Origin of the sequence: Arthrobacter sp. RAF14 (assembly GCF_052114185.1) — a bacterium.
GTDB lineage: Bacteria > Actinomycetota > Actinomycetes > Actinomycetales > Micrococcaceae > Arthrobacter_E.
Window position 1 is genome coordinate 1 of record NZ_JBFREG010000001.1, and the last position, 222,420, is coordinate 222,420.

General features: G+C 66.9%; 217 protein-coding genes, 1 tRNA gene and 3 pseudogenes (1 of these 221 only partly in view). 127 read left to right on the top strand and 94 right to left on the bottom strand.

What is annotated here, in order from left to right:
- Both AB4Y75_RS00005 and AB4Y75_RS00010 read right to left on the bottom strand, forming a co-directional pair.
- Positions 1 to 1,266, bottom strand: a pseudogene (locus AB4Y75_RS00005) (hypothetical protein); the annotation flags it as partial.
- Between the two features lie 89 nt (positions 1,267 to 1,355).
- Positions 1,356 to 2,609, bottom strand: a complete 1,254-nt coding sequence (locus AB4Y75_RS00010; protein WP_441433872.1) for a hypothetical protein — start codon at positions 2,607 to 2,609, stop codon at positions 1,356 to 1,358.
- Positions 2,610 to 2,982: 373 nt separating this feature from the next.
- On the opposite strand from AB4Y75_RS00010, the gene AB4Y75_RS00015 reads away from it, so the two are divergent.
- Complete coding sequence (locus tag AB4Y75_RS00015; RefSeq protein WP_441433873.1) at positions 2,983 to 3,390, top strand: hypothetical protein; 408 nt, start codon at positions 2,983 to 2,985, stop codon at positions 3,388 to 3,390.
- A 45-nt stretch (positions 3,391 to 3,435) separates the two neighbouring features.
- Here AB4Y75_RS00015 and AB4Y75_RS00020 read toward each other — a convergent pair whose 3' ends face one another.
- Complete coding sequence (locus AB4Y75_RS00020) at positions 3,436 to 3,867, bottom strand: MepB family protein (protein WP_441433874.1); 432 nt, start codon at positions 3,865 to 3,867, stop codon at positions 3,436 to 3,438.
- Positions 3,868 to 4,103: 236 nt separating this feature from the next.
- On the opposite strand from AB4Y75_RS00020, the gene AB4Y75_RS00025 reads away from it, so the two are divergent.
- From AB4Y75_RS00025 to AB4Y75_RS00035, 3 genes are read left to right on the top strand one after another with little or no spacing between them, the layout of a single operon-like run.
- A complete protein-coding gene (locus tag AB4Y75_RS00025; protein ID WP_441433875.1) occupies positions 4,104 to 5,489 on the top strand; it encodes an APC family permease in 1,386 nt (461 codons plus the stop codon).
- A 32-nt stretch (positions 5,490 to 5,521) separates the two neighbouring features.
- On the top strand, positions 5,522 to 5,914 hold the full coding sequence (locus AB4Y75_RS00030; protein ID WP_441433876.1) for an OsmC family protein: 393 nt from the start codon (positions 5,522 to 5,524) through the stop codon (positions 5,912 to 5,914).
- Between the two features lie 4 nt (positions 5,915 to 5,918).
- A complete protein-coding gene (locus AB4Y75_RS00035) occupies positions 5,919 to 6,524 on the top strand; it encodes a J-domain-containing protein (RefSeq protein ID WP_441433877.1) in 606 nt (201 codons plus the stop codon).
- Between the two features lie 64 nt (positions 6,525 to 6,588).
- On the opposite strand, the gene AB4Y75_RS00040 is transcribed toward AB4Y75_RS00035, so the two are convergent.
- Together AB4Y75_RS00040 and AB4Y75_RS00045 are read right to left on the bottom strand one after the other, a co-directional pair.
- Positions 6,589 to 7,071 (bottom strand): GNAT family N-acetyltransferase, encoded by a 483-nt coding sequence (locus tag AB4Y75_RS00040; protein ID WP_441433878.1) that lies wholly within the window; start codon positions 7,069 to 7,071, stop codon positions 6,589 to 6,591.
- 77 nt (positions 7,072 to 7,148) lie between these two features.
- Positions 7,149 to 7,748 (bottom strand): adenylate kinase, encoded by a 600-nt coding sequence (locus AB4Y75_RS00045; protein ID WP_441433879.1) that lies wholly within the window; start codon positions 7,746 to 7,748, stop codon positions 7,149 to 7,151.
- A 64-nt stretch (positions 7,749 to 7,812) separates the two neighbouring features.
- On the opposite strand from AB4Y75_RS00045, the gene AB4Y75_RS00050 reads away from it, so the two are divergent.
- Positions 7,813 to 8,001, top strand: coding sequence for a KOW motif-containing protein (locus AB4Y75_RS00050; protein WP_441433880.1), 189 nt, complete (start codon positions 7,813 to 7,815; stop codon positions 7,999 to 8,001).
- Between the two features lie 35 nt (positions 8,002 to 8,036).
- Here the strand turns inward: AB4Y75_RS00050 and AB4Y75_RS00055 are convergent, their stop codons facing one another.
- The 3 genes from AB4Y75_RS00055 to AB4Y75_RS00065 all read right to left on the bottom strand — a co-directional run bounded on the left by AB4Y75_RS00055 (position 8,037) and on the right by AB4Y75_RS00065 (position 10,550).
- Positions 8,037 to 8,549 carry a hypothetical protein gene (locus AB4Y75_RS00055; RefSeq protein WP_441433881.1) on the bottom strand — a complete coding sequence of 171 codons (513 nt, stop codon included), beginning with the start codon at positions 8,547 to 8,549 and terminating at the stop codon, positions 8,037 to 8,039.
- An 83-nt stretch (positions 8,550 to 8,632) separates the two neighbouring features.
- Positions 8,633 to 9,538: a hypothetical protein gene (locus tag AB4Y75_RS00060; protein ID WP_441433882.1), complete on the bottom strand. Its 906-nt coding sequence runs from the start codon at positions 9,536 to 9,538 to the stop codon at positions 8,633 to 8,635.
- A gap of 13 nt (positions 9,539 to 9,551) precedes the next feature.
- Positions 9,552 to 10,550 (bottom strand): SPFH domain-containing protein, encoded by a 999-nt coding sequence (locus tag AB4Y75_RS00065; RefSeq protein WP_441433883.1) that lies wholly within the window; start codon positions 10,548 to 10,550, stop codon positions 9,552 to 9,554.
- 101 nt (positions 10,551 to 10,651) lie between these two features.
- Between AB4Y75_RS00065 and AB4Y75_RS00070 the strand changes: the two genes are divergently transcribed.
- Both AB4Y75_RS00070 and AB4Y75_RS00075 read left to right on the top strand, forming a co-directional pair.
- Positions 10,652 to 11,386, top strand: a complete 735-nt coding sequence (locus tag AB4Y75_RS00070) for an NUDIX hydrolase (RefSeq protein ID WP_441433884.1) — start codon at positions 10,652 to 10,654, stop codon at positions 11,384 to 11,386.
- A 90-nt stretch (positions 11,387 to 11,476) separates the two neighbouring features.
- Positions 11,477 to 12,061 carry a histidine phosphatase family protein gene (locus AB4Y75_RS00075; RefSeq protein ID WP_441433885.1) on the top strand — a complete coding sequence of 195 codons (585 nt, stop codon included), beginning with the start codon at positions 11,477 to 11,479 and terminating at the stop codon, positions 12,059 to 12,061.
- Between the two features lie 10 nt (positions 12,062 to 12,071).
- Here AB4Y75_RS00075 and AB4Y75_RS00080 read toward each other — a convergent pair whose 3' ends face one another.
- From AB4Y75_RS00080 to AB4Y75_RS00090, 3 genes are all read right to left on the bottom strand, one after another.
- Positions 12,072 to 13,130 (bottom strand): App1 family protein, encoded by a 1,059-nt coding sequence (locus tag AB4Y75_RS00080; protein WP_441433886.1) that lies wholly within the window; start codon positions 13,128 to 13,130, stop codon positions 12,072 to 12,074.
- A 140-nt stretch (positions 13,131 to 13,270) separates the two neighbouring features.
- Positions 13,271 to 13,915: an NADPH-dependent F420 reductase gene (locus tag AB4Y75_RS00085; RefSeq protein WP_441433887.1), complete on the bottom strand. Its 645-nt coding sequence runs from the start codon at positions 13,913 to 13,915 to the stop codon at positions 13,271 to 13,273.
- Between the two features lie 79 nt (positions 13,916 to 13,994).
- Positions 13,995 to 14,594 carry a TetR/AcrR family transcriptional regulator gene (locus AB4Y75_RS00090; protein ID WP_441433888.1) on the bottom strand — a complete coding sequence of 200 codons (600 nt, stop codon included), beginning with the start codon at positions 14,592 to 14,594 and terminating at the stop codon, positions 13,995 to 13,997.
- A 136-nt stretch (positions 14,595 to 14,730) separates the two neighbouring features.
- Here AB4Y75_RS00090 and AB4Y75_RS00095 point away from each other — a divergent pair, with 136 nt between their 5' ends.
- From AB4Y75_RS00095 to AB4Y75_RS00110, 4 genes are read left to right on the top strand one after another with little or no spacing between them, the layout of a single operon-like run.
- Positions 14,731 to 16,068 (top strand): ABC transporter substrate-binding protein, encoded by a 1,338-nt coding sequence (locus tag AB4Y75_RS00095; protein ID WP_441433889.1) that lies wholly within the window; start codon positions 14,731 to 14,733, stop codon positions 16,066 to 16,068.
- Positions 16,065 to 16,997, top strand: coding sequence for a carbohydrate ABC transporter permease (locus tag AB4Y75_RS00100; RefSeq protein WP_441433890.1), 933 nt, complete (start codon positions 16,065 to 16,067; stop codon positions 16,995 to 16,997). The genes AB4Y75_RS00095 and AB4Y75_RS00100 overlap by 4 nt, the downstream gene beginning before the upstream one ends.
- Entirely contained in the window at positions 16,994 to 17,908 is a 915-nt protein-coding gene (locus AB4Y75_RS00105; protein ID WP_441433891.1) for a carbohydrate ABC transporter permease, read from the top strand. Before AB4Y75_RS00100 ends, AB4Y75_RS00105 begins: the two co-directional genes overlap by 4 nt.
- Complete coding sequence (locus AB4Y75_RS00110) at positions 17,905 to 21,033, top strand: glycoside hydrolase family 2 TIM barrel-domain containing protein (protein ID WP_441433892.1); 3,129 nt, start codon at positions 17,905 to 17,907, stop codon at positions 21,031 to 21,033. The genes AB4Y75_RS00105 and AB4Y75_RS00110 overlap by 4 nt, the downstream gene beginning before the upstream one ends.
- 70 nt (positions 21,034 to 21,103) lie before the next feature.
- Here the strand turns inward: AB4Y75_RS00110 and AB4Y75_RS00115 are convergent, their stop codons facing one another.
- The 6 genes from AB4Y75_RS00115 to AB4Y75_RS00140 all read right to left on the bottom strand — a co-directional run bounded on the left by AB4Y75_RS00115 (position 21,104) and on the right by AB4Y75_RS00140 (position 28,103).
- Positions 21,104 to 22,087: a nucleotidyl transferase AbiEii/AbiGii toxin family protein gene (locus AB4Y75_RS00115; protein WP_441433893.1), complete on the bottom strand. Its 984-nt coding sequence runs from the start codon at positions 22,085 to 22,087 to the stop codon at positions 21,104 to 21,106.
- Complete coding sequence (locus AB4Y75_RS00120; protein WP_441433894.1) at positions 22,084 to 22,749, bottom strand: type IV toxin-antitoxin system AbiEi family antitoxin domain-containing protein; 666 nt, start codon at positions 22,747 to 22,749, stop codon at positions 22,084 to 22,086. The genes AB4Y75_RS00115 and AB4Y75_RS00120 overlap by 4 nt, the downstream gene beginning before the upstream one ends.
- A 152-nt stretch (positions 22,750 to 22,901) precedes the next feature.
- Positions 22,902 to 23,732, bottom strand: a complete 831-nt coding sequence (locus tag AB4Y75_RS00125; RefSeq protein WP_441433895.1) for a bifunctional allantoicase/(S)-ureidoglycine aminohydrolase — start codon at positions 23,730 to 23,732, stop codon at positions 22,902 to 22,904.
- An 18-nt stretch (positions 23,733 to 23,750) separates the two neighbouring features.
- A complete protein-coding gene (locus AB4Y75_RS00130) occupies positions 23,751 to 25,016 on the bottom strand; it encodes a DUF6986 family protein (RefSeq protein ID WP_441433896.1) in 1,266 nt (421 codons plus the stop codon).
- Complete coding sequence (gene aceB, locus AB4Y75_RS00135; protein ID WP_441433897.1) at positions 25,016 to 26,614, bottom strand: malate synthase A; 1,599 nt, start codon at positions 26,612 to 26,614, stop codon at positions 25,016 to 25,018. The genes AB4Y75_RS00130 and aceB overlap by 1 nt, the downstream gene beginning before the upstream one ends.
- 73 nt (positions 26,615 to 26,687) lie before the next feature.
- On the bottom strand, positions 26,688 to 28,103 hold the full coding sequence (locus AB4Y75_RS00140) for an NAD-dependent malic enzyme (protein ID WP_441433898.1): 1,416 nt from the start codon (positions 28,101 to 28,103) through the stop codon (positions 26,688 to 26,690).
- A gap of 229 nt (positions 28,104 to 28,332) precedes the next feature.
- Between AB4Y75_RS00140 and AB4Y75_RS00145 the strand changes: the two genes are divergently transcribed.
- Together AB4Y75_RS00145 and AB4Y75_RS00150 are read left to right on the top strand one after the other, a co-directional pair.
- Positions 28,333 to 29,088, top strand: coding sequence for an IclR family transcriptional regulator (locus AB4Y75_RS00145; RefSeq protein WP_441433899.1), 756 nt, complete (start codon positions 28,333 to 28,335; stop codon positions 29,086 to 29,088).
- Positions 29,089 to 29,220: 132 nt separating this feature from the next.
- Positions 29,221 to 30,156 (top strand): hypothetical protein, encoded by a 936-nt coding sequence (locus AB4Y75_RS00150; RefSeq protein WP_441433900.1) that lies wholly within the window; start codon positions 29,221 to 29,223, stop codon positions 30,154 to 30,156.
- A gap of 84 nt (positions 30,157 to 30,240) precedes the next feature.
- Here the strand turns inward: AB4Y75_RS00150 and AB4Y75_RS00155 are convergent, their stop codons facing one another.
- Positions 30,241 to 31,710, bottom strand: a complete 1,470-nt coding sequence (locus AB4Y75_RS00155; RefSeq protein WP_441433901.1) for a nucleobase:cation symporter-2 family protein — start codon at positions 31,708 to 31,710, stop codon at positions 30,241 to 30,243.
- A 274-nt stretch (positions 31,711 to 31,984) separates the two neighbouring features.
- Entirely contained in the window at positions 31,985 to 32,896 is a 912-nt protein-coding gene (pucL, locus tag AB4Y75_RS00160) for a factor-independent urate hydroxylase (protein WP_441433902.1), read from the bottom strand.
- 410 nt (positions 32,897 to 33,306) lie between these two features.
- Here pucL and AB4Y75_RS00165 point away from each other — a divergent pair, with 410 nt between their 5' ends.
- Positions 33,307 to 33,516 carry a hypothetical protein gene (locus AB4Y75_RS00165; RefSeq protein ID WP_441433903.1) on the top strand — a complete coding sequence of 70 codons (210 nt, stop codon included), beginning with the start codon at positions 33,307 to 33,309 and terminating at the stop codon, positions 33,514 to 33,516.
- 128 nt (positions 33,517 to 33,644) lie between these two features.
- Here AB4Y75_RS00165 and AB4Y75_RS00170 read toward each other — a convergent pair whose 3' ends face one another.
- Positions 33,645 to 34,994, bottom strand: a complete 1,350-nt coding sequence (locus AB4Y75_RS00170) for an 8-oxoguanine deaminase (protein ID WP_441433904.1) — start codon at positions 34,992 to 34,994, stop codon at positions 33,645 to 33,647.
- Positions 34,995 to 35,382: 388 nt separating this feature from the next.
- Between AB4Y75_RS00170 and AB4Y75_RS00175 the strand changes: the two genes are divergently transcribed.
- From AB4Y75_RS00175 to AB4Y75_RS00195, 5 genes and pseudogenes are all read left to right on the top strand, one after another.
- A complete protein-coding gene (locus AB4Y75_RS00175; protein WP_441433905.1) occupies positions 35,383 to 35,868 on the top strand; it encodes a nucleoside deaminase in 486 nt (161 codons plus the stop codon).
- A 13-nt stretch (positions 35,869 to 35,881) separates the two neighbouring features.
- Entirely contained in the window at positions 35,882 to 37,429 is a 1,548-nt protein-coding gene (locus AB4Y75_RS00180; protein WP_441433906.1) for an NCS2 family permease, read from the top strand.
- Positions 37,430 to 37,528: 99 nt separating this feature from the next.
- Positions 37,529 to 38,683, top strand: coding sequence for an XdhC family protein (locus tag AB4Y75_RS00185; RefSeq protein WP_441433907.1), 1,155 nt, complete (start codon positions 37,529 to 37,531; stop codon positions 38,681 to 38,683).
- Positions 38,684 to 38,801: 118 nt separating this feature from the next.
- Positions 38,802 to 39,713, top strand: a pseudogene (locus tag AB4Y75_RS00190) (FAD binding domain-containing protein); the annotation flags it as partial.
- 30 nt (positions 39,714 to 39,743) lie between these two features.
- On the top strand, positions 39,744 to 42,584 hold the full coding sequence (locus AB4Y75_RS00195) for a molybdopterin-dependent oxidoreductase (protein ID WP_441435228.1): 2,841 nt from the start codon (positions 39,744 to 39,746) through the stop codon (positions 42,582 to 42,584).
- 89 nt (positions 42,585 to 42,673) lie between these two features.
- Here AB4Y75_RS00195 and nboR read toward each other — a convergent pair whose 3' ends face one another.
- Together nboR and aceE are read right to left on the bottom strand one after the other, a co-directional pair.
- A complete protein-coding gene (gene nboR / locus AB4Y75_RS00200; RefSeq protein ID WP_441433908.1) occupies positions 42,674 to 43,279 on the bottom strand; it encodes a nicotine blue oxidoreductase in 606 nt (201 codons plus the stop codon).
- Positions 43,280 to 43,381: 102 nt separating this feature from the next.
- Positions 43,382 to 46,129 (bottom strand): pyruvate dehydrogenase (acetyl-transferring), homodimeric type, encoded by a 2,748-nt coding sequence (gene aceE, locus AB4Y75_RS00205; protein ID WP_441433909.1) that lies wholly within the window; start codon positions 46,127 to 46,129, stop codon positions 43,382 to 43,384.
- Positions 46,130 to 46,619: 490 nt separating this feature from the next.
- Here aceE and AB4Y75_RS00210 point away from each other — a divergent pair, with 490 nt between their 5' ends.
- The 5 genes from AB4Y75_RS00210 (at position 46,620) to AB4Y75_RS00230 (ending at position 51,445) form a co-directional block, all read left to right on the top strand.
- Positions 46,620 to 48,083 carry an NCS1 family nucleobase:cation symporter-1 gene (locus AB4Y75_RS00210; RefSeq protein WP_441435229.1) on the top strand — a complete coding sequence of 488 codons (1,464 nt, stop codon included), beginning with the start codon at positions 46,620 to 46,622 and terminating at the stop codon, positions 48,081 to 48,083.
- Between the two features lie 81 nt (positions 48,084 to 48,164).
- Positions 48,165 to 48,899, top strand: a complete 735-nt coding sequence (locus tag AB4Y75_RS00215; RefSeq protein WP_441433910.1) for an aspartate/glutamate racemase family protein — start codon at positions 48,165 to 48,167, stop codon at positions 48,897 to 48,899.
- 72 nt (positions 48,900 to 48,971) lie between these two features.
- A complete protein-coding gene (locus tag AB4Y75_RS00220; protein ID WP_441433911.1) occupies positions 48,972 to 49,751 on the top strand; it encodes an SDR family oxidoreductase in 780 nt (259 codons plus the stop codon).
- Between the two features lie 163 nt (positions 49,752 to 49,914).
- Positions 49,915 to 50,076 carry a hypothetical protein gene (locus AB4Y75_RS00225; protein WP_441433912.1) on the top strand — a complete coding sequence of 54 codons (162 nt, stop codon included), beginning with the start codon at positions 49,915 to 49,917 and terminating at the stop codon, positions 50,074 to 50,076.
- Complete coding sequence (locus tag AB4Y75_RS00230; RefSeq protein WP_441433913.1) at positions 50,069 to 51,445, top strand: MFS transporter; 1,377 nt, start codon at positions 50,069 to 50,071, stop codon at positions 51,443 to 51,445. Before AB4Y75_RS00225 ends, AB4Y75_RS00230 begins: the two co-directional genes overlap by 8 nt.
- Positions 51,446 to 51,558: 113 nt before the next feature.
- On the opposite strand, the gene AB4Y75_RS00235 is transcribed toward AB4Y75_RS00230, so the two are convergent.
- Positions 51,559 to 51,963 (bottom strand): thiol-disulfide oxidoreductase DCC family protein, encoded by a 405-nt coding sequence (locus tag AB4Y75_RS00235; protein ID WP_441433914.1) that lies wholly within the window; start codon positions 51,961 to 51,963, stop codon positions 51,559 to 51,561.
- A 282-nt stretch (positions 51,964 to 52,245) separates the two neighbouring features.
- On the opposite strand from AB4Y75_RS00235, the gene AB4Y75_RS00240 reads away from it, so the two are divergent.
- Both AB4Y75_RS00240 and AB4Y75_RS00245 read left to right on the top strand, forming a co-directional pair.
- Complete coding sequence (locus tag AB4Y75_RS00240) at positions 52,246 to 53,631, top strand: sugar porter family MFS transporter (protein WP_441433915.1); 1,386 nt, start codon at positions 52,246 to 52,248, stop codon at positions 53,629 to 53,631.
- Positions 53,632 to 53,765: 134 nt separating this feature from the next.
- Positions 53,766 to 54,467, top strand: coding sequence for a Pr6Pr family membrane protein (locus AB4Y75_RS00245; protein WP_441433916.1), 702 nt, complete (start codon positions 53,766 to 53,768; stop codon positions 54,465 to 54,467).
- A gap of 3 nt (positions 54,468 to 54,470) precedes the next feature.
- On the opposite strand, the gene AB4Y75_RS00250 is transcribed toward AB4Y75_RS00245, so the two are convergent.
- Both AB4Y75_RS00250 and AB4Y75_RS00255 read right to left on the bottom strand, forming a co-directional pair.
- On the bottom strand, positions 54,471 to 54,860 hold the full coding sequence (locus tag AB4Y75_RS00250; protein WP_441433917.1) for a sterol carrier family protein: 390 nt from the start codon (positions 54,858 to 54,860) through the stop codon (positions 54,471 to 54,473).
- Positions 54,861 to 54,868: 8 nt separating this feature from the next.
- Positions 54,869 to 55,885, bottom strand: coding sequence for an asparaginase (locus AB4Y75_RS00255; RefSeq protein ID WP_441433918.1), 1,017 nt, complete (start codon positions 55,883 to 55,885; stop codon positions 54,869 to 54,871).
- Between the two features lie 173 nt (positions 55,886 to 56,058).
- Between AB4Y75_RS00255 and purD the strand changes: the two genes are divergently transcribed.
- Complete coding sequence (purD, locus tag AB4Y75_RS00260; RefSeq protein ID WP_441433919.1) at positions 56,059 to 57,381, top strand: phosphoribosylamine--glycine ligase; 1,323 nt, start codon at positions 56,059 to 56,061, stop codon at positions 57,379 to 57,381.
- Complete coding sequence (locus AB4Y75_RS00265; RefSeq protein WP_441433920.1) at positions 57,378 to 58,295, top strand: phosphoribosylaminoimidazolesuccinocarboxamide synthase; 918 nt, start codon at positions 57,378 to 57,380, stop codon at positions 58,293 to 58,295. The genes purD and AB4Y75_RS00265 overlap by 4 nt, the downstream gene beginning before the upstream one ends.
- 51 nt (positions 58,296 to 58,346) lie before the next feature.
- On the opposite strand, the gene AB4Y75_RS00270 is transcribed toward AB4Y75_RS00265, so the two are convergent.
- Positions 58,347 to 59,423, bottom strand: a complete 1,077-nt coding sequence (locus AB4Y75_RS00270; RefSeq protein ID WP_441433921.1) for a helix-turn-helix domain-containing protein — start codon at positions 59,421 to 59,423, stop codon at positions 58,347 to 58,349.
- A gap of 199 nt (positions 59,424 to 59,622) precedes the next feature.
- On the opposite strand from AB4Y75_RS00270, the gene AB4Y75_RS00275 reads away from it, so the two are divergent.
- Positions 59,623 to 59,886, top strand: coding sequence for a hypothetical protein (locus AB4Y75_RS00275; RefSeq protein ID WP_441433922.1), 264 nt, complete (start codon positions 59,623 to 59,625; stop codon positions 59,884 to 59,886).
- 332 nt (positions 59,887 to 60,218) lie between these two features.
- Here AB4Y75_RS00275 and AB4Y75_RS00280 read toward each other — a convergent pair whose 3' ends face one another.
- Positions 60,219 to 61,640 carry a glutamate decarboxylase gene (locus tag AB4Y75_RS00280; RefSeq protein WP_441433923.1) on the bottom strand — a complete coding sequence of 474 codons (1,422 nt, stop codon included), beginning with the start codon at positions 61,638 to 61,640 and terminating at the stop codon, positions 60,219 to 60,221.
- 292 nt (positions 61,641 to 61,932) lie between these two features.
- Between AB4Y75_RS00280 and AB4Y75_RS00285 the strand changes: the two genes are divergently transcribed.
- From AB4Y75_RS00285 to AB4Y75_RS00300, 4 genes are all read left to right on the top strand, one after another.
- The gene (locus tag AB4Y75_RS00285) at positions 61,933 to 64,059 is read left to right on the top strand and encodes a hypothetical protein (RefSeq protein WP_441433924.1); all 2,127 of its coding nucleotides are present in this window, start codon (positions 61,933 to 61,935) and stop codon (positions 64,057 to 64,059) included.
- Positions 64,052 to 64,528, top strand: coding sequence for a hypothetical protein (locus tag AB4Y75_RS00290; protein WP_441433925.1), 477 nt, complete (start codon positions 64,052 to 64,054; stop codon positions 64,526 to 64,528). The genes AB4Y75_RS00285 and AB4Y75_RS00290 overlap by 8 nt, the downstream gene beginning before the upstream one ends.
- Positions 64,498 to 64,998, top strand: a complete 501-nt coding sequence (locus AB4Y75_RS00295) for a hypothetical protein (RefSeq protein ID WP_441433926.1) — start codon at positions 64,498 to 64,500, stop codon at positions 64,996 to 64,998. Before AB4Y75_RS00290 ends, AB4Y75_RS00295 begins: the two co-directional genes overlap by 31 nt.
- Before the next feature lie 98 nt (positions 64,999 to 65,096).
- Entirely contained in the window at positions 65,097 to 67,334 is a 2,238-nt protein-coding gene (locus tag AB4Y75_RS00300; protein WP_441433927.1) for a LuxR C-terminal-related transcriptional regulator, read from the top strand.
- A gap of 84 nt (positions 67,335 to 67,418) precedes the next feature.
- Here the strand turns inward: AB4Y75_RS00300 and AB4Y75_RS00305 are convergent, their stop codons facing one another.
- Positions 67,419 to 67,649, bottom strand: coding sequence for a hypothetical protein (locus tag AB4Y75_RS00305; RefSeq protein ID WP_441433928.1), 231 nt, complete (start codon positions 67,647 to 67,649; stop codon positions 67,419 to 67,421).
- Between the two features lie 673 nt (positions 67,650 to 68,322).
- On the opposite strand from AB4Y75_RS00305, the gene AB4Y75_RS00310 reads away from it, so the two are divergent.
- From AB4Y75_RS00310 to AB4Y75_RS00325, 4 genes are all read left to right on the top strand, one after another.
- Positions 68,323 to 69,894 carry a response regulator transcription factor gene (locus tag AB4Y75_RS00310; RefSeq protein WP_441433929.1) on the top strand — a complete coding sequence of 524 codons (1,572 nt, stop codon included), beginning with the start codon at positions 68,323 to 68,325 and terminating at the stop codon, positions 69,892 to 69,894.
- A 126-nt stretch (positions 69,895 to 70,020) separates the two neighbouring features.
- Positions 70,021 to 70,656, top strand: a complete 636-nt coding sequence (locus tag AB4Y75_RS00315) for a hypothetical protein (RefSeq protein ID WP_441433930.1) — start codon at positions 70,021 to 70,023, stop codon at positions 70,654 to 70,656.
- A 387-nt stretch (positions 70,657 to 71,043) separates the two neighbouring features.
- Positions 71,044 to 71,400 (top strand): hypothetical protein, encoded by a 357-nt coding sequence (locus AB4Y75_RS00320; RefSeq protein ID WP_441433931.1) that lies wholly within the window; start codon positions 71,044 to 71,046, stop codon positions 71,398 to 71,400.
- Between the two features lie 201 nt (positions 71,401 to 71,601).
- On the top strand, positions 71,602 to 71,988 hold the full coding sequence (locus AB4Y75_RS00325) for a helix-turn-helix domain-containing protein (protein WP_441433932.1): 387 nt from the start codon (positions 71,602 to 71,604) through the stop codon (positions 71,986 to 71,988).
- Positions 71,989 to 71,997: 9 nt separating this feature from the next.
- On the opposite strand, the gene AB4Y75_RS00330 is transcribed toward AB4Y75_RS00325, so the two are convergent.
- The 3 genes from AB4Y75_RS00330 to AB4Y75_RS00340 all read right to left on the bottom strand — a co-directional run bounded on the left by AB4Y75_RS00330 (position 71,998) and on the right by AB4Y75_RS00340 (position 73,997).
- The gene (locus AB4Y75_RS00330; RefSeq protein WP_441433933.1) at positions 71,998 to 72,285 is read right to left on the bottom strand and encodes a hypothetical protein; all 288 of its coding nucleotides are present in this window, start codon (positions 72,283 to 72,285) and stop codon (positions 71,998 to 72,000) included.
- A 202-nt stretch (positions 72,286 to 72,487) separates the two neighbouring features.
- A complete protein-coding gene (locus AB4Y75_RS00335) occupies positions 72,488 to 73,384 on the bottom strand; it encodes a hypothetical protein (protein ID WP_441433934.1) in 897 nt (298 codons plus the stop codon).
- Positions 73,377 to 73,997 (bottom strand): hypothetical protein, encoded by a 621-nt coding sequence (locus AB4Y75_RS00340; protein ID WP_441433935.1) that lies wholly within the window; start codon positions 73,995 to 73,997, stop codon positions 73,377 to 73,379. The genes AB4Y75_RS00335 and AB4Y75_RS00340 overlap by 8 nt, the downstream gene beginning before the upstream one ends.
- Positions 73,998 to 74,258: 261 nt before the next feature.
- Here AB4Y75_RS00340 and AB4Y75_RS00345 point away from each other — a divergent pair, with 261 nt between their 5' ends.
- Together AB4Y75_RS00345 and AB4Y75_RS00350 are read left to right on the top strand one after the other, a co-directional pair.
- Positions 74,259 to 74,681: a hypothetical protein gene (locus tag AB4Y75_RS00345; protein ID WP_441433936.1), complete on the top strand. Its 423-nt coding sequence runs from the start codon at positions 74,259 to 74,261 to the stop codon at positions 74,679 to 74,681.
- A gap of 229 nt (positions 74,682 to 74,910) precedes the next feature.
- Positions 74,911 to 75,963 (top strand): hypothetical protein, encoded by a 1,053-nt coding sequence (locus AB4Y75_RS00350; RefSeq protein ID WP_441433937.1) that lies wholly within the window; start codon positions 74,911 to 74,913, stop codon positions 75,961 to 75,963.
- A gap of 160 nt (positions 75,964 to 76,123) precedes the next feature.
- On the opposite strand, the gene AB4Y75_RS00355 is transcribed toward AB4Y75_RS00350, so the two are convergent.
- Positions 76,124 to 76,597: a hypothetical protein gene (locus AB4Y75_RS00355; RefSeq protein WP_441433938.1), complete on the bottom strand. Its 474-nt coding sequence runs from the start codon at positions 76,595 to 76,597 to the stop codon at positions 76,124 to 76,126.
- A 334-nt stretch (positions 76,598 to 76,931) separates the two neighbouring features.
- Between AB4Y75_RS00355 and AB4Y75_RS00360 the strand changes: the two genes are divergently transcribed.
- Entirely contained in the window at positions 76,932 to 77,261 is a 330-nt protein-coding gene (locus AB4Y75_RS00360; RefSeq protein ID WP_441433939.1) for a histone-like nucleoid-structuring protein Lsr2, read from the top strand.
- Between the two features lie 169 nt (positions 77,262 to 77,430).
- Here the strand turns inward: AB4Y75_RS00360 and AB4Y75_RS00365 are convergent, their stop codons facing one another.
- Positions 77,431 to 78,084, bottom strand: a complete 654-nt coding sequence (locus AB4Y75_RS00365; RefSeq protein ID WP_441433940.1) for a hypothetical protein — start codon at positions 78,082 to 78,084, stop codon at positions 77,431 to 77,433.
- A 179-nt stretch (positions 78,085 to 78,263) separates the two neighbouring features.
- Between AB4Y75_RS00365 and AB4Y75_RS00370 the strand changes: the two genes are divergently transcribed.
- The gene (locus AB4Y75_RS00370; RefSeq protein ID WP_441433941.1) at positions 78,264 to 78,941 is read left to right on the top strand and encodes a hypothetical protein; all 678 of its coding nucleotides are present in this window, start codon (positions 78,264 to 78,266) and stop codon (positions 78,939 to 78,941) included.
- Positions 78,942 to 79,107: 166 nt separating this feature from the next.
- On the opposite strand, the gene AB4Y75_RS00375 is transcribed toward AB4Y75_RS00370, so the two are convergent.
- Positions 79,108 to 79,347, bottom strand: a complete 240-nt coding sequence (locus tag AB4Y75_RS00375; protein ID WP_441433942.1) for a DUF2188 domain-containing protein — start codon at positions 79,345 to 79,347, stop codon at positions 79,108 to 79,110.
- A gap of 88 nt (positions 79,348 to 79,435) precedes the next feature.
- A complete protein-coding gene (locus AB4Y75_RS00380; protein ID WP_441433943.1) occupies positions 79,436 to 79,738 on the bottom strand; it encodes a hypothetical protein in 303 nt (100 codons plus the stop codon).
- A 591-nt stretch (positions 79,739 to 80,329) separates the two neighbouring features.
- Between AB4Y75_RS00380 and AB4Y75_RS00385 the strand changes: the two genes are divergently transcribed.
- Positions 80,330 to 80,659: a hypothetical protein gene (locus tag AB4Y75_RS00385; protein WP_441433944.1), complete on the top strand. Its 330-nt coding sequence runs from the start codon at positions 80,330 to 80,332 to the stop codon at positions 80,657 to 80,659.
- Between the two features lie 14 nt (positions 80,660 to 80,673).
- The gene (locus AB4Y75_RS00390; protein WP_441433945.1) at positions 80,674 to 81,210 is read left to right on the top strand and encodes a hypothetical protein; all 537 of its coding nucleotides are present in this window, start codon (positions 80,674 to 80,676) and stop codon (positions 81,208 to 81,210) included.
- A 358-nt stretch (positions 81,211 to 81,568) separates the two neighbouring features.
- Here the strand turns inward: AB4Y75_RS00390 and AB4Y75_RS00395 are convergent, their stop codons facing one another.
- From AB4Y75_RS00395 to AB4Y75_RS00405, 3 genes are all read right to left on the bottom strand, one after another.
- A complete protein-coding gene (locus AB4Y75_RS00395; protein WP_441433946.1) occupies positions 81,569 to 82,072 on the bottom strand; it encodes a class F sortase in 504 nt (167 codons plus the stop codon).
- 36 nt (positions 82,073 to 82,108) lie between these two features.
- Positions 82,109 to 82,825 (bottom strand): TIGR02391 family protein, encoded by a 717-nt coding sequence (locus AB4Y75_RS00400; protein WP_441433947.1) that lies wholly within the window; start codon positions 82,823 to 82,825, stop codon positions 82,109 to 82,111.
- A gap of 146 nt (positions 82,826 to 82,971) precedes the next feature.
- On the bottom strand, positions 82,972 to 83,211 hold the full coding sequence (locus tag AB4Y75_RS00405) for a helix-turn-helix domain-containing protein (RefSeq protein WP_441433948.1): 240 nt from the start codon (positions 83,209 to 83,211) through the stop codon (positions 82,972 to 82,974).
- A 256-nt stretch (positions 83,212 to 83,467) separates the two neighbouring features.
- On the opposite strand from AB4Y75_RS00405, the gene AB4Y75_RS00410 reads away from it, so the two are divergent.
- The 5 genes from AB4Y75_RS00410 (at position 83,468) to AB4Y75_RS00430 (ending at position 89,341) form a co-directional block, all read left to right on the top strand.
- A complete protein-coding gene (locus AB4Y75_RS00410) occupies positions 83,468 to 84,589 on the top strand; it encodes a hypothetical protein (protein ID WP_441433949.1) in 1,122 nt (373 codons plus the stop codon).
- 280 nt (positions 84,590 to 84,869) lie between these two features.
- Positions 84,870 to 86,399, top strand: a complete 1,530-nt coding sequence (locus AB4Y75_RS00415) for a HEPN domain-containing protein (protein ID WP_441433950.1) — start codon at positions 84,870 to 84,872, stop codon at positions 86,397 to 86,399.
- A gap of 354 nt (positions 86,400 to 86,753) precedes the next feature.
- Positions 86,754 to 87,089, top strand: a complete 336-nt coding sequence (locus tag AB4Y75_RS00420; RefSeq protein ID WP_441433951.1) for a histone-like nucleoid-structuring protein Lsr2 — start codon at positions 86,754 to 86,756, stop codon at positions 87,087 to 87,089.
- 93 nt (positions 87,090 to 87,182) lie between these two features.
- Positions 87,183 to 88,169: a GIY-YIG nuclease family protein gene (locus AB4Y75_RS00425; protein WP_441433952.1), complete on the top strand. Its 987-nt coding sequence runs from the start codon at positions 87,183 to 87,185 to the stop codon at positions 88,167 to 88,169.
- Positions 88,170 to 88,822: 653 nt separating this feature from the next.
- Positions 88,823 to 89,341: a hypothetical protein gene (locus AB4Y75_RS00430; RefSeq protein ID WP_441433953.1), complete on the top strand. Its 519-nt coding sequence runs from the start codon at positions 88,823 to 88,825 to the stop codon at positions 89,339 to 89,341.
- A 153-nt stretch (positions 89,342 to 89,494) separates the two neighbouring features.
- On the opposite strand, the gene dgt is transcribed toward AB4Y75_RS00430, so the two are convergent.
- The 3 genes from dgt to AB4Y75_RS00445 all read right to left on the bottom strand — a co-directional run bounded on the left by dgt (position 89,495) and on the right by AB4Y75_RS00445 (position 92,690).
- A complete protein-coding gene (gene dgt / locus AB4Y75_RS00435; RefSeq protein ID WP_441433954.1) occupies positions 89,495 to 91,066 on the bottom strand; it encodes a dGTP triphosphohydrolase in 1,572 nt (523 codons plus the stop codon).
- Between the two features lie 78 nt (positions 91,067 to 91,144).
- Entirely contained in the window at positions 91,145 to 91,525 is a 381-nt protein-coding gene (locus AB4Y75_RS00440) for a hypothetical protein (RefSeq protein WP_441433955.1), read from the bottom strand.
- A gap of 187 nt (positions 91,526 to 91,712) precedes the next feature.
- Entirely contained in the window at positions 91,713 to 92,690 is a 978-nt protein-coding gene (locus AB4Y75_RS00445) for a hypothetical protein (RefSeq protein ID WP_441433956.1), read from the bottom strand.
- 143 nt (positions 92,691 to 92,833) lie between these two features.
- Here AB4Y75_RS00445 and AB4Y75_RS00450 point away from each other — a divergent pair, with 143 nt between their 5' ends.
- From AB4Y75_RS00450 to AB4Y75_RS00515, 14 genes and pseudogenes are all read left to right on the top strand, one after another.
- Positions 92,834 to 93,139 carry a hypothetical protein gene (locus AB4Y75_RS00450; RefSeq protein ID WP_441433957.1) on the top strand — a complete coding sequence of 102 codons (306 nt, stop codon included), beginning with the start codon at positions 92,834 to 92,836 and terminating at the stop codon, positions 93,137 to 93,139.
- Between the two features lie 14 nt (positions 93,140 to 93,153).
- A complete protein-coding gene (locus AB4Y75_RS00455) occupies positions 93,154 to 93,405 on the top strand; it encodes a hypothetical protein (protein WP_441433958.1) in 252 nt (83 codons plus the stop codon).
- Positions 93,398 to 93,598: a hypothetical protein gene (locus AB4Y75_RS00460; RefSeq protein ID WP_441433959.1), complete on the top strand. Its 201-nt coding sequence runs from the start codon at positions 93,398 to 93,400 to the stop codon at positions 93,596 to 93,598. Before AB4Y75_RS00455 ends, AB4Y75_RS00460 begins: the two co-directional genes overlap by 8 nt.
- Before the next feature lie 84 nt (positions 93,599 to 93,682).
- A complete protein-coding gene (locus AB4Y75_RS00465; RefSeq protein ID WP_441433960.1) occupies positions 93,683 to 94,216 on the top strand; it encodes a hypothetical protein in 534 nt (177 codons plus the stop codon).
- Positions 94,213 to 94,410 carry a hypothetical protein gene (locus AB4Y75_RS00470; protein ID WP_441433961.1) on the top strand — a complete coding sequence of 66 codons (198 nt, stop codon included), beginning with the start codon at positions 94,213 to 94,215 and terminating at the stop codon, positions 94,408 to 94,410. The genes AB4Y75_RS00465 and AB4Y75_RS00470 overlap by 4 nt, the downstream gene beginning before the upstream one ends.
- Before the next feature lie 190 nt (positions 94,411 to 94,600).
- Positions 94,601 to 94,831 (top strand): hypothetical protein, encoded by a 231-nt coding sequence (locus tag AB4Y75_RS00475; protein WP_441433962.1) that lies wholly within the window; start codon positions 94,601 to 94,603, stop codon positions 94,829 to 94,831.
- Positions 94,824 to 97,001, top strand: coding sequence for a type IV secretory system conjugative DNA transfer family protein (locus tag AB4Y75_RS00480; protein ID WP_441433963.1), 2,178 nt, complete (start codon positions 94,824 to 94,826; stop codon positions 96,999 to 97,001). The genes AB4Y75_RS00475 and AB4Y75_RS00480 overlap by 8 nt, the downstream gene beginning before the upstream one ends.
- Positions 96,998 to 97,966, top strand: a complete 969-nt coding sequence (locus tag AB4Y75_RS00485) for a replication-relaxation family protein (RefSeq protein ID WP_441433964.1) — start codon at positions 96,998 to 97,000, stop codon at positions 97,964 to 97,966. The genes AB4Y75_RS00480 and AB4Y75_RS00485 overlap by 4 nt, the downstream gene beginning before the upstream one ends.
- Positions 97,959 to 98,963 carry a DNA-methyltransferase gene (locus AB4Y75_RS00490; protein WP_441433965.1) on the top strand — a complete coding sequence of 335 codons (1,005 nt, stop codon included), beginning with the start codon at positions 97,959 to 97,961 and terminating at the stop codon, positions 98,961 to 98,963. The genes AB4Y75_RS00485 and AB4Y75_RS00490 overlap by 8 nt, the downstream gene beginning before the upstream one ends.
- Before the next feature lie 94 nt (positions 98,964 to 99,057).
- The gene (locus AB4Y75_RS00495) at positions 99,058 to 99,354 is read left to right on the top strand and encodes a hypothetical protein (RefSeq protein WP_441433966.1); all 297 of its coding nucleotides are present in this window, start codon (positions 99,058 to 99,060) and stop codon (positions 99,352 to 99,354) included.
- An 89-nt stretch (positions 99,355 to 99,443) separates the two neighbouring features.
- Positions 99,444 to 100,064, top strand: a complete 621-nt coding sequence (locus AB4Y75_RS00500) for an antirestriction protein ArdA (protein WP_441433967.1) — start codon at positions 99,444 to 99,446, stop codon at positions 100,062 to 100,064.
- 98 nt (positions 100,065 to 100,162) lie between these two features.
- Positions 100,163 to 100,546 carry a helix-turn-helix domain-containing protein gene (locus tag AB4Y75_RS00505; RefSeq protein WP_441433968.1) on the top strand — a complete coding sequence of 128 codons (384 nt, stop codon included), beginning with the start codon at positions 100,163 to 100,165 and terminating at the stop codon, positions 100,544 to 100,546.
- Between the two features lie 29 nt (positions 100,547 to 100,575).
- A complete protein-coding gene (locus AB4Y75_RS00510) occupies positions 100,576 to 101,217 on the top strand; it encodes an ImmA/IrrE family metallo-endopeptidase (RefSeq protein ID WP_441433969.1) in 642 nt (213 codons plus the stop codon).
- A 2-nt stretch (positions 101,218 to 101,219) separates the two neighbouring features.
- A pseudogene (locus AB4Y75_RS00515) lies at positions 101,220 to 102,245 on the top strand (recombinase family protein); the annotation flags it as partial.
- A gap of 324 nt (positions 102,246 to 102,569) precedes the next feature.
- Here the strand turns inward: AB4Y75_RS00515 and AB4Y75_RS00520 are convergent.
- The 9 genes from AB4Y75_RS00520 to AB4Y75_RS00560 form a co-directional block, all read right to left on the bottom strand.
- Positions 102,570 to 102,956, bottom strand: a complete 387-nt coding sequence (locus AB4Y75_RS00520) for a hypothetical protein (RefSeq protein ID WP_441433970.1) — start codon at positions 102,954 to 102,956, stop codon at positions 102,570 to 102,572.
- Between the two features lie 19 nt (positions 102,957 to 102,975).
- Positions 102,976 to 103,052, bottom strand: a tRNA-Pro gene (locus AB4Y75_RS00525).
- Positions 103,053 to 103,199: 147 nt separating this feature from the next.
- Positions 103,200 to 105,131, bottom strand: coding sequence for an ABC transporter ATP-binding protein (locus AB4Y75_RS00530; protein WP_441433971.1), 1,932 nt, complete (start codon positions 105,129 to 105,131; stop codon positions 103,200 to 103,202).
- Positions 105,128 to 106,987, bottom strand: a complete 1,860-nt coding sequence (locus tag AB4Y75_RS00535) for an ABC transporter ATP-binding protein (RefSeq protein ID WP_441433972.1) — start codon at positions 106,985 to 106,987, stop codon at positions 105,128 to 105,130. The genes AB4Y75_RS00530 and AB4Y75_RS00535 overlap by 4 nt, the downstream gene beginning before the upstream one ends.
- Positions 106,988 to 107,170: 183 nt before the next feature.
- Complete coding sequence (locus tag AB4Y75_RS00540; RefSeq protein ID WP_441433973.1) at positions 107,171 to 107,590, bottom strand: hypothetical protein; 420 nt, start codon at positions 107,588 to 107,590, stop codon at positions 107,171 to 107,173.
- Positions 107,587 to 107,994, bottom strand: coding sequence for a hypothetical protein (locus tag AB4Y75_RS00545; protein ID WP_441433974.1), 408 nt, complete (start codon positions 107,992 to 107,994; stop codon positions 107,587 to 107,589). The genes AB4Y75_RS00540 and AB4Y75_RS00545 overlap by 4 nt, the downstream gene beginning before the upstream one ends.
- A 101-nt stretch (positions 107,995 to 108,095) precedes the next feature.
- Entirely contained in the window at positions 108,096 to 108,455 is a 360-nt protein-coding gene (locus AB4Y75_RS00550; protein WP_441433975.1) for a hypothetical protein, read from the bottom strand.
- A 118-nt stretch (positions 108,456 to 108,573) separates the two neighbouring features.
- Positions 108,574 to 109,533 (bottom strand): metallophosphoesterase, encoded by a 960-nt coding sequence (locus AB4Y75_RS00555; protein WP_441435230.1) that lies wholly within the window; start codon positions 109,531 to 109,533, stop codon positions 108,574 to 108,576.
- Between the two features lie 26 nt (positions 109,534 to 109,559).
- Positions 109,560 to 111,869: a transglycosylase domain-containing protein gene (locus AB4Y75_RS00560; protein ID WP_441433976.1), complete on the bottom strand. Its 2,310-nt coding sequence runs from the start codon at positions 111,867 to 111,869 to the stop codon at positions 109,560 to 109,562.
- A 37-nt stretch (positions 111,870 to 111,906) separates the two neighbouring features.
- Here AB4Y75_RS00560 and AB4Y75_RS00565 point away from each other — a divergent pair, with 37 nt between their 5' ends.
- Genes AB4Y75_RS00565 through AB4Y75_RS00575 form a run of 3 tightly spaced genes read left to right on the top strand, consistent with a single transcriptional unit; the run spans position 111,907 to position 113,512 of the window.
- Entirely contained in the window at positions 111,907 to 112,062 is a 156-nt protein-coding gene (locus tag AB4Y75_RS00565) for a DUF4177 domain-containing protein (protein WP_169795532.1), read from the top strand.
- A gap of 2 nt (positions 112,063 to 112,064) precedes the next feature.
- Entirely contained in the window at positions 112,065 to 112,565 is a 501-nt protein-coding gene (locus tag AB4Y75_RS00570) for a RidA family protein (RefSeq protein ID WP_441433977.1), read from the top strand.
- A gap of 23 nt (positions 112,566 to 112,588) precedes the next feature.
- Positions 112,589 to 113,512 carry an NUDIX hydrolase gene (locus AB4Y75_RS00575; RefSeq protein ID WP_441433978.1) on the top strand — a complete coding sequence of 308 codons (924 nt, stop codon included), beginning with the start codon at positions 112,589 to 112,591 and terminating at the stop codon, positions 113,510 to 113,512.
- 74 nt (positions 113,513 to 113,586) lie between these two features.
- Here the strand turns inward: AB4Y75_RS00575 and AB4Y75_RS00580 are convergent, their stop codons facing one another.
- Positions 113,587 to 114,264, bottom strand: coding sequence for a Crp/Fnr family transcriptional regulator (locus tag AB4Y75_RS00580; protein WP_066215953.1), 678 nt, complete (start codon positions 114,262 to 114,264; stop codon positions 113,587 to 113,589).
- 178 nt (positions 114,265 to 114,442) lie between these two features.
- Here AB4Y75_RS00580 and AB4Y75_RS00585 point away from each other — a divergent pair, with 178 nt between their 5' ends.
- On the top strand, positions 114,443 to 115,627 hold the full coding sequence (locus AB4Y75_RS00585) for a MarP family serine protease (RefSeq protein ID WP_441433979.1): 1,185 nt from the start codon (positions 114,443 to 114,445) through the stop codon (positions 115,625 to 115,627).
- A gap of 49 nt (positions 115,628 to 115,676) precedes the next feature.
- Here AB4Y75_RS00585 and AB4Y75_RS00590 read toward each other — a convergent pair whose 3' ends face one another.
- From AB4Y75_RS00590 to AB4Y75_RS00600, 3 genes are all read right to left on the bottom strand, one after another.
- The gene (locus AB4Y75_RS00590; protein WP_441433980.1) at positions 115,677 to 116,228 is read right to left on the bottom strand and encodes an NUDIX hydrolase; all 552 of its coding nucleotides are present in this window, start codon (positions 116,226 to 116,228) and stop codon (positions 115,677 to 115,679) included.
- A gap of 82 nt (positions 116,229 to 116,310) precedes the next feature.
- Positions 116,311 to 116,775, bottom strand: a complete 465-nt coding sequence (gene aroQ, locus AB4Y75_RS00595; RefSeq protein WP_441433981.1) for a type II 3-dehydroquinate dehydratase — start codon at positions 116,773 to 116,775, stop codon at positions 116,311 to 116,313.
- Entirely contained in the window at positions 116,772 to 117,305 is a 534-nt protein-coding gene (locus tag AB4Y75_RS00600) for a MarR family winged helix-turn-helix transcriptional regulator (protein WP_441433982.1), read from the bottom strand. Before AB4Y75_RS00600 ends, aroQ begins: the two co-directional genes overlap by 4 nt.
- 59 nt (positions 117,306 to 117,364) lie before the next feature.
- Between AB4Y75_RS00600 and AB4Y75_RS00605 the strand changes: the two genes are divergently transcribed.
- Positions 117,365 to 118,885, top strand: coding sequence for an MFS transporter (locus AB4Y75_RS00605; protein WP_441433983.1), 1,521 nt, complete (start codon positions 117,365 to 117,367; stop codon positions 118,883 to 118,885).
- 11 nt (positions 118,886 to 118,896) lie between these two features.
- Here the strand turns inward: AB4Y75_RS00605 and AB4Y75_RS00610 are convergent, their stop codons facing one another.
- The 4 genes from AB4Y75_RS00610 to AB4Y75_RS00625 form a co-directional block, all read right to left on the bottom strand.
- Complete coding sequence (locus tag AB4Y75_RS00610) at positions 118,897 to 119,682, bottom strand: DeoR/GlpR family DNA-binding transcription regulator (protein WP_441435231.1); 786 nt, start codon at positions 119,680 to 119,682, stop codon at positions 118,897 to 118,899.
- 82 nt (positions 119,683 to 119,764) lie between these two features.
- Complete coding sequence (locus tag AB4Y75_RS00615) at positions 119,765 to 120,703, bottom strand: carbohydrate ABC transporter permease (RefSeq protein WP_441433984.1); 939 nt, start codon at positions 120,701 to 120,703, stop codon at positions 119,765 to 119,767.
- The gene (locus tag AB4Y75_RS00620; RefSeq protein ID WP_441433985.1) at positions 120,700 to 121,653 is read right to left on the bottom strand and encodes a carbohydrate ABC transporter permease; all 954 of its coding nucleotides are present in this window, start codon (positions 121,651 to 121,653) and stop codon (positions 120,700 to 120,702) included. The genes AB4Y75_RS00615 and AB4Y75_RS00620 overlap by 4 nt, the downstream gene beginning before the upstream one ends.
- Positions 121,654 to 121,719: 66 nt before the next feature.
- The gene (locus tag AB4Y75_RS00625) at positions 121,720 to 123,030 is read right to left on the bottom strand and encodes an ABC transporter substrate-binding protein (RefSeq protein ID WP_441433986.1); all 1,311 of its coding nucleotides are present in this window, start codon (positions 123,028 to 123,030) and stop codon (positions 121,720 to 121,722) included.
- A gap of 272 nt (positions 123,031 to 123,302) precedes the next feature.
- Here AB4Y75_RS00625 and AB4Y75_RS00630 point away from each other — a divergent pair, with 272 nt between their 5' ends.
- From AB4Y75_RS00630 to AB4Y75_RS00645, 4 genes are all read left to right on the top strand, one after another.
- Positions 123,303 to 124,547: a Gfo/Idh/MocA family protein gene (locus AB4Y75_RS00630; RefSeq protein ID WP_441433987.1), complete on the top strand. Its 1,245-nt coding sequence runs from the start codon at positions 123,303 to 123,305 to the stop codon at positions 124,545 to 124,547.
- Position 124,548: 1 nt separating this feature from the next.
- Positions 124,549 to 125,610, top strand: coding sequence for a LacI family DNA-binding transcriptional regulator (locus tag AB4Y75_RS00635; protein ID WP_441433988.1), 1,062 nt, complete (start codon positions 124,549 to 124,551; stop codon positions 125,608 to 125,610).
- Between the two features lie 64 nt (positions 125,611 to 125,674).
- The gene (gene solA / locus AB4Y75_RS00640; protein ID WP_441433989.1) at positions 125,675 to 126,856 is read left to right on the top strand and encodes an N-methyl-L-tryptophan oxidase; all 1,182 of its coding nucleotides are present in this window, start codon (positions 125,675 to 125,677) and stop codon (positions 126,854 to 126,856) included.
- 19 nt (positions 126,857 to 126,875) lie between these two features.
- A complete protein-coding gene (locus AB4Y75_RS00645; protein ID WP_441433990.1) occupies positions 126,876 to 127,934 on the top strand; it encodes a hypothetical protein in 1,059 nt (352 codons plus the stop codon).
- Positions 127,935 to 128,015: 81 nt separating this feature from the next.
- On the opposite strand, the gene AB4Y75_RS00650 is transcribed toward AB4Y75_RS00645, so the two are convergent.
- The 3 genes from AB4Y75_RS00650 to acs all read right to left on the bottom strand — a co-directional run bounded on the left by AB4Y75_RS00650 (position 128,016) and on the right by acs (position 132,267).
- Complete coding sequence (locus AB4Y75_RS00650; RefSeq protein ID WP_441433991.1) at positions 128,016 to 129,371, bottom strand: FtsX-like permease family protein; 1,356 nt, start codon at positions 129,369 to 129,371, stop codon at positions 128,016 to 128,018.
- Complete coding sequence (locus AB4Y75_RS00655; protein ID WP_441433992.1) at positions 129,368 to 130,111, bottom strand: ABC transporter ATP-binding protein; 744 nt, start codon at positions 130,109 to 130,111, stop codon at positions 129,368 to 129,370. Before AB4Y75_RS00655 ends, AB4Y75_RS00650 begins: the two co-directional genes overlap by 4 nt.
- A 185-nt stretch (positions 130,112 to 130,296) precedes the next feature.
- Positions 130,297 to 132,267 (bottom strand): acetate--CoA ligase, encoded by a 1,971-nt coding sequence (gene acs / locus AB4Y75_RS00660; protein ID WP_441433993.1) that lies wholly within the window; start codon positions 132,265 to 132,267, stop codon positions 130,297 to 130,299.
- A gap of 312 nt (positions 132,268 to 132,579) precedes the next feature.
- On the opposite strand from acs, the gene AB4Y75_RS00665 reads away from it, so the two are divergent.
- The 3 genes from AB4Y75_RS00665 to AB4Y75_RS00675 are packed head-to-tail and all read left to right on the top strand — an operon-like array spanning position 132,580 to position 136,177.
- On the top strand, positions 132,580 to 134,643 hold the full coding sequence (locus tag AB4Y75_RS00665; RefSeq protein WP_441433994.1) for a hypothetical protein: 2,064 nt from the start codon (positions 132,580 to 132,582) through the stop codon (positions 134,641 to 134,643).
- Between the two features lie 5 nt (positions 134,644 to 134,648).
- On the top strand, positions 134,649 to 135,470 hold the full coding sequence (gene nth, locus AB4Y75_RS00670) for an endonuclease III (RefSeq protein WP_441433995.1): 822 nt from the start codon (positions 134,649 to 134,651) through the stop codon (positions 135,468 to 135,470).
- Between the two features lie 26 nt (positions 135,471 to 135,496).
- Positions 135,497 to 136,177 (top strand): NUDIX hydrolase, encoded by a 681-nt coding sequence (locus AB4Y75_RS00675; protein WP_441433996.1) that lies wholly within the window; start codon positions 135,497 to 135,499, stop codon positions 136,175 to 136,177.
- A 39-nt stretch (positions 136,178 to 136,216) separates the two neighbouring features.
- Here the strand turns inward: AB4Y75_RS00675 and AB4Y75_RS00680 are convergent, their stop codons facing one another.
- Entirely contained in the window at positions 136,217 to 137,938 is a 1,722-nt protein-coding gene (locus tag AB4Y75_RS00680; protein WP_441433997.1) for a bifunctional 3'-5' exonuclease/DNA polymerase, read from the bottom strand.
- Between the two features lie 132 nt (positions 137,939 to 138,070).
- Here AB4Y75_RS00680 and ssd point away from each other — a divergent pair, with 132 nt between their 5' ends.
- The 7 genes from ssd (at position 138,071) to AB4Y75_RS00715 (ending at position 143,201) form a co-directional block, all read left to right on the top strand.
- Complete coding sequence (ssd, locus tag AB4Y75_RS00685) at positions 138,071 to 139,162, top strand: septum site-determining protein Ssd (RefSeq protein ID WP_441433998.1); 1,092 nt, start codon at positions 138,071 to 138,073, stop codon at positions 139,160 to 139,162.
- A gap of 185 nt (positions 139,163 to 139,347) precedes the next feature.
- The gene (locus AB4Y75_RS00690; RefSeq protein ID WP_441433999.1) at positions 139,348 to 140,511 is read left to right on the top strand and encodes a TadA family conjugal transfer-associated ATPase; all 1,164 of its coding nucleotides are present in this window, start codon (positions 139,348 to 139,350) and stop codon (positions 140,509 to 140,511) included.
- 155 nt (positions 140,512 to 140,666) lie between these two features.
- On the top strand, positions 140,667 to 141,317 hold the full coding sequence (locus tag AB4Y75_RS00695) for a hypothetical protein (RefSeq protein WP_441434000.1): 651 nt from the start codon (positions 140,667 to 140,669) through the stop codon (positions 141,315 to 141,317).
- Positions 141,314 to 141,991, top strand: coding sequence for a type II secretion system F family protein (locus AB4Y75_RS00700; RefSeq protein ID WP_441434001.1), 678 nt, complete (start codon positions 141,314 to 141,316; stop codon positions 141,989 to 141,991). Before AB4Y75_RS00695 ends, AB4Y75_RS00700 begins: the two co-directional genes overlap by 4 nt.
- A 36-nt stretch (positions 141,992 to 142,027) precedes the next feature.
- A complete protein-coding gene (locus AB4Y75_RS00705) occupies positions 142,028 to 142,432 on the top strand; it encodes a DUF4244 domain-containing protein (protein WP_441434002.1) in 405 nt (134 codons plus the stop codon).
- 44 nt (positions 142,433 to 142,476) lie between these two features.
- Positions 142,477 to 142,812: a TadE family type IV pilus minor pilin gene (locus AB4Y75_RS00710; protein WP_441434003.1), complete on the top strand. Its 336-nt coding sequence runs from the start codon at positions 142,477 to 142,479 to the stop codon at positions 142,810 to 142,812.
- Positions 142,809 to 143,201 (top strand): Rv3654c family TadE-like protein, encoded by a 393-nt coding sequence (locus AB4Y75_RS00715; protein ID WP_441434004.1) that lies wholly within the window; start codon positions 142,809 to 142,811, stop codon positions 143,199 to 143,201. The genes AB4Y75_RS00710 and AB4Y75_RS00715 overlap by 4 nt, the downstream gene beginning before the upstream one ends.
- A 66-nt stretch (positions 143,202 to 143,267) precedes the next feature.
- Here the strand turns inward: AB4Y75_RS00715 and AB4Y75_RS00720 are convergent, their stop codons facing one another.
- Complete coding sequence (locus AB4Y75_RS00720) at positions 143,268 to 145,652, bottom strand: DEAD/DEAH box helicase (RefSeq protein WP_441434005.1); 2,385 nt, start codon at positions 145,650 to 145,652, stop codon at positions 143,268 to 143,270.
- Positions 145,653 to 145,801: 149 nt separating this feature from the next.
- Entirely contained in the window at positions 145,802 to 146,500 is a 699-nt protein-coding gene (locus AB4Y75_RS00725; protein WP_441434006.1) for a GNAT family N-acetyltransferase, read from the bottom strand.
- A gap of 163 nt (positions 146,501 to 146,663) precedes the next feature.
- Here AB4Y75_RS00725 and trhO point away from each other — a divergent pair, with 163 nt between their 5' ends.
- A complete protein-coding gene (trhO, locus tag AB4Y75_RS00730) occupies positions 146,664 to 147,560 on the top strand; it encodes an oxygen-dependent tRNA uridine(34) hydroxylase TrhO (RefSeq protein ID WP_441434007.1) in 897 nt (298 codons plus the stop codon).
- A gap of 97 nt (positions 147,561 to 147,657) precedes the next feature.
- Here the strand turns inward: trhO and AB4Y75_RS00735 are convergent, their stop codons facing one another.
- The 3 genes from AB4Y75_RS00735 to AB4Y75_RS00745 form a co-directional block, all read right to left on the bottom strand.
- On the bottom strand, positions 147,658 to 148,098 hold the full coding sequence (locus AB4Y75_RS00735) for a hypothetical protein (protein ID WP_441434008.1): 441 nt from the start codon (positions 148,096 to 148,098) through the stop codon (positions 147,658 to 147,660).
- 90 nt (positions 148,099 to 148,188) lie between these two features.
- On the bottom strand, positions 148,189 to 149,547 hold the full coding sequence (locus AB4Y75_RS00740; protein ID WP_441434009.1) for a purine-cytosine permease family protein: 1,359 nt from the start codon (positions 149,545 to 149,547) through the stop codon (positions 148,189 to 148,191).
- 3 nt (positions 149,548 to 149,550) lie between these two features.
- Positions 149,551 to 149,949 carry a YybH family protein gene (locus tag AB4Y75_RS00745; RefSeq protein WP_441434010.1) on the bottom strand — a complete coding sequence of 133 codons (399 nt, stop codon included), beginning with the start codon at positions 149,947 to 149,949 and terminating at the stop codon, positions 149,551 to 149,553.
- A gap of 130 nt (positions 149,950 to 150,079) precedes the next feature.
- Here AB4Y75_RS00745 and AB4Y75_RS00750 point away from each other — a divergent pair, with 130 nt between their 5' ends.
- From AB4Y75_RS00750 to proC, 10 genes are all read left to right on the top strand, one after another.
- The gene (locus AB4Y75_RS00750) at positions 150,080 to 151,711 is read left to right on the top strand and encodes a DUF7059 domain-containing protein (protein WP_441434011.1); all 1,632 of its coding nucleotides are present in this window, start codon (positions 150,080 to 150,082) and stop codon (positions 151,709 to 151,711) included.
- Between the two features lie 73 nt (positions 151,712 to 151,784).
- A complete protein-coding gene (locus tag AB4Y75_RS00755) occupies positions 151,785 to 152,390 on the top strand; it encodes a winged helix-turn-helix domain-containing protein (protein ID WP_441434012.1) in 606 nt (201 codons plus the stop codon).
- Between the two features lie 132 nt (positions 152,391 to 152,522).
- Positions 152,523 to 155,261 carry a type I DNA topoisomerase gene (topA, locus tag AB4Y75_RS00760; protein ID WP_441434013.1) on the top strand — a complete coding sequence of 913 codons (2,739 nt, stop codon included), beginning with the start codon at positions 152,523 to 152,525 and terminating at the stop codon, positions 155,259 to 155,261.
- A 19-nt stretch (positions 155,262 to 155,280) separates the two neighbouring features.
- Positions 155,281 to 156,258 (top strand): Ppx/GppA phosphatase family protein, encoded by a 978-nt coding sequence (locus AB4Y75_RS00765; RefSeq protein ID WP_441434014.1) that lies wholly within the window; start codon positions 155,281 to 155,283, stop codon positions 156,256 to 156,258.
- Entirely contained in the window at positions 156,245 to 157,057 is an 813-nt protein-coding gene (locus AB4Y75_RS00770) for a sugar phosphate isomerase/epimerase family protein (protein ID WP_441434015.1), read from the top strand. The genes AB4Y75_RS00765 and AB4Y75_RS00770 overlap by 14 nt, the downstream gene beginning before the upstream one ends.
- Before the next feature lie 279 nt (positions 157,058 to 157,336).
- Positions 157,337 to 157,684, top strand: coding sequence for a heavy-metal-associated domain-containing protein (locus AB4Y75_RS00775; protein WP_441434016.1), 348 nt, complete (start codon positions 157,337 to 157,339; stop codon positions 157,682 to 157,684).
- A 65-nt stretch (positions 157,685 to 157,749) separates the two neighbouring features.
- Positions 157,750 to 159,933 carry a heavy metal translocating P-type ATPase gene (locus tag AB4Y75_RS00780; RefSeq protein ID WP_441434017.1) on the top strand — a complete coding sequence of 728 codons (2,184 nt, stop codon included), beginning with the start codon at positions 157,750 to 157,752 and terminating at the stop codon, positions 159,931 to 159,933.
- Positions 159,930 to 160,310 (top strand): DUF6153 family protein, encoded by a 381-nt coding sequence (locus AB4Y75_RS00785; RefSeq protein WP_441434018.1) that lies wholly within the window; start codon positions 159,930 to 159,932, stop codon positions 160,308 to 160,310. The genes AB4Y75_RS00780 and AB4Y75_RS00785 overlap by 4 nt, the downstream gene beginning before the upstream one ends.
- A gap of 52 nt (positions 160,311 to 160,362) precedes the next feature.
- The gene (locus AB4Y75_RS00790; RefSeq protein ID WP_441434019.1) at positions 160,363 to 160,980 is read left to right on the top strand and encodes a DUF305 domain-containing protein; all 618 of its coding nucleotides are present in this window, start codon (positions 160,363 to 160,365) and stop codon (positions 160,978 to 160,980) included.
- Positions 160,981 to 161,736: 756 nt separating this feature from the next.
- Positions 161,737 to 162,564, top strand: a complete 828-nt coding sequence (gene proC / locus AB4Y75_RS00795; protein WP_441434020.1) for a pyrroline-5-carboxylate reductase — start codon at positions 161,737 to 161,739, stop codon at positions 162,562 to 162,564.
- An 84-nt stretch (positions 162,565 to 162,648) separates the two neighbouring features.
- Here proC and AB4Y75_RS00800 read toward each other — a convergent pair whose 3' ends face one another.
- Entirely contained in the window at positions 162,649 to 163,335 is a 687-nt protein-coding gene (locus tag AB4Y75_RS00800) for a potassium channel family protein (RefSeq protein ID WP_441434021.1), read from the bottom strand.
- Positions 163,328 to 164,752 carry a TrkH family potassium uptake protein gene (locus tag AB4Y75_RS00805; RefSeq protein ID WP_441435232.1) on the bottom strand — a complete coding sequence of 475 codons (1,425 nt, stop codon included), beginning with the start codon at positions 164,750 to 164,752 and terminating at the stop codon, positions 163,328 to 163,330. The genes AB4Y75_RS00800 and AB4Y75_RS00805 overlap by 8 nt, the downstream gene beginning before the upstream one ends.
- 334 nt (positions 164,753 to 165,086) lie before the next feature.
- Between AB4Y75_RS00805 and AB4Y75_RS00810 the strand changes: the two genes are divergently transcribed.
- Together AB4Y75_RS00810 and AB4Y75_RS00815 are read left to right on the top strand one after the other, a co-directional pair.
- Complete coding sequence (locus AB4Y75_RS00810; protein WP_441434022.1) at positions 165,087 to 166,268, top strand: acetoin utilization protein AcuC; 1,182 nt, start codon at positions 165,087 to 165,089, stop codon at positions 166,266 to 166,268.
- Positions 166,269 to 166,374: 106 nt separating this feature from the next.
- Entirely contained in the window at positions 166,375 to 166,881 is a 507-nt protein-coding gene (locus tag AB4Y75_RS00815; RefSeq protein WP_441434023.1) for an ArsR/SmtB family transcription factor, read from the top strand.
- Positions 166,882 to 166,972: 91 nt separating this feature from the next.
- Here the strand turns inward: AB4Y75_RS00815 and AB4Y75_RS00820 are convergent, their stop codons facing one another.
- Genes AB4Y75_RS00820 through AB4Y75_RS00835 form a run of 4 tightly spaced genes read right to left on the bottom strand, consistent with a single transcriptional unit; the run spans position 166,973 to position 170,703 of the window.
- On the bottom strand, positions 166,973 to 167,929 hold the full coding sequence (locus AB4Y75_RS00820; RefSeq protein WP_441434024.1) for a sulfate/molybdate ABC transporter ATP-binding protein: 957 nt from the start codon (positions 167,927 to 167,929) through the stop codon (positions 166,973 to 166,975).
- Entirely contained in the window at positions 167,926 to 168,903 is a 978-nt protein-coding gene (locus AB4Y75_RS00825) for a sulfate ABC transporter permease (protein ID WP_441434025.1), read from the bottom strand. The genes AB4Y75_RS00820 and AB4Y75_RS00825 overlap by 4 nt, the downstream gene beginning before the upstream one ends.
- On the bottom strand, positions 168,896 to 169,690 hold the full coding sequence (gene cysT, locus AB4Y75_RS00830; RefSeq protein ID WP_441434026.1) for a sulfate ABC transporter permease subunit CysT: 795 nt from the start codon (positions 169,688 to 169,690) through the stop codon (positions 168,896 to 168,898). Before cysT ends, AB4Y75_RS00825 begins: the two co-directional genes overlap by 8 nt.
- Complete coding sequence (locus AB4Y75_RS00835; RefSeq protein ID WP_441434027.1) at positions 169,687 to 170,703, bottom strand: sulfate ABC transporter substrate-binding protein; 1,017 nt, start codon at positions 170,701 to 170,703, stop codon at positions 169,687 to 169,689. Before AB4Y75_RS00835 ends, cysT begins: the two co-directional genes overlap by 4 nt.
- A gap of 417 nt (positions 170,704 to 171,120) precedes the next feature.
- On the opposite strand from AB4Y75_RS00835, the gene AB4Y75_RS00840 reads away from it, so the two are divergent.
- The 3 genes from AB4Y75_RS00840 (at position 171,121) to AB4Y75_RS00850 (ending at position 172,893) form a co-directional block, all read left to right on the top strand.
- Positions 171,121 to 172,281 (top strand): 3-deoxy-7-phosphoheptulonate synthase, encoded by a 1,161-nt coding sequence (locus AB4Y75_RS00840; protein ID WP_441434028.1) that lies wholly within the window; start codon positions 171,121 to 171,123, stop codon positions 172,279 to 172,281.
- A 147-nt stretch (positions 172,282 to 172,428) separates the two neighbouring features.
- A complete protein-coding gene (locus tag AB4Y75_RS00845) occupies positions 172,429 to 172,632 on the top strand; it encodes a helix-turn-helix domain-containing protein (RefSeq protein WP_441434029.1) in 204 nt (67 codons plus the stop codon).
- Positions 172,633 to 172,794: 162 nt separating this feature from the next.
- Entirely contained in the window at positions 172,795 to 172,893 is a 99-nt protein-coding gene (locus AB4Y75_RS00850) for a 30S ribosomal protein bS22 (protein WP_003792170.1), read from the top strand.
- A 414-nt stretch (positions 172,894 to 173,307) separates the two neighbouring features.
- Here the strand turns inward: AB4Y75_RS00850 and AB4Y75_RS00855 are convergent, their stop codons facing one another.
- On the bottom strand, positions 173,308 to 174,123 hold the full coding sequence (locus AB4Y75_RS00855) for an HAD family hydrolase (protein ID WP_441434030.1): 816 nt from the start codon (positions 174,121 to 174,123) through the stop codon (positions 173,308 to 173,310).
- 64 nt (positions 174,124 to 174,187) lie between these two features.
- Here AB4Y75_RS00855 and AB4Y75_RS00860 point away from each other — a divergent pair, with 64 nt between their 5' ends.
- The 3 genes from AB4Y75_RS00860 to AB4Y75_RS00870 all read left to right on the top strand — a co-directional run bounded on the left by AB4Y75_RS00860 (position 174,188) and on the right by AB4Y75_RS00870 (position 176,076).
- Positions 174,188 to 174,442: a glutaredoxin family protein gene (locus AB4Y75_RS00860; RefSeq protein WP_441434031.1), complete on the top strand. Its 255-nt coding sequence runs from the start codon at positions 174,188 to 174,190 to the stop codon at positions 174,440 to 174,442.
- A gap of 23 nt (positions 174,443 to 174,465) precedes the next feature.
- Positions 174,466 to 175,200: a redox-sensing transcriptional repressor Rex gene (locus tag AB4Y75_RS00865; RefSeq protein ID WP_441434032.1), complete on the top strand. Its 735-nt coding sequence runs from the start codon at positions 174,466 to 174,468 to the stop codon at positions 175,198 to 175,200.
- A gap of 210 nt (positions 175,201 to 175,410) precedes the next feature.
- Positions 175,411 to 176,076, top strand: coding sequence for an HAD family hydrolase (locus AB4Y75_RS00870; protein ID WP_441434033.1), 666 nt, complete (start codon positions 175,411 to 175,413; stop codon positions 176,074 to 176,076).
- Between the two features lie 5 nt (positions 176,077 to 176,081).
- Here the strand turns inward: AB4Y75_RS00870 and AB4Y75_RS00875 are convergent, their stop codons facing one another.
- The 5 genes from AB4Y75_RS00875 to AB4Y75_RS00895 form a co-directional block, all read right to left on the bottom strand.
- A complete protein-coding gene (locus AB4Y75_RS00875) occupies positions 176,082 to 176,798 on the bottom strand; it encodes a GntR family transcriptional regulator (RefSeq protein ID WP_441434034.1) in 717 nt (238 codons plus the stop codon).
- Between the two features lie 165 nt (positions 176,799 to 176,963).
- Positions 176,964 to 177,842, bottom strand: a complete 879-nt coding sequence (locus AB4Y75_RS00880) for a hypothetical protein (RefSeq protein ID WP_441434035.1) — start codon at positions 177,840 to 177,842, stop codon at positions 176,964 to 176,966.
- A 101-nt stretch (positions 177,843 to 177,943) separates the two neighbouring features.
- Positions 177,944 to 178,603, bottom strand: coding sequence for a hypothetical protein (locus AB4Y75_RS00885; protein WP_441434036.1), 660 nt, complete (start codon positions 178,601 to 178,603; stop codon positions 177,944 to 177,946).
- 115 nt (positions 178,604 to 178,718) lie between these two features.
- On the bottom strand, positions 178,719 to 179,228 hold the full coding sequence (locus AB4Y75_RS00890; protein WP_441434037.1) for a hypothetical protein: 510 nt from the start codon (positions 179,226 to 179,228) through the stop codon (positions 178,719 to 178,721).
- Between the two features lie 215 nt (positions 179,229 to 179,443).
- Positions 179,444 to 179,989, bottom strand: coding sequence for a YceI family protein (locus AB4Y75_RS00895; RefSeq protein ID WP_441434038.1), 546 nt, complete (start codon positions 179,987 to 179,989; stop codon positions 179,444 to 179,446).
- Positions 179,990 to 180,235: 246 nt separating this feature from the next.
- On the opposite strand from AB4Y75_RS00895, the gene AB4Y75_RS00900 reads away from it, so the two are divergent.
- The 5 genes from AB4Y75_RS00900 to ccsB all read left to right on the top strand — a co-directional run bounded on the left by AB4Y75_RS00900 (position 180,236) and on the right by ccsB (position 185,127).
- Positions 180,236 to 180,901 carry a histidine phosphatase family protein gene (locus AB4Y75_RS00900; protein WP_441434039.1) on the top strand — a complete coding sequence of 222 codons (666 nt, stop codon included), beginning with the start codon at positions 180,236 to 180,238 and terminating at the stop codon, positions 180,899 to 180,901.
- A gap of 3 nt (positions 180,902 to 180,904) precedes the next feature.
- The gene (locus tag AB4Y75_RS00905; RefSeq protein WP_066215854.1) at positions 180,905 to 181,519 is read left to right on the top strand and encodes a TlpA family protein disulfide reductase; all 615 of its coding nucleotides are present in this window, start codon (positions 180,905 to 180,907) and stop codon (positions 181,517 to 181,519) included.
- A 3-nt stretch (positions 181,520 to 181,522) separates the two neighbouring features.
- Positions 181,523 to 182,281, top strand: coding sequence for a cytochrome c biogenesis CcdA family protein (locus AB4Y75_RS00910; protein ID WP_441434040.1), 759 nt, complete (start codon positions 181,523 to 181,525; stop codon positions 182,279 to 182,281).
- A 72-nt stretch (positions 182,282 to 182,353) separates the two neighbouring features.
- Positions 182,354 to 184,117: a cytochrome c biogenesis protein ResB gene (resB, locus tag AB4Y75_RS00915; RefSeq protein ID WP_441434041.1), complete on the top strand. Its 1,764-nt coding sequence runs from the start codon at positions 182,354 to 182,356 to the stop codon at positions 184,115 to 184,117.
- Positions 184,114 to 185,127 carry a c-type cytochrome biogenesis protein CcsB gene (ccsB, locus tag AB4Y75_RS00920; protein WP_441434042.1) on the top strand — a complete coding sequence of 338 codons (1,014 nt, stop codon included), beginning with the start codon at positions 184,114 to 184,116 and terminating at the stop codon, positions 185,125 to 185,127. Before resB ends, ccsB begins: the two co-directional genes overlap by 4 nt.
- Positions 185,128 to 185,253: 126 nt before the next feature.
- Here the strand turns inward: ccsB and AB4Y75_RS00925 are convergent, their stop codons facing one another.
- The gene (locus AB4Y75_RS00925) at positions 185,254 to 185,670 is read right to left on the bottom strand and encodes a PLDc N-terminal domain-containing protein (protein ID WP_441434043.1); all 417 of its coding nucleotides are present in this window, start codon (positions 185,668 to 185,670) and stop codon (positions 185,254 to 185,256) included.
- 249 nt (positions 185,671 to 185,919) lie between these two features.
- On the opposite strand from AB4Y75_RS00925, the gene AB4Y75_RS00930 reads away from it, so the two are divergent.
- Positions 185,920 to 186,243, top strand: a complete 324-nt coding sequence (locus AB4Y75_RS00930; RefSeq protein ID WP_441434044.1) for a DUF4229 domain-containing protein — start codon at positions 185,920 to 185,922, stop codon at positions 186,241 to 186,243.
- Positions 186,244 to 186,497: 254 nt separating this feature from the next.
- Here the strand turns inward: AB4Y75_RS00930 and AB4Y75_RS00935 are convergent, their stop codons facing one another.
- The 3 genes from AB4Y75_RS00935 to AB4Y75_RS00945 all read right to left on the bottom strand — a co-directional run bounded on the left by AB4Y75_RS00935 (position 186,498) and on the right by AB4Y75_RS00945 (position 189,530).
- Positions 186,498 to 187,379 (bottom strand): 1,4-dihydroxy-2-naphthoate polyprenyltransferase, encoded by an 882-nt coding sequence (locus AB4Y75_RS00935; RefSeq protein WP_066215847.1) that lies wholly within the window; start codon positions 187,377 to 187,379, stop codon positions 186,498 to 186,500.
- 75 nt (positions 187,380 to 187,454) lie between these two features.
- Positions 187,455 to 188,570: an AMP-binding protein gene (locus tag AB4Y75_RS00940; RefSeq protein ID WP_441434045.1), complete on the bottom strand. Its 1,116-nt coding sequence runs from the start codon at positions 188,568 to 188,570 to the stop codon at positions 187,455 to 187,457.
- Between the two features lie 6 nt (positions 188,571 to 188,576).
- The gene (locus AB4Y75_RS00945) at positions 188,577 to 189,530 is read right to left on the bottom strand and encodes a 1,4-dihydroxy-2-naphthoyl-CoA synthase (protein ID WP_441434046.1); all 954 of its coding nucleotides are present in this window, start codon (positions 189,528 to 189,530) and stop codon (positions 188,577 to 188,579) included.
- Positions 189,531 to 189,670: 140 nt separating this feature from the next.
- Between AB4Y75_RS00945 and AB4Y75_RS00950 the strand changes: the two genes are divergently transcribed.
- From AB4Y75_RS00950 to AB4Y75_RS00965, 4 genes are all read left to right on the top strand, one after another.
- The gene (locus tag AB4Y75_RS00950; protein ID WP_441434047.1) at positions 189,671 to 191,161 is read left to right on the top strand and encodes a choice-of-anchor A family protein; all 1,491 of its coding nucleotides are present in this window, start codon (positions 189,671 to 189,673) and stop codon (positions 191,159 to 191,161) included.
- Between the two features lie 268 nt (positions 191,162 to 191,429).
- Positions 191,430 to 192,902: an amino acid permease gene (locus AB4Y75_RS00955; RefSeq protein WP_441434048.1), complete on the top strand. Its 1,473-nt coding sequence runs from the start codon at positions 191,430 to 191,432 to the stop codon at positions 192,900 to 192,902.
- A gap of 156 nt (positions 192,903 to 193,058) precedes the next feature.
- Complete coding sequence (locus AB4Y75_RS00960) at positions 193,059 to 193,661, top strand: GNAT family N-acetyltransferase (RefSeq protein WP_441434049.1); 603 nt, start codon at positions 193,059 to 193,061, stop codon at positions 193,659 to 193,661.
- Between the two features lie 54 nt (positions 193,662 to 193,715).
- Positions 193,716 to 194,240 (top strand): GNAT family N-acetyltransferase, encoded by a 525-nt coding sequence (locus AB4Y75_RS00965; protein WP_441434050.1) that lies wholly within the window; start codon positions 193,716 to 193,718, stop codon positions 194,238 to 194,240.
- Positions 194,241 to 194,330: 90 nt separating this feature from the next.
- Here AB4Y75_RS00965 and AB4Y75_RS00970 read toward each other — a convergent pair whose 3' ends face one another.
- Positions 194,331 to 196,526 (bottom strand): S9 family peptidase, encoded by a 2,196-nt coding sequence (locus AB4Y75_RS00970; RefSeq protein ID WP_441434051.1) that lies wholly within the window; start codon positions 196,524 to 196,526, stop codon positions 194,331 to 194,333.
- Positions 196,527 to 196,591: 65 nt separating this feature from the next.
- Positions 196,592 to 197,839, bottom strand: coding sequence for an MFS transporter (locus tag AB4Y75_RS00975; protein ID WP_441434052.1), 1,248 nt, complete (start codon positions 197,837 to 197,839; stop codon positions 196,592 to 196,594).
- Between the two features lie 231 nt (positions 197,840 to 198,070).
- Here AB4Y75_RS00975 and AB4Y75_RS00980 point away from each other — a divergent pair, with 231 nt between their 5' ends.
- The 3 genes from AB4Y75_RS00980 (at position 198,071) to AB4Y75_RS00990 (ending at position 199,887) form a co-directional block, all read left to right on the top strand.
- Positions 198,071 to 198,883: an MBL fold metallo-hydrolase gene (locus AB4Y75_RS00980; RefSeq protein WP_441435233.1), complete on the top strand. Its 813-nt coding sequence runs from the start codon at positions 198,071 to 198,073 to the stop codon at positions 198,881 to 198,883.
- A gap of 153 nt (positions 198,884 to 199,036) precedes the next feature.
- Entirely contained in the window at positions 199,037 to 199,318 is a 282-nt protein-coding gene (locus AB4Y75_RS00985; protein ID WP_441434053.1) for a hypothetical protein, read from the top strand.
- 71 nt (positions 199,319 to 199,389) lie between these two features.
- Positions 199,390 to 199,887, top strand: coding sequence for a tetratricopeptide repeat protein (locus AB4Y75_RS00990; RefSeq protein ID WP_441434054.1), 498 nt, complete (start codon positions 199,390 to 199,392; stop codon positions 199,885 to 199,887).
- A gap of 129 nt (positions 199,888 to 200,016) precedes the next feature.
- Here AB4Y75_RS00990 and AB4Y75_RS00995 read toward each other — a convergent pair whose 3' ends face one another.
- A complete protein-coding gene (locus AB4Y75_RS00995; protein WP_441434055.1) occupies positions 200,017 to 201,747 on the bottom strand; it encodes an amidase in 1,731 nt (576 codons plus the stop codon).
- A gap of 78 nt (positions 201,748 to 201,825) precedes the next feature.
- Here AB4Y75_RS00995 and AB4Y75_RS01000 point away from each other — a divergent pair, with 78 nt between their 5' ends.
- Positions 201,826 to 202,452 (top strand): TetR/AcrR family transcriptional regulator, encoded by a 627-nt coding sequence (locus tag AB4Y75_RS01000; RefSeq protein WP_441434056.1) that lies wholly within the window; start codon positions 201,826 to 201,828, stop codon positions 202,450 to 202,452.
- Positions 202,453 to 202,480: 28 nt separating this feature from the next.
- Here the strand turns inward: AB4Y75_RS01000 and AB4Y75_RS01005 are convergent, their stop codons facing one another.
- A complete protein-coding gene (locus AB4Y75_RS01005) occupies positions 202,481 to 203,392 on the bottom strand; it encodes a phosphatase PAP2 family protein (protein WP_441434057.1) in 912 nt (303 codons plus the stop codon).
- Positions 203,393 to 203,606: 214 nt separating this feature from the next.
- Here AB4Y75_RS01005 and AB4Y75_RS01010 point away from each other — a divergent pair, with 214 nt between their 5' ends.
- From AB4Y75_RS01010 to AB4Y75_RS01025, 4 genes are all read left to right on the top strand, one after another.
- The gene (locus tag AB4Y75_RS01010; protein ID WP_441434058.1) at positions 203,607 to 205,022 is read left to right on the top strand and encodes an extracellular solute-binding protein; all 1,416 of its coding nucleotides are present in this window, start codon (positions 203,607 to 203,609) and stop codon (positions 205,020 to 205,022) included.
- A complete protein-coding gene (locus AB4Y75_RS01015; protein ID WP_441434059.1) occupies positions 205,022 to 205,894 on the top strand; it encodes a carbohydrate ABC transporter permease in 873 nt (290 codons plus the stop codon). Before AB4Y75_RS01010 ends, AB4Y75_RS01015 begins: the two co-directional genes overlap by 1 nt.
- 8 nt (positions 205,895 to 205,902) lie before the next feature.
- Positions 205,903 to 206,790: a carbohydrate ABC transporter permease gene (locus AB4Y75_RS01020; protein WP_441434060.1), complete on the top strand. Its 888-nt coding sequence runs from the start codon at positions 205,903 to 205,905 to the stop codon at positions 206,788 to 206,790.
- 99 nt (positions 206,791 to 206,889) lie between these two features.
- Entirely contained in the window at positions 206,890 to 208,263 is a 1,374-nt protein-coding gene (locus tag AB4Y75_RS01025) for a glycoside hydrolase family 32 protein (RefSeq protein WP_441434061.1), read from the top strand.
- Between the two features lie 96 nt (positions 208,264 to 208,359).
- Here AB4Y75_RS01025 and AB4Y75_RS01030 read toward each other — a convergent pair whose 3' ends face one another.
- Positions 208,360 to 209,430, bottom strand: a complete 1,071-nt coding sequence (locus AB4Y75_RS01030; RefSeq protein WP_441434062.1) for a LacI family DNA-binding transcriptional regulator — start codon at positions 209,428 to 209,430, stop codon at positions 208,360 to 208,362.
- A 128-nt stretch (positions 209,431 to 209,558) separates the two neighbouring features.
- On the opposite strand from AB4Y75_RS01030, the gene AB4Y75_RS01035 reads away from it, so the two are divergent.
- The gene (locus AB4Y75_RS01035) at positions 209,559 to 210,575 is read left to right on the top strand and encodes an o-succinylbenzoate synthase (RefSeq protein ID WP_441434063.1); all 1,017 of its coding nucleotides are present in this window, start codon (positions 209,559 to 209,561) and stop codon (positions 210,573 to 210,575) included.
- 212 nt (positions 210,576 to 210,787) lie between these two features.
- Positions 210,788 to 212,821, top strand: coding sequence for a PhoX family protein (locus AB4Y75_RS01040; RefSeq protein WP_441435234.1), 2,034 nt, complete (start codon positions 210,788 to 210,790; stop codon positions 212,819 to 212,821).
- Between the two features lie 99 nt (positions 212,822 to 212,920).
- On the opposite strand, the gene AB4Y75_RS01045 is transcribed toward AB4Y75_RS01040, so the two are convergent.
- A complete protein-coding gene (locus AB4Y75_RS01045; protein ID WP_441434064.1) occupies positions 212,921 to 214,159 on the bottom strand; it encodes a benzoate/H(+) symporter BenE family transporter in 1,239 nt (412 codons plus the stop codon).
- 22 nt (positions 214,160 to 214,181) lie between these two features.
- Here AB4Y75_RS01045 and AB4Y75_RS01050 point away from each other — a divergent pair, with 22 nt between their 5' ends.
- The 6 genes from AB4Y75_RS01050 (at position 214,182) to AB4Y75_RS01075 (ending at position 219,632) form a co-directional block, all read left to right on the top strand.
- Positions 214,182 to 214,700: a helix-turn-helix domain-containing protein gene (locus AB4Y75_RS01050; RefSeq protein WP_441434065.1), complete on the top strand. Its 519-nt coding sequence runs from the start codon at positions 214,182 to 214,184 to the stop codon at positions 214,698 to 214,700.
- Between the two features lie 515 nt (positions 214,701 to 215,215).
- Positions 215,216 to 216,694: a C39 family peptidase gene (locus AB4Y75_RS01055; protein ID WP_441434066.1), complete on the top strand. Its 1,479-nt coding sequence runs from the start codon at positions 215,216 to 215,218 to the stop codon at positions 216,692 to 216,694.
- Positions 216,695 to 216,807: 113 nt separating this feature from the next.
- Entirely contained in the window at positions 216,808 to 217,815 is a 1,008-nt protein-coding gene (locus AB4Y75_RS01060; RefSeq protein WP_441434067.1) for a dehydrogenase, read from the top strand.
- A 2-nt stretch (positions 217,816 to 217,817) separates the two neighbouring features.
- Complete coding sequence (locus AB4Y75_RS01065; protein ID WP_441434068.1) at positions 217,818 to 218,210, top strand: 6-pyruvoyl trahydropterin synthase family protein; 393 nt, start codon at positions 217,818 to 217,820, stop codon at positions 218,208 to 218,210.
- A complete protein-coding gene (locus tag AB4Y75_RS01070; RefSeq protein ID WP_441434069.1) occupies positions 218,207 to 219,205 on the top strand; it encodes a glycosyltransferase family 4 protein in 999 nt (332 codons plus the stop codon). The genes AB4Y75_RS01065 and AB4Y75_RS01070 overlap by 4 nt, the downstream gene beginning before the upstream one ends.
- A gap of 76 nt (positions 219,206 to 219,281) precedes the next feature.
- Positions 219,282 to 219,632: a hypothetical protein gene (locus tag AB4Y75_RS01075; protein ID WP_441434070.1), complete on the top strand. Its 351-nt coding sequence runs from the start codon at positions 219,282 to 219,284 to the stop codon at positions 219,630 to 219,632.
- Here the strand turns inward: AB4Y75_RS01075 and AB4Y75_RS01080 are convergent.
- Positions 219,615 to 219,902, bottom strand: a complete 288-nt coding sequence (locus tag AB4Y75_RS01080; RefSeq protein ID WP_441434071.1) for a type II toxin-antitoxin system RelE/ParE family toxin — start codon at positions 219,900 to 219,902, stop codon at positions 219,615 to 219,617. The genes AB4Y75_RS01075 and AB4Y75_RS01080 overlap by 18 nt on opposite strands.
- A complete protein-coding gene (locus tag AB4Y75_RS01085) occupies positions 219,899 to 220,132 on the bottom strand; it encodes a type II toxin-antitoxin system ParD family antitoxin (protein WP_441434072.1) in 234 nt (77 codons plus the stop codon). The genes AB4Y75_RS01080 and AB4Y75_RS01085 overlap by 4 nt, the downstream gene beginning before the upstream one ends.
- 99 nt (positions 220,133 to 220,231) lie before the next feature.
- On the opposite strand from AB4Y75_RS01085, the gene AB4Y75_RS01090 reads away from it, so the two are divergent.
- On the top strand, positions 220,232 to 221,005 hold the full coding sequence (locus AB4Y75_RS01090) for an SDR family NAD(P)-dependent oxidoreductase (RefSeq protein ID WP_441434073.1): 774 nt from the start codon (positions 220,232 to 220,234) through the stop codon (positions 221,003 to 221,005).
- 6 nt (positions 221,006 to 221,011) lie between these two features.
- On the opposite strand, the gene AB4Y75_RS01095 is transcribed toward AB4Y75_RS01090, so the two are convergent.
- From AB4Y75_RS01095 to AB4Y75_RS01105, 3 genes are all read right to left on the bottom strand, one after another.
- A complete protein-coding gene (locus tag AB4Y75_RS01095) occupies positions 221,012 to 221,569 on the bottom strand; it encodes a GNAT family N-acetyltransferase (protein WP_441434074.1) in 558 nt (185 codons plus the stop codon).
- A 59-nt stretch (positions 221,570 to 221,628) separates the two neighbouring features.
- Positions 221,629 to 222,279 (bottom strand): HAD-IA family hydrolase, encoded by a 651-nt coding sequence (locus AB4Y75_RS01100; RefSeq protein WP_441434075.1) that lies wholly within the window; start codon positions 222,277 to 222,279, stop codon positions 221,629 to 221,631.
- A 64-nt stretch (positions 222,280 to 222,343) separates the two neighbouring features.
- Positions 222,344 to 222,420 carry the 3' end of a response regulator gene (locus tag AB4Y75_RS01105; protein ID WP_441434076.1) on the bottom strand. It continues 598 nt past the right edge of the window, so only the last 77 of its 675 coding nucleotides appear in the window; its start codon lies off the right edge, out of view; it ends in the stop codon at positions 222,344 to 222,346.

A 222,420-nucleotide genomic window follows, 5' to 3' on the forward strand; every position in this document is an offset into this window, starting at 1 on the left:
GGTGAGGCCGGGGAGTTCGATGTTCAGGTGGGGTTTGCCGTCCTTGAGGGGTGCGGCTGCGTCGACGAAGACGTTGGTGGTGTCGGTGCCGATGCGGTCGGTGGTGGAGGCTCCGTTGGGTCCTACGGTGAGGTCCCAGAGGTCTTTGATACCGGCGACGTTGAGGTTCTTGCCGACGCTGACTCCGCCGTTGGGGGTGGTTCCGGCGCGGACGGATCCGATGCCGGGGACGGGAATCTCGACGCCCTTGGGAGTGCCGTTGTTCCCGCCCGGGATCACACCACCATTACCCGGAGTACCAGGGGTGCCACCCGGAAGACCGGGAACGTTGGGAACGCCCGGAAGACCCGGCAGACCTGGAAGCGGACCGGTGCCACCCGGGATCGGCAGGCCCGGAAGACCCGGGAGTGAGCCGGAGCCGTCGAGGGGCGGAACCGGAAGACCCGGGAGTGAGCCGGAGCCGTCGAGGGGCGGAACCGGAAGACCCGGAACGTCCACCGGCGGCTTGCCGTTGCCGTGCCCCGGAACCTTGCCGATGAGGCCGCCGAGCACGTTCTCCACAGGAGTCGCGACCGGGTCGATGACCCCGCCGAGAAGCTTCCCGGTGGTGGAGTGCGTGCCGTCAGGGCAGCTGCAAGGAGCCGTGCTTCCGGTCCCGTGACCCGTGCCGCTCGGCGTATGAGCGGACGGCACCTGCGTGGTCGGCGTGTGAGGGCTCGGAGCGTGGACCCTCGTCGAGGCCTGGGCTCCTGCGGAGCTGTTCCCCGCCGTGGCGTTGACCTGGCCGGTGGCCGCGGTCGGCTCGGCGACGTGGCGTCCCTTGCCCGGGGTCGGGGTGATGACCTGAGCGATGGGGCGGCTGGCCGGAGCCACTCGCTTGACCACGTTCTGCGGGGTGATGGCCGCCGGTGCCTCGATGTGAGGGGCCGGGACGTTGACCGCCGGAGCGGCCGGGATCGCCTTGGCGGCGACCTTCCGGACCACATCGGTCGCCGGCGCCGGCGCCGGGGCCTTGGCCGCCGTCGTCGTCGTGCCGGTCAGGGCGCCGACGGTCTGGTTCACTGTCGCCGTGGCGGTGCCGGTCACCTGACGGGTGAGGCCGGAGACCGCTCCGAAGAGGGACGGCTTGGCGGTGGCAACCTGAGGGTCGGACGCCGGAGGGGTGGTGTCGGTGGAGGGGGCTGCTGTTGCTGCGGTTTGTCCTATGCCGTACAAGCCGCAGGCGAAGAAGGTGCCGAGAAGTACCCGGCGTGCATGCCTGTTCACTGTATTTCTCCTGAATGATGATGATGCGGGAAGCGCCGCGAAGCGCTCGGATGAGGTGTCTGCCGGTCTGGCGCAGACGCTTCCCGTGATCAGTCAGGAGTGGAGCCGGGGCTGAAAGCCGCGGAGGCGGGCGGGGTGCCTGCGGTGCGGGCACCGGCGTCGCCGGCCTGGTGAGGAAGAAGAATGAAACCGTTCGGGGGCAGTGCCGCGACGGCGCCGCCTCCCGTCTGGGAAGAAGCAGAGGAGCCCAGGCCGCTCGTGACGTTGAGCGGTTCCGGAGCGGGCGAGGGGCGCTTGGGCTCCTCCGCCCGGGCGGTGGCCGCCTGGCCGGCCGTCGAGCTCTTGGTGAAGTTGACCAGCATTCCATCCGCCGGGGTCCAGCCGAAGGACTCGGTGGACGCCGCCGCCGTCGGCTCCACGACGCCGTTCGCCGCAGCTGCCGGAACAGCCGCCGGGGCGGTGCGCGGAGCAAGCTGCGGAGCCGGAGCGTGGGGGGTCGCCGGGGTCGTCGTGGGGGTGGAAGGAACCGTGCCCGGAACGAGGACGCCGGGAAGCGAGGGGAGCAGACCGCCGGGGCCCGTCACCACACCACCGACGACTCCGCCGACCTGGCCGGTGGTGTCCTTCACGGCCCGGTCGACGCCGGTGGTCACCGAGTCGATCGGCGCGGTGATCTGCGTGATGGGCAGTCCCTTGACGGTCCCGCCGACCGCGTCACCCGCTGAGGCGACCGTCTTGTCGACCGTGTCCGTCACGGTGTGCACGGCGGGGGCGAGCACCGGGACGGTGCTCTCGACGGTCTTGTTCACCACGCCGGTCACCGAACGGAGTCCGGTGCTCACGGTCGTGGTGGTGGAGCTGATGGTGTCTGCGGCGACCTTCTGGACCTGGGGCACGACGGCGGTCACGGACCGGACGGTCGACGTCACGGTTCCGGTGGTCGTGGTGATGCTTCCGGTGGCCGTGTGAAGAGTTCGGTCGACCGTGCCTTCCAGTCCGGAGACCGTCGAGCCGAGCACGGCGGGCAAAGAGGCCGGTGCGGGCGCCGGCGCATGGCGCGGAGCCTGCGGGGCCGGCGCCTGGGCTGCGGGGACGGTGGTCGCGCGGTGTGCCGGTGCGGCATGAGCGGGAACCCGGGTCGCTGCGTCGAGCTGGTGGGTGACGCCACCCACCGTGGAGCTGACGGTGCTGGTCACGGATCCGAGGAGGCCTTGCGACGATCCGTTGTCGGCGGAGGCGGGGGCTGCGGACAGGAGGAGCCATCCCGCGCCGGTGCCCGCGGCGAGTGCCGCATAGCGCAACAGGCGGAGAGCCCGCGACTGCGAGCCGTTCCTGGATGGCATGTTCCCTCCCCTCGGTCACACCAGGTGTGGAACTCAGGGATGGTCCCCAAACCACATCTACTGATACCAATTACACAAATGCATGACAACCATGTCAAGAAGATTGCAGTTAACGGGACTTAAACTTTGCAACATTCCGTATCGTGAGAGTTTTCCAAGGTGAGAGCTTGGTTTCTCTTCAGCCGCCTGTCGCGGGGTGCGTGGGATTTGTGAAGCACTAGGTTCATAGCTTGGATCAACACTCCGTAAGTGATTCGATCGAATTGTTGATTTTGTTCCGGAGCGGTTAAATCCCGCTGGGCCGGGGGAGGTTTTTCTCCATCTTCTGTGGGCTGAACCGCGCGGGAACGGGGCTTCTTGCTAGCGTTGTGCTGTGATTCCCGCCCTCGTCAAACGCCAGATTCTCCCGTTTATAGCTCTACTGTGCTATTTGCTGGCGACGCCGTGGCTCGCGCTCGAGAAGGGGACCGACTTCCCTCCCTTCCTCCTGGCGATCATCGCAGGGGCGCTCCTGGGGCTCTGGATCACCCCGAGGATCCAGAGGGTGGAACGAGTGTGGGTGCGGGTGGTGGTCCGCGCCGGGATCCTGGTGCTCGGGTACCTGATGCTTTCCAGCATGAAGCCGGTGTACGAGGCCGTTCCGGGTGGGCTGATCGGAAGCACCGTCTTCTTCCTGAACATGACGGCCATTCCGTTCCTGACCCTATGCACGACGGCTCTGCTCACGGATGTCCTGTTCCTCCCCGGTATGACGCGCCGGAAAACCGACAAGCAGGGCTGAGAAGCCTATTCGTGCGGCGAGCGGAGCGCGGGGCTCCTGAACGGCTCAGTACTCCCGGAACGCCGGGACCTGAGCACGCTGGGTCCTCGTGGCCTGAGGATTGAGCTCGTCACACCAGACCGGATACACCCGGAAGCCGCGTTTGCCCGGCCGGGCGCCCGCGGTGATGCCGAGCTCCTCGAGATGCGCGGCGGTGAACCGGAAGACGCCGCGGCGTCCCGAGTCCTCCACGAACACGAGCAGCCCTGCTCCGATGTCCCTGCGGCCGAACGGTGCCGTCCGGCCTTCGCCGTCGCGACGCCAGAATGCCAGGAAGGCGCCCGGCTTGGTCGGCGTGATCCTCGCGGTCCGGACGTGCCACGAATCGCCGTGGATGCAGGCGAGTCCTGATTCGTAGTCGCTGTTCTGCGTTTCGGGAATGACCGTGAACGGTTCCCCCCGGACGGCCGCGTACTCCTCCAACGCACTGAATCGCATTCAGCCAAGGTACCCGATGCCGGCGTCGCTCCTGATCAGGATGGCGCGGCACCCGCCGTGGGCAGTGGTCGCGGCGTCTTCGGTGACACTCCTCCTCGCTCGGGGAATACCTCGTCCACATAAGACCCTTACCCCTATGCGCGCTCCGGGAGGACGCGCAGAATGAAAGCACGGTCCGTCCTGGGGAGGAGGGCGTTCCACCACGGGCCTTCGGGCAGGTTTCCAGGAGCGAGCAGATGTCAGAGACGCAAGAATCCACCACGGCAGCCTCGGAAGGAGGCCTGCGCCGTTCGCTCGGCCTCAAGCAATTGATCGGCAACGGCCTGGTGTTCATCGGGCCGGCAGCGCCAGTGGGCATCTTCGGCCCGATCTACGCCAAGAGCGGAGGCGCCGTGGTCACCGTCTATGTGGTCGCCACGCTGATCATGGCACTGACGGCGGTCTCCTATTCCCAGATGTCACGGGTGGTCCCGGCCGCCGGTTCGGTCTACTCCTATGCGACGGCCGGCATCGGCCGGGGCGCAGGATTCGTGGCCGGGTGGATGGTTCTGCTGGACTACCTCCTCATTCCCAGCGTGGCCTTCCTCTTCACCGGCCTGGCCATGCACTCCTTCCTCCCGGCGATCCCCGCCTGGGTCTTCACGGCGCTGGCCGTCATTCTCACCACCGGACTCAACCTGGCCGGAGGCAAGAGCCTGGCCCGAGCGGCGATGGCCGTGGTGATCGCGGAGGTGGCGGTGCTGGCGATCGTCCTGGTGGCCGCATTGGCCGCCATCGCTGGATCCGGTGTCCATCAGGCCCCGCTGTCACCGATCGCCGGTGTGGACGGTTTCTCCCTCGTCGCGGTCCTGGGCGCGGTGTCCATCGCGGCCATGGCGTTCCTCGGGTTCGACGCGATCGCCACTTTCGCCGAGGAGGCCAGGGGCAGCAGCCGGCTGATCGGCAAAGCGATGCTCGCGTGCCTGGTGATCGCGGGCGTCCTGTTCCTCTTCCAGAGCTACATCGTGGAACTCATCACCGTCCCCACTCCCGCGCAGCTGGCCGCCGACCCCGAAGCCCAGGGAACCGCGTTCTATGACACCATCCGATCGCAGGTGGCTCCGTGGCTCGCGACACTCCTGGGAATCGCGAAGGCACTGGGCGCCAGTTTCGCCGGCATGATGGGTCTGGCCGCGGGCAGCCGGGTGGTCATGACCATGTCCCGTGAACGCCGCTTCCCGGCGGTTTTCGGCAAGGTCGCCCGGAACGGATCGGCGCCCGCGCTCGCCACGATCCTGGTCACGGCGGTGACCCTGATTCTCGCGGTCTGGGCCGCCGCCGAACCGGACGGGCTGGACCTGCTCTCCTCCACCGTCTCCATCGGCGCCATGAGCGCGTTCATCCTGCTGCACGTGTCCGTGATCGGATACTTCCTGGTCCGGCGCAAGAGCGGAAACCGTCTGGTGCACCTGGTGGTCCCCGTGGTCGGGATCGCGTTCTTCCTTCTGGTGATCGCCTTCGCCAACATCAGCGCCCTGACGGTCGGCGCCGTCTGGCTGGTCATCGGCGTCGCGGTGGCTCTCATCCAGCATCAGCGACGGCGCGGCGGAACCCAGCCCGCCGAAGCCGCCATGCACGAGTAGACAGATCCCGATCCACGCCTCAGGAGGCACCCATGGCAGACCACTACAGCATCACCGCCCAGCAGACCGCTGCCCAGAACTTCACCGTCCGATCGGGGGAGGATTCCGTCGAGGTGGGGATCGGGACCTTCATGCCCACCGACCTCCTTCTCGGCGCGCTCGGATCCTGCATCCTCTCGGTGGTCTCCGACTACGCCCAGCGCAACGGCATCGAACTCTCCGCCCCGCTGACCATCCAGGTGGACGGGGACATGGCGAACAAACCCCGGCGGATCGGGTCGATCGCGGTGAGGCTCGGGCTGCCGGATGGCCTGACGGACACCCAGCGGCAGGCTCTGCTGCGGGCCAGTCGTCATTGCACCATTCACGCCACTCTCGCCAATGAACCCGAGGTGACGGTGGAACTGCTCCAGGAAGTACCGTAGAAGCATGGCCACCGGTGGTTCGCGCAGGAATTCGCTCGAGGCCCGTTTGGAACGGGCCGCGGTGCTGCGTGCCGGGGCGGACGGCGCACCGCTGACCGAGGAGGAACGCGCCCACGAGGCCGAACAGGAAGCGCTCCGGGAGAAACGCTCGCGGGTGAACACCGCGGCACGCGCCGACTATCTGGTCCGTGAAGCGATGGCTCAGGGCAAGTTCGAGAACCTGCAGTACGCCGGCAAACCCATTCCCGGTCTGGACGGCGGCTACGACCCCGATTGGTGGCTCAAGGGCCTCATCCAACGGGAGAACCTGAGTGGTCTGGCCCCGGAAGCCATTCTTCTGCGCACCGTCGACCGCGAGCTCGACTCCACCCTGGACGGGCTGCCCGGTGAACGACAGGTCCGGGAGGCCCTGGAGGAGTTCAACCGTCGGGTCATCAATGCCCGGCGGCAGCTTCAGGGCGGACCCCCGGTGGTCACCCCCACCCGGGACGTCGAGGAGGAAGTGGGGCGCTGGCGCTCACGGCGAGCCGCCGTCGAGCCTTCCGAAGAGCCGCCGACGCCGGAATCCAGCCAGCGCTGGTGGCGCCGGCTCTGGCGCGGCGAGGCCTAGCCCGCGAGGCACCCCTGGCGGAGCGACCGGTTCCGGGGTGCCTTCTCCCCGGGACGTGCCCTTGTCAGGCGGGGACCGCGAGCACCGACTGCCCTGCCAGCTCCCGGCTCATGAAGACGCTGTTCGGGTCCTCGACGTAGCCGCCGAACGGACGGCACTCCCGGAACCCCGCCTGCCGGTAGAGTGCCCGTGCGGGTTCGAAGAAGGCCATGCTCCCGGTCTCCAGCGAGACCCGGGTGACGCCGCGGCGCCAGGCGTCCTCCAGCAGGAAGTCCAGCATCCGCCGCGCGACGCCTCGGCCCCGGTACTCCGGGTGGGTGCGCATGGATTTCAATTCCTCGTGCGCGATGTCGATCGTTTTGAGGGCGCCGGTGCTGATCAGTTCGCGGCCGAGATGAGCCGTGAACAGGCGGACGGAAGGATGCAGAAGCGCCTCGACATCCAGGGCGTGGCAGCTTTCCGCCGGGGCGGTCTGTGACAGCTCGGCCTGATGGGTGGTCAGGAAGTCTTCCAGCGCGGGGGTGGTGAGCCGGACACGTTCGATCATGATTTCCACCCCTTCACCATCCCAGACGGGAATTACAGGGGTGTTTCCTCAGGGTGTCAGGGCTGTTTTGTCCGGCGCTATCCGGCATCGCGGGTTTCCGTGGTGGCGGCGTGCCGGGCGGCCACGGCATCGAGCCAGCGGTCCAGCTCGGAGGCCTTGCGGAACACCAGGACGGGCGGCGCCGCGGGTTCCTCGGCCCACGCCCGGATCCTGGAACGTTTGCCGGAGAACGACCGGAAGTGCCAGAGCAGAATGGAATCGGAGGAGAACGTCTGCTTCAGACTCTCGACGTTCCCGTTGCACGCCGGTTGCCGGTCCATGACCCGCAGGAAGGTCCGGCGCAGCAAGCGGCCCAGGGAGACCAGACGCGAATAGTCGAGTCCCACCACCAATTCCGTCCGGGCCAGCACGACGTCCCGGAACTGACGGTACGCGCTGTCCAGGATCCACTCGTCCCGGCCGGCGATGTCCTCCGCGAGGACCAGCATGTCCTCGGAACTTCGGCTCGTCCACGCTGCCTGTGATGCGGGAAGCCAGCCGATCTCATCGTCGACGGAATGCCAGGGGATCCCGGTGATTTCGCTCAGACGGGCCGCCGCCGTCGACTTCCCTGTTCCGGTCGCTCCGTAGAACAGGATCCTTCGGGGCAGGGGGAAATCCACGGATGCTCGGCTCATGGCCCCAGCCTAACCAGAGGTTCGAAGTGGCGGGAGGGGGACCGGGCCTCCGTATCATGGGCGCATGAACGAGGAAACCGTGCCCGTGGCGAATGGCCGGCACTGCGAAGTCATCGCCGGAACTCATTCCGGCAAGACCGGCGTCGTGCAGGACATCAACACCAGCAAGACCGGCGCCGTCACCATCACTGTGCTCCAGGCCGACGGCGTGCGTTTCAAAACCCTCGCGAAGAACGTGCGCGTCACGGCCTGACCACCTGCCCGTGCCGCTGGACTGCGGAGGAGAAGTCAGCGCGCGACGACGGTCAGCGGCTTCTGCGGCAACGCGCAACTGGCGAGCGGCTCTCCGGCTCCGACACTCAGCGCTGCGCCTCCGATGTGGACCGAATCGAAGCACGTGTCGATGCCGTAGGGCGTGGCGCTGACCGAGTAGTTCCCCGGCGGCAGATCGCCCGGCACGTTCAGATCCGTGCGGAAGCCGCCGTCGTCGGTCATCGGGACGAGCAGGCTGACGAGTGTGACGGATTTCGGATCCCTGAGCTGGACCTCCGCCTGAGCCTTCGAGCCGTAGTGGGGGTGACAGTCCGCGTCCGGGGCCTCCACGGTGAGGGTGTCCCCGGGGTGCGCCGTCGTGGCACTCAGATGAAACGGCGGCGGCGAGCAGCGCGTGGACGGCGGGATGCGCTGCCCGTCGAGGGCCATCATGCCGAAGAATCCCGCCAGCAGCAGAACCCCCAGTCCCAGAAGGCCGACGTTGAACAGGCGCCAGATGCGCGTGGCAGGATCGCTGCGGGTGCTCATGGCTTCATTCTGGGCGGCGGCAGCCCGGGTGCCGGTGACGATTGCATCACGATCGTCCGGTGATGCGGGAATTCCCGGAACGTTCACCCGGCCACGAGGTGGAGCGGAGCCGCGGCCTGTCCCACCAGGACCTCCTGGCCCCAGGTCAGGGTCAGTCGGTCATCCTCCATGCCGTCGCCGAACACCACCAGCTGCTCGGAGGACACCGTGGCGGTCAACGACTCGCCGGGCTGGAGCACACCTTCCGTCAAGGTCGCACCGGTCGCCGGGGACGGCCAGGCCTCGCGGACGAACCACGCCAGTTGGGGATCCGTAGGCGCGGGAAGGCGGCGTCCGCCACGTTCCCCGGCGATCGACGCGCACCAGCCGGTGGCGCCCGTGCCCGTGGAGACGATGAGGCCGGACGAGGACTGCCGCTCACGTTGTCCGTCCGGGGTGTGCAGCTCATAGCGTGCGGATTGATGGGAGGCGTGGCCGAGGAAAACCTCGTTGAGGGCGGAGAGCTCCTGGCCGTCGTCCGTCCTCGCCGTCACCATGGACAGCCGTTCCAGGGCCGGCCCCCAGTCGCCCGGCGTCCCGTCGGCCATCCGGGCGAGCAGCCCGGCGGCCTGCCGCGGGCTGTGGCGGACCAGCACCCCCGGATTCCGGCCCGGCTCCGCATTGACGCCGATCACGGGCTGCCCGGCCAGGTACTTAGCCGTGTTCGCCACCAGGCCGTCCTGCCCGACGACCACCACGACGTCGTCCGGCGCCATCAGGAACCGGCTGAGGTCCGCGCGCTCGACTTCGCCCGTCCGCCATCCCGCGGGCGCGGCCTGGCGCAGTGCGGCGCGGGCCTCGGTGAGGGTGTCATGCGCGGCCTGAACCTCCGCCAGGCCGCGGTTGCGGACCTTGAGGAAGAACTCCACCTGTCCGCGGGTCCCATGCCGGTCCAGGAGCTCGTCGAGCTCGGTCCGCCGGTGGACCAGGACCATTCGTGGATTGGCCATGAGCGTGTCCTCTCTACTTCTTCGCCGCGGTCAGGGCGGCCAGTGCGGTTCCGAGCATGTCCGGAGTGATGGTCAGGTTCTGGATGCCGGGCAGGTTCGCCGCGGCCTCCTTCAGCGCCAGGGCCAGCAGGATTCCCTGGTCGAGATCCCGGTAGGTGTCCATGGTGGCCTTCTCGCGAGCGGCCTCGGCTTCACCCACCATCCTGATCCTGCCAGCTTCCGCCTCCGCCGCCACCGCGCCGCGCTCGGCGGCTGCCTGCGCCTCGATGGCCGCGGCGGCCGCGCGTTCCTCCGCCTCGCGGCGGGCGTTGGCGCCCTCCTGGGCCACCAAGTTCTCCCGCCGGGCGGCGAGTTCGATCTGGTTGGCCAGCTCGTTCTCGGCGATGGCCCGTTCGCGTTCGACGGCGAGGGCCCGGCGTTCGAAGGTCGCCCGGTCCGCCTCCGCCTGGAGCTGCTCCCGGACCGGGGTCTGCAGCGCGCGCTCCACCTCGGTTTCGGGACGGATGGCGAGGACGTGGACCCCGAGTACCGCGATCCCGGTGTCCTGGAGGCGGGCGTCCCGGGTCAGTGTTCCCAGCAGCACCTCCCGCAGAGGCGCCGCACCGTTGGCCAGGGCTTCTGCGAGGGTGAACCGGGCCACGTGGTCGTTGGCGGCCGACTGGCAGAGCTGCCCGATGATGGTCTCCACCTGCTGGGCGCCCGTGGCCGGTGCTTCGTCCTTCTTCTTGAGCCCGAAGTCGAGGCGTGCGCTCGCGAGCACCGGATCCGTGAAGCGGTAGGTGATATTGGCCTGGACGCTGACGTCCTGGTGGTCCTGGGTGAGGGCGTGGAAGAGGGTGGGGAGCTCGCGGTCCTCCACGGGGATCTCGCTGAGGACCGAGGTCCCGGGGCGGTACCAGAAGGCCTGGCCCACACCCTGGTGGCGGACCTGGCCGGCCTGGAGGTGGACCACGTAGCCGGTGGGTCCGCCCAGGAAGTGGTTGATCCAGGGGTAGCTCTTGATGGTGGTCATGATGTCGCTCCTTCGGTAGTTATCGTCAACATGACGATAACTGAACTCTAGAGGCGCTTCCTCATTAATGTCAAGGTGACGATAAATGCTAGGCTGAGAGCATGACGACCCGGGACTCCGATGCGCTCGCTGCTTTCCACGCCTTTCCGGTGACGGTGGACATCGTCGCGCTGACCGTGCGCGACGGCGTGCTGCACGTGCTGCTGGTGCGTCGCCTGCTGGAGCCGTTCCGGGACCGGCTGGCGCTGCCGGGCGGGTTCGTCCTGCCGGGTGAGGGGCTCGCGGAGGCAGCCCGCCGCGAGCTCGCCGAGGAGACCGGCGTCGAACGCCTGCCCGGCCACCTGGAGCAACTGGCGAGTTACGGCCCCGCCGGACGCGACCCCCGTGGCGACGTCCTGACGGTCGCCCATCTGGTGCTCGCGCCGGACTTCCCCGTGGTGGCGGGCGGCGGGGACGCGAGCGAGGCTCTCTGGGTCCCGGTGGACCGGGTGCTGGACGACGCCGGGGAGCTGGCTTTCGACCACGCGCGGATCCTGGCCGATGGTGTGGAGCGGGCGCGCGCCAAGCTGGAGTACTCGCCGCTGGGTGCGGCGTTCTGCGGCGACGAATTCACGATCGCCCAGCTGCGGGGCGTCTATGAGGCGGTGTGGGGCGTCCGCCTTGACCCGAGGAACTTCCATCGCAAAGCCACGGGCGCCGCGGGATTCCTCGAAGAGACCGGGACGCTGTCCACCGGGGACGCCGGCCGCCCCGCCGCGCTCTACCGGCTGGCCCCGGAGGCCCGCTCGGGAAGCAAAGCGGTGCTGAGTCCGCCGCTCATGAGGCCGGCGGGCTGAGCAGGCCCGACGCGGGCCTGAACCGGGTCGGGCTCCGTGGCGAGGTTTGAGACACTGGAACCAGTCCCACCCAGCTCCGGAAGGCATCCCATGGCAAGCACCCTGCATCTCGTCCGACACGGCCAGACGGACTGGAACGTGCAGCGCCGCTTCCAGGGGCAGACCGACATCCCGCTGAACCGGACCGGCGTCGAGCAGGCTGCAGGCGTCGCCGAGGCGCTGCGCGACGTGCCGCTGGCCGCCGTCGTGACCTCGACCCTTGGCCGAGCGCTGGCGACCGGCCAGGCCATCGCCGACGCGCAGGACCTGCCCACGCCCGCCACGGACGCCCGCCTCATGGAGCGCCACTTCGGTGAGGCTGAAGGAATGCACGCCGACGATGTCACCCGGCTCTTCCCCGTCCGCGAAGAGATCCCGGGCCGGGAGAGCGACGACGAGCTGCGCGCCCGCGCCTTCGGCGCGCTGGAGGAACTGGCCGCGGCGCACGAGGGTGAGGAGATCGCCGTCGTGAGTCACGGCGGCTGGATGGCCATGGTCCTGCGCACCCTGGTGGGGGAGGCGTACGACTACTCCACGCTCACCAACTGCTCCGTGCACACCCTGATCTGGGACGCCGCCACGGGTGAGGTGCGGGTGGACGGCGTGGAGACCGCGGCTCACCTGGTCCGCGAATAGGGAACCGGGGCTAGAGGAGCCCGATCTTCCGGAGCTGTTCCGCCAGGCCGGCGCCGTCCGGGGCATAGACCCACGGGATCGCCGAACCCGAGTGATCCACATCCGGGGTGTGACCGCCGGCCAGGACCGCCTCGCCCACGGAGAGCTGGCGGATGGCCACCGCGGCCACGTTCTCCGGATGCCGCTGCGCGAACTCCGAATAGATCGCCTCGTCATGCTGGCCGTTGTCGCCCACCAGGAGCCACTTCACGCGCGGGAACTCCTGCGCCAGACGTTCCAGATTGTCCTGCTTGTGCTCGCGGCCGCTGCGGAACCACCGGTCCTCCGTCAGGCCCCAGTCGGTCAGGAGCATGGGGCCCACCGGGAAAAGGTTGCGGTGCAGGAAGCGGTTCAGGGTGGGAGCGGCGTTCCACGGACCGGTGGACAGGTAGAACACGGGGGCGTCCGGGTGGGCCCGGAGGATCCGTTCGTACAGGACCGCCATGCCGGTGGTGGCCATGCGGGCGCGTTCGTTCAGGACGAAGGCGTTCCAGAAGGCGAGCAGCGGGCGGGGGAGAGCCGTCACCATCACGGTGTCGTCGATATCGGAGAGGATGCCGAACTCCACATCCGGCGGCAGCACGAGCAGCGGGGCCTCGGCGGCGGGTGTCCCGGAGGCCCGGATGGTGGCCGTGTGCCAGCCCGGTTCCAGGTGCACGTCCACGGTGGTGTCCACCAGGCCGCCGCGGTCGGCTTCGACGCGCACCCGCGCGTCGCCGATCTCGATGTCCACCTCACGGTCCGGGATGGGCACCGAGGTGAACGCGCGCCAGCCGCGGATATTCTGATTGCCGTCCCGGGCCGCACGGTCGGCGCGGCTGCCGGGCAGCAGGCGGGAGGCGAGCATGACGCGGGCCAGGATCCGGACCTGCGTGGCGGACCCGTAGCCCGTGTAGGGGACCGTGGCCGGCTGGAAGTGGGTCTTCCGCGCCATCTTCAGACGCGCCGAATTGATGAAGGAGGAGATCCTGTGGGCCGCTCCGAAGAGCGGGTTGCCTGCCCAGGAGTGGCGGGCTGGCTCATGCTGCATGGGCTTAACTGTGACACAGACTGAAGGCCGTGCCGCCGCGGCACGGCCTTCAGGACTGTTTGGGCTGGTCCGGGGCGCGTCATGAGACGGCCATCCCCGGCGTCGACCGGGGCGGCGGACTTCTCCCCGGGCGAGCGGTTTCAGATGGTGCGCGGGGCCTTCGCCAGATTGGCCTCGAGCTCCGCCGCGTTCTGCCGGACGACGTACGCCGGGCGGTCGCGCTCCACGCGCCAGCTCTCGGCGAGCGGTCCGACGTTCACGGTGTCGAAGCCGAACTCGTCATAGAGGCGCGTGACGAGCTCGGCGGCCTCCGGGAAATCACTCGACGTGGCCAAGGCACGGCGGTTCTCCGTGCCGGACGGGGTGCCGTCCGTGGTGATGTCCGCGGCGGCGATGTGGTTGAAGCCCTTCGCCACCTTGGACTCCGGCAGGTGCTCCTGCAGGAGTCCGGAAGTGGTGGCTTCGCCGCGGTCCAGCGCCTCGATGTGGCCGTCCCGCTCCCAGTAGTAGTTGTTCGTGTCGACCACGACCTTGCCCGCCAGGGGCGCCACGGGGACGTCTGCATACGCCTTCAGGGGGACGGTGACGACGGCGAAGTCGCCGGCGGCCGCAGCCTCCTCAGCCGTCGCGGCCCGTGCCCGGGGGCCGAGCTCCGTCACCAGCTCGGTGAGGGTCTCCGGCCCGCGCGAGTTGCTGATGACGACGTCGTAGCCCAGCTCCACGGCCTTGCGGGCCACCTGGCTGCCGATGTTTCCTGCTCCGATGATTCCAATGGTTTCGCTCATGCCCGTCACAACCGCCCCCGGGGGCACTCCATTCCGGCGTTGAGAAATATGACGTGGAATGAATTTCGGGGGTGAGTGGTCACTCCGGCAGGAGGATCAGATCCAGATACGCCTCCAGGCTCGCGGCCACATCCACGGTGTCCGGCGCGTAGAGCCGCTGGAGCTGCATGCCGTCCCAGAGGCCGATCAGGGAGGCGGCCGCCTGCGCGGGCTCGACGCCGGGCCGCAGCTTGCCGGCCGCGCCCAGCGCTTGCAGTTCCCCGGTGTACTCGTCGCGGAGCCGCTCGAAGCGCTCGGCGAAATAGTCGCGCCCGGGGTGGCCCTCCGTGGTCGATTCGCCGCTGAGCACCGCGTAGAGCTGAGTGAGGCCGGCGATGTCCACATTCGCCCGCGCCTGCAGGAGCACCATCTCCCGGAAGGGCATGGGACCCAGCCTCGAGACGCCGCCGCTGTCCCGCTGTTCCAGCACGGCCAGGAGCAGATCGCTCTTGCGTTTGAAGTGGTGCAGGAGGCTCGTCTGGCTCATGCCCACCTCGTCGGCGACGTCCTGCAGGCTCCCGGCGTGATAGCCGCGGGTGGCGAAGACGTTCAGCGCAGCGTCGACGATTTTCTGCCGGGTCGCGGCCGTCTTGGCGTAGGGGCCGCGTTTGCCCGTGCGGGGGGCTCTCTGAGCGCTCATGGAGTGGAGCATAGCGCCGGTGGCCTTAACAATTTGAATTTAGAGTGACTACTCGAAATTTGTGTTAGCCTCGTCACACTGGCCGCGCCGGCCTCCGTCGTCCGGCGCCCGCTACAGGTACAGAGAGGTATGTGTCATGCCCCATGTTTCCCGGAGACGGCTGCTCAGCACTGGACTGGGTGCCATGTCCCTGGCCGCGCTCAGCGCTTGTGCCACACCCGGCACGCACTCCGTCAACGCCGACCCGGTCATTCCCGCCGCGAGCGGCCAGAAGATCCGCCTCACCTACTGGGCCTGGCTCAAGGACTTCCAGAAAGTGGCCGACCTCTGGAACGCGAAGAACCCTCAGGTCCAGGTGGACATCGTCTGGATCCCCGGAGGGAATTCCGGCGGCTACCAGAAGATGTACTCCGCGCTGGCCGCCGGCGCCGGTCCCGACCTCGCCCAGATCGAACTGCGCTCCATCCCGGAGTTCATGCTCGTCAACGGCCTCGTGGACCTGAACCGCTACGGCGCCCAGGAATTCGCCCCGCTCTACGACCCCACGCTCTGGGGCCAGGTCAGCTTCACCGGAGGCGTCTACGGCATCCCCCAGGACTCCGGCCCCATGGCCACCTTCTACCAGCCGGCGCTCTTCGAGAAGGTGGGGGCCGCCCCGCCGAAGACCTGGGACGAGTGGGCCGCCGTGGGCAAGGAACTCCGGAAGGCGGGAAGTTACATCGACTGCTTCGCCATCAGCGACGCCAGCCCCTTCGCCGCCTTCGCGGGACAGGCGGGCGCCACCTGGTTCCGGCCCGAGGAGGACGGCTGGGCCATCAACATGACGGACGATGCCACGCTGAAGGTGGCCCGCTTCTTCGACAAGGCGATCGACGACGGCCTGGTCCAGACAGGCTTCACGCACTACAGCCCGGCCTGGTTCGCCGCGGCGGCCAAGGGCGGGATCGCCTCCGTCACCTCGGGCAGCTGGGGCGACGCCCTCGTCGAAGGCATCAGCGGCGGCAAGGGCAAGTGGAAAGCCGCGCCCATGCCCGTGTGGGGCGGCACCGGCTTCGGCTCCAGCTACCTCGGCGGCTCCACCACGGCCGTGCTGGCCGGCAGCAAGCACCCCCGCGAGGCACTTGAGTTCGCCGTCTGGCTGACCACCTCCCGGGAAGGCATCGACGCGATGATCAAGCACAGCGGCATCGGCTGGTCGCCCGCCAAGGACTTCGTGGGCACGGCCCGCCAGCAGCCCTCCGAGTTCTTCAGCGGCCAGAACTACTTCAAGGACGTGCTGATCCCGGCCAGCCGGGAACAGAACCCGAAGTGGTCCTGGTGGCCCATCACCCAGCAGACCTTCAACATTCTCAGCGACGGCTTCCGGAAGAAGGCGGGCGGCACCTCCCTGGTGGACGCCGTGGCCGCCGCGGAGCAGGACGTCATCACCGTCTTCAGGAACAAGGGCCTGACCATCAGGAAGGAACAGGGATGAGCAGCACACCAGCTTCAGTGACCCGGAGCGCGGTCCGGGGCGGACGCTCCCGCGCCGCCGCCCGTGCACCCTGGATCCTCCTGGCGCCGTTCCTGGCGCTTTTCACCCTCACCTTCGTGCTGCCGATCCTGGTCGCCGTGATCTCCAGTTTCACCAAGGTCACCCGCAGCGGGCTGTTCGGGGAGAAGGGCGTGAGCAGCGGGTTCGCCGGCTTCGACAACTACGCCCAGGCCCTCGGGGACAGCAATTTCATCGCGTCGATCGGGCGTGTGCTGCTCTTCGGCGTCGTGCAGGTGCCCGTCATGATCGTGCTCTGCACCATCCTCGCCCTCCTCCTGGAATCCGCCTCGGCCCGCTGGCCCGGGTTCTTCCGTGCCGCCTACTTCATGCCGTACGGCGTGCCCGGAGTGATCGCCACCATCCTCTGGTCCTTCCTCTACGTGCCCGGACTGAGCCCGTTCATCGACATCGCCGGGAGCATGGGCATCACCCTGGACTTCCTGGGGCCGGATCATGTCCTGTGGTCGATCGCGAACATCGTGACCTGGAGCTACACCGGCTACAACATGCTCATCATCGTCGCTCAGCTCAAGGCCATCCCCGGTGAGCTGTATGAGGCGGCGCGGGTGGACGGGGCCTCGCCGTGGCGGATCGCCCGCAGCATCCAGCTGCCGCTCATCACCCCCGCGCTGGTGCTGACCACCGTGTTCTCGATCATCGGCACCCTGCAGCTCTTCGCCGAGGCCCAGGTGCTCAAGACCTCGGCCCCGGCCATCGACAGCCAGTACACGCCGAACCTCTCCGCATACTCCACGGCCTTCGCCTACAACGATTACAACGTCGCCGCGGCCCAGGCCGTCCTGATCGCGCTCGCGGCGTTCATCCTCTCCTTCGTCTTCCTCCGCCTCACGAACAGGAAGTCCTCATGACCACCACCACGGAAGCACCCGCCAGCCCCCGGACCGCCGAAGCGCCCCGGGCGGGCGCCGGCCGCGCAGCCGGCCGCAAGCGTTCCAGCACCATCCTCGTCACGGCGATCCTCGTCGTCGTCGCGCTGTACTTCCTGGTGCCCGTGTACTGGGTGCTGGTGGCCTCCACCAAGACCACCCAGGATCTGTTCTCCACCAACGGCTTCCTGTTCTCCGGGCACTTCGCCCTCTGGGACAACCTCGCGAGGGTGCTCAGCTACGACGACGGCGTCTTCCTCCGCTGGTTCCTGAACTCGGTGCTCTACGCCGGAGTGGGCGCGCTGCTGGCCACTTACCTTGCCGCCGCGGGCGGCTACGCCCTCGCCAAGTACGAGTTCCGTGGCCGCAACGCTGTGTTCGGCACGATCCTCGGCGGAGTCCTGGTCCCGGGCACCGCCACGGCCCTGCCCATGTTCCTGCTATTCAGCCAGCTGGGCCTCGCCAACACCTACTGGTCGGTGCTCATCCCGTCCCTGGTGTCCCCCTTCGGCCTGTTCCTCTGCCGCATCTACGCCCAGGCGACGGTGGACACCGCCCTGATCGAGGCGGCGCGCATCGACGGCGCCGGGGAGCTGAAGATCTTCCACACCATCGGCCTGCGGGTTCTCACGCCGGCCCTGGTCACGGTGTTCCTCTTCCAGCTCGTCGGGATCTGGAATAACTACTTCCTGCCGCTGGTCATGCTCTCGGACAGCAAGCTGTACCCGATCACGCTCGGCCTGAACAACTGGCTGTCCCAGGTGGACCGCCTGCCCGAGTTCTACGAACTCACCACGGGCGGCGTGCTGCTCTCCATCATCCCGCTGGCCATCGCCATGATCGTCCTGCAGCGCTTCTGGCGCGGGGGCCTGACCGAAGGAGCCGTCAAATGACCGCCGCCTACCTCACCAGCACCGCGCCCGGGGAGGGACGCCGCAGCCCGGCCCGCGCACGGCTCGCCTCGGACGCGCCGGAGCTGAGCCTCGACGGCGACTGGGCTTTCCGGCTCCTTCCGGCCGCGCCCGGCACCCCGGCGGGGGCACTGGTTCTGCCCGAGGGCGAGGGCGCCGAGGACTTCGCGGCCCCCGGCTTCAGCCCCGACGGCTGGGACGCCCTGCCGGTCCCGTCCCACTGGGTCCTGCAGGGCGACGGGAAGTACGGCCGGCCGATCTACACCAACGTCCAGTTCCCGTTCCCCTGCGAGCCGCCGTTCGTCCCGGACACCAACCCGACCGGTGACCACCGCCGCGTCTTCACGCTGCCCGAGAGCTTCGACGGCGCCGAACGGATCCTGCTCCGCTTCGACGGGGTGGAGTCGCGGTACAAGGTGTGGCTCAACGGGACGGAGATCGGCGTGGGGTCGGGCAGCCGGCTGGCTCAGGAGTTCGACGTCACCGAGGCCGTGCGACCGGGGGAGAACGTGCTCGCGGTCCGGGTGCACCAGTGGTCCGCCGCCAGCTATCTCGAGGACCAGGACCAGTGGTGGCTGCCGGGCATCTTCCGCTCGGTCACGCTCCTGGCCCGTCCCGTGGGCGGGCTCGACGACCTCTGGCTGCGCACGGCGTACGACGGCGACGCGTCCGGGACCGGGCAGGGCACGGTCGTGCCCGAGGTGAGTGCGGGCGAGGCGGCGTTCCCGGTCCGGTTCCGGATCGCGGAACTGGACGTCGACGTCGTCTGGGAGCGCCCCGGCGACGTGGCCCCGGTGGTGGTGGCCGGCGTCGAGCCGTGGAGTGCCGAGACGCCGCGGCTCTATGAGGCGACCGTCGAGGCGCAGAGTGAGACCGTCACGCAGCGGATCGGCTTCCGCACGGTCCGGATCGAGGGCGACCGGTTCCTGGTCAACGGCCGGCGCGTGGTGTTCCACGGCGTCAACCGGCACGAGACGCATCCCGAGCGGGGGCGCGCCTTCAACGAGGAATTCGCCCGCGAGGACCTGTTGCTCATGAAGCGCTTCAACGTCAACGCGATCCGCACGAGTCATTACCCGCCGCATCCGCGCCTGCTGGATCTGGCCGATGAGCTGGGATTCTGGGTGATCCTGGAGTGCGATCTGGAGACGCACGGCTTCGAGCGGCACGGCTGGGAGGGCAACCCCGGCGACGACCCCGTCTGGCGCGACGCCTTGCTGGACCGCATCGAACGGACCGTGGAGCGCGACAAGAACCACCCCAGCGTCGTCCTGTGGTCGCTGGGCAACGAATCCGGCACCGGCGCGAACCTCGCCGCCATGGCCGCCTGGGTGCACGCCCGCGACCCCGAACGGCCCGTGCACTATGAGGGTGATTACTCCGGCGCCTACACCGATGTGTACTCCCGCATGTACTCCTCCATCCCGGAGACCGAGTCGATCGGGACGGACGGCGCCACCGATCTGCTGCTGGGGTGCAGCGCCGCGGAGTCGCTGCGGCAGCGCCGTAAGCCGTTCATCCTCTGTGAGTACATCCACGCCATGGGCAACGGCCCGGGCGCGATCGACCAGTACGAGGACCTCGTGGACCGGCACCCCCGGCTGCACGGCGGCTTCGTCTGGGAATGGCGCGACCACGGACTGCTCAGCCGCACCGCGGACGGCACCCCGTTCTTCGCGTACGGCGGTGACTTCGGGGAGGAGATCCACGACGGCAACTTCGTCATGGACGGCATGGTCCTCGCCGACGGCACCCCCAGCCCGGGACTCCACGAGTACCGCCAGGTGGTCTCGCCGTTGCGGCTGACGCTGAGCGGGACGGCCGCTGCGCCCGTCGTCCGGGTGGAGAACCGTCGCCATAGCGCGCCGGCGGCGGACGTGCGGATCAACCTGCGGCTGGAGCACGACGGGCGCCCGGTGGACACGGGTGCGCTTGCGATCGTGGGCGACGACGGCGGGGCGCTGGCTGCCGGGGCGTCGGCCGCCTACGCTCTTCCCGCGGTGCCGGTGTCCCCGGAGGGTGAGACGTGGCTGACAGCCGAGGTCGTGCTCGCCGCGGACACCGCGTGGGCGGAGGAGGGGCACGTTCTCGCTTCCGCTCAGCTCGACCTGACCCCAGCGCGGGAGCGCCGGGCGGGCCCCCGTCCGGCGGCGGCCTCTTCCCGCGCCCTCTCCGGTGCTCCGCGCCGGCTGGAGCTGGGCCCCGCGGTGTTCGACGGCGGCCTGCTCACCTCGCTGGCCGGACAGTCCGTGGAGGCGCCGCGGCTGGAGCTCTGGCGGGCGCCCACGGACAACGATCGCGGGCAGGGCTTCGGCTCCTACGACGCCGCCGACCCGCGCTCGCAGGGCGTCCGGGGGCTCGGCACGGGTCAGCCCGCGCCGACCTGGGAGGAGGTCTGGCGGTCCGCCGGACTGGACCGGCTCCACCGCCGGATCGAGTCCGTGCAGGCGACGGACCGTTCGCTCACGGTCCGCGCCCGGTACGCGGCCGCGGACACCGCCCGGTCCTTCCACCTCGACGAGCACTGGGAGCTGTCCGGGGAGGACCTCTGGCTGCGGCTCGACCTCACCCCGAGCGGGAACCACGTCCGTGACCGGGCGTGGGATCTGCTCCTGCCCCGGATCGGGGTGCGGTTCGGCCTGCCGTCGGAGGTGTCCGGCGCGGAGTGGTTCGGCACGGGCCCTCGTGAGTCGTACCCGGACAGCCGCCATGCCGCTCTGGTCGGACGCCACGCGGACAGCGTGGAAGGCCTGGGGACCGTCTACTCCCGTCCCCAGGAGAACGGCCACCGGAGCGACATGCGGGAGCTGGATCTGCTGCTGGGCGGCGCGGGTGGCGCGGGTGGCCCGGGGACACCCTGGCTCCGCGTCGAGGCGGAGCGGGATTCCGCCGGACGCCTGCCCGGGTTCACCCTCTCCCGGCACACGGCGCAGGAACTGTCCGGCGCGGCCCATCCGCACGAGCTCCCGGATTCGGACCGCACCTGGCTCTACCTCGACGCCGCCCAGAACGGGCTGGGCTCGCGCGCCTGCGGACCCGATGTCTGGCCCGAGTACGCCCTGCGCCCGGAGGCCCGCACGCTGCTGCTGAGGTTCACGGCGCTCTGAGGATCTGACCTGCCTTAGCCCCCAACGCCGACGGCCGCCGTCGTGCCCTCCCGAGAGTGCACGACGGCGGTCAGTCCGGAGGAAGCTCGTTCCCCCGCACGAGGCTCCGCGACGCAGCCTCCTCCGGGCCACCAGCCCACCCGTGCCCCGGGGCCCACGCCATAGCCTCCGACACGGGGCCCAGGGACAGCGTGGGATCTACCATCCGACCCACCAACGCTTCCGCGCTCGCGGGGTCGGGGTCGACACCGACGGTGCGGGCCAAGCGTGTGAATTCATGCCGGCCCACGGGTGATTTCCACGTCGCAGGGATCTGGAACGTTGTGGTCTCAGCCGGGAGCTGGCTGGCGGCGCGTCGGGCGTCAAGGGCTTTCTGGAGTTCGCGGGCGTTGAACCGCTGGGTCTTGGCGATGACGACCAGATCTACGAGGTCCTTCACCCGCGTGGAGGGGCGGCCGCCAAAGGTGGTCATGACGCCCGAGACTTTGTCGGCGACGTGATCGGCCAGGGGGTAGAGCCGGTAGGGGGAGGTCTTGAGTTCCTTGGCCAGCTCCATGCGCGTGGCCGGCTCCCTGACTTCAGGGGTTCCGACGGGCGCGGGAGTGAGAGCGACATCGACGGAGACCTCGCCCAGGTTCTTGCCGGTCTGGGCATCGCGGGCGACGAACACGGCTTTGCGCAGCCGGACGCCGGGCTGATTGCTGCCACGGCCGGTGTCGACCGTGCGGACCAGTTCGAAGCTCAGATGGTCGCCGAATTCGATGCGGACACGCTGTTCCAGGTCACGGATCGCTTCGTCCAGATCCTGGTCGGTTCCCAGATCAAGGTCTTTCGTGGCCCGGGTGTCGGGGACTCGCGCGAGCATGGCGCTTCCGCCCTTGAGCATCCAGCCCTCGCCGCCGTCGGCAAAGACGCGGGAAAGGAATCGGTCGAAGCGAGCGAGGGTCAGCTGCTCGTGCACGCTCTTGGTGGTCGCCCCGCTCTTGAGGTCCTGCTGAGCCTTGGCCTTCAGTGCCGTGACCAGCGCCGTCCAGGACGCGTAGCCCTCACTCATGCGGCCGCGCCCAGCGGATGCAGTCCAGCGTGTTCGTACAGCCACTCCGCGACAGCTGCACCATCGCCGGCCTCGAAACCTCGGCCGGCCGCCAGTGGTGCCAGAGCATCAGAGAGCCGGCGGGGGTGTACGAGGCGTCCGGCTTGAATCGCGTCCCTGACGACATCGATGACCAGGCTCGACTCGACCCAGGTGGCCATGAGGTCTGCGATCATCCGCTCAACCGTCAGCACGGGCACCGACCCGGCCCAGGTCACGTCCACAGGCTGGAGCTGTCCGTGCCGGATACGCACGTCCGGCTGCCGTGTCGTCTTGCGGGATGCGGAGATCAGTTCGTGGTCCCCGGGGTAGAAATCGCCCAGGCCATGCAGGATCGCCGCGTCGACCCCGGCGACGACCAGGCCCTGCGCGCCGTGCTCCGACGCCGGGGCGTCGAAACCCTTCAGCGACAGCCACGTCGCCGCGATGTCCTCATGCTCGAGCTCGGGCGCCCCGACCATCCGGTACACGCCCCGGCGTCCTGCAGGAATCAGCACCCCCGCATCCGCCATCCGGGACACCTGAAACGGAGACACCCCGGCGGCGCTGGCCTGGGCGGCCGTGACCAGCCCTCCGCGGTCCTCCGCCAGGCGCCCGAGAAGCGCGACAGCCTCATATGTCATGCATCAATTATAGCGCTGAGCGCTATAAACGAACAGAAGCAAATCTGTCGCCTTCACCCCCAACGCCGACGGCCGCCGTCGTGCCCCTCCGTGGAGAGTGCACGACGGCGGCCGTCGCGGTCAGCGCCTCAGCGCCGGAAGACCGGTGCCGGTCAGCCCGGCAGCGGTGCGCCGGTGAGCTTGATCTGGCGGTTCTGGTCTTTGTAGAGCAGGTAGCGGAACTGGCCCGGGCCGCCCGCGTAGCAGGCCTGCGGGCAGAAGGCGCGCAGCCACATGTAGTCGCCGGCCTCCACCTCGACCCAGTCGTTGTTGAGCAGGTACATGGCCTTGCCCTCCAGGACGTACAGACCGTGCTCCATGACGTGCGTCTCGGGGAACGGGATGACGCCGCCGGGCTGGAAGGTGACGATGTTGACCTGCATGTCGTGCGCCAGGTCGTCCGAGGGCACGAAGCGCTGGGTCTTCCAGGCGCCATCGGTGTCCGGCATCGCGACGCCTTCCACATCCTTCTCGTTGGTGACGAAGGAGGTGGCCTCGTAGCCTTCCAGGCGGTCGTAGGCCTTGCGGATCCAGTGGAACGTGGCGATGTCCTCGGAGGTGTTCTCCACGCCCCATTCGTCACCGGCGGCCAGGTAGGCGTAGCCGCCCTCCTCGAGGACGTGCTTCTCGCCCTTGAGGTTGAGGTTCAGCGTGCCCTTGACCACGAAGATCACGCCTTCGACGCCGGATTCGAACTCCGCCTTCGGAGCGCCGCCGCCCGGGCTCACCTCGACGATGAGCTGGGAGAAGGTGGTGGCGAAACCGGAGATCGGGCGGGCGATGATCCACGAACGGGTCTTCGTGAAGCCCGGGATCAGGCTCGTCACGATGTCCGTCAGAACGCCCTTGGGGATGACGGTGTACGCCTCCGTGACGATCGCGCGCTCGGTGGTGAGATGGGTCTGCGGCGGCAGGCCACCCGTGGGGTAATAGAGATTTCCCATGAAGGACTCCTTCGTGAATCAGTGAGAAGTGGTGGCGAGCCGCGGGTGCGCGAGCACCGTCAGCTCCGGGAGTGCGACGCCGGTCAGGGCGAGGACCTCGTCCTCACCGACCGCGCCGCACTGAACGCCGCGCAGGACGAAGTTGGCCAGCGCCCGGGCGGTGGCGGGTTCGTCCATGACGCCCGCGTCCGTCTGGGAGAAGTAGTTCTTCAGGCGCGTGGTGGCCGCGGCCAGGCCCTCGCGGTAGAAGGCGTAGCTCGCCGCGAAACGGCTCGGCAGCTGATGCGCGTGCAGATCCCAGCCCTGGTAGTAGCCGCGCTCCAGGGAGCGGCGGACCAGGCGGCCGTGCAGCTTCCAGGCGTTCTCCACGTTCTCACCCACGGGGATGATGTTCGTGGAGCCGTCGGACAGACGGATGCCGGTCCCGGCCACGGCCAGCTGCATGATCTCCTTGGCCACGTCGGCCACCGGGTGCTCCATGGACTGGTACTCCGCGGCGATCTGGAGGCTGGCCGAGTAGTCGTAGGTGCCGTAGTGCAGGCTGCTGATGCGGCCCGGCACCACGTGCGGCAGCTGCGCCACCGGGTGGGTGCCTTCGTGGCCCAGGATGAGCTGCGGCGTCTCCACCTGCACCTCGAAGCGCAGACGGCCGGCGGGCAGACCGTGGATCTCCTCCAGGCGGGAGACCACGTGGTCCATGGCCGTGACCTGGTCCACGGTGGTCACCTTCGGCAGGGTCAGGACCAGGCCGTCGGGAAGACCGCCCTGCTCCACCAGTGTGGAGACGAACAGGTCCAGGGTGCGCAGGCCGCGGGCCCGGGTGGGGGCCTCGAAGCACTTGAAGCGGATGCCGATGAACGGGGGAGCCGTGCCGGCCTCCACCGCCTGGTGGACGGCCTTGGCCGCGGTCACCACGTCGGCGTCCTCGGCCTCGTCGCCACGGTTGCCGTAGCCGTCCTCGAAGTCCAGGCGGAGGTCCTCGATGGGCTCGTTCGCCAGCTTGGCCGCGACGCGCGGCGCGACGGCGGCGTTCAGCTCCTCGGACTGCCCCAGCAGGGCGCCCAGGGCTTCGAGGCCGCCGTGCTGCGCGACGACGTCGTTCGCGGCCTGGCCCCACTCCGCCGCGAAGTCCGGCGTGAAGCGGTCCGCGGACACGTACACCGTGTGGATGGGCTGGCGGCTGCCGTCATCGCCCGGATAGTTGCGGTCCAGGAGCGTGTCCGTGGCCGCGAGCCGGGTCTCGACGCCGGCCAGATCGGCTGCGGAGAGCGAGGTGCCCGCCATCAGTCGACCAGCTCGTACGCAGGGGTGGTGAGGAAGTCCACGAAGCCCTCGCCCAGGCACAGCTCGGCGATCAGCTCGCTGGCCGGGGAGTAGTACTTCTCGAAGGCCTCTTCGCCCACTTCGCCGCGCAGCTTGTCGGTCTCCTCGGTGAGGATCTGCCGGACCAGCTCGCGGGTGACCGTGTTGCCGGTGTCGGCGAGCACGGAGCCGGCGTTGATCTGCTGCCACACCTGGGAGCGGGAGATCTCGGCGGTGGCCGCGTCCTCCATGAGGTTGTGGATGGCCACGGCGCCGTTGCCGGAGATCCACACCGCGGTGTAGGCGACGGCGACGTAGAGGTTCAGACGCAGGCCGGCCTCGGTGACCTCACCCTTGGCTGAGGCGACGTCGAGGAGCTGTGCTGCGGTGACCTCCACCTCGGGGCGCTGCTTGTCCAGCTGGTTCGGCTTGTCGCCGAGGAAGGAGTCGAACACCTCGACGCAGATCGGGACCAGGTCCGGGTGGGCCACCCAGGAGCCGTCGAAGCCGTCGGTGGCCTCGCGGGTCTTGTCGTTGCGGACCTTGGCGAAGGCGGCCTCGGTGACCTCCGGCTCGCGGCGGTTCGGGATGACGGCGGCCATGCCGCCCATGGCGAAGGCGCCGCGCTTGTGACAGGTCTTCACGAGCAGCTCGGTGTAGGCGCGCAGGAACGGCGCGGTCATCTGGACCGAGGCGCGGTCCGGGAAGAGGAAGTCCGCACCGGCGTCGCGGAAGTACTTCACGATGCTGAACATGTAGTCCCAGCGGCCGGCGTTCAGGCCGGAGGCGTGGTCGCGCAGTTCGTAGAGGATCTCCTCCATCTCGAACGCCGCCGGGATGGTCTCGATCAGCATGGTGGCGCGGACGGTGCCGTAGGGGATGCCGACGTACTCCTGGGCGAAGGTGAAGACGTCGTTCCAGAGGCGGGCCTCCAGGTGGCTCTCCATCTTGGGCAGGTAGTAGTACGGGCCGTGACCGTTCTCGATCAGCTGCTTGGCCACGTGGAAGAAGTGCAGACCGAAGTCCACCAGCGCGCCCACACCGACCTGGCCGTCCACCAGGACGTGCTTCTCGTCCATGTGCCAGCCACGCGGACGGGTCACGACGACGGCGAGCGGCGCGTCCGTGCGGAGGCGGTACTCCTTGCCCTCCGGGGAGGTGAAGGAGAGGGTGCCGCGGGCGCCGTCGCGCAGGTTGAGGATCGCGTCGATGACGTTGTGCCACGTCGGGGTGCTGGCGTCCTCGAGGTCGGCGAGCCAGACCTTGGCTCCGGAGTTCAGGGCGTTGATGGCCATCTTGGCCGGCGAGGCCGGACCGGTCATCTCGACGCGGCGGTCCTGCAGGGCGGCGGGCGCCTCCGCGACCTTCCAGTCCCCCGAGCGGACCTCGGCGGTCTCCGGGAGGAAGTCCAGGGTCCCGGTCTTGGCGACCTGTTCGCGCTTGGTGACGCGGGCGTCGAGCAGTTCATTGCGGCGTGCCGCGAACTTCTGGTGCAGGGCCTCCACGAAAGCGAGGGCTTCCGGGGTGAGGATCTCCTCGGCGCGCTCCACCGGCTGGGGGTTGGTGACGGTGATGGTCATGTGCTGTCCTAACTTCTCCAAGGTGCCGTCCGGCCCGAGGGGCCGGACGGCGTGTGCTGGATTGCCCAGCCGGTCAGAGGGCTGCCGCTGCCTCAGCAGCGGCCGAATTGGCGTGGGCGGCTGCGGCCACGGCCGCGGCGACGTCCTTGGTCACCTGAAGATCGAAGATACTCGGGATGATGTAGCTCGCGTTGAGTTCATCATCCGCCACGCGGTTGGCGATGGCTTCGGCCGCGGCCACGAGCATGTCCGGGGTGATGTCGCTGGCTCCGGCATCCAGAAGACCGCGGAACAGGCCCGGGAAGGCCAGCACGTTGTTGATCTGGTTCGGGAAGTCGCTGCGGCCGGTGGCGACGACGGCGGCGTGCTTGGACGCGACCACCGGATCGACCTCGGGGGTGGGGTTGGCCATGGCGAAGACGATCGCGTCGTCGGCCATGGAGGCCACGTGCTCCTCGGCCAGGATGTTCGGAGCGGAGACGCCGATGAAGACGTCGGCGCCCACCAGGGCCTCGTGAAGGCTGCCGGAGAAGCCTTCCTCGTTGGTGTTGGTGGCGATCCAGGTGCGGTGGTGGTCGTCGTAGCTCTCACCCTTGTGGATGGCGCCGGAGCGGCCGGCGGCGATGATGTGCTGGGCGCCCTGGGCCTTGAGGAGCTGGATGATGGCGGAGCCGGCGGCGCCGACGCCCGAGACCACGATCTTGACGTCGGCGATCTTCTTGCCCACCACGCGCAGGGCGTTGACGAGGGCGGCGAGGGTGACGATGGCGGTGCCGTGCTGGTCGTCGTGGAAGACGGGGATGTCGAGTTCCTCGCGCAGGCGGGCCTCGATCTCGAAGCAGCGGGGAGCCGCGATGTCCTCGAGGTTCACGCCGCCGAAGACGGGTGCCAGGAGCTTGACGGTGCGGATGATCTCCTCGGTGTCCTGGGTGTCCAGGCAGACCGGCCAGGCATCCACGTTGGCGAACTGCTTGAAGAGCGCGGCCTTGCCTTCCATGACGGGCAGGGCTGCCGCCGGGCCGATGTTGCCCAGGCCCAGGACGGCGGAACCGTCGGTCACGACCGCCACGGTGTTGCGCTTGACGGTCAGGTTGCGCGCCGCGGAAGGATCCTCGGCGATCGCCATGCAGACGCGGGCGACGCCGGGGGTGTAGGCGCGGGACAGGTCGTCACGGTTGCGCAGCGGGACCTTAGGGACCACCTCGAGCTTGCCGCCCAGGTGCATGAGGAAGGTGCGGTCCGAGACGTGGAGGACCTTGACGCCGTCGAGGGCGTTCAGCGCGGCTTCGACGCGCTTGGCGTGCTCGTCATCCGTGGTGTTGCAGGTGACGTCCACGACGATGGTGTTGTGGTGGGATTCCGCCACGTCCAGTGCGGTGACGGCTGCGCCGGCGTTGCCGACGGCGGCGGCCAGCTCGCTGGTCGCGGTGAAGCTCGAGGGGGCCTCGACGCGCAGGGTGATGGAATTTCCGGGGCTGGGATTCGCCATTGAATTCTCCTCCAGTGTTGGGCCCGCGGAGCCTCAGCCTCCCGCGAGATGTTTTCGTATTATGGATATTATTCTCTACAAAGTGGAAAGACAAGAGCAATTGCTCTTGCTTCCGGACCGTTTCTAACTGTTGGATGGTAGGCAGGCGGTCCACGGATCTTTCCGCGATGCGGATAAGATTTACCGGAAGGTACCGCACCCATACGCAATGAAGCGGGAAGGAGTTGAGATGGCGGAGAAGACCTCAGGCGGAGTTCAGTCCGTGGAACGCGTCTTTGAACTGCTGGAACTCATCACGGATGCGGGTGGGGACGTGACGCTCAGTGAGCTGTCCTCCTCCACGGATCTGCCACTGCCCACCATCCACCGGCTCCTGCGGACCCTCGTGTCCCTCGGCTACATCCGGCAGCTGCCCAACCGGCGGTACGCCCTCGGCCCGCGGCTCATCCGCCTCGGCGAGGCGGCCTCGATGCAGCTCGGCGCCGTCGCGCGCCCGCAGCTCAAGTTCCTGGTGGACCGGCTCGGCGAGACCGCGAACATGGCGGTGCTGGACACGGACATGATCATCTACGTGGCGCAGGTCCCCTCGCCGCACGCCATGCGCATGTTCACCGAGGTGGGCCGCCGGGCGCACATGCACGCGACCGGCGTGGGCAAGGCCATCCTGGCCCAGCTCGACGACGAGACCGTGCGTGGCATCGTGCAGCGAGCCGGGATGCCCACGCCGACCGTCAAGAGCCTGGGGTCGGTCGAGGCCCTGCTGGACGACCTGGCGCTGATCCGCGAACGCGGGTACTCCATCGACGAGGAGGAGCAGGAGCTGGGGGTGCGGTGCTTCGCCATGGCCGTGCCGGACGCCCCGACCCCGTGCGCCATCTCCGTGTCCGGCCCGATCACCCGCGTGGACCAGGCGTTCTCCGAGCGCGCCGTCCCGATGCTGACGGAAGCCGCCAAGGCCCTGTCCCTGGAGTTCAACCGGGTCTGACCTGCCCGCCCCCTTCACGCGAACCGCCATTAGGTGCCCGTATCCACGCCGGATACGGGCACCTAATGGCGGTTCGCGTGGGGGTTGTGGATAACCTCTGCACGATGCAGCCGGGCACCGACACAATGAGGCATGCCTCGTCGCCCCACGCCGCTCCCGTCGCCGCTCGCTGACGGTTCGTTCTCGGTCCACCAAGCCGATGCCTTGGGCGTCTCCCGAAAGAGGACGCGTGCCGGTGACCTGGTGCGGGTGTCCCGGGGAATCCGCATCCCCGCTCACCCGGCGTCCGGGCCGATCTCCGCGCTCCGGGCCTACTGCGAGATCGATTCTCGGGCGACGTTGGTGGACTTCAGTGCCGCCCGGGTGTGGGACATGCCGCTGCCGTGGCGAACGCTCGGCGACTGGCGCATCCGGATCGCTCATCCGCGCGGTGTCAACCGGCCGAGGCGCGCCAATGTCCTCGGCCGGGAGCTGACTTTTGCCGCCGGCGAGGTCGTGGTGCTGGACGGGCTCCGGCTCACCTCTCCTGCGCGGACTTTCCTGGATCTCGCGGAGTTTCTCGAAGTCGAGGAGCTGGTGCCGATCGCGGACCGGCTCATCTGGGCGCACCCGGAGGATCATCCTTATCCCCGCGAACCGTGGGTGACTCTTCCCGAGCTTCGTGCCGTGGTGCGCTGTCACCCGGGGAAGCGCGGAGTCAGGAAAGCGCGCCTCGCGCTGGATCTCGCGAGGGTCGGGGCTGACTCGCCGCAGGAAAGCCGGCTTCGGCTGGCGATCGTCGACGCCGGACTCCCGGAACCGGAGCTGAATGCGCCGATCCGCGACGGCTCGGGGCGCCCGGTGGTGTGGCCCGACCTGAGTTACTCCGTCTGGCGTCTGTCCATTCAGTACGACGGCGCCGTCCACGATGCCGACGATCAGTACGCCAGGGACATCGAGAGGCACCGCAGGACGCTTGCCGCCGAGTGGACTGAGGTGCGTCTCAAGAAGGGAGACCTCGACGGCGAGCGGCCCCGCGCCGTCGTCGTGATCCGTGAGGCGCTGTGGGCCGCCGGTTGGCGCCGCTGACACACACGAACCGCCACTAGATGCCCGAATCCAAGCCGGATAAGGGCATCTAATGGCGGTTCGCGTGAGGGGGAGAGGCGGGTGCTAGTGGGCGTCTCCCGGTTCGACCTTGACTTCCTGGCCGTCGCAGTCGATCAGCTTGCCGTTTTCGAAACGGTCGCCTTCACGCAGGCCGCGGAGGTCCTGCGGGGTGAGGACACGATCGGTTCCCGCCACGAACACCGAGGAGTTCTTGGAGTTGCCGGTCTTGACGTAGTTGAACAGCAGGTTCAGCAGGATCGCCATGATGGCGGCGGAGCTGATGCCGGAGTGGAAGATGGTCACGAACCAGTCCGGGAACGCGTGGTAGATGTCCGGCTTGACCACCGGCAGCATACCGAAGCCCAGCGAGGAGGCCACGATGATCAGGTTCATGTTGCCCTTGTAGTCCACGGTGGACAGGGTGCGGATGCCGGAGGCGGCCACCGTGCCGAAGAGGACGATGCCTGCGCCGCCCAGGACCGGCATGGGCACGGCTCCCACCACGCGGCCCATGACCGGGAGCAGACCGAGGACGATCAGGATGACACCGCCGGCGCTGACCACGAAGCGGCTCTTGATGCCCGTGATGGCCACCAGACCCACGTTCTGGGCGAACGCGCTCTGGGTGAAAGAACCGAACACCGGGGAGACGGCGCTGGAGATCATGTCGGCCCGCAGGCCGTCCGCCACACGCTTGCGATCCACCTTGGTGCCGACGATCTCACCGACGGCGATGATGTCCGCGCTGGTCTCCGTCAGGGTCACCAGGATCACGATGAACATGGAGATGATGGCGGCCACGTTGAACGTCGGCATGCCGAACGCGAACGGGGTGGGGAAGGCGAAGATGGGGCCGTTGCCCACGGTGGAGAAGTTGGCCTGGCCGGTGAAGACGGCGATGATCGTGCCGATCACCATGGCGAGCAGGATGGACAGGCGGGAGATGGTGGCACTGCCGACCTTGGACAGGACCAGGACGATCACGAAGGTGAGGCCCGCGAGCCCGACATTGGCCATGCTGCCGTAGTTGTCAGCCTTGGCGTTGCCGCCCATGACCCAGTTGCCGGCCACCGGCATCAGCGTGAGGCCGATGGTGGTGATCACGGTGCCGGTCACCACCGGCGGGAAGAAGCGCAGGATCTGTGAGAAGAGCGGCGCGATGATCAGGCCGATGATCGAGGCGACGATCACCGATCCGAACACGGCCGGCAGGCCGCCGCCCTGGGAGACGATGGCGCCCATGGTGGCCACGCCGGCGAAGGACACGCCCTGCACGAGCGGGAGCTGCGAGCCGAAGAACTTGATGCCGAGGGTCTGGAGCATAGTCGCCGCGCCGCCCATGAAGAGACAGCTGGCGATCAGGACGCCGATCTCGTCCGGCTTGAGGCCGGCGGCCTGGCCGATGACGAGCGGCGGCGCGATGATCCCGCCGTACATGGTGAGGACGTGCTGGAATCCGTACGCGAAGGTGCTGCCGAGGGACAGGCGCTCATCCTCCGGCCGGGTGGTGGGCTTGACTGTTGTTGCGCTCATTTCAGACTTCCTGTCTGCCTAATGATTGATGGGGTGCCGCGGCGTTGCGGCGATCGGCCGGCATCGGTGGGGGCACCGGGGGCCTGGGAGGGAGGTGTGGCGCGTTCCGGCGCCATTGCCGGAAGCGGTCACAAGATGAAGGGAACGACGACGCCGGGCCGCCGGGTGGGTGTGCTCCTGGAGGGGGGTGTCACCCGGGCTGCGCTCGCGTCCGCCTCGGTGCAGAGCAGGCACGAGGGGCGCTGGTGGCGCGCAGCCCGGGCGAGTCAGGGGGTCAGCAGAAGCCGACGATGCCGTCCCAGGCGTTGCCCGGGTCGGAGATGGTCTCGCGCTCGAAGTTGGCCTCGATCAGGCCGTACGGGCGATCCGCGGCGAAGAAGACCTCGCCCGGGTTGTCGAGACCGAACGGGGACAGGTCCACCACGAAGTGGTGCTTGTTCGGGGTGGAGAATCGCAGCTCGTCGATCTCCGGGTGGGCCGCGAAGACCTTCTGAGCCATCTGGAACAGGGTCTGCTGCAGCGCGTAGGAGTACTCCTCGGAGAAGCCTTCCAGGAGGAGGGCCTTCACGGATTCGTAGGTCGCGTTGTAGTCGATGCCACCCTCGGCGACGGCGTCGTTGCGGTAGCGCCAGCGGGCGGAGACGTCGGTGGCCAGGATGCGGTCCGTGGTCTCCTGCAGGGTGGTGTACTTGTCCTTCGGGTAGCCCACGAAGCCGGACTGGGTGGACTTGAGGACCGTGAGGTCGTTCAGGCCGGAGATGACGTAGACGTCGTCGCCGTCCTTGGTGACCACGGCGTTGCGGACTTCCTGGCCCTTGCGGACGAAGGAGTGGTTGTGCTCCTGGCCGCCGGAGAGGATGCGCTCCCAGGCGAACTGCTCGGCTTCCCAACGGCCACCCGTGACCCACTCGAACTCGCCGGTGAAGTGGTTGGCCAGGCGGATGAGGAATTCCTCGGGGGAGCCGATGCCGTCACGGGCGAAGGCGAAGACGGTGTTCTTCTGCGTGTCGGTGGCGACCACGTGGGAGTTGTCGCCTTCGATGTGGGCGGCGGTGAAGTCGCCGCGGAGCTGCGAGGTGACGTTGAGGTCCTCGATCTCGTGGCGGTCGGTGTCGCGGGTGATCTTGACGACGCGGTTCTCCGCCTTGCCGTACTGGTTCTTGCCGAGGACGATGTTGTTGCTCATGGTCTTGTCCCAACTTTCCTGATGGATGCTCAGTCCATCGTTGTCGTGTCGTGCGCCGTGCGGCGCCTGTTGGCGGATCCCGGCACAAAAAAATGAGCCGACATCCGTGGATGCCAGCTCATTACGACCCTGCCTGCTGCTCTCAGGTATCCGTGATCTGCGTCACGAATTGAGAATCATCCTAGACCCGGGATTCCGGTGTTGTAAATCACATTTTCTGACTGGTTCAAAATTGGCGATTGTGACAACGGCCCTTTGTGACGTCCCTGGAGGGGCCTTGACGCCCCTCCTCACCCTTCGTAGACTTTTCACAGAACAAAAAAGTTCTTCCGCATTACGGAAGTGAGCGGAACATCAGCTACGGATCGTCCGCACGCCGCGGACCCTGGGCGAAAGGTAAGGAGTAGATCATGCAGGATCGCAGCAGCACCACCCGGATTCACGAACTCGCGGCGCAGGCCCGCACTCAGGAGTTCTACCTGCCGCTCGGCGGCACCGATCCCGACTTCTGCCTCCCGGCCTACCGCCGGGCCCGCGAAGCGGAGGCCGTCAAGGGCCGCGGCGCCAACCGCTGGGTCAAGGGACTGTCCTTCCTCCGCAGGCCCGCCTCCGGTTCCTGACGCGCACCGTCCTCCCGCGCGACGGCGGCCTGACCGCCGTCGCGCGCTGGACCCAGGTCCCGAACCCAGAGAACCCCCGGTCGATGACGCCCGGGGGTTCTTCTGTGGGTGCAGTCCGATCTGCCTGGTCAGGCGGAGATGATCCGGCGGGCCGCTGCGCTGTGCCGGCGGATGAGGTCCTCCAGGTCCAGGCCCGGGATCTTCCCGTCCACCACGCGCCACTGCCCGCCGACCATGACGCGGTCGGCCCGGTCCGCCCCGCAGAGCAGGAGTGCCGCGAGCGGATCGTGGCTGCCGGAGAAGCGCAGCCCGTCCAGCCGGAAGAAGGCGAGGTCGGCCTGCTTGCCCACCTCGAGCGAGCCGAGGTCCGCCTGGCGGCCGAGCACGCGCGCCGATCCCAGGGTGGCCCAGCCCAGTGCGCGCTCCACGGGGATGTCGGCGCCGTAACGCAGTCGCTGCAGATACAGCGCCTGCCGGGCCTCCTGGATCATGTTGGACGCGTCATTGCTGGCCGAGCCGTCCACGCCGAGCCCCACCGGCGCCCCCGCGTCCTCCAGCTCCACCACCCGGGCGATGCCGGAGGCGAGGCGCATGTTCGACGTCGGGCAGTGGGCTATCCCGGTGCCCGCGGCGCCCAGCCTGGCCACCTCGGCGTCGTCGAAGTGGATGCCGTGGCCGAGCCAGCTCTGCGGGCCGAGCCAGCCGACGCTCTCCAGATAGTCCACGGTGCGCAGGCCGAACATCTCGCGGCAGAAGTCCTCCTCGTCCAGGGTTTCGGCGAGGTGGGTGTGCAGGCGGACACCGCGGCGTGCGGCCAGGCCGGCGCTTTCCGTCATGATCTCGCGGGTGACCGAGAAGGGCGAGCACGGGGCCAGGGCGATGTGGACATCGGCGTCGGAGGCGGTGGAGTGATAGGTGGAGATGAGCCGCTCGGCGTCGGCCAGGATGGTGTCGCCGTCCTGGACCACGCTCTGCGGAGGAAGCCCGCCGTCCTTCTCGCCCAGGGTCATGGAGCCGCGGGTGAGGGTGGCGCGCATGCCCAGGCGGCGGACCGCGCCCACTTCGATGTCGATGGCGTCGTCCAGCCCGGCGGGGAAGACGTAGTGGTGGTCGGCCGCCGTCGTGCAGCCCGAGAGAAGCAGCTCCGCGAGTGCCGCGGTGACCGCCAGCTCCAGGCTCTCCGGGGTGAGCCGCGCCCAGACCGGGTAGAGGTTCTTCAGCCAGGGGAACAGTTTGGCGTTCGCCGCCGGACCCCAGGCGCGCGTGAGCGTCTGGTAGAAGTGGTGGTGCGTGTTGATCAGGCCCGGGGTGACCACATGGCCCGAGGCGTCGAATGTCTCGTCGACGGGGGCGGCGGGGCTCTGGCCTGAGGCGAGGAGCTCGGCGATCACGCCGTTCTCGATGACGATGCCGCCGCCGGCGTCGTGCTCCGTGGCAGTGAAGGCGGCGAGGGGGTTCTTGATCCAGATCCGGCTCATGGCTGGCGTCCTTTCCGTGGGGAATGTGTGCCAGCTCAGTTATGCCCTGTCTGCTGATCCAGGTGTCACCAGGGTAGGGGCGGGCCGCTTTCCGGTCAATGATGACCGGTGTGACCGCGGGACCGGCGTCGGTCCGCGGAGCGTCCGCCCAGCTCAGAGGCTTTGTTCCATCTGATGGAAATCAAATTTCAAAAAACTGTGGCGCAGCTCACAAGTCCTCTGCTAGATTCGTTCCTGCCAAAGGCGGGCACCCCGGATCACGGGACGCTATCTACCAGGCGTTACTAAAAATCCTTCACAGCACAACGTTGGATCCTGGTCGACGAAGCCCCGCAGCAGCAGTGGCTTCTTCGCGGCCGGATCCAGCCTTCGCAAGGGAGTCTCTGAGATGAGCACCACCGCCACCAAGGAATTGGCCGCCGCAGTCCAGCTGGCCACAGACAACGTCCTCAAGCACGGAGGCCCGTTCGGCGCCCTGATCGTCACCGCTGACGGCCAGCGCTTCGAAGGCGTCAACCGTGTCACCGCCAACAACGACCCCACCGCCCACGCCGAGGTCACCGCAATCCGCACCGCCTGCGCTGCGCTCGGCACGTTCGACCTGAGCGGGGCCACCCTCTACACGAGCTGCGAGCCGTGCCCCATGTGCCTCGCCTCCGCGCTCTGGGCCCGGGTGTCCCGCGTGGTCTTCGCCGCGGACCGGCATGACGCGGCCTCCGCGGGCTTCGACGACGCCGTGTTCTACGACTACTTCGACAAGCCGGAGACCCGGAGCATCATGCCCGTGGTCCGGGAGGAGCTGGAGGCCGGGGGCCCTCAGCCCATGGACCCCTTCACCACCTGGAACACCCTCGACTCCCGGATCGATTACTGAGGGAGGCGTCCCCATGTCCATCACCTCAACCCAGTCCGGCACTCCGGCCGGGAATCCCGGGAACACCGCGTCGCGCGGGAAGAACGCAGGCAGAGCCGGCGGCTCCGCCACCGGCAACGGCACTCCGGCCGGCACCAGCGCCCTGGACCGTTTCTTCGAGATCACCCGCCGCGGCTCCACGGTCGCCCGAGAAATCCGCGGCGGCGTGGTCACCTTCTTCACCATGGCTTACATCGTGGTGCTCAACCCGCTCATCCTGGGCGGATTCTCGGCGGACCGTGCCCCACGGGACGTCCTCGGAGGCTGGCTCCCCGCCCTCCAGGTCGGCGCCGTCACCGGCCTGACCGCCGGCGTCATGACCATCATCTTCGGCCTGGTGGCCCGCCTGCCGTTCGGCCTGGCGGCCGGCCTCGGCATCAACTCGTTCCTGGCCGTCTCGGTCATCCACGAGGTCACCTGGCCCGAGGCCATGGGGCTGGTGGTCATCAACGGCATCCTGATCGTCCTCTTCGGCATCACCGGGGCACGGACCGCCATCTTCAAGGCCGTGCCCAAGGAACTCAAGGCCGCCATCACCGTGGGAATCGGCCTGTTCATCGCCTTCATCGGCTTCGTGGATTCGGGCTTCGTGACACGCACCCTCGGCGGCCCGCCGGTCCAGCTCGGCACCGACGGATCCATCGCCACCATCCCCACCCTGGTGTTCATCATCGGGCTGCTCCTCATGAGCGTCCTGGTGGCGCGCAAGGTGCAGGGCGGTCTGCTGATCGGGATCGTCGTGGCGACCATCCTCGCCGTCGTGGCCGAGCAGGTCTTCCACATCGGAGCCGCCGGCCCCGACAATCCGGGCGGCTGGCATCTGAACACCCCGGTCATCTCGGGGCAGCTGGTCTCCGTGCCGGATCTGTCCCTGGTGGGCCAGGTGGACTTCTTCGGATCCTTCGGCCGGATCGGAGGGCTGGCGGCCACCATGCTGGTCTTCACCCTGGTGTTCACCAACTTCTTCGATGCCATGGGCGCCATGACGGGCCTGGCGAAGAGCGCGGGCCTGTCCCACAAGGACGGCACCTTCCCCCGGTTGAAGAGCGCCTTCATCATCGAAGGCTTCGGAGCGGTGGCGGGCGGCCTGAACAGCGGATCGTCCAACACGGTCTACATCGACTCCGCCGCCGGCATCGGTGAGGGGGCCCGGACCGGGCTCGCCTCGATCGTCACGGGCCTGCTGTTCATCGGCTCGATGTTCCTGACGCCCCTGACGTCCGTGGTCCCGCTCGAAGTGGCCGCCGGTGCGCTGGTGGTGGTGGGCGCCCTCATGATGTCCCAGATCCGCGAGATCCGGATGGACAAGTTCTCCGTGGCCCTGCCCGCGTTCCTGACCATCGTGACCATGCCGCTGACCTACTCGATCGCGAACGGCATCGGCGCGGGCTTCATCTCCTGGACCGTGGTCGCCACGGCCTCCGGGCGGGCGAAGAAGGTCCACTGGCTCATGTGGGTGGTCACCGCCGGATTCCTGGTGTACTTCGCCCGCGGTCCGATCAACACGCTGATGGGCGTCTGACGGGAAACGGCCCCCAGGGGGCATCCTGACAGGAACATCCGGCGCTCCGGCGCCGGAGGCCCGTTTCTGAGAAACAACCTTGAGGAAAGGAGGAGCGCGGTGCTGGAACTCGGACGGCATTTCGACGACTGGGCCCCCGCCCGCGACGGCGAGGAGCTGGTGGTGGCGACCATCGTCACCACCAGCGGTTCCACACCGCGCCCCGCGGGAACCTCCATGCTCGTCGCCGCGGGAGGCGGTGTTCTCGGCAGCCTCTCCGGCGGCTGCGTCGAGGGCGCCGTGGTGGCCGCCGCACAGGAGGTCCTGGCCGGTGGCGGCGCACGCCGTGAGCGTTTCGGTTACAGCGCCGAGGACGCCTTCGCGGCGGGACTGAGCTGCGGCGGGGAGCTGGAAATCCACCTGAGCCGGCTCAGCGGGCCCGAGCGCAAGGCGCTGGCCTCGGCGCCGGCGGCACTCCTCCGCCGCCTCGACGACGACGGCGCGGCGGCCGTGACGCTGTCCGCGCCGTCGTCGGTGGGAGACATCGCCCGGGAGACCTGGGTGGGCCTGCTCGGTCTGGAGCCCCAGCCGGCTCCGGTCCAGGACGACGTTCTGCGCCGGGCCATGACCCAGGTGGAGCCGCTCCTCCGGCAGGGGCGTTCCGGCCTTGTCCGGGTGGCCCCGCCGCAGGGCTGCGGGGACGGCGCGGCCGGGACCCGGCCCATGGAATTATTCGTGGAGAGCCGCCTGCCCGCCCCACGGGCCGTGGTGGTGGGGGCCAACGACTTCTCGGAGGCCCTCCTCCCCGTGCTGAAACTCCTGGGCTTCCACGTCACCCTGTGCGACGCCCGCCCCAGCTTCGCGGCCCAGGGACGCTTCGCCTCGGCCGATGCCGTGGAACGCAGCTGGCCGCACCGCTATCTGGACCATCAGGCCGGCGCGGGTCGGCTGGATGAACGCAGCGTGCTGTTCGTCCTCTCCCACGACCCCAAATTCGACATCCCGCTCCTGCTCAGCGCCCTCCGCCTGGACCTGGCCTATGTGGGCGCCCTGGGATCGCGGCGCAGTGACCGGCAGCGGCGTGCGTCGCTCCTGGAGCAGGGGCTGGAACCCGGGCTCCTGGACCGGCTGCACTCGCCGATCGGGCTGGACCTCGGCGCCGTCACCCCCGCGGAGGTGGCGGTGGCCATCGCCGCCGAACTGGTGGGCGTCCTGCACGGCGCCCCTGGTTCCACCGCCCCGCTCTCCCGAGGGAGCGGCCCCATCCACCACTGACAAGCCTGGCAGGCCGCGCTCCCGCGGCTCGCACCACTGAAAGACCCTGCCCACGGCGGCCGGACGGCGCGACGACGCACCGCCCCGGAGGCCGGGGCATCGCAGCAAGGAGGACGACATGGACATGAACACCATCGAGCAGGTGGTGGCCACGGCAGACCCCGCGCAGTGGCGCGAGGGTGATGCGTGGCTGGCCGGGGGGACGGTCCTGTATTCCTATGGGAGCAGCACCCTGACCAGACTGCTCAGCCTGCACCAGGCCGGCTGGGAACCGGTGACCATGCACGACGAGGGTCTCGAACTCGCGGCCACGTGCACGGTGGCCCGCGTGTACGCGCTGCCGGGCGAACTGGCGCGGCGCGTCGATTGGCCGGGCCTGGCACTGTTCCGTCCCGCCTGCGACTCCTTCGTGGCGTCCTTCAAGATCTGGAACATGTCCACCCTGGGCGGGAACATCTGCACCTCCCTGCCCGCCGGGCCCATGATCTCCCTGACCGCCGGCCTGGACGGCGTGGCCCTGATCCTCTCGCCCGACGGGACCTCGCGCCGGGTGCCGGTGACCCGGTTCGTGACCGGGGAGATGCAGAACGTCCTGGCACCCGGGGAACTGCTGCGCAGTGTCTTCCTCCCGGCGAAGGCCCTGCGGGCCCGGGTGGCGTTCCGGAGGCTTTCGCTCAGCAAGCTGGGCCGCTCCGGGGTGCTTCTGATCGGGCGGCTGGATGAGGACGGGACGTTCGTCCTGACCATCACGGCGTCCACGAAGAGGCCCGTGCAGCTGCGGTACTCGGACGAACGGGGGATCCCCGCGTTCCCGGACGCCGCCACGCTCACCCGTGACCTCGAAGCGGCAATCCCGGAGAGCCGCTGGCATGACGACATCCACGGACTCCCCGAATGGCGACGGGACATGACCCACCGGCTGGCCCGCGAGATCCTGGCCGAGCTGGGCGGTGAGCCGCTCGGCGGCGACACGACGGCGCGCGGAGGGGACGGCGTCGTCGTCTCCGGTGACTTCTGGCCGCCCGTCGCCCCTGCCGAAGCGTCCGCCGAACTCGCCGCGATCGGGGTCGACGCGGCCTCCACGGACACCACCGGCGACGCGATCGTCATCAACGGCGCCCCGGCCGCGGCCGAGCCACGCGCCGGGCAGTGCTTCCGCACCTTCCTGCGCGAGCAGGGCAACACGGGCGTGAAGAAGGGCTGCGACGGCGGCGACTGCGGCGCCTGCACGGTGCACGTCGACGGCAATCCCGTGCACTCGTGCATCTACCCGGCCGCGCTCGCCGGCGGGCACGAGGTGACCACCATCGAAGGGCTCGCGGCCGGCTGCTCACACGCCGAGCACGACGACCACGACGGCGCGCCCTCCTCTGAGCCGGTCCCGCTCCACCCCATGCAGCGGCAGTTCCTGGAGACTCAGGGCTTCCAGTGCGGCTTCTGCACGGCCGGCATGATCATGACCAGCGCCACCTTCACCGAGGAACAGAAGCAGAACCTGCCCCGCAACCTCAAGGGCAATCTCTGCCGCTGCACCGGGTACCGGGCCATCGAGGACGCCATCCGTGGCGACGCCGAGGGCGAGAACCGCGGCCACAGCGGGGGCATGGGGGACAACGTTCCCGCCCCCGCGGGTCCCGGCGTCGTCACCGGCCAGGTGAAGTACACCCTGGACACGGATCCCGCGGACTTCCCGGGACTGCTCCACATGAAACTCCTGCGCTCGCCGCACGCCCACGCCCGGATCCTCTCGATCGACACGTCGGCCGCCCTGGCCGTGCCCGGCGTCGTGCGGGTCTTCACCTCGGACGACGTCCCGGACCTCCACTACTCCACGGCTCAGCACGAGCTCGTCGAGGATGACCCGGACGACATGCGGATGCTGGACACCGTGGTGCGGTTCGTCGGCCAGAGGGTGGCCGCCGTCGTGGCCGACTCGGTGCAGGCCGCCGAAGCAGGCGTCCGCGCGATCCACGTGGAGTACGAGGTGCTGCCCGCCGTGTTCACCCCCGAGGAGGCCATCCTCCCCGGGGCGCCCACGGTGCACGGCGAGAAGGACGGCGCCGTGGCCCGGATCTCCCGGCCACAGGACAACGTGCTGGCCGAACTGCATTCCGAGCTGGGGGACGTGGACGCCGCGTTCGCCACCGCTGATGTGGTCCACGAGAAGGAATACCGCACTCATCGGGTCCAGCACGTGGCCCTGGAGACCCACTGCTCCATCGCCTGGGTGGAGGACGGCGTGCTCACCGTGCGCTCGTCCACGCAGGTGCCGTTCCTGGCGCAGCGCACCCTGGCCCGGATCTTCGACCGCCCCCGGGAGAGCGTCCGGGTGTTCACGGGCCGTGTGGGCGGAGGCTTCGGCGGGAAGCAGGAGGTCATCACCGAAGACCTCGCGGCACTGGCCACCTTGGAACTCGGGGTGCCCGTGCAGCTCGAATTCACCCGGTCCGAACAGTTCACCGCCACCACCACGCGCCACCCGTTCCACATCCGGCTCAAGGCCGCGGCCCGCAAGGACGGCACGCTGACGGCGCTCCAGCTGAACGTGCTCACCAATACCGGGGCATACGGCAACCACGGCCCGGGCGTCATGTTCCACGGCTGCGGTGAGTCGGTGGCCGTCTACAACTGCGCCAACAAGAAGCTGGACGCCCAGGCCGTCTACACGCACACCCTGCCCTCCGGGGCGTTCCGCGGCTACGGCCTCAGCCAGATGATCTTCGCGGTGGAGTCCGCCATGGACGAGCTGGCCCACGGCATCGGCATGGACCCCTGGGAGTTCCGGCGGAGGAACATGGTCCGCAAGGGCGACCCCATGCTGTCCTCCCACAGCGAGCCGGAGGAGGATGTCCTTTACGGCAGCTACGGCCTGGATCAGTGCGTCCGGCTGGCCGAGGATGCGCTCCGCCGGGGCGCCGAACGGGACGCGTCCTTCGGTGAGAAGCTCGGCGAGGAATGGCTGGTGGGGGAGGGCAGCGCGCTCTCCATGATCGACACGGTCCCGCCCCGCGGGCACTTCTCGCACAGCCGGGTCTCGCTCGGCGCCGACGGGCGGTACCTGGTGGAGTTCGGCACGGCCGAGTTCGGCAACGGCACCACCACGGTCCACACCCAGCTCGCGGCCGAAGCGCTCGGCACCAGCACCGACTCCGTCGACTACCGGCAGTCGGACACGGCCAACACCCGCCACGACACCGGGGCCTTCGGGTCCACAGGGACCGTGGTGGCGGGCAAGGCGACGCTTGCGGCGGCCACCGAGCTCGCGGAACGGCTCCGCACGCTGGGCTCGGATCTGCTGGGAGTCCCGGTGGAGGACTGCATGCTGGGGCCCGACGGCGTCACGCACCCCAGCGGGACGGTGAGCCTCGAGCGCCTGCATGCCGCCGCCGTCGAGCGTGGGCTGTCCCTGGTGGCCGACGGCGAATGGGGCGGCACGCCGCGGTCGGTCGCCTTCAATGTGCACGGCTTCCGCGTGGCGGTCAGCCGCGTGACCGGCGAGATCCGCATCCTCCAGAGTGTCCAGGCCGCCGACGCCGGCAAGGTGGTCAATCCGCGCCAGTGCCGGGGGCAGGTGGAGGGCGGGATCGCGCAGGCGCTGGGCGCAGCGCTGTACGAGGCGGTGCGGATCGACGACACCGGCCGGGTCTACACGGACATCCTGCGGCAGTACCACATCCCCACCTTCGCGGACACGCCGCGCAGCGAGGTCTACTTCGCCGCCACCGAGGATTCCACGGGGCCGTTGGGCGCCAAATCCATGAGCGAGAGCCCGTTCAACCCGGTGGCGCCGGCCCTGGCCAACGCGATCCGGAATGCGACGGGAGTGCGGTTCGCCGAATTGCCGCTCTCCCAGGACGCGGTGTACCTGGGGCTCAAGGAGGCCGGCCTGACGTCGGCCTGAGCCCGCTCATGCTGCCTGCCGTGGGCCCGGGACCTGAGGTCCCGGGCCCACGGTGTGTCACAAACCCGGCGGACGGCCGCCTCCGCCGTTCAGTCCTCCAGCAGCGGCAGATCCGCCGGGGTGTCGACGTCGCGGCCGTCGCCCGAGGCGCCGCACCCCACCAGATCCACCAGCTCCGGGTGCGCCCGGAGGAAGTCCCGTGCCCCGGCGTCGCCGTGCGCGGAGTCCGCGACTGCGGTCAGGAGCGTGGCGTCGAACAGCACGGGGTGCCCACGCATCAGAGTTCCTGAGGCATCGGGATAGGCGGCGGCGGTGACTCGTCCCGGCCGGTGGACGGCGAGCACCGCGGCGACCGCTTCCGCGGTGAGTCCGGGCTGGTCCACCAGGGCCACGAGCGCGTGGTGGCCGGGTGGCACGGCCGCAAGTCCGGCCTTCAGTGAGCCACCCATTCCGCTGTCCCAGGCGTCGTTGACCACCACGGTGCAGCCCTTCAGCGCGGCCTCCGCGCGGACTCGGTCCGCGTCCGCGCCGAGCACGACCACGACGCCGTCGCAGCCGCCGTCGTGCAGCACCGCCGCGAGGTGGTCCACCAGGGGAGTGCCGCGACGGCGCAGGAGGGCCTTCGGTCCGAGACCCAGACGGGTCCCGGCGCCCGCGGCGAGGAGGACGGCCGTGGCCGGTGCGCTCAGCGTCATGCTGTCACCCTAAGTCTTTCCCGCGAGACGCCGAAAGGTGCCCGTATCCGTGAGGGATACGGGCACCTTCTGGCGACTCGGCGCAGTGATGAACCGGGTGGATCAGGCGTCGCCGCCCGCACCGCCCGTGGTTCCGGCGGTGACGTCGAGCAGACGGTACTTCTCGATCGCCTGAGCCGGAGCCTGCGCGTCGACCTTGCCCTGGCGGGCGAGCATCTGCAGGGTCTTCACCACCACCGAGTGGGTGTCGTTCTTGAAGAAGCGACGGGCGGCCTGGCGGGTGTCGGAGAAGCCGAAGCCGTCCGCGCCGAGCACACCGTAGTCGTTCGGGATGAACTGGCGGATCTGGTCCGGCACGGCCTTCATGTAATCCGAGACGGCCACGACCGGACCCTCGGCCCCTGCGAGCTGACGCGTCACGAACGGCACGCGCGGTTCCTCGCCCGGGTTCAGGAAGCCCTGCTCCTCGGCGGCGAGGCCGTCACGGCGCAGTTCGTTCCAGCTGGTCACGCTCCAGACGTCGGCGGCGACCCCCCAGTCCTCGGCGAGGATCTGCTGGGCGTCCAGGGCCCACGGGACCGAGACGCCGGACGCGAGGATCTGGGCGCGCGGCTTGCCGTCGGCGTCCGGGGCGGAGGAGACCTTGTGGATGCCCTTGAGGACACCTTCCACGTCCAGGTTCTCCGGCTCGGCCGGCTGGGTGATGGGCTCGTTGTACACCGTGAGGTAGTACATGAGGTTGCGGTCCTCGGAGCCCGGGCCGTACATGCGCTCCAGACCGTCACGGAAGATGTGGGCGATCTCGTAGCCGTAGGCCGGGTCATAGGTGACGACGGCGGGATTCGTGCTCGCAAGCAGCGGCGAGTGACCGTCGGCGTGCTGGAGCCCTTCGCCGGTCAGGGTGGTGCGGCCCGCGGTGGCGCCGATGATGAAGCCACGGGTCATCTGGTCCGCGGCGGCCCAGAAGGAGTCACCGGTGCGCTGGAAACCGAACATCGAGTAGAACACGTAGATCGGCACCAGGGGCTGGCCGTGGGTGGCGTAAGCGGTGCCCGCGGCGGTGAACGCGGCGACGGCGCCGGCCTCGTTGATGCCGGGGTGGATCAGCTGGCCGAGCGGGGACTCCTTGTACGCCAGGACGAGCTCACGGTCCACCGACAGGTAGTTCTGCCCCTTGGGGTTGTAGATCTTGGCCGTGGGGAAGAACGCGTCCATGCCGAAGGTGCGGGACTCGTCCGGAACCACGGGGACCAGGCGGCTGCCGAAGTTCTTGTCCCTGAGCAGGTCCTTGAGCATGCGGACGAACGCCATGGTGGTGGCGGCCTTCTGCTTGCCGGAGCCCTTCTTGGCGATCTCGTAGGACTTGTCTTCCGGCAGCTGCACCGGGACGTGATCCGGGCGGCGTTCCGGCACGGAGCCGCCCAGAGCCCCGCGGCGCTCCATCATGTACTTGATCTCCGGAGCGTCCGTGCCCGGGTGGTAGTACGGCGGGCGGTAGAGGTCCTGCTCCAGGACCTCGTCGCTGATCGGGATGCGGAGCAGATCGCGGAAGGCCTTGAGGTCCTCCATGGTCAGCTTCTTCATCTGGTGGGTGGCGTTACGGGCCTCGAAGTGCGCCCCCAGGCCGTAACCCTTGACGGTCTTCGCCAGGATCACGGTGGGCTTGCCCTTGAACTCGGTGGCCGCCTTGTAGGCCGCATAGACCTTGCGGTAATCGTGGCCGCCGCGCTTGAGGTTCCAGATCTGATCGTCCGTCAGATCGGATGCCAATTCCTTCGTCTGGGCGCTGCGTCCGAAGAAGTGCTCACGGATGAAGGCGCCGTTCTCGGCCTTGAAGGTCTGGTAATCGCCGTCCACCGTGTCGTTCATGATGTTGACCAGGGAGCCGTCGGTGTCCTTCGCGAGGAGGTCGTCCCACTCGCGGCCCCAGACGACCTTGATGACGTTCCAGCCGGCGCCGCGGAAGAATGCTTCGAGTTCCTGCATGATCTTGCCGTTGCCGCGGACAGGGCCGTCCAGGCGCTGGAGGTTGCAGTTGATCACGAAATTGAGGTTGTCGAGTCCCTCATTGGCGGCGAGCTGCAGGAGGCCGCGGCTCTCCGGCTCGTCCATCTCGCCGTCACCCAGGAACGCCCAGACCTGCTGGTCGCTCGTGTCCTTGAGCCCGCGGTCCTGGAGGTAGCGGTTCGCCTGCGCCTGGTAGATGGCGTTCATGGGGCCGATGCCCATGGAGACCGTGGGGAACTCCCAGAAGTGGGGCATCAGGCGGGGGTGCGGGTAGGAGGAGAGCGCATGCCCTTCCTTGGACTTCTCCTGGCGGAACCCGTCCAGGTCCTCTTCCGTGAGGCGGCCTTCCATGAAGGCTCGGGCATACATGCCCGGCGAGGCATGCCCCTGGAAGAAGACCTGGTCGCCGCCGCCCGGGTGGTCCTTGCCGCGGAAGAAGTGGTTGAAACCGACCTCGTAGAGAGTCGCCGCGCCGGCGTAGGTGGAGATGTGGCCGCCGACGCCGATGTCGGCACGCTGGGCGCGGTGCACCATGATCGCGGCGTTCCACCGCATCGCCCGGCGGTACGCGCGCTCGTACTCCTCATTGCCCGGGTATTCCGGTTCCTGGTCCGCGGGGATGGTGTTCACGTAGTCGGTGGTGGTGACCATCGGGACGCCCACGGACTTGGCCCCGGCCCGCTGCAGCAGGGAGCGCATGACGAACTGAGCGCGCTCCGTGCCCTGTTCGTGCACCAGGGCGTCGAAGGATTCAACCCATTCGCTGGTCTCCTCGGGATCCGAGTCCGGCAGGTTGTTCGTGAGCGTACTCAGGATGGAGGGCGTGATTTCTTCAGCAGCCACAGGTGACCTCTCTTCATCGAATGGTTGGGCTGGCGTCGCGATGGCAACGTCTTTCCGACATGCGAAAAAATAATTTTGTCTATCGAGATTATCCGCCGTCACGCCCGGCGTCAACGAAAACGCCTACCGGCCGGATTGCGACAGCGCCGCCCCCCCGGACCGCTCTCGGCCTCAGCTGGGCCGACGCTCTCGCGCCGCCATCCTGGTATTCCAAATGTGACAGCGAGTGCCGCAAAACCATTGACCACCTGTGATCTGGGCCATATTCTGTATTCCATACTTCAATAAATCAGTTCCGCATTATGGAAGTCAGCCCGACGGGGGGCTTGCGACCGACGGGTGCGGAACCGTCAGCATCGAAACGGAGCACCCCATGCAGACGAACCCCAGCGGCACCGATCCCACCATCCCGGTGGCGACACAGCCGGGACCGGAAACGCCGGACCATCACCATCACCACCATCACGACTTCACGGGCGATCTTCCCCGGATGTCGGAGCTGACCGGCGTCGAACTCAGCCCGCGGCTCTACAACAAGGACCTCGCCCCCACCCGCAAGGCCGGGCGCACGTGGACCGCATACAGCATCTTCACCCTCTGGGCGAACGACGTGCACAGCCTCGGCAACTACGCCTTCGCCGTGGGTCTCTTCGCCCTCGGCATGGGAGCCTGGCAGATCCTGCTGGCTCTCGGCGTCGGCGCGGTGCTCCTGTTCCTCCTGCTGAACTTCTCGGGGTTCATGGGGCAGAAGACCGGCGTCCCCTTCCCGGTGATGAGCCGCATCAGCTTCGGCATCCGCGGCGCCCAGATCGCCAGCGTGGTGCGTGGCGCCGTCGCGGTCGCCTGGTTCGGCATCCAGACCTATCTCGCCTCGGTGATCTTCCGCATCATGATCATCAAGCTGATCCCGGGCCTGGCGCCCCTGGATCGGAACGACATCCTCGGCCTGTCCACGCTGGGCTGGATCGCGTTCGTCATCCTCTGGATCGTTCAGCTCGTGATCGTCAGCTTCGGCATGGAGATGATCCGCAAGTACGAGGCGTTCGCCGGTCCCATCATCCTGGTGACCATGGCCGCCCTGGCCATCTGGGTCTTCGTGCAGGCCGGCGGCACCATCGAGATCAACGGAATCAAGCACATGGACGCCGGCGAGACCTGGCGCAACATCTTCGCCGGTGGCGCCCTCTGGGTCTCCATCTACGGCACGTTCGTCCTGAACTTCTGCGACTTCACCCGCAATGCGGTGGGCAAGAGCTCGATCGTCAAGGGCAACTTCTGGGGCATCCCGATCAACATGCTGCTCTTCGGCGCCATCGTGGTGGTCCTGGCCGGCGGTCAGTTCAAGATCAACGGAACCCTCATCACCTCGCCTTCCGACGTGGTGCAGCTGATCCCCAACACCCTCCTGCTGGTCCTGGCCTGCCTGGCTCTCCTGGTCCTCACCGTGGCCGTCAACCTGATGGCCAACTTCGTGGCTCCGGTCTACGCGCTGACCAACCTCTTCCCCAAGCGCCTCGACTTCCGCCGGGCGGCCTGGGTCAGCGGCACCATCGGCCTGATCATCCTGCCCTGGAACCTCTACAACAATCCGTTCGTCATCGTGTACTTCCTCGGTGGCCTGGGCGCCCTCCTCGGCCCGCTGTTCGGTGTGGTCATGGCGGACTACTGGCTGATCCGCCGCGGCAAGGTCGAAGTGGTCAAGCTGTACACCGAGGATCCGCAGGGGCCGTACTTCTACAAGCGCGGCTTCAACCCCAAGGCCATCACCTCCATGCTGGTGGCAGCCGCGGTGGCCGTCGTGATCGCGTTTGTCCCGGCCCTGGAGCACCTGGCCGCCTTCGCCTGGTTCTTCGGAGCCGGTATCGGGGCCCTGGTCTACTACTTCATCGCGGACCGCGGCGCACGGTACCTCGACTCGGACGGCGAAGTGATCGCCGTGGCCAGCACGCACTAGCGCACCGGCGCCTTCAGTCACCGTCAGCAGACGACGGCGGGGCGCGGCTTCCGCGCCCCGCCGGATCCTTGGGAGAAACACATGAAAATCCTGGTTGCCAACGTCAACACCACCCAGACCATGACGGACTCGATCGCGGCCCAGGCCCGCGCCGTCGCCGCCCCGGACACCGAGATCGTGGGCATCACGCCGCGCTTCGGCGCGGATTCCTGTGAGGGGAACTTCGAAAGCTACCTCGCCGCCATCGCGGTGATGGACTCCGTGGTCAATTACGACGGCGAGTTCGACGCGGTGGTGCAGGCCGGTTACGGCGAGCACGGCCGGGAGGGCCTGCAGGAGCTGCTCGACGTCCCGGTGGTGGACATCACCGAAGCCGCGGCCAGCACCGCCATGTTCCTGGGCCACAAGTACTCCGTGGTCACCACCCTGGACCGGGCCGTGCCCCTCATCGAAGACCGCCTCAAGCTGGCCGGACTGGATGACCGGTGCGCCTCGGTCCGCGCGAGCGGCATGGCCGTGCTGGAGCTCGAGGAGCACCCGGAACGCGCCGTCGAGGCGATCGTCCGGCAGGCCGAGCTGGCCGTCACGGAGGACAAGGCCGAGGTGATCGTGCTCGGCTGCGGTGGCATGGCGAATCTGGACGAGCAGATCCGGGAGCGCTGCGGCGTCCCCGTGGTGGACGGAGTGGCCGCGGCCGTGCTGATCGCCGAGTCGCTCGTGCGGCTGGGCCTCTCGACCTCGAAGGTCCGCACCTACGAGACGCCGCGGCCCAAGAAGGTCATCGGCTGGCCCATCACGCAGGGTCCCGTACGGTAGTCACCAGGTCCGACCACCCCGGAGCAGACCGGTTTCAGCAGAGCAGGATCGATCCATGAACGGCACGGCACCATGAACACCACAGCACAGCAGACCGACGGCGGACCCGCCCCGAGGATCGCGGTCGTCACCGGGGCCGGATCCGGGATCGGGCGCGCCGTGGCGCGGCTCTTCCTGGCCGAGGGCTGGGGCGTGGTGCTCGCCGGGCGGCGGGCCGCCGCGCTCGAGGAGACCGCGGACGGTGCGTCCGGAGCGCTCGTGGTGCCGTGCGATGTCACCGTCCGCGACGACGTCGCGCGCCTCTTCGCCCAGGCGCGCGAGCGTTTCGGCCGAGTGGACGTCCTCTTCAACAACGCCGGGATCTTCGGCCCGAGCGGGGCGGTGGACGCCGTGGATCCCGAGGGCTTCGAGGAGACCCTGCGGATCAACGTCACCGGCTCGTTCCTCTGTGCGGCGGAGGCGGTGCGCGTCATGAAGGAGCAGGTGCCTCAGGGCGGCCGGATCATCAACAACGGCTCGATCTCGGCGCATTCGCCGCGGCCATTGTCTGTGGCCTACACGGTGAGCAAGCATGCGATCAGCGGGCTGACCAAGAGCATCGAACTGGACGGGCGGCCGTTCGGCATCAGCTGCGGCCAGATCGACATCGGCAACACCCGCACGGAGATCATGGACGTGATCGGCGTGGGCGACGGCGCGCTGCAGGCGGACGGTTCGCGCAAGGTGGAGCCGATGTTCCCGGTCGAGGACGCGGCGCGTGCGGTGCTTCTCATGGCGTCCATGCCGGCGAGTGCCTCGGTGGGAAGCCTCCTGGTCACGGCGGCGGGGATGCCCTTCGTCGGACGGGGCTAGCAGCCGCCCGGGAGGCCGGGGAATTGTGAGTGATTCTGAATAAAGCGGATATTACTGATTTCACATGATGGAAATAAATTATTTCCTTGTGGAACCAATGTGATCTTCGTTACCTTGGGTTGCACCCGGAAGCCGGGTGCAACCCAAGAGAATGGTTCAGGACATGAAGATCCCCACCGAAGCGGAGCTGAAGGCGAGTTCGGCCCCGCGGACGAAGGCGCCGCTGTGCCGGCCGCTCTTCCTCCAGATTCTGATCGCCGTCGTCGCAGGTTTCACGATCGGGCAGTTCCGCCCGAGCGTCCCGGTGGGGGGACGCGATGTCTGACATCCAGAGGGCCGATGATCAGAACTCGGCCACCTCGCCGCTTCCGGCGAACATCGCGCGGGCGGGCAAGAGGGGCATGGTCCGCTGGTCCATCGGCATCCTGCTGTTCTTCGCGGTTCTCATCAACTACATCGACCGCAGCTCGATGTCCGTGGCGGAACACGATATGCGGATGGAATTCGGCATGACCGAAGGCCAGATCGGCATCATCCTCGGCAGCTTCGGCTGGACCTACGCCATCATGCAGATCCCCATGGGCATGCTGCTGGACAAGATCGGCATCAAGTGGGTCATGCGGGTCGCGACCACGCTGTGGGCGATCTCCTGCTTCCTGACCGCGGCTGTCAGCGGTATGGGCCTGCTCCTGGTGGCCCGACTCATCCTCGGTCTCGCCGAGGCCCCGATCTTCCCGGGCGCCATGAAGACCACCGGCTACTGGTTCCCGCGCTCCGAGCGCGGCATGGCCACCGTGATCTTCGACAGCGGCCAGCGCCTGTCCAATGTGATCGGCTTCCCGATCGTCGGCGCAGCCGTGGCCATGTTCGGCTGGCGCGGCGCGTTCATCACCATCGGTGTCCTCAGCCTCATCTACACGGCCGTCTTCTTCTTCCGGTACCGCGACCCCAAGGAGATGAACCGCAAGGGCAAGCTGAGCGACGCCGAGCTGGAGCACATCCTCTCCGGTGGCGCCCAGCACGAGGACGCCCCCAAGCCCAACCCCCTGAACAACCTCGGCTACATCCTGCGCCAGCGCAAGGTGTGGGGCATGTCGCTCGGCCTCGGCTGCGCGGGCTACGTCCAGTGGATGCTGCTCACCTGGCTCCCGGGCTTCCTGCAGTCCCAGATGCACATGGACGTCGCCAAGTCCGGCCTCGTCACGGCCGTGCCCTGGCTGTTCGCCGTGATCGTCCAGTACGCCCTCCCGGGCTGGTGGCTGGACCGTCTGATCAAGAACGGGAAGTCCAGCACCACGGTCCGCCGCGCCTTCATCATCGGTGGCATGCTGCTGGCCATCACGATCGCGGGCACCGCCTTCACCACCGACCTCTTCTGGTCGCTCGTGTGGATCACGCTGGGCACCACGGGCATAACCATCGCGTTCAGCGTGACGAACTCGCTGCCCGCCCTCATCGCCCCGGAAGGCGCCGTGGGTGCCACGGGCGCCGTCATGAACACGGTGAACAACATCATCGGAACCACGGCCCCGATCGTCACCGGCTTCATCGTCCAGTTCACGGGCAGCTTCGCGGTGGCATTCATGGTCGCCGGTGTCATGCTGGTGATCGGCATCATCTTCTACACGGTGGTGCTCGGCAAGATCGAGCCCATCCCGCCGAACCCGGCAACCCTGGTGGAGCCCGCCGTCTGAGCCGCTCCCACTCGCGAAACGCCACAGGGGCACGGTCTGCACCGTGCCCCTGTGGCGTTTCGTCGTGCGGGCCGACGGCCCCCGCCCGCGGGTTGAAAGCGAGTCAGAGCGGCTCAGAGAGCGCAGCCGGCTCCCGGCACGGCGGCGGAGCAGTCCTGGGGGTGCTCGGTGCACCACGGAGTCGCGCCGGGCAGACGGTACCGGTGGGCTGCGATCCAGCGGTAGGCGGCTTCCTGGAGGCGTCCGACGCCGGGGATCCGGTAGACGGTGGCGAAGAAGCGGCCGCCGAGGGCGGTGTCCAGAATGGCCGAGATGGCCCGTGCGCCGCTGTGCCGTTCGCCGTCGTCGGTCAGGGCCCAGATGGCAGACCGCGCCTCCTCATGGCTCAGGCGGAAGGCGTCCAGCGTGAGGGGATCCTGGAACGGGTGGAAGGCGATCCGGTCGCGCCGGTCCATCCGGCGCACCCAGCCGACCGCCCGGGTGCAGAACCCGCATTGACCGTCGAACACCGCGTCCATGACAACCCCGTTTCACTCGGGCCCGCGGGCCCGGGAGTCCGGGCGCGCTGCCTCCCTTCATCGTAACTCCGCTTGCGGAAGTGTGAGTCTGTGATCCCACTCGCCTCCGAAAGTGATCAAAACCACACATTGATGATTTTTTGTGATCAATATCGCCTCAAATGGTGCGATATCAATCACACTCTGCGTAGACTGTGGGCAACAGAATTCCTCTGGTCCCCCGTCGGCCCCGGCCGCGAGGACAGAAAGGGCCGGATCGGTCCCCAACCTTCAGGAGATGCAGTGTCGCTCATCCAGGACATCAGGAGCACGCCCCGTGCGGGGCTCCTGGCAGGCATTACCGCCGCCGCGGTCGGCATCATTTACGGGTACGACTCCTCCAACATCGGCGGCGCGCTGCTGTTCCTCAAGGATGAGTTCCGGCTCGACGAAGCCGGTCTCGGCCTGGTGACCACCACGGTGGTGATCGGTGAGGTCGTGGGCGCTCTCCTCGGCGGTGTGCTGGCCAACAAGCTCGGACGCAAGGTCTCCATGGTGCTGGTGGCCGCCGGGTACGCCCTGTTCGCGCTGCTCAGCGGCCTGACCCCGAACCTCGAGGTCCTGGTGGCGGCACGTCTGTTCCTCGGTCTGACGGTCGGTGTCTCCATCGTGGTGGTGCCGGTGTTCGTGGCGGAGAGCTCTCCGGCCAAGATCCGTGGCGCCATGCTGGTGGCCTATCAGGTGGCCACCGTGTTCGGCATCATCCTCGGCTACCTCGTGGCCTGGGCGCTCTCCGACGCCGGCGCCTGGCGCTGGATGCTCGGCCTGGCGGCCATCCCGTCCCTCCTGGTCTTCTTCCTGGTGCTCCGGATCCCGGACACCTCCCGCTGGTACGTCATGAAGGGCCGGATCGCCGAAGCCCGAGCGACCCTCGCCAACATCGAACCCGACGCGGACATCGACCGCGAGATCGCCGACATGCAGGCCGCGCTGAGCGAGGAGAAGGGCGGCGCGCTCAAGGAGATGCTCCGCAAGCCGTACCTCCGCGCCACCATCTTCGTGGTCATCCTGGGCTTCTTCATCCAGATCACCGGCATCAACGCAATCGTCTACTACAGCCCCATCCTCTTCAAGTCCATGGGCTTCGAAGGCAACGCCGCCATCCTGGGCCTCCCCGCCCTGGTCCAGGCCGTCGCGCTGGTGGCCGTCTTCATCTCCCTCTCCCTCGTGGACCGGGTGGGCCGCCGTCCCATCCTCCTGGGCGGCATCGCGATGATGATCGCGGCCAACATCCTGCTGGTGTGCGTCTTCATCGCCGGCGGCAACACCTTCGGTGGCATCCTCACGGCGCTCGGCTTCATCGGGGTCCTGCTCTTCACGGTCGGCTTCACGTTCGGTTTCGGCGCACTGGTGTGGGTCTACGCCGGTGAGAGCTTCCCGGCCCGGCTCCGGTCCCTGGGCTCCTCCGTGATGCTGACCAGCGACCTCGTGGCCAATGTGATCGTCGGGTTCCTCTTCCTGCCGATGCTCAGTGGCCTCGGCGGTGTGGGCACCTTCCTGGTCTTCGGTCTCCTGGCCCTGGCGGCCTTCGGCTTCGTCTACAAGTTCGCCCCGGAGACCAAGGGCAAGAACCTGGAGGACATCCGGATCTTCTGGGAGAATGGCGGCCGCTGGGAAGCGAAGCGGTAGCCTCGCCCCCTGACGCACGACGACGGCGGCGTCCCCCTCACGGTGAGGGGGCGCCGCCGTCGTCGTACAGGTCTGCGTGGAGGGGCGCAGCAGGGACCCTCGCCGCGCCGCCGGGTGAGCCCTAGACTCGCAATGTGAACAGCAACGACGCCGCCCACCGGGGCGCTCCCGTCAACCGGGGCCTGGCCCTGTTCCGCGCGTTCTTCGCGCTCCTGGGGCTGGCCGCCGTGGTGACCCAGCTGGCGAACCTGCTGATGCGGACCCCGCCCGGGAAGATCAGCAACTTCCTCAGCTACTTCACCATCCAGTCGAACATCATGGTGATCATCGTGCTGGCGATCGCCGCCGTCGCGGCGTGGCGGGGACGAGGTGCCCGCTGGCTGGACTACGTGCGGGGCGCGGCCACCGTCTACATCTCCATCACGGGGGTGGTTTACAGTCTCCTGCTGTCCGACGTCGACGTGAACACGCCGCTGCCGTGGGTCAATGTGGTACTGCATTACACGATTCCGACCATCACGGTCATCGACTGGCTCGTCGATCTGCCGTCTCCGCGAATCGGTCTGCGCTCGGCTCTCGTCTGGCTCGCCTACCCTGCGCTGTACCTGGTCTACAGCCTGGTACGCGGTCCGCTGGTGGACTGGTACCCGTATCCGTTCCTGGATCCCCGGATCTCCGGATACGGGCAGGTGGCCGTGATGAGCGTGCTGATCGCCGTGGCGGCGTTCGTGTTCGTGGCCGTGGCGGCCCTGTCCACGCGGCTGGCGGGTCCGCGAGCCCATCTGCACCAGCACCGGCAGCCGGACGGACCCGTCGATCCGGCCGTGGACGCCTGACGTTCAGCTCAGCGGTAGCTGCTCGCTGAGGTCGGCGCGCGTCCCGGATGCCACCACGCGACCGGCCGTCACGGCATCGGCCCAGTTCAGGGTTCCGGTCACGAGTTCCAGCCAGGTCACGGCGTCCGTCTCGATCACATTGGGCGGGGTCCCGCGCGTGTGCCGGGGGCCTTCGATGCACTGGGTGACCCCGAACGGTGGGACGCGCACCTCCACGGAGTTGCCGGGGGCGCGGGACGTCAGCTCCTCCAGGGCGTAGCGCACAGCCATGGCCGTGGTGGCGCGGGACGGCGCGGCGGGTGCGTCCGCCGTCGATCCTGCCCGGGCGGCCTGCCAGGACGCCAGCGCCGCCTGGCCCTCCGCGACGTCGATCCGCCGTCGTGCCCCTGCCATCCCCGCTCCTAATCGAGCAGTGCCATGACGGGGGTCCCCAGGCGCAGCCCACCCACGGGACGGCCGCCGCCGAGCACCGGTTCCACGATCCGTTCCAGCACCGCCGCCACCGGCCCGACTTCGAGGGCCCCGGCCGCTGTCAGAAGGGTCAGCGCCACGAGGGACGCCGCGCGGAGGTTGCCGTCCAGGATCTTCAGCGCCACCGTGGCGCCGGAGGGGGCGGCCATGACCATGACGCCCTCGGCGCCCAGCTTCGCGATCACACCCAGCTCTTCCATCACCACGGTGTTCGCCTCGCCCTTGCCCTGCACGGCCCAGGGGTAGTCCAGCATGGAGGTGGCGATGGTGGCGGCGCGGGCATCGGCGTTCTTGTCGCCCGGGGCCTGCGCCAGCCGCGAGTACGCGCGGGCCAGCCCGGTCAGGGAGACCGCGGCCACGGGCGCCCCGCAGCCATCGGTGCCGAGATGGGCGATGCGTTCCCCGGTGAACTCCTCGATCACACTGCTGACCAGGCGCTGCAGCGGGTGGTTCGGCTCCAGATAGCCGGCCTTGTTCCAGTCGTTCTCGGTGCACGCCCACAGGAAGGCGGCGTGCTTGCCGGAGCAGTTGAACGCGACGCGGCTGCGGCCCTTGTCGGTGCGCACCAGCCAGTTCCGGGCCGTCTCGTCCTGGGGCCAGTCGGCGGGGCACTGAAGATCCGATTCCTTGTTGCCGCCGGCGCGGAGCATCCCCTCGACCACGTCCATGTGCTCCAGCGAACCGACGTGGCTCGCGGCGGCCAGCGCCACCTGCGCGCCCCGGAGCGGCACGCCGGCGCGCATCGAGGCGAGCGTCTGGAACGGTTTGAGAGCGGACCGTGCGAAGACCGGGGAGTCCACGTCTCCCAGCGCCGTGACCACGTGGCCGTCCCCGGAGAGGACGACGGCGGATCCGATGTGGCGGGATTCGATGAAACCGCTGCGTTCCAGGACGGCGAGTTCCACCGCGGAGTCGGCGTCGAAGGTCGCCTGAGAGGTGTGGGGCATACCGCCAGTTTATGGCCCCACGCGCTTGCCTACCGGTTGCGTGCTCAGCAGATGCGGGTGTTTCGGCTGTGCACCCGCATCTGCTGAGCACGCAACGGTGCCCGGCGCGCACCGGCGTCACCGTTCCCCGCGGACTGGGCGCGTCTGACGCCCGCCCAGTACCCTTGGTGACTGTGAAGGTACTCGTCCTTGGCCCGGGTGGCCGCGAACACGCCATTATCCGTTCCCTCCTGTCCGACCCGCAGGTCGCGGAGGTCCACGCAGCACCCGGCAACGCCGGAATCGCGCAGCTGGTCCCGTGCCACGCCGTCGACGCCAACGACCCGGCCGCCGCCACCGCACTGGCCGTGAAGCTGGATGTGGACCTGGTGGTGGTCGGCCCTGAAGCACCCCTGGCAGCCGGCGTCTCCGATGCCCTGCGTGAGGCGGGCTTCCCCGTGTTCGGTCCGAGCCGCGCCGCTGCCCAGCTGGAGGCCTCCAAGGCGTTCGCCAAGCAGGTCATGGCCGAGGCCGGCGTTCCCACGGCACTGGCCAAGGTCGCCGTGAACGCGGACGAAGCCGCCGACGCCCTGGACACCTTCGGCGCGCCGTACGTGGTCAAGGACGACGGCCTGGCGGCCGGCAAGGGCGTGGTGGTGACCTCGGACCGTGAGGAGGCACTGGCCCACGCGCAGGCCTGCTTCGACGCCGGCGGCACCGTGGTGATCGAGGAATACCTGGACGGCCCCGAGGTCTCCCTCTTCGTCCTCTGCGACGGCAAGACCACCGTCCCGCTGGCCCCGGCCCAGGACTTCAAGCGCATCTTCGACAACGATGAGGGCCCCAACACCGGTGGCATGGGCGCCTACAGCCCGCTCGACTGGGCCCCCGAGGAGCTCGTGGCCGAGGTCATCGACCGCGTGGCGCAGCCCACCGTGGACGAGATGGCCCACCGCGGCACGCCCTTCATCGGCGTCCTGTACTGCGGCCTGGCGCTGACCTCTCGGGGCCTGCGCGTCATCGAATTCAACGCCCGTTTCGGCGATCCGGAGACCCAGGCCGTGCTGGCCCGGCTCAAGACCCCGCTGGGCGGCGTGCTCCTGGCCGCCGCGAAGGGCGAACTGGACCAGGCGGAGGAGCTCCGCTGGTCCCGCGAGAGCGCTGTCTGCGTGGTCCTGGCCGCCGAGAACTACCCGGACACCCCGCGCAAGGGCGACCGGATCCGCGGTCTCAAGAAGGCCAACGCCCTGGAAGGCGTCCACGTGATCCACGCCGGGACCGCGCTGGATGACGAGGGCAAGGTGGTTTCCGCCGGTGGCCGCGTGCTCGCCGTCGTCGCGCTGGGCGATGACCTGGTGGAGGCCCGCGAGAAGGCCTACGACGGCATGGAGCTCATCCAGCTGGAGGGCGGCCAGTTCCGTCGCGACATCGCGGCGAAGGCGGCCCGCGGGGAGATCGTGGTGGCGTCCCGCCGGGCGCCGGGCCGTCACGTGACCTCGGAAGGGGAGCAGGCATGAGCGGGCTGGACACCGAGGTCCTGGAGCTGCCGGGGTACCGCCACGTCTATTCCGGCAAAGTCCGCGACCTCTACGAGCCCATCGGGCCGGACGCGCCCACGGACCGCATCCTCGTGGTCGCGAGCGATCGCATCAGCGCCTTCGACCACGTTCTCGAGTCGACCATCCCGGACAAGGGCAAGGTCCTGACCCAGCTGAGCCTGTGGTGGTTCGAACAGCTCGGTGTGGAGCACCACGTCCTCGGCTCCACGGAGGCCGACGGCGTCCCCGCGGCCGTGGTGGGCCGCGCCATGCTGTGCAAGAAGCTGGACATGTTCCCGGTAGAGTGCATCGCGCGCGGCTACCTGACCGGCTCCGGGCTGGCGGAATACCGCGAATCCCGGACCGTGTGCTCCCTGCCGCTGCCCGAGGGCCTGGTGGACGGGTCCCGTCTGGAGCCCGCCATCTTCACCCCTTCCGCCAAGGCCGAGGTGGGCGAGCACGACGAGAACATCACGTTCGACGCTGTGGTGGACGTGGTGGGCCCTGACGTGGCCGAACGCCTCCGCGAGCTGACCCTGACCGTCTACACGCGCGCCGAGGGGATCGCCCGGGAACGCGGCATCATCCTGGCGGACACCAAGGTGGAGTTCGGCACCGACCCGGCCACTGGCGTCATCACCCTGGGCGACGAAGTCCTCACTCCGGACTCCTCGCGGTTCTGGGACGCGCTGGCGTACGAGCCGGGCAAGGCGCAGCCGAGCTTCGACAAGCAGTTCGTGCGGGACTGGCTGTCCTCGCCGGAGTCGGGCTGGGACAAGGCCTCCGACACCCCGCCACCCGCACTCCCCGCGGAGGTGGTCGAGAAGACCCGGGCCCGGTACGTCGAGGCCTACGAGCGGCTCACGGGCCGCGCCTTCGAGCCGGAGGCTTAGCCGCAGCAGAACGGCTGTCAGCAGACGGAAGGAGGGGTTCGACGGCGGTGATCACCGCGCGACGTGCATGCCGACCTCGTCCTCCTGAGCGACCACTTCACGCAGGATTTCGATGGCCGCGGGCAGCTCATCCGTCAGGTAGAGCCACTTGGCGCGGATGAAGCGGAGCTCCAGTCCGTCACGCAAGGTGCCGGAGACGATCGTGTGCGCCAGTTCCGCGCGCTCCAGGGCTGCCAGGGTGGAGGCCTCCACGATCCCGGAGTTCAGGCGCATGGCCGCCGAGGCCTTGTTGAAGTTGGCCCACTGTTCGATGTCATTGCCGGGGGAGAGGAGCTTGGCGGCGCGATCATGCTGGGCCACGCCCTCTTCGTAATCGTGGCGCATGAACGCCACATTGCCGATCACCCAGGCGACGATGCCGGACATGTGGTCCACGGACTTGGCGCTGACCTCCTTGGAGAGGATCTTGCACTGTTCCCATGCCTCGTCCAGGCGGCCGGTCTCGGCGAGAGCGCCGATGTAGATCCGCAGCGCGCTGGAGTAGATGGGGGAGTCCTTGGGCAGCTGCGCCCCGAGGGCCACGGCCTGCCGGGCGTGCTCCACGGAGTCGGCGAGGCGGCCCTGCCCATGGCAGACGGCCGCGAGCATCTGGCGGGCCCGCACGCCGAGACCGGCGCTTTCCACGGCCAGACGGTGCTCCACGAGCTGCTCCACCACGCCCTGGCATTCGGAGTACTTGCCCTGCTTCAGCAGACACTCGGCCTGCATGTACCGCATGTTCCACCAGGCGCTGACGTTCTTGGCGTCGAGAGCGATGCGCGCGGCCTCGGCGGCGTGCTGGGCGGCCAGCTCGTAATCGCGGAGGTCCCAGGCCTGGCGGGCGTACAGAGCGGCCAGCACGTAGTCCGCGTCATTCTGGGTGACCCGGTTGTTCCACTCTTCGAGTGCCTTGGGGGCGAGCTCCAGACGCCGGGCCAGCTCCTGGATGACGTCCCGGGTGGGTTCCCTCCGGCCGGTCTCCAGCAGGGAGATGTAGCTGGGCGAGTACAGGTCCTTGCCCAGCTCAGCCTGCGTCATTCCGCGTTCCAGGCGCTCGGCCCGAAGCCGCTCACCAAATCCGCTGCCCATTGCCCCTCCTCAAGTTTAAGAGGCCTGGAAGCCGCTCAAACCTTGACATTATCGTTTGTGATTACTTTACAATGTATGTCAATGCGGTTCATCTTATGTCCGTAGTGTGATCCCCCGATCCAGTCAGTACCAACGCATCGCTGGCGGCATCTGCCACTGAAGCTCATACTCCCTATAGTTCCCCACGGAAGAGCAGAACATGTTGAAGAAACTCACAGCAGGCGTTGCCCTGGCTGCGGCCCTGGGCCTCGGTGCGCTGAGCGTCCCCGCCGCGAGTGCCAACGTCGGCAACTGGCCCGATCCATCGAGCGTACAGGCAGTGGGCAACTGGCCCGACCCGGCGCGACTCAACGTTGGAAATTGGCCTGATCCGACCACCTTCGCCGCTGGCACCAAGACCAAGTCCTCCATCGTCACGGACACGGCCCGCCTGAACGTGGGCAACTGGCCCGATCCCTTCTAAACCGACGGCCGGCCCCCTCCTTCAGAGGGCTTGAGCCACCCGGAGCGGGTGCTCCGCCATTGTGCGGGGCACCCGCTTTGCGTTGCCCGGAGAACCGTCCCGTATTCCGCTGCCGGCGCAACCGGGAGACTCTCATTTCCCAGGTGACAGAAAAAGTCACAAGGGCCCCCGGACCAGGGGCGGAGATTGTCAGGCGAGTCGAATTCCGGGCGGCTCGTCGGCCCGGATCCGAGGGTCTCGTGGCCCCGAGGACTGCCGGCGGCGGTGCCGGATTTCACAGACTGGGCGCCCGCCGCCTGCGTGCTCTGGATGAACCCTCCCTGGGGCGCCTGTCAGTGGTGGAAGGCACTCGCCTCGCCGGGTTCGGGGAGCGGAACCGGCGCTTTGGTGAGGAAGTCGACGGCGGCGCGGACGTCCTGCAGGAAGCTCTCCGCGAGATCCCGCGTGAAGCCGTTGCGCACCACCACGCGTTGCACGGTCAGGTCCTCCATCCCGTCCGGCATCGGATACGCCGGCACCAGCCAGCCCGCCATGCGGAGCCGGTCGGAGAGGTGCTGCAGGGTCCAGCCGCCCGTGAAGTCCGGCTTGAGGCGCCAGGCGAAGACCGGGATGTCCGAGCCGTCGTTCCACAGCTGGAAGGGCTCCAGGGCACCGATCTCGTGCGCCAGATAGCGGGCGACGTCGCGTGAGGCGGCGTGCACCGAGCGGTAGCCTTCCCGGCCCAGACGCAGGAAGAGGTAGTACTGCAGGAGCACCTGGGCGCCCGGGCGGGAGAAGTTCAGGGCGAACGTGGGCATGTCCCCGCCCAGATAGCTGACGTGGAAGATCAGGTCTTCGGGTAGCGCTTCCTGATCCCGCCAGACCACCCAGCCCAGGCCCGGGTAGACCAGGCCGTACTTGTGGCCTGAGGTGTTGATGGAGATGACGCGGGGCACCCGGAAGTCCCACGCCAGTTTCGGCTGCAGGAAGGGCGCCACCATGGCCCCGGAAGCGCCGTCGACGTGGATGGGGATGTCCAGACCGGTGGCCTTCTGGATGGTGTCCAGCGCCTTGGAGATCTTCTCGACCGGCTCGTACATCCCCGTGTACGTCACACCCATGATCGCGACCACGCCGATGGTGTTCTCATCCACGTACTTCCCGAGATCGTGGCCGTCCAGCACGGGGTGCTCCTCGGAGATCGGCACGTAGCGCGCCTCCACCTCGAAGTAGTTGCAGAACTTCTCCCAGCACACCTGAACCGCGGAGCTCATGATGAGATTCGGACGCTCGGTGGACTGCCCGGCCGCCCGCCGGGCGTGCTGCCAACGGCGCTTCAGTGCCAGCCCGGCGAGCATGCAGGCCTCCGAGGAACCGATGGTGGAGGTGCCGACCGAGCGTTCGGGATGCGGGGCGTTCCAAAGGTCCGCGAGGATGCGCCAGCAGCGGTGCTCGATGTCCGCGGTCTTGGGGTACTCGTCCTTGTCGATCATGTTCTTGTCGAAGGTTTCGGCATACAGCTTCCCGGCCTCCGTCTCCATCCAGGTGCCCACGAAGGTGGCGAGGTTGAGGCGGGCATTGCCGTCCAGCATCGCCTCGTCATGGACGATCTGGTACGCCGTGGAAGGGAGCGCCGCCCCTTCCGGAATCGTGAAACGCGGGAACTCCGTCGCCTCACCGGGGCGGCTGAACAGGGGGTTCAGCTCGATGGAAACGTCCGAGGTGTCGCTGCCGAACGCGGAGGAATGGTGGGGTTTTCTGCGGGGAGCGGTCATGTGCCCAGCCTAGGAGAACGTCCTGGGCCGGTGAACCCCGGTGGCTGGGAAGGAGCCGGGAACTCACCCGGGAATCACCCGCAGCTGCCATGAATTTCACTCGGATGGAGTGATGATTTCCCTGCTCGCCGGACGGTAATTTCAATGCGGAATTGTGTCTAGAGTGAGGGTTCTGATGGGGATGAAGCGAATTTCACGGGGGCCGGGGGTCGCCCTTGCGATAGCCGGGCTGATCGTGGCTCCGATTGTGGCGGCACCGGTTGCGCAGGCCGCGCCGTCGTGGGAGCCGGCGATGATCACCACCTCCCCTGTCGCGGCGAACATGGTGAATCTGAGCAGCAAGCCGGGCGCTCCGAAGACGATCTGGCTCGTCTTCGACGGTGGCACCGTGACGAATTCCCCCTGGAACCAGGATCGAGTGAATCCCACCCGCAACGGGTCGCCCATCACCTGGACTCCGGTGCCGGGAGACTCGAAGGACCTCCGCACGGAGATCTTCCAGCGCATGGCCGAGTATTTTTCGCCGTTCGACGTCAACGTCACCACGGTCAGGCCGTCCCGTGACGCCCTCTCCCGGGACTCCAAGGCCGACACTCAGTACGGCGGCGTCGCGGTTTTCTCCGCTCAATCCCTGGGGGAGAACCAGGGTAAGGGACTGAGCCTTGTCGAGGGAGCACTGGGAGTCGCGCACTCGGGCAGCTTCGGCGACCTGACCAACTCCTACGCCTGGACGACAGCGGTCGGACAGGAACCGCGCAACGGCCGTCAGCTTGCCGCGACAGCCGCTCATGAGGTCGGGCACACGCTCGGGCTGAGCCATCACGGCTGGACTGACGGGACCAGCACCGACGCCTACTACACGCCGACTTCCGGTCTGTGGGCGCCGGTCATGGGCAATGCCGACGACGTCGGAATGGACCGCTGGTCGAACGGCCAGTACCCTCACGCAACGAATCCCGGCCAGGACGATCTCGCAGTGATGACCAATGCCAATGCCTACTCCGAGTCGACCGCGATGTACCTGCGGTCCAACCACCAGCCGTATGACGGATCGTACTGCGGCACCAACGCCGATCTGGTGGCCGGAGACGCCTACGTCCCGATCAATGACGAATGCGATGTTCCCGACGGGCAGCAGCCCCAGTACCTGGATGCGATCGTCTACGGCACCGGTCGCATCGCCTACCGCACGGATCTCCACTCCGATGTCCGTGACACCTCGGCGACGCTGTTGACCCCTGGATCGAAGACCGACGGTGTCATCGAACGGAACGGGGACAAGGATGTCTTCCGTGTGGTGGCATCGGCCGCCGGTGTTCTCGACGTGAGCGCGGTGACCGCCCGTTACGGCCCCATGCTGGACATCCAGCTGAGTGTGCACAACTCGGCTGGGACCAAGCTGGCGTCCTTCAACCCGGCGCTGGGTGTGAACGACGGCGAACGGCGCTCCTACATTACGGGTGAGAGCGCGGCGGGCAGGGTCGCCCTTCCCGCGGCCGGAACGTATTACGTCACGGTCGAGGGAGTGGGCTACGGAGACCTCTCCAAGGTCACCAGGACCAGCACCACCATGGCCGCGGCAGCCTACGGGTCGATCGGTCAGTACACGGTCTCGGCCGTTTTCACGGTCCCCGTGCTCACGGCCGCAATGAAGGACCGGACCGTCACCCTCGGCGCGACCCTCAACGGCTCGCCGACGCCGGTCAGCTACAGCCTCGACGGCGGGGCGAGCTGGCAAGGGTATTCAGCGCCCTTCACCGTTGCCGGGACCGGACCGAAGGACGTCCTGTACCGTGCGACGGTCGGCGGCTCCACCGCCAAAGTGAGCGTTGCCGCCACCGCCGGCAGCGCGGCCCTGACGCCTCTCGGCACGGCGGGGACCTTCGTGGTCGGCGATTCCGTGTACGGATTCGGCGCAAGGGTGACTGACAGCCAGGGCCAGCCGCTCGCCGGCAAGACGGTCAGCTTCACGGTCACCGGCAACGGCGCACCGAGCACTCTCACGGCGACGAGCAATGCGGATGGCATCGCTGTGCTTCCCCAGATCAAGGCGACGACGGTCGGGACCATCATGGTCTCGGCGTCGGCGGGAGGCCAGAGTGTCACTTTGCCGGCCATCACCGTCAAGGCTGAGTCCGCCACCATCCAGGGATGGGTCAGTGTCGCCAAGGCGACGGTGGCGGGGAAGGTCGTGCTCAACGTGTCGGCCTACAACGAAGGCGCCGCAGGGTCGGAGCCGGTCAACATCCAGGTGAAGACGAAGTACGGCACCAAGACGTATGCGGGCATCACCCCGAGCAAGGGCGTCATGGTCACGTTCAAGACGTATGTCCCGTCCATTCCGGCGGGAACGGCGGGCGCGAGGTACACCGGTGAGACCTCCGGCGACATCAAGAATTATGAGGAATCGTATGAGTGACGAGATGAATCGACAGACTGGTGCCCCGGCGGGCGTCGTGCGGCGCCAGGTGGTGCGGGCCGGTGTCTGGAGTGTTCCGGTGATCGCGGCCGCCGTCGCGGCGCCGCTCGCGTCGGCGTCGCCCAGCCAGGTGCTGAGCCTGATGATCCTGAATGGTGATTCGACCGGTTCGGATGGTCTGTCGACCACTTTCGCGGGGGTCAATCTGAACGAACCGAGTGTCCCGCTCATTCTGGGGATCTCGACCACTAGTCCGGCCGGCCCGGCTTCGGGTGCTCTGACGGCGACTCTTTCCCCGAACGCCGTCGGAGTCGCGGGATGGGAAGGTGGGGCCGGGAGCGTCTTCGTGGCTGCAGTGGAGGACGGAGGCGCAGTGCTGCCGTTCGAGGCACTCGGTTATGGGGCCTTCACCCTGACGGTCAGCATGGGGACTCAGACGTGGCTGCTGAACATCATCTTCTCGGCGTAGCCACGGACGTCAGGCGCAGGACCGTCACCGCTGTGCTGGCGGCGCTCCTCCTCAGCACGGTGGGGTGTTCCGGCCCGGTCGACGCGGATCACCCCACCGTTTCCACCGAGGGGACGCCGTCCGGTGGTCCGTCGGGTTCCTCGGCCGCAACCCCGGCTCCCGTTGTGACCCCGACCGGCATCCGGCTGCTGGGACCCGATGAACCGGTGATGATCGACGGCGACCCGGTCGCCGTCGTCGTCGAGGTTCTGGCCGAGGGCAAGCCGAAGGCCGGACTTCCGGTGACGTTCACCGTCGAGTCAGGCCCGGCGAGGTTCCCCGGCGGGTTTGAAGCGGCCATGACGGATGAGACCGGCGTGGCCGTCGCGACGACTCTCGAACCGTCCAAGGCGGGCACGGTCATTCTCCGGGTGACGTCGGGAGAGCGCACTGCACGGGTGAAGGTGACGTTGCTTGGCGCCAGGCCCTAGGGAAGTGCTCCGGAACGGGTGTAGTGTTCGGGACCCGTGGAACTTCCGCGATCCGAACGCGGCTGCCCCGCGGGGCTACGACTCACGCCGAGGGGCACATGAATCACGCGAACGATGACCTCAGAAGGCTGATCGTCGAAGGCTCGACGACGCCTCCGCAGTTCGACGCAGCCTTCGTGCACCGCACCGGGCTGATCGATCAGGTGAGGTCGGGGGACTCGCGGGTCGTGACGGTCTCCGCGCCGGCCGGGTACGGCAAGACTTCGCTGCTTGCGGAGTGGTGTCAGTCGGAGGACCGCGCCGTCGGGTGGCTCTCGTTCCGTGAAGAGGACAACGATCCGGCGGCACTTCTGCGGCTTCTGGCTCATGCCTGCATGGGGTTCGCTCCCGGTGCGGCCGTCTTCGACGGGCAGGTTCCCACCGTCGACGGCGCGGTGCTGGGACGGGCGGCGCCTGCACTCGCTCTGGCACTCTCCCGGGCCGAGCGTTCGTTCGTGCTGTTCCTGGATGATGTGCATCTGCTCAGCGCCGTGGACTGCCTCGATGTCCTGGATGTCGTCCTGGCCGGGGTGCCCCGGGGATCCCAGATCGTCCTTGCGGCCCGGCATGGTGCTGCCCGTTTCGCACGCACCGGCCTGGCGGCCGGAGCTGCACGCATCAGCGCGGATGATCTGCGGATCGATCTGACCGGAGCGGCGACGATCGCCGAGGAGGTCGGTGTGGCCGTGCAGCCGGCGGCGCTCAGGGATTGGGTGGACCGGTGTGACGGGTGGGCTGCGGGAATCCACATGTGCGCACTGTTGGCTAAAGACGGGAGCTCCGCGTCCGTTTCGGACCACGAGCTGTTCGCCGACTACCTCTATCAGGAATGCCTGAAGGACCTGACCGAGGACACCCGGCAGTTCCTCGTGAGGAGCTCGGTTCTGAAATGGCACATCCCGGATCTCTGCGACGCGGTGCTGGATCGTACCGACTCTGCTCGCGTCCTCCGGTCACTGGAAACCCGTCAGTTGTTCGTGACGGCCGAGCGAACGGGCCGGGCCTACCGCCTGCATCCTCTGTTCCAGGAGTTCCTGCATCACGAATTGCTGCGGGAGGCTTCTGGTTCCGTCCCTGCGCTGCACCTCCGGGCCGCCCAGTGGTTCCAGGAGGTCGGCCGTCTTCCCGAAGCCATCGAGCATGCCATCGCCGCGGAAAATTTCGACCTGGCCATGGCACTCGTCACCGCCGCTGCACTGGAAGCCTATGAAGCAGGGCACGACGTCGCCTTGTCGCGCTGGCTTCGGCAGATCGGTGACCGCCCGCTGCTCAGCAACGCCTCGGCCCTGGTGATCATCGCCTGGTTCGCGGTGCTGGCGGGCACCGATGACGATGCCGACAAGTGGAGCACTCTGCTGCGGCAAGTGCCCGATGGCGTCGGGGCCGACGGGATGAACTTCACCTCCGCCAAGTCGATGATCGAGGCCATCATGATGAAGGGCGGGCTGAAGCGGGCTCTTGTCCAGGCCGAGTACGCCGCACAGACCGAACCATTGGGGAGCCCGTGGCGGGATCCGGCCCTGCAGATATTCGGCAGCACCCTCCTGCATAGCGGTCTGGAGGACCAAGCCCGACCGGTTCTGCAGGAAGCGAGATTCACTGCGGATGCGCGACGGAATCCCGCCACGATCGTCATCTGCGAGACCGAATTCGCCCTGTTGGCGATCGAGAACAACGAGTGGGCGCGGGCGCGGAAACATGTGGACGAAGCCCTCGAGATCATCCGGGAGCACGGTATCGACGGCTACGTCATGTGCGCCTATGCCCGTGCAGCGGCGGCATGCGTCAGGCTCCAGGCCGGCGACCGTAAGGCGGGGGAGCAGCTGCTGGCGGCCGCGATGGCGGATCGGCTGCGCTGCGGCCGAGCCGTGCCTCTTCTGGCGATCCCCAGCAGGTTGCTGTTGGCGCGCGGCCATCTCCAGGTGGGGGACCACGAAGCTGCGGCCCTCTTGTTGGGGGAGGCCGAGAGCATGCTTCCGCCCGAGGGTGGCCGCGCAGCACTGGACGAGCGTGTCGAGGCCGTGCGTCGAGCAGTGCGGGGCGCCTCAGATCGCGCCGGAAAAGCTTCCCCGATGGTAAGTCTGACGGCAGCGGAACAGCGCGTGCTGCCATACCTTCAGACGCATTTGACGCGTGCCGAGATCGCACTGCGGCTGTTTGTGTCGCCGAACACGGTGGGGACTCAAATCTCGGCGATCTTCCGTAAATTCGGAGTGACGAACCGGGCAGATGCGGTCCAGAAAGCGTTCGCCCTGGGTCTGCTCGGGGTCGTCGTGGAGTCGCCGACGTCGGGTTGACCTGCCAGGGCTCGGATGTCCGTCAGGGGACCCGGCACTCTGATGGCGGGAATCGGACAACGCGTGTGAGGCTCCTCGCGCTTTTCACCTGGATGAGGTGATGACCGCGGCCCGTTCGATCCTTACTCTGGGGGAACCCTTCTCCCTCCAAAGAATAGATATCATCGTGAACCACACCTCTTTTCCCCCCTTGTCCTCCCCGGCGAGCAACGGAAGGGCGTCATGGCTACGCCTCAGCGCGGCAGAATACTCACCGGCCATCATTCTTCGGTCAGTCTGGCCGTTGAGCCGGACTTTCTCGTGGAGAATCCCCATAGTTCGGAATGTGGCAGCATTTTGGTTGACGCCGTGGGTGATCGTCGGGTTAATCGACGGGTGAATAACTGACCTACGTCAGGGTGCGGACCGATGAGAATGATGTAATTCTCAGAGTGGATGTCGCGCCGGCTGAAAAGCGTCGCCTCTCCGGACTTTCCTGACCTGACGGGTGGGCCGACATTCATGCAGTGAAATGGTGCATAGTTCCGTTGAACCCGCTGTTCGTCCCCTGAAACAGCAGCTGGGAACACCGGAAACCGGGTGGGATGCACTGCTTCGCTGGCCGTTGACGTCCTGAAACAACCTGGTCCGCGGGGGGCTAAGACCGGGGTGACGGGTGGACGTTACGGCCGCCGGGTGGCTTGCTCGTGAACTCCATCGCTTCGATGGCTCAGCACCGCCAGGGGATCCGAGGGCATGGGCATCTCCCATCGACAAGTCTCATGCTCTCGGGTCCCCGCCCCAACGAGGCGCCGGTGGTTCCCCGAGGTGCAGCCAAGGTCAGGGTCCGGTTGCGCGCTTTCGGGTGGCGTCTATGTGAACCTCCCTGGGTTTGACGATGTCGCCCAACAGATCAAACGGCAGCGTTCCCCGACTCGGGGCGCCTGAGTATGCCCTGGCCTCCGGACGGTTGTGCAGGAAGAGCGTGCTGCCTCCGAAGGAATGACTTGTGACAGACGGCACGAACTATTATGACGGCGCTGAAGGCGGCCGGGTTTTCCGGGAAGCTTTGAAAACCGGGAACCCCGCGCGGATCGCGAGCGTGGCCAACGACTATCTCTGGGCGCTGGCCACGCACGATCACACCTTGCTGATGGACGCGATCGCCAGGCTTCCGGCGGATATCCTCGGCAAATACGACGGTCTGATCCTGGTGCATCCGATGGCTCCGACCTTGGCCCGCTCCGGTCTGCTGGTCCCCGTGAACAGGATCCCGCCTTACGGGCACGTCAACGACGAGCCCACGCATCAGGAGCGGCTGGTCCGGCGGATGATCGCATACAGGATGACAGGTGACCTCTCGGCCGCTGCTGATTTCGCCGACCGTCTGATCGAAAGGCTCGGGCAGCAACGTGTCCCATCCATGGTCGAACTGACAGGTCCCATTCCGCAGTTCTATGTCCATGTCGCCACCACCTATCTCCTGGCGGGCCAGACGAGGAAAGCATTGGTGGCCTTGAGCATCGCCCGGCAACTCGCGGAGCACGCACCGCTCCCTCACGTTCAGCGCGAGGCCTCCGCCAAGGCCGCGATGATCAAAGCGTTCCGCGGGTCCCACGCGGAGGCCTCGGGGCACCTGGTAGATGCCCGGTCCTTGCCGGACGTTCCCGTGTTCCATCAGCCCGTAGTCGTTCGTTCGGAGCGTATCGCTGAGGCGATCACAGCGCTGGAGGAGATGACCCTCGAGGCTGAGAGCTTCGCGCGAAGCCTGGATTCAGTCGACAGCCGGGATGAGTTGTGGCCCTTCGTGGTCCTCGTGCGTGCCCGTCTCGCGATGGCGGCTTCCCGCCCTTCACAGGCACTCGAAAGTGTGCATCATGCGGCCGCTACTCATCCTGCGCACGTCGGGTCGGTCGCCTCGGACATCTCAGGAGCTCTTGAGATCGAAGCGTTCGTGGAACTCGGCGACGTGGCGGCGGCTGAGGAGGTTCACCGGAAAATCCAGCGCCCTGGTCCGCTCGTGTCCTTGGCCCGCATGAAACTGCTCATCCACCAGGGCGACCTCACGGAGGCTGGCCAGGAGTACCGTCGAATCGTGGGGGCATCCGATGTGGCACCGGCCGTGCGTGACCATGCAATGCTCTATTCGGCGTGGATGAGGTTCATCGTCAGCGGTACGGTGGATGAAGTCCAGGCTGAGTCCGTGGCCAATGCGTTGGATCACTCCCATCGACGCATTCTGACCACGGTGCCGAAATCCTTCGTGCAAGCGGTCGCAGGTCGGCTCTCCGAAGAATCCGGGTTGAGGTTTGAACAACTGCTCGACGGCCTCCGCTTCTCCCGACCCTCGATGAGTGCCCCTCAGCTGACGGCTGGTGAGTTGAAGGTGCTTCGTGCGGCCCAAACGCACTTCACGGTGAGTGAAATCGCGAAAGCATTGTTTCTCTCGCCCAACACCGTGAAAACTCAGCTGAAGACGCTGTACAAGAAACTTGGCGTGGACAATCGGGCGGATGCCCTCACCGTTGCTGTGCGAGTCAATCTTCTGGCTTGGCCGGACGCCACGAAACTGAACTCCTGAGGAGTGAACATTCATTCCGGAGAAGTTCAACGAACGGTATCAACTCCGGCTATATCGCAGGGCGTCCTGGAGCGCATCATCTGGTTCGAGTGATATCCGTGAGATGCGGGATGAAATTCCGGGTGATTGCCGGGTGAGCAGAAGAGTGAAGTTTCAGATTTCCGTTCTGCTGGTAATCCGCACCGTGATGCAATTTTTTTAGCCCGTATCGTCGGTTTCTCATCCGCATTGTCGAACCAGAAGCGCTCAGTCGTTCGGATCGGCGGTCGGTCGGATGAGGTTCAGGAAGTACGCGGCAAATTCGTCTCATTCGCATCCACGCGCATCAATCCCAGAAGGCTACAACTTCTCATGAATCCACAGCATCCAACCTCCACAAAGCAAGGGACGTCGCGCCGCGCGGTCGTTCGCAGCGCAGCCTGGTCTCTTCCCGTCATCGCCGTGGCCGTTGCGGCGCCCGGGGCGGCGGCATCCACGCCGCCCGATCCGAAAACGCCCGTCACCTGTGGCAACAGGGCCTCCGGAGACAACGGCACTTACACAGTTGATGATTCGAGAGTCATTGTGAGCTATGTCACTGCTCCTGACATCTATGAGATCAACGTCCACTTCGTCGATGGTTCTTCTGCCTCATATGGCACCAATTACAACACCGCGCCGGCCGCGGGCTCACTCCAGTGGGCCATCGAGACGGGGAAGACCATTGCATGGGTGCAGGTGCACACCTTCAACACGCACTACCAGGATGGCGTCTGTCAGTAGCGTCGCGTCCAGGCCCAAGCAGGCCATGGCTCCACCTGCGCTGTCTCGCTGAACAGCTGGGGCTACCTTTCGGTATACCAGGGCTCTCAGGCGTCAACCTAGCCTCGCCGCTGAGGAGACTGACCGGACTCAGATTCTCATGATCTCCAACGGTTCCGAAGGGACTCACCCGAGTCCCGACAATCCGCCGCCTGTTCCTAAGGCCGCAGTATCAAGCCTGCCGACCGAATATGTGGCCAAGAGCATCACCTGCTCACGAGAGGGTGGAGCACGCTTCAGGTGTGCTCCACCCTCTCGTTCTGTGCCCTTCAATCGCCGCGCAGCCGATGGGATGGCCCTCAGTCCGGGGACTATCGAACAAAATCACCGAAATAGACCGGAGGAACTATGAAATGGCCTTCAGCCCTACGGGTGCGCCGCGGCTTGGTGTTCGTGCCGGCGGCTGCTGTGCTTTTCGCTCTGGCGCAGAGTCCAGCACTTTCCAATGCCGCTGCGGGAGCCGGAGCCGTGGACGACGGTCTTGTCCACTGTGCACTCGTGGCCGGAACGCCCGATCCGTCTTTGGTCGCCGTTCCCGCGGTGACCCAGAGCCCCACGAAGGCCGTTCCCCGCCGCGGCGATGACGCGGCTGCTCTCAACCCTCATGAAGAAGCGCCCGGTGCCTGGCTCCAGAGCCTCTGGGTCGGGCTGTTCGTCATCCTGGTCGGCGCCGCCTTCGTTCTCGTTTCACCGCGTCATCACTGAACATCAGAGAAATGCCCTTCCGAAAGGACGAGGATCGTCTGTGGACATCCGGAGGCAGTAAGCGTCCGGTCGGGAATACGGGAGCCCCAGAGCCGGGAACTCACCCGGGAAAAGCGAAAGCCCCGCTCGTGAGAGCGGGGCTTTTCAATGGTCGGGGTGCTCGGAGAGTATTCGAAGCATGCTCGCCCTAAATTGGCGCGGTTGGATGCCATCGATGCGGCATTGGCCCAGGCTGCTGCGGAAGAGCCGGCGAAACCGAAGCAGTCGACAGCTTCCGCTCGCCAGCGCTACCGTCTGGTGGACCGTCTCGGCCAGGCGAAACTGGACGAAATCGTAGCTCGGTACGAAGCAGGGGAGTCGACGACTTCACTGGCTGACGAGTCCGGCGTAGCCAAGTCCTCGCTCCTTCGCCTGCTGGAAGAGCGCGGGGTGGCTCGGCGCAAGCAAGGACTGACTCCCGAGATTGAGCGTCAGATCCTTGCGCTCCGGAAGGAGGGCGTGGTTATCCGCGCAATTGCGAAGCAGGTGGGCGTCAGCTATGACACTGCCCGTCTCTTTCTCCTCGGGCGGGACAAGCCGATTGCGTGATGGCGCCGGCTACTTCTCGTCTTGCGCTACCTGCGCTTGGGCCTTCCGGTCCTCCTCGGCGAGCATGACGGCAGCCAGAGCAAGCTTTCGGAGATCTGGCTGGGGCCGCGCGATTCCGGTCACAATGATGTTGTTCCGACCCCTCCTGCCTTGGCTTGGTGACACGGTCTTTGTCCGGGTAGCCCGAGCCGTCTGGTGGGCCTGCTTGTCGATGAAGACTGGCCAGAGCTTGCCAACCACATGAACCAGCTCTGGTTGTTCGGCCCGCATCTGCCGGAGGTGCTCCTTGAACTCCACGAAATCTAGCAGCTCATCCGGTCGGTAGAACTTATGGATCTGCTGTTGCTGGCTGGGCTTTAGCGCTCCGAAGATGCTTTGCCAGTGGGGATCAGTCCAGATCCTCCGCAAGTGTTGGTGTCGTTTGTACTAGTCACGTTGGGTGACTCGTGGCATGGTGCCTCACTTTCCCGACCCAGATTTGGGGCGGGAAAGTGATTGGTTATTCGTAACCCATATGGTTCCATGCTGCGCCTGCGAAGGTGTGGACGTGTTCGCGGGTCCACTTGGCACCTCCGCGGTACAAATACTTGAGCCCGTTGACTTCTTTCCAGTCATTCCAGTCCCCACCGTTCAACGTGCTGTTGAAGATGGTTGCCAAGACCCATCGCATGTCAGCGGAGTACGTGCCGGCACCAAACTTGCCGTTCGGCACATTGTAGACGAGGCACTCGATGAGATAAGAAGGCAACTCTTGCTTGATTACGCCCTCGTAGAGCATTTTCGTCTGGAGCTTCTTCAGTGCCCTTGCCATTCGCTTGTACCGTTTACTCGTGGCGAGGTTCTTCGAAGTGCCATTGTCGAGTTGATGTTGGGGAAAATTATTGACTACCTTGCCGGAGCTAGTAAAAATCCGAGCGCCGTGATGTACCGATTGTTTGCTATCGTAGCGTCGGTACTCCCAACAGGGAACGACGTCTGCCGGGAGAGTGGTCTTCCCGTTACGGATTCTGTAAGCGATATCCCCAACTTCAATGGAGTCTTTTCCAAATGATGCGACGAGGGCTTCGTGAATGTCCTTCTTGAACTGATCGCGGGTGTAGGGATCGTCGGAGTCAACGATGCCGACTACTGACTTGTCCTTTCCTTTGAGCTCGAACTCGAGATCGTAGTAAAAGTAGCCGTGATATTCAACAGCGATGTCGACATCAAAGTTCAGACGCACGTTGGTGTTGTTGGCGTAGGACCCTTTGGCATACACGCGCCATGGTCGCCCCTTGAGTGGCTCATGGGCATCAAGACTCGCTTTGACCTGAGCCAGCGTACGTTGCCACTTGGCATCCTCGTGATCGCTCGGGCGTTGAGCGGCAGTTCGGAGCCAGGCTTCCCAATCAGTCATTCTTCAGTTCCTCCAAAAGTTCTTTGCCGTCTGCGAAGTTGCCGATCCGTTTGTTCGAGATCCGCTTGAAGCTCATTGAGCCGCCACTCTTGCGACTAGTCCAATACTCGCCCTCAAAGCGCTTGGGGTTCACATCGAACACCTCGAACGAGGCGCCGCCCATGTGGATCGGGCTCTCCTCCCTGACTTCAATGCGAGGCGTATTTCCGTAGTGGTAGAAGATCGAGAAGTCATCAGGGCCGTTCTTGACGATGTCAGCGATCACGGAGCGAGACTTGCTTTCCTTAGTAATCTGGACCACCTGGATCGTTGTGAACGACTGCGTAACGATGATGAAGGCCTCGTAACGGTTGTCTGTTGGCTTCGATCCGTCAGGGGACCATGTGCTCCTAAGATGCCCATGCCAGGTTCCGTGGAGTACAGGCCGCTGCGCGACCTTTGCGATTGGCCCCCACCTCCAAGCCCAGTTGTCGAAGACCGCAAACAGTGCAACGACGATCAGAGGAACTGAACTGACAACCCTTGCCCAGGGGGTAGGAAGCTGAAATCCGTTGATCAGACTTACTAGCGAAATTAGAGCAAAAGCGATATAGGCCGCGATCTTGATTCTCATGCGGCCAGTGCCTCACAAAAAGAGAGGTGTGAGCATCCCCCAGACTTATTCATTCTCGCATTATATCAAGTCTCTCGCGTATCTTCTAATATATCCACATGTAGTTGGTTGCGACTATCGATCGGTGTCAGCGTCGCTTGCTGTTCCGCGAGTAGTCGAGTTCGAACGAGGGGCACGCCATCGCATAGTATGGGTGTGGCGCGGGTGATTGCTCGGCGCCGGATCATGAGCATGTTTTCCCGGCATCCGAGGAGCGCGTAGATGGAACCATTTGTTGCCCCCGCGATTACTGCTTCGGCTACGATCCTTTCCGCAATCTTGGCAGCCTTAGTTAGTGTTGCAAATCTAAGAGCGGATTTGCGTACAGTCATTTCAAAGGAGTTGGAAATCTATAATTCGCTCCCCGAGGGCTCTGCCAAGCGTGGGCTGCTGCTGGAGCACATCGAACTGCAGATCGAGCACTTTGCCGGCAGCAATCCAGCGCGTCGCTCCGGGTCAGGAATCGTGCTCGGTCTCATCATCCTGTCTCTTGCGCTCGGAGGTACCTATTTCATGGCGCTCGGTGGAGGTTGGTGGTGGCTACTTTCCCCAGGCGTCCTATTCCTTCTACTTCTTGGTGGAGTCGGACTTGGACAGGCGATTCCCAAGGTTCCCCGTGACGATAAAGGAAATATCATCACGTAGTCGATCAGTTGTGGGTGTTAGGGCCGGTTGTGTAGACAATGCGCTCGCTCAAAGAGGTGGTCTGTGCCGGGATAATCGGCCGTCTTGCTGTCAGACTCATCTGCGGACCGCGGGGGCTTGTTGTTGGCGATGTCTGACACCTGCTCTTGAAATCGTAAGGTAGATTGGCCCGATGAAGTTCATGCCGCCTTTGAGTATCTGCCAATTATCTCCGCACGATGGATCGAGCATGAGTGAGGAAGAGCAGGAAGTGCTTTTGAGGGATCACTATTTTCGTGTGGATCCGGCAGAATATTTTGAGCGTCGCCTCTGGGCCATAATGGCAACTGCTGATCTGGCACATGATAGTCCTCTGCCCTGGAACGTGGAGGATCCGCAGTCCCTGTACCGTCAGTTTGAGGCAATCCTCGGTAGGAAGATCGATCTTCATCAAGCGCCCGGAGACACCTTGACTAACCAAGCAATGGTCGCGGCTGAGTCGTACTCGTTGATGCAACATGTCATTGAGACCGCCCTGCGCTACTTTGTGGTGGCGGGTGAGAGGAAAGCCGGGAAGAGTCCTATGAGAGACTTGTTGGGGCTCTTCATGGGAAGCGACGTGCGAAAGCCGCTGCAGCCGATCTTCGCCGCGGATGGTCAGCAATTTGTCGAGAGAACCTTGTTTCCGCGTGAGCTTGTCCGTTCATCGGACCACGGAGAGGATCCGAACTTTGCTTTGCACGTCGAATACCTCTTCGAATGGCTGCACTTCTTCGCTTACTTTTACGACGATGAAAAGTACAGCGGTAGTCAGGGAAACAATCAGATCAAGCACGGGGCTGCGGTCTCGCCGCAGGAATCAGGTGCTTGGTCGTCGGTGTTCGAACGGATAAAGCCGGATGATCCATCGGAGGAGACTCTCGCCGCTATCGTCCAATCGCGGCGGACGATCAACGGACCTTCGGTTACTTACGCACTTTTGAACAAAGCTAGGAGGATGACTTCGGGAATCAAGCTCCGCACTGACAACTCTGATCCAGCAACGTGTCTTGCCATCACCCAGGTTGGTATCGACATCGTCCGCTCAATGTGGCTTCTGGCCAAGGTAGTTGCCACCCCAGATACGGAAACGAGCTATCCATACTCAACTGGGCCACTCCCGGTTGATCTCTTTAGCCGCACCAATTTTCCTCCGCGAGCCGTTGTGGAACTGCTCTCACACCCGAACCCCAAGCAGCCAGTGAGGACTCCTGCAGACGTCAGGCCTGCACGAGTGCCGAACGATAGGGATGCGGGCGTATGACATCGGAATGGTTGGGGCGAGGGGTCGCTCTGAGTATCGGACTGCCAGATTTCGTTCCTGCCAGACCGTCTGAATCTTCACGGGCACCAGGATGCAGAGGATGTGGTTGTCTGTCAGCTCCGGTTTACTAAGTTCCGCCCCTAGGAGGCAGTTCGTTTGGTTATTCTCCCGGGCCCCCGAGCGCTGACCAGTGGCGGAGCAGGTCTGTTTGGACCGGAGCTTCTAGAAGCCTCTCTGCAGCTTCTCGAGCTTCACGGAGGCTCTTCTCGACGCTCGCGTTCACGTCCTCGTTGATTCTCATACCGGCTTCGATCCAACCTGGCATCCTGCGTTCCATGAGCTGATCGTTTGCGACGAGAGCGGCTTGGGCCTTGGTCAAATCTCGGAATGAGTCTGCGATCTTCTTAGGGTGGTCCCATTTAGCGACGATGGTTGCGGCTACCATGATTCCCGTCGAACAAGGGTAACCGTATCGTAATGCCAATTGGACGATGTTTGAGTCAACAACGTGGTCGCTCGGCTCCCACGGGATACGGTCCGCGTCTATCTGGCCTGCCTTCAAAGCGTCAAAGATTAGCGATTCAGACAGGCTTACCCATTGCATTCTGAGACTTGGCTGTACGAGGTAGATCAAGTCGTTCCCTTCGTGGGTTTTCGAAACTGACCGGGTCTCAGCGGAGGTTTCCCGGCATCTTCTTGAAAATCTAGGCCGCGACCTAGCTGCCGGCAAGTATCGAATTCGTTTGGTTGCAGGAGCTGGACACAATTTCTGTCGCCCGCGCTGCCCTCAACGGACATGATGGGGGATGACTTTCACCCACGGGTTTCCTTGGGAGCACGCAAGCGGCTCTAAGTCCGCTAGGTCGGATTTGGCACGAACCCTTCAACTGTGAGGGACCTCCAGGTCCTGACAGCTGGCTGCTGGATTCTTCCAGCCAACTTGAACCGCATTCGGTAAGCTCAAAGCTATGGCAACCAAGACTGTAGTTCACCGGTTCAGCGACATCTCCGGAGATGCCCTCGATGCGTCGGTGAAGCCCCTGTCGTTCTCGCTCGACGGCTCCACCTACGAGATCGATCTGACGAACGGCGAACTCACCGACCTTCACAAGGCTCTCGCCCCCTACGTCAGGGCCGCTCGGCAGGTGACCGGCAAGCGTAGTGCTAACCGCCCACGGCCTAACAAGCCGGATCTGGACAAGATCCGCGAGTGGGCAAACGCAAATGGGTACACTGTGGCGCCACGTGGGCGGATAGCACAGAAGGTTATCGAGGCATATGACGCAGCTCAGACGTAGCAGTTAGAGGGGCCCTTGTCGGGCGGCTCCACAAAGAACCTTGAACATTCAGCTTCGTTGGCGAGACAGGAAAGGCACTTCCGCCTCGGCGCTCCATCCCGTAAATTGCGCGATCGACCACCATATGCAGGTCGTGAACGATGGTCTTCAGAGCGTTCCGCCGGGCATTTCATGCCATGCCGCGCAGTCCACCGCTGCTCGCGAACGCCCAAATCGCATGGTCGAGTTCGGATGACCCCGCGTCCAACAACTCGGCAGCAGATCGCACGGCAGCGAACGCCCGCTCCGGTGAGACCTCCTCACCGACGACGCGAGCTACAAACCTGATGATCCAAACATCAGGCTTCACGCTCTCGGCGCCGATCAACATGGTGAAGTACTGGAACGTCCACGGCCCGAGTCCCTTGACGCTGCGGTATGCCGCTTCGGCCTCAGTTGGATTCGCGAGGAGCCTCGTCTTGTCGGTGAGTCCGGCAGCGACGAACGCGTGGGCGGCCTCGATGATGCCCAGTGCCTTCGACTTGCCGCCGTTGAGCTTCGCACGGCCCAGCAGGCGGACGAGGTCCGCCTCGTTCTGAGCTGCGAGTGTTTCGAACCAATCCGTCGTCAGGTTGAGGTGGACCGCACGGTAGCGCTCGACGGCGCCCCGCACACCGTTGAAACTCCCGTCTGTCAGTTGGCGGCCAAACCGAGCTCGCATCGAAAGCACTGCGTTGATCAGGGCAAGATCGATGCGCTTGCCATACCCACTGCTGCGATGCCAGGCGTCCTTGTCGCCAATGTGGGTCACTACAGCCTCGGCTACCAGTTGAGCATCATTCATGGTGGTCCCCCTTGATTAAGTGATCTGGGATGACCCTAGTTGATCCGACCGACAAAATTGCGACCTAGTCCCGATGAGATCGCATCCCGTTACGTTATGCGCTACCAAGTCCACCAGCCGCAGCACCAGCACCTAGGTCAAACTGTCGCGGGTGGTCACGAAGCGTCTAATCTCAGATCATGCAGCTCCGCCTCGGCACTCTGTCGTCCGCTTCTCTCGGCGATGCAATAGTCCTATCCGCAGTGACAGGTCTAATGCTGACGGGCTGCGCCTCACCCGGGAACACCGGCAGCGCGCCGACGATCGCACAGACCCCGCAGGCTGTGTCTGACGGATCCGGCGCCCTTGTTCGTGCCCGCCACGTTGAATGCAACTTTGGCCCGAAGGTCATGAAGTACCTCGCGACAGGTGACAATCAAGGCGATCCTCGACTCGACAAGATTTTCGCGCGCCACGTCGGTGCACCAGGGCCGGAAGCACGCCGGATCGTCGACGATGCCATCGAGAAGTGCGATGGCGCGGCCGACGACCGTGAGGCAGCCCAGGCCTCGGCGAGTGCGTCAGCTGAATCCGCAGCCGCCAAGGCCTCCGCAGAGGCTCAGGCCAGCGCGTCTGCAGACGCCGCTCGAGCAAACCTCCTCGCAAAAGAACGCCCTGCGTGCGCGGCGATGGGTGGCCGGCTCAATCCCAATTCAAACTCCGCCTACCTGGACACGTGCGATGCGCCCAACCCGGACGCCGCAGCGACCAATGGCGCACTCTGCGCGTACGCGCAGATCGCCTTCAATGCTTCCGGGCAGATGGCGCAATCTGACATCGACGTAGTCAGGGACGGCTACCCCGGATGCTTCAAATAGACCGCCTTCTTGGGCGCCCGACTATCGAAGCCGCGGGCCTGCGGTGAGACGTGAGAGGCCCTGAGGAGCCCAAGCAGGCCCGAGTATTCAAGCACCTAGTCGATGGTGTCCGCACACGCAAGATCGGGGCCCGTTCATTCTCAAGAAGACCCCGATCTTGCCGCACCTACCCCTTGCTGCTGCGAGGGTCGTTGCCAGGATCGATCGTGTCCTTTGCGCGGATCTGGCCGTCTCGCCCGTGCGTTAGCATCTCACCGCCACCGGCATTGGAAATGATTTCACGCGCGCGTTCCTGCGCCTGTGCCTGCGTATCAGCATGAGCGGATGCCCGCTGAGCGCCATTCGCTTTGACGTCCCAGCCACCATTGGCATTAGGTACGACATGTCGATCATTTGGATTGGTCATAGTAATGCTTCCTTTCCCAGTGCTAGTGGTATCCACATATTGCCCCAAAGAGCCGCAGAACGCACTACGATAATCTGCCGCAGCACGCTCACCGGCTCTGATCGAACTGGTAGTGCTGGTAGGGGTGGCGCACCACAAATCGCCGACCTTCCTTGCGACGCTTCAGGAGTTCTGAGATCGTGTCCATGTCATCGGGCAGCATCCCAAGCTCACGGCACATAGTGCGAACTTCATTGGCTGTCACGCCTCTCCATCGCTCTGGACGGTTCATCATGTCAGCCTTGAGCTTCTCTTTCTCATTCCACTTCATGCCCGATGAGTAGCCGGCCGCTTTGCCGGCTATGTAGGCAAGGAACTCCTCAACTCCGTCGCGCGAAGACCCTGAAGTCACGTCTTCCTCCAATCTCTGTTCGCTGTCGCCACTGCATGGCTTTCGACTCGGCGTCAGGGATGACTGACCTACTCATTTGTCCTCGCAGGTGCACTGCATCACCGAGAACCAGACGAAGCCGTACGTTCCGCACGGTCGGCGTCACCTATCAACCCATCGGCGGCCACGCAGATACTCGAAAGGAAGCTCCTTCGGCCACCTGAGTGGGTCTTCGTAAACGTCCGATCGGTACCACCCGATGCGTCGTTCCCTCGTCCTGACTCAACTTCACCTCGACTCTTCACAGCTCTCGGTCAGCTGAGCATAGCGGGCGAGTCAATCCGAATCGGGCCGCGCCGCACGGGGCGGAACCAACTTGAAAAAGATCCTCGGAAGCTGATTGACACCAAACGACTGCCATGAAACTATCCAGCTACACGACAGGAGATTCCTTTGACAAAGCTCATATCGAACCGATCTGCAGTTGTACTGAGCGTTTTATTTGCGTCACTCCTCGGAGTCGCGCTAAGCGGGTGCACTCCAGCGACCGCTCCGCAACCGCAGCTCTCAACCGAATCACCAGCCGTCGTGGAGTCCGGTCGGACGGATGCCGTGATCTTCGCGGCTCAAAAGAAGCAGCTTCAAGATCAGCGGCCCGGGGCGGTGTTTCATGAGAGCCTCTCTGGGATTGGGCCAAAGGAAATCAAGGTCCCGGCGGTTCCGAAAGGAACGACGATGATCGGTGCAGCTATCAACTGTGATGAAGGAGGGAACTGGAAGCTGAGCGTCTCTCAGAAGACGCCGGCACGGTCGGAGGCGCAGTGTTCATTGGGGGTCACGCCTGCGATCGAGTTTCCAATAGACAATAAGCTTGGCACGAATAAGCTCGTTCTAGAGGTAAACAAAGACTCCCATTTCTGGATTTCGATTTACTACAAGTAGAGTGAAGGTTCAAAATGGTGAAGAAGTTCTTTACGACGTCCGCACTTGCCATCGCGCTTGTCGCATCAGGCGGCGTCGGCGCCGCTCAGGCTGCGACGCCAACGGTCGTCCCAGCGGGTACGAACAGCCTCTGCTCCAGCTCCAATTGGGATGTCGGAGTTAGCCAGGTCGCGCGCAAGTACGTCAAGGGAAACTACCGCATCTCGGGATCGCCTGGCACCACGCTTTCGATCGCCGTCGGAACGTCATCTTCAGTGACGGGAACCGTTTCCGTCTCGGCAACGGCGGAAGCCGGTGCGATCTTCGCGAAAGCGTCGGTGACGGCAGGTGTATCGCTCGCAGTCGGTCGGACGGTCACCGCGCAGTACACCGCGACAGCAACCGTGCCTGCGAGCGGCGGATACCTCGAACTCGGCGCCGAGGGCCGCTCATTCGCCTTCGTCGCCAAGCGCTACAACAACAACTGCGTCCTCCTGGAGCAGCACACGGGGACCGGGCTCGGCGTCACCACGACTCCGTACGCACTGACTTCCTGGGGCGGCTTCAAGTGATCCCCGGGGGTGTCGTAGTCGGTTGAACTAAGCTCAGTTAGTCCGATTGCCTTGAAGCCCGTCACGGATGTATCGACTCGCAATACAGCGAGACTGAACATCCGTGGCGGGCTTTTCTGCATACCGGTTCCGCTGTCTACGGCCACTTAATCCATCAGTTGAGGATCTCTAGTCCGCCGATCAATGGCTCGCCAGCGCCTTCCCTCATCGAGTGTCTACTCGTTTCAGGAGTTTGACATCAACCGGCAAGGATCGGCCACATGCTCCGTGGCCTTGTTCCCAGGTTTGCCCGGATCCCTGTACTCGGCTCACGTGTTCTTCACAATTTGAACATACATCTGCGGATTTCGACTGTTACTCAGCGTGGCCGAGCAGTCACCACCGTGTTCTTCCCCCACGGATCCTTCAGGTCGCAGGTGATCAACACGAGCCATCCCGGATGCATGTCCCAGACGGGCGAGCTAACTAAAACGTCCTTGTTATAGGTCTTGACGGACGCCACCTCGAACTCGAGATCACCGTGCGTTGTCTGGATCCTCAGCCTGTCCCCCGCACGAGCGCGATCGCCGATACGGTTGAACGGCGTATCCTCCTCGATCCACCGATGACTGATGATGTACGTGGTGTCAGTCGAGCCGGCTCCGGGCTTACCGTAGTTCGTCAGCCAGTAGGTGTCTTTCGTATTTGGTGGAGACAGCTTGCGAGCATCCAACTCCTGCTGTGTTGGCGTCAGGGCGTGCACTGGTATTTTGGCATCGGTCGCGGGGTAGATCAGGCGCGCTGGCGGCACCGCACTACCTGCAACCGTTGGTGCGGCAAGTCCTCTGCAGATTCGATAGGTGGCCGGGGCAGTGCTGTTCATCCCTCCGCAGGTGCGGGGTGTGAACAGCCCATGTCGTTAGGCACGTCCCGAGCGCAACCGCCGGTCCGACCGGCGCACGATGCGAAGAAGGAGATCTGCGAGTTGGATTACTTCTGCGGCTTCGATGGCATCCTCGAACTGGACTGTTCGATGACTTGCCGGGTTCTTGTAGGCACCGATGGCTCCCGCGAAGAGATCTGCGATTGCCTGTTGCTCGCCTCCCTCCGCGCCTGGATCTCGAAGTAGGCCGTCCTTAGGGCTGAAGGCCTTACGCATCAGTGCAACTCCGAGGAGCTCGTTCGGTAGGTCGGCGGCGTCGCGTACCGCCACTTCGACAGCTTTCATCGCCGCAAACGATGCCGTTTCGTAGTCGCCAAGTGCAAAGTTCGACCGGGCGGCAGACAGCTCAGGATGGAGATCGCCCGAGAGGCGTTCGTCCGCCCAGACTTTCGCAAGCGCGTTCGGATCGTCCAAGAGAGCCGTGCCTGCGCTCGTGACTCGGCTCCAACTATCGCTCGAAGTGTTGCTCGACGAATGTCCGATTAATGCATGTGATACGAGCCAAGCCCATGCGTCTGATATCCGAGAAAGCATGGCCTCGAGGTCGGGAGGCGGCGCTTGATCGTATCCACCGCGTTGCTTGAATCCCTGGATCAGATTATTGAAGTTTGGCTGGTCGCCCAGCGACCGCAATAGAGACATGCTCAATTCAGGCAGAGGGAGGTTGCGGACATCGTCGTAAGAGAGAACCATGAATCGAGGCTACTACCCAGCTCTGCCAAGGTTCGGCAGCCTAACACGACGATCGAGGGCATTCTAGCCTTGGAAAGACGAGCAGATGGGATGGTGCTCATATTGAGCGATGTCGTGCGCAGCTAGCGGAGTCGAGTTTCGGAAGCTTAGCGCTCTGATGCCAGAGATTCCACGATTCGCTGCATCGTAGTACCCAGTGCGTTAGCGATACGTGCAGTTTCAATAACATCCAGCCGCCGCTCGCCGCTCTCGTATTTACTCACGAAAGACTGCGGGACGCCCAGCGTCTCTGCCAAGTCGACCTGGCGGATGCCCGCCTCGACGCGAAGACGCTTCAGAAGTTCGCGGAACTCCCGGTATTCCTCGCTATAGATCGACTTGTCCACACAGCAAGTCGATCCTTCGTTCCCAAATATCCCAAGATGGGATATTGTCTCCGCATGGCCGATCCACCCCGGATCGTGGCCACCGCGTGCAGCGGTACCTGGGCAAAGGGGGTGACGGCATGAGCGGCGGCGACGGTTGACTCCGCCCCTGCGGGGGCGCTCAGGGGCGTGGTGACCGCATCAATCGTGCGGTCGCCACGCCCCCTTATTTTTGTCTTTTCAAAACAATGCTCATGCTTCATAATGGGCGCCAGACATGCGGGCCACTTCACTCCAACGCATCTACCGCCTCAAGGTCACGATCGTGGCCTTGGTTTCGCTGTTCTTCGGTGTTGGTCTCCAGATCCTCGCAGCACACGCCGCCACGGTTGCTCCCGCCCTAACGTTCCTGCCGCTATCAGAGATCGGCGGCACCCTCTTCGCAGCCGGGCTCTTCGGAATCGCATGGGACTACTTCGACGGTAAAGACAAAGAGGAGCGGGAGAACGAACGAATCCGCGCCATACTTAAAGAGTCAGCGCCCGACTTCCGCGACGCCGTGGTCCGAGGCTTCGCCGTCGAGAACGACGACCTCAAACGCGTTGCAACCCCCGAGCTGCTCGACCAGATAGCCGGCAACGTGCTGGCGCTCCGGCTCGGAGACCGCGAGTTCGCGGAGGAGGTTTACGCGGACGTGCGTGACCAAGCTATCCGGGCACCTGAACGGTGGCACGACGTTGACGTCCAGATCCGCCTCTCCCCTGCAGGGGAGAGGAACGCCAAGGGCGTTCCTCTGTTCATCGTCACCGCACGATGGGAGTACACCTTCATTCCATCTCACGCGACCCAGCGCTTCGCCTGTGTCTCAGATAAGGACGAGTTCCGGGAACTTGTCACCGACATCCCGGCGACCGCCGCATGGTTCATGACCCCAGCGTCAGGCCTCAATGCCTCCGCGCAAGAATCCTTCGAGCTCGTGCAGTACTCAATAGACGGGCAAGAACGCTCGATCCGACGCAGCGCCCGCAAGACAGGGCAGACCTACTCCGTGAACATTGGTGAGGATGCTGTCCGATCCCAGCAGCCAGTCACCGTCTCATTCACCTACCGCACCCTCACGCTCCAAGCCGGCCACATGCTGCACTTCGATATCGACCAGCCAACAAAGGGCCTCACGGTCAGTCTCGACTACAGTGACACGGACATCGCTCAGGTGAAGGTCCTCGATCTCATTGCGAGTAGCAAGCACGCACGAATCCAACGCACGCCACAGTCCGTGCCCGGGCGATCAGTCAGCGTGGACTTCGATGGCTGGGTGTTCCCGAGGACGGGAATCGCGTTCGTATGGTCGATGAATTCAGAACTGCGAACCGACCAGGTTCCCAAAAACAGAGACTAGCGGGCCTGCTTCTTGAGCTTGACCGAGTCGTAGCTGGTATGGAGCTCATCGGGATGGCGTCGTGGAGACCTGTGACTAGCATTGTGGTTCCGACAGCTATGGACTCGGCGGCGTCCTGGCAAGAGAACATCAAGCGTGAGGCAAACCAAGGCGTCCCTCGGCAACGTCAAGGACGATACCTCGGAAGCATCGGAAAAGGCGAAGGTTCTCCCGAGTAAAGAGGACGGCCATGAGAGATTCTGTGATGTTGGACGCTCTACCCATCCACTAATCTATCTAAATGACCGCTGAAAAGCCGCCCCTAGAATTGCTCGTGGAACCAGACGAGTACCTGTGCACATGGCTCTTGCCCGGTGTCAGCGGCGTAGCGAGTGAGCATCCTGGTTCGCTCGAACTTCGGGCGGACCATCACCCGACCGGCGTGGTGTATGGAAACATCCCAATTCAGTGGGAAGAAAATCCGGATGGGCACCGTAGCGCCGGTTTTCCTCAAGTAGTCCCGCTGGACCGTCTGCGTGCGCGTCTCGCAAACGGGCACGAAGTGGATCTGATCGACGCTACAGTCACTTATTGGTCTCCGGGACAAGGGCACATCACCGCTAGTACCGCCATAGTCGGCCTTGCCAGCGGGGTCCTTGGATTTAGCACGAAGTTCGAGGTCGTGGCGCAAGACGAAGAACAGCCGGGCGCCCGCCCGGCAGTCCCGACCTATTCGCAGGTGAGCGCACAAGTTGGTGCGCTCGACGCGATCATGGGTGCGCCCCCTTTCGCCTCAATTCAGTTCCCGAACCCTGGAGAGCTCCGTCGCCTTGAGGGCGACTGGACCGTGACTGGCAACCCCGACTCGTCGAAAGAATGGCATGACGAAGATGTCACCGTCCGCTTCGAGTATGGTGCCCGTGTTGCGGTCGGTAACCATTACGCGTTCAGGTTCGTCGTAAGCCCCGTCCTTCGAATCGAAGCAAAAGAGCCAATGTCGGTGCGCGAGTGGGTGGATCAGTGGGTCGATCCACTTCGTCGAATTTCTTCGATCGCGACGGGAAGCGCTCAGCCACTCACGTATCTGGCCGTCCACGCGCTCGAGACTGACGGCACGGGCACCCCTCGAAAGCGGCAGATCTATGGATCGGGAATCACTCAGGCGCCATATCAGTCCGATCAGACAGCGGTGAGGAACTGCTCGTCAGCGATCTTCATCGCGGATGACGACCTCTCACTCCTCGACATGCTCAGACGCTGGCAAAGGCTTGAGCAGGATCATCACCCGCTAATTGAGACCTATGGGGCGATGCTCTCGGTGACCACCGAGCACCCGCGATCCCGCTTTCTCCTACTCTTACAAGCGCTGGAAGGCTTGCATGGATACGAGACCGCTAAAGCATACGAGGAGCGAAAAGGCCGCCATACAGAGAAGCGTGAAGCCATAATTGCAGCGCTCAAAGAGTCTGGGACCCTCAATTCTAATCAGCGAACTTTCGTGAAGGACAACCTCTCTAAACACCCGCCGCGTGGACTGAGGGACGCTCTGCGAGATTTGATTGGCGAATTGCCTCTGGACTTCACCCCGAACCTGAAATCCTGCAAATTGCTGGCCGACTACTTGGACGAGGCCCAGGGGAGCGATATACACCGCGTCGCCGAAGCTCTGAGCCGAGTCCGTAACGACTTGGCCCACGGCAACCGGGGATACGATGCCTATGACCTCTACCATACGGTCTCGATCCTCGAACGTATGGTGCGAGCACACGCGCTGCGCCTCCTGGGATGCCCCGATACCGTTTTGAAGCGTGTCTGCAACCCAGGCCTGTGACTGCGTCCCCTGCGTTCAAGATTTCTCAATAGCGGAAGGGGATGTCTCGAGGAAGCTCGTAGTTATGAGGAGTGCATCGTACGAAGCCGTTCTTTCGACAGGCCATCGCCCGAGGGCAGTGGGTGCAGGTCCGCTGAGATGCCGATACGTCGTGCCGGAGAGCACCCGTGAAAGGTTGGGGCTATGCGCGAAGATCGCATGGCGATATGGCTTTCGATGAGCGTCCAGATCTGAACATGGGGCAGAAACAGTGGCGGTGGATTCAGCGTATGGAAGCCCAGAGCGATCGTTGCGAGGGGCCGCATTCACTGAGCCATCGTCTAGTGGGTCCGGTGTCGGTATAGGCTCTCCTTCATGGCAACTAGGACGGTAGTTCATCGTTTCAGCGACATCTCCGGCGAGGCACTCGATCCGTCGGCGAAGCCGGCGTCCTTCTCAGTAGACGGCACCACCTACGAAATTGACCTGACCAACTCCGAACTTGCGGTCCTTCACAAGTCGCTTGCTCCATACGTCAGGGCAGCTCGGCAAGTGACTGGTAAGCGTAGTGGTAACCGCCCGAGGCCAAGCAAGCCTGATCTTGAACGCATCCGCGAGTGGGCTGCAGCAAATGGCCACACCGTATCGCCGCGTGGGCGGATTGCGCAGAAAGTCCTCGTTGCATACGACGCGGCCCACTCGCAGGAGTAGATGGCGTTGTCACGGTTGGATCCGACGATTCCAAGCAGAACCGGTCTGCAGGCCGCCATCTTCTAAGGCATTCGAAATGATGTCTCGACTGTCATGATCACCCCTGATATTCCACTGCAGCCGGGCGCTGAACATTTTGGCGAGCGTCTGCGAGCCTCGAAGTTCGGGCACAAGATGACCCGGGAGCTCTACGCCTATCCGAACCGGAAGCCCAAGGAACGCCTGAAGCGGCAGTTTATCTCCGACGAGGCTTGGAACAGCATGGCGTGGGCTCATCGAGACGCGGACTACAGCGAACATTCGGACGCATTCCTACTCGTGCAGCGCGACCAGGCACTAGTGAACTTCGACTTAGCCATGCGCTACTTTGCAGCGCTCGAGACCGGCGAGTTCGAGGATGCGCTGCAGCGCATCCTGGAGAAGGGCCGGACTTTTCAGGCTGTCCAGTCATTGAAGGACTGGCAAGGCGTGTCTGGCGTCTACGTCTTGGTGTTCGATGAGTACCGTCAGTTCTACGTAGGCAAAGCGAACGACATCCGCAAACGAGTCAGAGACCACTGGGTGTCAAGAAAACCTTTCGACCGCTTGCTCTTTGGCTCGCACTACGAATCAGTGTTTCCCGTAGACGAGCTACGGGCACTCGACACCACGCGGATCTACGCTGCACGGAGCAAGAACCCGTTCGGGCTCGAGGAACGTGTCGAGAAGGTTGGCGATCCGCGATTCAGCCTGAACAGGACGTGGGGCGGGGAACCAAGCACTCTGCAGCTTGTGTCCCCACGTCGTCATCGCTACCTCGTTGATGTCACTCCCATTTCGTTGGCGGAATTCAAACACTGCCGAGAACAACTCAAGACCTTGGTCGCACAAGCTGGACGGTCCAAGGCAGTTGGCGTGGCGAGTCTCCTGGCCGACGTCGACCTCCAGGTATACGAGGTTGAGCGCACAGATGGGTCGTCCTTCTTCTGGTCCAGACGGGACGAGATAGCGCGGTGGGCCGCCCATGGAACGCTCGATCTCGTGGAATACGCCAACTTCGTGGGCAAGGTGGGCCATAACGTGATTTGGCCGGCGGAGTGAGCACCGCAAGTCGCTCGAGCCCCAGCTCCGACCCCTCGGCGCCTCGTCCGGCGGGCGGCTCCGTCCGAGCGTAGGCTCACCCGAGCACGCCAAACCTCGATACTTGAGGCAAGCTCGACGTCCTAGATCCGTTTCCGCGAACACGCCTCTGAGGATGCATACATCGCCTAGAACGCGTATCCGGGGAAAGTCCCGCGCTGCCACAAGTACGCCGTAGCAGGTTGTCAGGATCCGCAACAGAAAGTGGGTGGATCCTCGGAGAGGCTCCACCCACTTACCAAATCCAGCCGCTCCTACGACGCTACCGCGGACTGACGGCGCAAGCACACACAATGTTAGCGCCTGCAGCGGGCGCGGCCATGAGAGCGGACGACGCTAACGCAACCGCCCAAGGGTAATCGACTCGGCCGCTCCGACAACCAGGCACGACAAGACTCAAGGTAGGACGCACGCTAGGCACCCCAGCTGATGTAGTAGAGGAACCAACCTGCGTCGTACCTGCAGTTTGCAAGGAGGCGGTCATCTTCACACGCCGGTACCTCGACGCGGGCAAGATCAGGGGTAGGGTTAGCCCCAGACAGAATTTGTCTCAGCTCGAGTACCATTTTTAGATCTTCTCTGAGACCGTGCGACTGCTATGGAAGGCAAGTACGTTGACCGCTAACAAAGAGACACATTTTGAACGCGAACGACGGTTCTTGGTAAGCAACCCGTCCATCGTCATTGGCTGGCCTTCCGTCATAATCACCCAGGCGTATCTGTGGATTCAAGACGGCTACTTGTCGAGGGTCAGACTAATTCAAACAGAAGAACCAGATGGTCGGCTGGTCGATATTGACGCCACCTACGCAATAAAAGGACCTCGGGTTGGTGACGAACGATATGAATTTGAGTCGACACTGTCGGACGCCGATGTCGCTCGCGAAATAATAAGGCGAGCGCCGCATGTCGTCACCAAGCGCCGCCATTCGGTATTTGAAAACGAAGCTTGGGACATTGACGTTTTCACCGGCGAGAACGAGGGTCTTGTCATCGCAGAAATCGAAGGTGACGAATCCAGGCACGTCAAAATCCCTCAGTGGTGTCACAAAGAGATTACGTCGCTTGACGAATTTAATAACGAATCGCTGGCAGTTTACCCGTGGAGAAAGTTGAAACGAGATCAGTCTTGACTGGCCCGATGGTCGGTGGCAGCGATCGCCTAACCAGTGATCCCTAAGATCAATCTACGATCAAAAAAGTGCATTTGCCCGGCTCTGTTCTCGGTATTGGAGAACAAAGCCGGGCAATTTCGCCGTGAATTCAAACTGGCGAAATGGTCTAATTTAGACGTCGAGCCAGCTACTCGACAGCGCCAACGATGGCTTATGACCAAAGAGCCGTTCTTCGAGAAGAGTTGCCTGAAGGTCACGCAGGCCACACGTATAGTCGATCACGGCCAAGTAGATGTTACGCATTTCAGCCTGGATCAGTTCTCTTCGCGCCTTCTCGTCGCTCGGAATTTCATTCGACCCTAGAATTGTGGCCTGGTCTTCGAGGTAAGCGCGCAGCCGAGCTGGCAGCGCCTTCTGTGAAGTGGCCTCTCCGTGCTTCTCGAGCCATGCAACCGACATCTTCATCAGTGCGTCGACAAGCCGCTCGAGACCGCGGGCTTGACCATACTGCATGGTGGCAAGCCCCGACGATTCAATGACATAAAACTGACATATTGCTTTGAAGAACTCTGCGGCCAAGCGTGTCGGGTTGTCGACTCTGAACTTTAGCCATGGTTCGCCCTCAACCATTGTCAATTCAGCATGGCAATTTGAACTAAAGTAGGAGATGGCCTCGCTCCCGAAGTTCTGCAGATCCGTGTGCGCCTGTCTGGAGCCATCGAACCGGTTGGTCGGCAAGCGATCTGCAAGCACTCGCATAATTTCAACGAAGGCTTCCGGTATTGACGCTTTGAGCGAATCCCCATTCTCATCGACCATCTTTTCCATCTTTGAGCGAGCAAACACGAGAGCCTCTTTTGCCTCTTCGTCGTTTCCGGCAAAGCTGAAATCAGTCGTCGACCAGTCCCGCTTTCCTCTCGCTTCGTTCTTGTACATTGTGTCAGGCGCGTGCCTAAGCGCGGCTGATATTCTATGCAGGGGAATATGCCCAGCGCGGTAGAAGTCTTCAAGGTCATGGACTGCGTATGATATATCATCCGCCCAGTCCATAATCTCTGCTTCAGGCCAACGATGAACGGCCTTAACGACGGAAAGTCCGTTGACCACATTGGTTTCGGCTTTGACGAAACCGTGATGCTTTAGCTCTCGAAGGACATCCGCCTCTTCCGGATAAAAACTCCATTTCTTCTTGAGCTTTGGAACCGAAACTGGATGCTCGTCTTTCAGCCACGGATATTTGGCAATTGCGGCGAGTGACCTCAGTGTTAGGTTGAGACCGCCGGCAGGAGGTTTTCGGAAGCTGAGAAAGGCAACGATTCTGACCGACTGGGCATTTCCCTCGAATGAGCGATCAGAAAGCTCGACATCGAGTCGCTTCATAAGCTCTTGAATAGCCGATTCTCCGGCGTGCCCAAACGGGGGATGGCCAATGTCGTGCGCAAGTCCGGCAACGTAACAATGGTCGGGATCGATCCATTCCTCGATCGTCATATTGCGTTCTGCCAATTGCGCCGAGAGCGCGGTCTTTTCAGCCTCGCTGATGAGTTTTCGAGCGAGGGTTGCCGCAACTTGGGCTACTTTTATGCTGTGCGTCAAGCGGTCATGAAATACATAGTCATCTTGCGGTGGAACAACTTGGGTAACTCCCTCAAGTCGTCTAAACTCAGGCGCATACCAAATTCTGTCGGCATCCGTCTGGGCTTCGGTGCGCCACTCCTCATATTTGCGTTGACGATCCAGCATTCTCAGGGCCGGATCTCGAAGAATGGTTGTCCTATCACACACGACCGTCCCCCTACGTGTTTTCTCGTGTTAGTGGAATCAGTTTTTTCCTGTTCTTGAAACTATTCCGGTTCTAAAGTTCTTTTTGGCTATACCTGCCGAAGTAAGCCAATCTGCGGCAGCGACAGCTATTGAGTACGGAACATTTTCATTGGTGAGTGCAGCTATAAGTTCGCCTTCAAGGATTCCCTCCTTACGCTCGTTGAATATTCTTTCAACGCGCTCCTTGGCATCCTCTACCTGCTTTCTGTACTCAATCTGCTCCGTTGCGAGCCGGCTTATACCTTGGGCTGCGAGAAGAGTCATTTGATACCCATCTTTGGCTAGATTTGAACTTGGTGGTGGAAGGTCAATTTCAAAGTGAGATCCAGTGTGGTCGAAATTGTTTCGACCCCCAGGGTTTTCGATGTAGTGCTTCATGCTGAGGCATTATAAGCCGCATCGAGGATCTAGTCAATCCTCGATTTTTCGGGCGCATTGGTCGGTGCCAGGCTCTACTGGTGGGTCCGACGAAAGTCACCATAGAGGAATAGTAGTGCACGCCGCCGACAATTCCGGGCTCGAACCTTGGCGGCTCTCGCGCTGTAACAGGATCCCGGCGTTGGTGTCATGCGAAGGACCAGGTCCAGCTGATTCCGCTAAACAGCCCACCATGGAGATCCCGCATCCGCAAGGTTGCGACGCCGGTTTCCTCCAGCTGCAGTTGGCTGTACATATCGGTTTCCGATGGTCTGGCAAATGGACTGACCTTCTCAAACTTCCACACGGCCGCTGGCTTCTCACCGATGAACTTGACCTGGATAGATGCCAACAGTGACCTTTCATGGAACGCCCGACTGGCAAGCCCTGTCGGTTCTCGCGTCATGCGCAGCTCCTCCTCCGGCTCTACCGTAAATCGCAGGTCGTAGGTCCCGATGGGCATGGGCTCGGTCTTGGTGCGCGCCTTGTCGAGGTGCCAGAAGTGGTCTGCCCAGCCGGCACCAGGGACGGTACGGGTGTTGACCTTGAAGGCGCCGCCGGCCTGCGGGTTGACCCAGCCTGCATATGACCGCCCGATCGTGACGTACTCCAGGTCGTCAATCATGTTGGCGAAGCGGTAGTGCTCGTAGGTCTTCTTCCACTTCCGGTTCTCGATCACGACCAGAGTGCTGGTGGCCTCGTAGATGATCCCGCCATGCATCTCCGGGACATGCAGGACCAAGGGCGATTGCGGGTACGTTCCCGTGACCAGGCGGGAGTGGAGGTGGGTAAGGGCCGCTTCTTCGCGTGCTGCGATGGTCTCCGGTCCACGTTGGACCTTGGCGCCGTGGATCTTCCGCCGCTCAAGTAGCGACTGCACCTGTGCAGTCTCCTCGCTCAGGGCATAGATGTCCTTGAGTAGTTCCGCCTCGTCCTCAGGGAGCGAATGGATCGCTGAGAGAAACCGACTCAACAAGCGCTCGTAGGTGTCCTCAAAATTCCGGCGAAGAACTTCGTCGACGATCGCTGCCTTGTAGAGACGCCGTGGGGTGAATCCCGCGTTCTTACGGAGCCACGCCAGTTCGCCAGCCAGTGAGGCTACGCCCTCTGGATCGAGATCAGCCATGGTTCCCCCTCGTGGCTCAGCGCTTCGAACCGTGTTTTTCCAACTTTATTCCAACTTTCAGAGTGCCTCGTCCGGTGCTCTTAGCGTTGAAGCATCCCCTGAACCATGGGGAACGATCAACCAAGAAATGAGGAATCTCGACCATGTCGAATCTCACTCCACGCCCTACCGCGCAGGGCGTCTCGTCGGTCCCGGAGGGTTTCAACCGCGCCGAGAGCAAGAGTCTCGTCCGTGCCCAGAATACGGAAGTCGCTCGCGGTCTGGTCATCGGCACTCGCGTTCAGGCAGCTGGCTACGTGGCCGCCACGGGCATGCAGCTGACTGGAATGCTGTCACGTGAGGCCGAGTTCCTCGCCAACGGGGATCCCCGAGCGGCCGAGCGCCTGAACTTCATCGCTGACTCCTTCGCGGAAGGTGCGGCAACCGAAGTTCGCCGCATGCTTCGGTAGGGAGGGAAGGGGGCATGAAGATTTCTCGCTTTCCGCAGCTCCTTAGCCGGCAGGCGACGCCGTCAGCCGTGCCGGAGCACGAACAGGCCGCCCAGTACTTCATCCAGGGCGCGACCGAACTCGTCAACGGCATGGAGCAGCTCGCCACGGCACTGCAAGCCACCCATCCGGCCTCGGCACGGCATCTGCGCTTCCTGGCCCAGCAGTACGCGGCCCTTGCCGTCACCGCAGTCCAGACCTGGCCGCAGGGCGTGCCCCGTGACTAGCACCCTCATCGGCTGGCTCATCCTGGCAGGCGCTATCGGGCTCATGGTCCTGTGGGGCCTCGTGGACTTCATCTTGTATCTCGTCCGAGAGGCCCACGCCCAGCAAGTTTGGGACGAGGCCAACAAGGCCGCTGACCGCCTGCACGCCCGCCACCGCGAAGCGCTCCATCAGATGCACGACTCCGCCGAGTAGCTGCCGCAACTCGCACTCGGCACTTTCTGGGGCGTTCGCCCCATTTCCTTCCTTTTGCACACCTCCAGAAAGGGGTTATTTGTCATGCCCAAAAACATCAGCGAGCTGGAACTAAATAGGGCCCGTGCCCGACTGAGCGGATGGACGCTCGGCTTCGCGCAGGCCACTGCCGATGAACTCGGCTTCGGCTGGAAGCCGACACCGACTGCACCGAACACCTACCGCGGCCTCAAAGCAGCTTTCGATCTGTCGATGCGCGACGGTCGGCCTCTGCCGGTCTACAGCGAGAACACGGACCCCGTGGTCTTCAGCGAGTCGAATGCGAACATTGCGTACCGCTTCGTCCACGATTGCCACCACGTCATCTTGGACTACTCGTTCTCCTCGAAGCATGAGTTCGAACTCGCGCGCTGGCAGATGGAACGCCTGCGTGATGCCGGCTTCAATGAGAAGGACCTGGAGTGGCAGCTCTTCTACGCCGACTCCGTCGGCCAGGTACTGCTTTACGCTCTGGCAAAAACGTTCGTCTCCAACCAGCTCCGCTTCGCCCTGGACTGTGTCCGGAACGGCATGGAGCAGGGGCTGGCGCTCGAGATGAATCGGAGCAAGGCCTCGTGACCGGGCAGGATCCGAGGTCGTGGCTCGACCGGCTTGTCGGGGCCTGTGTGTTCGTCTTCGTCGGCGCCGTCGCCCTCTGGTGCTCCGTACAGGTCCTCCAGTCGGTGCTGCCGTTCATCGTCCTCACCGTCGGCGTCATCGCCCTGCTCTGGGCCGGATGGGCCATCTTCCGGTATTTCCGCGACCGCTTCTAGCACCCATTTCATCCATCAAATCCCGCTGCCCTTAGGCGGGAGACCACCAGTTCCTGCCGGTGTTGTGGTTTGCACAAAAGCTCTTGTTCGTTGCGTTTACGCAATGCATAGTAAGGCGCAGTCCATTGCGTAATAGCAACGGCATCAACCACGTCAGCCACAACACCGGCAGGAAGGAGGGAAACCACTCATGACCAAATCACGCAATAGCAGCAGTTCACGGCCGCGCCGCCAGGCGAAGCAAAAGCCTCGGATCATCGTCACCGGGGTGCCGCGCGAACGTCCAGACCTGCGAAAGCTCGCCCGAGCCGCCATTGCGCTGGCCCAGGCCGAAACGGAGCGCGAGGCTCAGGCCCAGCACGAGAACGGCACCGGGGGCGCCAGCGGCGCAGCCCGAGACGGGGAGGTCCCCCGTGACTAAGCCAGCCCACCACCAGCTCGAGCGAATCGTCTGGCAGCGCATCCACTGGCCGCAGCCACTCGAAGATGGCGTCGTCCTCCAACTCCTTCGTGCATGGGCCAATCAAGCTCACGCGCCGCTCCTCATTCTGGAAGCCAGAGCCAGCCGGGAGGGCATCCAGTACCTTGTCGGATCTCAGCTCCGCCACAGCAAGACAGTTCGCCGCGAGGTGGAGAAACTCGTCGCCGGCTCCATCGTGGTCGACCACAACGATCCACGCCCCGCCACAACGAGCGCCGGACGGGTGACTTTCCGTCCCAGTGCACAACCGCTGCAGAGTGACGACGCGGACGGTTCGACTCGTACGATCCTCGCCGCGCTCACGTCCGTAACGGGGAAGGAAATCCTCGTCGTCCAGCTGGTGCTCGGCCCACGAGTAGCAATGCGGCTGACACCCTCAGAGATTCCGGAGATCAATCAGCCGCTCGGCAGCCTCGTGACTTCTGGGCTGGCTCGTGAGCGTCGAGCAGACGTACGCAGGCAAGTTGCTGGCAAGCGTGCTGAGGGCGGATTCTCCGCACTGGTACGCCTCGGGGTCAGCGCCTCCGAGGATCGCGCCCACACCTTGACCCGTCGTCTGGTTGACGCCTTTCGAGGGTTGAGCGCACCGGGGATGCGCCTGCGCTTCCGCTCCGAATCTGTTCACCGCCTGAATCACCCGGCGAGCACCTGGCCACTCCTTGTCCCCCTCGGCCAGCACCTCAGTGTCTCTGAAATTGGCCGACTGAGTGCCTGGCCACTGACGGTCAAGGACAGCCTGTACCCGGGACAGCCGCCGAAGCATCCCCGCCAGATCCGCCCATCTTTTGCCGCTACTGAGGGGGATCGGGTGGTGGGAGTGTCGACGGCGCCAGGTACAGAAGGGAAGCCACTCGGACTCTCGATCGCGGACAGCACTCGACACTTCTGGACGATGGGACCAACCGGTGTTGGCAAGTCGTCGCTCCTGCTGAACCTGCTCATCCAAGACCTCGAGGCGGGCCGCGGAATGGTAGTGGTCGAGCCCAAGGACCTCGTCCACGATCTTCTCCACCACATTCCCAAGCAGCGCCGCGAGGACGTCATCCTCCTTGACCCCCTCGATCCAGAAGCTGTCGTCGGGCTGAATCCTCTGCATCTGCACGGCCGCAGTCCGGCTCTGGTCGCCGACCAGCTGTTCAGCGTCTTCCAGGGCCTCTATGGCAACGAGCTCGGTCCCCGAAGCTCGGACATCCTCAGAAACAGCCTGTTTGCTCTGGCTTCCAGCGGGGAAGGGACATTGGCGCAGCTACCGTTCCTGCTCTCCAATCGGCCATTCAGGGAGCGAATCACGCGTCCGATCGCCGCAAAGGATCCCCTCGTTGCTGGCCCTTTCTGGCACTGGTTCGAGAACCTCTCTCCCGAGTCAGCCGCGACCATCACGGCACCACTCATGAACAAGCTACGACCACTCCTCAGCCACCAGCTCCGGCATGTTCTGGGGCAAGCTCGTCCCCGGTTCAACCTGCGCCAGGTGCTTGAGGAGGGGAAGGCGCTGTTGGTGCCACTGCAGAAGGGGACACTTGGGCCAGAGGCTGCTCAACTTCTAGGTGCGCTCGTCGTCGCCGACGCGTGGGCTGCCCTTCAGGAACGCACAGCTATTCCGCCCAAAGATCGCCACCCAGTGAGCTTCACCGTCGACGAGGTACAGGAGTACCTTCGGCTGCCGATGGATCTGGGCGATGCATTGGCGCTCTCTCGCAGCCTCGGCGCCTGCTTCCATCTTGCCCACCAGTTCCTCGACCAACTACCCATTCAGATGCGCACCGCCTTCGAAGCCAACGCCCGCAGCCGTGTCTTCTTTCAGCTTGCCCGCCGCGATGCCAAAGCCGCCGCCGATATGGCCCCCGGGCTCGAGCCGGAGGACTTCATGGCGCTGCCCGTCCGCCATGTCTACGCTCAGCTCGTCCACGACGGATCAACCATGGACTGGGCTTCCGGGCGGACGAATGACACCCCAGCCCAGACCTCGAACCCGGCATCAATCCGGAAAGCAAGCCGCACCAGCTACGGCGTCCCCATCGAGGAAATTGAGGCCGGCTTCCAGACAGCTGTCCTCAGCGAGCCGGATGCTCCACCCACAGGCAACCGCCGCCGCAGGAGTGCCTCATGAGCGAGTTACACCCTCTACCGCTCGGCTACCCGCCCGCGTCCGGCTCGACCAAGACGTCGTCCAATGTCAACGGGAAAACGCCGACAGCACGGGAGACGAAAAGTGGGAACCTCCCGGTTCCCACACCCGCCCAGAAGAAACGAATTAGTAAGAGGAGACTTCAGGCTATCGCCACAGTACTCAGCGATCGGGACCACGCCATCCTCGGCACCATCGACACCTTCCGCTTCGCCACCGGTGCCCATCTGGTCAAGCTCCACTTCGCGGCTCATGCCAGCTCCGCATCGGCAGAACGGACCGCGAGAAGGGTATTAGCACGACTGCGCGAAATCCGCGTCCTCGACGTTCTCGAACAACGCATCGGGGGCATCCGAGCCGGCTCCGACGGCCTTGTCTATTTCCTCGGTCCAGTCGGTGACCGTGTCATTCGCCAGTCGCACCCCACCCGCCCACGACGTCGGCTCGTTGACCCCTCAACCCGGTTCCTGCAGCACACACTTGCGATCACCGAGGTGGCTGCAGCCATGCACGAGAAGACTCGTGAACACGGCGGCGAGGTTGTCTCGCTCGTTCCCGAGAAGCCGCGTTCGTTCACGGACCTCCTCGGCACCCGCCAAGTGGTCAAGCCTGACCTCTCCACCGAACTTGCTGGTACGCCAGGAGCGGAGGATATTGCAGCGTTCTTCATCGAGGTTGACCTCGGTACGGAGAGCATACCGACGCTGGTCGGCAAGTGTTTGTCCTACGAGGAGTATCGCCGATCTGGCGAGGAACAACGCCGATTTGGGGGGTTCCCTGTCATCGTCTGGGCCATGACCGCCGCCCGCCCGCAGACGGCCGCCAGGCGCCGTCAGGACCTCGCCAGGGCGTTAGAACGGCATCCGAAGATCTCTGGCACGGATTACCGAATTGTGGCCCTGGAAACCGCCCCTGCCGACATCCTCAAGGAGGTGAGTCATGCCTAAGCGGACCACGACACCACGAAACGAGATTCTCCTCGGTGACGCCCTCACCACGCTGCGCACACTTGGGGATTCCTCGGTGGATATGTGCCTCACGTCGCCGCCGTACTTCCAGCTCCGCGACTACGGTGCCGACGGCCAGCGCGGACTGGAATCCGACGTCGAGCAGTGGACCCAGCAGCTCCACGCCGTGATCCGCGAGATCCGACGAGTCCTCGTCCCGACCGGCACCCTCTGGCTCAACCTCGGCGACAGCTACTCTGGCCATCCCAAGCAGGGAGCACCGGCCAAGAGCCTGCTCCTGGCGCCGGAGCGGATCGCTCAGGCACTGGTCTCTGACGGCTGGGTGCTCCGGAACAAGATCGTCTGGGCCAAGCCGAACCCGATGCCCTCAAGCATCAGGGACCGGCTGACCGCAGCTCATGAGGTGATCTATGTCTTTGCCAAGCAGCGCAGTTACTTCTTCGACCTCGACGCCATTCGCATCCCTCACGTCACTCGGCCCGGCAAGCCACCCAAAGCCGCCACGCGTCGGCCCGGCAAGCGCTCCTGGCGCGGAGCGAATGCTTCAGACACCAGTGGTCTTGATGCTCTCCGAGCTGCCGGGATCCCCGGGCACCCACTAGGGAAGAACCCCGGAGATGTGTGGATCATGCCGACCGCCCACGGCTACGACGGCCACCACGCTGCATTCCCGAAACCGCTTGCCGAACGGGCCATTCTGGCCGGCTGTCCCGTACGGCGCTGCGCCCGGTGCCGGGCACCCTGGCGGCGACCCGTCCGCCGACTTGGGGCCACCGCTGTTCGCCTGGCGCTGGAGCCATCCTGTGAGCATCCAGACGGGTACGAACCCGGCCTGGTGCTGGATCCCTTCATGGGGAGTGGCACTACGGCGGTCGCCGCGATGAAACACCAACGCCACTGGCTCGGGGTCGAACTCATCCCCGACTTCGCCGTCAGTGCCAGGAAACGGATCCAGGAGGCCCGCGGCGACCCGTAACCGCCCGCCCAGGTCAGCTCGTCGGTGTTCTGCGACCGGTGACGAGAGCACTCATCCGGAGTGTTCCGCCGGTCGCACGCACCGAGGAGTTGCCATGACAACACCAGCTATCGCCAGCGTGAAAACGCTCGGCATCCAGCTCGAACCGGAACTGCACGCCCAGTTGAGCATGATCGCCCAGCTGCGAGGCAGCAACCTCAAGGAAGAAATTCTGAGGGCGCTGACCTCTCACGTCGAAACAGCGCGCACCAGCGGCACACTCAAAGCCCAGGCCGAAGCTGCGGCCGCAGAGATTGAGCGCGAAGCCGCCGCACGCAGGGAAGCACTCGCCAGCCTCATGGGATCCATCCCTGAAGCCAGCGACAAAGCCCGCCCAGCTCGCGCCCGGTAAGCGAGCACCCATGGGCAGGGACAGCATTGAGACTCCCGTCTCTGCTGCCCCTGCCCCAACTACCAACCTCACCAGGAAAGGAGGAACCCATGAATCCAGAACAGACTTCCAGCGGCTCAGAGCGCCCCTATGGCCCAGGGGATGAGACGCCGCACGAGATCGAGAAACAACCTGAAACTACCCCAGCCATCTATGTGGCGTGTCTCGCCGCATACAACAACGGCACCCTTCACGGGCTGTGGATCGACGCAACCCTCGGCGCAGACGAAATACACCGCCGAATACGCGCCATGCTCGCGACGTCACCGGAACCCGGAGCAGAGGAGTGGGCGATCCACGACTACGAGAACTTCGGGCCACTCTGCCTCGGCGAGTACGAACTAATAGAGCATGTCGCGGCCATCGCCACACACATCCAGAAGCACGGTGAGGCCTTCGTCGCATGGCTTGAATTTACTGAGTTCGAAGAGGACGAATGGAGCCACTTCACCAACGCCTACCTTGGCGAGTTCAGCGATCTGGAGGCCTACGTCGACCACATCGTCGACGAAATGGACTACGAGAAGCTCCTTGATAGCCGAATACCCGAAGTCATCCGTCCGTACGTCAACATCAGTCGAGCCGCCATGGCGCGCGATCTGATTGCCAGCGGAGAGATATTCACCATTGACGGCGGAAATTCCATCTACATCTTCAATTCCCGCGTGTAGCCGAGCCTGTGCTTCGTTGACGATGAAGGGTGTTGTGAAATTGTATTAAGCGATTGCCAAAAAGCAACAAGATATTCATAATTCGAGATGGAGAATATATGAAGGACGAAGAATTTACTGGCATCGGCAAAGCGATCCGCGCACGACGCGAGGAATTGAGAATATCTGCTGGGGAACTAGCCAGGCGCGCGGGCGTTCACGCATCCTCGATCCTCAGGCTCGAATCCGGGGAATTCACAGCCGGCAAGCTCGACACAGTTGCGGCCATAGCAACCGCACTCGCCGTCCCGCTCACCGAGCTCCTCGCTACGTCGAACCTCATTGGAGAAGACGATCTCCCACGCCTCATCCCGTACCTGCGCACCAAGTACAAGGGCATGCCCGACGTAGCCATCCGCGAGATCGAGCAGCACTTCAATGCCGTCGCCAAACGCCACGGCATTAGACCCAACAATGGCCCTGACCCTGGCCAAGACGAATAACAGCAACCCTCATCAAAAGGAGGCAATCCATGACCAAACTCACCGTAACCACCACCGAGCGAAGCATACTGGCAAGCCTCCGCTCCCTCATCCCACACCGCACCGTTACAGACCAGGCCGAAGCGCTCCGCGTCGCCGAGCTCCAGGCCGCGAAAATGCTCCAGTTCATGGATATCACCAGCGGCTCTGTGCCAGTCGAACTCGTCGGTGAACTGCCAAAGATCCGCATTGAGTACGTTCAGGCACCTGTCTCCGGGGCCAGCTTCTGGAGCGGTGAGAAGTGGATTATCCAGCTCAACCAGCACGAGTCTTGGACTCGCCAGCGTTTCACTCTTGCTCACGAGTACAAACACATCATTGACCATAATCACGCCGACCGTCTCTACACCGGCACCATCTGGGCGACACCTCAAGAACAAGCAGAGAAGGCCGCCGACTACTTCGCCGCCTGCCTCCTCATGCCCAAACCATTTCTGAAGCGGGCCTTCTACAACGGCATCCAGAAACCGGCCGATCTTGCCGAACACTTCAACGTCTCCGAGGCTGCCGTCCGCATCCGCCTTCAGCAAACGGGACTCGTCGACCGGCGGCTTCGATGCGCCGAAACGAGCATGCCATTCTCACGCAACTGGCAATACAGAACCAGCCACACTCGATTCCAAGGAGTATAACCATGACTATTGAAGAGATTGACGCTCTGCGTCCGCGTAAGGCTGTGCTCTACCTGCGCGTGAGCAGCAAGAAGCAAACTGAGACGGCTGTTGATATCGACAAGGATGGAAACTCGATTGCTACCCAGCGAGATGTCTGTCGGAAGAAGGCTGACTCCATCAACGCCTACATCGTCGAGGAGTTCGTCGAGCCGGGCGTTTCTGCGAAAAACACTGAAGACCGGCCGAAGTTCAAAGAGCTCATGAGGTACCTCACCGAGCATCCTGAGATCGACTACGTGATCGTCTATGCCCGTTCGCGAGCGTTTCGCAACTTCGTTGATGCGGCGATCACTCGGCGCTACCTCGATAGCCTTGGCATTCGCCTCCTGTCCGCGCGTGAGGATTTCGGGGACGGAGTCTACGCCGAGGCCATGGAAGCAGTCACCGACATCATGAACCAGGTGCAGAATCAGCTCAGCGGCGAAGACATCCGCATCAAGATGCGCAACAAGGCGATCAATGGCGGAACCGTTCATAAGGCGAAGCTTGGATACCTCAATATCCGCAAGGACATCGACGGCCGACTTATCAACAGCATCGGTCTCGACGACAAGCGGGCTCCGCTGGTCCTCAAGGCCTTCGAGCTCTACGCAACGGGGCACTACACGATTGAACGCCTCGAGGAGACGATGGGGGACATGGGTCTGACCAGTCGTCAGACGAAGCGATACGCCGAAAAGCCTGTCTCCGCGAGCCGCCTACATCAGATCCTGAAGGATCCTTACTACGTCGGTTTCGTCGTCTACAAGGGTGAGCTTTACCCGGGCAGGCACGAACCCATCGTCGGTCAAGACCTCTTCGACGAGGTGCAGGATGTCATGGCCGCGAAGAGTGGCGCTGGTCAGCGAAATCGAGTCCACGATCATGTGCTCAAAGGCATGATTTACTGCGGCAAATGCAAAGCTCGCGGTCGGAGGAGTCGTGTCATCTATACCCAGGTGAAGGGCAGGGGCAATACGATCCACGAGTACTTCTTCTGCCGCGGGCGGCAGGAAGGCGATTGCACGTTGCCGTACGTCCCCGCATACGTTGTTGAGGACAACGTTGGTCGCGCGTACGGTGCACTTGTGCTTGACGAAGCCTTCCGTCGAGACGTGCTGAAGCAACTTTCGACCGTCTTGGATGAGGAGCAACGTGACCTCAGGGCTGTTCGCTCCTCCATGACGAACGAGCTGAAGAAGATCGACGAGAAGGAGAGCCGCCTCATCGACCTGCTCGCAGAAGGCTTGCTCTCGAAGGAGAAGCTCCACGAGAAGGTCTACGAACTTCGGATCCAGCGACACCGGGCGGAAGACACGTTGGCCGGTATCTCAGAGAAGATCGCCCTTGGCGGCAAGGTCCTTAGCACCGCGATTGATCAAGTCGCCAACCCTCTCCTGAACTACGAGTTCGCTCCTGAAAAGGTCCAACGCCTGATGAACGAAACGTACTTCGAGCGCTTCGAGATCGATGAAGAAGGGGGAGTTTCCGCGCCGTTGGCTGAACCGTTCAGCGGTATCTTCGCCGCGCAGGCGGCATTTGGCGGCCCCGTTGTGCCAGGAACAACGACATCGCGGGAATCGACCGGATCGTCCCGGGAAACGGCGAACGTGGGCCCAATGGACGACGATTCGACCGAAGCCGAGGCAAACAAAAATGGCGCCGATTTCTCGACGCCACCTCTGGTGTTCAATCTTGCGTCGGTCTACTCGAACCATGGTTCGAATAGAGCGACTCTGGTCGGGATGACAGGATTTGAACCTGCGACCTCTTCGTCCCGAACGAAGCGCGCTACCAAGCTGCGCTACATCCCGATCCGTTGACCCGCGGGTTTCCCCGGCAAGCAACCCTACAAGAATAGCGGATCCGGCCCGAGTTTTGAAATCGGGGAATGCGGGGTCGGATATCGTCCCCTCGGAGCCCTGGACCGGACGTTATCCGACCCCGCATTCCCCTGATGCTCACACCAGCGAGTCGCGCCAGGCACCGTGCAGCGCGGCGAACCGGCCGCCGTCCCGGATCAGCTGCTCAGGGGTCCCGTCCTCCACGACCCGTCCGTCGTGAACCACCAGGACGCGGTCCGCGATCTCCACGGTGGACAGCCGGTGCGCGATGATCAGCGCCGTGCGCCGCTGCGCCGGGCTCTCCCGGCCTTCGCCCTCCGGCACGACGACGGCGGGCCGGTCCGCGCCGTCGTCGTCGTCGGCGGGGCGCCGCGTGGGGGAGTCCGCGCCGCCGCCCAGGAGCCGCGCGAGGCCTTCCTGCACGAGCCGCTCACTGGGGATGTCGAGAGAGGAGGTGGCCTCATCCAGGATGAGCACTGCGGGGTCGGCCAGGAACGCGCGGGCGAAGCTGATGAGCTGCCTCTGCCCGGCGGAGACGCGGCCGCCGCGCTTGTTCACATCGGTGTCGTAGCCCTCGGGGAGAGCACGGATGAACGCGTCGGCGCCCACGGCGCGGGCGGCGGTCTCGATCTCCTCCCGGCTGGCTCCCGGGCGGCCCAGGGCGATGTTGTCCGCCACGCTGCCGCTGAACAGGAACGCCTCCTGGGTGACCATGACGACCGCCCGCCGCAGCTCCGGTGTGGAGATCCTGGACAGCTCCACGCCGTCGAGGGTCAGGGAACCCGAGCTGACGTCGTAGAAGCGCGCGATCAGCTTGGCGAGCGTGGATTTCCCGGCGCCCGTCTGGCCCACCAGCGCCACCGTCTGACCCGCGGGGATGGTGAGGTTCAGCTCAGGGACCACCACGGGGCCGTCGCCGTACCGGAACTCGACGTCCTTGAATTCGATCCTGCCTTCGGCCGCCGGCAGGGGGACGGGCTCACGCGGCGGCCGCACGGTGGGGACCTCCTCCAGGAGCCCGGACACCTTCTCCAGGGCGGCCTGAGCGCTCTGGAAGGAGTTGTAGAACATGGCCATCTGGTCCACCGGCTGGAAGAAGCGTTTGACGGAGAGGACCAGGGCCAGCAGGACACCGACCGCCAGATCGCCGTGCAGCACCCGGAACCCTGCCACGGCCAGGACCACGGCCACCGTGATGTTGCCGAGCAGCACGAGGGACGGGAGGAAGATGCCGTTGAGGTTGATGGAGCGGACCGTGACCTGCCGGTACTCCTCGGAGAGTTCCGTGTACTCGCGGGTGTTCCGGGCTTCCTTGCGGAACGCCTTCACGGCACGGATGCCGGTCATGGTCTCCACGAAATGCACGATGATCCTCGCGGAGACCACCCGGGATTCTCGGTACGCCACCTCCGAGCGCTTCTGGTACCAGCGGGTCAGGAACGTCGCCGGGATGGCCGCGCCCAGCATGATCAGACCGCTCGGCCAGTCGAGCGCGAACACCGTCAGTGCCGTGAACACCATGAACATGAACCCGGCGGCCAGGGAGCTGACGCCGGAGTCGAGCAGTTCCCGGAGTGCCTCCAGATCCGAGGTCTGCCGGGCGATGATCCGGCCGGAGGTGTACTTCTCGTGGAATTCCAGGCTGAGCCGCTGGGTGTGCCGGAAGACGCGGACCCGCAGATCGAGCAGCATCGCCTGGCTGAGCTTCGCGGTGCTCGTCACGTACAGGGCGGTCAGCCAGGCGGTGACGACGGCGGCCAGCAGATAGCCGACGCCGGCCAGCACCAGCGGCGCCGAGTCGCCGTGGATCAGCGCGGGCAGGGCGCGGTCGATGCCGAAGGCGATGAGCGCGGGGCCCGCCGCGTGGGCGGCCTGCGAGATCACCACCATGGCGACCGTCAGCCAGAACCGGGCCCGGATGGGCCGGATCAGTGAGCCCAGGAGCCGCAGGGAGCGCTTGCGGACGGTCCGGCTCTCCGAGGCGGCGAGCCGGGAGGAATCCTCGTTCGACGTCCCGAAGCCCGGGGCGGGGGTGCGTGCCGTGCTCATGCGTTCACCTCGTTGTCGAACTCCGCGTCGTCCAGTTCGTCTTCCAGTTCGCTGTCCAGGTCGACGGGGTCAGGGTCCAGGCTGGCGATCACGTAGCGGTAGTGCTCGTTGGTCGCCAGGAGCTCGCTGTGAGTGCCGACGGCGGCGATCCTGCCGTCCTGGAGCAGGGCCACGCGGTCGGCGAGGGCGACCGTGGACGGACGGTGGGCGACGATCAGCGTGGTGGTGTCGCGCAGAACGTCCCGCAGTCGTGCCTCCACGAGCTCCTCCGTGGCGACATCCAGCGCGGAGAGCGGGTCGTCCAGCACCAGGACCTTCGGGCGGGCGGCGATCGCGCGGGCCAGGGCGATGCGCTGGCGCTGTCCGCCGGACAGGCTCAGCCCTTCTTCCCCGATGCGGGTGTCCACCCCGTCCGGCAGGGAGTACGCGAACGCCGCCTGCGCGACGTCGAGCGCTTCGGTGAGTGCCGCCGTCGCACCGTCCTCGGTTGCGGTGACGTGCGCTGGTGCGCCCAGCAGGACGTTCTCCCGGATGGAGCTGGAGAACAGCGTGGTGTCCTCGAATGCGACGGAGACGATGCTGCGCAGTTCCGTCAGGCTGAACTCGCGGAGGTCCTGGCCGTCGATGGTGATCCGGCCCTCCGTGACGTCGTAGAGGCGCGGCACCAGCTGGAGGAGCGCGGACTTCCCGGAGCCGGTGACGCCCACCAGGGCCATGGTCTCCCCGGGGTCGAGGTCCAGCGTGATGTCCTCCAGCAGATACTGCGGGTTCTCCGGATCGGCCTCGAGGCTGTCCGCGAAGGCGAAGCGCACGCCCTCGAAACGGACCGCGCCGCTGATCTTCTCCGGGGTGTGGGGCGAAGCCGGATCCGCGATGGTGACCGGGCTGTCCATGACCTCGAAGTGACGGTCGATCGCGGACTTGGCGGTGAGTGCCATGGACAGCAGCATGCCGACGGCTTCCACCGGGCCGGCGACCACGGCCGCCGTCGCGAAGAAGGCCACGAGGGCGCCGATGCTGAGCTGTCCGTCCGCGGTGAGCGCGATGCCGAGCACCAGCCCGACGCCGAGCGCCAGCTCGGGGAGCAGCGTGGACACGAGCGAGAAGAAGGCGAGCTGCCGGGCTTTGAGGATCTCGGTCTGGCGGAGCTCCTCGGCCTGCGAGTTGAAGTTCTCCAGGGCTTCGCGGCCGCGGCCGAAAGCCTTGAGCACGCGGATGCCGTGGACGGACTCCTCGACTGCGGTGGCGAGGTCGCCGGCCTGGTCCTGGCTGCGCCGCGCGACGCGGAGGAAGTTCCGGCGGAACCGGGTGGCGGTGACGATGATCGGGATCGCGGCGGCCACGAAGACGAGCGCCAGCTGCCAGCTCATGCTGAACATGAGGCCCACGCCGATCACGACCGTGAGCGAGGTGACCACCAGCATGATCGCGCCGAACGCCATCCAGCGGCGGAGGAAGTTCAGGTCCGCCATGGCGCGGGAGAGGAGCTGGCCGGAACCCCAGCGGTCGTGGAAGTCGACGGCGAGATCCTGCAGGTGGCGGTACAAGGAGACGCGGAGGCCGTTCTCCACGGTGGTGGCCGGGTTGATGACGAACTGGCGGCGCAGCGCGATCAGCCCGGCTTCGAGGACGCCGAGCCCCAGGACGGCCGCGACCGCGATCCACACCTCGGAGGGCTGACCGCCCGGGTGCAGCGAGTCGTTGATGAGGGTTCGGAGCACCTGGGGGATGGCCAAAGCCACCAGGCTGGCGCCCAGTGCGGAGAGGAGGCCCATCACGAGCCTCGGCATGATCGGCTTGAGGTGAGGGTAAAGGCGTCTGAGTGAGTGGAAGAACGTGGTCTGTGTCTGCGCCATACTGGGTGATCGCTTCGCTTCCCGGTGAGCCGTGCCGTGAATTTCCGTTACCTGTGGCAACCAGCCTACGCCGGGGTTTTATGCCCGGTTTGTCACACGGTTTGAGATGAACGCAGGTGGGCATGGGCGGCGTGGGGGCGGGGCCTGCGCGGGAGGCGCGCGGCGGACGGCGGTCAGGGCCGGTCAGAGGCCCGGCGGGAGCACATACGGCGGGCGGTTCAGTTCCACGGAATAGGCGACGGCCAGCACCAGGAGTGTGCAGCCGAGCACCGCAAGGCCTGCAGCCAGCACGGGCTTCCACGAGCCCTGTTCTCTGGAACCGACCTTGAGGATGAGCATCCCGTAGGCGTACAGGGAGAGCAGGATGAGCGCTGCCATGGAGGAGAGTTCCAGGAGAAAAGCCTGGTCGCCGCAGATCGGGGCGTCGTTCGCTTCGCAGCCGCGGTTGGTGTGGGGAATCTGAGCGAGGTTGATCCCGACGCCGATCACGGGCAGCACGAGCAGGACCACCGCGAAAGCGGACAGGGACCACAGCAGGATCAGGTTCTGCTTGCGCCAGGCGGGAGCGATCCGCGGGTGCGTGAGCGTGACCGTGTGCGTCATGAGCGGCCGAGCAGAAAGGAGCAGAGGAAGACGACCACGGCGTAAGCAGTGAGAGTAACGGGGGCAGGCCAGTGGCGGCGTCTCGTGAGCCTTCGATTTTCGACAGTGATGATCACAAGAGCACCGAGGTACAGCGCGGCGATGACCGCGGCGAGCACCGCCGAAGCCCACAGAGCCTCGCCCTGGTTCCCGCAGATCGGCCCGGAGCCGGCGTCGCATCCTCTGCCGGTGTGCGGCACGGAGGCCAGTCCGCCGCCGATGCCGGACACGGGGAACCACAGAAAGACCGCGGCCAGGACGGTGAAGAGCCAGAGGACGGCGGGTGTCGCACGAGCGATGCCATCCGTTGACGAGGTAGCCGTTGATGAGATGGCCGGCGCCGTGATTTCTTGTGTGTCCCCCATGGACTGGACTCTAGCCGGTCCGGCTGGTTGTGTGCTCAGTAGTTGCGGGTTCCGGCGCGTGGTTCCTACCTCAACGGAGCACCCACCCGGTAGGCCGTCGGTCACCGGACCTCATCTTGCTGGCTGTTGTTTCCCAGAGGATGATCGTTCAACGGCAAACCGGCGCGTCTCCGTGCCTTGTCCCGGCGAGCTGACCGCACCACCTTGACACACGTCACCGTCAACGGGATGAATGCTGCGACGGCGCCCAACATGAAGGCGCCGACGATCACGAGTGGGACGGTGTCGCTCAGACCCGGTTGCGTGATGATGTAGACGATGGTTGCTGCCACCCCACAGGCCGCGATGAAGAGCTTCACCCGGGCGAACCTCCAGTAGAGGTCCAATGTCCGTGTGCTGTACTTCTGATCCAGCCGTGTGAACGTCACCGGTGGATCAGAGTTTTCGACCTTCTGTTGCACGAGCCGCGCCTTTCACCTGGGGTATACGGTCCCGTCCTATCAGAAGATGTTGCGTGCTCAGTAGTTGCGGGTCTCGGCGCGTGGAACCCGCAACTACTGAGCACGCAACTTCGCGCGGTCAGCCCTCGCGTGCCGTCAGCTCCAGCATCACGGCTTCCGGGCGGCAGGCGATGCGGTAAGGCGCGAAGCGGGAGGTGCCGATTCCTGCGGAGACGTTGACCGGCGTCGTGTGTCCCTTGCTCTCCCAGTCGTGTAGGCCGCGGGCCCGCCAGGTGGGCAGATCGCAATTGGACACGAGCGCGCCATAGCCGGGGATGCAGACCTGGCCGCCGTGGGTGTGGCCGGAGAGGATCAGCTCGGCACCAGCCTCGGTGAGGGTGTCCAGGGCCCGCTGGTACGGGGCGTGCACGACGCCGATGCGAAGCGACGGAGCCGCCCCGGCAGCGATGCCCTGAGGCCAGCCGGTGAACTTCTCCCGCTCGATGTGCGGATCGTCCATGCCGGAGAAGTCGAAGCGCATCCGGTTGAACACCAGGGACTGGTTGCGGTTGGTCAGATCGACCCACCCGGACATGCCGAACCCGGCGCGCAGGCGTGGCCAGTCGAGCTCAACCGGTTCCTTGCGCTGGCGGGATGGGCCCGCGAAGTAGGCCAGGGGACTCTTCAGCCGCGGGGCGAAGTAGTCGTTGGAGCCGGGAACGAACACGCCGGGCCTGTTCAGAAGTGGCTTCAGAGCATCCAGCAGCGGGTCGATGGCATCACGATGGCTCAGGTTGTCGCCGGTGTTGACCACCAGGTCGGGGTTGAGCTCGTCGAGGGAGCGCAGCCACTCGGCCTTCTTGCGCTGCCCCGGGATGAAGTGGATGTCGCTCAGGTGCAGGATCCGGAACGGCTCGGCGCCCTCCGGAAGGATGGCCAGTTCCTCGTGGCGGACGCCGAACTGATTCTTCTCCCAGGTACCGTACGCCAGGCCCGCTGCACCCGCCACGCCTGCCAGCACGGCCGTCTTCGCAGCAGTTGCGGCGAGGCCGCGCCCGGTTTCCCGGACGCGGCCTGCGAGCGACGTGGCAGCGTTCAGCTGCCCTGTCAGCGGGTTACCCACGGTCACGGCGTCTTCTTAGGGTTGGGCTTGTTGTTGCCACCACCGTTGTTGTTGCCGCCGCCGTTGTTACCGCCGGTCGGCTTGGTGTCCGTGGGCTTCTGATCCTCCGGCGTGTTCGACGGCGGGGTCACCGGCTGCACGGGCGGCGCGACATAAGAGGAGCCCAGGAGAGAATCGGGCGCCGGGTCGAATTCGCCCGTGTCGTAGAAGCCAACGACCTTCTGCATGTACCGGGCCATCTGCGGTCCGGCGACATCAGAGCCGTCGACGCGCGCGTAGGGGACGCCATTCACATAGACACCCTGACCTGAATCGGTTGCTGCTTTTCCGAACACCTTGCCGAAGTACGAGGCCGTGACCAGTCCCTTGGTGTACGCGACCACCCAGGTCTGGGAGTTGGTGTTGTTGGTGCCGGTCTTGCCCGCGATAGGAGCCGGGACCTTTTCGGGGATCAGCGTTCCCGAGCCCTGACTCATGACATCCTGCAGTACGTTGGTCACGGTCTTGGCCACGTCCGGCTTGATCGCTTCCTTGCAGCTGGAGGTCTGTCCGGGGTACTTCTTGCCCTGGGCGTCCACCACGGAGTCGATCGCGATCGGTTCGCAGAAAGAACCGTTATTCGCGAAAGTCGCGAAGGCATTGGCCATGGTGAGCGGCGCCACCTGGGTGCTGCCCAGCAGGTTGCCCAGGAAATGAAGGTCGAGCTTCTGCGGGGTCTTGGCTCCAGCCTGGGTGGTGTGGAGCTGGAGGGCATCGGCCATACGCTGGATGTCGCAGAAGTCGTCCAGAGCCGCAGCCGAAGCAAACGTTGCCGTGTTGACGGAGAATGTGATGCCCTTGCGAACGGTCATCCGCTGGTACAGATTGCTTTCGGAGTTCTGCAGGGGGAGTTCGCCGGTTGCAGGATCGTAGGACCCTTCGACCGGGGTGCAGGTGGTCTTCCACGGGAAGTCTGCGGGATACACGGTGCGGGTGGCGTCGACGTAATCGTCTGTCCGTTTGCCTTCGTTGAGCCAGGCGCTGAGGGTGACCGGCTTCATCGTGGAACCCGGCTGGAACCCGTCCATGCCGCCCAGAGGACTGCCGTTGGCATCGATCCGGTCCACGTTGTAGTTGTAGTCCGTCACGATCGGAGAGCCCTGGTTCTCCACCTTACGGGAGTTCTGGGCCATGGCCACGATCTTGCCGGTGCCCGGCTGCACCGTGATGAGGGACGCGCCCCACTGCTCGGCGTTGACGTTGCCCGCAGTCGAATCGACCTGCTCCTGGGCAGGCTTCTGGAGCCGCGGGTCCAGGGTGGTCTTGATCGTGAGACCGCCACGCTGGAGCAGCTTGAGACGGTCCTGCTGCGTGTCGCCGTACGCCGGATTGTTGAGGATCAGGTGCTGGACGTAGTCGCAGAAGTACGGCGCAGTCGCGGAGTACTGGCAGCCCTGGCGAGGACGGGTGATCTTGGTGGTGACCGGGGTCTTGACCGCGTCGTCGTGCTGTTTCTGGGTGATCTTCCCGTTCTTCAGCATGGCGTCCAGCACCAGATCGCGGCGCATCTTGGCGTTGTCCGGATTGGACACCGGATCGTACGCGGACGGGTTGTTCACGACGCCGGCCAGCATGGCCGCCTGGGGCAGCGTCACGTTCTTCGCGGAGGTGGAGAAGAAGTACCGTGCCGCGGCCTCGATGCCATAGGCGTTGGCATTGAAGAAGACGATGTTCAGATAGCCCTCGAGGATCTGATCCTTGGACATCTTCTTCTCCAGTGCGATGGCGAGTTTCATCTCGCGCAGCTTCACGCCCACCGTCTTGCTCGACGAGCCGTTGAGCTTCACCTCGTCATCCCGTCCCTCGGCCACGAGGGACTCGTTGATGACGTTGTTGACGTACTGCTGCGTGATGGTGGAGGCCCCCTGGCGTCCGCCCTTGGCCGTGGCGACCAGGGCGCGGGCGATGCCGGTGGGATCCACGCCGCCGTGCTCGTAGAAGCGGTTGTCCTCAATGGCGACGATTCCGTCCTTGATGAACGGGGAGATGTCCTTGAGCGCCACACGGGTCCGGTTCTCAGCGAAGATCGTCGCGATCTGGGAGCCGTCGGCCGCCAGGACACGGGTCGCCTGACCTGGAGGAGCCACGGTCAGTTCCCCGGGAAGGTCCTCAAAGAACTGGACGGAGCCACTCGCCGCACTGCCGGTCACTGCGGCGGCAGGGACCAGGAGTCCCGCCACCAGGACCCCGCAGAGAGCACTGACGCCCAGAAATGCCACGATCTTCCCCAAGACCGTGGCAGTGTCGAATAGCGGATTCTTCGCTTGAGCCATGTTCTCCAGTCTAGCCGGAGCCACTAGGCTTGACCCCATGAGCAAATGGGAGTACGCGACAGTACCACTGATCATCCACGCCACGAAGCAGATCCTGGACACCTGGGGCGACGACGGCTGGGAACTCGTCCAGGTGGTCCCCGGACCCGACGGCAACGGCCTGGTCGCCTACCTGAAGAGGGAGAAGGCCTGAGCATGTCTTCCCACGTCAACGCTGAGAACTGCGCCATCGAAGCCCGTCTGGCCGAGCTCGGGCTGAGCCTCCCGGAGGTCGCCGCGCCGGTGGCGGCCTACGTTCCGGCCATGGTGAGCGGCAGCCACGTCTACACCGCGGGTCAGCTGCCCTTTATTGAAGGCAAACTCCCAGCCACCGGGAAGGTCTCCGCGGAGGGCTCCGAAGGCACCGTGAGCGCCGAGCGCGCCAAGGAACTCGCTGCCACGAGCATCATCAACGCCCTGGCCGCCGTGAAGAGCGTCATCGGGAATCTGGACCGGGTCACCCGGGTCGTGAAGGTGGTCGGCTTCGTGGCGTCCACCCCCGATTTCACCGGCCAGCCCGCCGTCATCAACGGTGCGTCCGAGCTCCTGGGGGAGATCTTCGGTGAGAAGGGGCAGCACGCCCGTTCCGCCGTCGGCGTCGCGGTCCTCCCGCTGGACGCCCCCGTCGAGGTCGAACTCATCGCCGAGTTCGCCTGAATCCTGTCAGATAGGCCGAAGCAGTGCCCCAAGCAGCAAAGCGGCTCTTCGAGCTGCCAGTCCAGTTCGAGAACGCCGCACGCAGCTGGCTCGAACACGGGGAGCGCACACCCGCGGCTCCCCGCTATGCCTCCAGCGTGGTCCTGATCAAGGACACGCCGGACGGCATGTCCACCTGGCTCGCGTACCGGAGCGGCTCGTCGCCGCTGGGCGTGGTGTCCTTCCCGGGCGGTTCCGTCGAGGAGCACGACGACGACGCCATGCCCTGGATCGGCCCGTCGCCGGCGCAGTGGGCGGAGGCTCTCGGCATCGAGGATCCCGCGCTGGCCCGCCGTCATGTGGTGGCGGCCATCCGTGAGCTGTTCGAGGAGACCGGCGTCCTGCTGGCCGGCCCGGACGCGGGCAGCACGGTCGCCGTGACGAGCCCGCAGGAATGGATGGCCGCCCGGGAAGCCGTGGCGGCACAGGACAAGACCCTCGCGGACGTCCTGAACCGGCGCGGGCTCTCCCTCCGCACCGACCTGCTCAAGCCGCTGGTGAACTGGCTCAGCCCGGACTTCGCCCACCGCCGGTTCAACACCCGGTACTTCGCGGCGACGCTTCCCCTGGGACAGGAGCCCCGGCTGCTTGCGAGCAAGGGTGTCTGGGGCCGCTGGGTCTGTGCCCCGAAGCTGCTGGCCGACCGCACCGGGACCTCCCTGGGTGACGAGATCGCCCAGGAGAACACCCATGGACGGACACTGGGCCAGCTGATGGTGCCCGGCACGGAGATCATCCTGGAGAAGCTCGGCACGGCCAAGGGCTGCATCGCGTACCTGAGCCACAAGCGGAAGACGCACGTCTATCAGCCGACGCTGGTGGAGGTGGACGGCGACCTCAGGCTCGAGGTCGTGCCGCCGAGCCCGCCCGCCACGACGGCGCTTCCGGTGATCCCGCCGGCGTCCTGACCGGACAGGGCTTGATACGCGGAAGGCCCGGAACCCCTCAGGGGTTCCGGGCCTTCAGCGTCAGACGGGGATGCTCAGCGGGAGCGCTGGCGGAGACGCTGCATGTCCAGGATCACGACCGCGCGTGCCTCCAGGCGCAGCCAGCCGCGCTGGACGAACTCGGCCAGGGCCTTGTTGACGGTTTCGCGGGACGCGCCCACCAGCTGGGCCAGTTCTTCCTGGGTGAGCTCGTGAGCCACCAGGATGCCGTCCGTGGCGGGACGGCCGAAGCGGTCGGCCAGGTCCAGGAGCGCCTTGGCCACACGGCCGGGGACGTCGGAGAACACCAGATCGGACAGCGAGTCGTTGGTGCGGCGCAGGCGGCGGGCCAGGGCCTGGAGGAGCTGCGCGGAGACCTCAGGGCGGGTGCGCAGGAGGGCGTTGAGGCTCTCGTTCTTCAGACCGGCCAGACGGGTCTCGGAGACCGCGGTGGCGGTCGCCGTGCGGGGGCTGGGGTCGAACAGGGCCATCTCGCCGAAGAGCTCACCCGGGCCGAGGATGGCCAGCAGGGATTCGCGTCCATCCGCGGAGGTGCGGCCGAGCTTCACCTTGCCGGAGACGATGAAGTAGAGCTGATCGCCCTGGTCGCCTTCACGGAAGACGGACGCACCACGGGAGAGGTCCACCTCGCTCAGCTCGTCCGTGAGCAGGCGGAAGGCGTCGTCATCCAATGTGGCGAAAAGCGGTGCCCGGCGCAGTACCTCGATGTCCATGTAATCTCCTCTGAAAATTGACGCTGAGCACATTCTTTCAGAAAATGCCGTCCGATGCGCGGCGCGCGGCCGCGCCCCTGCCGGGCAGGGACCGTGGAGGCCAGTCTTTCACGGCAAAATGTCAGGCGTGCTCAGTAGCATGACGGAGGCAAGATTCGTCGTGACTGGAAGGAACACCGTGTTCGGGTTGACCGTACTGGACCTGGTCCTGCTGGTGACGCTCCTTTCCTACGCTTTCTACGGCTTCCGGAACGGTTTCCTGGTCACGGTCGGCGGGATCGTCGGCTTCGCGCTGGGCGCGGTGGCGGCGTTCTTCGCGATGCCTCTGGTCAGCTCTCTCGTGTCCGACGCGAAGTGGCGCCTGACCGCGGTGGTGGTCACCGCCGTCGTGCTCGTGGTGCTCGGCAACAGCCTGGGCGCCTCGGTGGGACAGCGGATCCGTTCCGCCCGCGCCGTCCGGTCCTTGCGGGGCGTGGACCGGCTGGCCGGGGCCGCCGCCAGCGTGGTCATGACCGCTCTGGTGATGTCCCTCCTCTCCTTCGGCCTGAACTCCATGGGTGTGCCGGTCATCTCCCAGCAGGTGGCGAGCTCGCGGGTCATCAGGTTCATCGACGGGGCCACCCCCGCCCCTGTCCAGGGCGCCATGGCTCAGCTGCGGTCCAGTCTCATGGGGGAGGGGATCCCCAAGATCATCGAAGGCGCGGCTCCGCTTCTGAACGGGCCGGCCCCGGTGGGCTCCGCGGACACCCCGGAGCTGAAGGCGGCCGCGCAATCGGTCCTCAAGATCACCGGCACGGCATTCCAGTGCGGCCAGAACCAGACGGGCACCGGATTCGTGGTGTCCTCCGAGCGTGTCGTGACGAACGCCCACGTGGTGGCCGGCGTGAGCGAACCCGTGGTGGAGTCCCCGGACGGTTCCGCGCTGGCGGCCCGCGTGGTGTACTTCGACCCGCAGCGCGATCTGGCCGTGCTCGCCGTGAACGGCCTCACCGCGCATCCGCTGCCGCTGCGGACCAATCTCCCGACCGGCAGCGAGGCCGCTTTCGAGGGCTACCCGCATGGCGGCCCGTTCCAGGCGAAACCCGCTCGCGTGCAGGGCATCTCTCAGGTCGAGATCCCGGACATCTACGGCAAGAACCAGGTCATGGGGGACGTCTACCAGATCGCGGGGGACGTCCAGCCGGGCAACTCGGGCGGGCCGCTGCTCAGCCCGGATGGTCAGGTGGCCGGTGTGGTGTTCGCCAAGGCGAGTGCCAGCAGCGGGATCGGTTTCGCCATCACCATGGACGGCCTCAAGCCCGTCGCGGCCCGCGCGCCGAGCCTGGATGTCCCCGTGTCGCCGGGGCAGTGCACCGCCAAGTAGCCGTTCGCCACGTCTGGCCATCAGCCACGACGACCGTCCGGCTGCTGCGTCAGGCGTGACGCAGGCGTTCCAGAACCTCCGCCAGGCGCGGGCTGAAGCCGTGCACCGTGTCCTCGGGAAGATCGCCGACGGGGAACCAGCGGACGTCGTCTGATTCATCGCTCACGGACGGCCGTGGGGTTCCGTCGGTGGTCATCGCGACGCCGATGTCCAGGTGCGAGAGGCAGTGCCCGAAAGCCCCGGAAAGCTGGTGATGGTCCAGGTCCACCATCTGAAGCCCGGTCAGCTGTCCAGGCAGGAGCCCCGTCTCCTCCGTGGCCTCCCGGAGCGCCGCTTCCAGGATGCCGGCGTCCTCGCTTTCCAGGTGCCCTCCGGGCTGGACCCAGAACTTGCCCTTGCCGTGGAACACCAGAAGCACGTGCTCCCGGCGGGTGTCCAGGATGAACGCACTCGCGGTCAGGTGTGAGCGGAGCGGGTGCCGGGACAGCGCGTCGGCGCCCTGGTCCAGGGCGGCCAGAAACTCCGACCGTTCCGCTTCTTCGGCGGGAGAGCGGGGCGTCCAGGAGGCGACGGCGTGCAGCGCGGAGTCGAGGAGGGTCACCAGGGAATGATAGCCCCGGGGTGAGATGGCTCCGGCGCGTTTCGAGCGGACGGGTGCGCCGTCGTCGTCCGTCGGCGTCAGGTCAGGCGTTCCGCTCGGCGAGGTGGTCGATGGCGAAGCGGTAGCCCAGGACGCCTGCTCCGGCGATGACGGCCTCGCAGACCCCGGAGAGGTACGAATGGTGCCGGAATTCCTCGCGCTGGTGGACGTTGGTGATGTGCACTTCCACGGCCGGGAGCGCGACGGCGGCGATCGCGTCGCGCAGCGCCACGGAGGTGTGCGTGTAGGCGCCCGCGTTGATCACGATGCCGAGCGCGTCATGCCGGGCCTCGTGAATGGCGTCGACGAGCGCTCCCTCGTGGTTGGACTGGAACGCCCGGATGGTCAGGCCGTGCCGGGCCGCAGCGGTCTCGCACAGGTACTCGACGTCGGCCAGAGTGGCCTGGCCGTACTTCTCCGGCTCGCGGGTGCCCAGGAGGTTCAGATTGGGGCCGTTGAGCACCAGGATGGTCGTGCGGGCGGGAGCATCGGCTGCGGATTCGGTCATGATTTCACAGTAGCGCGTACCGGGCCCGTCGCCGCGTCGTAGGCGCCGATGAGACGTTCCAGGAAGGAGGCCACCACGGAGGCCTCCTCCGCCGACAACGTGCCGATCACGTCCTCCACCCCGTCGATCAGAGGTGCCACGCAGGCCTGGGCATCCGTCGCGATCTGCGGGGAGGCCGTCACGATCAGCTTGCGTCCATCGGAGGGGTGCCGTTCCCGCCTGATGTGACCCGCGGCCTCCAGCCGGTTGAGCACCAGGGTCATGGCCGCAGTGGAGATCTCCAGTTTGTGGGCGAGTTCCGTGGGAGTGGCCGGCCCCGTGGACAGCAGATGGTCCAGGACCTCCAGCCCGCCCTGATCGATCCCGAGTTCCCGCGAGAGGAAGCGTTCGAAGCGCTGCTGGCGGATGGTGACCTGCTGGATGCGCGCGCGGATGTCGCCGTCGTCGAGCGGTCGGCCGTCCCGCCGTGCGCCGGCACGGGCGGCGTAGTCCTGGGCGCCGCCCTGTGGGTTGCGGGAGTTGACTTCCATGCCCTCCATGGTAATACTCAATCTTGCTAATAATATTGATAATAAAGAATTGAAGGAAAATGACAGGCGAAACGAGCGGCGGAGGCCGGTGGCGGTGGCTGATCCTCGGTGTGATGCTGGCCGCGGAGATCATGGATCTCCTCGACTCGACCATCGTGAATGTGGCCGGACCCGATCTGGAACGATCCCTGGGGGCGTCCTCCCTGGGGCTGCAATGGGTGATCGGCGGTTATGCGCTGACTCTCGGCGCCGGGCTCATCCTGGGCGGTCGTCTGGGAGATCGCTTCGGCCGCCGGGCGATGTTCCTGCTCGGCCTGGGGGCGTTCACGGGCGCGTCGCTGCTCTGTGCGGCGGCGCCCACCACCGAGATCCTCATCGCCGTCCGGCTGGTGCAGGGCTTCGCTGGCGCGCTGCTCTTGCCGCAGGGCCTGGGACTCCTGAGGGAGAACTTCTCCGGCGCCGAACTGGCGAAGGTGTTCGGGGTGTTCGGTCCCGTGCTCGGCCTGGGTGGGGTGCTCGGCCCGCTGATCGGCGGCGGATTGATCGAAGCCGATCTGTTTGGGCTCGGTTGGCGTGCCGTCTTCTTGGTGAATGTCCCGATCGGCCTGGCGGCTCTGATCATCGCTTGGCGCATCCTGCCCCGGCGCTCCGGTGACCGGAGTGTGGGGATCGACGGGCCGGGCGCCCTGCTGATCGTGGCGGCATCCGCACTGCTGGTGCTCCCTCTGAACCTCGGACAGGAGGAGGGCTGGCCTGCGTGGACCTGGGTCAGCATCGCCACCGGGCTCGCAGGCTTCGTCCTCTTCGCCTTCCAGCAGCGCCGTGCCCACGGCCGCGGCAAGACCCCTCTGGTGATGCCCAGCATTTTCAGCAGGCGTGCCTACACCCTCGGTCTGGCGGGCATCGCGCTGTTCTTCAGCGCCCTGATCGGGACCCAGCTGGTCCTGACGTTGTTCTTGCAGATCGGCCACGGATTCTCTGCGGGCGAGGCCGGGCTCGGCAATCTTCCAGTTGCGCTGGGGACCATGGTGGGTGGCGCACTCAGTGGCGCCTACCTCGCTGAACGTCTGGGCCGTGGCGTGCTGCAGATCGGCGGGATCCTGCAGATCGGCGGTTCGGTGCTGCTCTGGGCGGAACTGCAAGGCGCCGGTGAGTTCTCCATCTGGACGATCGTGCCCGGCATAGCAATGGCCGGTCTCGGCTCAGGCCTGGTGATCGCCGCACTGTTCAGCATCATCCTCGCGGCCGTCCGCGATGAGGAGATCGGTTCCGCCTCCGGCGTCCTGACTGCTGTGCAGTCGATCGCGGGGTCCGTCGGAGTGGCCGTCTTCGGTTCCACCTTCTTCGACGGGATCAAGAGAGGTTCCCCGGAGTCCGCCTTCCAGCAAGCGCTCTACATCCAGGCGGGACTCCTGGTGGTGTTCCTCGGGCTCACTTTCCTCTTCCCGCGTAAGGGCAGGGCGGATGAGTTCGCGACGACGGCCGACGATGCCGACGACGGCGCACTGTCTGTGGGCGCCGGGCAAGCCGGAGGAGAGTCCGGGCCGCAAGCCGCCCAAGGCGTCGCCGGCCGGGAGTGAGCCCGGGTGGGTCAGCCCTGCAGAGGCGCGATGCGGAGGCGCCGGACGCTTTCGCCGAGAATCGCTTGGGCCTTCTGTCCCAGGCCCGGATCGGTCACCAGTTCGTCCGCGTCCTCCAGGGCCGCGATGCTGCTGATGCCCTGGATCCCCCACTTCGAGTGATCGGCCACCACCACGAGTTTTCTGCTCGAAGCCAGGAAGGCCCGGTCCGTCTCGGCCTCCAGCACGTTCGGCGTGCTGAAACCGGCCTGGGGGTCCATGCCGTGCACGCCCAGGAACGTGACGTCCAGGTTCATGGTCTTCAGTGCCTGCGTGGCGACCGGCCCCACCAGGGCGTCCGACGCGGTCCGCTGTCCGCCGATCAGGATGACTTCGGTCTTCGGATTGACCACGGTGGAGCGGTAGAAGATCTCCGCGGTCCGGATGGAGTTGGTGACCACCGTGATGGCCGGCCCCTTGACCAGTTCCTGGGCCAGTGCCCAGGTGGTGGTGCCGGCGCTGAGCCCCACCGCCATGCCCTCGGAGACCGACGTCGCCGCCAGGGCGGCGATGGCCTGCTTCTCCATGGTGAACTGCGTTGACTTCAGCTCGAAGCCCGGCTCGTGAGTCCCGGCGTCGCCTAGGATCTTCGCCCCGCCGTGGATCCGTTCCAGGAGTCCCGTGTCGCTGAGGGCTTCGATGTCACGGCGGACGGTCATGGCGGAGACCTTGAGGGCGTCGGCGAGATCGGAGACCTTGACGATGCGTTCCTTCTGCACCATCTCCAGGATGGCCTGATGCCGGGCGGCTTGCAGCATGTGCGACTCGCTCCTCATGATCGTCTCCTGTATCTGGATGAAGTCTAGTGCTGCGGTGCCGCGCCCAGGCCGACGGCGCGGCTCACCCCTTGCTGGACCCGAGGGTGAGGCCGGCGACGAACTGCCTCTGCAGCAGCAGGTAGATGACCAGGGTGGGGATCACCGTGATCACGGCGCCGGCCGCCAGGAGGTTGTAGTCGTTGAAGAACTGCCCCTGGAGGTTGTTGATCGCGGTCGTGACGGGAAGCCGGTCGCCGTTCTGGATGAAGAGGAGTGGCCAGAAGAAGTCGTTGTAGATGAAGATGACTTCGAGCGTGCCGAGCGCCGCGAACGCCGGGCGGCAGAGCGGCATGATGATCTCCCAATACTGCCGCCACAGGCCGGCGCCGTCCACGAGCGCCGCCTCGGTGAGGTCCGGGGAGAGGGCCTTCATGTAGTTGGAGAGCACGAAGGTGCAGAAGCCGATCTGGAAGGCCGTGTTCACCGCGATCACCGAGATGTATGTGTTGAGCATGTTGCCCGAGTCGCTCACGGCGTACGGCACCTGGAAGTGCTTCATCATGAGGAACAGGGGCGCCGCGAGGACCTGGGGCGGCAGCAGATTGCCGGCCGTGAACATGATCAGCAGGGTGATGTTGAACTTCCAGTTCACCCGGCTCACGGCGAAGGCCATGAGCGAGGCGAGGAAGAGCGTCAGCAGCACCGCCGGAACCGTGATGATCACCGAGTTCCAGAAGTACTTGGAGAAGCCGCCCTGGGTCCAGGCTTGCACGAAGTTGTCGAAGTTGAAGGGGCCCTGCGTGCTGAAGTACCCGTACTGATTGGTGGCCCAGCTCGGCCGCAGCGCGGTGTACAGCGCCCAGCCGAGCGGCACGAGCCACATCACCGCCATCACGAGCAGGAACAGATGCGTCCCGTAGTGGCGTTTGCCCTTGTTGGCGCGCTGTCCGGCGTCGTGGGCGACGACGACGCCGGCCTGCCGCCCGGTGCTGCGGGTCCGGGGTGCGGTGGTGCTGCTCACGATCTGCTGTCCTTTCCGAAGGTGCGGCTGAGATAGAAGACGATCGGGACGAGGGAGACCACCAGGAGCACGGTGGCCAGTGCCGACCCGACCCCGAGGACCTGCCCTTCGCCGACCAGGTTCTGGATGACCAACGCGGAGAGGAGCTCCAGGCCGTTGGTGCCGCGGTTGATGACGTAGACGACGTCGAAAGCGCGGAGGGATTCGATGATGGTGATGACCACGATCACGATGTTCACCGGTTTCATGGCGGGGAACACCACCCGGAAGAACGTCTGGAAGCTGTTGGCGCCGTCAATGGCCGCCGCCTCGCGGAGGGTGGGGTCCACGCCCTTGAGGCCGGCTAAATAGAGCAGCATGACGTAGCCGGCGTGGCGCCAGGTGGCGGCGATCAGCGCGGCCCAGATGTTGACCGAGGAATCCCCGAACCAGTCGACGGCCTGCGGTGTGCCCGCGGTGCCGAGCAGGAAGTTCAGCAGGCCGTTGTCCCGCTGGTAGAAGAGCTGCCAGATGATGCCGACCAGGGCGAGTGACAGCATGACGGGAGCGAAGAAGATGCTCTGGTAGATCCGGGTCCCGCGGATGTTCTGGTCCAGGAGCACAGCCAGGAGGAGTCCGATGGGCGTCGCGATGACCGCCAGGAAGAGCAGCCAGAGCACGTTGTGCTGAATGGCGGGCCAGAAGGGCGGGTAGTCCTGGAGGATGAAGCGGTAATTGTCGAGGCCCGCGGACTTCATGTCCGCGAAATCCAGCCCGTTCCACTTGATGAAGCTCAGCCCGATGGAGAACAGGGTCGGGAGCCAGACGAAGACCAGCTGGATGAGGGTGGGGACGGCGACCATGGCGCTCAGAACGAGCATGTCGCGTTTGCTGAGCCGGCGCACCCGGCCGGAGCGCTTTCCGGTCGCGGTGCGGCCGCCCGCCCGGGAGGCGGTGGGAGAGGTGGTCATGAGGGAACTCCTTGCGGCGGTGGCCGGGGCGTCATGGGAGCGCCCCGGCCACCTGGTGGGTCCGGGCTATTGGGCCGAGTAGAGGGCCTTGGCCTGGGACTCGAGGTTCTTGACGTCCACGCTGCCGTCCTTGAGGAAGGCCTGCAGAGCCGGGATCATGACGTTGTTGGCCATGGCCGGCAGGGCGTCACGGTCGAAGAACTGTGTGATGGACTTCGCCTGTCCGATCACGTCGGCGCACTTCTTGTTCAGGGCGGTGAAGCTGCTCTGATCGGCGCCCTTCGCGGTCTGGATGTTGGAAGGATCGCCCTTGTAGTAGCCGTCCTGGCCCTCCGGGGTCCCCATGAAGGCCATGAAGTCCTTGGCCGCCTGATTGTCGCCGCCCTTCTTGGAGAGCAGGAAGCCGTCGATCGGGGCCTCCACCGCTTCCTGACCCTCCACTGCGATCTCGGGGAAGGGGAAGAAGTCGATGTCCTTGAGCACGGCGGGATCCGTGAACTGCTGGGTGACGAAGGAGCCGAGCAGGTACATGCCGGTCTTCTGGGCCCCGAGGGCCTTGGCGGCGTCCTGCCAGGTCTGGCCGAGCGCCCCCGGGTCCTGGTAGGGGAGCAGGGCCTTCCAGGTGTCGAAGACGTCGCTGACCTTCTTCTGGTCCCAGGATTCCTTGTGCGCGCACAGGTCCACGTGGAACTGGTATCCGTTGAGCCGCAGGTTCAGGTAATCGAAGGTGCCCATGGCCGGCCAGCCGTCCTTGTCGGCGAAGCCGATGGGGATGATGCCGTCCGTCTTCATCTTGGCGCACAGCGTCTTGAGCTGGTCGAAGGTCTGCGGCACTTCGTAGCCCTTCGCCGCCCAGACGCTCTTCCGGTAGAAGAAGCCCCAGGGGTAGTTGTAGTTCGGGATGAAGTACATCTTGCCGTCGGGGCCGGTGGATGCCTTCTTCAGAGCATCCGAGTAGTTGCCTCCGATCTGGGACCAGACGTCGTCGACCGGGGCCAGGAGACCCTTGCCCGCGTAGTACTGCATGCGGTAGCCGGCGAACCAGGTGAAGGCGTCATCCGGTGAGCCCTGAAGGTACGAGTTGATCTTGTTCTGGAAGTCGTTGTGCGGAACCGTGTTGATGGTGGCGGACTTGCTCGACTTCTTCTGGAAGGCGGCCAGGGTGTCCGCGAGTGCCTTCTTCGGCACCTCGTCGGAAAGGCTCGATCCCAGAGTGAACGTGGTGGCCGCAGAGCCTCCGCCGGAGGGGCCGGAGCCGCCGGTGCAGGCCGCGAGCAGCGGAACGCCGGCGAGGCCGGCGGCTCCGAGCGCGAAGGATTTGAGGACTGTGCGACGCGGGGCGACTACGCTGCCGGCCGGCATCTGAGGCTGTGGCATTTTTTCTCCTTCAAGAACCCATTGCCTGTGATGTGCGCCACACTAGCAGTCAATGGAACAAAAGTGAACAAGAAGAAACCTTCTCAAACATAAAGATTCAGAAGCGATCTGCCGGGTCTTGGCCTTTCGCGGGGCGCAATCCGCGGAATGGCGGGCCGGGCCGGGCGAGCTTGATGAGCGATCTACACGTGTCACTTCCGCGTAACTTCGCGATTTCAGGATCGATGGCGATCCTGTTGACTCGAGTAGATTTCGCTGCGAGACTCTTGCGCATGACTCAGATCACACCGTTCTCCCTCGGAATCGTCGGCGCCGGCCAGTTCGCCGGTCAGTTCGCCAAACTCTTCAAAGCCCACCCCCTGGTGCGGGAAGTGCACGTCACCGACGTCCTGTCGGAGCGAGCGGACACCCTCGCCGCACGTCAGAACCTCGCGGGCACTTTCCCCAGCTTTGAGGACATGCTGGCCTCCGACGTCGACGCCGTCGCGATCTTCACCCAGCGCTGGACTCACGGACCCCTGGTGGTGCAGGCGCTGCGGGCCGGGAAGCACGTCTACTCCGCGGTCCCCATGGCCATCAGCGAGGAGGAGATCGCCGCCATCATCGAGGCCGTCCGGGAGACCGGCCTGACGTACATGATGGGCGAGACCAGCCACTACAACCCCGCTGCCATCTACGCGCGGGACCGCAACGCTGAAGGCGCCTTCGGTCGGATCTTCTACGCCGAGGGCGACTACGTCCACGATATGGACCTCGGCTTCTACGCGGCCTACCAGTACAGCGGCGGCGAGGAATGGCAGAAGACCGCCAGCTACCCGCCCATGCTGTACCCGACACACTCCCTGGGTGGCGTGCTCGGCGGCATCGGTGGGCATGTCACCAGCGTGAGCTGCATCGGTGTCCGCGACGACCGCGGCGACGGTGTCTTCGACCGCGAGATCAGCATGTTCGACAACGACTTCTCCAACGCCACGGCCCTCTTCGAACTCGACGGCGGCGGGAGCGTCCGCATCAACGAGTTCCGCCGGGTCGGCTACCCCTCCCATCTGAGGGAGAGCAGGTTCCGCTATTTCGGCACCGAGGGCAGCTTCGAACAGCTCGTGGAGACCGCCGTCTGGCAGGACAAGGAGGGCTTCACCGATGTGAGCGAACAGATCCGGACCCTTCCCAGCATCCCGCTCGACGACCCCTCCCTGGCCGACGTCGATCCGGCCCTGAGAGACGCCTTCGTCTCGGGCCTCGCCCCCGTGCACGATCCGTCCAGACTCCCCGCGGAACTCCGGGCCCTGCCGAGCGGCCACGAGGGGAGTCACGCCTTCCTGGTGGACGACTTCGTGACGGCCGTGGCCACCGGGTCGCTGCCACCCGTGAACGCCTGGACCGCCGCCCGGTACACCCTGCCCGGCATCGTGGCTCATCAGTCCGCGCTGCGCGGTGGGGAACGTCTTCCCATCCGCGACTTCGGTGACGCCCCGGTGCTCCCGGCGGCTCGCAGCACCGAGGCCGCCCGCGGCTAACATGAGGGCTATGCCGGACCTCTCCGCCTCACCCCGCCCCGTGATCACGCGGAAGGACGTCGCCCGCCTGGCGGGCGTCAGCACCGCCGTCGTGAGCTATGTGGTCAACGGCGGCCCCAAGAACGTGGCTCCGGCCACCGAGGAGAAGGTCCGGCAGGCCATCGCCGCGCTCGGGTACCGGCCCAATGTGGCGGCCCGTGCGCTGAAGAAGGGCTCCTCCCAGATCCTGGGCATGGTGGTGCCGAAGATCAGCAATCCGTTCTTCGCCAGCCTGGCCGAGGCCGTCGAACAGGCGGCGGAGGAACAGGGTTTCGCCCTGCTGCTGGCCGATTCCCGGGACTCCCTGACCGTGGAGCGGCGCCACCTGAGGAACTTCATCGACCGGCAGGTGGACGGCGTCTTCCTCTGTTCCGTCCTGGTGCAGCCGGACATCCAGGAACTCCGCGACCGCGGCGTCCGGACCGTCCTGCTCAACTTCTCCGAGGTATCGCCCTCCATGGACGCGATCGGACCCGAATTCACTGAAAGCACACGACGCGCGGTGGAGCACCTGGCCTCCCACGGTCACCGGGACATCGCCCTGGTCATGGGGCTCACCACCGGCAACGCGCCGGACCGGCGCGAAGCCGGCTGGCGTGCGGCACTGCAGTCCGCCGGATCCTCGGAGGGGCGGATCTTCCGCTGCACCTTCGACCGCCACGGCGGGTACGAGGCCGGGAAGCAGTTCCTCGCCACGTCGCCACGCCCCGGCGCGGTGTTCGTCAGCTCGGACCAGCAGGCCATCGGTTTCCTCCGCGCGGTCCAGGAGGCGGGCCTGCGGGTGCCCGAGGACGTCGCGGTGATGGCGTTCGACGGTTCCGACGAGGCCGAATACAGCTGGCCGCCGCTCAGCACCGTGCGTCAGCCCGTCAAGGAGATGGCGGAGGCCGGCGTCCGGGCGATCATCGGAGCCGGCCGCGACGAACCGCACCGGAACCAGATCTTCGACTGTGAGCTGGTCCTGCGCCGCTCCTGCGGCTGCCACCCGGACGACGGCGACGCTCCGGAGCGGACGGCGCCGTAACGAAGTACCGTCTACGGCGTCGCTGTGCCAGTCTCGGAACGGGACTTTTCACGGACGGGAGAGCATGATGCCGGGCGGATACACGCACATCGTCATCGGAGCGGGCGCCATCGGATCGGCCGCCGCCTACTGGCTCTCCCAGACCCCGGGAAACCGGGTGCTGGTCCTGGAACAGTACGAGCTGGTCAACACGCGGAACTCCTCGGGTGACGTCTCCCGGATCATCCGGCACGCCTATCACAGCACCGCGTACACGGCCCTGACCCCCGCCATGTTCGAGGCCTGGGAACACGTCGAGGAACAGTCCGGAATGCCGCTGTACCTCCGGACCGGCGGGCTGGACCTGGCGCCGTCGGATCCCGTCGCACTGGCCTCGCTCGACGGGTACCGCCGGGCGCTCGCGGCGCAGGGGATCCCGTACGAGGACCTTGAGGCCGACCAGATCCGCTGCCGCTGGCCGCAGTGGAGGATCGACGACGACGTCACCGGCATGTACCAGGAGGCGGGCGGCCTGATCGACATCCGGGCGTCCGTCGCCGCGCACACCTCCCTGGCGCTCGCCCACGGCGTGACCTTCCTGCCCCACACCCGCGTCACCGGAGTGGACGTGCGGCCGGGCGGCGTCACCGTCCGGACCCCGCGGGGCGAGTTCCACGCGGACCGGCTCGTGGTGGCCGCCTCGTCCTGGCTGGGCGAGCTCATGCCGGATCTCGGACTGAATTTCCGTCTCACGCTCTCGCAGGAACAGGTCAGCTACTTCACCTCCACCCGCCTGGCCGACTTCACCCCGGACAGGTTCCCCATCTGGATCTTCCACGGCGAACAGGATCACTACGGGTTCCCCGTGTACGGCGAGCCGGCTGTGAAGATCGCCCGGGACATGCGCGGCCGTTTCATCAGCAGCGAGGAGCGGGTCTTCGAGGGCGACGCCGAGGAAGCCGCGTTGCTGGAAGGATTCCTGCGGCGGCACCTGCCGGGCGCCGTCGGGCCCGTCTATGCCAACAAGACCTGCGTCTATGACATGCCGCCCGACCGCGACTTCGTCCTGGACACCGTCCCCGGCGCACCGCACGTCGCCGTGTTCAACGGCGCCGGGCATGCAGGCAAGTTCGCGTCCCTGGTGGGCCGGATTCTCGCCGAGCTGCTCACCGAGGGCTCCACCCGGCATCCGATCGAGACCTTCTCCCTCCGCAGACCCGCGATCACGGATCCGGATTTCGTCCCCACGTTCCAGCTCAACCACTGACCACCGAGGAGACCACGTCATGACCCAGCCTCAGGGCGCCCACCTGGTGGGCAGCATCAACTTCGACGACGCCGAGACCACCCTGCGCACGGCCGCGCAGCACCTCGGGGCCCACTTGAAGCGCATTCCCGACGGCGAGGTGGGGGAGCGCTTCCACTGGATCGCCTTCCAGCCGGACCGGCTGGCGCGGGCCGAAGGGCTGGAGCGCGTCGGATCCGAGCCGATCCGCCTGCGGGATCTCGATGTCCGTCCCGTGAAACTCGCTCCCGGGGTGAAGGCGGAGGAACTGATCCTGCCGCCCCTCGGATACGCCGACGCCGCCCTGGAATCCTGGGCGATCTTCGCCCGATTGCTGGACGAGGGAGCGATCCGTCCCGGGACCCGCTTCCAGGTGGCGCTTCCCACACCGGTGGGGGTGGTCGGCAGCTTCGTGGCGGCGGAGGACCGGGCCGCGTTCGAACCCGTCTACCAGGCGGCACTGCTGGCCGAGCTGGACCGCATTCTGGCCGGGATTCCGCACGAGTCCCTGGCCATCCAGTGGGATGCCGCGCTGGAGTTCGCCATCATCGAGGCGGCCGGGTACCGTCAGCAGTCCCGTGCCTGGTTCGAGGATGTCTGGTCCTACCCGGTGGAGCGCCTGGCGGAACTCGTGGCCCGGGTGCCGGAGGACGTGGAGGTGGGTGTCCACCTCTGTTACGGCGATGCCGGGGAGAAACACTTCGTGGAGCCCACCGACACGGCGAACCTGGTCCGCTTCGCCAACGAGCTCGGTGCCGCCGTCGGACGCCTGAGCACGCCGCGCGTGCTGGACTGGATCCACATCCCGGTCCCGATCGAACGCGATGATCAGGCGTACTTCCAGCCTCTGAGCGGTCTGGACCTCCCGGCCCGGACGGAGTTCTATCTGGGCCTGGTGCACCGCGAGGACGGGGCGGAGGGCGCCCGGCGGCGCATCGAGGCGGCGTCGGAGTTCCTGGAGACGTTCGGGGTGGCCACCGAGTGCGGCTTCGGACGGGCCCCTGAGGGCACCACCATTCCCTTGTTCGAAACGCACCGCGCAGTCGCCTCGGCCTGGTAGACCTGCACAGAACGTATGGAAGGCGTCCGCCGGACTTTCCGGTGGACGCCTTCCTTCGCATTCGACACCTGGCGGAGGGGCTCAGAGCACCCGTTCCGGGCGCGCGAGGATGCCCGGGACCAGCTGCGCGGCCAGTGCCGCCGCACCGCGGACCACCAGGAACCCGGCCACGAACACGGCGGCGGTCGTGATCACGGCCAGGGGCTGGACGAAGATGGCGAAGCCCACCAGAGGGAAGAGCAGGCCTGCGGCGCAGGCGGCGGAACCGCCGGCCACCACCCACAGGGCCGACATGACGGAGCGTCGGCTCGCCTCGACCATCACGGAGCGGGGCACGCCCAGCCGGTCCAGTGACACGTGCACGGCGGCGCGGTCGAGCGTCGATGCGGCCTGGTTGATGCCCACGGAACAGGCCACCATGATGAACGACGCCGCGACGGTGACCAGCACCCCGGTGGAGATGTCCCGCATGAGCCAGCGCGAGGCGTCATCCATGGGATGGTCCTCGGTGATGGCCGCCATCGCCAGGCCGACCGCCCCGAACACCCCGACGAAGCTGGTCATCGCCACGCCGCTGACCTGACGCCATGCGGCCTTCGGATCCTCCAGGATCATCCGCGCGGCGAGCAGCTTCGCGACGGTGGGCGCCTTGCGGTGCCGGCGACGGGCCACGACGCCGATGAACCAGGGCCCGATGAAGTTGAGAGCGAGCAAAGCCCCGCCGAACACCACGGCCAGGGCCGTGACCATGGCAATGGCCCCGCCGAGCTGGCCCAGCGCACCGATGCCCTGCATGAGAAGCACGCCGCAGAGCACGACTCCGGCGGCCACGACGGCTCGGACCCAATGCGCCTTGCCGGCACGCTGGCGGGTGCGGACCCCCAGCGGCGTCACCACCACGGAGCGGAGCCCGACGGCGGCGCTCACCGACGCCAGGAGCACGATCCCCAGCGCGAGGAGGGGGACCATGGCCCACGGCAGCCAGATCTGCTCACCCAGCGCGGAGCCCCGGAAGTTCAGCAGACCGAGCAGCGGCGCCATGGCGCAGTAGAGCACGATCCCCAGGAGGGAGCCGAGGAAGGCGGTCGTGGCGGCCTCGAGCACTGTCAGGAGAGTGACCGTTCCGGTGGAAGCGCCCAGGAGGCGGAGCGAGGAGAGCCGGTCATCGCGGCGTCGAGCGGCGAGTTTCGCGGCGGACGCGCCCACCGTCGCGAGCGGGACGAGCAGTAGCACCAGGGCGATGACGGCCAGGATCTGGTAAGTGATCGCGAGATCGTCGTTCCAGCGGAAGAACGCCTGAGCCCCGCCCGTCACCAGCAGCAGGAGCGCGGTCACCAGTGCGAAGGACAGGAGCGGGAGCAGGGTGGCGGCGCGGTCGCCGTCCTGGCGCCGTCGGAAGAGCCCCGCCAGGCGGAGCGAGGTCCGGAGGGTGTTCATCGGGTCGCACCGCTTCCGAGATCGAACGCTGCGGGCGCGGCCGCCGCTGCGGCCGCGCCTGTGTCGGAGACGATCCGGCCATCACTCAGGGTCACCACACGGCCGCAGCGCCGGGCCACCTCCGGGTCGTGGGTCACCATCACCAGGGTGCGCCCCTCACCGACCGTGCCGAGCAGCAGATCCAGGACCTCGGACGAGGTGGCGGAGTCGAGGGCGCCTGTGGGTTCATCCGCGAAGATGAGCCTGGCGCCGGTGATCTGGGCGCGGGCGATGGCCACGCGCTGGGCCTGGCCACCGGACAGCTCGCCGAGCCTGCGGTTCTCCATTCCGGCCAGCCCCAGGTGCGCGAGCCAGCGGACGGCTTCCGCCTCGGCGTGCGCGCGGGGAACCCCGTTGAGCATCCGGGCCACGGCCACGTTCTCCAGGGCAGTCAGTTCGTGCAGCAGGAGACCCTGCTGGAAGACGAAGCCGAACTCCTCGCGGCGAAGGCGCGCCCGGGCGCCGTCGTCGAGGGTCTCCACCTGGAGCGGGCCGCCCGAGGAGGCGAAGGTGATGGAACCGGCGGCCGGGCGGATGATGCCCGCCAGGCAGTGCAGAAGGGTGGTCTTGCCGGAGCCGGAGGCGCCCATGATCGCCACCGTCTCGCCGGCGCCGATGCTCAGGCTGACGGAGTCCAGCGCGGGGAGGGCCGCGCCGGGGTAGGAGAGGGACAGGTCTCTGGCGTGCAGGATCGTGGTCATGTCTCCAGTCTTCCGAAGGCCGGAGTGCGGCACATCGGAGCTGGAGCGGACTCTCGGCGGGGCGGTTCATACCCCGGTATGAAGATGACGACGGCGGGCGTGCACCCTCGCGCTGAGAGTGCACACCCGCCGTCGTCGTGAAAGGTGTGGCCGGGGTGCGCCCGGCGGCGCACCCCGGTCGGGCGCTACTTCCGGAGGTCCGCGGCGATCTGCTGCATGACCGTGGGGTCGGCGAGCGTCGTGGCGTCACCTGGGTCGCGGCCTTCCGCCACGTCCTTGAGCAGACGGCGCATGATCTTGCCCGAACGGGTCTTCGGCAGTTCCGGCACCACCAGGATGTTCTTGGGCTTGGCGATCGGACCGATCTCCTTGCCGACGTGGGCCCGGAGGTCCTGCACGATCACATCGCCGGTGTCCTCCATGCCTTCGCGCAGGATCACGAACGCCACCACGGCCTGCCCGGTGGTCTCATCGTTGGCGCCCACCACGGCGGCCTCCGCGACGGCAGGGTGGCTGACCAGGGCCGATTCGATCTCGGTGGTGGACAGGCGGTGACCGGAGACGTTCATGACGTCATCCACGCGGCCCAGGAGCCACACGTCCCCGTCGGCGTCTTTCTTAGCGCCGTCCCCCGCGAAGTACATGTCGTCGAAGCGGGACCAGTAGGTGTCCTTGTAGCGGTCCGGGTCGCCCCAGATGCCGCGCAGCATGGAGGGCCAGGGCTCACGGATGACCAGGAAGCCGCCGTGGCCGTCCGGCACGGACTCTCCGACCTCGTCCACCACGTCCACGGCGATGCCGGGCAGCGGCACCTGAGCGGAGCCGGGCTTAGTGGCGGTGACGCCGGGCAGCGGGGAGATCATCATGGCGCCGGTCTCGGTCTGCCACCAGGTGTCCACGATCGGGGCCTTGTTCCCGCCGATGACCTCGCGGTACCACATCCACGCTTCCGGGTTGATGGGCTCACCCACGGAGCCGAGCACGCGGATGGAGGAGAGATCGTACTTCTCGGGGATCTCGCGGCCCCACTTCATGAAGGTCCGGATGGCCGTGGGCGCGGTGTACAGGATGGAGACCTTGTACTTCTGGACGATCTCCCACCAGCGGCCCTGATGCGGCGAATCCGGGGTGCCTTCGTACATGACCTGGGTGGCGCCGTTGATGAGCGGCGCGTAGGTGACGTAGGAGTGGCCGGTGATCCAGCCGACGTCGGCCGTGCACCAGTAGACGTCAGTCTCCGGGTGGAGGTCGAAGACGTTCTTGTGGGTGAAGGCCGCCTGGGTCAGGTAGCCGCCCGTGGTGTGGAGGATGCCCTTCGGCTTTCCGGTGGTGCCGGAGGTGTAGAGGATGAAGAGCGGGTGCTCGGAGTCGTGGGGGACGGCGGTGTGGTCCGTGGAGGCGCCGCCCACCACGTCGTCCCACCACTGGTCCCGGCCTTCGGTCCAGGACACCGGCTCGCCGTTGCGCTTGACCACGACCACGTTCTGGACCGTGTGTCCGTCAGCGGCCAGCGCGTCGTCCACCGCGGGCTTCAGGGCACTGGGCTTGCCGCGGCGGTAGGTGCCGTCCGCGGTGACCACGAGCTTCGCTTCGGCGTCATCGATGCGGGAACGCAGGGCGTCGGCCGAGAAACCGCCGAACACCACGGAGTGGATGGCGCCGATCCGGGCACAGGCCAGCAGGGTGATGACGGCTTCCGGGATCATCGGAAGGTAGACGGCGACGCGATCGCCCTTGCCGACGCCGAGGGACTCGAAGGCGTTGGCGGCCTTCTTCACCTCGTCGGTGAGCTGGGCGTAGGTGTAGCTGCGGGTATCGCCGGGTTCGCCCTCGAAGTGGATGGCGACGCGCTCGCCGAGGCCGTTCTCCACGTGGCGGTCCAGAGCGTTGTAGGCCGCGTTGACCTCGCCGCCCACGAACCACTTGGCGAAGGGCGCATTGCTCCAGTCGAGCGCCGCATCGAAGTCTTTGTCCCAGGTCAGCAGCTCACGTGCCTGCCGGGCCCAGAAAGCCGGACGATCGGCCGCGGCTTCCGCGTACAGTTCCTCTCCGGCGACGGCGTTCGCCGCGAACTCCGGCGAGGGGGCGAAACGGCGGTTCTCCTGGAGCAGGTTTTCCAAGGCGTCACCTGCGGCTGGAGTGGTCTCTTCAGACATCCTGGATCCTTCTACTTCTTCGTTGAGGTGCATTCCACCGACCACCTTAGTCCTCCGCTCCGACAAATGAGTGTCCGCGGTCACACTGTGAACCACGAGTGAACAGAATCCCCGCGGGGCGCCGCGGGGGATCCCCGGCTCCGGCAACGCGCTGCGCGGCGGGGGATTAGGCGCTTTTCTGGAGAAACGCCGCTGAGCGCCACCGCGCGGTCCCGCGCGTTCTCAGGCAACACTTCTCCCGGGCGGGGCGTCCGCGCATTAGGCTGGTGACAAGTCCGCAGCATGACCTCCATCGACAGGAGAACACAGCCGATGTCAACGCCAGAGTTCAACAACCAGGGCGGGCCGGAAGAGCCTGGCCGGCAGAACCCCCAGCAGCACCCATGGGGACCTCCGGCGCAGCAGCAGGCTCCCGGCCAGCAGAGTGGTCCGCAGGGTTCCGATCAGGCGGGTCCGTACGGTGGCGCCCCGTACGGTGGCGGGCAGCGTCCGCAGTACGCTCAGCCCTCTCAGCCGGGAAACCCCGGTTCCGGCGCGGTGAACTACGGCCAACAGACCGGTGCCCAGCAGACCGGTGCCCAGCCGGGAGCCCAGCCGGGCGGTCCGCAGTCGGGGCCGGATTACGGCCGGCCCGCACAGGGTGCGGGATATCCGGCGCCTGGCTACGCGCAGAGTGCCGCGCCCGGTCGCGCTGCGGCCGTCCCCCAGCCGGAGGGCGGCAAAGCCCTTCTGGGTCCCCTCACGCTCCGTGACGTCCTGGTGCTGGTCGCCGTGGTTCTGCTCCTGGTCGGCAGCAGTGTGGGCAGCCTGGGACGGCTCGGCTTCATTCCGAACCTCGAGTTCCTCGGCCTGGGGCTCATCCTTCCTCTCGCGGTCGGCATCGGCTTCGTGATCCGACGGGTCAGCCCGTCCACCAAGCTCCGTCTCGGGTCCTTCTCCCTGGATCAGCTCGCGTCCGTGCTGGCGTCGCTGGCGTTGCTGAGCTCGGTGAGCCAGATCGGCGTCCTGCCTTTCCTGGGCTACTACGGCTACATCAACTGGACTTCGGTGATCCTGGGCTTCATCGGCGCCGCGCTCCTGTTCGTGACCACCGTCCTGGCACGCTTCATCCCGGTGTTCGCAGCCGATTTCACCGGCCGGCCCGAGGCTCCCGCTCATGTGGTGGCCCGGGACGCCGTCCCGGCGAACCGTCCCGTCCAGCCGGTTCACTCCGGTCCGGCGGCACAGCAGCAGTACCCGAGCACTCCGGGTTACGGGAACCCGCAGGGTGGTCCCGCGCAGGGCGGTGTGGAACAGGGCGCCGCTTCGCCGTACGCGCCGCAGGGCTATCAGCCGCAGCAGGGCCAGCCGGGCTCCGGGTGGGCGGCTCCGGCCGCCGCCTCGGGCGCGGCCGTGGCTGCAGCTGCAGCGTCGGCCGCTCCGGGGGCCACCACCGAGAACTCGTCCGCCGAGCACTCTTCTGCCGAGCACGGCGCCCCCGCGGCCGACGACGGTGCCTCCGCACCTTCCGCCTCCCGGCACCGCGCGCCGGAGTCGTCTGAGTCCTTCGAGGGCTCCGCGACGTCGGAGGACTCTGCCGAGGCCTCGGACGAGGGCGGCGACGCCGGTTCTCCGACGTCCTCTCCCACCTCTTCGGAGCCGGTTTCCGGTTCGACGGCCGCACCGGGCGCTGAACCGGAGTCTGCCGTCACTCCCGCGTCGGAAGCCGGTTCCGACACCGGTGCCGCCGCCGGTGCCGACGACGCCCAGCCGGAGGAGCAGTCCGGCCCGTCGGCTGCCGCGTCCGACCCGATCCTGGGCGACGAGGTCGTGGGAAACGTGGGTGACGACGCCACCGCGGGCCCCTCGGATGACGACCTCCTGAAGGAAGCCCAGTCCCACGTGGCCGAGGCTCCGGAGCTTCCTGAACCCGTGCTGGGCGTTCCGACCCTGAACGAGCAGGTCGAGGAACCCGAGGAGGATCAGGAGGAGTTCTTCATGCCCCACCCGGATGACGACTCCGACGTCACCGTGCTCCGCAGTGCTCTCAGCACCGGCGGCGCTCTCAACACCGGCGCGAGCAGTGCAGGCGCCGAGACCGCCGAGCCCGCCACGGCTGCGGATGCTGCTCCGGCAGGTGCGACGTCTGACGGCCCGATTCACGCCGTCGTCGATCCCCACCGCGATCAGGAGCAGCCGGCACAGCAGGCCTTCTGGTTCGCCGTGCCGGAGCGCCGCGTGGCCCTGGATGAGCGCAGCGGCGCACCCGTCTTCGACCTGGAGCCGGGCAAGTGGATCCTGGCGCTTCAGGAAGGACCCCAGGGTCTGGTGGTCCAGAACGAGGACGGCCGGATCGGCGTGCTGCATGACCTCCGCAACATCGAGCGGGGTTCCTGACCCGGATGACGACCAAGACCGTGGCGGCCGGCGGCGAAAGTCTGCTGGCCAAGAAGCGCCGAGCCCGGAAGATCAACAAGGTTCTGGGGGAGTTCTACCCGTATGCACACCCCGAACTCGACTTCCGGAACCCGTTTGAGCTGCTGGTCGCCACGGTGCTGTCCGCGCAGACCACCGATGTGAGGGTCAACCAGATCACCCCGGCGCTGTTCGCACGCTATCCGGGTCCGCGGGAGATGGCTCAGGCCGAGCTCCCGGACCTTGAAGCGATCATCCAGCCCACCGGCTTCTTCCGTGCCAAGGCGCGGAATCTCGTGGCGCTGGCCACCCGGCTGGTGGATGAGTACGACGGTGAGGTCCCGCCCTCCGTGGAGGAACTGATCACGCTGGCCGGCGTCGGCCGCAAGACGGCCAATGTGGTGCTGGGCAACGCGTTCGGGGTTCCCGGAATCACCGTCGACACGCATTTCGGACGCCTGGCGCGGCGCTTCGAGTGGACCACCTCGGACGACCCCGAGGTGGTGGAGCGCGAGGTGGGCGAGCTGGTGGAGCGCAAGGAGTGGACCCTCCTGTCGCATCGGGTCGTCTTTCATGGACGCAGAGTCTGCCATTCCAGGAAGCCGGCCTGCGGGGCATGCGTGGTGGCCCAGTGGTGCCCGTCCTACGGGATGGGGGAGACGGACCCCGTGAAGGCCGCCAAGCTGCTCAAGTACGAACTCGCCCCGGGCCAGGAGGAACTCCGGGCGGAGTACCTGGCCGGGGTGGAGGACCCGGCCCGGATCCGGATGGCCTCCCAACGGGCGCTTCTGTCCGAGACCGTTTCGTGAGCGCACCGCTCGTGAGTGAACCGTCCGTGAGTGCACTGGAGGATCTGCAGCGGTACGCGGACCAGGCCGGTACCGTCCTCGCGGACGAGCTGGGCGCGCGCTGGCGGCTCACACTCGCCGAGCCGGACACCGCCCGCGATGCCGCGGTCCTCATGCTGTTCGCCCCGACCGCGGAGAACGCGGGGCTTGATCCCCGGGACCTGGGCCCGGAGCAGCTGGATCTGCTGATGCTCCAGCGCGCGACGACGCTGGGCAGCCACGCGGGGGAGATCGCCTTTCCCGGGGGCAAAGTGGAGCCCGACGACGCCGATGAAGCGGCCGCCGCTCTGCGGGAGGCGGTTGAGGAGACCGGCCTGGACCCCGCCGGTGTCGACGTGGTGGGCGTGCTGCCGTCGCACCCGCTGCCGTACAGCAATTTCATGGTCACACCGGTCCTGGCGTGGTGGCGCGAAACGAGCCCGGTCTTCGTGGTGGACCCGCGGGAGTCGGCTCAGGTGTTCCGCATTCCAGTGCGGGACCTGCTGAATCCGGAGAACCGCGTGACGGCCAGTCTGGAGCGGGCCGGAGCCACGTTCAACTCGCCGGCCTTCGTGGTGGAGGACATTTTCATCTGGGGTTTCACGGGCAAGCTCCTGGAGGAGACCTTCCACTACCTGGGCTGGGCCACGCCGTGGGATCCGGAACGGAAGCACTTCTTCACGCTCTGATCTCCTGCTCTTCTCCCACACGTGTTTCACGCTGCCCCGTCACTTGGCCTGGTCGTAGGAGTCGACCACCGCGACCGTGAGAGGGAAGTCGACGGGCGCCGCACCGAACAGGAGCCGCCCGGCGTCCCGGGCGGCGCTCTCCACGGCGTCCACGCAACCGGGGATGAGGTCTTCGGGGGCGTGCACCATGATCTCGTCGTGCAGGAAGAACACGAGTTCCGCGGGCCCCGTCACCGGCCAGGCGCGCGGTTCGGACGGCTCGTGCGGTTCGTGCGGAGGGGAGAGCGGTGCGTCCGCGCGCAGTTCGAAAAGGCGGGATCGGATGCCGGCCAGCCAGCATTCAGCCCATTCCGCGGCGGTCCCCTGAACGACGAAATTACGGGTGAACCGGCCCCGTGACCTGGCCCAGGAGTCGGCTCGACGCTGCTCTTCCTGAGTCTGTGTCCTCTGGGCGGTCTCCCACGCGGCTCCGGGAGGCGGCGTGGTCCTGCCCAGCCACGTGGACACGGACTCTCCTCGTTCGCCGCGCCGTGCGGCTTCCTCCACCAGTGCGATGGCCGCGGGGTACAGCTTCTTGAGCTGCGGCATGAGCCGGGCCGATTCCCCGGTGGTTGCCCCGTACATCGCGCCGAGCAGCGCGACTTTCGCCGAGGAACGGCTTCCCCCGAACCCGGCGTCCGCGATCTCCGCGTACAGGTCCTGGCCACGCGCGGCGGCGGCCATTCCCTGGTCGGCGGACATGGCCGCCAGAATGCGGGGCTCCACCTGGGAGGCGTCCGCCACGAGCAGCTTGTAACCCGGCAGTGCCCTCACCGCATTCCGCACCGATTTCGGGATCTGCAGCGCTCCACCTCCGCGGGAGGACCACCGGCCGGTCACCACGCCTCCCACCACGTAGTCCGATCTGAAGCGGCCGTGGCGCACCCAGCTGTCCAGCCAGGTCCAGCCGTTCGCCGTGTGAAGACGGGACAGCTTCTTGTACTCCAGCAGGGGCGCGATCACGGGATGGTTGAATTCCTGCAGCTCCCACTGCCGGGTGGTTCGCACTTCGATGCCGTTGCGGTGCAGTGCTCGGAGCAGATCCTGCGGCGAGTCAGGGTTCAGCGACGGTGAGCGGAGCAGTGTCCTCATCTCCGCCACGAGTTCCTCCATCTTCCGGGGCCGGTGACCGAGTGTGGGCTCCGGTCCCAGCGCGTCCTCCAGGAGCCGGCGATGGGCCGCCTGATCCCAGGGGACGCCCAGGAATTGCATCTCGGCGGCCACCAGCGCCGCCGCCGACTCGGCTGCGACCAGCAGGCGCAGGCGAGCGGGCGCGCTGGAACCTGCGATCGCGGACAGCTGCGCCGAGAACTCCTGTCTGGTCTGCTCGAGATCCCGTGCCTGGTGGGGAGCGTCGAAGAGGCTGTCCTGCAGTTGCTCCACGGGAGCCGCTTCCGTGCCGGGGTATTCCGTGGAGCCGGCGAGCCGGGCGGCCATCTCCGTGTAGTCGGGGTCATGCACCAGGGAGGAGAACCGCAGGATGGTTCGGATCAGGCTGATGTCATGGCATCTGGCCACCCGGACGCCGGCGGCCAGGAGCCGGGGGTGGAAGTCGTTCACGGTCTCCCAGACCCATCGGGGTTTCTCTTCCTCGAGTGCGGCCACCTCCCCGGGAAGTTCTTCGGCGGAGAGCCGCCACGGAGAACCGAGCACCCCGCCCGAGGCGTCGAGACGGGCGAGACGCGCGCCGCCGTCGTCGTCGGGCGTGATGAGGATGTGCATGATTCCATTCTCCCGGCTGGGGCCGACGTTTTCTCCCGGGTCGTTCGCGTTGTGGACAGACTGCCCCGAGCGCTGTCCACATCCGGTGATCAGCCCGTGCCGGTCACGGGGGAGCGGCCGCACGCTGGTCACATGAAACGACGAGCACAGGGAGTGGTGGACTCCAGAGCGGCCCGGACGGATGCCGAAATGGCTCCGGTCAGGGCGCCGTTCCTGGTGATCACGGCGCTCCCTTCGATCCAGGAATCGGTCAGGGCGGCCGCCGCGGCCGCCGGTGTCCAAGTGCGGGTGGTGGAGGACGTCCCGAGCGCTCTGCCTGACTGGGACAGGGCCGGCGCAGTGATCGTGGGCGGGGATGTGCTGGAACTGCCCGTACGCCGTCGTCCGGTGGACGCCCTTCTCGGCGCGCAGGACCACCCTGATCTGTGGGACCGCGCGGCGATGTGGGGTGTGGAACGAGTGGGCGTCCTGCCCGCGGCCATGGGCTGGCTGGCGGAGTTCTTCGGTGGAATGGGCACCGTGCGCGACGGCGGCCTGGTCACCGGGGTCTGGGGAGCCGCGGGAGGCGCCGGCGCCTCCACACTCGCGGTGTGGCTTGCAGCGCACGCCGCCGAGGAGGGACTCCGGACCGTGCTGGTGAACACCTCACCGCAGGACGCGGGGTGGCGGTACGCCCTGTCCTCCTCGGATCTCGCGGGGGCTGGGTGGGCTGAGCTGAACTCGAGCGGCGGGGCGATCAGTCCCGAACGGCTCGCGAACTCCCTGCCGCAGACTGCGGGAATCTCAGTGCTCGGCTGGCCGGTGGGTGGCATCGAACCCGGGACGGCTTTTCACGATCCTCGAGTCCTGGACGCCGCCCGCAAGGCGTATGACCTGGTCGTCCTGGATCTGGCGGATTCCACGCTGCACCAGCTCGCCTGGTGGTGCGATTCATTGACCGTCTGTGCCCCGCTCACGCTGAATGCTGCCCTTCGCGCCAGCAATGAGCTCGGGCACGTGCCGGTCTCCTCTCCCGGTCTGGTCGCACGGGCATCCCGGGGTCAGGGACCGGAAGCCGCGGAACTCGCGGAGCGGCTGGGTCTCGGATATCGCGGGGTGCTTCCGAGGATTCGCGGGGTGTCCACGGCGGCCGATGAGGGCCGTTTGCCCGGGCTGGCACGCACCCGCGTCGTGCGGAAAGTCGTTGGAGCCGTGTTGGCGCATGTCGGAGGTGACACGCGATGAGAGAAGCACCGGAGGGAGACTCGGTGACGCCGGGGGACGGGGCACCGGAAGCAGGAGCAGCGCCGGCGTCCGCCGCCGGTGCCGGCATGGGGCGGCGTCGCGTGTCCAGGACGGGAGGTTCACGCCGGAGAAGGGCTCTCACAGCTCTGCACGGTGGGCCGGAGCGCAGTCTGCCTCAGGCCTCGGTGAACGGGCAGAGCCTGGACCCGGCGCTCCTGGAAACCATCCGCCAGGACGTGCTGAATGGCTCGGGCCCCGTGACCACGGAACGGGTGGCCGCCGCTGTGAACTCGACGGGGAGGTTCCTGGGGCCGTCCATGGCGCTCGCGGCCGTGGAGAGCATCAATGCGGAGCTGCGCGGACTCGGACCCTTGCAGGTGATCGCCGAGGCTCCAGGGGTCACGGACATCTTCGTCAACGGACCCGATGACGTCTGGTGGGACCGTGGTTCCGGACTCGAACGGATCGTCGCTCCTCTGGGACGAGAAGAGCACGTGCGGGCGTTGGCCCAGCGGCTGATTTCGGCGGGAGGGCGGCGTCTCGATGAGGGGAACCCGTGTGTGGATGTCCGGATCCCCGGCGGATACCGGGTCCATGCCGTCATCCCTCCGCTGTCCCCGGACGGCACCGTGCTGTCGATCCGGATTCGCCGTGACCAGCGTTTCACCCTTTCCGAACTGGGGGAGGCAGGCATGTTCACCCCCGAGATCCACACGATCCTTCACGCCATGATGGTCCGGCGCATGAATTTCCTGATCAGCGGGGCCACCGGTTCAGGCAAGACCACTCTGCTCTCGTCGCTCCTGGGTCTTGCGGGGGCCCAGGAGCGCCTGGTGCTGATCGAGGATGCCTCCGAGCTGGACCCGGGGCATGCCCACGTCGTCCGGCTGGAGTCTCGGCACGGAAACATTGAAGGCAAGGGAGTCATCGGGCTGCGCGAACTCGTCCGGGAGTCGCTCCGGATGAGACCGGACCGGCTGGTGGTGGGGGAGTGCCGAGGCTCCGAAGTCCGTGAACTGCTCATGGCGCTCAACACCGGCCACTGCGGTGCCGGGACGCTCCACGCCAACTCGGCAGACGATGTGCCGGCGCGATTGGAGGCTCTCGGTGCTCTGGCGGGAATGGACGGAGCGGCCACGGCAGCTCAGGTGTCGAGTGCCGTGGACGTGGTCGTCCATCTCACCCGGACCGCAGCGGGGCGTGAGGTGCGGGAATTGAGCCTGGTTCAGGCTGCTCATGGCCGTCTGACCACGAATCGTGTTCTGCGGCACTCCGCGGGACGCGTGAACTATGGTCCCGGCTGGCCGGCGTTCAAGGCCCGTCTGGAGGGTGGACCGGAAACATGTTGATTTTCGTTCTCCTGCTCGGGGCTGCGCTGCTTGCTCTGGGACCCCGGCCGGGCGCATGGGTGCGACGGGCGGGGTGGCGTGTCCCCGCTGAGGAGGAGGCCGAGCGGAGTTCGTCTCCGCGGACGGCCGTCCTGGCGCGGCTTGGGATCCTCCTCATGTCACGGATCCGGGGCGGTGGTCGCCGCACCGCCGCTTCGGATCTTGAATCGATGGCTGTGCTGGTGCAGCATCTCAGTGCCCTCCTGAGCGGGGGCCGTGGTCCTGCCCAGGCCTGGCACGAGCTACTGGAGTTTCAGCGATCTGAAGCTTCGAACCCTTCATCGGATCAGCCGGACGTCAGCCGCACTCTGGACCTCGGGTTTCTCGCCGCTGCAGCTCAGGCCGCAGCGCTGGGCGAAAGTCCCGCGCTGGCGATCCACCGTCGCGTCGAAGTCTGCCGTTGCGGCGGGACCTCTCTGGCCGTTACCCGGCAATGGGCCCGGCTCGCGGCCTGCGTCCATGCCAGCGAGATCAGTGGATGCCCCCTGGCCGAGCTTCTGACCCGATTCGCGCTGGATCTCGAGCACTCCGCGGATGCTGAGAGGTCCAGGCAGACCGCGCTCGCAGGACCACGGGCGAGCGTCGCATTGCTCGGCTGGCTGCCGTTCCTCGGGCTTGGACTCGGGCTGCTTCTGGGAGTGGATCCCGTGGACATCGTGCTGCGGTCGCCGATCGGCGGCCTCTCCGGGGTGGCGGGTCTACTCTTCTGGGTCGTGGGCCGGGTCTGGTCCGCTCGCCTCGTGCACCATGCAGAGGCGGGTGCATGATGATCGCTCTCCAGTTCGTCGCCCTGTTGTTCGCGTCCTGGTGCCTCACCAGCGCGGCTCCGTCCTGTCTTTCGGTCCTGTCCCGTCGGGGTTTCGCTCGTCAGTGGGGCACCCCGCAGGAGGAAAGCCGGGGTGAGGAACCCCGTGGGCCTGGGGTCGTGGATGACGGCGCCTTACTGCTGGAGCTTGTCGGCGTGCTGCTCGAATCAGGACTCAGCGTGGAGCGCAGTCTCGAGGTGCTGGCCGACTGTGCCGAGTCGATCATCGCTGCCCAGCTCGGGCGCGTCGTCGCGGGACTCGCGCTCGGCGCAGGCTGGGAAGAGGCCTGGCACAGCGCCTCCGGCCTCGATCCTCGCGGTGATGCGAAGGGCACGCATGGCGGTGTCCTCCGTCGCGCGTTCAAGCTCATTCGCAGTCCCGGTCCCGGTCTTCATCCTGCCCTGATCTCGGTGAAACGTTCCGTGGGATTCGCTGCCCTGAGCGGAGCGCCTTCAGCGGAAAGTATCCGGTCCAGCGCCGCGGCCGAGCGGCGGACGACACTGCGGGAAGCCGAACGACGTGCTGCTGCTCTGGGGGTCCGGCTAGTCCTCCCGTTGGGCCTGTGTTCCCTGCCTTCGTTCGTCTGTCTGGGCATCGTCCCGGTGATTTTGGCCCTCCTGCCCGGAGTGGTCTGACAACGCCCGAAAGGGCATCCCAGAAAGGAAGTCGTCATGAGGAACAACACCATGCCAGCTCCGGCCGTGCAGGGCCCGGCCGGGCGCGCCACCACCGCCACCACCGCCATCACCACGGGCCAGGAGCCCCCGGGGCTGCACCCTGCCGACCACGATTCCCCCGGCCGTCCGGCACCGGTCCGTGACCGGGCAGGCCGGCCAGGGCAGGGCGTTTCGTCCCGTGGTGCGGCGCTGTGGCTCTGGGCCGTCGCCTTGCTCGGACGCGTTCGGAACAAGCTGATGCTGACCTGCTCCGGACAAGCCGGGACGTCGACGGCGGAGTACGCCATCGCGACGCTGGCCGCTGTGGCGTTCGCCGGCCTCCTGGTGGTCATCATGCGCAGTGATGAGGTCCGGGGCTTCCTGCTGAACATCATCCGCACCGCGCTGGCCATCCCGTGAGACTGCGCCGTCACCGGACGCACCCGGAAAGCGAACGGGGCGGCGTGACAGCGGAATTCGCCGTGACGTTGCCCGTGGTGGTCTCTCTGCTGGCGGTTCTCCTGGGGGCGGTCGCCGCAGGAACACAACAACTGCGGCTGGAGGAGGCCGCCCGGGCGGCGTCCCGCGCCCTCGCGCGTGGGGACAGCCCGGAGGCGGCGAGAGCAAGCAGTCTCTGGCTGGCCGGTGAGCGCGCGTCCCTTCAGTTCCACGACGACGGCGCCGGCTTCGTCAGTGCGACCGTCCAGGCTCCCGCGCCAGGGGTCCTGGGTGCTGCGGTGCCGTGGGTTCAGACGGCTCAGTCGACAGCTGCGAAGGAAGATCCCGGAGGAAACCCATGACCGACCGGCCACAGGCCACCGGGCGCCTGCGTGCGGAGGAGAACAACGCGGAACGAGGCTCGGGAACCGTGCTCGCCCTGGGCCTCGGTCTCCTGCTGATCCTGGCGATACTGCTCATCGCCCTGCTCGGGCAGGCAACCACCCTTGCGTCCCGGGCTGCCGCTGCCGCAGACCTCGCGGCCTTGGCGGCTGCCGATGCCGCCCGAGGTCTGCGTGACGGGGTGCCGTGCGCCGTAGCCGCCGAGGTCGCCATCAGGAACGGAGCGAGCCTGGACGGCTGTGAACTGCGCGGCCCGTCCAACGACGTCGCAGAAGTCCGGACCAGTACCAGCGGCGCCTTCGGCATGGCACGAGGAGAAGGCCGTGCACGTGCCGGGCCGCCTCCGTAGCGGGTGCCGGAAGTCAGGGAATGAAGACCGCAGCCGAGACGTCGTCGAGCACCGTCCCGGTCACGCTCACCCGCCGAAGGTGGACGGGACGGCACCGGTCCCGGAGACCTCCGGCGGGGTCCAATCGTGGGCGTCTTTGAGGAAGGCCTCGAGGAGGACCAAGGCGCCCGCCTTGTCGAGGGGGTTGTTCTTGTTGCCGCATTTCGGGGACTGCACGCATGACGGGCAGCCCGATTCGCACTCGCAGGACAGGATGGCCTCTCGCGTGGCGGCGAGCCAGGTGCGTGCCTTCGCGAAGGCACGCTCGGCGAATCCCGCACCACCGGCATGCCCGTCGTACACGAAGATCGTGGGATGCCCGGTGTCGGCGTGCAAGGCCGTGGACACCCCACCGATGTCCCAGCGGTCACTTGAGGCCACCAGGGGGAGCATGCCGATCGAGGCGTGTTCCGCCGCGTGCAGCGCCCCCGGGAACTGCGCTTCCACCAGGCCCGCGTCGATCAGGCGCTTGTTTCCGACGACGAACCACACCGCCTTGGTGAACAGGTCCCGGGCCTCCAGCTCGAGAGGCTCCTCACCCAACACCTCATTGGAAGCCAGCGATTTCCTCTGGAAGGAGACCACTTGAGTCGTCACCTTGACCTCGCCGAAGTGCACGGCCACGTCGCCCCAGGCCATCGAGCGGTCCACGGACAGGACTTCCACCTGGGTGACATCCCGGGCGGTGGTGTAGTAATCCGGATTGGCGCGGCGGACCAGGACGGTATGGTCCTCCTCATTCAGTTCCTCCACGAGGTAACTGGATCCCTGGTGGACGTAGACCGCGCCCCGGTGCGCCTGATAATGCGTCTGGGGCGAGTCCATCGAACCGAGGAGGGCGCCCGTCTCCGCGTCGACGATCCGTGCGGGCCCTCCGCCGTCGTCGCGGATGCTGACCATGCCGGCCGCGCTCTGAGGATGGGTCCAGAACCAGCCGGCCGGGCGGCGGCGCAGGAATCCCCGCTCCACGAGGGTGTCCAGCATGGCCCGGGCGGTGGGGCCGAAGAGTTCCTCATCCCCGGGCCGCAACGGTTGTTCGGCAGCGGCGGCACAGAGATGCGGGCCCAGAACGTAGGGGTTGGACGGGTCGAAGACGGTGGCCTCCACCCCCACGTCGAAGACGGCTTCGGGGTGGTGCACCAGATAGGTGTCGAGGGGATCGTCGCTGGCCACGAAGGCGGCCACCGCGTCCTGCCCGGCGCGCCCGGCCCGGCCGATCTGCTGGAAGAAGGACGCCCTGGTCCCGGGCCAGCCGGCCACGAGGACGGCATCCAGCCCGGAGATGTCGATCCCGAGCTCCAGGGCGGACGTGCTGGAGACCCCCAGGAGTTCCCCGGACCGCAGGGCGGCCTCGAGCGCTCGCCGCTCCTCCGGGAGGTACCCGGAACGGTACGCCGCGATGCGGCCCGGAAGGCTGGGATCGACTTCATCCAGCAGACGCTTGGTGATGGATGCGATCCTCTCGGCTCCTCGTCGGGACTTGATGAACGCGATGGTGCGGACCCGGGAGGAGACCAGATTGGCCAGCATGTCGGCGGACTCCGCGATCGCGGTCCGCCGGGTGGGGGCGCCGTTCTCGCCCTGCAGCTCGGTCAGGCGGGGCTCCCAGAAGGCGACGGTGGTGGCGCCTCGCGGTGACGCGTCTTCGGTCACCGCGGTCACGGGCGCGCCGATCAGGCGGGAGAACGACTCCGCAGGTTCTGAAGCTGTGGCGGACGCGGCCAGGAACACGGGCTCGGCACCGTAGTGGGCACAGACCCGGCGGAGGCGGCGCAGCAGATTCGCCACGTGGGACCCGAAGACGCCCCGATAGCTGTGGGCCTCGTCGATCACCACGTACCGCAGGCGCCGGAAGAACCGGGCCCACCAGGTGTGATTCGGCAGGATGCCGTGGTGCAGCATGTCCGGGTTGGCCAGGATGATGTTGGCGTGCTCGCGGATCCAGCGGCGCGAACTCGCGTCGGTGTCGCCGTCGTAGCTCTCGGCCCGCAGCGTTCCCAGCCGCAGGGAGCGCAGCGAGGCCAGCTGATCCGCGGCCAGCGCCTTGGTGGGGGCGAGGTAGAGGACCGTGGCCCCGTCGTCGTGGAGCTTTCCCGGCTCCGCCAGCACCCGCAGCTCGGAACGGTGAACGGCATCGACAGCCGGCAGCTGGTACGCCAATGACTTGCCGGACGCGGTCCCGGTCGCGATCACCACATGATCGCCCTCGTGAGCGCGCTCCGCCGCGGCAAGCTGGTGCTCGTACGGAGTGTCCACCCCGAGCCGCTGATACGCGGCGACGACGTCGGGGTGAACCCACTCCGGCCAGGAGCCGTAGCGGGCCTCGCGTGAGGGGATGGTGCGGACATGCTGAAGCTGCTCCGGTTCCGCGGAGCGGCCCAGAAGCGGGATCAGCGAGTCAGAGGGGCGCACCGGAATATTGTGTCACCCGCCGGCCCCGCACCGTCGCGCAAACGGTCCGGCGCTGCGCAAGTCCGGACGTGCCGAAGCGTGCTCCCGGGAGTCTCAGCCCACACCAGGGCTGACGGTCCCGGGGCTGCCGGTCCTGGGACGCTCCGCTCCTAGGACGCGGAGACGTCGGCGGTCTTCTGCTCGGCGCTGGAGAACATCACCACGGCGCAGACTTCCTGCCAGCCGAGGTGTGAATAGAGAAGGCGGCCGTCGGCGGAGGCGAGGAGCAGACCGGTCTCCACCGGGTGCTCGAAGGACCGGGCGGCCAGAGACTTCATGATGAAGCTTCCGAGACCGCGACGGCGGTAGTCGTCATGGGTGACGATCTGGTCGAACACGGCCACGGTGCCGTTCGTCACGAACACGCGACCGCTGGCGGCCACCACATCGCCGGCACGGACCTCCGCCCGGTGGCAGCCGTCCACCACGGTGTAACTGACTTCGAGGTCGTCGTCGGGCAGCCACGGGTCCTCGGTGTCCTGGGTGTCCATGTCCACGATCATCATGGACTCGGACGTCGAGTTGAGGCGAAGCCCCTCGGAATCGCCGAGGGCGAGGTACTTCTGGGGGTCGCGGGTCAGGACCGTCAGGAGGCGTCCGGACACCTCGCGGATCTGCTGCGCCAGCTCCGCGAAATCCTGTTCCGAGGGTTCCACGGCGAAGAATTCCCGGGACTTGACGGTGTCGTCGCGGTCCACGGCGGGGAAGGCGCCGACGCGCTCCACCGAATAGCCCCGGCAGCCGGCCCAGCCGTCCACCCAGACATCCAGCAGGCCGTCAATGTCTTCCATCATGGTCTCCGCAGTCATGATTCGAGCCTATGGCAGGGCCGGTTAAAGCGACAGCCGGTATCAGTATCTTGTCGGTAAACTCTCAGTCTCAAAGTCATCTCGGAGCCGGCTGGACGCCTCCCAACCACCACCGGATCCCCTCTTGAACGCCCCCGTTCCGCGGGAGCATTAACCTTTAACGGTGGCCCAGAACAAGATTGCCCTCTATTACGCCTTCGCCCCCGTCGCCGACCCGGACGCCGTGCGGCTGTGGCAGCGCGCGCTGTGCGAGAAGCTCGGTCTGCGGGGCCGCATCCTCATCTCGAAGGACGGCATCAACGGGACCGTGGGCGGTCCCATCCAGGCCGTGAAGCAGTACGTCCGGACAACCAAGGAGTATGGCGCGTTCCGGAGCCTCGACGTGAAGTGGTCTGACGGCGGAGCGGAGGACTTCCCGCGGCTGAGCGTCAAGGCCCGTGAGGAGATCGTCTCGTTCGGAGCGCCCGGGGAGCTGACGGTGGACGAGGACGGTGTGGTCGGGGGCGGCACGCACCTCTCGCCCGAGGCCCTGCACTCCCTGGTGGCGGAGAAGGAGGCGGCGGGACGGCCCGTGCGGTTCTTCGACGGCCGCAACGCCTTCGAGGCTCAGATCGGCAGATTCAAGGACGCGATCGTCCCGGACGTGGCCACCACGCACGACTTCATCCGCGAGCTGGACTCCGGGAAGTACGACGACCTCAAGGACCAGCCGGTGGTCACCTATTGCACGGGCGGCATCCGCTGCGAGGTGCTGTCGAGCCTCATGGTGAACCGCGGCTTCACCGAGGTCTACCAATTGGACGGCGGCATCGTCCGCTACGGCGAGAAGTTCAAGGACAAGGGTCTCTGGGAAGGCTCGCTCTACGTCTTCGACAAGCGCATGCACCTCGAGTTCAGCGAGGACGCCAAAACCATCGGGGAGTGCGTCCGCTGTGCCGCGCCCACGAGTGACTTCCACAATTGCAGCAATCCGGAGTGCCGCACCCTGACGCTCTACTGCGCCGAATGCGCCGCGGATCCGGAGAAGCTGCGCTGTCCTGACGGCTGCCAGGCCGCCTGATCGCAGGGCCTCCTGAGCCGACCCTTCCGAGTCGGCCCCTGAACTGATCGTCCTGAGTCGACCCCCTGAGCCGACCCTCCCGAGCCGACCCTTCTGATCAGCGTTTCGGCGTGAGCTGGAAGGCGTAGATGATGGGGGCGTCCACCGTGGAAGCCTTGACGCTGAGGTCCCCGGCCGGCAGGGACATGGTCACCACGTCCTTGTTGCCGTTGCACGCGCTGGTGGCGTCGGCGGCTTCCTTGCCGCCCACCGTCAGGGTGAAGTACGTCTTGCCGTTGCCTTCGCACGTCATGGTGAGGGTGTAGTTCCCGGCCTCGAGATGGGCCAGGGAGGTGTCCGCCGGCTGACGGTCCAGCAGCTTCCCGCTGCCGCTCAGCACCGCACCGGCGGCCGACGGCAGCGCCGTGGCTTGCCAGGACGGGACGTCCACCTGCTCGATGCCCGGCCGCTGCACGCATCCCGAGACCGTTCCGAGCAGCATGGCGCCGAGCGCTCCCGCTGTCAGAGCGCGGGTGAGGACAGGCATGCGGGAGGTCATGCTTCTACGCTACCGTGCGCCGTCGTCGTCCCGGTGCACCGCAGGACGACGACGGCGGCCGCGACGCGCGCGTCCGCTTGGCCAGGGCGGTCAGGCCCGGAGCGCGGCCTCCCGGGCATGCCCGGTCAGTCGCATGCCGCTCCAGTAGAGCAACGCCGAGCACACGAAAGTGGGCAGTGTGGCGCCGAGGGGACTGGGCCAGACGAAGCTGAGCACCACCGAGACCGCGGCGCCCGCGGCCCAGCTCGCGACGGCCACCCAGTTGACTCCGTGGGAGTACCAGAAGGCCCCTCCGGATGCGCGCAGCAGGTCCTTGCCGTAGCGCGCCCGCTTGAACCAGTAGTAGTCGACGATCACCACGGCGAACACGGGGACGAAGAGTGAGCTGATGACGGTCAGGAAGGACGTGAACTGGTCCAGCAGCCCGAGCCAGGCCGAACCCGCGATCGAGACGGTCCCCAGGATGAGGGCCGCGGGGAGGAAGCGGACACGGCCGTCGGGCCGGGCGTTGACCACCGTGGTGGTCATGCCGTAGACCACCATCGAGTTGGTGGCCATGACCGAGAAGAAGATCACCAGGGCGAGCGGGATGCCGAACGGGCCCACGATCGTGACGGGGTCGAACGAGACGGCTTCGCCGACGGAGAGCACCACGTAGCCGAGGGCGGTGGCGCCCAGGAGCATCGCGATGATCGTGGAGGCCGAATAGCCGATGCCTCCGCCGAGGACTCCGGCGCGGGTGCTGCGCGCCATCCGGTTGATGTCGGCGGACAGGACGGTCCAGGAGACGGCGGTGGCGATGACCAGGTCCAGGATGATCGCGGGGGTCGAGGCGAGCGCCGGGTCGACCTCGATCGCGGCGAACTGTGCGGGCGAGAAGCGGCCCAGCGCGGTGGCGAACACCCAGGCGATCACCGCGAGGATGAGCACGGCCAGCCAGGGCTCGACGCGGGAGATGCCGGAGTGACCGAAGATCGCCAGGACCACGACCAGCAGCTGGCACAGCATGGAGAACAGCACCGGGTTGCTGAATCCCGTGAGCTGCTGCACCACGTGATTCACGGTCACGCCCGCCAGCATGGCCTGCACCCAGCTCCACCCCATCAGGATGACCACGTTGGCGCCGACCGGAAGCAACGAGCCCCGCAGTCCGAACGCGCCGCGGGTGACGGCCATGGTGGGCAGGCCCGTGCGCGTCCCGATGGCGCCGATGGCCGTGAGGACCACCGCCCCGACCACGGTTCCGGCCACGATCATCCCGGCCGCGGTGGGGAACGGCACCACGGTCACGAACAGCGTGCCCGTGAGCAGAGTGGTGACCACCAGGTTCGCGGCGAGCCAGATCATGCCGATGCGGGCGCCGGACAGGGTCCCTGTGACGGGTCCGGAGCTGTCAGCCTCCGCGGACAGCCGGGCGTCGAGTCCGGCGTAGACCGTTTTCAGGGACACGCGTCACTCCTCGGGGACGGTGGACAGGTGCTCGTGGACGGCGATCAGACCGTCCCCTTCGGCGCGGAAGACGATGGTCTCGCGTTCGGTGCTGCGTTCGACGCTGCCGTCGCCGGGGTCCACGGCCGTGTCCACGGTGTGGGTGAAGACGGCCATGCCGGGGTAGCACTGGATGAGTGCGTCACGGGAGACGCAGTCGAGCACGGCCCAGCCCGCGGCGCGCCAGCCGTCCCAGGCGCGTTCGTAGGCGGCGCGGTCGTTCAGACGGTGCTGTTCGGGGTGGAAGACGAAGGTGGCGTCCTCCGAGAAGGCTCCGAAGTAGGCGTCGCGGTCATTGGCACGGAACGCCTGGACGATCGCGGCGGCGGCCTGCTCCACGCCGGCTGTGCTGGGTGTCTCCATGGTTCTCCTTCGAATCGGCGCCGGGCGGATCCACGCGGGGCCGCGAGTTTCGCGTCAGGCAACATGTGATGCTACCGGAATAACAATTGCCGGGGTAGGGCTTCCGGACCGGTGCGCCTACCATGGCAGGGTGACTGAGAAGACCGCCTGGCAGGACGCCCCCGAAGCCCTCGTGAACGCCCCTCGCGCCGATGACCTCGCGCTGCTCCAGGCCCTCGCGGCGGACCTGAAAGCCCTCGACTACACGGCCGACGGCGTCGCGGAACTGCTCGGAGCGGCCGCTTACGAGGCGCTCTCACGCGACCAGTTGGTGCCGGCCCGCGTCGCCCTCGAGCAGCACGCGGGCCGTGGCCTCGCCGCCGTCGTCGGGCTGTGGCTGCTGGCCGGGCCCCAGGAGGCGGGCGCGCTGGAGGAAGCGCTGCCGCGGCTGGGCGTCGAGGGGCTCCTGGCGCTCGGACTCGCCGAACGGGCCGACGACGGCGCCATCCGGGCGGCCGTCGACCTCCGCCCTTACGCGTGGACCGGAGAGTCCGGGGCGGAGACGCTGCTGTGGGTCGCCAGCGATCTGGGCGCGCACCAGAAGACCGGGGTGCTCCGCCACGACCACGTGCTGGGCATCGGCCAGGCCTCCACCACGCTCGTCCAGGTCACCTTGCGCCGCCCGGTCGGGACGGCTCTGGACCTCGGGACCGGCTGCGGGATCCAGACGTTCCACCTGCTCGAGCATGCGCGGCACGTGGTGGCCACGGACATCTCCCCGCGGGCGCTCGCCTTCACCCGTTTCAATCTCCTCCTCAACGCCGGAGCTCTCGGGATCGACCCGGAGAACCCGGAGGACCGGGTGAGCCTGCGGTGCGGTTCGCTCCTGGAGCCCGTGGCGGGGAGGCGTTTCGACCTGGTGGTCTCGAATCCGCCGTTCGTCATCACCCCGCGCCACGCGGGCGAGTCCGCGGATGACCAGTTCACCTACCGGGACGGCGGGCTGCCGGGCGATGCGATCGTCTCGACGCTGTTCCGGGAACTTCCCGGTGCGCTCACCCCGGGCGGCGTGGCCCAGATGCTCGGGAACTGGGAGATCCACGAAGGCGGCGCCTGGGACGACCGCGTGCGCTCGTGGCTTCCGGACGGCGCCGGAGCCTGGGTCATCCAGCGCGAGCAGCTCAGCCCGGAGCTCTATGCCGAGACCTGGCTTCAGGACGCCTCGGAAGGCCGGGACCCGGGACTGTACGCCCGGAGCTATCGCGACTATCTGAGTGACTTCGCGGCACGGGGCGTGGAAGCGATCGGTTTCGGCATGGTGCTCCTGACTTCTGATGGGGACGGTTCCGGGTTGGAGCGATTCGAGGAGATCACCTATCCCGTGGAGCAGCCTCTCGGCCCGCATCTGCTCGCGGCCCTGGGCCGGCGGGCCTGGCTCCGGGAACATGAAGTGGGCGACTCCGCCTTCGTCGTGGCGGAGGACGTGACCGAGGAGCGTCACCAGCGTCCCGGCGCGGAGCATCCCGGGGTCATCCTGCTCCGGCAGGGTGCCGGCCTGCGCCGCACCACTCTGCTCAGCAGCGAACTCGCGGGCTTCGTCTCGGCATGCGACGGCGACTTCACGGCCGCTCAGCTGGCGGCCGCCGTCGTGAGCCTGACGCCGTCGCCGGAGGGCGCCGGACCGATCCATGACGCGTCCCGCATTGCCGCATTGCTGGAAGACGTGCACAATTTGGTGATCGATGGCTTTCTTGTTCCTGCAGACCTGGCGTCCCAGCCGTGACGATGTCCGGACCCCGGGGCTGTTTCGTCAAAGATTTCCTTCGTATCCACCCCTCAATCGATAGAATGGTTTTGTGAGCACCCAGGCTTCAGAAACTGCGCAGGAGCCCCGCCGTCAGGTGGAGATCTCCGATCCGAAGGCCATCCGTGCGCTCGCGCATGCCGCTCGCCTGGCTGCCATCAGTGACCTTTATTCGAGCCAGGTGAGCCGCACGGCCACCGAACTCGCGGCCGTCACCGGCCTCACCCCCAGCGCCATGAGCTACCACCTCCGTGCACTCCAGAAGTGGGGCATGGTGGAACCGGCGGAAAGCGACGGCGACGCCCGCGAGCGTCGCTGGAAGGCCGCCGGCACCGATTTCATGATCAAGTCCGTCAGCGGATCCGGCCACCCGGAACTCGCGATCCTGGACCTGGAGCTGGACGCGCAGCGCCGCCGTATCCTCGCTCACAATCAGGAACGTGACGAACTGACCCTGAGGGGCGCGGAGGACCAGCGCTTCCCCTCGATGTCGATGTCCACCGAGGTCCTCTACCTGGACCCGTCGAAGGCTCGCGAGCTGATCGACCGGATGAACCAGCTGATCAGGGAATACGCCGTCCCGGACAGTGCCGGGACGTCCGAGGACACCCGGCGGGTGTCCGCTCTGTGGTCGATCGTCCCGGACAGCGCTCCCTGAGTCGCGGTCCCGTTCCGGCCCGGAGCCGGATGTCCACAGGGCAGCCTCCATGTCGGAGCTGCCCGGCAAAGTGTGGTGAACTAGGCAGATATGGGCGTCAGGCCCGCCAGAGAAGAATTCCGTAGGAGCACCGTGCCCACCAAGGCCAAGACCGGCAAGAAACTCGTGATCGTGGAGTCTCCCGCCAAGAGCAAGACCATCGCCAAGTACCTGGGCGAGGGTTTCGTGGTGGAAGCATCCATCGGTCACATCCGTGACCTGCCGCAGCCCTCCGAACTCCCCGCCGAGCTCAAGAAGACCTCGGTGGGGAAGTTCGCGGTGGACGTGGATCACGACTTCAAGCCGTACTACGTGGTCTCCAGCAACAAGAAGAAGGTGGTGGCGGAGCTCAAGGCGCTGCTCAAGGACGCCGACGAGCTCTACCTCGCAACTGATGGGGATCGCGAAGGCGAAGCCATCGCCTGGCACCTGCTGGAGGTGCTCAAGCCCAAGGTCCCCGTGTACCGGATGACCTTCGGTGAGATCACCAAGGAAGCCATTCAGCGTGCCATGACGAGCCTCCGGGACATCGACACGGACCTCGTGGACGCCCAGGAGACGCGCCGCGTCCTGGACCGCCTCTACGGCTACGAGATCTCCCCGGTCCTCTGGCGCAAGGTGGCCAGCGGGCTCTCCGCCGGTCGTGTGCAGTCCGTCGTCACCCGCCTCGTGGTGGACCGGGAGCGGGAGCGCATGGCGTTCACCTCCGCCTCCTACTGGGACCTCACCGGGGTCTTCAGCGCCGCGGGCGAGTCCTTCAAGGCGAAGCTGAGCTCGGTCAACGGTGACCGGCTGGCCACGGGCAAGGACTTCAGCGATGCCGGTCAGCTCAAGGGCAAGGCCGTGGCGCTGCTGGACGAAGCCGCCGCCACGAGCCTGGCGGAAGGTCTGGGCTCCGCCGAGTTCAGCGTCCGCTCCATGGAGACCAAGCCGTACACCCGCCGTCCGGCCGCTCCGTTCACCACCTCCACGCTTCAGCAGGAGGCCGGACGCAAGCTCCGTTTCTCGTCCAAGATCACCATGCAGGTGGCGCAGCGTCTCTATGAGAACGGCTACATCACCTATATGCGTACCGACTCCTCGGCCCTCTCGGACGAGGCGGTCAACGCGGCCCGCAAGCAGGCCAGCGAACTCTACGGCGCGGAGTACATCCCGGCCAGCCGCCGCGTCTACGCCAATAAGAGCGCCAACGCGCAGGAGGCTCACGAGGCCATCCGTCCCGCCGGGGACGCCTTCCGCACTCCGGCCCAGGTCAAGAGCCAGCTCTCCGCGGACGAGTACCGCCTCTACGAGCTGATCTGGAAGCGCACCGTAGCCTCCCAGATGTCTGATGCCAAGGGCTCGACGGCGACCATCAAGCTGGGTGCCGTGTCTTCCGACGGGCGGGACGCCGAGTTCACGGCGTCCGGCACCGTCATCACCTTCCCCGGCTTCCTGGCCGCCTATGAGGAGGGCAAGGACGAGAGCCGCGAGGACGATTCCGACGAGGCCCGCCGTCTTCCGAACGTGGTCGAAGGCGACGCCCTGGAAGGCCGCGACATCACCGCCGTCGGCCACCAGACCTCCCCGCCCCCGCGGTACACGGAAGCCTCGCTGACCGCTGAGATGGAGAAGGAAGGCATCGGCCGTCCGTCCACCTACGCGGCCACCATCTCCACCATCCAGGACCGCGGCTACGTCCGGAAGCAGGGCTCCGCCCTGGTGCCGAGCTGGATCGCGTTCTCGGTCATCAAGCTGCTGGAACAGCACTTCTCCGACTACGTCGATTACGAGTTCACGGCGGATATGGAGACCGACCTGGACCGCATCGCCCGTGGTGAGGAGCCCGGCGCCAGCTGGCTCAAGCACTTCTACTTCGGTGACGGCGGCAAGGAAGCCGGCCTGAAGTCCGTGGTCAACAACCTCGGCGAGATCGATGCCCGTGAGATCAACTCGATCCCGGTCACCGACGGCATCGTCCTGCGCGTCGGCAAGTTCGGCCCGTACCTGGAGAGCACCGTTCCCACCGTCGACGCCAAGACCGGCGAGGTGGTGGAGGCGCTGCGTGCCAACGTCCCCGAGGACCTGGCGCCGGACGAGCTGACCCCGGACAAGGCGCGGGAGCTGCTGGAGAACTCGGCTCCCGAGGAGCGTGTTCTCGGTGTCGATCCGCACACCGGGCACACCGTGGTGGCCAAGAACGGCCGCTACGGAGCCTTCGTCACGGAGATCATCCCCGAGCCGACGGCCGAGGAACTCGCAGCCCAGCCGGTCGAGTACTACAAGAACGGCAAGCCGAAGCCCCCGAAGAAGCCCGTCAAGGTGAAGCCGCGTTCCGGTTCGCTCTTCAAGTCGATGACCGTGGACACGGTCACGCTGGACGAGGCCCTGGCCCTGCTCAGCCTGCCCCGCGTTCTCGGCCACGATGAGGAAGGCACCCCCATCACGGTGCAGAACGGCCGCTTCGGCCCGTACCTGAAGAAGGGCGCCGACTCCCGGTCGATCGGTTCGGAGGAGGAGATCTTCACCATCACGCTGGAACAGGCGCAGGAGATCTACTCGCAGCCCAAGCAGCGTGGCGCCCGTGCGGCGGTCCCGCCGCTCGCGGAGTTCGGTCCGGATCCCGTCTCGGAGAAGAACATCGTGGTGAAGGAAGGCCGCTTCGGACCGTACATCACCGACGGCGTCACCAACATCACCGTGCCCCGCTCCACCAGCGTCGAGGAGCTGACCCGGGAGCGCGCCGTCGAGCTCCTCGCGGAGAAGCGTGCCAAGGGGCCGGTGAAGCGGACCGCCCGTAGCACGACGTCACGGAGCACGGCCAAGAAGCCTGCCGCGAAGAAGAAGGCCTGACACAGGACATAATGAGCACATGCGTCTAGGCGTCCTGGATATCGGTTCCAACACGGTCCACCTCCTTCTGGTGGATGCCCACCCAGGTGCCCAGCCGGTGCCTTTCGCCTCTCACAAGCGGCCGCTGTCCCTTGTCCAGTACCTGGAACCGGACGGCAGCATCAGCGAGGCCGGTCAGAAGGAACTCGTGGAGTTCGTCCTGGAGGCCTGGGAGTTCGCCGCCCGGCACAAGGCGGAGGACCTGCTGGCGTTCTGCACCTCGGCCATCCGGGAGGCCACGAACGGCCCCCAGGTGCTGGCGAGGGTGAAGCACGAGACCACCGTGACTCTCCGGGAGCTGTCCGGCAGCGAGGAAGCGGAGATGACCTTCTTCGCCGTCCGTCGCTGGTTCGGGTGGGCCGCCGGAACCGTGCTGGATCTGGACATCGGCGGTGGCTCCTTCGAAATGGCCCTCGGCCGGGACGAACTTCCGGAGATCGCCACCAGCGTGCCCCTCGGGGCGAGCCGTCTGACGCGTGACTGGCTCGCCGAGGACCCGCCGTCCGCCAAGAGCATCAAGGATCTGCGGAAGTACATCCGGTCCACGCTCAAGCCCGTGGTGAAGGACTTCGCCCGGGTCGGCACCCCGCATGTGGTGACGGGGACGTCCAAGACCTTCCGTTCGCTGGCCCGGATCGCGGGAGCGGCGCCCAGTGCCGCCGGCCCCTACGTGCGGCGCGAGCTGCTCCGGGAGGACCTCGGGCTGTGGGCGCAGCGGATCTCCGCCATGAGCGCCGAGGACCGTCTCCATCTGCCCGGGGTGTCCCAGGCCCGCGCGCACCAGTTGCTGGCGGGTGCCCTGGTGGCCGAGGCCGCGCTGGAGCTCTTCGACCAGCCGCGGATCGTGATCTGCCCCTGGGCCCTGCGCGAAGGCCTCATCCTGCGGCGCCTGGATCAGCTGGTCTTCGACGGGCCTCTCGACCCACCCGCCCATGTCAAGGACGATGGAGAACTCTGAGATGGCCGGATCCGGCAGGTCGCCTCTCACGGTCGCGCTGTCCAGCGCCTCGGTGTACCCCCTGAGCGTTCACGACGCCTTCGCGGTCGCCCAGGACCTGGGGTACGACGGGGTGGAGGTCATGGTGACGAACAACCCCATCAGCCAGGATCCTCATGCCCTCCGGCAGCTGAGCGATCGCTACGGCCAGGAGATCGTCTCCATCCACGCACCCACGCTGCTGCTGACCCAGCAGGTGTGGGGTAAGGCGTGGAACAAGATCGAGCAATCATGCCTCATGGCCCGCGAGGTGGGCTGCGATGTGGTGGTGGTCCACCCGCCGTTCCGTTGGCAGAACGGTTACGCGGAGGAGTTCTTCGAGGGCGTGCTGGACGCCCAGGAGCGCCACGGGGTCAAGATCGCCGTGGAGAACATGTATCCCTGGCGCGTCCGCGGCCGGGAGATCCTGATGTATCTGCCGCACTGGAATCCGCTCGGTTTCGGATACCAGCACGTGACCTGGGACTTCTCCCATTCCGCGACGGCGGGTATGGACAGCCTCGAAGCCATGCGTGAGCTGGGCTCCGCGCTGCGCCACGTCCACCTGACGGACGGGACGGGCGTGGGCAGCAAGGACGAACACCTCATCCCCGGCGAGGGGAACCAGCGCTGCGCGGAGGCACTCCGGTACCTGGCGGCTTCCGATTTCGACGGCGTCGTGGTGGCCGAGATCAGCACGCGCAAGGCCAAGGTCGCAGGGGAGCGGGAGGAGATGCTCGCGCAGACCCTCGCCTTCGCCCGTCGCCACTTGGCCCGCTAGCCTGCCGGCTCACCCTCTTCCTTCGCCGAAACAGTGAGTTTCCGCTCAAACAGTGTGTTTAACGCGCGGTTTCAGCGGAAACTCACTGTTTCGGGCGTCTTCGCTGCCCTCGCCCGGTTCCCGCCACCCAGGATGAGAGCTTGACCTTTATACCCCCTGGGGGTATTTTTGAAGCGTTGTCAGTGAAGTGGTATGTCCAGGCGGTCGTCTTTTCGCCGCCGTCACAGCCGTTCAACCCCAGCACCCAAGACCTTTCTTACGTCAAGGAATGGAACTGACATGTGCGACTCCGGAATCCGGAATGAACTGACCCTCACCCCCGCGCGGGACGCCTCGTGCTCGTGCTGCTCTCCGGAGGCTCCCAGCGGTCCTGCGGAGACCTCTGAAGCGGCGTCCGAACGGCCACACGGCGCGGCGGCGACGCTCGACGTCGGGCTGGACGGCCTGACTTGCGGCCATTGCGTCCAGGCCGTGGAAAAGGCGCTGTCCGCAGTGGACGGCGTGGAATCCACCAGCATCGAGCTGGTCCCCGGGGGCACTTCCCGCCTGCGCGTCTCGGGAACAGTCGATCTCTCCGCCGTGCGGGACACCCTCGCGCCCACCGGCTACAGCCTGAGCGAACGCTGAGCCGACGTCGGCCGTAGGAGTGGACGCTCCGACGGCCGGCGCGGCGGGACTTCCCGGGAGGGGACATGAGACAGCACGAGCAGCACCACGAACATCATCAGCACGCCCCTGGCGCACACGCCACCGAGGCTGCGGAGGCTCAGGGCGTCGAAGTGGCCGACCCCACCGTGCACCGCGACGACCAGTCCCACAGCCACAACGCCCACGGCCACAACGCCCACGGCCACCAGGCCGCAGCGGATGACGACCACCAGGTCCACCAGCACGGACAGCACGCCGGGCACAGCACGGCGATGTTCCGCAGCCGGTTCTGGATCACCCTGGCACTGTCCGTCCCCGTGGTCTATTTCAGCCCCATGGTGGGTCATCTCCTGGGGTACCGGGCTCCGGACTTCCCCGGCTCGTCCTGGATCACCCCTGTTCTCGGCACCGTGATCTTCGTGTACGGTGGCGCCCCGTTCCTGAAGGGAGGCGTCCAGGAGCTGCGGGATCGCCGCCCCGGCATGATGCTCCTGATCAGCATGGCCATCACCGTGGCCTTCCTGGCGTCCTGGGCCACCAGCCTGGGGCTGGGTGGTTTCGATCTGGACTTCTGGTGGGAACTCGCCTTGCTGGTGACCATCATGCTGCTGGGCCACTGGATCGAGATGCGGGCCCTCGGCTCGGCCCGCGGCGCTCTGGATGCGCTCGCGGCGCTCCTGACGGATGAGGCCGAACGTCTCACCGATCAGGGGACCGAGATGGTGCCGACCTCGGCGCTGCGGGCCGGGGACCTTCTTCTGGTCCGCTCCGGGTCCCGGATGCCCGCGGACGGGGTCATCACGGAAGGGCGCGCCGAGTTCGACGAGTCGATGATCACCGGTGAGTCCCGGACGGTGCCACGCTCACCGGGCGACCTGGTGGTCGCCGGAACCGTGGCCACGGACAACAGTGTCCGGGTCCGGGTCACCGCTGTGGGCGAGGAGACCGCGCTGGCGGGCATCCAGCGCCTGGTGGCTGAAGCCCAGGCGTCGTCGTCTCGCACGCAGGCCCTCGCCGACCGGGCGGCCGCCTTCCTGTTCTACTTCGCCGCGGGCGCCGGGCTTCTGACGTTCCTGGTCTGGACACTGCTGGGAAATGTCCCCGAGGCCGTGACCAGGACGGTCACCGTGCTCGTCATCGCCTGCCCGCATGCCCTGGGCCTGGCCATCCCGCTGGTGATCGCGATCTCCACGGAGCGGGCCGCCCGGGCCGGGGTACTCATCAAGAACCGGATCGCGCTGGAGAAGATGCGGACTGTCGACGTCGTGCTCTTCGACAAGACGGGGACCCTGACGCAGGGCGAACCGGCGGTCCGGGAGGCCGTGGCCGTCGACGGCGACGCAGACCGGATGCTCGCTCTCGCAGCGGCCGTCGAGGCCGACAGTGAGCACCCGGTGGCCCGCGCCATCGTCCGGGCTGCCCGCGAACGTGGCCTCACGATCCCCGTTGCCCACGGCTTCGATGCGCTGACCGGGCGCGGCGCACGCGCCGTCGTCGACGGGGTGGAGTACCGGGTGGGCGGCCCCGCGCTGCTCGCCGAGCTGGAAGCCGTGGAACCCGGACTGCTGCGCGGCAGCACCGAAGACTGGGCCTCCCGTGGAGCCGCCGTGCTTCACGTTCTCGAGGGCAGGACCGTGCTGGGCGCCCTCAGCCTGGAGGACGCGATCCGGCCGGAATCCCGGCAGGCGGTCGCGGCCCTGCAGGCGCGGGGGATCACGGTGGCCATGATCACCGGTGACGCGCGTCAGGTCGCGGCGGCGGTCGCGTCCGAGCTCGGCATCGACGAGGTCTTCGCCGAGGTGCTGCCCGCGGACAAGGACGGCAAAGTGGCCGAGCTTCAGGCCCGGGGGCTCCGCGTCGCGATGGTGGGCGACGGGGTCAACGACTCCCCGGCGCTGGCCCGTGCGGACGTCGGGATCGCGATTGGCGGGGGCACCGACGTGGCGGTGGAGTCGGCCGGCGTCGTGCTGGCCGGCAACGATCCGAGGGCTGTCCTGTCCCTCGTGGAACTGTCCCGTGCGAGTTACCGGAAGATGTGGCAGAACCTGGTCTGGGCCACGGGCTACAACGTCCTCTCGGTGCCGCTGGCCGCCGGAGTCCTGGCGTTCGCGGGCGTCGTGCTGTCGCCGGCCGCCGGCGCCGTGCTGATGTCACTCTCGACGATCGTGGTGGCCCTCAACGCGCAGCTGCTGCGTCGGCTCCGCCTCGACCCGGCGTCGTCGGCATGAGTCTCCTGAGGCGTCTGCTGCTGGTCCTGAGTGTGGTGGCCGGCCTCCTGGGCATGCACGCTGTCGCCAGCCTGCAGGCGCCCGCGCCGCATGCTCATGCGGCGGCCCACATGACGCACGACGGCGCCGTCCTCCACGGCGGGGGCGGCTCACCGTCGGAGCAGACCCCGCCGTGTGACGGTCCGGCCCCTTGCCACACGATGGCGGGTGCCGGATTGGGGTGCATCCCCCTGCCCGGCGGGCAGGCTCCGGCGCTCGTGACTCCGGACCGGCTGCGGGCCGTCATGGTGGGGTGGACCCGGGTGCATGAAGGCCCAGGACCGGTCCGGGACAGGGTGAGGCCTTCTCTCGTGGAGCTCTGCATCAGCAGGACGTGAGGTCGGGGAGATTCCTCAGACCGAACATGGAAGACCACGGGAAGGACCCCTCATGAAGAAGACATTGATCACCACCGCCGCCGGCCTCGGCGCGGCACTCCTGCTCTCCGCCTGCTCCGCCGGAACCGCCGGTTCCGGCGAAGACATGTCGGGGATGCCCGGGCACGGCGGGCAGGCCTCCTCGGCGCCCGCGTCGTCTCCGGTCCAGACCGGGGACGGGCACAACGCGGCGGACACGATGTTCGCCGCCATGATGATCCCGCATCACAGCCAGGCTCTGGAGATGAGCGGGATCATGCTGGCGAAGCAGGGGATCCCGGAGGATGTGACGGCGCTGGCGCGCAGGATCCAGAAGGCTCAGGGTCCCGAGATCGCCACGCTGAAGTCCTGGCTGAGCGACTGGGGTGAGAATCCCGCCGGCCATGCGGGCCACTCGATGGACGGCATGATGAGCGCCGACGATCTGGAGCAGTTGAAATCCGCACAGGGAACGGCCGCGGCACGGCTCTTCCTGAGCCAGATGATCAAGCATCACGAAGGGGCGCTCACCATGGCGCGCACGGAGAGCCGTGAAGGGAAAGACGCGAAGGCCGTGGAACTGAGCCGGAAGATCGTCGCCGATCAGGCCGCGGAGATCGCCGAGATGAAGAAGCTGCTGGCCGCGCTCTGACAGGTGGGCCCCGCAGGGCGACGGGCCGGTTCGTCAAGGACCGGCCCGTCGACGAGCAGGCTCCCGGGCGACCTGACTCTCAGCGAAAAGGTCCCGTTAACGAGCGAACGCCGGGCAGCTGATTCAAGGAACACTTGGGGGGAACGTTCCTTGCACTACCCGGCGTCGTCCAGCCCTTGCGGGGCTGGATCATCACTCGCACCTCCATGAGGCAATAACTACTTTACTCTTCAAGCTCGCCGAAACAACAGTTTTTACCTTGGAACTCCCTGTGAAGAGGCGAACATTTTACCGAACACGTGTTTGACGTGCGAAAACTTTATCCATGACGCCCGATGAAGGGCGGCGTTCCGGCGTGGCGCGGTGCGTAACGCGGCGTTAAAGACCGAAAGCCGGCAGCTGAACGGGGGATCAGGGGGAAAACCCGAACAGCTGCCGACTTCCGTGCGGACGCTTTCGCATCCGCAGATTCACTCGCACCCTTTGAGGTATTAACCACTCTAGGAACGCAAGTTGTGTAGAGGCTTCACTGAACCCGTGCATAGCCTGGGAATCGTCGCCATCGCCCTGTGACCTGCGTCTCAATGGTCTTGGTGCCCTCCTCGATCCGCCTCAGCGGGTCGATTCACAGGACGACGCCGGGGCGGTGCTGATGGGCCCCGGGAACCCGTGGCGAAGCCCCAGGGATTCCCCGGGCGCCTCCACGGCGGAAAACCACCCGCTCGTGTACCGGAGCCTCCATGCCAAGATGGACGCATGAGCAGAATCGCCTTCCTCGGTTGTGGATCCATGAACGAAGCCATCCTGTCCGGCCTGATCGCCGCCGGCTCTGAACCCAGCGACATCGTCGCCACGGTGCGCCGTGCCGAGCGGGCCGCGGAGCTCGCAGAGCGGCACGGAGTGGTGGCCATCGCCGGCTCGGAGGACGCGGAGGCGAACCGCGAAGCCGTCCGGGATGCCGCCGTCGTGATCCTGGGCGTCAAGCCGGTGGGCATCGCCGCCCTCGCCCGCGAGATCGCGCCGGTGCTGACCCCGGAGACGGTGGTGGTGAGCGTGGCCGCGGCGGTCTCCCTCGAGCAGCTGGAAGCGGCCCTGCCGGCCGGCCAGCCGGTGATCCGGACGATGCCGAACACCCCCGCGCGGCTGGGCAAGGGCGTCATCTCGGTGTCGGGCGGAACGAACACGAGTGCCGACCAGCTCGCCCTGGTCCGTGAACTCTTCGAAACGGTGGGGACGGTCGTGGAGATCCCGGAGGAGCAGGTGGATGCCCTGTCCGCGATCAGCGGCTCCGGGCCCGCCTACGCGTTCTACCTGGCCGAGGCCATGGCCGCCGCCGGCGTCGAACTGGGCCTCGATCCCGAGCTGTCCGCGCTCCTGGCGCGCGAGACAGTCGCCGGAGCCGGCCTGATGCTGGGCGAGGACGGCGCCGACGCTTCGGCGCTCCGCAAGGGCGTCACCAGCCCCAACGGCACCACGGAACGCGCGATCGCGACCTTCGACGAGCAGGGCATCCCGGCGATCATCGCCGCCGGAGCGCGTGCCGCGGCCGAGCGGGCCGCGGAGATCACGGCCAGCCTGGACTGACACACCCCCTCGCGAGAAGCCAGTTGAGCACAATCCGAGTACTCCGGATTGTGCTCAACTGGCTTCTCGCGAAGGGGAGGAGCGTCAGGGGCGGGCCGCGAAGCGCTCCAGGAGATCCACGTGGCCCGAGACGATCAGCATGTCGTGACTGGAGACCTTCGTGTCCGGACGCGCATACGTGAAGTCCTCGCCCGGGGACTTCACACCCACCACGGTCACGCCGTATTTGGAGCGGACCTTGGACTCCTCCAGGGTGAAGCCCACGGTCTCCTTGGGCGGGTACATCTTGACGATCGCGAAGTCGTCGTCGAACTCGATGAAGTCGAGCAGACGGCCGGACACCAGGTGCGCCGCGCGGACGCCGGCGTCGGCCTCGGGGTAGATGACGTGATTCGCGCCGATCCGGGTGAGGATCTTGCCGTGCGACGGCGTGATCGCCTTCACCCAGAGGTGCTCGATGCCCAGATCCACCAGGTTCACCGTGATGAGCACGCTGGACTCGATGGACGTCCCCACGCCCACCACGGCGGAGGAGAATTCCTGGGCGCCGAGCTGGCGCAAGGCGTCGATGTTCGTCGCGTCCGCTTCGACCACGTGGGTGAGGACCGGTGCCCATTTCTGGACCAGCGTGCGGTCCCGCTCGATGGCCAGCACCTCACGGCCCTGCTTGACCAGCTGCTCGGCCGTCGCGGCGCCGAAGCGGCCCAGCCCGATCACCAGGACGGGTGCGTTGGGGGAGGGGCGGTTCGTGGCGCCCTGGTTCTTAGCCAATGATCGGCCTCTCTTCCGGGAAGTGGTACAGCTGGCTCCGCTGCCGGATCGCCAGCGCCGCGGCCAGGGTGACCGTGCCGACGCGTCCGGCGAACATCAGAGCACTCAAAACATATACGCCCGCGGGCGGCAGTTCAGCACTGAGGTTGGTGCTCAGCCCCACGGTGGCGAAGGCTGAGATGGTCTCGAAGAGCACACGGTCCAGGCTGGCGCCGCTGATGGCCAGCAGGGAGAACGCTGCGACGGACACGAAGGTGGCGCCCATGACGATGACCGAGATGGCCACACGCATGGTCCCCTGAGGGATGGTCCGGCCGTAGACCTTCACGTCGGCATCGCCTCGTGCTTCCGCGCGGATCGCCAGGAACATCACCGCGATGGTGGTCACTTTGATGCCGCCGGCGGTCGACGCCGAGCCGCCGCCGGCGAACATCAGCGCGTCCGTCAGGAGCATGGTGGTGGAGTCCAGATGATTCTGATCCACCAGGTTGAACCCACCCGAGCGGGTCATCACCGAGGCGAAGACGGAATGGATGATCTTGTCGCCCACGCCCATACTGCCGATCGTGCGCGGGTTGTCCCACTCCATGAGGGCCCAGAGCAGGCTGCCGACCACCAGCAGGATGAGGGACACCTGAATGGTGAGCTTCGTGTGGAGGTTCCATTTGCGCCAGTTCAGGCCGTTCTGTTGCAGCACCATCACCACGGGGAAGCCCAAGGACCCCAGGAACACCCCGAGCATGAGGGGGATCAGGATCCACAGGTCCGTCTCATAGGGCACGATCCCGTCCGAGTGCGGTGTGAAGCCGGCATTGTTGAAGGCGGAGATCGAGTAGAACACGCCATGCCAGATGCCCGTCCAGAAGCTCTCCCCGAGCGTCCAGAAGCGGGGGATGAGGGCCAGGGCCAGCGCGCCCTCGATCACCACGGACGTCATGATGACCACGCGGAGCAGGGTGCCGACCTCTCCGAGGCGACCGGCGTTGTTCATGGCCTCCTGAGCGATGAGCTTGCCGCGCACCCCGAGCTTCTTGCTGACCATGAGGGCCAGAAGGGAGGCGAGGGTCAGCGTGCCGAGACCGCCGACGAAGATGCCGATCATGATCACGAGCTGGCCGAAGAAGGTCCAGTGCGCGGCAGTCGACACCACCGTCAGCCCCGTGACACATACTGCGGAGACCGCGGTGAACAGGGCCTGGTGCAGCGGCGTGACCTGTCCACTGCTGGCCGCGACCGGCAGGGAGAGCAGGAAGGTGAAGAGCAGGATCACCGAGGTGAAGGCCACGAGTGCCAGGCGGGCCGGCGAGGAGTTGGCCAGCCGGTCGACGAAGTCCCGCACGGCGGTGAAGGCGCCGAACCTGCCGGGCTCCTGTGGCGGCTGCCAGCCCGTGAGAGGCTCCGCGAACGGGGCGTCCATGCCCGGGTTCCTGCGCGACGGACCGCCGTTCGGGGTGGTCGGAGCGCCGCCGCCGCGGGCCTTCCCGGTGGCGCGTCCGCCAGTCGTCGACGCCGCCGCGGCCCGGGCGGGCCGTGAGGGCTGGTGGTGGGGCCCGGAGCTGGGCATGAGCTGTCCTTCTGTCGAGGCTCTGGGCCGTGGCCCGCGTTGTCCTTGCAGTAGTTAACCACCATTCGGTCCCATTGCATGGCTGCCGTGTAGCCTGTCCTTGATGTCTCAGTCCCATGAAGCAGCGCCGGCGCCGTCTTCCCCTGCCCACTCCCCGGCAGTGCCCCGGAGTGCGGTGAACCATGACATGCCGCCGACCACGGTGGTCTGGGACCCGGCCATGACGGCCTATGACTTCGGACCGACCCATCCCATGGCCCCCGCGCGGCTGGAACTCACCGCGCAGCTGGCCCAGGATCTGGGGGTGCTGTACCGGCCCCAGGTCACCGTGCTGGCCCCGGAGATCGCCACGGACGCCGAGCTGGAGCGGGTGCACGATCCCGCGTACGTGGCCGCCGTCCACCGGGTTTCGGAAGACCCGTCCAGCCCGCTGCCGCTGCTGGGACTGGGGACCGAGGATGACCCGGCCTTCGCGGGGATGCACGAGGCCGCCGCGCGCCTGGCCGGCGCCTCCTTGCTTGCTGCGGATCGCATACTTTCGGGCGAAGCGGTCCGCGCCGTGAATTTCGGTGGCGGCATGCATCACGCGGCCAGCGACCGGGCCAGCGGCTTCTCCATCTACAACGACGCCGCCCTGGCGATCACCCGTCTCCTCGACGGCGGAGTGCGGCGCGTGGCCTACATCGATGTCGACGCCCATCATGGCGACGGCACCCAGAGCATCTTCTGGAACGATCCGCGCGTGCTGACCATCTCACTCCACGAGTCCGGCCAGACGCTCTTCCCGGGCACCGGATTCCCGGCGGAGACCGGTGGGCCGAATGCCATGGGCAGCGCCGTCAACATCGCACTGCCCGCCGGAACGGACGACGCCGGCTGGCTGCGTGCGTTCCACTCGGTGGTCCCGGCGGTGGTGCGGGAGTTCGCCCCCGAGGTGATCGTGAGCCAGCACGGAGCGGACTCACACCGGGACGACCCCCTCAGCAACCTCCGCGTCACGGTGGACGGCCAGCGTGAGGCGATGAACTCCGTGGCGTCCCTGGCCCAGCGCCATTGCGGGGACCGGTGGATCGCGACGGGTGGCGGCGGCTACGACGTCTGTTCCGTGGTGCCGCGTTCCTGGACCCACCTCGTGGCCATCGCCAGCGGCCGTTCCCTGCCTGTGAGCACCCCGGTGCCTGAGCGGTGGATCGAACGGGTGGAACGGGATTTCGGTGTGGTGGCTCCGCGGTTCATGGGCGACGGCGAGGACATCTGGTGGCGCTCCTGGGAGACCGGTTACGACCCGTCCAACGCGGTGGACCGGGCGATCATGGCCACGCGCAAAGAGGTCTTCCCCTTGTTCGGGCTCGATCCCTGGTTCGACTGAGGCTCCAGTCCATCTGAGCCGCCGGCCCGGCCGTCCTGAAAGATGCCGCAGGACTCATGACGGCATAAGGATGCCTTCGGAGATATATGTCGCTAGGGTAAGAGACATGGTGGTTGACGACATCTTCGCGGTCATTGCCGAGCCGACGCGACGGGAGATCCTGTCCGCGCTCCGCTCCGGCGACAAAGCCGTCGGCGAGCTCGTGGAGGATCTCCAGGCGAGCCAGCCCACGGTCTCCAAGCATCTTCGCGTTCTCCGCGAAGCCGGTCTGGTGACCATGCGGGCCCAAGGCCAGAAGCGCTTCTACTCGCTCGAACGGGAACCGCTGCGGGCAGTGCAGGACTGGCTGGCCGGACTGGCGCCGTCCGCTCGAACGGTGCGTCCGCAGTCCGCGCCCGCCCCGGGAAGCCGCGTGGTGCCGTCGTCGGCTCCGGCCGTGCAGCCTGCGGCGGCAGCGTTCGTCATCCCCGAAGCGGAGCAGACCGACCACGGGGCACAGGACGCGGGCGGAGTGGCCAACACCGGCCAGCAGCTGGGCCGCGCGGCGAGCCGGGCGGCCACCCGCGCCGCGGAGGTCTTCGCGAACCTGCCCAAGCTCGGCCGTAAGAAGTAGCTTCACCTTCCTCATCGACTGCTCCACACGACTCCACTTCTCCGCCGGAACGGGCTCGAAGTGGCGTCCTGTGGAGCAGTCCATGAGTGGTTCAGACGAGGGCGGGCTGCAGGTCGAGGAAGACGGTGTCACCCACGGCGAGGCCGAGCGAGCGGGCCTCGCCCCGCGTCACCACCGCGTTGACCGGGGGTGCGTCCGGTGTGGCGAGGAGCTGCACTTCGAGGCGCACCTCGAAGCCCACCCGGGTGCTCCGGACGATCCGTCCGGCCAGGGCGCCGGGGGTCTCGGTCCGGAAGATCTCCAGATCGTGCGGCCGGACCAGTCGGCCCCGGAACTCGGTGACCGGACCCAGGAAGCCGAGGACGAAGTCGTTGGCCGGTTCGTCGTACAGCTCGTCCGGTGTGCCGACCTGCTCCACACGGCCGTGGTTGATGACCACGATGTTGTCGGCGACCTCGAGGGCCTCCTCCTGGTCGTGGGTGACGAAGAGGGTGGTCACGTGGACCTCGTCGTGCAGCCGGCGCAGCCAGTCGCGGAGTTCTTTGCGGACCTTGGCGTCCAGCGCGCCGAACGGTTCGTCCAGCAGCAGGACGCTGGGCTCGATCGCCAGCGCACGGGCCAGCGCCATACGCTGCCGCTGACCGCCGGACAGCTGGGCCGGGAGACGGTCCGCGAACTGCGTCAGGTGGACCAGCTCCAGGAGGGAATCCACCTTCTCCTTGATCCGGGCCTTGGGCAGCCTGCGGATCTCCAGGCCGAACGCGATGTTCTTCGCCACCGTCATGTGCTTGAACGCCGCGTAGTGCTGGAACACGAATCCCACATTGCGCTTCTGCGCCGGCAGGTGCGTGGCTTCCTGGCCGCTGATGGTGATGCTGCCCGAATCGGCGTTCTCCAGGCCCGCGATGATCCGCAGCAGCGTCGACTTGCCGCCACCCGAGGGGCCCAGCAGGGCCGTGAGCTGACCCGTGGGGATGTCCAGGTTGATGTCCTGCAGGGCCACGAAGTCCCCGAAATTCTTGTTGACCTGGGAAACCGTGATGCTCATGAGCTGTGCTCCTTGGAGGGGCGGAGGATGGTCACGACCACCAGTGCGGTGATGGCGATCAGGACCAGGAGGAACGCGGCGGCGTAGGCCGTCGCCTCGTCGAAGTTGCCGTAGCGGTTGGCCACCAGCAGGGTGGCCGTCTCGCCGTTGAAGGATGCGCCCTGGCTGACGATCTTGACCGCGCCGAACTCGCCGAGCGCACGGGCCAGCGAGAGCACGACGCCGTACACCAGCGCCCACTTGATGGCCGGCAGGGTGATCCGCAGGAAGGTCTGCACGGCGCCGGCGCCGAGGCTGCGGGCCGCGAGTTCCTGCTCGATCCCGATCTCCTGGAGCACCGGGACGATCTCCCGGATGACCAGGGGAAGGGAGACGAAGGTGGTGGCCAGGACTATGCCGGGCGTGGAGAAGATGATCTGCCAGTCCAGGGATTCCAGGAGCGGGCCGAACCAGCCCTGATTGCTGCTGTACGCGAGGACCAGGGCCAGACCCACCACCACGGGGGAGACGGACATGGGCAGGTCCACCAGGGCGGAGAGCAGCCGGCGGCCGGGGAACGAGTAGCGGACCAGGAGCAGGGAGATGCCCAGCCCGAAGACCGCGTTCAGCCCCACGGCCCAGAGCGCTGCGGTCAGTGTCAGGCCGAAGGCGTATCCGAACGCCGGGTCGGAGACACGGGCCAGGAAGGCGTCGAAACCGCCGAGATCGTTCACCGGCGCGAACGTTCGGAGCACCACCAGGGACACGGGCCAGACGACCAGGAAGAACAGGTAGCCGATCACGAGGACGCGCAGCAGGACCCGGAGGACGTGGCCGCCGCCATTCCGGTTCCGACCGGCGACCCGGGGGGTCCGGCGTCGGCCCGGGCGGGCCGCTGCGGCGGCGTCCGCGGCGACCGGTACGACCGGTGCGGCCGGCGCCGTGGGGGTGTCGACGCCGGCAGGGATTCCGGCGGACAAAGAGGTCTCAGCCACGCCGTGCCACCTTTCGTTGCAGGATGTCGAGGGCGACCAGGACGGCCAGGGAGACCACCAGGAGGACCAGCGCCACGGAGGCGGCCGCGGCCCGGTTGTCGCTCTCGATGAACTTGAGGATCTTTAGGGAGGCCACCTCGGTGACGAAGGGCGTGTTCCCGGAGATCAGCACCAGCGCCCCGAACTCACTGATGGCCCGGGCGAAGGCCAGCGAAGCGCCCGCCGTGATGGCCGGCATGAGGGCCGGCAGCATGACCCGGCGGAAGGTGGTGAAGCGGCTCGCGCCGAGGGACGCGGCGGCCTCCTCGACGTCCTGGTCGAGTTCCAGGAGCACCGGCTGCACCGTGCGGACCACGAAGGGGAGCGTCACGAACAGCAGCGCCAGGAAGATGCCCTGCTGCGTGTTGACCACGTTGATGCCGAGTGGGCTCTCCGGCCCGTACAGGCTCAGCAGCACCAGGCCCGCCACGATGGTCGGCAGGGCGAAGGGGATGTCGATGATGACCTCGAGGATCGCCTTGCCCGGGAAGCGGTCGCGGACCAGGACCCAGGCGATCGTCGTGCCGACCACGACGTTCACCAGCGCCGCGCCCAGTGCTTGCAGCACGGTCAGCCGCAGCGCCGCGAAGGTCTGCGGGTCCGTGATGGTGCCGATGAACTGCTGCCAGCCCCCCGCCGTCGAGCTCAGGACGATCGCGGCCAGCGGGATCAGCACCAGGATGCTGAACCAGAGGAGCGCGAGTCCGAGGCCGACGGCGGCGGGGCGGGTCAGCGTGTCAGGCTTCATTTCTTGACGGCCGCCGCACGCAGCTGGTCGATGAGCGCGCCGTCCGCGAAGAACTTCTTGTCCACGGAGGCCCAGCCGCCGAAGTCCTTCTCCACGGTGAGCAGGTGCTCAGGGGCGGGGAACGGGTTGGCCGGATCGTTCGCGCCCTTGACCTCGGTCTTCACGCCGTCGATCACCGGACGGAAACCGGTCTTGGCGAACTCGGTCTGGCCGTCCTTGCTGAGCACGAAGTTCAGCCAGTCCTTGGCCTTGGGGTCCGCCTTCTTCAGGATCGCGCCCGGGTTCTCGATCAGCACGGTGTCATTGGGCACGATGTAGTCGTAGTCCTTGCCCTTCTGCCGGGCCAGGATCGCCTCGTTCTCGTAGGAGATGAGGACGTTGCCCACCTTCTTGTCGAAGGCTTCGGTGGCCTCGCGGCCGCTGCCGGCCCACTGCGTCACGTTCGCGAAGATCTTCTTCAGGAAGTCGGAGGCCTGAGCCTCGGTCTTCCCGGATGCGACGGCGTGGCCGTAGGCGCCCAGGATGTTCCAGCGGGCGGAGCCGGAGGACTTGGGGTCGGGCGTGATGATCTTGACGTCCGGGCGGGTGAGGTCCTCCCAGCTCTTGATGCCCTGCGGGTTGCCCTTGGGGACCACCAGGACCACCACGGAATCGGAGACGATGCCCTTGGTGGCGTTCTTGTTCCAGTCCTCGGCCACCAGGCCGGCCTTGACCAGACGGGTGACGTCGCTCTGGAGGGAGAAGTGGACGTAGTCGGCCTTCGCGCCCGCGGCGACCTTGCGGCTCTGGTCGCCCGAGGCGCCGTAGGAGCCGCTGAACGTGACTCCCCTGCCGGCGTCGGTCTGCTGGAACTTGGCGGCGATGGCCTTGTTGGCCGTTTCGGGGACCGCGAAGCCCACGATCGAAAGCTGCGTGCCGCTCGCTCCGGAGGCCCCACCGCTGCAGGCGGTCATACCGAGGACTGCTGCGAGAGCGGTGGCGGTGACGGCCAGACGGGATTTCCAGGTCTTCATGAGGGTCTTCCTTCAGTGAGCCGGAGCTGCCGGTGACAGCGGGACCGGGCGGAGAAGCGGGGTGGTCGCCGGACGCCGATGCGCCGCGGTTGCTGGCAAATGTACCGACGCACGACGACGACGTCGCGTGCGTGTGTCATATAGGTCTCCGTGTGTAGTTGCGTGACCTGGAGGGTGGACAGGCTCGCAATATTCGGGCCGCGGGCTTGCGCCGCCCGTGTGGAGGTCTTACAGTTTGGGACCATGACGAAGCGTTGGTATGCGTATTTTGCTGTGGCTCTGGAGGGCCAACGGCGCCGCTAGTCGCGCATACACATCGACCTTCAGAGCACACAGGGCAGGGATGCAATCCCTGCCCTTCGCCATTCCGGCGGGCTCTGCAGGTCAGGGTCCCGTCCAGAACCGAGGACCCAGATCATGAAACCAGCAGCCATCGTGAAGCCAGCAGCTCAGTCCGCCGTGGACGCCCCGCTCGTCCAGCTCGTCCCGGGAGCCGTCGCTCCCGCCGCGACCGTTCCGGTGACCCGCTACGCGCCGCTGCCCACTCCTCGCGAACTCCGCGCCTCCCGGCCGCTCACGGCGGCGCACGGGAACGTCGTCGCACGCGCCCGCGATGAGGTCCGCGCCATCCTGAACGGTCTGGACGACCGTCTCCTCGTGGTGGTGGGGCCCTGCTCCGTGCACGACACCGGTGCCGGCCTGGACTACGCCCGGCGCCTGGCGGCGGAGGCGGAGCGGCACCGGGAGGACCTCCTGGTGGTGATGCGCTGTTACTTCGAGAAGCCGCGGACCACGGTGGGGTGGAAGGGCCTGATCAACGATCCCGGTCTGGACGGCGGTCATGACATCGCCACCGGCCTCGACCGTGCCCGGGAGTTCCTGGTGGACGTGACGGAGCTGGGGCTGCCCGTGGCCACCGAATTCCTGGAACCGTTCAGCGCCCCGTACCTGGAGGACCTCGTGAGCTGGGGCGCGGTGGGCGCGCGGACCACGGAGAGCCAGGTGCACCGGCAGATGGCGGCCGCGCTGGATCTCCCCGTGGGGTTCAAGAACGCCACGGACGGCACGGTCGGTCACGCGATCGACGCGTGTCAGGCCGCGGCGGGGGAGCAGTCGTTCTTGGGCATGGACCTGGACGGTCGCACGAGCGTGGTGCACGCCGCCGGGAACCGGGACGGGCACGTCATCCTGCGGGGCGGGGTCTCCGGGCCCAACCACGACGCCGGCTCGGTCGCGGAGGTCTCGCGGGCACTCCAGGCCAGGGGCGGTAACCCCCGGGTGGTGGTGGACGCGAGCCACGGCAACAGCGGCAAGGATCACGTGCGTCAGGCGGGGGTCGCCGTCGAGCTCGCCGAGCAGCTGGAATCCGCGCCGACGGCTGATTCGATCGCCGGGGTGATGCTGGAGAGTTTCCTCGTGGAAGGCGCGCAGAAGTTCGACCCTCAAGCGGGCCCGGCGGCGCGCGAGGCCCTGGTCTACGGGCAGAGCATCACGGACGCCTGCATGGGCTGGGAAGTGACGTCTGACGTGCTGAAACGTCTCGCCGTCGCGAGTCGGACCCGGAGGACGGGCGAGTAGTCTTCCGACGCATCCGTGGCGTCTTTCACTTTAGGCTCAATTGCCACTAGAGTTACTAGCACTCAGGATGGGACAACCTCAGTACCGACACGCCGCACTACCTCGCGGCGTGAACCAAGGCTGAATTGCAGGAGGGGGAGGCCGGACGTGGCCCACTTTGCGAACACCGACTTCCTCACGGTGGCTGAAGTTGCAGACCAGATGCGTGTGTCCAAGATGACCGTTTATCGCCTGATTCACTCGGGCGAACTTCCGGCCGTGCGCTTCGGGCGTTCCTTCCGTGTGCCGGAAGTGGCTGTCGAGGAGTACGTCCGCGCAGCGGTCACGGGGAATCGTTCCGAAACCGCGTGAACCTGGGTTCCTCCGGGCCGGTCTCCAGAGACCCGGTCAAGGGCAGGCCGCCGGAAGCGGTACCCTGTTAAGGAACGTTTTACGTCATCGTAAGAAAGTGTGGCTTGCCGGGCCCCGGATCTTCGGGTGCAGGGTGGCCGCGTATTACCGTAAGGAACTTCTGTGGGTTCAGTTATCAAGAAGCGTCGCAAGCGCATGGCCAAGAAGAAGCACCGCAAGCTGCTTCGCAAGACTCGCCACCAGCGCCGCAATAAGAAGTAGAGATACTTCGCACGCGTACAGGCCCGGGACCGTCAGGTTCCGGGCCTGGTGCTTTTAACGCGCGACGACGGCGGTGGTTGCGTTGGGTGGGTGGCCGGCGGGGGTTCCCCCGCGGCTTAGACACCCACCTTCGCTCGTTCCTCGCTGCGGCGTGCGATGCGCCGCTTCCGGGAACCCCCGCTGGCTCTCTGATGTCACCGTTGCGTCGCATCCGTGGGCACCAAGCCGGCCGGTGACGTTCCGGGTGGACGCCTGCTCCGTGAGGGGAGGCCCTAGGCGGGGGTGCCGTTGAGATTGCACTTTCTCGGGGATCGGAGGCGTGGTCCCCGAGAAACTGCAATCTCGACCAGGCGTCCCCGGAGGCTCGTGTCTAAGCCGCGTGAAAACCCGCGAAAGCCGGCACAACAGGAAGAACTACTTCCGCCCGCGGGCGTGGTTGACTCCACGCCAGAGGCCGTACACCGCCCCGCCCACGGTGGCCGCCTTCAGGCCGAGGGTGGCGGCGCGCCGTCCGGAGCGGAAGTCGTAGACCGGCCAGTTCTGGGCTTTGGCGTGACGGCGCAGTCCGGCGTCGGGGTTGATCGCGACGGGGTGGCCCACCATGCTCAGCAGGGGGATGTCGTTGTGGGAGTCGCTGTAGGCCCAGCATTCCGCCAGGTCCAGGCCTTCTGCCTCGGCCAGGGCGCGGGCCGCGTCGGCTTTGGCGGGCCCGTGGAGGATGTCGCCCACCAGTCGCCCGGTGTACACGCCGTCGACCACTTCGACCCGGGTGCCCAGTGCACCGGTGAGGCCGAGACGGGAGGCGATGGGTTCGGCCAGTTCGATCGGGGTGGCCGTGATGAGCCAGACCCGCCGGCCCACGCGCAGGTGCTGCTCGGCGAGGGCCCGGGTGCCGGGCCAGATCCGGCTGGAGATGCTCTCCTCGAACACCTCGTCACCCAGGGTGGCGACGTCCTCGGCGCGGATGCCGGCGGCGATCCGCATGCCCCGGTCCCGGATCTCGTGGACGTCCGAGAGCTTCTCGCCCCGAACCACGAACTTGAGCTGCTGCCATCCGAAGGATGCGGCGTCGCGGAGTGTGAACACCTTCCGTTCGTACATCTTGCGTGCGGCATGGAAGATGCTGGCGCCACGGATCAGGGTGTTGTCCACGTCGAAGAAGGCGGCTTCATGGCGGTGCAGGTCGGCCACGGGAACGCTGGGGGAGGATTCGGTTCGCGTGGAGGCCATGAACAGGAGTCTATCCAACAGCGCTGATGTGCCGTGGGCGGCCCGATGCCGCTACGGTGGAAGGATGCGGGTCCCTGAACTTCTCCTCATCACCAAGAAGGACTGTCATCTGTGCGCCGCGGCCCGTGAGACCGTGTCCGAGGTGGCCGCCCGGCTGGGTGTTCCCTGGCAGGAATCGCTGATCGACGACGACGCCGGGCTGCGTGAGCGGTTCGCCGATGAGGTGCCTGTGGTGATGATCGACGGCGTGCAGCGCGACTTCTGGACGATCGACCCCGCCCGCCTGGAACGGAAACTGCGCGATGCGCAGCAGGGCTGACCGAGGCCGTTGATGACGAAGTGATGAAGAAGAAAGAACTGAGCCCGTTGCCGACCGGGGGGAAGCCTCCCGTGGTGGTGCCGAGGAGCGCGCGGGACGCGGTGGGAGCCTACCCGTCCGCCGAACCGGGGGTGAAGCAGATCCCGCCGGCCGCCGTCGCGCGTCTGACGCTGTATCTCCGTGCCCTCAATTCGCTCACGGGTGACGGCGTGGAACGGGTGTCCTCCGAGGCGCTGGCGGAGGCGTCCGGCGTGAGCTCGGCGACGCTCCGCAAGGACCTGAGCTACATCGGTTCGCACGGCACCCGCGGCGTGGGCTACGAGGTGGACTACCTCAACCGCCAGATCGCCGCGGCGCTGGGACTCACGCTGGACTGGAAAGTGGCGATCGTGGGCGCCGGCAACCTGGGCCGAGCCCTGGCCCGGTATGGCGGCTTCCAGTCGCGCGGCTTCGAGATCGTGGCGATCTTCGACGCCGATCCGCTGATCGTGGGCCAGGAGATCGGTTTCCTGCGGGTCAGCGACGTCCTCGGCCTTGAGACGGGTCTGGCGCAGACCCGCGCCAACATGGTGGTCCTGGCCCTGCCGGCGCATGTGGCCCAGGAGATGTGCGACCGTGTGGTCTCGGCCGGGGTGAAGAGCATTCTGAGTTTCGCGCCCATCACCCTCCAGGTCCCGGACGGTGTGAACCTGCGCAAGGTGGACATGGCCACCGAATTGCAGATCCTCGCCTATCACGCCCAGCGGCTGGTCGACTGACGCTTCGCGTCCCTGACCGGCCGCGCGGTCCTGACCGATCCGCCTGACCGGCCCGCTTGTCTGCTCTGCCCCGGCGGGGACGGCCGTTCCGGTGAAGAGTGTCCGCCGGGCGCGAGAACACTCGGTAAACTTTGGTCTAGACCAAAAATTCCAGGGTTCCGGGCCTCTACTGTTCCCCTCAGAAGCTCTCCTGCGACGAAGGAACATCCCGTGCCCCTGACCTCCTCCGCTCATCACACCGTCCGCGCGCTCCTGGACTCGGCCTCGGCCGTGCTGTTCGACTTCAACGGCACGCTGTCACTCGACGAGGACCTCATGGCGCGGCTCTATGCGGAGGCCGCCCGGGAGGTGTGCGACGTGGAGCTGAGCCTCGAAGAATACCGCGAGCGGTTCGTGGGTCTCAGCGACCCCGACATCTGCGCGGCCCTGGCGGACAGTGAGGAGAGTGCCGACCGCGTGCTGGACCACCTCTGCGCGGGCTATCTCCGGGAGGTCCGCCGCGAACCACGGATTCCCGCCGCGCACGTGGCCCTGGTCCGTGAACTGGTGGCGTCGGGAACCAAAGTGGCCGTGGTGACCGGAACGCTGCGGCGGCTCCTGGAACCCGCGCTGGAGGACAGTGGACTCGCTCCGCTGATCTCGGCCACGGTCTGCTGCGACGACGTCGAACGCGGCAAGCCCGATCCCGAAGGTTTCGTCCGGGGCGCCGAGCTGCTGGGCGCCGCCGCCGGGGACACCGTGGTGTTCGAGGACTCCCTCGCCGGGGTGTCCGCCGCCCGGGCCGCGGGCATGAGTTGCGTTCTGGTCGGCCCGTTGGCCTCGGCCGCCCCGGTGGGCGTGCATCCACTCGGGGAGCTGGCGGCGCTGGCCGTCTGAACGGCTCAGGACTCGCCGGTGGTGACCCGCAGGCGCAGGGCGTCCGACCGGTGAGTGTCCCGCGCGTACTCGACGGGCAGACCGTCCGAACGGTAGGCGGTCCGCTCGATGCGGAGCACCGGGTGCCGCGGCCCGACGCCCAGCAGCTCCCGTTCCTCCGGGGCGGCCACCGACGGGATGAGGTCCTCGACCTTCCGGACCGGTTGCCAGCCCAAGGTCTCAAGGCGCGCGTACACGGAGCCGGTCAGCGACTCGACGGCGAAACCCGGGAGCCTCTCCGCGGGGAACCAGGAGTCCTCGATCACGAGCGGCTCACCGTCGAGGAACCGGAGTCTGCGGAGCCGGTGGGCGGGATCCTCCGGACCGATCCGGAGGGCGTCGGCGACCTCGGTGGGCGCCGTGGAGGTGGCCGCGAGCAGGATCCGGGATTCCACCACGGCGCCCGTCCGGGTGAGCTGCTGGAAAAGCCCCTGGGGAGAGCCGAGTTCCAGGACCGGGGCCTCTCCGGCCACGAAAGTGCCGCCGGCTCGGCCGGGGCGGCGGCGGAGGACCCCCTGGAACTGGAGCGTCTCGAGAGCCTGCCGCAGGGTCATCCGGCTCACGCCCAGCTCGGCGGCGAGTTCGCGTTCGGCGGGCAGCTTCATTCCGGGCGCGTACCGCCCGGACGCGATGGAGTCCCGGAGGGCGCTTTCAATGCGCTGCGAAGGGGAGCTGCCGGTCACGGGCTCAGCCTATCGCCCGGCCGTACCGCGCACCCGGCAGCCATACACCCCGGCGGGCCGACGTCCCCGGCCGCGAACACCGCCGGGGACGAAGCGCCGGTGCCGTTCGCGCCCGCGGTGGGTGCGCCGTCGTCGTTCCGGGAGAGCCGAAGTGGCTTCCGGGGCTCAGTTCGGTGCGCGGAAGCGGGCGAACTTCTGGAAGTCCCGGTGCAGCTTCGTGCGCGCGAAGAAGACGTTGGAGTCGGGCAGCCAGCACAGGACCATGGCGACGATGCCGCAGACGATGCTGAGCAGATCCAGGATCATGGCGGCGCCGAAGCCGGTCACGGAGATCGCAGCCAGGATCGTGCCCAGGATCCGGGCCCACTGACGGCCCTTCCGGACGAAGACCGCCACCAGGATGTAGAGGGTCACGTTGATAACGAATCCGAGGATCATGGTGACGAAGAAGAGCGTCTTGAGCGACTCCCTGCTCTCCTGCGAGAACGTGTAACTGGAGGACTTGGAGGCCTCTGTGAGGGCTGCGTTGAACAGCGTGTCGAAGTCGACGGACAGGAGCGTCTGCAGGGACGCGATCAATCCGAAGGCGCAGGCGGACAGGAGGAGCCAGAAAGCCCAGCCGATGGTCCGGGGTTCCTCGGGCTTCTCAGGAGGCGTTCCCTGGAACCACTGCGCGGGGTTGACGGGCGACTGCCAGGACTGAGCACCAGGCTGGGGCGCGTAGGGACCAGGCTGGGGCGCGTAGGGACCAGGCTGGGGCGCATACGGTCCGGGCTGCTGAGCCTGTCCCTGCCATCCGCCCTGCTGGGCGGCGCGCGCACGGGCCTCGGCCTCCTGCTCCCGCTGATACTGCTCGTAGGGGGAGGGCAGGCCGAGATCCGCGGCGCGGAGCCCGTACTGAGGCGGCGCCGGCCGGGATTCGCCGGGTCCCGCCGCCGGGGTGCTTCCGGTCTGCCCAGGGGCCGTCTGAGCGTCCTGCCCGGAGCCACCTCCCGGCACGACGGGTTCCTGGCCCGGTTCCGGGGTGGGTGTGTGGCTGTTCATGTGGGATTCCCTGACTGGGGCCTGGCCCCGGACGAGCCAGGGTGGGGCGCCTGCGGCGTCCCACCCTGGCTTCTTGGCGGTGTGATGCGTGGGTGGCGCGCTCAGAACTTCGGGCGCTTGGCGAAGTACGGGCTGGTGTCCTTGAGGTAGAGGAGCACGATGGCCGCGACGCCCAGCAGCACCACGATGATGCTCATGGCGTTGCCGCCCACCAGGCTGAGCAGTGACAGCGCGGCGAAGACCGTGCCGAGGATACGTGCCCAGTTGGCGCCCTTGCGGACGAAGAACGCGACCAGCAGATACAGCCCCAGCTGGACGACGCCGACCACGATGGCCGTCACCGTCAGCGTGGACCGGAGGGAGTCGGCGCTGCCGCCGGACTGCTCCATTTGGCGGACCAGGTCGCGGTACTGAGCGGTGTCTCCGATGAGCATGGCGGTGAGGATGGCGCTGACGAGGTTGAGCACGCCGGCCACGATGATGAGCCAGAAGGAGATCTCGACCTTCTTCGGGCGTTCCACGGGGGTCTGGCCGCCCGGCTGGAGGCTCTCGCCGGGCCACTGCGGAGCTCCGGGGTATCCGGGTGCCGCCGGGCCGGGCTGAGCGCCGTAGGCCGGGGGAGCGCCGAATTGAGGTGCGCTCGGCGGAGTCGCGCCGTACTGCGGTGGTCCGGCCTGAGAGGCGCCGGGCTGCGGTGCGCTGGACGTCTGGTCTTGGCCTGGCTGCTGAGGGGTTGCAGGCTCGTTGGGTGTGCTGCTCATGACAGCTCCTTCGTGAACGGCATGTACGGGTCCGCCGCCAGGAACACGGCGTTCCTTCTACCGTATCCCCTGGGCGGAACAGTTTCCCCAGCCCAGGGGATGATTCTTCCAGTCCTCAGACGAAGTGCTTCTGCGACTCGGGCAGCCACATGAGGACGGCCGCGGCGACCGTGACCGCAGAGCCGATGGCTGAGATGCTCAGGCCGGCCAGGCTCACGATCAGTCCGATCACGGCGAGGGCGCCGAGGATGCTGAGGACGATCCGTGCCCAGCGGGAGCCCTCCTTGAGCCGGATGGCGATGAAGATGACGACGGCGGCCCAGATGATGCTCCAGATGATCCCGCCGATGGACGCGCCGATGACCACTCCCGCGTAAGAGCCGAGGGTGGCGGACACGATGAAGACGTTGATGATCGACAGGAGCACGCCGAGCGCGGCCCCCGCCAGCCAGAGCCAGTAGGAGTAGACCAGCTGCTGCGGGACGCCGGACACGTCCTTGAGACGGACGGCGAGGTTCTTCGTGTCGAAACCGAAGCTGTTCCGGGCCGGGGCTGCATAGCCGAGACCCGCGGGAGGTTCATTGCTGGGTGCGGTGCCCGGTGCCCCGGGATATTGGCTGCTCATAATCCACACTTTAGGTTCGTCCGGCCGCTCCCGATAGACCCGGGCGGAACTTTCGCCGGAGCGCAACGCATCCGTTACCCCGAGGTAACGGTGAGTGTGAACTGCGATGACGTCCTGGAACGCACGATGCCCGACGACGCCGGGCGGCGTCGTCGGGCATCTGCGGCCCCGCGTCATCCCTCAGGACGATGCGGCGGCCGTGCGCTGGGCGGGCTTCAGCCGGCGGACGGGGCCAGGAAGGAGAGCTCCAGGTTGATCTTGACCTTGTCGGAGACCAGCACGCCACCGGCTTCCAGGGCGGCGTTCCAGGTCAGGCCGAACTCCTTGCGGGAGATGGTGGTCTCGGCGGAGACACCGGCGCGGGTGTTGCCGAACGGGTCCACGGCCACGCCACCGAACTCGGCGTCGAAGGTGACGGGGACGGTGACGCCCTTGATGGTCAGGTCGCCGTTGAGCTTGTAGTCCTCGCCGTCGCCCTCGATGCCCGTGGACTTGAAGGTCAGGGTGGGGAACTGCTCGACGTCGAAGAAGTCGGCGCCCTTGACGTGGCCGTCGCGGTTGGCGTCGCCGGTGCTGATGCTGTCGGCCTGGATGGTGGCGTCGACGGCCGCGTCATCCTCGGTGACGGTGACGGTGGCGGCGAGCTCGCCGAAGGTGCCGCGCACCTTGCTGATGCCGGCGTGGCGGACGGTCCAGGCGGCTTCGCTGTGCGACGGGTCGAGGGTCCAGGTGCCAGCGGTGAGGTTGGTGGGGATGCTCATGGGGGTTCTCCTTGTCAGATCACTCATGTCGATTGGTTGAAGCCTCAACCAACCTTCTGTCACCCAGTATAAACATGCATATGCATCTTTTGTTCCCGGGTCTGGAAAATTTTTCCTGAACTTCCCGCGTGGCGCCAGTCACATGTCCGGAGTCGCTCGGCGCCGCCCGCCGATTCATGGCGGATTCTCAGCCGCTGCGAGGCCACTCTGGCCCGGGACGCCCTTAAACTCTGAGAAAATGGAGCCATGCCCCATGCAATCGTTCATCTGATGCGCCACGGCGAGGTCCACAACCCGGACGGCGTCCTCTACGGGAGGCTCCCCGGCTTCCACCTCTCTGAACGTGGTTATCGCATGGCGGATCGCCTCGGTGAGTACTTCGGCGCACAGCGCGACGCGGGCTCCTCCATCGTCCACCTGGTGGCATCGCCGCTGCTCAGGGCTCAGGAGACCGCCGCCCCCACCGCCGCGGCCCTGGGGCTGGAGATCGAGACGGACGAACGTGTCATCGAGGCCGAGAATCACTTCGAAGGGCTCCGCGTCAGCCGCAAGGAGCTGCTCAAGCCCAAGCACTGGCCCCGGTTCGTGAATCCCCTGCGCCCGTCCTGGGGCGAGCCCTACGCCGCTCAGGTGAGCCGCGTCATGGCCGCCGTGCACCAGGCCCGGGAGACCGCCGTCGCACGGGCCGGCGCGGGCGCCGAAGCCGTGATCGTCAGCCACCAGCTGCCCATCTGGTCCACGCGCCTGGCCGCGGAAGGCCGCCGCCTGGCCCATGATCCCCGCAAGCGTGAATGCACGCTCACCTCGGTCACGTCCCTCCTGTTCGACGACGCCGGCCGGCTGGTGGGCGTGACGTACCGCGAACCCGCCGCCGACCTCCTGGTGGGCGCCTCGACCACCCCGGGAGCCTGAGCGATGAGCACCGAACGTTTCCCCTTGGACCGCCGTCAGGTCTTCGGCCTCGCGGGCGCCGGCCTGCTGGGCCTCGCCCTGTCCGCGTGCAGCCAGGACGATCCCCTCGCCAAGCAGGCCCGGGCCGGGGACAACAAGAACTACGTGGCCGGGGACGGCTCCGTCACTGAGTTCGCCCCGGATCAGCGCAAGGCGGCCAAGGACTTCCAGGGTGTGCTGTTCGACGGGAAGCGCGTCACCAGCAAGGACCTCGAAGGCAAAGTGGTGGTGATGAACTTCTGGTTCGCCGCCTGTGCGCCCTGCCGCGTCGAAGCGCCGGACCTCAAGGCGATGCACACTGAGTTCGCACCCAAGGGCGTCGAATTCTACGGCGTCAATCTCCGCGACGAGAAGGCCACTGCCGAGGCGTTCGAGAAGAACTTCGGCATCACGTACCCCAGCTTCAATGACAAGGACGGGCAGGTGCTGCTCTCCGTGTCCGGCCTGGTTCCTCCGGGGGCGGTGCCCACCACACTGATCTTCGACCGAAAGGGCCGGGTCAGCGCACGCATCCTCGGTCAGCTCGAGAAGGGCACGCTGAAGACCCTCATCGCGTCCGCGCTGGCGGAGCGGGCCTGATCCATGCCCAACAACCCCTTCGCGGAGACCGTGCTCAACGGGTCGCTGCTTCTGGCGGTCCCGGTGGCCATGCTCGCCGGGCTCGTCTCCTTCCTCTCACCCTGCGTCCTGCCGCTCGTGCCGGGATATCTCGGCTACGTCACGGGCCTGACCGGAGTGGACCTGGAGAAGCAACGGCGCGGCCGGATCTTCGCGGGCGTGGCGTTGTTCGTGCTGGGCTTCTCCGTGGTGTTCGTCCTGCTGGGAGGTGCGTTCGGTCAGCTCGGCGGACTGATTTCCGGCGATCGGTTGCCGACCGTCACCCGCTGGCTCGGGGCGGTCGTGGTGATCATGGGCATCATCTTCCTGGGCGGCTTCGATTTCTTCCAGCGCAACGCCAAGCTCAAGGCCAAGCCTCCCGCGGGTCTCTGGGGCGCGCCCCTGCTGGGCATGACGTTCGGCCTCGGCTGGGCGCCGTGCATCGGCCCGACCTATTCGGCGGTGCAGCTGCTCAGTCTTTCGGGCGGTTCGACGGCGGCCAAGGGCGCCCTGCTGGCCTTCGCCTACAGCCTCGGGCTGGGGATCCCGTTCCTGCTGATCGCCCTGGCGGTCCGGCGCGGCATGGGCGTCATGAAGTTCTTCCGCCAGCACAAGCTCGCCATCCAGCGCCTCGGTGGGCTCATGCTGATCGCCCTGGGCCTGCTGATGATCAGCGGCCTGTGGGGGGAATGGACGGTTCAGCTCCAGACCTGGTTCCAGAACGAGGTGAAGCTGCCCATCTAGGGCCGGCGCGGTAATGGGACCAGAGGACATGAAGCGCGGACAGGGAAAAGCGCAGACAGGGAAGAAGCACGGATGAGTGAGACGGTGAAGAAGCCCGACGACACGAAGGCGCAGGACACGAAAGCGCAGGGCACCAAGGCGCAGGGCAAGAAGTCCGGCAAGCAGGACGTCGCCGTCCCCGTCTTGGGACCGATCGGGATGCTCCGCTGGGCCTGGACCCAGCTCACCAGCATGCGCACGGCCCTTCTGCTGCTCCTCCTGCTGGCCGTCGCGGCCGTCCCCGGCTCGCTCTTCCCGCAGCGCCCGGCGAACCCCGCCGTGGTCACGCAGTACATCAAGAACAACCCGGTCACGGGGCCGTGGCTGGACCGGTTCCAGCTCTTCGACGTCTACGCGTCCTACTGGTTCTCCGCCATCTACCTGCTGCTCTTCATCTCCCTGATCGGCTGCATCATCCCGCGCGTGCGGGCGCATTACAAGGCGCTGCGCACCGCCCCGCCGAGGACCCCCCGCCGCATCTCGCGGCTGCCTCAGTACGGCACTCTGGTGATCCCTGCCGGGCAGGGGGTGTCGGCGTCGTCGGCGCTGGAGGATGCCGCGGCGGTGCTGCGCAAGCGCCGCTACCGCGTGGAGACCCGCGACGCCGACGGCGAGCGTCCCCACCTCGGCGCCGAGACCGGCTACCTGCGCGAGGTCGGCAACCTCGTGTTCCACAGTTCCCTCGTGGGCGTGCTCGTCTCCGTGGCTCTCGGTGGTCTCTTCGGGTACAGCGGCCAGCGCACGATCGTGGAGGGTGAGACCTTCGTCAACACCCTGGTCGGCTATGACCAGTTCACGCCGGGCACGAACTTCCAGTCGGCCTGGCTGAGCCCGTACTCGATGCGGCTGGACAAGTTCGATGTCCGGTACGACCGCGAGTCCGTCAAGCAGTTCGGCCAGCCGATCGACTTCACCGCCCATGTCACCACGCAGGACGGTCCGGACGCGGCTCCGCAGCAGCAGACCCTGAAGGTCAACTCCCCGCTGGAGATCGGCGGGACCGGTGTCTACCTGGTGGGCAACGGCTACGCACCGGTCATCACCGTGCGGGACGGCAAGGGGAACGTGGCCCTGCAGGGTCCGGTGCCCTCCATCCCGACGGACGGCGTGTACACCTCCACGATGGTGATCAAGGTGCCGGACGCCAAGCCGGACCAGCTCGGTTTCGTGGGCTTCTTCCTGCCGTCCGCCCAGCTCAACGACCAGGGCGTGGCGTTCAGCGCCGATCCGGATCCGCTCAGGCCGCAGCTGAATCTCAACTCGTACTACGGCGATCTGGGCCTGGACTCCGGCGCCCCACAGAACGTCTTCAGCCTGGACGTGAAGAACCTCAAGCAGCTCAACGGCCGTGATCTGCCGGCCAAGGGTATCGTCCTGGACGCCGGGCAGACCTACAAACTGCCGGACGGCAAGGGGTCCATCACGTTCGACGGGCTCAAGCGCTTCATCGCCGTCGACGTCCGCCACAACCCGGGCCAGGTCCCTGCGCTCGTGTTCGCGCTGGTGGCCGTGGGCGGTCTGGTGATCTCCCTCTACGTCGGGCGCCGCCGGGCCTGGGTCCGGACCGGAACCGCCGACGACGGCCGGGTCATGGTCGAGTACGGCCTCCTGGCCCGCGGTGAGGACCACGGCCTGGCCAAGGAGACCGCGAAGATCCGGCAGGCGCTTCAGGACGGCTGGGGATTGAACGCCGGACCCGGAGACCCGCCTGGCGGCTCCGGAAGCACGGCGGATAATGGAAAGAACGCGGCCGGGCCCGACACCGGGGCGGCGCGCAATGGAAAGGAAAGCTCATGACACCGCTGAACCCGCTGCTGGGGCAGTACAGCGAGCTCTTCATGCTGCTCGCCGCCGGAACCTACACGGTGGCGTTCATCGCCTTCGCCTGGGATCTGGCCAAGAGCAGCGCCACCCTGAAGGCGATCGATGAGCGTGCCGCGCAGCAGCAGGCCCGTCAGCTGGTCGGCGCGGGCGCCCCCATCACGTCGCAGGAGGCGTCCGGCGGTGGCGCCATCACGGCGGATCCCTCCATGCGCTACGCCGCGGAACGGCGCGTCCCCGCCCGCGTGGCCGTCGCCCTCACCGTCCTCGCGGCACTGATCCACGGCGCAGGCGTGATCACCCGTGGCATCGCCGCCGGCCGAGTGCCGTGGGGCAACATGTACGAGTTCCTCACCACCGGCGCCTGGCTCGTGGCCGTGGTCTTCCTGCTCGTGCTGCTGCGGCGTGACCTGCGCTTCGTGGGCACCTTCGTGACGGCCCTCGTCATCATCATGCTCGTGGCGGCGTCGGTCGCGTTCTGGACGCCCGTGGGCCACCTGGTCCCGGCTCTGCAGAGCTACTGGCTGATCATCCACGTCTCCATCGCGGTGCTGTCCTCGGCGCTCTTCACCCTGACGTTCTCCATGTCCGTGCTGCAGCTCATCCAGTCCCGCCGCGAAGGCCAGCTGGCCCTGGGCCGTGAGGACAAGCTCGGCTTCATGCGCCTGGTCCCCAACGCCCTGAGCCTGGAGAACTTCAGCTACCGCATCAACACCATCGCTTTCGTGGGCTGGACCTTCACCCTCATGTTCGGCGCCATCTGGGCCGAGAAGGCCTGGGGCCGCTTCTGGGGCTGGGACACCAAGGAAGTCTGGACCTTCGTGATCTGGGTGGTCTACGCGGGCTACCTGCACGCCCGTGCCACCCGTGGCTGGACCGGCACCCGTGCCGCTTGGCTGTCGATCGTCGGCTACCTGTGCGTGGTCTTCAACTTCACGATCGTGAACCAGTACTTCAACGGCCTGCACTCCTACTCGGGGCTGTGATGCCATAGCCCGGGCGGTAGCGCTCCGGAAAGCCGTCAGGCCCGGTCCCAGGAATCCTGGGACCGGGCCTGAGGTGTTTCCCGTGCCGGGCGCGGAGCCGACCGTGAGGCGGGATGCGGAGGTGGGTCAGGCGTCCTGGCCGGGAGCGCCGTCGTCGCCCTTGTGAAGCCGGCGTTCCTGCTCTTCCAGCTTCTTGCGCATCTCCTCGAGCTTGCGGGCCTCCTCCTGGTTGCGGCGGCGCTCTTCGAGGTTGCGCAGGAACTGCGGGTCGTCGTCGGGGCCCAGCGGGCGTCCGCCCGTGACGCCGCCTCCGGCGTCTCGTCCGTTCGAGGCCGGGCCGCCGGTGGCCGGACGCGTCGCGGCGGTGCGGGGACGGCCGAGCACGAACCACAGGATGGCGCCCAGGAGCGGCAGCAGAAGCAGCGCGACGACCCACACGCCCTTCGGCACCCCGCGCACCTCACGGGAGTCCGTGCGGAGGCAGTCGATGAGGGCGTAGATGCAGACAGCGACGATGACGACTGAAATGATGACCCGGGGCATCCTGCCAGTGTACTGAGCCGCCCTGGAAACCACCTGGGGCGCGTGCGCCTGTGCCTGCCGCTGTGCCTTGCCGCTGAGCCTTGCCGGTGAGACAGTGAGTTTCCGCTGAAACAGTGAGCTGAACACACTGTTTCAGCGGAAACTCACTGTCTCGGCGGGGAGTGGGGGCGGTGGGTCGGGGTGTTGGGCCGGGGTGGTGCGGGTGCGGGCCCCGGGGGATCGCCCAGGAACGGCCGGTAGAATGGTGGGGTGGCGAATCTGAAGTACCTTCTCATCCGGCTGGCCCTCTTCGCGGTGGCTCTGGTCATCTGCCTCTTCCTGGGCACCGGCCTGATCCTTGGCGCGATCTTCGCCGCCGTGATCGCGTTCGCGGTCAGCTACCTCTTCTTCAGCCGCCAGCGCGACGACGCCGCGGTCCAGCTGGCCAGCACCATCGGCTCCCGCTCGCGGGACGGCCGCGCGGAGAAGGACGCCGCTGCGGAGGACGCCGAGGTGGGCCGGGCCGAGCAGAGCCTGCCGGAACCGGTGGAACCCCGCCGGAACGACGCCCCCACGGACTCCAGGAACGCTTAGAACCCCCCCCTCAGCTCAGACACACGGATGCCCCGGTCCACGATGGTCCGGGGCATCCGTCGTCGTGGGTGCGTTGCTGAGTTCGTGGTGCTGAGGACCCGGACGCCGAGTTCGCGGCCCCGCGTTTCCTGCGCCGAGTTCGTGGTTTCCGAGTGAGTTCGCGGGCAAAAGCCACGAAATCACCCGGAAACCACGAACTCGGCAGGCAGGCAGGCAGGGCGGGAATGCCAGGGCCGGCCGGGACGGCCCGGGCCCTACACCCCGTGCTGGAGGATGAGCGCCACCGCGAACAGGGCGGCGTAGCCGAGGTTGAGCATGCCCGTCTGCTGCAGCACCGGGATCAGGGCCTTGCCCGTCCGGCCGGAGAGCATGAGCCAGCAGGGGAGCAGGGCCGCCGGGATCAGCAGGAGCACCAGGAGGATCCAGAGGTTCTCCGGAGCCAGGATGAGCGAGGACAGGATGGCGACCGCGAGCATCAGCACATAGGTGCGGCGAGCCAGGCGGTCGCCCAGACGGACGGCCAGGGTGTACTTCTTGGAGGCCTTGTCCGTGGGGATGTCCCGCACATTGTTCGCCATGAGCACCGCGCAGGCGATGAGGCCCGTTCCGACGGCCCCCACGATCGCGCTGAGGCTGATGTGCCCCGCCTGGGTGTAGGTGGTGCCGAGCGTCGCCACGAGACCGAAGAACACGAACACGAACAGCTCGCCGAGGCCCTGATAGCCGTACGGGTTCTTGCCGCCCGTGTAGCCCCAGGCCGCGATGACGGCTCCCAGACCCACCAGGATCATCCACCAGGTCTGCGTGAGCAGGACCAGGACGAGGCCGGTCACCATGGAGAGCCCGTAACAGCTCAGGGCCGCGATGAGCACGGCGCGCGGCTTGGCGGCCCCGGAGCCGACCAGGCGGAACGGGCCGACGCGGTTCTCATCCGTGCCGCGGATGCCGTCCGAGTAGTCGTTGGAGTAGTTGACGCCGACCTGGAGCAGCAGCGCGATGAGCGCCGCCAGGATCGCGTTGACGAGATTGAAGGCGTGCAGCTGGTACGCCGCCGCGCTGCCGATCACCACGGGGGCGATCGCCGCGGGAAGGGTGCGGGGACGGGCCCCTTGGATCCACTGGGCGGCTGTAGCCACGGTTACCTCTCGCTCGGCATCGGGTGCTGTTTCAGAACCTGCTGTTTCAAAACCTGTGGCGCGGATGCGCCGTAGCTATTTTCCCCCATGTTCGGAGGCGAGCCGGGCAAGGATCGCCTGACGGTCGACTTTGCCGTTCTCCAGGAGGGGGAGCGCGTCCCAGAGGGACACCAGGCGAGGGCGCAGGGCGCCGAAGTCCGCGCGCAGCGCCTCGGCCAGTGCTGCCGGGTCGACGGCGGCTCCGGGGCGCAGCACGACGGCGGCGGCCACCGCCTGCCCCCACTCGGCGGAGGGGACGCCGCCGACGAAGGCCTGCGCGACGCCGTCGAGCGCTTCCAGCGCCCGCTGCACGTCCAGCGCGGCGACCTTGCTGCCGCCCGAGTTGATCACATCGTCCACGCGGCCCGTCACGCGGAGGACGCCGTCGCTGTCCAGCTCGCCCAGATCGCTCGTGCGGAAGTACCGCTCGCCGTCGAGTTCCACGAAGGCGTCCTCGGTGGCCTGGGGATCGTCCAGGTAGCCGTCCGCGAGGGTCGGCCCGCCCAGGTGCACGCGGCCGTCCACGAGGCGCACGTCGACGTCCTCCAGGGCCCGCCCGTTGTAGACACAGCCGCCGGACGTCTCCGCGGAGCCGTACGTGGTGACGACGTTCAGGCCCAGGTCGCGGGCGTGCGTCAGCAGGGCGGGCGAGACGGCCGCGCCGCCCAGCAGGATCGCCGTGAAGCGGCGCAGCACCCGCAGCGTGTCCTCGGCCGGATCATCCAGCAGCCGCGCGAGCTGCGTGGGGACCAGAGACGTGAAGCGCACCGGATCGGTCAGCTCGTCCGCGGCGGCGACGAAGGCCTCCGGGGTGAAACCGCCCGAGAGGTCCATGGCCCACGGTCGCGTTCCGGCGAAGAGGGACCTGACCAGGACCTGGACCCCCGCCACGTAGTGCAGCGGCAGCGCGAGGAGCCATTGCCCCTCACCCCGCAGGGCCACGGCCGTGGCCATGGAGCTGGCCGCCAGGGCCTCCGAGGAGAGCACCACCGCCTTGGGCCGGCCGGTGGAACCGGACGTGCGGACGACGACGGCGGCGTCCGGGTGCCTGGGCAGCTCCACCGTGGTGATGTGCTCGCCGAAGTCGACGGCGGGCCCTTCCCCGTGCAGGGCGGCGGCCAGGTCGTGAAGGACGGGGTCGAGATTCTGCATGGGGTCCTAGAAGTAGTACGGGAAGTCGGACCAGTCGGGATCGCGCTTCTCGAGGAACGCCTGCTTGCCCTCCACGGCCTCGTCCGTCATGTAGGCCAGGCGGGTCGCCTCACCGGCGAAGACCTGCTGGCCGGCCAGGCCGTCGTCCGCCAGGTTGAAGGCGAACTTGAGCATGCGGATCGCCTGCGGGGACTGGCGGGCGATGTCGCGCGCGTAGCCGAGGGCCACGGTCTCCAGTTCGGCGTGCGGCACGGCCTCGTTGACCGCGCCCATCCGGACCATGTCCTCGGCGGAGTACTCCCGCGCCAGGAAGAAGATCTCCCGGGCGTTCTTCTGACCCACCTGGCGGGCCAGCAGTGCGGAGCCGTAGCCCGCGTCGAAGCTGCCCACGGTGGCGTCCGTCTGCTTGAACTTGCCGTATTCGCGGGAGGCGATGGTGAGATCGGAGACCACGTGCAGCGAGTGCCCGCCGCCGGCGGCCCAGCCGTTCACGACGGCGATCACCACCTTGGGCATGGTGCGCATGAGCCGCTGGACCTCCAGGATGTGGAGCCGGCCGGCGCGGGCGGGGTCCACGGTCTCGCTCGTCTCGCCCTCCGCGTACTTGTAACCGTCGCGGCCGCGGATGCGCTGATCGCCGCCCGAGCAGAACGCGTGGCCGCCGTCCTTGGGGGAGGGGCCGTTGCCGGTGAGAAGGACCGTGGCGACGTCCGGGGTCATGCGGGCGTGGTCCATGGCGCGGTACAGCTCGTCCACGGTGTGGGGGCGGAAGGCGTTGCGGACCTCGGGCCGGTCGAAGGCGATCCGGACGCAGGGCAGGTCCCGCAGGATGGTGCCGTCCTCGGCCCGCTCCACCTGGCGGTGATACGTCAGATCCGTGAAATCGAAGCCGTCCACCACGCGCCACTGGCGGGGGTCGAAGGTGTCGGAGACGGACGCTGGAAGGGCATTGACGGTCATGGGTGCATACTATGCCCGGCAAACCCTCCTCAAATAAACGATAGAATACTCTCAGTGACGTTGACGTCTATGTCCACATGACCACGAGTCGGCGCACTGGGGGCGGTGCGCGACCTTGAGCCACCGAGGTTCCTCTTTCGATGAAATCCAGTCTGCGCCGTATCGGCGCGCCCACCTTCTCCCTGGCGGCCGGGGTCGCCGCCCTGCTCGCCGCAGGAGCCCTGGCCGTCCAGAGCGCGCCGGCCGCCGTGGCCGCCGCTGTGAACTGCGTCCAGACGCTGCCGGGCATCGACGCCAACCCCGAGCCCGAGGGCTATGACAACCGGCCGAACCTCTTCGTCAAGGGCGGCTTCACGGTGGTTCAGAACGCGGCGGAGATGGAAGGCAAGGCCGTGGTGCTCGGCGACGCGTCCGTGACCAAGGCCGGCGGGATCTACAACGTCGGCACCGCGGGCGTCGGCTCCGGCCTGTGGCCGCAGCCCGGCACGGACCACCTGGTGGTCGGCGGCTCGCTGAGCGCGAACTCCGGTGTGACCGTCGACGTCGGGGCCAACAACACTCCAGGTGGCGGCGCGGTTTCGGCCGGCGGCGCCGTGGACGTGGCCAAGCTGAGCACCAACGGCGGCAAGGTCACCACCAACGATTCCACCGCGGCGGACGCCTTCCGCGACCTTCCGTCCCGCATCCAGACGACGTCCGCCTCCTACGCGGCGCTGCCCGCCACCGGCACGGTGTCCGTGACCGGCTGGGGCATCGATCTGGTGGGCGACGGCGCCTCCACGACGCAGGTGTTCACCCTGGACGGCAAGGCTCTGGGCGCCGCGGTGCGGTCCCTGGAGGTCAAGAACGTGCCGGCCGGAGCCCGCATGATCATCAACGTCACCGGCGGCCCGCAGGTGACCCTGGGCCTGAACGCCCTGCTGCTCAACGGCGTCCCCGTGCCGATCAGCGACTCCACCTTCGGCGAGCTGGCAGGCCACATGCTGTGGAACTACACCGAGGCCCAGGATGTCCATGTGACGGGCTCGGCCCAGGTCCCGGGCTCCATGCTGGTTCCGAGCGAGGCCGGCACCACGACCATCGACGTGCCCGGCTACAACGGCCGCGTCTACGTCAACGGCGACTTCGTGCACGGCGGCAACGGCTCCGAGGTGCACGCCTACCCGTTCCCGGATGAGCTGACCAGCTGCACCGTGGACCCGACGCCGCAGCCCACGACGTCTTCTCCGGTGCCGACGGAGACGGCTACGTCGCCGGTGCCGACGGAGACGGCTACGTCGCCGGTGCCCACGGAGACCGCTACCTCGCCGGTTCCGACGGAGACGGCCACGTCGCCGGTGCCGACCGAGACCGCCACGTCACCGGTTCCGACGGAGACGGCCACGTCGCCGGGCCCCACTGACCCGGCCACGTCCGCCCCGGCGACCAGCACGGCCCCGGTGACCACGCCGTCGTCGTCGGCCACCAGCGCGCCGGTGAACGGGTCCGCGACGCCGACCGCCACCGGAAGCGGCGACCTCGCCGTCACGGGCGCCTCCTCGGCGCTGCTGCCCACCGCGCTCGCCGCGTTCGGATTCCTGGTGATCGGCGCCGTGACGCTGCTGACCGTCCGGAGCCGCGGACGGCACTGATTCCCGGCCCCGTGACCACGGGGCACCAGCCTGAAATCCCCCGTTCGGCCTTCCGCCGGGCGGGGGATTTCCGCGTGTGTGGGGCGCGAGTCCGACATCTGACTCTGAAACATTCGTCAAATGTTGGAAAGTGCGGGAATCGGCCTGTCCAGGTGTCGATACCCGGCGAATATCCTCCCACGTGCAGGCCGCAGCATCATTGTGATGTGCGCCTCAAGCGCGTGTTAGTCAAATCACGTTCGGCAAAGGGTCCGTACACTTGTCTACCGTGTCAGATACAACGCAGCAGGAGCGCACCGAGGGCCAGGCCACGAGCCAGGGTTCCAGCGCCACAGACAGCACCACTCTCAGCGCCGAGGGTTACAGCAAGTCGCTGAGCCGCCGTCACGTGACCATGATCGCCATGGGCGGCGCCATCGGCGTCGGGCTCTTCATGGGAGCCGGCGGTCGCCTCGCCTCCACCGGCCCGGCTCTGATCTTCTCCTACGCCATCGCCGGCGTGATCGCCTACTTCCTCATGCGGGCCCTGGGCGAGCTCATCATGTACCGCCAGACCTCGGGATCCTTCGTGTCCTACGCCGGTGAGCTCTTCGGTTCCAAGGGCGCCTTCCTCTCCGGTTGGATGTACTTCCTGAACTGGGGCATGACCGGCATCGCGGAACTCATCGCGATCGGCCTCTACTTCCAGTACTTCTTCCCGAACGTCCCCGTGGAGATCTCAGCCATCGCCGCGCTGGTGCTGCTGGTGGCCGTGAACCTCCTCTCGGTCAAGGCCTTCGGTGAGTTCGAGTTCTGGGCCTCCGTGCTCAAGGTCGGCGCCATCCTGATCTTCCTCGTGGTCGGCACCGTCCTGGTCGTCATGAACGCCCAGGTCGGCCCCTCCCACGCCAGCCCGGCCAACCTCTTCGCCGGCGACGGCGGCATGTTCCCGCACGGCGTCCTGGTCATGGTCCTCGTCCTCAACGCGGTCATCTTCGCCTACAACGCGATCGAACTGGTGGGCATCACCGCCGGTGAGATGGAGAACCCGGCCCGCGAGGTGCCCAAGGCGATCCGCGCCGTCGTGATCCGCATCGTGGTCTTCTACGTCGGCTCCGTGACCCTGCTGGCCATGCTCCTCCCGAGCGACCAGTACAAGGCCGGCACCAGCCCCTTCGTCACCGTGTTCGGCCAGATGGGCCTGCCGTGGATGGGCGATGTCATGAACTTCATCGTCATCACCGCGGCTCTGTCCTCCTGCAACTCCGGCCTGTACTCGATCGGCCGCATCTTCCGCACCATGGCCAACAACGGCCACGCGCCGAAGTGGCTGACCAAGATGTCCTCACGCCACATCCCGTTCGCGGCCATCCTGGCGATCGGCGCCTTCTACCTGGTGGGGATCATCCTGAACGTCTGGCTGGGCGGCTCCCACGCCTTCGACCTGGCGCTGAACACCGCGTCGATCGGCGTGATCTTCACGTGGGGTTCGATCTTCGCCTGCCAGATCATGCTCCGCCGCAAGAAGGGCGAGGTCTCCAGCCTCCCCATGCCGGGTTCGCCCTGGACCAGCTGGATCGGCCTGGTGGCCCTGCTGATCATCACCGTGCTGATCGGCTTCGACACCACCAAGAGTTCGGACGGCAGCGTCTTCTACCTGGGCGCCTGGACGCTGGCCACCGTGCCGCTGTTCGCCCTGCTGCTGTGGCTCGGCTGGCTCAAGGTCCGCAACAACAAGCCGAAGAACGAACTCTTCAGCTGACGCTTTCCACGGCGGTCCTGCATCACGACGACGGCGGTGCCTCCCCACGCGGGGAGGCGCCGCCGTCGTCGTGTCAGAGGGCGCTCGCGGCCCGGAGTGCGGGCCCAGATGAACGCTTGGTGAACCACTTGGAATCCGGGCCGTCCGGGCCGCACAATGATCCTCGTGCAAAAAATCGCCCCCGTGACGCTGCACGGGAAATACGTCACCCTGGAACCGCTGAGCCAGGACCACGAAGCCGGTCTGGTCGAGGCCGTGCAGGATGGCGAGCTCTGGAATCTCTGGTACACCTCGGTGCCCCGCCCGGAAGGGATGGGGGCCGAGATCGAACGCCGTCTGGCGCTTCAGGAAACCGGCAGCATGCTGCCCTTCACGGCGTTCTCCAACGCCACGGGCCAGGTGCTCGGGATGACGAGTTTCATGAACATCGATCACGCCCTGCCCCGCCTGGAGATCGGTTCGACGTGGAACCGCAGCTCCGCCCACGGCACGGGCACGAACCCCGATTCCAAGTACCTCCTCCTGCGCCACGCCTTCGAGACCGTGGGCTGCGTGGCGGTGGAGTTCCGGACCAACTGGCTCAACCACCAGTCGCGCGAGGCCATCGCCCGGCTCGGCGCCAAGCAGGACGGGGTGCTGCGCAGCCAGGCGCTGACTCCCGAAGGCGTCCTGCGGGACACCGTGGTGTTCTCCATCCTGGCCGGAGAGTGGGCGGCCGTGAAGCGGAACCTGGAGTACCGGCTGGGCAAGGCCCGCTGAGCAGACCGCTGGAGGCGTGACAAGACGCCGCGCGGAATTTGCTTGAATGTGGGGATGCTGACACTGATCCGGCCTCACGCCGACGCCTACGACGCCTGGAAAGACTGCCTGGAGGACTTCGGGGACGGCCCCCTGGACGGCTCCGGATTCAACCAGGAGGCGGCCGCGCCGGATCTGAGTCGTGAAGGATTCGACCGGTACCTGGAGCAGCGGCTCACCGAGGGGGACACCTCGGTGGAGCCGGCTCCGGGACGGGTGCACTGCAGCTACTTCTGGATCGCCGATCCGGAGGAGGACCGGATTCTCGGCTTCCTCGCCATCCGGCACGACCTCAACGATTTCCTGTTCAACTACGGCGGCCACATCGGCTACTCGGTGCGTCCGTCCGCGCGCCGGCAAGGAGCCGCGACCACGGCACTCGCCCACGCGCTGCGCCTCGCGCCCGGCCTCGGCATCGACGACGTCCTGGTCACCTGCGTGGAGGACAACGCGGCTTCCCGCGCGGTGATCGAAGGCAACGACGGCCAGTACGAGGACTCCCGGGACGGATTCCGCCGCTACTGGTTCCCCGTCGGCTGACGAACGCCGCCACGTCGCCCGGAACGCCTGAGGCCCACCCCGACGACGGGGTGGGCCTCAGGCGTCCGTGGATGCGCTCAGCGGGAACGGCTACCGCAGGCCTGCGCCCGGAAGCAGATCGCGCGCACCCACCGCGTCCGCGATGAACGCATAGTCCCAGGCGCGCTCGCGCCACTGCACGTAGCGGCCGGAGGCTCCACCGTGGCCGCCCTCCATCTCGATCTTCAGCACCACGGGCTCGGAGCCGGTGCTCTTCTCCCGCAGGACCTGGACCCACTTGGCCGGTTCCACGTAGAGCACGCGGGTGTCATTGAAGGACGTCACCGCGGCGATCTTCGGGTATGCGGTCTCCCGGACGTTCTCGTACGGCGTGTAGCTCTTCATGTACGCGTAGACGTCCGGATCCGTGATGGGGTTGCCCCACTCCTCCCATTCGAGGGCGGAGAGCGGCAGCTCCGGATCCAGGATCGTGGTCAGCGCGTCCACGAACGGCACCTGGGCCACGATGGCCGCGTACTTCTCCGGGGCCAGGTTCGCGACGGCGCCCATCAGCAGGCCGCCGGCCGAACCGCCGAGGGCGGCGATCCGGCGCGGGTCCATCCAGCCCGCCGAGACCAGGTGATCCGTGGCCGCGATGAAGTCCGTGAAGGTGTTCTTCTTCGCGAGTTTCTTGCCCTGTTCGTACCAGCGCCGGCCGAGTTCGCCGCCACCGCGGATGTGGGCGATGACGAACACCACGCCCCGGTCCAGCAGGGACAGCCGGGCGACGCCGAACGAGGGGTCCATGCTGGCCTCGTACGAGCCGTAGCCGTACACCAGGCCGGGCGCCGTGCCGTCGGCCTGCACCGAGCGGTGCCGCAGCACCGAGAGCGGGATCAGCGCGCCGTCGGATGCTTCCGCCCACTCTCGCGTGGCCACGTAGTCGCCGCGGTCATAGCCGCCGAGCACGGGCTGCTCGCGGCGCAGGAGGAGTTCGCCGGCCGGTGCGTCCACCGTGGGGAGGACGAAATCGTAGACCCGGGTGGGCGTGAAGAAGCTCGTGTAGCCCAGGCGGACCATGGGGGCGGCATAGTCGGCGCCACTCAGGTAGGCCGTGAAGAGATCGTCCTCGAAGCCGGGCTCCACCGGCTCCGCCTGCTGCGCGGTGCCCAGTCCCTCACGGGGCAGGAACTGCACGCGCTCCAGGGTGTCCTGGCGCACCGACAGGACGATGAAGTCCTTCAGGATCGCGGTGCCGTTGACGCGCACCTTGTCGGAATGCGGCACCAGGGTGACCCACTCCTGCTCCTCCAGGGGCCGGGGCAGCTGATCCCAGGCCGCGAACGAGACCATCGAGTTCACGGCGTCCCGGTCATGCGTCAGGAGGACGCCGTCCACGCCATCCAGCTCGAACGGCTCCGCCTCGTAGAGGATCCGCGCGTCCCGCGGGATGACGGTGCGGAGCCCCGCCCCGGGATCGCTGAAGTCCAGCAGGCGCACTTCGCTGTACTCGGAGCAGGAGGACGCGACCACCAGGTGGGTCCGCTCGGCCGACAGGTCGAAGCCCAGCCACATGCCGGCGTCGTCCTCCTGGTAGAGCAGTTCATCCTGCTCCACCGGGGTGCCCAGCACGTGCACGCGGACCTGATGCGGACGCCAGGTCTCGTCCACCACGGTGTAGAACAGGCGGGAGCCGTCCGGGGAGAAGGCCAGGCCGTAGAAGGCGCCTTCGATCATGTCCGGCAGGAGTTCGCCGGTGCGGAGGTCCTTGATGCGGACGGTGAAGCGCTCGTCCCCGGCGTTGTCCACGGCGTAGGCGTAGAGGTGCCCGTCCCGCGTCACGGCCGTGCCGCCCATGGAGAAGAACGGCTGCCCCTCGGCTTCGGCGTTGCCGTCCAGCAGGATCTGCTCGCCCTCCAGCACGACGTCGGCCTCCACCACCGGCGGAGTCCAGTCGGCCAGGGGATCGCCGGAGTCAGCCGCCGCCACGCGGCAGAACACCGGGTAGTCCTTGCCTTCCGCGGTGCGCGTGAAGTACCACCAGCCGTCCTTGCGGCCGGGCACGGAGAGATCCGTCTCCAGCGTGCGGCCCTTGATCTCCTGGAAGATCGCTTCGCGGAGGGGCTCCTGATCCGCGGTCACGGCTTCCTGGTAGGCGTTCTCAGCCTCGAGGTGCTGGACGACCTCGGGGCTCTCCTTGTCCCTCAGCCATTCGTACTCGTCGACGAAAACGTCACCGTGGTGCGAGCGTTCGACGGGAACCTTCCGGGCATGCGGGGGCTGGGGAACCTGTGGTGTTGCGGTCATGACCCCAGCCTAGTGGGACGGGAAGCGGTGGGGAGGGGAGGGACGGTCGGCTGATGGCGAACGCTTCAGGCGGCCGCGAATCTCCGCCATCCCGGGCTCAGGCTGAAGATGGTGGCCACGGCGATAAGGAGACATGCCAACGTGATCCAGGCGGACTGCACCCCACCGAGCTGGGCCAGGACTCCAGCGGCCACGGAGAAGACGGCTTTGGCCAGTCCGGCGCCGGCATTGCGGACCGCCATGTAGCGGCCGATCTGACCGTCAGGGGCGAGCTGGTTGGTGGCGATCTGCATGCCGACCACATGGGCCGTGATGACCAGGGCGGCGACGCCGACCAGGAGGACCGACACGACGGCCGGCCACTGAGGCACCAGGAGCAGGCACAGGACGCCGCCGGTCACCAGGGCGTAGCGCTGGACCATCCTCCGGACCCGGGCCGAGAGCCCGAGGAGCGCTCCGGCCAGGACGCCGCCCAGCATGGCGGCGATGTCCAGCGCCGAGTAGAACGGGGCGGATCCGGGAACGACGGCGTTCGCATAGGAGGGCAGGAGCGCGGTGACGTATTGCAGTGCTCCGCTGCTGGGGATCGACACGAGGAGCACGAGTGCGAGCAGCCGTCCGCCGTCGAGAGGCTGAGATGCGCTCTCGGCGCCGATGGCGGAGGAAGCGCCGCCCGACGACGGCGCCCCACCCTGCGGCGCGCCCGGCCTCACGGTCCGTGCCGGTCCGCCGTCGGGCACCTTGTCCGCCCGATCGCCACGGCCCAGGGCGCGGATGAGCAGGACGCTCACGGCGTACAGCGCACCCGCGGCGGCGAAACACCACGCGGGGCCGACGAGGGCCAGGAACAGGCCGGACACCCCGCTGCCGATCACGCCGCCGATGATCGTCGTCGAGGAGATCCGCCCCTGGACCGCGGGCAGGTCCGGTCGTCCGATGATCTGCCGGAGTGCGCGGGCCAGCGCGCTCTTGTTGGCGAGTTTGGCGATGCTCAGGGCCGCCTGCGAGGCGCAGAACAGGGTGATGAGCACCTGCACGGGCATCTCAGCCACGACGGCGGCCGCCAGCATCAAGGAGAAAACCACGCAGACCCAGTTGGTCCGGCTCAGGGTGGTGATCGCGGAGCCTCGGTCGAAGGCCTGGCGCAGCGCCACACCGGCGATCACTCCGGGGAGGTAAGCGAACGCGTTCACTATGCCGACGATCGACGCGCTGCCGGTGAGATGCAACGTGGTCCACATCAGCGCGACGAGTTGGACGGCCTCCGCGACCGCACCCACCGCGGCGAAGCACGTCAGCGCCCACTTGTGCATGTCCGCCACCTTTCCCGTCCCCGTCGAACCTGCACATTAAGCCATCCAGGACTCACGAAGCCATCCAGGACTCACGTTCCGCGAGTCACAAGGATCATCGGTCCGCCGGGCGCGGCCACCCACATGCGCGCGTGTCTCAGGGAAGCCGAAGGAGGCGGAGGTACGATGAGCGACATCTAGGGAGCAGGCATGCGTGCCTGCTCACCGGCGGTACAGGAGGTTCCCGTGGCGGTGCACGATGTCGGTCTGCGAGATCTGGGGCAGGGCAGTCACGTCCTGACCACGGAGGCGGAGTTTCTCAACACCGGGCTGGTGGTGGGCCAGGAAAGGGCGCTCGTCATCGACACCGGATGCGGCCCGCGGCAGGGCCGGGAGATCCTGGAGGCGGTGCGCCGTGTGACCGATCTGCCACTCGTGGTGGTGAACACCCACGCGCACTATGACCACTTCTTCGGCAACGCCGTGTTCCAGGAGGCGGGGGTCACTGAATTCTGGGCCCATGAGAACACCGCGCGGGCCATCGAGGAATCGGGTGAGGCGCAGCGATCCGCCGTCGAGGTCTTCGAACCGGAGATGGCCGTCGCCGAGGGAGATCTGACGGCGCTGGTGGTGCCGCAGGCGATCGTCCGGGATCAGCCGGTGCTCGTCGATCTGGGCGGAATCAGCGTCCAGCTCTTCCACCTGGGACGCGGCCACACCGACGGCGACCTCCTGGTGGGAACGCCGACCACCCTCTACGCGGGCGACTTGGTGGAACACGGCGGCTACCCGGCCTTCGAGGACTCCTACCCGGTGGACTGGGCGGACGCGCTGCGGCACATCTCGGCGCTGCGCCACCGCTACGAGTACCTGGTCCCCGGGCATGGCGCCCCGATGGACGACGCCGAAGTGAAGACCATGGCGGACACCATGGCGATGGCGGTCCGTCAGGCGCACCAGGCCACGCGCGAAACCCCGGACGACGCCACCAAGGCCATTCCGGTGCTCCCATATGGTCCGGAACAGTCCCGCCACTTCATCCGCAGGCTCCGCGTCACGGCGTGAGGCTCGTGGGCTGCCCGCGCCAAGGACCACCCTTGTCAGCGTGACGGGAGGCCGATAGCCTGAAAGCTCGATGATCGAGCATTTATGGCTGTCGAGGGAAGTAGCCGGCCTGCGTGTTCGGCATCCCTCTCAGGACGGTTCGGGAAAGGGGACATGATGAACGACTCCAGGAATGAAGAGCGGAACTCGGGGAAGCCCGTCGAGCGGCAGGAAGCCGACGACGCCGTGGCGCAGGACGAGGTGACGCCGTCGTCGCAGGGACTCGGCGCAGTGCTCGGCGATGCTGAGCGGACGCCGAATCCGGGTCCGGTCAAGGAACCCAGCCCGGCCGACAAGGCCGCGATCGAGCAGGTCTCCGAGGAGTACGAAGTCGTGCGGACCGAGGATGGCGAGGACTACCTCCAGCCGCGCGAAGGCGACGACAGCCGGAACTGAGTGAAGGTTCTGACCACTGCGAAGGCCGCCCGGGCATGCCCGGGCGGCCTTCGTGCTGGCAGACTACGGGGATGGACGAATCATGGGACCGGCGGATCGAGTCGTTCTGGAACGAAGCCGACGGGCGTGATCCGGACGGCCTCATCGCCCGGATGACGAGCCTCGTCCGGGAGCGTCCGGAGGGAGATCCCGCCGCGCTGTATGAGCTGGCGTCGGTCCATGACTTCCTGGGGCTCGAAACCCAGGCGATTCCGCTGTATCAGGCGGCGCTCGACGGCGGACTGGACGGAGAGCGCAGGCCGCAGGCGGTCATCCAGCTGGCCAGTTCCCTGCGAAATGTCGGCCGCGCTGCGGAAGCGGTGAGGCTCCTGGAGGAGTTCCCGGAGGACGCGACGACCGGCTCGGCGTCGCAGGCCTTTCTTGCCTTGGCGCTGTTCGACGCCGGGCGCTCCCGGGAGGCTCTCCAGGTCGCTTTGTCAGCGCTCGCACCGACTCTCCCGTTGTACTCCCGCGCCGTGGCGGGCTATGCCGCGGAGCTGAAAGAGCCCGGGCATCAGGTGCTTCCCTGAGCTGAATTCGCGGGTTGCGGGTGAGTTCGGGGGAACAATCCACGAACTCACCGCAATCCACGAACTCCGCGGGAGCGAGCGGCCGCCGATCCGATATGCCGTCCCGCCTTGCTCTTGGCCAGGGCCCGCTCAGCCCAGGCGCGGAGTCCGCGGGGGTTCGGTGCGGCGCTCGCCGGTGGCCTCGAAAGCGGCGGCCAGGGCCAGGAGTTCGTTGTCCGAGTAGGCCTTGCCCCAGAAGCTCAAGCCCACGGGCATGCCGATGTCCGCCATGGTGCCCATCGGGACCGTGACCGTCGGGATGCCGAGATGCCGCGGGACCAGATTGCCGTTGGAGACCCACACCCCGTTGCGCCAGCCGAGGTCCGCGGATTCCTCCCGCACGTCCATGTCGGCCGGTCCCACGTCGGCGGCCGCAGGCAGGATCACGGCGTCCAGTCCCAGCTCGTCCATCCATTCCTCAAGGTCCACGCGGCGGGTCTTCTCCAGGCCCAGCAGCCCGGACTCCAGGGTGTACAGCTCGCGGGGGTGGGTGATCGGCCGCTCCGCCACCACGGCCGGGTACTCGGCGATGTCGTCATCGAAGCCCGTGTAGCGGTCCGGCAGCGCGCCTTCCGGGTGCGGGAAGATCGAGGCTCCGTCCACCTGGGTCAGGCTGTTCAGGGCCGGGTCACCGTTGGCGGCGAGGAAGTCGTCCCAGCTCCACGCGGAGAGATCGACGATCTCCTCCTGCAGGTACTCGGGGGAGACGAGGCCGCGGGTCGTGACGCTCGGAGCGCCGGGCCGGTCCGATTCGTAGTTGGAGACCACGGGGAAGTCGACCTCCACCACCTCGGCGCCGGCTGCTTCCAGGTCACGGCGGGCGTCCTCCCACAGGGCGATCACCGAAGCCCGCGTGTCGATCTTCTGCCCCGTGGGGCCGCCGATGCCCCGCGCGGACGGTGACTCGCCCTCGGCGAGGGTGCCGGCGTCGTCGTCCTTGTTGAGGTACATCCGGGGTGCTCCGAAGCGCTTGCCGCGCAGCAGCCCGGCGCGTTCGCGGCGATCCGCGGGGACGAGGGCCGGGTAGGAGTCCGGGCGGACCTCCGAGGAGGCGGGGACGTCCACGAACTCCTGGACGCGCCAGAAGTCGCCGCGGGTCTCGGTGTCATCGGCGACGATGACGTCCAGGACCTCCAGCAGATCGTCCATGCTGCGGGTGTGGGGCACCACGACGTCCATGGTCGGGACCAGGGGCCAGTTGCCGCGCACCGAGATGACGCCGCGAGAGGGGGTGTAGGCGCACAGGGCGTTGTTCGACGCCGGGGCGCGGCCACTGGACCAGGTCTCCTCGCCCAGGCCGAAGGCGGCGAAACTGGCCGCGGTGGCGGTGCCGGAGCCGTTGGAGGAGCCGGAGCCGAAGGCCGCGGTCAGGAAGTCGCCGTTGTAGGGGCTCTCGGCGCGGCCGTAGACGCCGCGCTGCATGCCGCCGTTGGCCATGGGCGGCATGTTCGTCAGGCCCACCAGCACCGCCCCGGAGCCCCGGAGGCGTTCGATGGTGAACGCATCCTTCTGGGCCACCAGGTCTTTGAAGGCGGGGGAACCGGCCGCGGCGGCGAGACCCTTCGCAAGGTAGGAGTCCTTCGCGGTGTAGGGGATGCCGTCCAGAGGGCCGAGGGTTCCGCCGGCGGCGCGGCGGGCGTCCGAGGCCTCCGCGTCGGCCCTCGCAGCGGGGTTCATGACCACCAGGGCGTTGAGTTCGCCGTCGTAGGCGTCGATGCGCGCCAGGTAGGCGTCCAGAAGCTCGACGGCGGTGGTCTCGCCGGAGTCGAGAGCGGCGCGCAGCTGCGCGATGGAGGCTTCGACGACGTCGATGCGGGCCATGGTGTCTCCCTTGAGGGGCGGAAGGAATCTGTTGATCGAGTGATCAATTAGATCCACGGTAGCTAGACTGAAGCCACCATGTCAACGAAAAACTCTCCGGAGACGGAACAGCGGCAGGTGCCCCGAGTGCGCAAGAGCCCCGCCGAACGGCACGCCGAGATCCGGGAGGCGGCCGCCGTCGTCGCGCTGGAAGAGGGGCTCGCGGCGATCACACTGCGCCGGGTGGCGCGCCAGCTCGGCGTTGCGTCCGGGCTCGTGGCGCATTACGAGCCGCGGATCGAGGACTTCGTGGCAGCCACCTTCGCCCGGATCGCCGCGGGGGACCGGGGCGAGGTCACCCAGGCGATGGCCGGAATCGACGACGCCGGCCTGCGGCTGCGCGCGGTGCTCGCCAGTTCGCTGGACTCGGAACGATTGCCGGTCACCGCGGTCTGGGTTGAGGCCTGGGGCCTGGGGCGCCGGAATGAAGCCCTCGCCACGGCTGTCCGCGCGGAGATGGATGCGTGGCAGGACCTGCTCCGGGAAGTCATCCGGGGCGGAGTGAAGGCCGGAATCTATTCGGTGCCGGACCCGGCGTCGGCGGCCTGGCAGATCCTCGGCATGATCGACGGCCTCAACGCCCAGGCCCTGGTGCGCTGGGAAGGAGTGCCGGACCGCCGGGAGCACTTCCTGTCAGCGGTGGAGCATCTGCTCGGGCTGAGCTGACACTCTGCGGCCGGCGCAGGCCCGGGCGCTACCGCCTTGGGCGGCTCAACAGGAGAAGGCCCGCCCAGGACACGGTGTACGCGACGGCGGCACTGGCAGCGACCCCCGACCAGAAGCCGCGCGTGTCCACCCCGTCGCTGCCGGTCATGCTGAGGGAACCGAGCGGGAGCTGCGGGAAGACGAAAGCGGCCACGGCACTCAGCACCGCGATCACGAGAGTGACGGTGGACCAGAAGCGCCGGTTGGACAGTATCTTGGCGGCCCCTCCGCTCACCGGCTCCGGATGCCGGTTCTCATGCACCAGGACGGGGATGGCGGCGAGGGCGGAGACGGTGCCCACCACCAGGAGCGCCGCTGCCACGTCGGCGGGGCGGTGCCAGAGGTTCACCACCGTGGACGCCCCAGAAACGAAGGCGAACGTTCCGCCGAGTGCCGCGGTCAGGGGGCGCCAGCGTGGCGGCACAGCGAGGGTGACCGCCGCAGCGGCGCTCGCCGCCAGTGTGGTGTGGCCGGACGGGAAGGAGTTGTTGCTGGGTGTCTCGACACCCAGCTCCGGCCGGGTGAAGACGGTGTACTTCAGGAGCTGAGTCGCCAGGTTCGCAGCGACCGCGGTGATCACGGCCCAGAGCGCCGGCGTCCAGCGTTTCCCGATGAAGGCCACCAGGCCCACGATGATCGCGGCGAGAATGATCGAGGCCGCCGGAAGATTGTCCAGGATGGCCGTGGTCACCGTGTCGAGCCGGCCGCCGCCCATGCTCTTGGCCTGGGCGAGACCCACGGCATCGACGGTCTGCCCGTCCACCGTCCGGATGAAATACCGATACATCCAGAGGATTCCGAGTGCTCCCAGGACGGCGCCGAAGGCCAGGGCGAGCGGGCGCCAGGCGGAGCCGCGGCTTCGGCGGGCGCTCCGGTGCTCGAGCGTGCTGATCGGTGACATGGTTCCAGCCTGACACAGGAATCTGGAAGCCGCCGGAGTGGGCGCGGCCAGGTGCGCACGATGGCGCGCCCCGCCGTCGTGCGCCAGGAAGCGTGACGGCTGTTTCCGCAGTTCAGCGACTTGACAAAAAGTGATCCTTGACACAAAGGGCAGGCGGAACCTAATCTACCTAACACGTGTTAGGTGCGACGCAGCACCAGGAAAGGTACAACTCATGGCAAGCAAAGTGGGAGCGGTCGGGGAGATCACCCGTCGCGCCGCGCTCGGCGCCCTGGGAGTCGGAGTGGTGGGGGTGACAGCGGCGTCGTGGCCGCGTCTGACCGCAGCCGACATCCCCGGCCGGGGCGACAACAGCCTCAGCATCGTCATTCAGGGCACCAAGGCGGATGCTGCCGCCCGCGAGAAGCTCGTGGCCGACTTCAACAAGGTGCACCCGGACATCAAGGTCAAGGTCCAGGCCATCCAGTCCGTGGACTGGAAGGACTTCTTCGTCAAGCTCCTGACCATGGTGGCCGCCGGGCAGTCCCCGGACCTGGTCTACGTGGCCACGGAAGGCACGCAGCTCTTCGCGGAACGCCTGGCAGAACCGCTGGACCGCTTCGTCCAGCGCGACGCCGCGGTGCTCCAGGAGTACTTCGACGACGTCCACCCCAGCCTGGTGGAGGCGATGATGTACAAGGGCAGCCTGTACCAGCTTCCGCTGGACTGGAACGCCGCCAACATGTACTTCAACACCTCCGCCCTGAACAAGGCCGGACTGGAGCTTCCCCCGGAGGACTGGAATCACCTGGACTTCAGGAACCTGCTCAGCTCCATGAAGCAGGCCAACGGCTCGGACTTCACCCCGTATTACTGGACCAACCGCCTCTTCGGCGGCGTGGTCCCATGGCTCTACATCAACGACACCAGCTTCCTGAAGGAGACCAAGGCCACCGGCGGCCGCTGGCTCTGGGACGGCTTCTACAAGAAGGACCCCAGCAGCAAGATGCGCGCGGGCGGTTCGCTCTGGGAATCCCCCAACGCTCTCGACCCGCGCGTGGAGGAGTCCTTCGACTTCCTGCGCGGCCTGGTCAAGGACGGCCTGGGTGTCCGCCCCGAGGAAGGCGGCGGCAACTCCCTGGTGGGTCTGTTCGCGTCCGGCCGCATCGGCAGCACGCCCGCGGGCGGTTACTGGGTGGAGGGCCTGCACGAGGCGGGCATGAAGGAGGACCAGTTCGACGTGTCCTTCTTCCCGCAGTGGCGCACGCAGCGTCACCAGTTCGGCACCGCCGGCTACGCCATCATGAAGACGGCCAAGGACAAGGACGCCGCCTGGGAGTTCGTGAAGTGGGCGGCCTCCAAGCCGGCCATGGAAGTCGCGTTCGCGCTGCCGACCACCACCCCCACCCGGCGCTCCATGGTCAACGAGGCGCTGTACTCGGGCAAGGGTCCCAAGCACTGGAAGGTCTTCTACGACACCCTGGACAAGTTCCCGTCCACCGGTCCCATCCCCGCCCCGCCGCAGCAGGCCGCCGTGGAGACCGCATTGATCAAGAATGTCTCGCTGGCCGTCTCCGGAGACCAGGCCCAGCTCAAGAACGCCATGAAGTCCCTCGAGCGGGATCTTGACCTGGCCCTCGGGAGGAACTGATGAAACAACAACGCTGGCTCCCGTGGGTCTTCCTGGCCCCCACCATCGCGGGAATGGGCATCTTCACCCTCATCCCGATCGTGGCGTCGATCGTCCTGGCCTTCTTCCACTGGGACATCATCTCCGCTCCGCAGTTCGTGGGCTTCGCCAACTTCGCCGAAGTGGCACAGAGCCCCACGGTGCAGGTCTCCTTCGTCAACACCATCGTCTTCGTGATCGTGGCCGTGGCCCTGCAGCTCGGCATCGCTCTCGGCCTGGCGGTCCTGGTCACGGAAAAGCTCCCCAACTGGCTCCGCAGCTTCTTCCGCAGCGCCCTGTTCTTCCCGCTGGTCCTCTCCGCCGCCTCGGTCTCCATCTTCATGAAGTACCTCTTCAATGAGAAGTTCGGCGTGGTGAACTGGATCCTGTCCCTGCTCAACATCCCCTCGGTGCCCTGGCTCACCAGCCCCACGGGCTCGGCGGCCGTGATCATCCTGGTCTACGTGTGGCAGAACTTCGGCTTCTCCTTCCTCCTCTTCCTGGGCGGCCTGGCCTCCATCCCCACCGAGACCTACGAAGCGGCGTCCCTGGACGGCGCCACCGGCTGGCGCAAACTGGTCCAGATCACCCTGCCTCTCCTGAGCCCCACCACCCTGGTGGCCTCCGTCATGGCGATCATCTCCGCGCTCCAGGTGTTCGACCAGCCGTACGTCCTCACCGGCGGCGGACCGGGTGACTCCACCCGCACCGCGGTCATGGTGATCTTCGAGACGGCCTTCCAGCGCCTCGAATTCGGCCAGGCTTCGGCCCTGGGCGTCATCCTGACCATTTTCATCATGCTGATCACGGCGGCGCAGTTCCGTCTCAGCAAGCGCTTCGTCTTCTACCAGTGAGGCCTGCCATGACCACCACCCAGACTCTCCGGCCCCGTGGCACCTCCACCGTGGACCCCACCCCGAAACCCCGCCGCCGCATCGACTGGGGCATGACCGGACGGATCGTCATCCTGGCGATCGCCGCCGTGTTCACCATCGGTCCGGTCCTGTGGACCCTGTCCACCTCGCTGCGTCTGCCGAGCGAATCCTTCAACCTGCCTCCGAGCTTCATCCCCTGGAACCCGGACTTCACCTCCTACGCCCAGGTGTTCAAGCAGCTCAACATGGGCCTGCTGGTCCTGAACAGCGCACTCGTCACCGGCCTGGTCGCACTGGGCCAGATGGCCTCGGCCGCCCTGGCCGGGTACGCCTTCGCGCAGCTGGAGTTCAAGGGCAAGAGCGCCCTGTTCTCCGTCATCCTGGCCACCATGATGGTGCCGCTCCAGGTCACGATCGTCCCGGTCTTCCTCCTGATCCGCGGCATGGGCATCTCCGACACCCTGCTGGCTCTGATCATCCCGGCCATCCCGACGGCGTTCGGCACCTTCCTCATGCGCCAGTACTTCCTGGGCCTGCCGCCGGACCTTGCGGAAGCCGCCGCGATCGACGGCGCCACCCCGTGGCGGACCTTCCGTTCCGTGTACGCCCCGCTGGCCATGCCGGGCCTGGCGATCGTGGGCATCCTCGCGTTCAACTACCACTGGAACGAGTTCTTCCGCCCCCTGATCATGACCATCTCGGAGCAGAACTTCACTCTGCCCCTGGGCCTGGTCTCGCTTCAGGGCAACATGGGCACCGGCAGCATCTCCGTGGTCCTGGCGGGCGTGATCCTGTCCATGATCCCGGCGTTCGTGGTGTTCATCTTCGGCCAGCGCACGCTGCGCGCCGGCCTGACCTCCGGCATCGGCAAGTAACCACTGTTCCGGCGGACCTGGTCCCTCCTCGGCCACGAACACCTCGTGGCCGCGGAGGGACCCACTCGTCTCCCCGCACCTTCCCGAAAGGACCCCTCCGTGACCCAGCCTCTAGCCCTCTCCTTCGCCAGGACGGCGGCGGAGCACCCCGATCCGTACTTCCCGCGGCTCCACCCCCGCCCGGCGCAGGGCTGGATCAACGACCCCAACGGCGTCAGTCACGTCAACGGGCGGTACCACGTGTTCTTCCAGTACAACCCCGAGTCCGCACGGCATCACCGGATCCAGTGGGGCCATGTGAGCAGCGCGGACCTGGTGCACTGGGACGAACATCCCGTGGCGCTGAAGCCTCAGGACGGCGGCCCGGACGACTTCGGTTGCTGGACCGGCGTGGTCACGGTCGACGGCGGTGTTCCCACTGCGGCGTATTCCGGTGTCCGCGCGGACGGCGGCGTCTCCCAGGTGGTGATCGCCCGCGGTTCCGAGGACCTGGTGAATTGGGTGCAGACCGGCCATGTGGCGGCCTCCATGCCGGAGGACCCCCAGGTCACCGCCGTGCGGGACCCGTTCTTCTTCGAGTTCGAGGATCGGCGTTACGCCATCCAGGGCGCAGGCCTGGCCGATGGCCGCGCCGCCTTGCTCCTGTACCGCGTGGAGGACATGGACTCCTGGGAATACCAGGGTGTCTGGCTCACCACGGACAATCCCGTCAACGCTCCGGCGAATCTGGCCGAGATCTGGGAGTGCCCGCAGCTGGTCCGCATTCCGGACGGCGAGGGTGGGACCGCCTGGCTGGCCATGTTCTCCCTCTGGCAGAAGGACGATTTCCACGAGCACGCCCTCGGAACCGGCCACCTGGTGGGCCGCATGACCGCGGACCCGGAGACCGGGCTGCCGGTGTTCACCCCGCTCTCGGGCGGCAAGTCGGACCTCGGACGGGACTTCTACGCCCCGCAGATCACGCAGCTGGCCGACGCCGAGGACGGCACACCCCGTGTGCTGCTCTCCGGCTGGGCCAACGAGGGGCCGGGGCGGGATGGCCGACGTGGCCGCACCCAGGAGGAGATCGACGCCGCCGGCTGGGCCGGAGTGCTCACGCACCCCCGGACCCTTCGTCTGGTGGACGGCTCGCTGGAGGTGGCACCCTTCGGCGAGGTGGACGCCTACCGTGCCGGCGAGCTGCGCTTCGCCGAGCAGGCGGTGACCCTGCCCGCTCAGGGTGAGGCGTCCGTCGTCGCGCGGGTGGCGGCCACGGTGACCGTGAGCCTGGGTGAGACCGTGCTGGTCCGCGAAACGCTGGACGCGGGCCAGGAGCTGCGCGTGTTCGTGGACGCCTCGCTGCTGGAGATCTACCGCAGTGGCGGCGTCGCGACCACGCTGCGGATCTACCCGCAGCCGGGGGAGGAGCTCCGCGTGGAGTTCGACGGTGACGCGCTCGCCAGCGCCTGGAAGCTGGCCCTGCCGGAGGTGTGAGGCACCGCGTCAGCCCGTTGAGTGCTCAGTTGTTGCGGGTGATTCCGCCAGGAACCCGCAACAACTGAGCACTCAACTGCTTTAAGGTCAACTGTTTCAGGCCGGGACCGGTCCGAGGGAGCCGCGGTCCACGAAGCGGCCGCGGATGAGCTGCTCGCCCTCCAGGACGCTGCGGTCCGGTGGCAGATGGTTGGAGGACTTCCGGGCCACCCGAGGCACGGCGGACAGCAGCCGCGTCATCGCGGCGGCGCCGATCTCCCGCAGCGGCAGGGCCATGGTGCTCAGCGCGGGGGCCATGGTGTCCGCGATGCGCTCCTCGTCGTCGTAGCCCACGATCGAGACGTCCCCCGGCACCTGCAGGCCGAGCCCGCGGGCGGCGAGCACGGCCCCGACGGCACAGCGGTCGTTGGCGCACAGCAGCACGGTGGGACGCTGCTCCGCCGGAACCGACAGGACCGCGGTGGCCGCGGCGAAACCGTCCGTGATGTCCCAGCCGGCGGGCCGGACGGCATCCTCGGGGAAGGGCAGACCGGCTTCGGCCATGGCCTGGCGGTACCCCGCCAGTCGTCGCTGGGAGGCTGGGTGGCTGGGCGGCCCGGTGAGGAAGGACAGCCGGCGGTGACCGTACGAGAGCACGTGCCGCAGGGCCTCAGCGCCGCCCCAGATCTCATCGGGCAGCACATTGCCCACGTGGCCGGGGCCGCGGGAGTCGAAGCAATTGGCCAGAATGGACGGCGCCTTCTCCATGCCGGCGGGCACCTTGAGCTCGCGCAGACCCACCGTGACGTACATGAGCGCGTCCACGTGCCGGTCCAGCAGCGTCTCCACGGCGCTGACATCACGCTGCTCATCCAGTTCGGTGTCCAGGCCCAGGGTCACGAAACCCTGCGTCCGGGCCACAGCGTCCGCGCCCGCGATGATGTTGCCGTCCACCGGGCCGGAGATGACACGGTCGGAGACGATCCCGATCACACTGGTGCGCTGATTCCGCAGGCTCAGGGCCACCGCGTTGGGCTTGTAGTTCAGTTCCTTGGCGGCCTGCCGGATCCGTTCCTGGCTCTCACTGGCGATATTGCCGTCCCCGTGGCCGTTGAGCACCAGGGAGACCGCGCTGCGGGAGACCCCGGCGAGTTTCGCCACATCCTGGGCGGTCGCCTTGCGCTGCATCCAGATCCTGCCTTGATCCCGGCCCGCCGCTTCTGCGCGGGGTTCCCCCCAAGTTTAGCGAGCCGTCGCGCAGCGCTCGGCAGCGGGCTGTGATCGGAGTGTAAAAAACCGCGCGTAGAGTCGGAACCATGAGCCACAGCATCGCCCCGCTGAGCGAGGGCATCCCCACCCTGGATGAACTCCTGAGCACCGCCCGCGTGGTCACGCTGCCCCTCCACGTGAAGTTCCGCGGCGTGACGCATCGCGAGATGGTCCTCGTCCAGGGGCCCGCCGGCTGGGCCGAATTCGGCCCGTTCCTGGAATACGACGACGCCGAATCCTCCCGCTGGCTGGCCGCCGGCCTGGAAGCGGGCTGGCTGGGCTTCCCCACACCGCTGCGCACAGAGGTCCCGGTCAACGCCACGGTGCCCGCCGTCAGCCCGGACAAAGTCCCGGCTGTCCTGGGGCGCTTCGGACCCGTGACGGCCGTCAAGGTGAAGGTGGCGGAGAAGGGCCAGGAGCCACAGGAGGACATCGACCGGGTCCGCGCCGTCCGGCGGGCTCTCGACGCGGCCGGGCTGCGGGACGCCGGGATCCGCGTGGACGCGAACGGGGGCTGGGACGTGGAGACCGCCGTCGCGCAGTTGAACCGGCTGGCCGAGACCGGGCTCGAGTACGCCGAGCAGCCCGTGATGGGGATCGACGGCCTGGCCGAGGTGCGGTCGCGGCTGGGGGGCGCGGTGCTGATCGCTGCGGATGAGAGCGTGCGGAAGGAGGACGACCCGCTCAAGGTGGCCCGGGCCGGCGCTGCGGATCTGCTGGTGGTCAAGGTCGCGCCGCTGGGTGGAATCCGCAAGGCCCTGAACATCGTGGAGCAGGCGGGGCTGCCCGCCGTGGTCAGCTCAGCGCTCGACACCTCCGTCGGGATCAGCGCCGGGGTGGCGCTGGCTGCGGCCCTCCCGGAGCTGCCGTTCGCCTGCGGGCTCGGGACCGTCAGCCTCTTCCGGCAGGATGTGGTGCGGGACGCCCTGACGCCTCGGGGAGGGGTGCTTCCCGCAGGTCCGGTGGAGCCCGACCCGGAGCTCCTGGATCGTCACCGTGCCTCACCGGAACGCGAAGCCTGGTGGCTGGAACGGCTGGCGCGCTGCCACGCGCTGCTCGGCTGAACATTCCGGTCGCCGCATATTCCGGGCACTGCACGAAACCGGCTGACCTGGAGGGACTTCGCAGGCCCTGAGGGCCGGGAGTGCCGTTAACCGGGAATTCACAGGATGCTGGCTGGCAGTTCAACCGGCGGTGGGATTCTCCAAGGGATCACCCGAACCCTGGAGGTACCGTCGTGTCCGAATCCCGTACCCGTTTCCTTGAACTCCTGCCGATGGCAGGCCACACCCGAGGCAAGCGCAGCCCCATCACCTGTGCTCTCAAGTGTGACAACGCCTGCTCCGGCGAGGTCTGCAACACCAGCCGCAATGACTACTTCCGGGACATCGCCTCCTCGGCGATGTCCCGCCGCTCCGCCCTGGGGCTGGGCGCCGCCGGCGCGCTCGCCGTCGTCTTCGGCAGTGCTCTGAACGGCGCGGCTCCCGCCGAAGCGTCCGCGAACCTGGCTCCGGCTGCGAAGGCCGGTTACGGCAAGTCCCACCTGCGCTTCAGCGCCATCAAGCCCGTCGACGCCGCCGTGGACGAGTTCACGGTGCCCCGCGGCTTCACCTGGCAACCGGTGATCCGCTGGGGCGACCCGCTGTTCAAGGACGCCCCGGTGTTCGACGTGAACCGGCAGAGCGCCGCCGCCCAGGCCCGGCAGTTCGGCTACAACAACGACTACTCGGACATCATCTCGGTCCCCGGCAGCAACGGCCGCCGCGCCCTCCTGTTCGCCAACCACGAGTACACCAACGAGAACATCATGTTCTCCCCGGAGACGCCGGCCGCCGAGGCCCGGGCGATCGGCCGCGCCGCACACGGCCTGAGCGTCGTGGAGCTGGAGCGCCGCAACTCCACCAAGCCGTGGAGCTACATCCAGGGCGCGCGCCGCAACCGCCGCTACCTGATCGACACCAAGTACGAGCTGACCGGCCCCGCCGCCGGCAGCGCGCTCGTGAAGACCTCCCGTGACCCGGAGGGCCGCTGGATCGAGGGGACGCTGGGCAACTGCTCCGGCGGCACCACCCCGTGGGGCACCATCCTCTCCGGCGAGGAGAACTTCAACGGCTACTTCGTCGCCCCCGGAACCTCCGCGGAGGAGAAGCGCTACGGCCTGGGCTCCAAGCCGACGGCGCGTGGCTGGGAGCAGGACGACCCCCGCTTCGACACCCGCAACCCGGGTTTCGAGAACGAGGTCAACCGCTTCGGCTGGATCGTGGAGGTGGACCCCTTCGACCCGACGTCGACGCCGCGCAAGCACTCCGCGATGGGCCGCTTCAAGCACGAGGGCGCCAACGTGATCGTGGCGCGCTCCGGCCATGTGGTCGCCTACATGGGCGATGACGAGCGCTTCGACTACCTCTACAAGTTCGTCTCCAAGGGCAAGTACCGTGAGGGCGACCGCCGCCACAACATGACGCTGCTGACCGAGGGCGACCTGTATGTGGCCCGCTTCACCGGTGACTCCCCGGCCGCCGAGATCGACGGCACCGGCAAGCTCCCGTCCGACGGCGCGTTCGACGGCTCCGGCGAGTGGCTTCCGCTGGTGGTGGACGGCCGCTCCGCCGTCCCCGGTATGAGCGTCGAGGAAGTCCTGGTCCACACCCGCCTGGCCGCCGACAAGGTCGGCCCCACCAAGATGGACCGCTGCGAGGACGTCCAGCCGAGCCTTCGCACCGGCAAGATCTACGTGGCCTGCACCAACAACTCGGACCGCGGCAAGCCCGGAAAGGAAGGCCCCACCGAGACCAACCCGCGCAGCCTCAACCGTGACGGCCACATCGTGGAGATCACCGAGCGCGGCGACCAGACCTCCACGCGCTTCGCCTGGAACCTGCTCCTGGTCTGCGGTGATCCCGCGAGGAACGGCTCCACCTACTTCTCCGGCTTCCCGAAGGACAAGGTCTCGCCGATCTCCTGCCCGGATAACGTGGCCTTCGACTCCGTGGGCGATCTGTGGATCTCCACCGATGGCGCTCCGAGCACCATCGGCTACAACGACGGCCTCTTCAAGGTCACCCTGGAGGGCCCGGAGCGCGGCAAGGTGGAGCAGTTCCTCTCCGTGCCCCGCGACGCCGAGACGTGCGGCCCCGTCATCCACGACCGCGACCGCACGGTCTTCGTCTCGGTGCAGCACCCCGGCGAGGAGGGCAGCTGGGAAGAGCCGCACTCCTACTTCCCGGACTACGTGCCCGCCGGTGTGAAGCCCAAGCGCGGCCAGGCGCGGGCTCCGCGTCCCGCCGTCGTGCAGGTGCTGCCGCGCTAGTGGTCGAGCGGCGCTGAAGCACAGCCGCTGAGGCACCACGGCTCAGGCACGCCTCGGGCCCCGGAACTGATGTTCCGGGGCCCGAGGCGTTGAGGGGGTCTACTTGTCGCTGCCGGTGAGAACGGGCTCCTCCGCCGGCGCCGGGCCAGGGGTCGGATGATGGCGCTTGCGGAGGAACTGCACGAGGAGCCCGGCTGCCAGGGCCCAGCACGCCGAGCTGAAGCCCCACGCCGAGAACCCTGATGCTGCGACGATGAAGGTCACGCTCGACGAGTCCCAGTGGGCGCGGTCCGCGACAGCGCCGGCGATCGCGGACGCCAGGGTCCCGATGAGGGCCACCCCGGACAAGGCCGCGAGCACCCCCGCGGGGGCGGCGAGCATGATGACGGAGAGGCTCGCCGCACTGAGCCCGAGCAGGATGTAGGTGACGCCGGCGGACACTCCGGCGATCCAGCGGCGGTTCGATGGCCCGGCTTCGGGTCCGGCGGCCAGGGCTGCGCTGATGGCCGCGAGGTTGACGGCGTGCCCTCCGAAGGGCGCCGCGATCAGGCTTCCGGCACCGGTGGTCACGATCGCCGAGCGCCAGGGAACCTGGTAGCCGAAGCTGCCCATGATCGCCGCCCCCGGGATGTTCTGGGACGCCATCGTGATGAAGTACAGCGGCAGCGCGATCCCGGCGATCGCCTGGAGGTCGAAGACCGGCGCGACGAACTCGAGGCGCGGGATGAACGCGGAGCCGCTGAGGTTCACCGCCGACCCGCTGGCACTGGCCGCGACCACGACGACGGCGACGGCGAGCGCGCCGGGCACGGCCCACCGCGGCCGCCACCAGCCGATCAGGAGCCACGCCGCGAGCACCGGAAGGATGGCGAGGGGGCTGCTTGAAAGTTCCTTGAAGGGGGCGACGCACAGCGGCAGAAGGACCCCGGCCAGGACCGCCTGGGCGATGTGAGGCGGGATTCTGCCGACCAGGGAGGCGAGCAAGGGCCACAGCCCGGTGAGGGTGAGCAGCAGTCCGCAGACCAGGAAGGCGCCCACCGCCCCGGGCCAGCCGCTGGGAAGCTCGTGCACGCTCATGAGAAGCGCCGCACCCGGCGTCGACCAGGCCGCCACCAGCGGGATCCTGTGATGCCAGGACAGCAGCAGGGAAGCGGCTCCCACCATGAGGGTGACCATGATGAGGCCGGAGGTCGCCTGCCCCGGGGTGGCGCCGACCGCTTGGAGGCCTCCGAGCACGACGGCGAACGTGGCGGCGAATCCCACGACAGCGCACACCACGCCGGCGGTCAACGGAGTGGCGAGCCCCGAGCGAGGCGTTCCATCTACAGAACGTTCCATATGTGGAACGTATCATGGTGAGATGACATCGCTCAATATCGGCCGCAATGTGCTGGCCCTGCGGGAGGCACGGGGGATGACACTCACCCACCTCGCCCGGGAGGCCGGGATCGGCAAGGGCACGCTGTCCGAGATCGAATCGGGCAAGCGCAACCCCACCGTCGAGACGCTGTACTCCTTGTGCGCGCCGCTCAACGTCCCACTCACCGCCCTCGTGGGCGAATCGCCCGGAGCGATCTCCGAGTCGAGCGGCGGGATGCGCACCACCCTCTTGTCCGTCCGGCGGAACGCGCGGCACACGGTCGAAGTCTTCATCATCGAGATCCCGAAGGGCGCTGCGCACACCTCGCCCGGCCACGGGCCTGGCGTGATCGAGCACCTGGTGGTCACCGAAGGCGCCCTTCGGGTCGGCCCGGTCGGCGAGACGGTCACCGTCGAGGCGGGACATTCCTTCACCTGGACCAGCGACGACCGACACCACTACGCCAGCCCGGGGGGTTCCGGAGAAGGCGTGCTGACGATCATGACTCCGCTTCCGTAGCGCGGCGGACGCGCCTGCCGCGCAGCCGACGTCGTGGTCCCGATCCTGTGGTGAGGCGCAGGCCGAGCAGATTCCCTGGCTTTCCCGCCGGTTTTTCTGGAAGATGGATGAACAATCCAGGGCGACGTGACGTTGGGGGCGAAATGGTCGGCAGTCGGGTTCAGAGGGATCGCAGGGCGATCCCGGGCGTCATGCGGGCCGGTTCCGTCACTCTGTGCACCGTGGCGCTGACGCTGTCGGCGTTTGTGACCGGCCCGGCCGCGCAGGCACTGGATGAGCCGCAACCGGGCGTATCCTCCTCGGCCGAGGTGACCCCGGGGCCGGCACCGAGCGAGCCGCCGGCAGGTGAACCCGGTCCCGGAGAGAGCACCTCTCCTGGCCCTGCACCGTCCCCCGACCCGACGGCGACCTCCGCACCGGCACCCCGGGTCATTCTCCCGGGCTCCGTCACTCTGGAAGGTTCGCCGGCCTCCGGGCATTCGCTCAAGGCGGTGGTTGCGGGCTGGGAACCTGATGTGGTGGTCACCTTCCAGTGGCTGCGCGACGACACCCCTGTCGCTTCTGCGACGGCCGCGGACCACACCATCACTGCTGCCGACGCCGGAACGAAACTGAGCGTGCTCGTCACCGGCACCCGTGAAGGCTCGGAGCCGGTCCAGGTGGAGTCCGACCCGGTCACGGTGCCGGGCGAGCTGCCCGGTGGCACTCCCACGGTCACGGGCCGCGCGGTCCAGGGCGACACCCTGACGGCGTCGCCCGGTAGGTGGCCGGCCGGCTCGACCCTCAGCTACCAATGGCTGCGCAATGGCGCGGAGATCACCGGAGCCACCCGGCCGACGTACGTTCTGACGTCCGACGACGGCGGGCAGAAAGTCTCGGTGCGGATCACCGGCGCCCTGGCCGGCTACCAGGAGGGCGTGAAGACGTCCGCCCCCGTGTCGGTGCTGAGGCTGATGGCGACGTCGGCGCCGACACTGGCGGGGACGGTCAAAGTCGGCTCCGTGCTGACCGCCCAGCCCGGCGCCTGGACGGCCGGGACGGCATTCACGTATCAGTGGCTGCGCGACGGGGCCCCGATCGCCGGCGCCACCCGATCCAGTTACACGGTGGGTTCAGCTGATGTGACCAAGTCGGTTGCCGTGCGGGTCAGAGGGGCGAAGGCCGGTTATGCCGCGGCGACAAGGGCAAGCATCCGCGGCGTGATCGTGCCGCGGATGCTGAAGACCGCGGCGCCCAGTTACACGGGGCAGACGGTCCTGGGCGAGGTGCTGCTGGGAAGGGCCGGCGTCTGGACCGCAGGAACCTCGTTCCGGTACCAGTGGTACCGGAACGGGATCGCGATCCCCACCGCGACCGGGTTGAACTACAAGATGGTCTCCGCGGACCTGGGCAAGCGCCTCATTCTCCGCGTCAGTGGCACGAAAGCGGGGTACGCGCCGGACACCCGCCTGAGCGGAGGGTCCGCAGCGATCCGGCGCCCGGCGCCCGTGGTCTGGCGGCAGAATGATCCCCGCTGGGCGAACATCCGCGTGGGTGTCAGGCTGATCGGACCCTCCGGCTGCGTCCCCAGCGCCACCGCGATGGCGCTGTGGTCCGAGGGCATCAAGACCACCCCTTACGGTGTCGCGCTGACGATGAACCGTCTGGGTGACTACAACCGCACCGTCTCCGGGGCCGGTTCGCGCTCGATCGTCGCGGCCGCCAAGTACTACGGGGTGAAGGCCACCCCGATCACGAACGTCGCGGCTCTGCGCGCTTCGTTGAAGGCCGGTCACTCCGTGGTCGCGCTCATGCGTGGCCCGGCATCCATCACCTGGCCGGGCACCACCCACGCCATCACGCTCTCGGGCTACTCGAGCAGCGGCGCCACCTACGTCCGCAACCCCTACGCCGGCACGGTCAACGACTGGTATCACCCCGACACGCTCTGGTTCTATCAGTCCCTGGACCCGTTCGACCGCAACGCCGGGGCCGTCTTCTGGCAGATCGGATAGGGAGGGGCCGGATCGACGGGTGACCGGCCTGCCGTGGTTTGCGCTCTGTCCCGGCCCGCAGCGACAAGGGGTCTTCCGCCGCCCCGTGGAACCGGACTAGATTCGAAAGCACGATGACCATTCCAGAGCACCGCCGCCACGCCACCGCCTACTGGACCGTCCGCCCGGGTCAGGGCGAACTCCGCGCCGAAGACCTCCCTGAGCCCCAGGACGGCGAAGCCCTGGTCAGAGCCCTCTACTCCGGTATCAGCCGCGGCACTGAGCTGCTCGTCCACCACGGTCAGGTCCCGGACAGCGTCGCGGACACCATGCGCGCCCCGCACCAGGACGGCGACTTCCCCGCACCGGTGAAATACGGCTACCTCTCCGTCGGCGTCGTGGAGCAGGGCCCGGACGACTGGAAAGGCCGGACGGTCTTCTGCCTCCACCCTCACCAGGACCGCTACGTCGTCCCGGTCGGTGGGCTCACCAGGGTTCCCGACGGCGTCCCACCGCGCCGCGCGGTCCTCACCGGGATGGTGGAAACAGCACTCAACGCCCTCTGGGAAGCCGGGCCGCGGCTGGGCGACCGGGTCGCCGTCGTCGGGGGAGGGCTGCTGGGCGGCACTCTCGCGACGCTCTTGACGAAGTTTCCCCTGGGTCGCCTGGAGCTGGTGGACGTGGACCCTGCCAAGAAGCGGATCGCCACGGCGCTGGGCGTTGATTTCGCGCATCCGAACGACGCTCAGCCGGACTGCGACATCGTCTTCCACTGCTCGGCGACGAGTGACGGCCTCCAGCGCAGCCTCCAGCTGGCCGGTGACGAAGCCGAGATCATCGAGCTCTCCTGGTACGGCGACAATCCGGTGCACGTCCCGCTGGGCGAGGACTTCCACGCCCGCCGCCTCTCGATCATCGCCAGCCAGGTGGGTGTGGTCGCGAAAGCCCGCCGCCATCGCCGCAGCACCCAGGAACGCCTCGAAACCGCCGTAGGCCTCCTGGAAGACCCCGCTTTCGACCTCTTCCTCAGCCAGGACACCAGCTTCGCCGAGCTGCCGCAGACCATGGAGAAACTGGCTGAGGACGGCGGCGGGAGCGCCTGCCACGTCGTCAGCTACAGCTCCCCGCAACCGGAGGAATGACCATGTTCAGTCTCACCGTCCGTCGCAGTTTCATGATCGGCCACAGCCTCCCGCGCGAGTCCTTCGGCCCGGCGCAAGGGCTGCACGGCGCGACCTTCGTGGCCGAAGTCGGCTTCCGACGGGCGGAACTGAATGCGGATTCCGTCGTCATCGACATCGGCGCAGCGGGGGACCTGCTTCAGGAGATCCTGGACCGGCTGAACTACCAGAATCTGGACGAGCTGCCTGAGTTCGCCGGGCAGCTCACCACCACTGAATTCCTCGCGCGCCACATCGCCGAGCGCCTGGCAGAGAAGCTGCCCGACGACGCCGGGCTCGACGGGCTCGACGTCACCCTCCGCGAAACCCCGGACGCCTGGGCCGGCTACTCACTCGAATTCATTCGACGGCGATGAACGCCCTCCGCTTCATCGTCCCGGGCAACATCGGGCACCGCTCCGGCGGCAGTGTCTACAACGCCCGGCTCGCGGAGCATCTGGAGGCGCTCGGCGTCCGCACCGAGGTGGTGGCGCTCGACGGCGCGTGGCCGTCCGGGCGGCGCGAAGACCGGGATGCCCTGGCCCAGGCCCTGCGCGACGCGGGCCTCGTGATCGTCGATGGGCTGGTCGCGGTCGGCGCCCCGGACGCCATCGAAGCCTCGGTGCAGGCCGGCGCCCGGGTCTGGGTTCTCTCGCACATGGCTTTCCCCGAACACTCCGGGCTGGAGGGCCGGGCCCTCGCTGCGGCGACCGGCGTCATCTGTCCGAGTTCGTTCGCCGCTGCCCAGCTCATGTCGCTCTATGGACTGGACCGCGTCCACGTGGCCCGGCCGGGAGTTCTGCCGGCCGAAGCCGCCGCCGGATCGCAGCCGCCGCACCTTGTCTGCGTCGCGGCCCTCCTGCCGAACAAGAGCCAGCTCCTCCTCGTCGAGTCGCTGGCCCGGCTCGGTCACCGTTCGTGGACCGCGTCCCTGATCGGTTCGCCGGACGCGGACCCGGCATATGCCGCCCAGGTGGCGGAGGCCGTCGCGCGGTACGGCCTGGAGGACCGCATCCGTCTGACCGGCGAACTCGACGGACAGGAACTGGAGGACGCTTGGCACGCTGCCGACCTCAGCGTCCTGGTCTCCGAGCACGAGACTTTCGGCCTGGCGGTGCAGGAATCGCTGGCGCACGGGGTCCCGGCGATCGTCCGTCGAGGAACCGGGGCGGAGGAAGCGCTCGGCGCAGGCGGTGCGGGCGCCGCGGTGGATCTCGACGGCGGGCCGGACGCCTTGGCAAGTGCCCTGGCGGCCTGGCTGGAGGATCCGGAACTCAGGACCCGGTGGCGGGAGGCCGCTCTGCTGCGGCGCGCGGTCCTTCCCCGCTGGACGGAGACCGCCGAGAGGGTGCTCGCCCTCCTCCGCGGCTGAGGTCGGTCCTGCTGAGTGGCGGGGCACGTCTGGAACTTCGCACCTGATCGGACTAGTCTCGCGAAGACAAGACCCGGTGCGGAGAAACGAGGAAGCCGTGGCGCGACGACGGAGAGCGCTTGTCTGGCCCTGGACGGAGTGGTGGTCCTGGACGGCGCTGCTGGTTTTCCTGATGATCATCGTCGTGCCACTGGTGACCTCCAGGGTGCGGGGCTGTCCAGCCTCCACTGGCTATGGCGACGCCGATCAGTGTGTCGAGACGCCGCTCCTGGGCACCCCGCTCAGCGAGATCATCATGGGGATCTCCGGAGTCGTGGCGGCGTGCGCCCTCATCGGGCTCGTCTGGACCATTCGGCAGAGAGTCTCCTCAGCCAAGCGGTACACGGTCACCCCGGTGAAGAAGCCGGCCCTACAGCTGCCGGCCTGAGTCCATGCGCTGGTGCAGGACCCTGACCACGTCGACGCCGTCGTCGGGGACCACGTAGAAGATCAGGTGGCCGCCGATGGCGTACTTCCGGTACCCGGCGCGGATCTCATCACATGACCTGCCCCGCCGAGGGTCTTCCGCGACGCGTTCCATGGCAGCGTGGAGCTCGCGGATGTAAGTCTCCGCCTGGCGAGCGTCCCAATGCTCCTCCGTATAGTCCCAGATGGACGACAGATCGGCTCGCGCGGAGGGGGTGAGCCGGAAACTCATCCCTTCTTCTCGGCGATGAAAGCTTCCAGGTCGAACGGTTCCGGCATGCCGCTTGCTTCGCCGTCGATCAACGAGGCCCGGAGCGCGGCGAGATGGGTCTCCTGATCCTCCAGCAGCCGAAGCCCTGCGCGGACGGCTTCGCTCGCCGTCCGGAAACGCCCGGATTTCACTTCCCTGGCCAGGAATGCCGCCGAGTGTTCATCCAGGCTGATCGAGGTGTTGCTGCTCATGGGTCCAAAATACCAATAATTGGTATTCCTGGACAGGCATGGCGGAGCCGCCCAAACCCACCCCTGGCCCGCGCCCCGCCCGTGCCCTAGCGTGAGGTCATGACCATGAAGCGATATGCGGGACGGGTGGTGTTCCTGACCGGGGCGGCCCAGGGGATCGGTGCGGCCACGGCACGGAGGCTCTTCGGCGAGGGTGCCACCGTGGTGCTGGCGGACCGGAACACCGATGGCGCTGCGCACGTGGCTGACGAACTCGGCGACCCGGACCGCACCCTGGTGGTGACCTGCGATCTGACGGACCGCGCCTCCGTGGACGGTGCCGTGGCGGCCGCGGTGGAGCGTTTCGGCCGGCTCGACGCCCTGGTCAACGTGGCCGGCGGAGCCCTGCGCCACACGGCTCTGCTGGAGGGGATGGACGACGACGGCTGGAACCGGACGCTCGACCTCAACCTGAGCGGCCCCATGCGCTGCATCCGTGCCGTCGCGCCGCATCTGGGCCGGGGCGGTGCGATCGTCCTGGTGAGTTCGGTCAACGGTCTGCAGGCCTGGGGCGGCGAGTCCTACTCCTCGGCCAAGGCGGGACTCGTGGTGCTGGCGAAGAACCTCGCCGTGGAGCTGGGGCCGGCCGGGGTGCGGATCAATGTCGTGGCCCCCGGGACAGTGCGGACACCCGTGTGGGATGACCAGGGCGGGCCCGACAGGCTCGCCCCGGTGTACCCGCTGGGCCGGGTGGGGGAGCCGGAGGACATCGCCGCGGCGATCGCCTTCCTCGCCTCGGACGACGCCGCGTGGATCACCGGCATCACGCTGCCGGTCGACGGCGGCGGGGGAGCGGGCCCGTTGCACCTCCTGCGCCAGTTGCGGGAGGACTGAGCCGGCTCAGTCGAAACGTGCGAAGGGCGCCGCGTAGCGGAAGGTGCCGCGCTCGCCGTCGTACGCCGGAAGCAGCCGGACCTGGAAGTAGTCGCCCCAGGCGGGGTCCGGCGCCGCGATGCCGTGGCGGGACGCCGCGACCCAGCCGTGGCGGCCGTAGTAGCCCGGGTCGCCCAGCAGAGCGATCAGGGATTCGGCCCGCTGGGTGGCGAGTTCGACGGTGGCGGCCAGCAGCGCGGTACCGACACCTTGCCGCTGGGCGGCCGGAAGAACCGACAACGGCCCGAGGCCGAGCGCCGGCACCGGCAGGTCTTCACCGCCGTCGAGCGTGCCGCGCGTGGACATGACGTGGCCCACCACGGTTCCGTCGTCCTCCGCCACCAGGGCCAGCCCCGGAAGGTACCCAGGATCCTCACGCAACCAGCCCAGAAGAGCCGCTTCGCCGGGATCCGAGGTCTCATCCATGGGAGGCGCCGAGTGGGGCACTCCGCGGAAGGCGGCGGCGGTCAGAGCACGGATGGCGGGGAAGTCTGCGGGCGTCTCGGGCCGGACGATGAGTGGCATGCCTTCACCCTTCCACGACACGGCGTCTCAGTGGAAGCCAAGCTCAGCGGAAGCCGGCCTCAGCGGAAGGCCAGGGTGATGCCGGTGCCGTCGTGCGTGACGCCGATCCCGGTGAGATCCTCCACGTGCACCTCCGGCTTGTGGGCGGCGGAGGCTGCGCCCACGCCGACCACGGGCATCCCCGCCGCACGGGCTGCGGCGATCCCCGCCGCGGAGTCCTCGAAGACCACGCACTGCTCCGGGGCCACGCCGAGCGCGCGGGCGGCCACCAGGAAGCCCTCCGGGTCCGGCTTGCTGTTCCGCACGTTCTCCGCGGTGATCATCAGCGGCGGCAGCGGCACCCCGGCCGCGCCCATCCGGGCCGTGGCGAGTTCCCGGGTGGCGGAGGTGACCAGGGCGTGGGCCGATCCCTCAAGCGCGAGCAGGAATGCCGGCGCTCCCGGCACGGTGCGGACACCGTCCAGCTCCCGGACCTCGCGGGCCAGCATGGCCTGATTCTCCGCCAGATTGAGCTCGTGGTCGCGCTCCGGGAGAAGGACCGCCATGCTCTCCTGGCCCTGGCGGCCGTGGATCACGCTGAGGACACGCTCCGGCTCCAGGCCGTGCCCCGCACCCCATTCGGTCCAGAGCCGTTCGACCACTGACGACGAGTCCACCAGCGTGCCGTCCATGTCGAGCAGCACGGTCTTGACGTTCATGATTTCTCCCATGTCCCCACCCTACGGGCAGGGCAGCGGGCCCACCGGCCGGGACCGGTCCGGTCCGGTCCGCCGCTCACGGGACGAAACGGTACCCCATGCCCGGTTCGGTCACCAGGTGCTCCGGGTGCGCCGGATCCTGCTCGAGCTTCC

Excerpts from the sequence above, each read along its gene's own strand:
- AB4Y75_RS00630 (WP_441433987.1), top strand. The coding sequence starts at position 123,303 with ATGACTCAGATCACACCGTTCTCCCTCGGAATCGTCGGCGCCGGCCAG.
- AB4Y75_RS01050 (WP_441434065.1), top strand. The coding sequence starts at position 214,182 with ATGACATCGCTCAATATCGGCCGCAATGTGCTGGCCCTGCGGGAGGCA.
- cysT (WP_441434026.1), bottom strand. The coding sequence starts at position 169,690 with ATGAAGCCTGACACGCTGACCCGCCCCGCCGCCGTCGGCCTCGGACTC.
- AB4Y75_RS00580 (WP_066215953.1), bottom strand. The coding sequence starts at position 114,264 with ATGGACATCGAGGTACTGCGCCGGGCACCGCTTTTCGCCACATTGGAT.
- AB4Y75_RS01070 (WP_441434069.1), top strand. The coding sequence starts at position 218,207 with ATGAACGCCCTCCGCTTCATCGTCCCGGGCAACATCGGGCACCGCTCC.
- AB4Y75_RS00440 (WP_441433955.1), bottom strand. The coding sequence starts at position 91,525 with ATGAAGCACTACATCGAAAACCCTGGGGGTCGAAACAATTTCGACCAC.
- AB4Y75_RS01000 (WP_441434056.1), top strand. The coding sequence starts at position 201,826 with ATGTCAACGAAAAACTCTCCGGAGACGGAACAGCGGCAGGTGCCCCGA.
- AB4Y75_RS00765 (WP_441434014.1), top strand. The coding sequence starts at position 155,281 with ATGCGTCTAGGCGTCCTGGATATCGGTTCCAACACGGTCCACCTCCTT.
- AB4Y75_RS00010 (WP_441433872.1), bottom strand. The coding sequence starts at position 2,609 with ATGCCATCCAGGAACGGCTCGCAGTCGCGGGCTCTCCGCCTGTTGCGC.
- AB4Y75_RS00255 (WP_441433918.1), bottom strand. The coding sequence starts at position 55,885 with ATGCCCCACACCTCTCAGGCGACCTTCGACGCCGACTCCGCGGTGGAA.
- AB4Y75_RS00060 (WP_441433882.1), bottom strand. The coding sequence starts at position 9,538 with ATGGCCAATCCACGAATGGTCCTGGTCCACCGGCGGACCGAGCTCGAC.
- AB4Y75_RS00985 (WP_441434053.1), top strand. The coding sequence starts at position 199,037 with ATGATGAACGACTCCAGGAATGAAGAGCGGAACTCGGGGAAGCCCGTC.
- AB4Y75_RS00790 (WP_441434019.1), top strand. The coding sequence starts at position 160,363 with ATGAAGAAGACATTGATCACCACCGCCGCCGGCCTCGGCGCGGCACTC.
- AB4Y75_RS00605 (WP_441433983.1), top strand. The coding sequence starts at position 117,365 with ATGACAGGCGAAACGAGCGGCGGAGGCCGGTGGCGGTGGCTGATCCTC.
- AB4Y75_RS00885 (WP_441434036.1), bottom strand. The coding sequence starts at position 178,603 with ATGAGCAGCACACCCAACGAGCCTGCAACCCCTCAGCAGCCAGGCCAA.
- AB4Y75_RS00820 (WP_441434024.1), bottom strand. The coding sequence starts at position 167,929 with ATGAGCATCACGGTTTCCCAGGTCAACAAGAATTTCGGGGACTTCGTG.
- AB4Y75_RS00290 (WP_441433925.1), top strand. The coding sequence starts at position 64,052 with ATGAGTGACGAGATGAATCGACAGACTGGTGCCCCGGCGGGCGTCGTG.
- AB4Y75_RS00865 (WP_441434032.1), top strand. The coding sequence starts at position 174,466 with ATGAAGAAGAAAGAACTGAGCCCGTTGCCGACCGGGGGGAAGCCTCCC.
- resB (WP_441434041.1), top strand. The coding sequence starts at position 182,354 with ATGAGTGAGACGGTGAAGAAGCCCGACGACACGAAGGCGCAGGACACG.
- AB4Y75_RS00250 (WP_441433917.1), bottom strand. The coding sequence starts at position 54,860 with ATGGCAGGGGCACGACGGCGGATCGACGTCGCGGAGGGCCAGGCGGCG.
- AB4Y75_RS01100 (WP_441434075.1), bottom strand. The coding sequence starts at position 222,279 with ATGGGAGAAATCATGAACGTCAAGACCGTGCTGCTCGACATGGACGGC.
- AB4Y75_RS00620 (WP_441433985.1), bottom strand. The coding sequence starts at position 121,653 with ATGACCACCTCTCCCACCGCCTCCCGGGCGGGCGGCCGCACCGCGACC.
- AB4Y75_RS00225 (WP_441433912.1), top strand. The coding sequence starts at position 49,915 with ATGAAGATCCCCACCGAAGCGGAGCTGAAGGCGAGTTCGGCCCCGCGG.
- AB4Y75_RS00170 (WP_441433904.1), bottom strand. The coding sequence starts at position 34,994 with ATGAGCCGGATCTGGATCAAGAACCCCCTCGCCGCCTTCACTGCCACG.
- AB4Y75_RS00700 (WP_441434001.1), top strand. The coding sequence starts at position 141,314 with ATGATGATCGCTCTCCAGTTCGTCGCCCTGTTGTTCGCGTCCTGGTGC.
- AB4Y75_RS00265 (WP_441433920.1), top strand. The coding sequence starts at position 57,378 with ATGAGCGGGCTGGACACCGAGGTCCTGGAGCTGCCGGGGTACCGCCAC.
- AB4Y75_RS00125 (WP_441433895.1), bottom strand. The coding sequence starts at position 23,732 with ATGGGAAATCTCTATTACCCCACGGGTGGCCTGCCGCCGCAGACCCAT.
- aroQ (WP_441433981.1), bottom strand. The coding sequence starts at position 116,775 with ATGACCGAATCCGCAGCCGATGCTCCCGCCCGCACGACCATCCTGGTG.
- AB4Y75_RS00990 (WP_441434054.1), top strand. The coding sequence starts at position 199,390 with ATGGACGAATCATGGGACCGGCGGATCGAGTCGTTCTGGAACGAAGCC.
- AB4Y75_RS00040 (WP_441433878.1), bottom strand. The coding sequence starts at position 7,071 with ATGATCGAACGTGTCCGGCTCACCACCCCCGCGCTGGAAGACTTCCTG.
- pucL (WP_441433902.1), bottom strand. The coding sequence starts at position 32,896 with ATGAGCAACAACATCGTCCTCGGCAAGAACCAGTACGGCAAGGCGGAG.
- dgt (WP_441433954.1), bottom strand. The coding sequence starts at position 91,066 with ATGCTGGATCGTCAACGCAAATATGAGGAGTGGCGCACCGAAGCCCAG.
- ssd (WP_441433998.1), top strand. The coding sequence starts at position 138,071 with ATGAAACGACGAGCACAGGGAGTGGTGGACTCCAGAGCGGCCCGGACG.
- AB4Y75_RS00345 (WP_441433936.1), top strand. The coding sequence starts at position 74,259 with ATGGAACCATTTGTTGCCCCCGCGATTACTGCTTCGGCTACGATCCTT.
- AB4Y75_RS00150 (WP_441433900.1), top strand. The coding sequence starts at position 29,221 with ATGCCTCGTCGCCCCACGCCGCTCCCGTCGCCGCTCGCTGACGGTTCG.
- AB4Y75_RS00300 (WP_441433927.1), top strand. The coding sequence starts at position 65,097 with ATGAATCACGCGAACGATGACCTCAGAAGGCTGATCGTCGAAGGCTCG.
- AB4Y75_RS00370 (WP_441433941.1), top strand. The coding sequence starts at position 78,264 with ATGCAGCTCCGCCTCGGCACTCTGTCGTCCGCTTCTCTCGGCGATGCA.
- AB4Y75_RS00705 (WP_441434002.1), top strand. The coding sequence starts at position 142,028 with ATGAGGAACAACACCATGCCAGCTCCGGCCGTGCAGGGCCCGGCCGGG.
- AB4Y75_RS00350 (WP_441433937.1), top strand. The coding sequence starts at position 74,911 with ATGAGTGAGGAAGAGCAGGAAGTGCTTTTGAGGGATCACTATTTTCGT.
- AB4Y75_RS00745 (WP_441434010.1), bottom strand. The coding sequence starts at position 149,949 with ATGGAGACACCCAGCACAGCCGGCGTGGAGCAGGCCGCCGCCGCGATC.
- AB4Y75_RS00280 (WP_441433923.1), bottom strand. The coding sequence starts at position 61,640 with ATGACCGCTCCCCGCAGAAAACCCCACCATTCCTCCGCGTTCGGCAGC.
- AB4Y75_RS00600 (WP_441433982.1), bottom strand. The coding sequence starts at position 117,305 with ATGGAAGTCAACTCCCGCAACCCACAGGGCGGCGCCCAGGACTACGCC.
- AB4Y75_RS00655 (WP_441433992.1), bottom strand. The coding sequence starts at position 130,111 with ATGACCACGATCCTGCACGCCAGAGACCTGTCCCTCTCCTACCCCGGC.
- AB4Y75_RS00695 (WP_441434000.1), top strand. The coding sequence starts at position 140,667 with ATGTCACGGATCCGGGGCGGTGGTCGCCGCACCGCCGCTTCGGATCTT.
- AB4Y75_RS00095 (WP_441433889.1), top strand. The coding sequence starts at position 14,731 with ATGCCCCATGTTTCCCGGAGACGGCTGCTCAGCACTGGACTGGGTGCC.
- AB4Y75_RS00455 (WP_441433958.1), top strand. The coding sequence starts at position 93,154 with ATGAAGATTTCTCGCTTTCCGCAGCTCCTTAGCCGGCAGGCGACGCCG.
- AB4Y75_RS00055 (WP_441433881.1), bottom strand. The coding sequence starts at position 8,549 with ATGAGCACCCGCAGCGATCCTGCCACGCGCATCTGGCGCCTGTTCAAC.
- AB4Y75_RS00105 (WP_441433891.1), top strand. The coding sequence starts at position 16,994 with ATGACCACCACCACGGAAGCACCCGCCAGCCCCCGGACCGCCGAAGCG.
- AB4Y75_RS00565 (WP_169795532.1), top strand. The coding sequence starts at position 111,907 with ATGAGCAAATGGGAGTACGCGACAGTACCACTGATCATCCACGCCACG.
- AB4Y75_RS00235 (WP_441433914.1), bottom strand. The coding sequence starts at position 51,963 with ATGGACGCGGTGTTCGACGGTCAATGCGGGTTCTGCACCCGGGCGGTC.
- AB4Y75_RS00950 (WP_441434047.1), top strand. The coding sequence starts at position 189,671 with ATGAAATCCAGTCTGCGCCGTATCGGCGCGCCCACCTTCTCCCTGGCG.
- AB4Y75_RS00145 (WP_441433899.1), top strand. The coding sequence starts at position 28,333 with ATGGCGGAGAAGACCTCAGGCGGAGTTCAGTCCGTGGAACGCGTCTTT.
- AB4Y75_RS00785 (WP_441434018.1), top strand. The coding sequence starts at position 159,930 with ATGAGTCTCCTGAGGCGTCTGCTGCTGGTCCTGAGTGTGGTGGCCGGC.
- AB4Y75_RS00140 (WP_441433898.1), bottom strand. The coding sequence starts at position 28,103 with ATGGCGAATCCCAGCCCCGGAAATTCCATCACCCTGCGCGTCGAGGCC.
- AB4Y75_RS00840 (WP_441434028.1), top strand. The coding sequence starts at position 171,121 with ATGAAACCAGCAGCCATCGTGAAGCCAGCAGCTCAGTCCGCCGTGGAC.
- AB4Y75_RS00965 (WP_441434050.1), top strand. The coding sequence starts at position 193,716 with ATGCTGACACTGATCCGGCCTCACGCCGACGCCTACGACGCCTGGAAA.
- AB4Y75_RS00020 (WP_441433874.1), bottom strand. The coding sequence starts at position 3,867 with ATGCGATTCAGTGCGTTGGAGGAGTACGCGGCCGTCCGGGGGGAACCG.
- AB4Y75_RS00500 (WP_441433967.1), top strand. The coding sequence starts at position 99,444 with ATGAATCCAGAACAGACTTCCAGCGGCTCAGAGCGCCCCTATGGCCCA.
- AB4Y75_RS00180 (WP_441433906.1), top strand. The coding sequence starts at position 35,882 with ATGTCCATCACCTCAACCCAGTCCGGCACTCCGGCCGGGAATCCCGGG.
- AB4Y75_RS00975 (WP_441434052.1), bottom strand. The coding sequence starts at position 197,839 with ATGCACAAGTGGGCGCTGACGTGCTTCGCCGCGGTGGGTGCGGTCGCG.
- AB4Y75_RS00665 (WP_441433994.1), top strand. The coding sequence starts at position 132,580 with ATGTCAACGCCAGAGTTCAACAACCAGGGCGGGCCGGAAGAGCCTGGC.
- AB4Y75_RS00070 (WP_441433884.1), top strand. The coding sequence starts at position 10,652 with ATGACGACCCGGGACTCCGATGCGCTCGCTGCTTTCCACGCCTTTCCG.
- AB4Y75_RS00560 (WP_441433976.1), bottom strand. The coding sequence starts at position 111,869 with ATGGCTCAAGCGAAGAATCCGCTATTCGACACTGCCACGGTCTTGGGG.
- AB4Y75_RS00725 (WP_441434006.1), bottom strand. The coding sequence starts at position 146,500 with ATGACTGCGGAGACCATGATGGAAGACATTGACGGCCTGCTGGATGTC.
- AB4Y75_RS01040 (WP_441435234.1), top strand. The coding sequence starts at position 210,788 with ATGGCAGGCCACACCCGAGGCAAGCGCAGCCCCATCACCTGTGCTCTC.
- AB4Y75_RS00120 (WP_441433894.1), bottom strand. The coding sequence starts at position 22,749 with ATGACATATGAGGCTGTCGCGCTTCTCGGGCGCCTGGCGGAGGACCGC.
- AB4Y75_RS00770 (WP_441434015.1), top strand. The coding sequence starts at position 156,245 with ATGGAGAACTCTGAGATGGCCGGATCCGGCAGGTCGCCTCTCACGGTC.
- AB4Y75_RS00175 (WP_441433905.1), top strand. The coding sequence starts at position 35,383 with ATGAGCACCACCGCCACCAAGGAATTGGCCGCCGCAGTCCAGCTGGCC.
- AB4Y75_RS00030 (WP_441433876.1), top strand. The coding sequence starts at position 5,522 with ATGGCAGACCACTACAGCATCACCGCCCAGCAGACCGCTGCCCAGAAC.
- AB4Y75_RS01030 (WP_441434062.1), bottom strand. The coding sequence starts at position 209,430 with ATGCAGCGCAAGGCGACCGCCCAGGATGTGGCGAAACTCGCCGGGGTC.
- AB4Y75_RS00815 (WP_441434023.1), top strand. The coding sequence starts at position 166,375 with ATGGTGGTTGACGACATCTTCGCGGTCATTGCCGAGCCGACGCGACGG.
- AB4Y75_RS00165 (WP_441433903.1), top strand. The coding sequence starts at position 33,307 with ATGCAGGATCGCAGCAGCACCACCCGGATTCACGAACTCGCGGCGCAG.
- AB4Y75_RS00155 (WP_441433901.1), bottom strand. The coding sequence starts at position 31,710 with ATGAGCGCAACAACAGTCAAGCCCACCACCCGGCCGGAGGATGAGCGC.
- AB4Y75_RS00465 (WP_441433960.1), top strand. The coding sequence starts at position 93,683 with ATGCCCAAAAACATCAGCGAGCTGGAACTAAATAGGGCCCGTGCCCGA.
- AB4Y75_RS00445 (WP_441433956.1), bottom strand. The coding sequence starts at position 92,690 with ATGGCTGATCTCGATCCAGAGGGCGTAGCCTCACTGGCTGGCGAACTG.
- AB4Y75_RS00715 (WP_441434004.1), top strand. The coding sequence starts at position 142,809 with ATGACCGACCGGCCACAGGCCACCGGGCGCCTGCGTGCGGAGGAGAAC.
- AB4Y75_RS00360 (WP_441433939.1), top strand. The coding sequence starts at position 76,932 with ATGGCAACCAAGACTGTAGTTCACCGGTTCAGCGACATCTCCGGAGAT.
- aceB (WP_441433897.1), bottom strand. The coding sequence starts at position 26,614 with ATGACCATCACCGTCACCAACCCCCAGCCGGTGGAGCGCGCCGAGGAG.
- AB4Y75_RS00075 (WP_441433885.1), top strand. The coding sequence starts at position 11,477 with ATGGCAAGCACCCTGCATCTCGTCCGACACGGCCAGACGGACTGGAAC.
- AB4Y75_RS00365 (WP_441433940.1), bottom strand. The coding sequence starts at position 78,084 with ATGAATGATGCTCAACTGGTAGCCGAGGCTGTAGTGACCCACATTGGC.
- AB4Y75_RS01015 (WP_441434059.1), top strand. The coding sequence starts at position 205,022 with ATGAAACAACAACGCTGGCTCCCGTGGGTCTTCCTGGCCCCCACCATC.
- AB4Y75_RS00230 (WP_441433913.1), top strand. The coding sequence starts at position 50,069 with ATGTCTGACATCCAGAGGGCCGATGATCAGAACTCGGCCACCTCGCCG.
- AB4Y75_RS00025 (WP_441433875.1), top strand. The coding sequence starts at position 4,104 with ATGTCAGAGACGCAAGAATCCACCACGGCAGCCTCGGAAGGAGGCCTG.
- AB4Y75_RS00110 (WP_441433892.1), top strand. The coding sequence starts at position 17,905 with ATGACCGCCGCCTACCTCACCAGCACCGCGCCCGGGGAGGGACGCCGC.
- AB4Y75_RS00625 (WP_441433986.1), bottom strand. The coding sequence starts at position 123,030 with ATGCCACAGCCTCAGATGCCGGCCGGCAGCGTAGTCGCCCCGCGTCGC.
- AB4Y75_RS00130 (WP_441433896.1), bottom strand. The coding sequence starts at position 25,016 with ATGGCGGGCACCTCGCTCTCCGCAGCCGATCTGGCCGGCGTCGAGACC.
- AB4Y75_RS00520 (WP_441433970.1), bottom strand. The coding sequence starts at position 102,956 with ATGGTTCGAGTAGACCGACGCAAGATTGAACACCAGAGGTGGCGTCGA.
- acs (WP_441433993.1), bottom strand. The coding sequence starts at position 132,267 with ATGTCTGAAGAGACCACTCCAGCCGCAGGTGACGCCTTGGAAAACCTG.
- AB4Y75_RS00115 (WP_441433893.1), bottom strand. The coding sequence starts at position 22,087 with ATGAGTGAGGGCTACGCGTCCTGGACGGCGCTGGTCACGGCACTGAAG.
- AB4Y75_RS00775 (WP_441434016.1), top strand. The coding sequence starts at position 157,337 with ATGTGCGACTCCGGAATCCGGAATGAACTGACCCTCACCCCCGCGCGG.
- AB4Y75_RS01010 (WP_441434058.1), top strand. The coding sequence starts at position 203,607 with ATGGCAAGCAAAGTGGGAGCGGTCGGGGAGATCACCCGTCGCGCCGCG.
- AB4Y75_RS01035 (WP_441434063.1), top strand. The coding sequence starts at position 209,559 with ATGAGCCACAGCATCGCCCCGCTGAGCGAGGGCATCCCCACCCTGGAT.
- AB4Y75_RS00910 (WP_441434040.1), top strand. The coding sequence starts at position 181,523 with ATGCCCAACAACCCCTTCGCGGAGACCGTGCTCAACGGGTCGCTGCTT.
- AB4Y75_RS00995 (WP_441434055.1), bottom strand. The coding sequence starts at position 201,747 with ATGGCCCGCATCGACGTCGTCGAAGCCTCCATCGCGCAGCTGCGCGCC.
- AB4Y75_RS00530 (WP_441433971.1), bottom strand. The coding sequence starts at position 105,131 with ATGAGCACGGCACGCACCCCCGCCCCGGGCTTCGGGACGTCGAACGAG.
- AB4Y75_RS00960 (WP_441434049.1), top strand. The coding sequence starts at position 193,059 with ATGATCCTCGTGCAAAAAATCGCCCCCGTGACGCTGCACGGGAAATAC.
- AB4Y75_RS00320 (WP_441433931.1), top strand. The coding sequence starts at position 71,044 with ATGAAATGGCCTTCAGCCCTACGGGTGCGCCGCGGCTTGGTGTTCGTG.
- AB4Y75_RS00400 (WP_441433947.1), bottom strand. The coding sequence starts at position 82,825 with ATGGTTCTCTCTTACGACGATGTCCGCAACCTCCCTCTGCCTGAATTG.
- AB4Y75_RS01095 (WP_441434074.1), bottom strand. The coding sequence starts at position 221,569 with ATGCCACTCATCGTCCGGCCCGAGACGCCCGCAGACTTCCCCGCCATC.
- AB4Y75_RS00880 (WP_441434035.1), bottom strand. The coding sequence starts at position 177,842 with ATGAACAGCCACACACCCACCCCGGAACCGGGCCAGGAACCCGTCGTG.
- AB4Y75_RS00535 (WP_441433972.1), bottom strand. The coding sequence starts at position 106,987 with ATGGCGCAGACACAGACCACGTTCTTCCACTCACTCAGACGCCTTTAC.
- AB4Y75_RS00490 (WP_441433965.1), top strand. The coding sequence starts at position 97,959 with ATGCCTAAGCGGACCACGACACCACGAAACGAGATTCTCCTCGGTGAC.
- AB4Y75_RS01090 (WP_441434073.1), top strand. The coding sequence starts at position 220,232 with ATGACCATGAAGCGATATGCGGGACGGGTGGTGTTCCTGACCGGGGCG.
- AB4Y75_RS00390 (WP_441433945.1), top strand. The coding sequence starts at position 80,674 with ATGGTGAAGAAGTTCTTTACGACGTCCGCACTTGCCATCGCGCTTGTC.
- AB4Y75_RS00285 (WP_441433924.1), top strand. The coding sequence starts at position 61,933 with ATGATCACCACCTCCCCTGTCGCGGCGAACATGGTGAATCTGAGCAGC.
- AB4Y75_RS00045 (WP_441433879.1), bottom strand. The coding sequence starts at position 7,748 with ATGAGCCGAGCATCCGTGGATTTCCCCCTGCCCCGAAGGATCCTGTTC.
- AB4Y75_RS00970 (WP_441434051.1), bottom strand. The coding sequence starts at position 196,526 with ATGACCGCAACACCACAGGTTCCCCAGCCCCCGCATGCCCGGAAGGTT.
- AB4Y75_RS01020 (WP_441434060.1), top strand. The coding sequence starts at position 205,903 with ATGACCACCACCCAGACTCTCCGGCCCCGTGGCACCTCCACCGTGGAC.
- AB4Y75_RS01065 (WP_441434068.1), top strand. The coding sequence starts at position 217,818 with ATGTTCAGTCTCACCGTCCGTCGCAGTTTCATGATCGGCCACAGCCTC.
- AB4Y75_RS00905 (WP_066215854.1), top strand. The coding sequence starts at position 180,905 with ATGAGCACCGAACGTTTCCCCTTGGACCGCCGTCAGGTCTTCGGCCTC.
- AB4Y75_RS00855 (WP_441434030.1), bottom strand. The coding sequence starts at position 174,123 with ATGGCCTCCACGCGAACCGAATCCTCCCCCAGCGTTCCCGTGGCCGAC.
- AB4Y75_RS00215 (WP_441433910.1), top strand. The coding sequence starts at position 48,165 with ATGAAAATCCTGGTTGCCAACGTCAACACCACCCAGACCATGACGGAC.
- AB4Y75_RS00100 (WP_441433890.1), top strand. The coding sequence starts at position 16,065 with ATGAGCAGCACACCAGCTTCAGTGACCCGGAGCGCGGTCCGGGGCGGA.
- ccsB (WP_441434042.1), top strand. The coding sequence starts at position 184,114 with ATGACACCGCTGAACCCGCTGCTGGGGCAGTACAGCGAGCTCTTCATG.
- proC (WP_441434020.1), top strand. The coding sequence starts at position 161,737 with ATGAGCAGAATCGCCTTCCTCGGTTGTGGATCCATGAACGAAGCCATC.
- AB4Y75_RS00340 (WP_441433935.1), bottom strand. The coding sequence starts at position 73,997 with ATGAGAATCAAGATCGCGGCCTATATCGCTTTTGCTCTAATTTCGCTA.
- AB4Y75_RS00035 (WP_441433877.1), top strand. The coding sequence starts at position 5,919 with ATGGCCACCGGTGGTTCGCGCAGGAATTCGCTCGAGGCCCGTTTGGAA.
- AB4Y75_RS00925 (WP_441434043.1), bottom strand. The coding sequence starts at position 185,670 with ATGCCCCGGGTCATCATTTCAGTCGTCATCGTCGCTGTCTGCATCTAC.
- AB4Y75_RS00570 (WP_441433977.1), top strand. The coding sequence starts at position 112,065 with ATGTCTTCCCACGTCAACGCTGAGAACTGCGCCATCGAAGCCCGTCTG.
- AB4Y75_RS00090 (WP_441433888.1), bottom strand. The coding sequence starts at position 14,594 with ATGAGCGCTCAGAGAGCCCCCCGCACGGGCAAACGCGGCCCCTACGCC.
- AB4Y75_RS01080 (WP_441434071.1), bottom strand. The coding sequence starts at position 219,902 with ATGAGTTTCCGGCTCACCCCCTCCGCGCGAGCCGATCTGTCGTCCATC.
- AB4Y75_RS00945 (WP_441434046.1), bottom strand. The coding sequence starts at position 189,530 with ATGACCGTCAATGCCCTTCCAGCGTCCGTCTCCGACACCTTCGACCCC.
- AB4Y75_RS00050 (WP_441433880.1), top strand. The coding sequence starts at position 7,813 with ATGAACGAGGAAACCGTGCCCGTGGCGAATGGCCGGCACTGCGAAGTC.
- AB4Y75_RS01045 (WP_441434064.1), bottom strand. The coding sequence starts at position 214,159 with ATGGAACGTTCTGTAGATGGAACGCCTCGCTCGGGGCTCGCCACTCCG.
- AB4Y75_RS00420 (WP_441433951.1), top strand. The coding sequence starts at position 86,754 with ATGGCAACTAGGACGGTAGTTCATCGTTTCAGCGACATCTCCGGCGAG.
- AB4Y75_RS00335 (WP_441433934.1), bottom strand. The coding sequence starts at position 73,384 with ATGACTGATTGGGAAGCCTGGCTCCGAACTGCCGCTCAACGCCCGAGC.
- AB4Y75_RS00065 (WP_441433883.1), bottom strand. The coding sequence starts at position 10,550 with ATGACCACCATCAAGAGCTACCCCTGGATCAACCACTTCCTGGGCGGA.
- AB4Y75_RS00375 (WP_441433942.1), bottom strand. The coding sequence starts at position 79,347 with ATGACCAATCCAAATGATCGACATGTCGTACCTAATGCCAATGGTGGC.
- AB4Y75_RS00650 (WP_441433991.1), bottom strand. The coding sequence starts at position 129,371 with ATGAACACCCTCCGGACCTCGCTCCGCCTGGCGGGGCTCTTCCGACGG.
- AB4Y75_RS00860 (WP_441434031.1), top strand. The coding sequence starts at position 174,188 with ATGCGGGTCCCTGAACTTCTCCTCATCACCAAGAAGGACTGTCATCTG.
- AB4Y75_RS00900 (WP_441434039.1), top strand. The coding sequence starts at position 180,236 with ATGCCCCATGCAATCGTTCATCTGATGCGCCACGGCGAGGTCCACAAC.
- AB4Y75_RS00890 (WP_441434037.1), bottom strand. The coding sequence starts at position 179,228 with ATGAGCAGCCAATATCCCGGGGCACCGGGCACCGCACCCAGCAATGAA.
- AB4Y75_RS00485 (WP_441433964.1), top strand. The coding sequence starts at position 96,998 with ATGAGCGAGTTACACCCTCTACCGCTCGGCTACCCGCCCGCGTCCGGC.
- AB4Y75_RS00805 (WP_441435232.1), bottom strand. The coding sequence starts at position 164,752 with ATGGACGCCCCGTTCGCGGAGCCTCTCACGGGCTGGCAGCCGCCACAG.
- AB4Y75_RS00220 (WP_441433911.1), top strand. The coding sequence starts at position 48,972 with ATGAACACCACAGCACAGCAGACCGACGGCGGACCCGCCCCGAGGATC.
- AB4Y75_RS01005 (WP_441434057.1), bottom strand. The coding sequence starts at position 203,392 with ATGTCACCGATCAGCACGCTCGAGCACCGGAGCGCCCGCCGAAGCCGC.
- AB4Y75_RS00540 (WP_441433973.1), bottom strand. The coding sequence starts at position 107,590 with ATGACGCACACGGTCACGCTCACGCACCCGCGGATCGCTCCCGCCTGG.
- AB4Y75_RS00270 (WP_441433921.1), bottom strand. The coding sequence starts at position 59,423 with ATGGGCAGCGGATTTGGTGAGCGGCTTCGGGCCGAGCGCCTGGAACGC.
- AB4Y75_RS00415 (WP_441433950.1), top strand. The coding sequence starts at position 84,870 with ATGACCGCTGAAAAGCCGCCCCTAGAATTGCTCGTGGAACCAGACGAG.
- nth (WP_441433995.1), top strand. The coding sequence starts at position 134,649 with ATGACGACCAAGACCGTGGCGGCCGGCGGCGAAAGTCTGCTGGCCAAG.
- solA (WP_441433989.1), top strand. The coding sequence starts at position 125,675 with ATGATGCCGGGCGGATACACGCACATCGTCATCGGAGCGGGCGCCATC.
- AB4Y75_RS00645 (WP_441433990.1), top strand. The coding sequence starts at position 126,876 with ATGACCCAGCCTCAGGGCGCCCACCTGGTGGGCAGCATCAACTTCGAC.
- AB4Y75_RS00635 (WP_441433988.1), top strand. The coding sequence starts at position 124,549 with ATGAGGGCTATGCCGGACCTCTCCGCCTCACCCCGCCCCGTGATCACG.
- AB4Y75_RS00275 (WP_441433922.1), top strand. The coding sequence starts at position 59,623 with ATGTTGAAGAAACTCACAGCAGGCGTTGCCCTGGCTGCGGCCCTGGGC.
- AB4Y75_RS00085 (WP_441433887.1), bottom strand. The coding sequence starts at position 13,915 with ATGAGCGAAACCATTGGAATCATCGGAGCAGGAAACATCGGCAGCCAG.
- AB4Y75_RS00410 (WP_441433949.1), top strand. The coding sequence starts at position 83,468 with ATGCGGGCCACTTCACTCCAACGCATCTACCGCCTCAAGGTCACGATC.
- AB4Y75_RS00735 (WP_441434008.1), bottom strand. The coding sequence starts at position 148,098 with ATGACCTCCCGCATGCCTGTCCTCACCCGCGCTCTGACAGCGGGAGCG.
- AB4Y75_RS00810 (WP_441434022.1), top strand. The coding sequence starts at position 165,087 with ATGCCGCCGACCACGGTGGTCTGGGACCCGGCCATGACGGCCTATGAC.
- AB4Y75_RS01085 (WP_441434072.1), bottom strand. The coding sequence starts at position 220,132 with ATGAGCAGCAACACCTCGATCAGCCTGGATGAACACTCGGCGGCATTC.
- AB4Y75_RS01060 (WP_441434067.1), top strand. The coding sequence starts at position 216,808 with ATGACCATTCCAGAGCACCGCCGCCACGCCACCGCCTACTGGACCGTC.
- AB4Y75_RS00475 (WP_441433962.1), top strand. The coding sequence starts at position 94,601 with ATGACCAAATCACGCAATAGCAGCAGTTCACGGCCGCGCCGCCAGGCG.
- AB4Y75_RS00835 (WP_441434027.1), bottom strand. The coding sequence starts at position 170,703 with ATGAAGACCTGGAAATCCCGTCTGGCCGTCACCGCCACCGCTCTCGCA.
- AB4Y75_RS00305 (WP_441433928.1), bottom strand. The coding sequence starts at position 67,649 with ATGGGGATTCTCCACGAGAAAGTCCGGCTCAACGGCCAGACTGACCGA.
- AB4Y75_RS00210 (WP_441435229.1), top strand. The coding sequence starts at position 46,620 with ATGTCGGAGCTGACCGGCGTCGAACTCAGCCCGCGGCTCTACAACAAG.
- AB4Y75_RS00545 (WP_441433974.1), bottom strand. The coding sequence starts at position 107,994 with ATGGGGGACACACAAGAAATCACGGCGCCGGCCATCTCATCAACGGCT.
- AB4Y75_RS00780 (WP_441434017.1), top strand. The coding sequence starts at position 157,750 with ATGAGACAGCACGAGCAGCACCACGAACATCATCAGCACGCCCCTGGC.
- AB4Y75_RS00610 (WP_441435231.1), bottom strand. The coding sequence starts at position 119,682 with ATGCTGCAAGCCGCCCGGCATCAGGCCATCCTGGAGATGGTGCAGAAG.
- AB4Y75_RS00510 (WP_441433969.1), top strand. The coding sequence starts at position 100,576 with ATGACCAAACTCACCGTAACCACCACCGAGCGAAGCATACTGGCAAGC.
- AB4Y75_RS00680 (WP_441433997.1), bottom strand. The coding sequence starts at position 137,938 with ATGCACATCCTCATCACGCCCGACGACGACGGCGGCGCGCGTCTCGCC.
- AB4Y75_RS00505 (WP_441433968.1), top strand. The coding sequence starts at position 100,163 with ATGAAGGACGAAGAATTTACTGGCATCGGCAAAGCGATCCGCGCACGA.
- nboR (WP_441433908.1), bottom strand. The coding sequence starts at position 43,279 with ATGACGCTGAGCGCACCGGCCACGGCCGTCCTCCTCGCCGCGGGCGCC.
- AB4Y75_RS00940 (WP_441434045.1), bottom strand. The coding sequence starts at position 188,570 with ATGCAGAATCTCGACCCCGTCCTTCACGACCTGGCCGCCGCCCTGCAC.
- AB4Y75_RS00080 (WP_441433886.1), bottom strand. The coding sequence starts at position 13,130 with ATGCAGCATGAGCCAGCCCGCCACTCCTGGGCAGGCAACCCGCTCTTC.
- AB4Y75_RS00495 (WP_441433966.1), top strand. The coding sequence starts at position 99,058 with ATGACAACACCAGCTATCGCCAGCGTGAAAACGCTCGGCATCCAGCTC.
- AB4Y75_RS00895 (WP_441434038.1), bottom strand. The coding sequence starts at position 179,989 with ATGAGCATCCCCACCAACCTCACCGCTGGCACCTGGACCCTCGACCCG.
- AB4Y75_RS00425 (WP_441433952.1), top strand. The coding sequence starts at position 87,183 with ATGATCACCCCTGATATTCCACTGCAGCCGGGCGCTGAACATTTTGGC.
- AB4Y75_RS00450 (WP_441433957.1), top strand. The coding sequence starts at position 92,834 with ATGTCGAATCTCACTCCACGCCCTACCGCGCAGGGCGTCTCGTCGGTC.
- AB4Y75_RS00395 (WP_441433946.1), bottom strand. The coding sequence starts at position 82,072 with ATGAACAGCACTGCCCCGGCCACCTATCGAATCTGCAGAGGACTTGCC.